The organism is Collimonas humicola (assembly GCF_018304945.1).
Classification (GTDB): Bacteria; Pseudomonadota; Gammaproteobacteria; order Burkholderiales; family Burkholderiaceae_D; genus Collimonas; species Collimonas humicola.
The window spans coordinates 172,285-402,970 of record NZ_JAGQEE010000001.1 but is presented as its reverse complement, the minus strand read 5'-3'; the positions used below and the strand labels follow the sequence as shown (position 1 = coordinate 402,970).

The window sequence follows — 230,686 nt, the reverse complement described above, 5'->3', positions numbered from 1 at the left end:
TTCCGCCCTTGATATCCAGTTCAATCGCTGGATTGTTGTGGGTGAGGCACTGGAACGCCTCCGGCGCTTTATAGGTGCCGTCCAGGTTCTTTTGGGCGATACCTTGGCATGCCATACTGTAGAAAGCGTTGGGGTGATGCTGGTCAATCAACGTTGCGAGTTGTGCGGTCATGATAATTTCTCCGGTTATCAAAATGCGTAATGTGAAGTCCATCCCAGCAGCGCACGATGTATGCGCTGTAAGTGTGGGATTCGGTTAAGCGGCTTTTTTCGTTTTGCTGTCGTTGGCTGGCGTGGGTAACCCCAGCGTTTTATTCAGGTCGTTGATAGGGATCGCCAGCGACGTGCTTGCCGCCGGCGACTCGGCATCAGCTGGAGCGTATGGCTCAATTTCGGGCCACAATTCAATCAAACGTTTTGTCGTTGTGGCGCGAGCTGCAATTGCGTTGTAGTTTGCCTCGGCTGTTCTGATCTTCGTTTTCAGCGCGTCGCGATCATCAAAGAGTTGGCTGACTGTTTCCGCAATCTTCCCTGCTGGCAGAACAACAGTATTCGGTGACGCGAGGCTTTTCCCGTAGTGCAAATGTTCGTGGCCGTGCTTCTCGCATCGAACCGTCAGATAATTCTGCTTCCGAACAAAGTTTTCCGGCAGAGCATCGAGCGCAGCTAGGTGCTTGCCAGCCGCCTGCTCGCGCACTTTCGTTGCTATGTCGTTTTCGCGCTTGTTCAAGGCTTCGAGTTCGAGGCCGAGCGTTGCCTTGTAAATGCGTGCCCAGATCGTTGCGCGAATTTCTTTTGTGAGTTTCATTGTTGCTTCTCCAGTTATGAGTGAAGTCCACCCGTAAAGCACCCCTTCCGAGGCGCTATAAGTGAGGTATTCAATATTCAGTTTTGGCTTTGCGTTTTTCACCCCAAGCCATGCGTACAGGCAGCGGCAAGTGTTTGCTGCAAATCCGGTTAGGTTTGGGGCGCCGGGCTAGACCGGAAGAATGGGGGCGTTTTTGCGCTTGCCTGGCACTTTGGTTTGTCACGCGGCGTTGCCGCCTTGCGCTTTCCCTGGTGCGCTACATCCTGCTTTCCGCTTGAGGCTGTCAGTTTCAACAGTGCGTAACCCGCTACATGCACAACGACAGTTCCTTGCGAAGCCGCTCTATATGTAGCGTCAAGTTTTTAAAGAGCCGGGGAGCTATCCCTAAGAAGCCGTCGTTTTGCGGCCACTTGTTATCTATTGGTATCTATAATACCTATTTGGTAGTCATTAGAAAAGTATTTTCGGCAATTATTTTTAACTGGCTGCATATACAGTAGTTGGGCGAGCGGCCTGCAAGCCATCACAACAAGTCGCACAAACCTAGCACTGGCGCGGCCTATCAGGCATTTTTTAGGCGTGGCGGCAGAGCTTTAAGGGCGGCCAACACGTCTTTACGTTGCAACATTGCAACGTTATGGGAGGTACTATCCGGTGTAATTTCGTTAATTTTTCATCTTTTGGCTGGCATCCACTACCGTGCAATGGAGGCAAAAAGGTAGGGTGTTATCGCCAAAAATCTGCGCTATTCCATAGGAGAAATCGTATTTATGGCCACAAGAGCAATTACTTTAAAATACCTTGCCAGTCGTAAAAAATACCAATAAGGTATTACTAGCGGCAAATTGTGCCGCCATTTATCAGGGGAATGGAATGGAAGGTGCAGTACGAATAGCGCAAACCGGCGAGGAAACCATTGCCGCAGTGCGCGCCTTGTCGCCGGAAACCATTGTCTCGTTCAGCCGGGGCAAGGACAGCATTGCCGCCTACCTGGCAATCCGCGACAAGTTCGAGCGCATCGTGCCCTACACCTACTACCTGGTGCCGGGCCTGGAATTTGTCGAAGAGTCGCTGGCGTACTTCGAGCAGAAAATCGGCTGTCACATCGTCCGCTACCCGGCCGCCGCGTTCTACAAAATGCTCAACAATATGGTCTACCAGCCGAAAGAGCACATAGACGTTATCGAGCGCATGAATCTGCCAACCTTGAGCCAGGACGATCTGCAGCGCGCTCTGGTCGTGGACAACGACATTGACGAGAACGCCTACAACGCCATCGGCATGCGTTCCAAGGACAGCGTGCAGCGCGCATTCTCCATCCAGCGTAACGGCGCCATCAACCACAAGCGGCAGACCTACTACCCGGTCCACGACTGGAGCAAGCAGGATGTGATCGACTGCATCAAGAAGTCCGGTTGGAAGCTGCCAGTCGAGTACAAATATTTCGGGTCGAGCTTTGACGGCCTGTATCTGAGCTACCTGTACCCGATCAAGCTGTATTTCCCGAGGGACTACCGGCGCATCCTCGAATTTTTCCCAATGGCTGAGATGGAAGTGTTGCGGTACGAATCCGCCGTCAAGCACGGCCAGCAGCCGCCCTACCAGCGCCCCATATAACGAGAAAGCACACAATGAGCGAAAAACCCAAATTGCCGGCCCTCCCGGCGCTGCCGAAATTGGGCGGCCTGCCGGCGCTGCCCACACTGCCGAAACTGAAAACCATCGCCGAGATGGAGCGGGCGAATGAGAACCCGCTGGATCGCAACAACGAGCGCTACCTGAACGACGCTGAACACGACAGCGAGCTGGACGCCGGCGTGATTGCGGACGAGTTCGCCACCCTTCGCGCCGCGCGCAAGCAGCAGGCTGACGCTATCGAGTTGGCGAACGATTCTGAATTCTGGTTTGCCATGTACTTCCAAACCCGCGAGCAAAAAGAAGCGTTCGTTGCCGCGCTGGGTTTGAAGCAGGACAAGTACATCGACGGCCAGGAAGCGGCGCGGATTCTGGGCATCACGCTGCCGCCGCGCCCGGCGCCGTACAAGGTCGGCAAAGTCGACCGTAAGCTGGCCGCGCTCACCTAAGCCAGCACCACTGAATTTTCCACAGCCACCAACCATAGAAAGCACATCATGGAGCAATGCAAGAAAGAGCAATTCAATACGCCGCCTGCCGCCACCGGCCAAGATCAGTTGTATATCCTGCTGGACAAGGCGGCATCGCTGCTCACGGAGGCATGCCTCAGCGAGGATGGCATTGACGGCGACCAGGCAATGAAATGCGTAGAAGCCATTCGCGGCAAGTTTGCAGAAATCGGCAAAACAACAGTCGAGAGCGAGTTCGACAAGGTAATCGAAATGATTCGCGTCGCCGGCGGCGTGCCCGAGGGCGACGAATTTAGCGTTTCCGCTGTACTCAAGGAGCTGGCCGGCCGCGGCCAACAGTCGGCGCCGCTCTGCTATGTGAGAGCAACCAAGGACGGGGAAATTTGCTGGGCCGAAGACTGCCTGTCCCCCGATCCAGATTTTCCTGTTTGCTCCGATGATGTGGACGGTGATGGCGATCCAACTGTTTCTCTGGCACTCTATTCTGCTCTGCCGCCAGTGATTTATACAGATGCTGGCGCATTACATGCGCTCACGTCGGTGCGCGCGCGCCTGCAGGAAATCAACGAGGACGGCAGCGGCACAATCACCGACACGCTCTGGTACTCGCCGACCGAAACGCTGTTCGACTTCATCGATGCCGCACTGGCCGCGCCGCAGCAGGAGGCAATTGCGACTTTTATTTGCGGCGAAGTTGAAATCACGTCGCACGGTCCAAAGCAATATGACTATGATATTGACTTGAATCTCGCGGTGGCTGAAAAAATTAATGCTGCTAATCCTGGCGCAAAAATCAATCTCTACGCGGGCGCACCGCCAGCCGCTCCGGTGCTGAGTGATGATTGGATACCGGCATCAAAAGAGCCGGAGGACCATGGCGGCTACATCATCGTGCAGCCGGGCGGCTTCACGTCCTATCACGCTTATTTTGGCCATCCATACGGTGAACGGGAAACAGGTTGGTATGCAGGCGCCAGCGGCGGGCCAATCGTCAAGCCTCTTTACTGGCGCAAATTCCCGTCAATCCCGAGCGCCCCACTCGCCATGGCGGAATCATGAGCGAAGCCGAAAAATCCGATGAGGAACTGCAGGCGTTGAAGGCCGAATTCCAGCGCCTGCGCCTGCTCACCGAGAGGGCAGCGTATGCCTATTTCTGCGCCTGCCCCATTGGCGCCGAGCGGGTGCGGGCGCACGACATTTACTCAAACATCCTGTACGCCACTCGCGCAGGTTAGCCTAAACTCGGCTGCTCTGAAACAGCTCGTAGCAACGGCTCATGTTGTCGGTCCCGTAGCGCACCTTGCAATACTCGACCAAATCCTTCTTTGCGCCATCGTCCATCTTATCCAACGGCGCCATGTCGAGTCCAAACTGAGCGGGATTGCTGAAAAACACTGTCATGCTCGGCTTATGCTTAATGAACAAGTCCCAACCTCCGCCGGCCTCATGGTCACCGACGTAACGATCCAGCCCAACAAAGAGCCAGGACAAGACAAGGACAAGAACAGCTGCAACAAGATATAGTTTTTTCATGGTGGATTCAGGCTAAATGCCTTTCGCATCTGGTTAGCAACGATCATTCCGTAAACACCTGGGCAAGCACGACTCGAACCATGCGTCCGAGCAAATTCTCGATGACCGCCAAGTTTCTGGATATCAAAAAACTCCAATAGGGACTTGATCAAGGCCTCAGCTGCTGCCAGCTGCGGCTCGGTAGGCTCGTCGTGCGTCACCGCGCCTTTGTCTTTTTCTTCACCGATCCACTCTTTAATACCGGCTATGACACCGCGCTTCACGGTAACATTCCAGGCGCCGGGACCATAACGCTCCGCCTCACCTCTGACGCTCAGGTCCGCGAGGAAGACAATTCCCACTATGCCTGTGTTGCCGCCTTCAACATGGGCACCTTTAAACCGGATGTCCAGCGCCTCGAACACAACTCCCTCACAATCAACAGCATAGTGATAGCTGAGCTGGTTAAATGAGCCCATATCGATCTTCTCGACCTTCTGCATTTGCTCGACGCTGTTGGCAGAACAGCTGAAGCTATTGCCGGCGTGGTGCAATGCGATCGCTTGATAGTCCCAGTCGTTCACCGCCCTGTCCAGCTTATTTTTATGAGCGTCCCAGGCGGAGCGCTCCACAAATTTAACACCTTGCTTTTGCACCATGTCAATAATCGCCTGACGCGTTGCAGCCCGATCATTGACTGTAACGACGTGCGGCGGCTTGCACATGTAATCCTCGTCGGTATAAGCCGTGGTCCAATGCTTCGGAACGTAGTGAATATTTTTTTCCATCCTAGATCTCTCCGTTCTTCAGCTGCCGGGCGGGCGCTTTAAAAATGAGGTGCAATTGAACGACCTGACCCGCGGCCGCATCGACATTTGCATATCCCTCTCCGTCGGTGACACCGTTTTGACTCGCTCCGCCGACTTTCGCCAGGTATGCGCGATTAGCTAGCGGCTTCCCGGTTTCGCTGTCCTGAAACAGAAACCGCTTACCTTGGGGTGCTTGACCAGATGGAGAGGAGCTACTGGGCGAGGCGGCTGTAGCTGCCGTCGCGGAGTCGACCATCGGAGACGTGACGATTCCGAGGGATTCGGCCTGATCATCGTAGGTCATGGTCTGGTGCAGGTTTGCCACCAATTTCGGGTGCACCGGGCAGCCGCACAGGACGATATCGTCCTCCAGCGCGACTTCGCCCATGAAATTCATCCTGCGCGGCCCGCCTGCCTTGGCGATAATCCCAATGCTTTTGCAGGCCAGGCATGTCGCCTGGCCGCCGATCAACGCCACCTTGTGACCAGCGTCACCGACTGAAAATGTCGAGTTCGCATTCGGCTGAATCACGCCGCTGGTCGTCGTTTTATCGCCTACGACAACGATTTTCCGCATCACCATACTAATCCCTGTAAATTGCCATTCAGCTAATTTTACAGAGAATTTCTGCTGAGGCAATTTTTCCAGAACCCGAGTAACCTTACATGTTGTAAATCTGGGTACTTTTGGGAATATACGATGGACTGTTGGATCTGCGGTCAACCTGGCGACTCAGCTGAGCACTTGATGAAAGGCTCAGATATTCGCTCATCCTTTGGGCGCGTCTCACAGGATCGCCCCCTGTATGTCCACTCCAAACTAGGGAAAAATGTTCAAGTTCGCACCATTCGAGATAGCGCATTCAAATCAAAGGCATTGCTCTGCTCCCGCTGCAATAACGCGCTCACCCAGCCCTATGACCGGGCGTGGGAGAGATTGTCGGCGGCATTGAGGGGGCATCCGTCTTTGAAGCCTCGCCAGCTGATTAAGCTGAACAAGGTCTTCGAGCGTCCTCGGGAAAGCATGCTCGATGTCCATCTGTATTTCGTGAAGCTTTTCGGCTGTAGGATTGCGGAAAACAGCATTCCGATCGACATTAAGCCGTTCGCTGATGCTTTGCTCCAGCGCGCGGCCCATCCCCAAGTATTCATTGCAATAGGACCGTCGTCGTTGCTGCTACCAGGCAAAACGATCTTGGAATTTTCCGAGATCGATACATTGAAGCTGGCTGACGACCGCCATGTTTATGCGCAGTGGACCTATCGCGTAAATAATGTGACCGTTCTCATCATGTACGCCGAACCGGGCCAGCGACGGCAAGGGCTCTCCCAATCTTGGCATCCAAGCACACAGGGGCGCCTATTATCGTTGGCGCGCATCTAGCCGGCCACCGCTAGCGCGGAGCCAACACGTAATATTGTTGCGACCTCCCACCCTCCAACTACTCCTTTTTGCGCAACTCCATTCACAGTTACGGATATACTAACTACCTAAAAGGTAGTTTTTATTTCACCGACCGCTTGGGGTTCCGTACCAAGATCACCGCCGGGGGTGTGTTCTCGGACCGTTCTAAGGAGATACCAAATGGCATCTTTGCGCGCACAAGCATTTGACAAGCAATACGCCAAGACTGGCGCTATCAGTTTCAAGAAGTCGGGCCGCGACGCTGCATATCGTGGCGCGGCACGTTCCACCATGAAGTCGACCGGCAGCTCCAGCGCTGCGCACCGTGCAGGCATGGCCGCCAGCAAGTCGGCAGCTTCGCAAGGCGGCTCGATGTAATTTGCCAAAAGGCAGAAAGGAAGCCCGCGCGTAAAACCGTGGGCTTTTTTATACCATGACCATAGACCAGAACAACAATGCACCGGATGGCGAAACAGTTTCAACTGTTGAGGGAACTGTTGCGACTGTTAATCTGACCAAGCGCAAGACGCAAAAATCAGCAGCATCCACCAAGCCAGAAGCGAAGAAGCCGGTCGTAGCGAAGAAGCGCAAGAAAAGCCGGGGTGAGAGCGCAACCAGCCCGCGCCGCATCAAAGCCGTGGAGGAAAAGCAGCTCCAGGCACTCGAATACCGCAAGATGGCATACACCTACGCCCAGATTGCCGAGGTATTGGGCTACGCCACGCCACAAGGGGCATATCTCGCCATCCAATCCGCCCTCACCCGCATTATCCGGGAACCAGCGGAGGATGTGTTGAAGCTAGAACTTGAGCGCCTAGACGCTATGTTCAGCAAGCCGTACCAAGCTGCGACCAACGGCGACCTGTTGGCTGTTGGTGCCTGCCTCAACATCATGGCGCGCAAGGCTAAGTTGCTGGGACTCGACGCCCCGGCCAAGGTTGATGCAACTGTTGGCAATAAGGACGGCCAGCCGTTCAAGTCGCAAGTGGTGAGTGACGCCCAAGTTGCCGATGCCATGAAAAAGGCCGCAGACGCGTTCTGATGACCACGAACGCGCTGCCGATCGGCACGGACACCGAGCGCGCGGTTTGGGCCTCAATGGCCCGCAACAGCCTTCACTTCTACACCAAGTACACGTTTGCCCGGCGCAAGGGCTACAAGTGGAAGGACAATTGGCACCATAAGGTGATCTGCGACGCCCTGGAGGACGTGTTCTACGGACGCTGCAAGCGCCTCATCATCAACGTGCCTCCGCGGTATAGCAAGACCGAAATCGCCGTACTGAATTTCATTTCTTGGTCGCTTGGCAAGGTGCCGGATAGCGAATTCATTCACGTCAGCTATTCGTCAACACTGGCCGAAAACAACAGCGCCAACACGCAAGGCCAGGTGTCGCACGACTGTTACGCGGAGATTTTCCCGGACACTAAGTTGGCATCGTCGGCAAAAGCGCACTGGAAGACGACCGCCGGCGGCGTGGTGTACGCGACCGGCGCCGGCGGCACAATCACCGGCTTTGGCGCGGGCAAGTTGCGCGACGGGTTCGCCGGCGCCATCATCATTGATGACCCGCACAAGGCCAGCGAAGCATCAAGCGACACCGCGCGGCAGAGCGTGATCGACTGGTATCCGACTACGCTGGCCAGCCGGACCAACAATCCGGACACGCCGATCATTGTCATCATGCAGCGCTTGCATGAAGAAGACCTGAGCGGCTGGTTGATCGGCGGAGGCAGCGGCGAGGAATGGCGCGTGCTCAACATTCCGGCGATCAATGACAAGGATGAGGCGCTTTGGCCGTGGAAGCACAGCATCGAGACCCTGCGCCAGATGGAGCGGAGCAGCCCGTATGTGTTCGCCGGCCAGTACATGCAGCGCCCGGCCCCGCTTGGCGGCGGCATTTTCAAGACAGCCTGGTGGAGTTGGTACAACCCGGCGGCCGCGCCGAAGTTCAAGCGGATCATCCAGTCGTGGGACACGGCATTCAAAAACAAAGAGGCGAACGACTACTCCGTCTGTACCACATGGGGCGAAACCGATCTTGGCTACTACCTGATTGATATCTGGAAGGACAAGCTCGAATTCCCAGACCTGAAGCGCATGGTGGTATCGCTGGCGACCAAATACAAGCCGAATGCCTTGCTGGTGGAGGATAAAGCCAGCGGGCAATCTCTCATTCAGGACTTGCGCCGCGAAACTCGCCTGCCTATTATTGCGTGCGGCAAGACTACCGATAAGGTAGCATGTGCGAATCTGGTGACGCCGCTGATTGAAGCGGGCCGAGTGTTTTTACCGGAGGGTCACGCGGAGGTCGCCGGGTACGTTCACTCGCACTCGCAATTTCCGAATGGAGCGCATGACGACGATGTGGATAGCACCACGCAGGCGCTCACCTATATGTCACGCAATCAACCAATGGCAAGAATCAAGATCGGGGGTGCCTAATGGCAAACGCAACAGTCAACAATAAGACCGTCACCACGGAACACAAGGACTACACCGCCATGAAGGAGAAGTGGCAGCGTTGCCGCGATGTCGCCGCCGGCCAGGACGCCATCCGCAAGAATGGCTTGAGCTATCTGCCGCAGCTGGCCGACCAGACGCCCGAGGCATATCAAGCCTACCTGACGCGCGCCGCATTCTTCAACGCGACCTGGCGAACAATCAGCGGCCTAAGCGGCATGCTGTTTCGCAAGCCGGAGATCATCGAGGCGCCGGCCGGCATCAAGGACTATCTGGAAGACGTGACGATGGGCGGCGAGCCGCTGCACATCTTCGCCCAGGAGGTGGCGCGAGAATGCATGACTGTTGGGCGCTGCGGGCTGCTGGTCGACTTCCCCGTTGTCGACAGGGACGGCATCATCACCGTGGCGCGCGCGCAGGCAATGGGCTTGCGTCCGACGCTTCAGCGCTACACGGCGGAGTCGATCATCAACTGGCGTACCGGCGCGGTCAACAACATCACCAAGCTGTTGATGGTGGTGCTGACTGAGGAAGCAACAGTCAAGATTGACGAGTTCGCCAGCGAGGCGCAAACGCAATACCGCGTACTCGACCTGACCCAAGACCCGGCCGACGCAACAAAACTGGCCTACCGCGTTCGACTGTTCAAGATCGACAAGGCATCCGACAGCCAGGTGCAGATCGGCGAAGACCAGATTCCACTCATGAACGGCCAGCCGCTCCGCGAAATCCCGATCGCCTTCCTTGGCGTCGATTGCATCACGACCGACATACAGCTGCCGCCGCTGATTGACCTGGTGGATCTGAACATTGCCCACTTCCGCGTATCGGCCGACTACGAACACGGCTGCCACTTCACCGGCCTGCCGACACCATACGTCTGCGGCTACACGCCGTCCATTGAGGGCGAAAAGTTGTATATCGGATCGGCGTCAGCCTGGGTTTTTCAGGACGCGGCGACGCGAGTGGGCTATCTGGAGTTCGGCGGCGGCGGCCTGGGCGCGCTGGAGCGCAACCTTGATCGCAAGGAGGCGCAGATGGCGGCCATTGGCGCGCGCCTGCTGGCTGCCGACAAGCGCCTGAACGAAACGGCGACCACCGCGGCCATTCACCACGGCGGCGAGACATCTATTCTGTCGGCCATCGCGCAGGTTCTATCTCTCGGCATCACGAAGACGCTGACGATCTTCGCTGAGTGGGCCGGCGCCGCCGGCAAGGTCAGTTACGACATCAACCGCGACTTCTTCCCTGTGCCGATGGATGCGCCTACCCTGCAAGCCCTGGTCGGCGCATGGCAAGCTGGTGCAATCAGCTCTGAAGTCCTGTTCGAGAATCTGCAGGAAGGTGAAATCATCTCCAGCACGGCGACTTTTGAGAAGGAGCAGGCGAAAATTGCAAACGCACCTCCAATTTCGTCTAGAATGACTACCAATAAGGTAGCCTTAACAGCTGACGAACTACCTGCAACAAGCGGAACAGTCTCTTAAAGGGGTCAACACATGGGTAGTGCGGATAGATTCATTGCTGACTTGCTCATTGAGCATGGCGTGAATCTATTGCGCTTCGGCGCCGGCGTCCGCGCCAAGGTGCTTGCCATCTTGCAGCGCATGGAGGTTGATCTGACGGCGCGCCTAGTGTCCGACCAGTTGACCGATCTGGCGCAAGGTCGCGCGGCTTCGCTGCTCAAGGAAACGTCCGGCATCATTGGCGACTACTACGCAGAAATCGACAACGTGACGCGCGCCAAGATGGGCGGCCTGGCCAAAGTTGAAGCCGCGGCCGTCCGCGGCGCACTCAAGCAGGCAATCAAGGTCGCGCTCGATGTTGCCATGCCGACGCCGAACGTTCTGGCGACGCTTGCATCCGACGCGCTGATCCACGGCGCGCCAAGTGCCGCATGGTGGGAGCGACAGGCCGGCGACACCACGTTTCGATTCTCCAACGAGGTCCGCCAGGGCATTGCTCAAGCGGAAACGAACAGTCAGATCGTTGCCCGCATCATCGGCAAGAATGGCGCGCCCGGCGTTATGGATATCAGCCGCACCAGCGCATCGAGACTGGTACAGGCCAGCGTGCAGACCGTCGCCAATGAAGCGCGGACCATGACGTTCCAGCAGAACAAGGACATTGTGGATGGTTTACAACAGATTTCCACGCTCGACGGCCACACGTCTGACATCTGCATCGCATACAGCGGAGCGATGTGGGACATGAATTACGAGCCAATGGGCGAAACCACCCTGCCCTACAACGGCGGATGCCCGCGCCATTGGGGCTGTCGATCGCTGATGGTGCCAGTCACAAAGTCATTTAAGGACATGGGCATCGACTTGCCTGAATTCCCGATGTCCACCCGTGCCAGCCGGGACGGCCAGGTCGGCGCAAACATGACTTTCAAGGAGTGGCTTGCCGGTCGCACCGATGCCCAGCTGGATCAGCAGCTTGGCAAGGGTCGCGCGCAGCTGTATCGCGACGGAACAATCACGCTGCAACAGTTGCTGGACCAGTCTGGCAATCCGCTCTCGCTGGCTCAACTGTTGGCGAAGTATGAATCGTAGTTTTTGCAACGCCGGGCGCAGCTGATTTGTATCGGCGAATGCCTTTTTTGGGGTTTGTACCCCGCAACCATCCTTTGAAGGATACCCATCATGCCATTTGACGCAAACGACCCAGAAACCAAAGCCGCCCTTAAAGAAGCCGTCGACACAGCTGTAGCCACAGCAACCGCAAGTACAGCGGACGCCGTGGAAAAGCTGAGTGCCAACAACAAAACGCTGTTGGCGCAACTGCGCGAGGCAAAAAAAGGGAGCGAGATTGATCCGGCAAAGCATGCGGAACTCGAAGACCGGGTAGCGCAATTGCAAGACCAGCTTGGCACGCGCGACAAAGACTTCAAGAAATTGGAGAAAGAGTCGCAAACCACCCTGGCGACCCTGCAAAAGCAGCTCGAATCCGAAAGCGGCTTCACGCAAACACTGCTGGTAGAAAACGGCTTGTCCGAAGCGCTGGTGAAAGCTGGTGTTGAGCCGAACTTCCTGCCGGCCGTGAAGGCGATGTTGAAGGGTCAGGTCAAGATCGTGGCTGAAGGTGATGCACGCAAGGCGCTCGTCGGCGACAAACCGCTGGCGGACTTCGTTACCGGCTGGGCGCAGACCGACGAGGGTAAGCACTTCGTCAAGGCCCCTGCGAACGGTGGTGGCGGCGCCGGCGGCGGTCAAGGTCATGGCGGAAACGTCAAGATCATTGCCGCCGACGACAAGGCGGCGATTGGCGCGAACTTGGCGGAACTGGCCAAGGGCGTGAACGGCGCCGTGAAGATCGGTTAATTTTTTTGAAATTGTCGACTACCTTTTTGGTAGTCGCATCACCAGAGAGGACTATCCATGCCAAATAACATTTCGAGCGTAAGCACCCCACTGCTGGCACAGGGCTTAATGGCACTGCGCGGCATGAACGTGATGCCGCGCCTGGTCAACTCCGACTACCAGGGCGCCGCAGAAGAAAAGAACTCGGTCATCAACGTGCCGATCCCTTCGGCCATCCAGGCGCAAGCTGTGGTGCCTGGCGCGACCCCGCCAGCCACTGCCGACATTGGCCCGACCAGCGTGCCTATCGCACTGAATCAATGGTTCGAGGCGCCGTTCTACCTGAACGACCAGGATGTGATGCAGTCGATGAATGGCGTGATCCCGATGCAGGCGTCCGAGGCGATCAAGGCAATCGCTAACAACGTGAATGCCTACATCATGGGCCTCGGCACCAGCTTTTACAGCATGGCGGGTACGCCAGGCACTACGCCATTCGCCAGCGACACGACTGCGGCGGCCGGCGCGCGAAAACTGTTGAATAAACAGCTCGCGCCAACTGGCGACCGTCGCATCGTGCTGGACATGGACGCTGAAGGTAATGCGATCGTCCTGCCGATGTTTTCGCAAGCGCAAATGGCGGGCAACACACAAACCCTGGTCGAAGGCGTTATCGGTCGCAAGGTCGGCTTCGACTGGTATGCCGACCAGCAAGTGCCGACCTTCATTTCCACCCCGCTGTCGGCCGGCGCAGCAACGGCAGCCGCCCCTACACCGGTGGGTGCCACTTCGGTGTCAATCGCCAAGGCCACCAATGCGTCTCCGCTGGTGCAGGGCGACATCATCAGCTTCGCGGGCAGCAATCAGACTTACGTTGTGACTTCGCCGGTCACCCTGGCGGTCGGCAATACCAACGTCGGAATCTACCCGCCACTGAAGACGGCGCTGACCGGCACTGAAACGATGTCGCTCAAGGGTAGCCATGTGATGAACCTGGCCTTCCACCGTGACGCGATCGCGTTTGCGACCCGTCCACTGAAGGAGGTCACCCACCCTGCGGTCATCAGCTCTGCCCAGGTCGATCCAGTAAGCGGCCTGGGCCTGCGCTTGCAGATCACGCGCGAGTATCAACGTACCCGCTTTGCGTTCGACATCCTGTACGGCGGCGCTTGCGTCCGTCCTGAACTGGGCACTCGTATCGCGGGCTAACAGCCGTCAGTAGACAACCCGTCCTGTGAGCGCACAGGACGGGCATTTGAAGGAATTTGTCATGTGGAACGCCATCAAGAAGTTTTTCTCAACACTCTCTCAAACACAAGGAAACATCATGTCGTCTATCGTTCGCACCGTAAAAATCGTTGACCCGTCCGTCGCCCAAGGTTTCCGCACTATTGATCTGGCCGACCTGGTTATCGCCGTTACCTCCGTGCTGGACGGCCTGAACGCTGATGTTGCCGTAACGGTCGAAGATGTCGCCACCCAGGCAGCCGCCAAGATTGTCGCAGACCAAGCCGCTGCCGACAAAGCCGCCGCAGAAGCTGCCGCCGCTGCGGTCCAGGCAGCCGCCAACGAGCAGGCCGCCCGAGACGCGCAAGCCGCAGCTTTGGCGCAGGAGGCGCTGGATGAGCAGGCCCGAGTTGAGCAGCGAGCAGCCATTGCCGCGCAAGCTGCTAGCACTGGCGATGGGCCGGCGACTGTGGTTGCCGAGCCAACGGCTGTTGCAGAGACCACCGACACCCACCTGCCCGACGCCGCCGGCGGTTTGCAGGCGCCAATCGAGCCAACTGTTGCGGTTGCTGAGAATTCTCAAGCAGTCGACGCTCCAGCAGCCTAATCGACCAGTCACGCAACTCAACTACCGGAGCGCATCATGAGTAACACAATCAATCCATCGGGGCAGCTGGAAACCGTTCGCATCCGCGACAAGGATGTTGGGGGCAAGACCCGCATCATCAATCGGGACGACCTGACCGACAACGATGTTGTCGTTGATGATAAGTCGGAAGCGAAAAAACCGGAAAAGCAGTAGCAACAAGCCGGCCGGTCACGAAGCGACGTGGCCGCCGGCTCAATTCTCAGAATCTAAAGGACGTGAACATGGCACTAGTAGTCGAAGACGGAACGGGCATGCCAGCAGCCGAATCTTACATTTCGACTGCTGATGCCGATACCTATCACGCAAACCGCGGCAACGCCGCCTGGATGGCGCTTGCAACGCCGGTCAAGGAGCAAATGCTGCGCCTGGCTGCCGACTACATGACGGAGGCATACCGCGGCCGCTGGAAGGGATACCGCTCGCAGAACTTGCAGGCGCTCGACTGGCCGCGCAAGTCCGTAATTTTGACAGACATGGCGATCAACTACATGATTCAGTTCTACGTGATCCCGAACGAGGTCAAAAATGCCCAGGCCGAGCTGGCCGCCCGCGCCGCCGCACTGGGCACGCCCCTGGCGCCCGATTTGGAGCAAGGCATCATCTCCGAGAGCGTTGCAGGAGCCGTGAGCACAGTTTATGACCGCTTCAGCCCACAGCACACACGCTACAGGCAAGTGGATATGATTTTGCGTCCTCTCCTGGCGGCCAGCGGCGCAATGTCACCATTGGTGCGCACATGAACACGCGCCAACGCCCTATCGAATTGGCGGTAGGCGGAACAGTGCCGCCAGTCGGTGTGCGGGTTGAGTTATGAGTTTCGACCTCCGCATGCAGCAGACCGCGCTGCGTCTCATCAACAAGCGCGGCAAAACCATCACATACACGGCAGTCGTGCCCGGCACATACGATCGGACATCGGGCAGCGCGCCAGCCATCGAGACGGTCAGCAGCTTCCGGGCCATCGTTACACCGGGCAATGGACAAGACCTGACGGTAGGTGAGCTTGTGGTGAGAAACGACAAGAACGTGGTCATTGCAGGTCTATCGCTGCTCATCGCCCCCAAGCCAAATGACCAACTGACGGTTGACGGAGAGTCCTTTCTGGTCAATGCGGCCAATCCCGCATATGCGGGCGAGTTGGTTGCCGTTTACAAGCTAAAAGTGAGGAAAGCGTAATGGCAAACTTTGCCCTGGACCTGCGCGCCCTGATCGAAAAAACGAAGGGTCGCGCCGATGAGGTGGCCCGCAAGAGCGTAATTGCCGTTGGGACCAGTCTGGTAATGAAGTCTCCGGTCGGCGATCCGTCCCTATGGAAGGAGAAGCCGCCACCGGGATATGTTGGCGGCCGGTTTCGTGCCAACTGGCAGCATGGCCTCAATGTTGCACCAAGCGGCACTGTCAGCACCGTTGACAGCGATGGGCGAGATACCATCGACAGCATAGGCGCGCGCGTTGCCCAGGCAGAGGCAAGCGGCATTCACTACATCACCAACAGCTTGCCCTATGCACAGGCACTTGAATACGGGCACTCGACGCAGGCGCCGAACGGTATGGTCGGGATCACCGTTGTCGAATTCGAGAACTACGTCCAACAAGCCGTCGCGGAGACAAAATGAGCCTGCCAGAAATTCGCGCTGCGCTGGAAACCCAGCTGGCAACTGTTTCCCCCTTGTTGGCAACGGCTTATGAGAACATGCCATTTACACCGGTAGCCGGCGTGCCCTACCTAAAGCCAGTGCTGATGCCGGCGGAAACAACCAATCCGACATTTGGCGACAACTTCCACCGGGAATCGGGCATCTTCCAGGTGATGCTCTGCTATCCGACGCTCGCGGCCAATGGCGGCCTGCAAGGTAGCGGGGCCAGCGGACAGATGGCAAACCTCATTCGCAACGCCTTCCGGCGCGGGCAGTCGTTTTCCTATAGTGGCGTGACCGTGCAAATTGACCGGACTCCAACTGTTTCCACTGGTATGATTGTCGGAGATCGCTATTGCGTGCCGGTGCGGATTCGTTATTACGCAGACATCTACGCGTGACACTTTGTTTGTCGCGCTTTTATTTGACCTTGTAAACTACCTTTTTGGTAGTCTTTATGAAAGGATTTAATCATGACAATCGCAACCGGCATAGCCAAGCAGCTGCGCTATAAAAAGGAGCTTTCCTTCGGCGTAGTCGCCACCCCCAACCTACCGTTCGCACAATCCCTGCGTCGCGTTACCAGCAATCTCGACTTGAAAAAAGCCACCTACCAGTCGAAAGAAATCCGCCCCGACTACCAAGTGGCAAACTTCCGACATGGCATGCGCTCGGTTGACGGCACCATTTCCGGCGAGCTGTCGGTCGGCACCTACAAAGACTTCATGGCAACCATCTGCCGCACCGCATGGACGGCTGCAATAGCCAGCGCCGCGCTGACCACCGTGACCGCTGCGCAAACAGTCGGCAGCGGCGGCACATTCACTCGTTCGGCGGGATCGTGGATCACCGACGGCTTCAAGACGGGTGACGTGGTGCTGTGGACTGGTTGGCTGACAACCGCCACCGGAAACAACGCAACCAACTTTTACGTCACAAACCTGACGCCAACTGTGATGAGCGGCTTTTTCTTGAATGGCGCCGCATTTTCGCCCAAGGCGGCCGGCGATTCGGTCGTCGTCACCCAGGCCGGCAGAAAGGTGGCAATGGCTGTTTCCGGCCAGGTCAACGACTCGTACACAATCGAGCATTGGTTCTCCGATATTGGACAGTCTGAGGTGTTCACCGGCTGCCGCCTGAACCAGATGGACGTGAAGCTGCCGGCCACAGGCTTTTCCACCATCGATCTGAACTTCATGGGCAAGGATATGACGCCGGCGCAGGCCGCGTACTTCCCTACCCCGATGCCCGTTTCCAATGGCGGCTCCTTGGCGGCTGTCAACGGCGCCCTGTATCTGAATGGTGCCCAGGTCGGCCTGATTACCGGAATGAACATTCAGGCCAAGGCTGGCATGACATCCGGCGAGGTGGTTGGTCAGAACACGCGACCGGACATCTTCATGGGTGCAATGGAAGTGTCTGGTCAGATGACGATCTACTTCCAGGACAACACGATTCGCGACATCTTCGTAAACGAAACCGAGGCGTCGGCGCAGTGCGTCTTCACCACTGACAACACTCCCACGGCCAACTTCATCGCCTTCACCATGAGCCGCATCAAATGTGGCGGTGCGTCCAAAGACGACGGCGAAAAAGGTCTGGTGATGACCGTGCCTTATGTCGCGCTGCTCGACATAAACGGCGGCCCAACGTCCCCCAACAACAACACGACCCTGACGATTCAGGACTCGCTGGCGTAATTTCAACCATCCGGGCGCATGCCGCGCCTGGAGCTTATTGGAGCATGACCGCTATGGAACAAAAAAACAACACGGCTTTTGACCTGTCCACACTGGATGTGATCAAGTTCGCCAATGTCGGGACTGCCGTTGATATCCTGCATCCGGTTACAAAGGAGCCGCTGGGCTTCAGTATTACCGTGCTCGGCAGCGACGGCGCGGCTTTCAAAAAAATCTCCATCGAACAGGCCCGCCGCCGCCTGGCGAAGATGGAAAAGAACGGTGGATTCAAGCCCAGCGCCGTGTCGCAGGAAGAGCGCGAGGAAGATGCCGTTGAGCTGCTGGCGGCTTGCACTACTTCGTGGACGAAATTCAATTTGGAAGGCGCCAATCCGTCCTTCAACTTCGACAATGCCGTGGCGCTCTACTCTCGCTTTCCGTGGTTGCGCGAGCAGGTGGATCAGGCAATCGGAAATCGGGCAAATTTCATCAAGGGCTAATTGCTGACCTGCTGGCGTTCGCAAAGGGTGAATTCACCCTTGATGAGCGCCAGAGCGACGGGGCGACGCTGCGGCAGCACATAGCTATCGTGGCCAAGCAATCCGGCAAAATCCCGGAAGAGTACGTTTTCCCAGACTGCCCAGAACAGTTGCGTTACCTGTGGCAACTGTTTATAGATTTTTGCGAATCGCGCTGCAATACAGGCTACGGGATACTGCCGCTGCAATACGCGGAAATTGAAGCGTGGTCGCGATTGATGCGATGTCCGCTAACGCCCTGGGAAGTGAGCGTCATAAAGCGGATTGATGGCGCGTTCATGCAGGCCCAAATGAAGGAGAAAAAAGCATGACCGTCGATTTGGCAACAGTTGGCATCGCAGTTGACACCAGCCAGGTGAAGACCGCCGCAACCGATCTTGACAAGCTCGGGGACGCCGGTGCTCGGCTTGAGGGCGCCACCAATCGCGTCACGCAGCAAACGGCGCAAATGACTCAGGTCGTGCAGCAAAGCGCCACAGCAACGCAACAGGCCGCGGCCGCGCAGGACAAGCTCACCATCGGGCAGACTGCCTTTATAGAAAAGCTACAGCGGCAAGCAGCAGCGGCCGGGTTGAGTGGCGCAGAACTGTTGCGCCTGCAAGCGGCCGAAATGGGCCTTTCCGGCGTTACCGAGGACTTGATTGCAAAGATTGAGTCTGCCAGCCAGGCGCAATCTGGTCACACTCTCAGCATGGGTTCGTCGCTGGCAAAAATGGAAATGCTGCGCGTGGGCCATGATGCATTGATTGGCAGCTACACCCGCATGGGCAGTTCGTTGTTTGTGCTCGGCAACGCTACTGGCGCCACTACCGCGCTGTTTTCCGCTGCCGCCCTACCCGCACTTGCCCTGGCCGCCGCCATTGCCGCCATCGCCATTCCTGCGGCGGCTGTGTACACGCAAATGAACCAGATCAACCAGGCACTGAAGGAAACCGGCGACGTTTCCGGCCAGACCACGGGCGGCGTGATGGCGCTGGCACAAGCGCTTGGGAACGCCAACCACAACATTGACGCCACCAATGACATTTTAGTCGGCCTGATCAATACCGGTCATGTCACCCAAGACACCCTCAAGGAGATGGGGGCGGCGGCAACCTCGTTTGCGGTAATGACGGGCCAGAGCGCGGACGACGTTGTTAAAGAATTCGCGAAGATGGACGGCAACGTCAGCAAATTTGCATTGGATTTTGACGAGCATTACCACATGCTCGACAACGACATCTACGAGCACATCAAACAGTTGCAGCTGCAAGGCGACAAAGAACAGGCAATGAACCTGTTGTCGGCAACCATACACGCCGAAACTCAGGCTCGCATCGATGAGGCCAAGTCGAAAATTGGCGGACTGGCCAGGGTCTGGGACAGCGCGATGAATGCCGCCAAGGGTTATTGGGAAATGGCCAAATCAGCCACATCGTACAGCTTCGGCATGGCTGCGCCAGAGCAAGAGCAAGCCCTGCGCAAGCAGCGCAAGGCAAACCCCGTGAGTCGCGCCATTCTCGAAATTGAAGACCACGCAAAAGGCTATAGCGGCGACGAGCGCGACCAGCAGCTGGAAAGTCAGATTGCCAGCGAGACTGCAAAATCTCAGGCTGAAGGCCTGCACAAGCAGCAACAAACGGCTGCCAATAATGCCTCAGATGCCATCGATAAGCTGGTCACAACATACGATCGCAACGTTGCCAAGCAGCGCGCGCTGAACGATGTAAAAAAACAGTTTCAAGCGCTCGCCCTTGCCAACGATGGAAACCCCTTGATGACTGGCGTCAGCGTTGATGGAAAGGGCAACGTGTCGGGCGGCGCATACGACACGATCACCGCCGGCATTGAAAAGGAATACGCGCCGAAGGAAAAGAAGGCGCCCAAGGAGCGCGACACCGAACCCGCGCGCGTCAAGGGGCTAATGGACGCGCAGGCCCAACAGCTGGCGCTCGAAAAAGAAGGCATTGCCGAACGCACCAGGTTGCTCGATCTGGAGCATCAGCACAACCTCGTCTCAGACGCCGACTACTATGCCCAGAAGCGCTCGCTGGACGATGCGCAATCCAATGCCACCATCAACAGCTTGAAGGCGCAAATTACCGCGGAACAGTCGTTGACCGTGAAGGATGCCGCCGGCCAATCCGTGAAGGATAACCGCCTGGCATCGCTGAGAGCGCAGCTGGAATTGCAGGAGCAAATCAACAAGGATCGCAAGGAATACCTTGACCGGGAACAGGCAATACTCGCGCCAGAGCGGGAATTCGCTGATCTGCAAAAACAGGCAAGCGAACTCAAAAAGCGCGAGGGCGAGCAGGTGGCGCTAGTTCAGGCGCAGGTAAAGAGCTATCAGCTGACCTCCATTGACGGGCAGAAGGTTATCAACGGGCTGTCGCAGGACTACGCGACGCAACTGTCCGACATTCTGGCCAAGATGAAAGCGCTATCCACTGCGAATCCGCAGCTGAAAAACGCAAGCAGCGTCGAAGCAGGTCTGCAAGGTGAAATCAACAAGTCGGCGCAAAGCACCGGCGCGCCGAAGGACCCCTGGTTCGAGGCAAGGGAGTCATTGCAAAAATATGTGGACGATTCAAAGAAAGGCGGCGACACCATAGGCGGCGCACTCAATGGCGCCTTCAAGGGGGCCGAAGATGCGTTTGCCAGCTTCACCACCACCGGCAAACTCAATTTCAGCAGTCTGGCGCAGTCAATTTTGGCCGATATTGAGCGCATCCTCTTGCGAAAGGCAATTGCCGGGATGGTTGACATGGCTGTCGGCGCGTTCGGCGGCAGCGGCAGCTCATACGGCGCGGTGGACGGCGCACAAGCCGCTGTCGGCAGCGGCTTCAGTATGTCCCCATCTTTTGGCGGCGGCCGCGCGGGCGGTGGCGATGTGCAGCCCGGCATGCAATACCAGGTTGGCGAAAATGGCCCCGAAATTCTGCGCATGGGATCGGGCGGCGGAACAATCATTCCCAACAGTCAGATCGCCTCTTCCGCCACCAGCAACGGCGCTGGCGTGCAAATCATCATGAACGTTGATGTTCAGTCTGGAACAAGCGACGTTAGCAGTAAGGGAACTGACTCACAACAGGCCGTGGCCTTTACCAAGCTGCTTGGCGACAAAGTGCGCCAGATCATCTTGGACGAAAAGCGAAACGGGGGGTTGTTGGCATGAGTGCGTTTACTTTCAATCCGGCCACGGCGAACCTGGCCAAGAAGCCAAAGGTACTAGCTGCGCAATTTGGCGACGGCTACACGCAGCGCACGCCGAACGGTCTAAATCCCAATCCCGACGTGTGGAATCTCACATTTGAATTTGGCGGAAGTCCAACAGCTCACCTGCCATTCAAGAACTTTTTGGACGCGCTGGGCGGCACGCAGGCGTTCGACTGGACGCCTCCCGGCGCCGCGGCATCGCTACGCTTCGTTTGCGCCGACTATCAATGCAACGCCATGCCGGGGTACGTGTGGCAATGCACCGCCGTTTTTGAACAAGCATTCGGAGTGTAATTATGTCCAATACCGTCACAACCGAAGTCCAATCCCTCGCACCTAGCGCATTGGTTGAACTGTTTGAGCTGGACCTGTCCAAGTACGGCAGTGGAATACTGCGGTTCCACTCAGGCGTCAATGGCTTGAATACTGATGTCACCTGGCAGGGCAATGCATACACGCGGTTTCCCATCTCGGCCACTGGATTTGACAAGAGAAGCAACGGGACCATTCCCCGGCCCGTTGTGTCCGTATCCAATATTCAGGGACTGATGGCGAGCACCGCCCGCGCCAACTCGTATTTCCTTGGCTGCAAAGTCACGCGGAAGCGCACTTACGCGCGCTTCTTGGACGCAGCCAATTTCCCCTCGGGAAATCCAACAGCAGATCCGACGCAGCACTTCCCCGACGAAATGTACTTTATTGACCGCAAATCGAACGAGACACCTGTTTTGATTGAGTGGGAGCTGTCAAGCGCATTCGACATTCAGGGTGTGCAACTGCCACGCCGCCAGATCATCAAAAACAACTGCTCATGGGTCTATCGCTCTGGCGAGTGCGGTTACGCTGGCGCCCCTGTGGCTGACGCCTTCGGCAATCCAACAAGCGACCCGACCATCGACAAGTGCGGCAAGCGACTCTCTGATTGCAAGCTCAGGTACGGCGCCAACGGCCTGCTGCCATTCGGCGGGTTCCCAGGAGTTGGTCTAATTAGCTAGGGCAAATTACCGTGATTCGGCGTGCGCTTGGCGGCATAATAGACTACCATTTAGGTAGTCGCTAATTCAGCCCTCCCCATACTTGCACGGATTAACCATGACACCAGAAACGCTCCAAGCGATCCGCGACCACGCTAGAGACGACTTTCCTCGGGAGAGTTGCGGCCTCGTCCTGGTGCGCAAAGGACGCGAGCGTTATGTGCCATGCCGCAACATCGCTTCGGGGAACGACCACTTCACAATCCACCCTGCTGACTACAGCGCGGCCCAGGATGCAGGCACCATTACGTGCATCGTGCATTCACATCCCAATGTGTCCCCGCAACCAAGCGAAGCCGATCTGGTCAGCTGCGAAAAATCCGGCGTACCCTGGCTGATCGTGAACTGGCCCACCGGTGCTATTCACGAATTCGCGCCAAGTGGCTATCAGGCCCCGTTGGTTGGGCGCCAGTTTTCGTACAACGTACTCGACTGTTACAAGTTGATCCAAGACTATTACGAGAGAACGCTCTCGATAGCCCTGCCCGACTTCCCTCACCCGGATCGTTTCTGGGAAACAGGCGGCAATATGTACATGGAAAACTTCGCCAAGGCCGGCTTTGTTGGGGTAGACACCATTGAAAAACACGACGTACTGTTGATGCAAATTGGTGCCTCGACGCCAAACCACGGCGCCATCTATCTCGGGGAGAGTCGCATCTTGCAACACCTGATGCACCGACTGTCCAGCATTGACGCTTGGGGCGGGTATTGGGAGAAGTGCACGATAAAGATCATTCGTCATAAGGAGCTGCTATGCGCGAAGTGAGGCTCTACGGACATTTGCGCGAACAGTTCGGCGAGAGCTTCTTGCTCGACGTTGCCAGTCCCGCCGAGGCAGTGCGCGCATTGCGCGCAATCCACCCCGGTTTCACCGGTGCACTGGTGGGCCATGCCCCCGGATACAACGTGCTGGTTGATGACAACGGCATCGGCGTTGATGACCTCACATTTTGCGGGTCATCAGGCACGATAAAAATAGTGCCACTTGTGAGCGGCGCAAAAGCCGGAGCGCTTCAGACCATCGTCGGCGCGGTCATGATTGTCGTGGGCATGGTTGCCACGGCATATGGCTTTGGCACCGTTGGCGTACCACTCACCAACGCCGGCTACGCAATGGTGATTGGTGGTATTGCGACCATGTTGTTTTCCCCGCCGGGCACTGCCGCACCCAAAGAGCAGCCGGGCAACACGCCGTCCTATTCATTCAACGGAGCCGTGAACACAACCGCTCAGGGCAACCCTGTGCCGGTGTGCTATGGCCGCCTGATCGTAGGCTCGCAAGTCATTTCCGCCGGCCTGTCGGTCGAGCAAACCATCGCCATCCCACAGGTTGCCGCGGCGCCGGCCAGCGCTGCGACCGGCCAGCCGGCTTACGCAATATGGAGCACACCATGACAGAGGATGTCTATATTAGCGGCGCAGGCGGTGGCGGCAAAGGTGGCGGCGGCAGCCAGGCACCGGTCGAGGCACCGGACTCTCTTCGCTCGAAGCAGTACGCGCACATTCTTGATTTACTCTCCGAGGGCGAGACATTTAGTCTTGTTGATGGCGCGAAATCGGTGTATCTGGACGGAACACCCCTGCAAAATCCAGACGGCACGCTCAATTTTCAGAGCGTAAGCCTGTTCTGGTCAACCGGTACGCAATCGCAAGGAAGCAAGGACATCAGCGCCGCCCCCGTTTCGTTCGGAACGAGCGACGTGCGCTCGGAGACCGTCGTAAACGTAAGGATCAGGAACAGCACCCCTATTGTTCGCACCATAACCGATGGCAATGTGACTTACGCAGTCATTACACTCTCTGTGCCATCATTGGAAGTGCGGGACATGACCAATGGCAACCTCAGCGGCACGTCGGTTGGCATCGCCATCGACGTGCAGACCAATGGTGGCGGCTTCGTTAACCGCTTGAACGACACCATTTCCGGCAAAACTTCGTCCAAGTATCAGCGCTCATACACGGTTCCTCTGACCGGTTCGGCGCCGTGGGACATACGCGTTTCGCGGACCACGCCAGACAGCACGGTAACGACGCTGGAAAACGACACCTGGTGGGACACCTATACGAGCGTCATTCCTACGCACCTGTCGTACCCCAATTCAACAGTCGTATCGATGTCGATCGACAGTCAACAGTTTCAGAATATCCCGGCGCGGGCATACGACATCAAGGGGCTGGTGATACGCATCCCAAGCAACTATGACCCAATTGCGCGCACGTACACCGGCCTATGGGATGGAACTTTCAAGCTGGCATGGTCGGATAATCCAGCATGGTGCTACTTCGACCTGTTGACCAGTGCGCGCTACGGCCTTGGCGACTACATCGACGTTTCGCAAGTTGATAAGTGGGGGCTGTACACCATTGGCCAGTATTGCGACGGCATGGTGCCTAGCGGACTCCTGAACGTGGATGGCAGTCAGAAAATGGAGCCGCGCTTTACGTGCAACCTCTACCTGCAAACACAGGCAGAGGCATTCACAGTGATTCAAAATTTCGCCTCCATCTTCAGGGCAATTGCATTGTGGTCGGCCAGCTCGATGATGGTTGTGCAGGACGCGCCGGCGAACCCGATTGCGCTATTCACCAACGCCAACGTGATTGACGGCAATTTTGGCTACGTCGGATCATCGATCAAATCGCGACACACGACTGTTCAGGTGTCGTGGAATAACCCGGCACTGCAATACCGGCAAGACATTGAGTACGTATCAGACGACGCCGCCGTTTCCCTGTATGGCGTCAAGTCGGCGCAAATAGTGGCCTTTGGCTGCACCTCGCGCGGGCAGGCGCATCGCATCGGCCAGTGGCTACTGTACTCGGAGGGCAATGAGACGGAAGTGGTGACGTTTCGAGCTAGCCTTGAAGCGGCAATGCTGTATCCAGGCGCAATCATCAACACGTCCGACATCAACCGCTCTCAGACCCGCATGGGTGGGCGAATTAACGGCATTGCCGGCAACGTTCTCACGCTGGACGCGCCGGTCAATATCGTGTCCGGTCATACATACAGCATCAACATCATGCTGGAGAATGGCGGCGTATTTAGTAGCGCGGTCAACGCCGCAACCGGCTCCACCAACACGCTTACGCTCACGGCATCCTTACCGGCGCAGCCAGTGGCCGGCGCCATCTTCATTTTGGCGGCCGACAACTTGGTGCCGGAAATTTGGCGCGTGGTGAGCATGACTGAGGTTGAGCCGAACATAGTTGAAATCGGCGCTGTTCAGTACGATCCGAACAAGTTTGCGAAGATTGAATACGGCCTTCAGTTCGACGTGGCGCCTATTGGCGTCAATCACGGAATATCGCTGCAAGCGCCGCCAACCAACGTTGTCATCAGCTCGAACTCCTATGTTGAACAGGGAATGGCGAACACGATTATGACAATATCGTGGACACCTGTTGCTGGGGCGGTTGCGTACATTGTGGCGTGGAGGCGCAACGGGGCCTCCTATGTCGCCGCCGGCAGGGTTGGTGAGTCGAGCGTGGATGTAAATGGCATCTACGCCGGAACGTATGTTGCGTCGGTTATTGCGGTCAACGCTGGTGGATCGGCTTCCCTTCCCGCGTATTCGGTTGAGACGAAGCTACAGGGAAAAACCACACCGCCGCCGGCAATCACGTCGCTGACGACAAAATCACTGACCTTCGGCATCGAGATTGACTGGACCTTCCCGAGTGGCGGCGCGTTTGATACCCAAACGACTGAAATTTGGTATGGCAAAACACCGAATATCGGCGATGCCGTCAAGCTGACGGATATGGCCTTCCCGCAAAGCAAATACACGATGCTCGGCCTGGCCGCCGGCGCATCCCTCTATTTTTGGGGGCGCCTTGTAGACAAGAGCGGCAATATCGGCAGTTACTACCCATCCGGCGCCGGAGTGAATGGCCAGTCGAGCTCTGACGCGACTGATATTTTGACCTACTTATCTGGTCAAATTAACCAGACTCAGCTGGCTAAAGATTTGGCAGCGCAGATTGCCATTATCCCGAAGCTGGACAACACGATGTCACAGTCGAGCGACGCCCTTGCCGCCACTCAGATCATGTCCCAGATTACCGCGGACACTGCGACGGCCACACTGAGGACCGATCTGGGCGCTCAGATCAACGGCAATACCGCACTGATTCAATCCGAGCAGACGGCGAGAGCCAATGCCGACTCTGCTTTGGCCACAAGCATCACGAACATGCAGGCAACGGTAGGCGCGAACACGGCGGCAATTCAACAGGAGTCCACGGCGCGCGCCAGCGCCGATAGCGCTCAGGCGACGCTGATCAACACTGTTCAAGCCACGGCCAACGGCGCGCAGGCCGCAGCCAGCACAAACGCGACAGTCATAGCGAATATGAACGGCCAGCTGTCAGCAATGTACACGATCAAAACTCAGCTAACGGCAGATGGGAAGACTTATATAGCCGGCATCGGCGTAGGCGTGGACAATTCATCCGGCGTTACGCAGTCCCAAGTTTTGGTGACGGCAGACAGATTTGGAGTTCTCAACCAGATCGCCGGCAGCGGCGCAACAACCTTCACCTCTCCATTTGTCATTCAGGGTGGCCAGACCTTTATCAACCAGGCGCTTATAGGAACAGGCTGGATCACCAACGCGATGATTGGCAACACGATTCAGTCAACGGCAGTCAACCCCACCACGGGCCTGCCGGTATGGGTGCTGGACAAGGGCGGCACGTTTCAGATGAATGGCTCAACAGCCAACGGTGGGCGCACTACGATGAACGAAACCACAATCATCGTCTACGACGACGGGAACGTACCGCGGGTGAAACTCGGGAAGATTTCCTGATGTCCACCTACGGCTTACAGGTATTTAACGCGGACGGGAGCCTGGGATTCACAACCTCAGACCGATTGACGCGGATATTAGGAGTGTTGACTGCGAGTGCAAGTGGCTCCCTGGTGCATCCAGGTCTCTCGCAGGGAACGCCGTTTTACTTTGTCAATCCGTCTGCCATCAATTACCCGGTAGCGAACACGCAAGTGCAGTACCCAGATATATCAGTTTCCGGCAACACCCTGACCTGGACGGTCTACACAACCGGATACGTGTTTCAACTTATTTTCGGGGTCTATTAATGTCGGATTTTGGTCTAACAGTTTATGGAGACGCTGGCCAGGTTCAGATCGACCACAACTATTTCAACTTGGCGATGACTGTCAAATCAAGCGGCTCGTTCTCGCCAAGCGATGCATCGCAGTATTCGATATTGACAGTAACAGTTCCCGCCGAAATCCCGATCATTGCCTGGGTGAGCACATTCCCCGTCGGCTTGAAATCGCAGGTGAATAACGGAAATGGTACGTGGACTTTTGTTTTGGTCTGCGCCAGCGCATACAACGGATACGGAATCACATATTTCGTGTTCGATCGGCCTGGAGGGGCTACGAGCAACTGGGGTCTGCAAGTGTTCGACGCGAATGGCAAGAAGACCTTCGACAGCGGTTACAAGTACATGAAATTCCGCGGCAATTGCCTGTATCAAGGGTACAACGCATCCAACGCTACGGCTTCGCTGACCGGGCTGCCGGCCGGCAGAACATACGCGGCGACGATGGCGAAAGGTGGCATGTCGTACTTTTCGTTCTTCCAAAATAACACCGGGAACGGAGCATCGTGGGATTGCCTGATTTGGCTGTACGCAATTATGCCCACATCCGACGGTTGCGCGATGTCGCAAATCAATGTGAGGGAATTCACAGCTGGATCAAGTCAGACATCGCCTTTTCAAACAGGCTTGGGCATGGTCATCGACGTAACGGGATATTAAAAAGGGGAAAATATGGGTTGGTATAAAACAGGAACAGTTTCAGTAAGCGTCGGCTCGGCGGTTGTTGCTGGCGTTGGCACTGACTTCGTAACGAATGTCGCGCCCGGCTTCGCTTTCATGGGGAGCGACATGGTTCCGCATGAAGTGCTGTCGGTCGACTCAGCAACGCAGATTACACTGGCCACGAACTACAGCGGCCCAGCAATGTCCGGCGCCGCTTATGGCATCTTCCAGACGCAAGGCATTATTGCCTCGCTTTCTTCTCAAGTTGCCACGCTGATTAGCTCCTTTGGGTCCATCAGGAACATTACTGACTTCATCAACGCTGGCGCCAATGCTACGGCCTCGGCAACCGCTGCTGCTGCATCACAAACCGCAGCAGCAGCAAGTGCCTCGACGGCTGGAGCGAGCGCGACAAATGCGACAGCGAGCGCTGCCACCGCAACGGCCCAGGCGGGCGTCGCAACCACGCAGGCGACCAACGCAGGCAATAGCGCTACTGCGGCATCTGCCAGCGCAACCAATGCAGCCAATTCACAATCCTCCGCTGCAACACAAGCGACGAATGCGGCTAATTCAGCATCAGCCGCGGCCACCAGTGCAACAAGTGCCGCCTCGAATGCCGGCAAGGCGTACAGCGGAATTGCTACATTCTCCACCAACACCACATTCACCACTTCAGTGCTTGGGCAACTCGTCCGAGGCACAGCGGCGAGCATCACGGGGACTTTGCCGCCAGTAGCAAGCTGCCCCAATGGCTCAAAGATAAACCTGTTCGCGGATGTTGCAACAGGAACCATCACCATCAAAGCCAACGCCTCTGAAAACATGGACTCGGGTTTTTTGTCGGCCAACGTATTTACATTGAGCGCTGGCGAGTCTGTTGAGCTGGTTTCGGACACAACCAAGTGGACAGTGAATGATTACAGCGGTATTGGGGCAATAAAATCTCAAATTGGCAATGGTGGCGCGATGGCGTTCAAGAATCGCATCATCAACGGCTCCATGAGGGTTCAGCAATACATAAACCCTAGAGTTACGGCCGATGCCATGCTCCCTATAGATCGGATGCGAGCAAGTATTTCGGGGGTAATTACAGGTGGGGTGGGCACCGGAAGCACAACCCTCCCTTCAGCGATGGGTGGGAATAATAACGTGTATATCCAGTGCGACGCGCAAAAAACATCATTGGCCGCAGGGGATTTTTTCGGAGTGGTTCAAGCAGTTGAGGGAAATAATATAGCTGATTTTTTGCTTGGCACCCCTACCGCAAAAACATTCACATTGTCGTTTTCAGCGATTGCCAGCGCCGCCGGCACAGTTGTCCCAGTGTCGTTTAGAAATGCGGCGACGAATAGAAGCTATGTAACCACAGTGACCGTAGGTACAACCGCACAAAAATTTTCTGTCACCGTTCCAGGCGATACTTCCGGCACATGGAGGAATGATAACGGCGTCGGTATGTGGGTGGGATTCTATGGGGCCGCCGGCACAACCAACAATGCTCCCTCACTAAATACTTGGGCTACCGGCGGTTATCTCAGCCACTCATCAGCATCAAATATCTTCGACACTGTGGGCAGATATGTAATATTCACAGACATTCAATTGGAGCTTGGAACTGTAGCAACCCCTTTTGAAGTGAGGTCGCCTCAACAAGAGCTGCAATTGTGCCGGCGCTACTACAACATCTGGGGGCAAGGGCAATATGCCGTAAACGGGGGCGCGAGAAGTTTGAACATCAATTTCCCGATGTCCGCCACTATGAGGGCAACCCCAAGTGTATCGAATGGCCTTGTGCCAGGCAACTACATAGGCTCTCCACCGGGAAGTGGTCAGTGGGCGTTCGTTGAGCCGGGTGTTGCGTACACAGCATACCCCGGGGCCTTTGCCACATCAGGAAATCTGGCGACGCCAGATTCCGTAAGTGTCGTTGCATACTATTCCCCTGGTTTTGGACCATACCCACCTGCCAATGCTGTTGTTGGTCCAAATCTGTACGTGACTGCCTCGGCAGAGTTCTAGGAAAGGATCATATGTACAAACTAAGTTTTTCAGGTGTCATAAGATTGAGTGACGATACTTTGATTCCTGCATGCGCAGATAATATTGATTATCAAAACTACCTGATCTGGGTTGCGGCAGGCAATACGCCGGAACCAATTTATTCTCTTGCGGAGCTGCAAGCGCAGAATTGGGCGAACATAAAAAACCTACGCTCAGTCAAACAAAATGGAGGGGTTGTAGTAGGCAAGTCATGGTTCCAAACTGACGCGAACAGTCGCATTCAATATCTTGCACTTGTAATGATGGGGGCAAATCTGCCTGCCGACATTCAGTGGAAGCTGTATGACAATTCGTTTGTCACCATGACCCAGCAGCTGGCTGCACAAGTTTTTACGGCGCTGGCCACAAGTGACCAGGCGATATTCGCGCATGCTGAACAGCTCAAGGCTTCCATGATGGCTTTGAGCGATCCAAGTAACTTCGATGCAACTCAAGGTTGGCCAAAAATCTACGGAGAATAAAAAATGACAGACAGCGTGCAGTTGTTATTCACAAGAAAGCCAGTGGTGGGTTCCAGTCTCATCCGCGCGGTCAGCTGGAGCGGCTACTCTCATGTCCAGGTCGTTGTTAATGGCGACGTTATCGGAGCGGAAATGCTGAAAGGCGTGGTTTCGGAGTCGATGAAGGAGCGGATTGACTGCTCCAGTCGCGCTGCATTAATGACCGTGCCGTGCCGTGACAGAAGATCCTTGACAGACTTCATCGTAGCCACGACCGGCGCAAGGTACGACTACCTCGGCGCGCTGGGACTGGCCTTTCACAAGGATTGGGACAGCGCAACGCGGTTCTGGTGCAGTGAATGGGTTGCTTCAGCGCTGAAGGCATCCGGCAGTCCGATCTTCAAGGACGAGTTTATCAAGCGGCTGACTCCGCAGCATATTTTCATGCTCCCGTTCCCTACTGAGTTCGTGAAGTAATTTTTTTTTCGACCTTACAAACTACCTTTTTGGTATCATTGAAAAAATAACCAAGGAAATCACTCATATGTCAGAACCCACATCCAGCTTCGCCGGAATTGCATTTTTCAAGTTCTACGGTCTCAAGGTCGGATTCGGCATGATCGGCGCAGCGCTGCTTTATTTCGTTCTCCCGCCGGTAAAAAAAGATGGGACGTTTGATCGGCGCGAGTTCGTCGCAAGGCTGGCGGTTGCCGGCCTGTTCTCAACTGTTTTTGGGGATTGGGCAGTTGCGATCCTGATGGAGTATTTCCCGCGGCTGCATGCTGACGGGCATGCCGGAGCGGTGTTTTTGCTGGTGGGCGCACCCGGCTGGTGGATATCGCGCGCCGTCGCCCTATGGTTTCAGAATCGACGCGACAAGGATATTGCCGCAATGATTAATGACGCAAAGGACACGATATGAACAAGACAGCGTTGGCCGCACAATTGAATATTGATGAAGGCCGAAAAAACAAACTGTACCGCGATACCGTCGGCAAATTGACCGGCGGCGTCGGCCACAACTTTGACGCAAAAGGCCTATCGGAAGCCGTCATAGACCTAATGCTGTCGGAGGATATTGACGACGCGTGCTCCGACCTTGACCGCTATTTGCCGTGGTGGCGAAACCTGTCAGATGCGCGGCAGCAGGTGCTGTGCAACATGACGTTCAACATGGGAATTCAGGGGGTGCTCGGATTCACCAACACACTCGCCAAGATGCGATCCGGCGACTATCAGGGTGCGGCCGACGGCATGGCTAATTCAAAGTGGGCTACGCAAGTTGGTGCGCGCGCTCAACGACTGATCGCAATGATGAGGGCTGGATAATGGACTGGAAAACTGTTCTCGGCGCACTTGCGCCAACAGCCGCAACGCTGCTTGGCGGCCCGTTCGCCGGCCTGGCCGTCAAGTTCTTGGCGCCGGCACTCGGCATGTCACCCGATGCGGTCGCTTCTACCGGGTCGGCAGTGCAAGCGATTCAGGAAGCGCTCACCAAAGGCCAGCTGAGTGCCGATCAAGTTGTGGCCATCAAGCAGGCGGAGCTGGGGTTGGCCCAACATTTGGCCGACAACAATCTGAAGCTGGCTGAACTTGATGTCGAATCAGCCAAGGTTGTCACCGCAGATCGCAGCGATGCACGGAGCCGCGAGGTACAGGTGAAGGACCGGACCCCGGCGCACCTGGCATACACGATCATAGGCGGCTTTTTCATCGTGTCCCTGGCCCAGCTGGCGGCGCTGATGGGGTGGGCCGATATGACGGCCAAAATCCCACCGCAAGGCTGGCTACTCATTGGCAATATATCGGGCTATCTGGCCGCCGAGGCGAAAGCCGCAAGCGCCTATTATTTTGGCACGACATCCGATAGCGGACGCCAGGCAGAGCTGTTGGCTCAATCCACTCCGCCAGCACAGTAATGTTCTCGCCGCTCTATTTCACTTTTTGGCTGCAATTCTGGGCGCCGAGGCCACGGCGCGATACCGGAGAAGATGACCGTGAAAAGTAAAGTCGCGCCGAAGAAGCGAAATACCGAGGGCGGGCTTGGCAAGTCCGCCCGGAAGATAATTGACGCTCGAAACGGCAAGACCGTGAAGGCCGATGAGTTCGGCGCCTTCGGTCGGCGCCGGATGGCGGCAAAGCTCCGTGAAGCTAAAGCCCGGCTCACTGACAGGCTACTGTCGATCGACTGATCGATCGGCACGGATAGCCGTCGTGCTCGCGGCGGCCTAAGTCCTCTTCTTGAAATGGTCCCAGGTGGGCATTCCATTGGCAAGCTCTTCCATCGCCGCCTTCCAATTTTTATTGACGCCGTTGTGCGGCGCGGCCGCCCGGCCGAGAATACCGAGGTTTGCCTCGATTGAGGTCAGGAGATTGATTTGGGTAAGCTGCGCTGCCATTAGCAGGTCAAACTGTTCTTCGGTCATATTCGCTCCCAAGTAGATTTGCATGCCCGTCAAACAATTGTACTACGGAAACATTGCCATCCAATTTAGTGCGTGACTTTTGCGTGACCGTCTAAAACACTCCCCTGCACTTCCCTGCAAAAACCACGCAATGGGCATTGCTAAGTCTTTGATTAATAAAGAATTGCTATTTTTCGATATGGCTACGAACCAAGGGGTCGTGGGTTCGATTCCTGCCAGCCGCACCAGTAATTCGAGGGGTTGCAAGAGAAATCTTGCAGCCCCTTTCTGGTTTACATCTCCCTATTCGCACCACCATCGCACCTCACTGCATTGGCTTCATCTGATGATTCGGTGAACACGGATCGCATCGAACAATCTGAACCGAATCAAATTTGACTAGCTACTTCGCTTCCGCCCGACGAGGCAAAGCAACCGGTACAAATACGTCCCATTTTTTGTACTGCTTGTCTACCGTCAGTTCACAAATTACCCAAACGCTTTTGCTCGATAAGCCGCGATCTTTTGGCGTCCATTTCGTTTTGAGAGGAACCGCGCATCTGGGGACCACGATCTTTAAATTAGGATCACGAATTTCCCACGCGCTGAGGTTTTGAGCATTCTCCACCGCGACAAATTTTCTCGCCTCTTCCCGGATCTCATAAAGGCCATGTCTGTCGGCGGCAGTATGGTCGTCGGGTATCCCCCGATAAGCGACACCGGCAAAACAGGAGAACGAAAAAAAAGAGGCGGAAACAAGCAGAAGCCTGATGCCGCTTCTCAGTCGCGCTTCAATCCCATCAGCTACTTGCATAGATAATTTCCATATGGGAACATACGGCCTGTGAGCATTTGCGTACAAGGACTTCAAACTTCAAACAAATGCAGCGATGACGCCGCGCGCAAAGCGGCCGCCAATAAAAAAACCGGCGACTTTCATCACCGGTTTTTGTCGCGCAAGCAGCGCATGCACTTCATGTCGAAATCAGCGCCGCTGCGGATAGATATCGCGGCCTGCCCTGTCGATCTGCTGGCGCAGGGCGCGCCGCTCATCCGGCGACATGCGGTTGCGCGCATTGCCTTCACCTGGTTCGGCGTTGCGTTCGCGGCCTTGCCACTGTTCATCTGGCGCAGGACCACGGCGTGGTTCATACTGAGAAGGCGGCATACGACGCTCGCCACGCTCCTCAGGCATCCGGTCGGAACGTGCAGAGGCGCCCATCATTGCCGACAGCAACAATAAACAAACACTGATTTTCCGAAACTTCATCATCATATGGACTTCTTTGCTGTGTGTTCAGGATAGCGGGTAAGATTAATCATCACGAATTCAGTGTAAGCTCCCCCACTAATCGCCATAAGACGTTTTTGGTAAAGTTTGTAACACTTTGTAATCCATGGGTCCTAACTGTATTTTTGATGCGCACTCTGAAGTTACCATATGACCATGAATACGATCAACACCCCAACACCAACATCCACTGTCCATCAACATAAAATCCTGGTGGTCGACGACGACATCCGCTTGCGCGATCTGCTGCGGCGCTATCTGACGGAGCAAGGCTTCCAGGTGGTCACGGCGGAGAATGCGCAGGCCATGAACAAGTTGTGGATACGCGAGCGTTACGACCTGCTGGTGCTCGACTTGATGCTGCCGGGCGAAGACGGCCTGGCCATCTGCCGCCGATTGCGCGGCGCCGGCGACCAGACGCCGATCATCATGCTGACCGCCAAGGGCGAAGACGTGGACCGTATCGTCGGCCTGGAAATGGGGGCGGACGATTATCTGCCGAAGCCGTTCAACCCGCGCGAACTGGTGGCCCGCATCGGCGCCGTATTGCGCCGCAAGGGTCCGGACGAACTGCCTGGCGCGCCGTCGGAAACGCCGCAGTCCTTCGAGTTCGGCGAATTCGTGCTGGATCTGGGGACCCGCACCTTGAAAAAGAACGGCGAATCGATTCCGCTGACTACCGGCGAATTTTCGGTGCTCAAGGTATTTGCACGCCATGCACGGCAACCGCTGTCGCGCGAAAAGCTGATGGAACTGGCGCGCGGCCGTGAATATGAAGTCTTCGACCGCAGCCTGGATGTGCAGATTTCGCGCCTGCGCAAGCTGATCGAACCGGATCCGGCCAGCCCGCTTTACATTCAAACGGTGTGGGGACTGGGCTACGTGTTCATCCCGGAAGGCCAGCCGCGCTGATGCCTGTTTGCGCAGCATGGCTCTCCAGCGAAGGTTGCACCGCGTGGTCACATGGTAGCCACTAACCGCCTGGCCTGGCTGAAAAGCGGCCTGCTATGGCGGACCTTTTTCATGCTGGCGTTCCTGATCACGGTCAGCATGGTGGCCTGGGTCGCCAGCTTCCGCATCGTCGAGCGCGGCCCGCGGGCGCAGCAGCTGGCCGCGCAGATCATCTCGATCGTCACCATCACCCGCGCCGCTCTCACCCACTCGGCGCCCGACCTGCGGCGCGAGCTGCTGTTCGACCTGGCCAGCAACGAGGGCATCCGCATCTATCCGCTGGAAGACACCGACCAGATCGATCCGCCGGTGGACGATTCCATCATGCCCGACTTGGAAAAGGAAGTGCGGGCCCGGCTCGGCAACCAGACCCGCTTTTCTTCCAAGGTCAACGAGATCGGCGGTTTCTGGGTCAGTTTCAAGATCGACGGCGATGAGTACTGGCTGGTGCTTGACCGCGAACGGGTCGAGCGCGGTTCCGGCGTGCAATGGCTGCAATGGGCCAGCGTCGCGCTGATACTGTCGCTGCTGGGCGCGATGTTCATTTCGACCCTGATCAACCAGCCGCTGTCGCGCCTGACTGCGGCGACCCGGGCGGTAGCCAAGGGCTTGCAGCCGGAACCTTTGCCGGAAACCGGGCCGACCGAAATTGAAGAAGCCAACCGCAGCTTCAACCAGATGGTCAGCGATTTGCAGCGCATCGAATCGGACCGCGCGATCATCCTGGCCGGCATTTCCCACGACCTGCGCACGCCGCTGGCGCGCATGCTGCTGGAAGTGGAAATGGCAAACCTGTCCGACGACGCCCGCAGCGGCATGCAATCCGACCTGGCGCAGATGGATGGCATCATCGGCCAGTTCCTGCATTACGCCAAGCCGACCGACACCAGCAGTTTCGAGCGGATCAACCTGAGCGAACTGATCGAGAATGTGGTGCAGGCGGCGGAACGCCAGTCCGATATCCGTATCCAGACTCAGATCGCGCCGGATATCCATGTCTCCGGCAACGAGACCGAACTGCGCCGCGTGCTGAACAATGTCATCGAAAATTCCCGCCGCTACGGCAAGAAGGACGGCGACGACTGCGTCGCCATCGATATCAGCTGCCAGGCGCGCCAGGACCGGGCTGTCGTGACCCTGGCCGACCATGGCCCCGGGATTCCCGATAGCGAAATAGACCGCTTGCTGCGGCCGTTCACCCGCCTCGATGTTGCCCGCGGCCAGGCCAACGGCTCAGGCCTGGGGCTGGCGATCGTCAGCCGCATCGTCAAGCAGCACGGCGGCAAACTGCGCGTCAGCAACCGCGAAGGCGGCGGCTTGTCGAGCCAGATTGAACTGCAGCTGGGCTAAGCTTTTGTTCAATCAGCGTGCAAACAGCAAGGCCACGGCTTCCGCCGCAATGCCTTCTTCCCGTCCCAGGTAACCCAGCTTCTCGTTGGTTTTGGCCTTGACGTTGACCTGGTTGACGGCGACGCCGCAATCTGCGGCGATGTGGGCCACCATCTGCGGGATATGCGGCGCCATTTTCGGCGCCTGGGCGATGATGGTCGAATCGATATTGCCGACCGCATAGCCGGCTTCGCCGATCAAGCGCACCGCTTCTCGCAGCAGCTTGCGCGAATCGGCGCCGGCGAACTGCGCGTCGGTATCGGAAAAATGGCGGCCGATATCGCCCAGCGCAGCGGCGCCGAACAAGGCGTCGATGATCGCATGCAGCAAGACGTCGGCATCCGAATGACCCAGCAGGCCGGTTTTATGCGGAATCGTCACGCCGCCGATGATCAATGGTCGTCCGACCTGCAAGGCGTGGCAATCATAACCCTGGCCGATGCGAAACTGCTGATTCATGCCCGCTCCTTCATACCTGCTCCTTTAAAAACATTTCTGCCAAGGCGACATCGTGCGGCAGCGTCACCTTGAAATTACGCGGACTGCCTTCGACCAGGCGCGGCCGCAGGCCCAGCAACTCGACCGCGCCGGCCTCGTCGGTAACAGCATCGGCCAGCGTCAAGGCGCGCACCAGCAGCCCATGGCGGAACATCTGCGGCGTTTGCGCCGCCCACAACCCGCTGCGCTCGACGGTTTGCGCCACGCGCGCATTGTGGTCGCCGCGCTTGAGGGTGTCGACCACCGGCAGCGCCAGCAAGCCGCCCACCCGGTCATCTTTCAATGTCGCGATCAGATGCGCGATCAAGCCTTGGGTCAGGCCAGGCCGGGCAGCGTCGTGCACCAGCACCCAGTCTTCCTCGCCCACCTGCTCCTTGATGGCCTGCAAGCCGTTCAGCACCGATGCATGGCGGCTGGCGCCTCCCTGGAACAGCACCGTCACCCGTCCCTGCAAATGGGGCGCTGCCGCCATCAGGTCGGCGATATAACCGTCATCAGGGCTGACCACTACGAATACGTGGCTGATCTCGCCGGCGGCGGCAAATGTCGTCAGGACATGCGCCAGCATGGGCCGGCCGGCCAAAGGCATATATTGTTTAGGAACCGCCGCTCCCAGCCGGGCGCCGACACCGGCAGCGGGAATCAGCGCAAAATAAGAGGATGCATTCATGCGCAATGGGCTCGCTGGAGTTGCTGAAGACATGTCATGAATAATGTAGATAAATGGCAAAAACCGCGCATAGCCTGCATTCCGTGGCGGAAATCGGCAATTGAGCCCGTGGTTTATAATGCGGCTCTGAATTTTAACTGTCAAATCAGGCGTATTGTGGCTTTTTTTGACCACGCAAGACCACCGGCAGGCCGTGCGCATCCCATCGCTTGCCTTACGTTTCATGTTAACAGGCTCTAATGTCTCTTGATCTAGAAAAATTGCTTCCCAAGCCGGCCACGCGCTTCGCCCTGCCGGCCCTGCACGGCTCGGCCGATGCCTACGCCCTGGCGCAAGCAGCGCTGGCGCTCAAGCCGCAACAGAGGATGCTGGTAGTGGTGGTGGCCGACGCCACCGCCGGCCAGCGCCTGCGAACGGAAATCCCGTGGTTCCAGGCCAGCGGCGAGCAGCCCAACGGCTTGCGCTGCCATTTGCTGCCGGACTGGGAAACCCTGCCCTACGACGCCTTTTCGCCGCACCAGGATCTGGTGTCGGAGCGCCTCGCCACGCTGTACGAGGTGCAAAGCGGGCAGTGCGACGTCTTGCTGGTGCCGGCCACCACGGCGCTGGTGCGGATGGCGCCACCCTCTTTCCTGGCCGGCTACACCTTCTTTTTCAAGCAAGGCGAGACGCTCGACGAAGCGCGCCTGAAATCGCAACTGACGCTGGCCGGCTACAGCCATGTCAACCAGGTCATGTCGCCCGGCGAGTACTCGGTGCGCGGCGGCTTGATCGACATTTTCCCGATGGGCTCGGTGCTGCCGTACCGGCTCGACCTGTTCGGCGACGCCATCGAAACCATCCGCACCTTTGATGCCGACACCCAGCGCTCGCTCTATCCGGTGAAGGAAGTGCGGCTGCTGCCGGGCCGCGAATTCCCCATGGACGAAGCCGCCCGCTCGGCCTTCCGCAGCCGCTGGCGCGAAGTCTTCGAGGGCGATCCCTCGCGTTCGGCGATCTACAAGGACATCGGCAACGGCATCGCTTCGGCCGGCATCGAGTACTACCTGCCGCTGTTCTTTGAAGATACCGCAACCCTGTTCGACTACCTGCCCGAGAACGCCACCTTCGCCCTGGTGGGCGACATCGATGGCGCCATCCAGCGCTTCTGGGGCGATACCCAGTCGCGTTATAAATTCCTGAAATCGGACCGCGAGCGGCCTCTGCTGGCGCCGGAAGCATTGTTCCTGACCGGCGAAAACTTCTTCGGCCTGGCCAAACCCTTCGGCCGCTGGGTGATCCAGCACAGCGACGCCGCCTCCGACCTGTCTGCGCCGATTCCCAATATCGCCGTCAACCGCCGCATCGACGACCCGCTGACCAACCTGCGCGCTTATCTGCTGCAGAGCGGCAGCCGCGTCATGATCTGCGCCGAAACCAACGGCCGCCGCGAGACCTTGCAGCAGTATTTCAATGAATACGACCTGCCGCTGGCCTTGTGCGACGGCTATGCCGATTTCATCACGTCGAAACACAAGCTGATGCTGGGCGTGGCGCCGCTGCACGCTGGCTTTGAGCTGCCTCAGCCCGCCTTGACCTTCATCACCGAAACCGAACTGTATGCAGGTTCCGGCCGCAGGATAGGCAAGAAAAAGCAGGAAGGCGCGACCCAGGTCGAATCGATGGTGCGCGATCTTTCCGAACTGAAGATCGGCGATCCGGTCGTGCATATCAACCACGGCATCGGCCGCTACATGGGCCTGCTCAGCATGGACCTGGGCGAAGGCGAGACCGAATTCCTGCATCTGGAATACGCCAAGGACACCAAGCTATACGTGCCGGTCTCGCAGCTGCACGTGATTTCGCGCTACTCCGGCGCCTCGCCGGAAGACGCGCCGCTGCATGCGCTCGGCTCCGGCCAGTGGGAAAAGGCCAAACGCCGCGCCGCCCAGCAAGTGCGCGATACTGCGGCCGAACTGCTTAACCTGTACGCGCGGCGCGCGGTGCGCCAGGGCCACGCCTTCGAATATTCGGCGCACGATTACGAAGCCTTCTCCGAAAGCTTCGGCTTTGAAGAGACCGCCGACCAGGCAGCCGCCATCAATGCCGTCATCAAGGACATGACCAGCGGCAAGCCGATGGACCGCCTGATTTGCGGCGATGTCGGCTTCGGCAAGACCGAAGTCGCCTTGCGCGCCGCGTTTGTCGCGGTGCTGGGCGGCAAGCAGGTGGCGATCCTGGCGCCGACCACCCTGCTGGCGGAACAGCATGCGCAGACTTTCGCCGACCGCTTCGCCGACTGGCCGGTGAAAATCGCCGAACTGTCGCGCTTCCGCTCCGGCAAGGAAATCACGCAAGCCGTCAAGGGCATGGCCGACGGCACGCTGGACATTGTGATCGGCACCCATAAACTGCTATCGGACGATATCAGGTTTTCGCGGCTGGGGCTGGTCATCATCGACGAGGAACACCGCTTTGGCGTGCGCCAGAAGGAAGCACTGAAGGCGCTGCGCTCGGAAGTCGACGTGCTGACGCTGACCGCCACGCCGATCCCGCGCACGCTCGGCATGGCGCTCGAAGGCCTGCGCGAGTTCTCCATCATCGCCACGGCGCCGCAAAAGCGCCTGGCGATCAAGACCTTCGTCCGCAGCGAAGGTGAATCGACCATCCGCGAAGCCTGCCTGCGCGAACTGAAACGCGGCGGCCAGGTCTACTTCCTGCACAATGAAGTGGAGACCATCCAGAACCGCAAGGCCATGCTGGAAGCGCTGCTGCCGGAAGCGCGCGTCGCCGTCGCCCACGGCCAGATGCATGAGCGCGACCTGGAAAAGGTGATGCGCGATTTCGTCGCCCAGCGCTTCAACATCCTGCTATGCACCACCATCATCGAAACCGGCATCGACGTGCCGACCGCCAACACCATCATCATGCACCGCGCCGACAAGTTCGGCCTGGCGCAGCTGCACCAGTTGCGCGGCCGCGTCGGCCGCTCTCACCACCAGGCCTATGCTTATCTGCTGGTGCATGACGTGCAAGGCCTGACCAAGCTGGCGCAGCGCCGCCTGGATGCGATCCAGCAGATGGAAGAACTGGGCAGCGGCTTCTACCTGGCCATGCACGACCTGGAAATCCGCGGCGCCGGCGAAGTCCTGGGCGATAACCAGTCCGGCGAGATGCACGAGATCGGCTTCCAGCTGTATTCCGACATGCTCAATGAAGCGGTGCGCTCGCTGAAGAACGGCAAGGAGCCGGACCTGGCGGCGCCGCTCGCCAGCACCACCGAGATCAACCTGCATGTGCCGGCCCTGCTGCCCAACGATTATTGCGGCGACGTCCACGAGCGGCTGTCGATCTACAAGCGCCTGGCCAACTGCAACGCGCAAGACAAGATCGACGACCTGCAGGAAGAACTGATCGACCGCTTCGGCAAGCTGCCCGATCCGGCCAAGGCCCTGATCGAAACGCACCGGCTGCGGATTTCCGCCAGGTCCATCGGCATCGTCAAGATCGACGCCCATACTGATTCGGCACTGCTGCAATTCGTGCCGAACCCGCCGATAGACGCCATGCGCATCATCGAGCTGATCCAGAAGAACCGCCACATCAAGCTCAATGGCCAGGACAAGTTGCGGATTACCGTCAGCATGCCGGACCTGGCGGCGCGCCTGACCCAGGTCAAAGCCACCATCAAAGCCCTGGCGGGATGAGTTTGTTTACCCGATTATTCCTATTTTAGTAAAGCCACAGCGAACCATGAATCTTATCTTGCAAAGCCTGGACGCAGACCGCAGCGCCATTGACCGCATCGCCAGCCTGGCCGACGCTACGGCGGAAGACATCAGCAGCGGCGGCCGCCATGCGTGGCGTTGCGCCGACGTCGCCTATTCCGCCAGCCTGAAAGCGCTGATCGAAGCCGCCTGCTACGGCGCCCGCATCGATTGCGCCTGGCTGCCGGCGACGCCGCAACCGGGCGCGAAACTGGCAGACTTTAAATTGCTGGCCATGGACATGGATTCGACCCTGATTACCATCGAATGCATCGACGAGATCGCCGACATGCAAGGCTTGAAGCCGCAAGTCGCGGCGATTACCGAAGCCGCCATGCGCGGCGAACTGGAATTCAACGAGAGCCTGACGCGGCGCGTTGCCTTGCTCAAGGGCCTGGAGGCCTCAGCCTTGCAGCGGGTGTACGACGAACGGCTGCAATTGTCGCCGGGCGCGCAAGCCATGCTGGCGGCGGTCAAGGCGGCCGGCATCAAGACCTTGCTGGTCTCGGGCGGCTTTACCTTCTTCACCGACCGCATGAAAGATGCTCTCGGCCTCGACTACGCCCATTCCAACGTGCTCGAAATCGTCGATGGCAAGCTGACCGGCAAAGTGGTCGGCGGCATCGTCAACGCCGAGGAAAAGAAAAACACGGTCGCGCGCGTCTGCGCCGAGCTGAATATTGCCGCCAGCCAGGCGATCGTCATGGGCGACGGCGCCAACGACCTCGCCATGATGAGCATCGCCGGCCTCTCGGTGGCCTTCCGAGCCAAGCCGGTGGTGAGAGAAAAAGCCAGCGTGGCCTTGAATTTTGTCGGTTTGGATGGCATCTTGCCTATATTGGCGTGACTCCTGAAGGATGCAGCGCCGACGGTAACGTTAAATCCTTAATCACATAGAAGGAAAAACATGGCCAACGAACTGGTTTTCGATAACAAGCTGCACTCCGAGAAAAATCTGGCCTGGTGGCTCTATTTCGCTCACGCCGCCAGCCTGCTGTTCTCGCTCGGGACGCTTTCCTGGATCCCCTTGATCATCAACTACGTCAAACGCCAGGATGCCGCGGACACGTTTGTGTATAGCCACCACAACTGGCAGATCCGTTCGTTCTGGTGGTATCTGCTGTGGATGTTCGTCGGCGGAGCCCTATTCCTGACGGTGATCGGGATTCCGCTGGCGCTGGCGGTGTGGGGCCTGGCCTGGCTATGGAAGGCCTACCGCCTGATCAAGGGCCTGGTCGACCTCAACGACAACAAGGCAATGCCTGCCTGAACTCGCCGCAATGCTGCCCGCGGTTGCGGGCAGCGGCGGCATCATCATTCCCTCACATAACTTTCCGGCATGAGCAACACCCTCGCTTCACCTGTCCGGCTCATGCTTGCCTGCGACATCCCGGCCGTCATGCGGATCCAGGCCGAGTGCTATCCGTCGTCGATGCAGGAAACCGAAGAGGTATTCCGCGCCCGCCTGGCGCTGACGCCGTCCACCTGCTGGATCTGGTCGCCGGCTCCTGACAACGCGGCAGCCTATCTATTCAGCTATCCGTCCCGCAAGGATGCCATCACTCCGCTCGGCGCCCAGTTCAAGCTGGCGGTGCCGCCGGATTGCCTGTACCTGCATGACCTGGCTGTTGCGCCAAGCGCCCGCGGCCAGCGTGCAGCCAATGCACTGGTCGCGGCAGCGCTCGACCATGCGCGCGCAGAAAATCTGGCATGGAGCGCGCTGGTGTCGGTGCAGCAATCGCAAGAATTCTGGGGCACGCTTGGCTACGCCGCGATCGAAGTTGAGCGCTCTCCGGCCAAAGAAAACCTCGACAGTTACCAAATGCCGGGGAGCCAGCGCGCAGCGATTTATATGCTGCAGCGCCTGATTTAACTGACCTCGCCAGCCCATAAAAAAACCGGCCTGGCGGGCCGGCTTTTAATGATACTTATACGAACGTCGTGCCAGGCATTAGCTGCTACATGGCTGCCAAGGCCTGTTCGATATCGGCAATCAGATCCTGCGGATCTTCCAGGCCGATGTTGAAGCGCACCAGGATGCCCTTGCCTTGCCAGTTCTGGCGCATGGCCTGGATGCGGTAAGGCACGCACAGGCTATTCGCGCCGCCCCAGCTGTAGCCGATCTTGAACAGCTGCAGGCTGTCGACGAAACGGTCGGTCTGCTCTTCGCTGTAACGCTCGTCGAACACCACCGAAAACAAACCCGCGGCGCCGCTGCAATCGCGCTGCCAGATGTCATGGCCAGGGCAGTCCGGGAAGGCCGGATGCAGCACCCGGCTGATCTCGGGCCGCTGCTTGAGCCAGCCCGCGATGTTGCGCGCCGCAGCGTCATGTGCTTCGAAACGCATTTTCATGGTCGGCAAGCTGCGCAGCACCAGATAAACATCGTCCATGCCGACGCCGAAGCCAAGCCGCATATGGGCGGTCTGCAGGCGCTGGTTCAAGGCGACGTCACGCGTGATGACCGCGCCCATCAGGACATCCGAGCCGCCCGACTGGTATTTGGTGAGGGCATGCATGACGATATCGACGCCAAGATCGAAAGCACGCAAGGCCAGGCCGGCCGACCAGGTATTGTCGATCGCTACCAGCACATTGCTTGCGTGGGCGGCTTGGCAGATGGCGGGAATATCCGGCATTTCCATCGACACCGAACCCGGCGCCTCGGTCCAGATCAGGCGGGTATTGGGCTGGATCAGGGCGGCAATGCCGGCACCGATCAAGGGATCGTAATAGCGCGCGCTGATGCCGAAATCGCGCGCCAGCCAGTTGCCCAGGTCGCGGTTCGGGTTATAGACATTATCCGGCAGCAGCACGTCGTCGCCGCTCTTCAGCAACGCCAGGTCGACCATCGTGATCGCCGCCAGGCCGCTGGGGGCCAGCAGGCAGTGCTGGCCGCCTTCGATTTCCGCCAGGCGCGCTTCCAGCGTGAAGGAAGTCGGAGTGCCATGCAAGCCGTAAGTGTAGCCGTTCTTTTCCTGCCAGTTGCGCGCCCGCATCGCCGCGACATTCTTGAACAGCACTGTGGATGCATGGTGTATGCCGACCGGGAAGGCGTCAAAACCTGCCGGAGCCTGGTAGTCGCTGTGGATCACCGCGGTTTGAAAATTCTTTTTTGCCATATGCCTTGGAAGAATTTCTTGAAGAATTTCTTAAAGAATTATTTGCCGAATTATTTACCCGAATGGGCAGCCTGCACCGGCGCTTGCACCACCAATACGAATGGCTTGGTCACCGCATCGTCGGTGGTCGACCAGGTGCCGCTGAAGGTGTTGCCGACCAGGGAGCCGGTCCACTCGCCGGAGACATCCTTGCCGTTGAGCGACTCTTCCATGACGACATCGGTGTTTTCCGATTCGCCGGCCAGCAGAATCTTGGTACTCTGCCCTGCAATCACGTAGCTGCCTTCGATGCCTTCGGTAGGATCCGGTTTCAATTGCAGATGCATTTCGATCCTGGCATTGCCCAGCGTGCCGCGCAAGGTCAGCGGCTTCGCGAACAGGCTGGCTGCGGCAGGCGCCGCGGCGGAAACCGTCGCCGCGCCGGCATCGCTATCGGCCAGTGCCAGGCCCGAAGCCAGCCCCAGCGATAAGGTCAGCGCAACGACAACTTTCCCTGCCGTCATGCAGCTGCCCACAGGTCATGCGCATCGGAGGCGGTGATGGTGACATCGACAAACTCGCCGACCACCAGCTTCTTGTGCGGCTCATACGGCGGCTTGACGTACACCACGCCGTCGATTTCCGGCGCATCTGCGCTGGAACGGCCGACGCCGCCGCTGCGGTCGACCGAGTCGATCAGCACCCGCATGGTCTTGCCGACCTTGGCTTGCAAACGCTTCTTGGAAATCTCTTCCTGCAGCTGCATGACGCGGCCGCGGCGCTCTTCGCGCAGTTCTTCCGGCACCGGATTATCCAGGGCGTTGGCGGTCGCGCCTTCCACAGGCGAATAGGCGAAGCAGCCGAGGCGGTCGATTTCGGCTTCCTTGAGGAAGTCCAGCAGGTATTCGAACTCGGCTTCGGTCTCGCCCGGAAAGCCGGCGATAAAGGTCGAGCGGATGGTCAGGTCCGGGCACATGGCGCGCCAGGCCTGGATGCGCTCGATATTCTTTTCGCCGCTGGCCGGGCGCTTCATGCGCTTGAGGACATCCGGATGGGCGTGCTGCAGCGGCACGTCCAGGTACGGCAGCACCTTGCCTTCGGCCATCAGCGGGATGATCTGGTCGACGTGCGGATATGGATAAACGTAGTGCAGGCGAACCCAGGCGCCGTATTGGGCGGCGATCTCGCCCAGTGCGGTGACCAGTTGCGTCATGTGGGTCTTGACCGGCTTGCCGTTCCAGAAACCCATGCGGAACTTGACGTCGACGCCGTAGGCGCTGGTGTCTTGCGAAATCACCAGCAACTCTTTGACGCCGGCCTTGAACAGGTTTTCGGCTTCCATCATGATGTCGGCGATCGGACGCGACACCAGGTCGCCGCGCATCGATGGGATGATGCAGAAACTGCAACGGTGATTGCAGCCTTCCGAAATCTTCAGGTAGGCGAAATGCTTGGGGGTGAGCTTGATGCCTTGCGGCGGCAGCAGGTCGATGAACGGCGCATGCGGCTTCGGCAGATGCTTGTGGACGGCGAACATGACTTCGCCGACAGCATGCGGGCCGGTCACTTCCAGCACTTTCGGGTGGATTTTCTGGATGATGTCGTCGCCGTCGGCGTCTTTCTTGGCGCCCAGGCAGCCGGTGACGATGACCTTGCCGTTTTCGCTCAGGGCTTCGCCGATGGCGTCCAGCGACTCTTGCACTGCGGCGTCGATAAAGCCGCAGGTATTGACGATGACCAGGTCAGCGCCTTCATAAGACTTGGCAGTTTCATAACCTTCCGCGCGCAGCTGGGTCAGGATTTGTTCGGAATCGACAAGTGCCTTGGGGCAACCAAGGGAGACGAAACCGACTTTGGGGGCGGTGGCCAGGGCGGTAGCTGGTGCAGCTGGCGCTGCGGAAATAACATTGGACATGACGGAAGGTGGGGTCAAAGCAAAGACGCTATTGTACCCCTTCCACCGCCATGGTTACCCGTGACGGACCGTAAAATCCTGTCACAGGATCAAGAACTCCTCAGGGCGTTTACTTTTTGTTCTTTTCCGCTGGCGGCGGAGGCGCAAACGGGAAGGTGCCGAACATGTTCTTGGTCTGGTTCTGCATCTGTTCCTGCATCTGGATGAACAGGCCCTTGCTCTGCTCGATGTAGTTGCTCATCATGCCCTGCATCATCGGCCCCTGGACGTTCATGAACTGGGTCCACATCTCCGGGCTGAAAGGCTTGCCTTCGTACAGGCCCTTGGAATTCTCCGCCAGCTTGTTCTGGATGTCGATGAAAGCCTGGATATTCTTTTCCAGGTAGTTGCCCATCATCCCCTGCATGGCGTGGCCGTAGTAGCGGATGATCTGCGACAGCGCCGCGCTGGAGAACATGGGCGTGCCGTTGGACTCTTCTTCCAGGATGATCTGCAGCAGGATGCTGCGCGTCAGGTCGTCGTCGGTCTTGGCGTCCAGCACCACGAACTCTTCGTTGTCCAGCACCAGCTGCTTGACGTCGGTCAGGGTGATGTAGGAGCTGGTCTGCGTATCGTACAAACGCCGATTCGGATATTTCTTGATCAAGCGTTCAGACGTCTTTTTTGTAGTAGTCATTTCTGTCCCAGGTTACTGCGCTATAACGCGCTTATAGGTGCTGAGCCGCAATCAATTTGCTGCAACACCTCATTATATTGCGCAAAACATGTGCAACCGGCTTTTATAGGGAGAATTATTGCATTGCAATATGGACAAGCAATTCAAGCTGCCCGTACGGACCTGCAATGCGGCCCGCACGGGTCCGGCAAGGGCTGGATCAGCCCATATGCAAGCCGCCGTTCAGCGAGAAGTCGGAGCCGGTGGCATAGCCGCCTTCATCCGACACGATCCAGGAGATGATGGAAGCGATTTCTTCCGGCTCGCCCAGACGCTTGACCGGAATCCCGGCCACGATCTTTTCCAGCACATCCGGCCGGATCGAACGCACCATGTCGGTCCCGACATAGCCTGGCGAGACGGTATTGACGGTCACGCCCTTGGTTGCCACTTCCTGGGCCAGCGCCATGGTGAAACCATGGATCCCGGCCTTGGCGGTCGAATAGTTGGTCTGGCCGAACTGGCCCTTCTGGCCATTCACCGATGAGATATTGACAATCCGGCCCCAGCCGCGGTCGGCCATGCCATCGATTACCTGCTTGGTGACGTTGAACAGCGAATTCAGATTGGTGTCGATCACCGCATCCCAGTCAGCCTTGGACATCTTGCGGAACTGGCCGTCGCGGGTGATGCCAGCGTTATTGATCAGGATATCGATTTCACCGATCTCGGCCTTGACCTTATCGAACGCCGTCTTGCAGGAATCCCAGTCGGATACGTTTCCTTCCGAGGCATGAATATCAAAACCCTTGGCGCGCATGTCGGCCAGCCATTTGTCCTTGCGCGTCGAATTCGGACCGCAGCCAGCGACTACGGTAAAACCATCTGTGCAAAGACGAGTACAAATTGGGGTGCCGATACCGCCCATTCCCCCGGTCACATAAACGATTCGCTTTGCCATTTCTTGTCTCCTTCAAAAAAACAATTCAATAATCGATCTGCTATTCATTTACAGCCCACTAACTGCCCTACTGCCTTCTGCACATCCGCACATTGCCATGCCTTGTTTTATTCTGCCCTGACTTTGACGTAGCTCCCCGGCGCCGCTTCGATGACGCCGTGCTTAGTATTTCCCAATTTGCGCGGCGCTGCCACTTGTTTTCCTGCATGTTCCGATAAAAATTTCGCCCATTCGGTCCACCAGCTGCCCGGATGCTCGGCGGCGCCGGCCAGCCAGGCGTCGGCATCGGCCGCCTTGCCGTCGTTGGTCCAGTAGCTGCGCTTGTTCTTGGCCGGGGGGTTAATGACGCCGGCGATATGGCCGGAGGCGCCCAGCACGAAGCGGTTCTGCTTCGTTTTTTTCGGATTCAACAGGCTCAGCGAAGCATAGGCCGAAGTCCAGGGCACGATGTGATCTTCGCGCGAGGCGTAGATGAAAGCCGGCGCGTCGATCTTGCCGAGGTCGATCTTTGTGCCGCCCACGGTCAGCTTGCCGGCGTCCTTCAGCGAATTATCCAGGTACATATTGCGCAGGTAATAACAAAACATCGGCCCCGGCAAATTGGTGCTGTCGGCGTTCCAGTACAACAAGTCGAAGGAGCTCGGCTGCTCGCCCTTGAGGTAATTCGATTCGACATAATTCCACAGCAGGTCGTTCGGCCGCAGGCTGGAAAACGCCGAGCCGAACTCACGCCCCGGCATCAGGCCGCCCTGGCCGATCGCCTGTTCGCGCATGCGGATCTGCATATCGTCGATGTAGACGTCGAGGATGCCGGTATCGCTGAAATCCAGGAAAGCGGTCAGCAAGGTCAGGCTGGCCACCGGATTGACTTTGGTCGCCGCCAGTTTCGCCAGCGCCGTCGACAGGATGGTGCCGCCGACGCAAAAGCCGAGCGCGTTGACCTTGTCCTGGCCGGAAATTTCCTGCACCAGTTCCAACGCCTTGATGGCGCCGTCGTCGATGTACTGGTCCCAGGTCGTATGCGCCAGCGACTCGTCGGCATTGCGCCAGGAAACCAGGAACACGCTGTGACCCTGCTCCAGCGCATAGCGCACCAGCGAGTTCTGCGGCTGCAGGTCGAGAATATAGAATTTGTTGATGCAAGGCGGCACGATCAGCAGCGGCCGCTGGAACACCTTGGCCGTGAGCGGCCGGTACTGGATCAGCTGAAACAGCGTGTTTTCAAATACCACCGCGCCTTCGGTCGTGGCTACATCCTTGCCGACTTCAAACGCCGTTTCATCGGTCTGCGAAACCCGGCCCTTGTGCATGTCGGCGATCAGTTGGGCGATGCCCTTGGTCAGGCTTTCACCGTTGGTCTCGACGATTTTCTGCTGCGCCGCCGGATTGGTCGCCAGGAAATTGGAGGGCGCCATGGCGTCTATCATCTGCTGCACGGTAAAGCCGATCTTGCGTTTGATCTTGGGCGGCGCTTCCAGCGCATCGACCATGGCGTTGAGGAAATGCGCATTCAGCAGGTAAGCCGCGGCATTGAAGGCATACAGCGGATTGCCATGCCAGGCGGCGGCGCTGAAACGGCGGTCAGCGATGGCCGGCAGGCGCGCCGCCAGCATGTCTTGCCACAAGGCCGACAGCTTTTGCGTGTACTCCACCTGCAGCTTTTCCAGCGCGGCCGGGTTCAGCGCAATGCCCAGTTCGCCCAGTCCCGCCGCCATTGCGGCACCCTGGCCATGCGCAGAATTGCTGAGCGCGCCAAGGAACATATTGGGATCGCCGATATGGCTGAGCTGCCGGAGAAACTGGGGATTGAAGGCTTGATTGAACTGCTGCGAGAGTTGCAGCAAGGCGGCAGGGTCGAAGACGGAAAATTGGGGCGTATTCATGCGGTAACCGTTGATTTGGCGTATTTTCGTGTATCTTTTATCGGATTGACTCTAAAGCAGGAAACACAATGTATATCGTCGCCATCGCATGGATCTACGTCGTCTTCATGATGGCAATAACGGAAGCTAACGCAGTCGCCGGTGTAATGACATTTTTGCTGTACGGAGTTTTTCCTTTGACAATTGTTTTATACCTGATGGGCACGCCGCAGCGCAAGAGAAATCGACAGCGAGCTGAAAATTCTGCCAGGTTGGCGGCGCAGGAAAAAGCCGCGGAAGCCGCTGCCACAGCGGCTCAGCAGCCAGCCCCGGAAGAAAAAGCAAAACCGTAACTTATTTCAGCCAGATCAGCGACGCCATGCGTCCGGTCACCCGGTCCCTGCGATAAGAATAACAATTCCGGTCACTCACGGTGCACAAACCACCGCCGTAAACCTGTGCCACGCCCGCCTGTTTCAATGCAATTCGCGCAAGCTGGTAGATATCCGCCAGGTATTTCCCCGGCCGCTGCGCGATGGGTACGAAACATGCCTGGATTTGCGCCGTGCGACTTGCAGCATCGGCGTCGCCAGTCTGCACCGCATCGACAAACGCCTGCAGCACATCGGCGCCGACTTCGAAACTGTCAGGACCGATAGCCGCGCCCAGCCAGGCCACGATCGTTCCGGCGCCGGCAGCCCGCATGCGCGCCACCGTATTCTGCAGCACGCCGCCCTGCAAGCCACGCCAGCCGGCATGCGCGGCGCCGACCACGCGCCCATTCACATCGGCAAACAAGACCGGCAGGCAATCGGCCGTCTGGATTGCGCAAACCACTCCCGGACGCGTGGCAATCGCCGCATCCGCTTCAATCACAGCGCCATCGGCCGCACCTGCATCAACCACATCGTGGCCATGCACTTGCGTCAGCCAAAGCGGCGACGCCGGCAGCAAGACATCCAGCAATGCGCGATTCTGCGCCACAGCTTGCGCTGCATCCCCGACGTGCGCGCCAAGGTTCAGGCCGCCGCCGCCGTTGACGTCGTCATAAGCTCCCTGGCTGACGCCGCCGCCGCGTAAAGTAGCGAAAGCGCCGATGTTGCCTGGAACGCCCGTCCAGTTCGGGATAATCAGTTGCATCTGCTTAGCATTCCCAGCTTTTCATTTTGCTCATAAAAAACAGCCGCCAGCGGCGACTGCTTTCTCCCACAAACCTGCTACTCCGGCACGCTCATGCCGGCGCGGGTCAGCAACTCGGCGAAATCCTGCGGCAACGGCGCAAACCATTCGCAAGGCTTGCCGGTAGTCGGATGGATCAATCCCAGGCGCGATGCCTGTAAGGCCTGGCGCGGGAATGCCGGCATCAGATGTTGCTTGCCGTACAAGGCGTCGCCGACCAGGGAAAAGCCGAGCGACTGCATGTGCACGCGGATCTGGTGGGTGCGCCCGGTTTCCAGGCGACAACCCATCAGGCTGACCGGACGCCGCTCCAGCAAGCCGGTTCCCAGGCGCTGGTAATGCGTAATGGCCGGCTTGGCGATCAGGCTATCGGACACCGCCATCTTGATGCGGTCGCGCGGATGGCGCGCCATCGGGCTGTCGACGGTGCCGTTCAGCTGCGGCGTGCCCCACACCAGCGCCAGATACTGGCGCTTGACGGTACGCGCCTGCAGCTGGCGCACCAGGTCGGTCTGGGCTTCCAGCGTCTTGGCGACCACCATCAGGCCGCTGGTGTCCTTGTCCAGACGGTGTACGATGCCGGCACGCGGCACCCCGGCCAGCGCCGGCCAGCGGAACAGCAGGCCGTTGAGCAAGGTGCCCGACCAGTTGCCGGCGGCCGGATGGACCACCAGGCCGGCCGGCTTGTCGATCACAATGATCGCCGCGTCTTCATAAACCACGGCGAGCGGCATGTCTTCCGGCGTGAAAGCCTGTTCGTCAGGCGCTGGCTGCGGCAGCACCACTACGGTTTCGTCGCCGTAGGTGGTCATCTTGGTGGTGGTGGCAGGCTTGCCGTCCACCGTGACGTGGCCGGCTTCTATCCATTGCTGGATACGGCTGCGCGAATACTGGGGCACCAGGCTCGAAACCACCTTATCCAGGCGCGTTCCGCACACATCAGGCGTTAATTGCAATACTATCGGCGCGCTGGCCGTAGCGGCGTCGCCGTCGTCGATATACTCGATATCGACATCTAAATCAGCTTCTGGCAGACTTTCAGCCAAATTTGGCTTGGTAAATGACATCAGAGGAAGTCCCATCGGCTATAATCGATCAATCGTTAAAGTAATTACCCAAACACAGTAACTACAGGTAAACATACGCAATCTTGCAAAAAACTATGCAAAAAAGACTCTTAAAACTAGCTGCAGCGGCATTCGTTCTATCCTTATCTGCGTGTGGCTTGCTGCCAGACAAAGTCGATGAAACCGCAAACTGGTCCGCCCCCCGATTATACTCGGAGGCCAAGGATGAAATGAACAGCGGCGGCTACGATAAGGCAATTAAGTACTTTGAAAAGCTGGAATCGCGTTATCCGTTCGGCACCTATGCGCAACAGGCGCAGATGGATATCGCCTATGCCCACTACCGCCAGGGCGAACAGCCTGAAGCGCTGGCGGCGATCGACCGCTTCATCAAGCTGCATCCGAATCACCCTAACGTCGACTATATGTACTACCTGCGCGGCCTGGTGAACTTCAACGACAAGGTCAGCATTTTCGATTTCCTGTCGAGCGAAGACGCCACCGAACGCGATCCGAAAGCCGCACGCGATGCATTCGACGCATTCAAGCAAGTTGTGGTGCGCTTCCCGAACAGCACTTATGCGCCGGACTCCTTGGACCGCATGAAGTACCTGGTGAATGCGCTGGCGCAGTATGACGTCCACGTCGCCAGCTACTACTACCGCCGCGGCGCCTATGTTGCTTCCGTCAATCGCGCCCAGAGCGCAATCTCGGAATACCGTGACGCGCCCGCAGTGGAAGAAGCGCTGCATATCATGGTGCAATCGTATGACGCCCTGGGCATGACGCAGTTGCGCGACGACTCCGAGCGCGTGCTGAAGAAAACCTACCCTAACAGCATTTATGTTGGCGGCACCGGCACCGACGGCAAAAAGGTCGTGGCCAAAGAACACTGGTGGAAATTCTGGTAAGTCGCTGGGAATAGATATCCTGCTTCAAGACAAAAGCCCCGCACTGCGGGGCTTTTTTCATGGCTACAGGCCGGAAGCCGGCCGCGACTGACTGGTCAGGATTTTCTTGGGGCGCGCCTTGGCGCCATGGATCAGATGCAGATGATGCTGGAACTGCAGGGTCGCTGTGTCCCACGAGTACTCCAGTGCGTGCCGCCGCACCTCGCGGCGATCAAGGCCGAGCGCCATCAGGCAAGCCGAGGTCAGGTCGTGGTCCAGTATCCCCGAACGGCCGTGCGCCACCACATCCACCGGACCCGGCACCGGGTAGGCGGCGACCGGCACGCCGCAGGCCATGGCTTCCACCATGACCAGGCCGAAGGTATCCGTATGGCTAGGGAAGACCATGACGTCGGCGCAGTTGTAGTACGAGGTCAGTTCGTGGTGCGCCTTGGCGCCCAGGAATTGCACCTGCGGATAGCGTTGCTGCAGTTCTTCGCGCTGCGGACCGTCGCCGATCACCCATTTGGTGCCAGGCAAATCGACCTGCAGGAAGGATTCGATGTTCTTTTCCACCGCAACCCGGCCGACATACAGATACAGCGGACGGACGATGCAGGCGCGGTCCTCGTCGACCGGCTTGAAGCGTTCCGTATCCACGCCCCTGCCCCACAACACCAGATGGCGGAAACCGCGCTGCTCCAGCTCCCGCATCACATGCGGGGTCGGCACCATGACAGCCTTGGAAGGGCCGTGGAACCAGCGCAGCCAGCGATAAGTGATCGCCTTGGGCAACATGGAACGCGCGCTCAGGTACTCCGGGAAACGGGTGTGGTAGGCCGTGGTGAAACCTATGCCCTGGCGCAGGCAGAAGCGCCTGGCGGCGAGCCCCATCGGACCTTCCGTGGAAATATGGATGCAATCAGGAGCAAACGCTTTCAGGCTGGCGGCGACCCTGGCATAGGGCTTGTAGGCCAGGCGAATTTCCGGATAAGTGGGACAGGCAAAGGTCTGGCAATCGTCCGGGCTGAGCAGCAATACTTCATGGCCGTTGTTGCGCAGGCCGGCGGTGGTGGCACGCAGCGTGTTGACCACGCCGTTGATCTGGGTCTGGGCGGCGTCCGTTACGATGGCAATTCGCATAAGTCTCTGATCTGATTGCTGGAAACTGCCTTTTTCTGCTGCATGATTTCTTGCCAGGTGACCAGCCGCAGTGCGCCGCTGGCCTCTTCCACCAGCGCCGACAGGCTCTCCACCCAATCGCCGTCGTTGCAATAGGTGATGCCATCGATGTCGCGGATTTCCGGCTTGTGGATGTGCCCGCAGATAACGCCGTCCAGTCCTTTCTTTTTCGCCTCGCCAGCCAATGCATCTTCAAACGAAGAGATGTAATTGACGGCGTTTTTCACCTTCAGCTTGAGGTATTGCGACAACGACCAGTAAGGCAGGCCGGCGCGCGCGCGCCAGCCGTTGAACCACTGGTTAAATTTCAGAATCACGGTGTACAGGCCATCGCCGACATACGCCAGCCACTTGGCGCAGGCGATCACGCCATCGAAGCGGTCGCCGTGCAGCACCAGCATGCGTTTGCCGTCGGCGGTGGTATGCACCAGCTCGTCACGGATGCGGATGCCGCCGAAATCGAGATCGATGAACTGCCGCACCGCTTCGTCGTGGTTGCCCGGCACGAAAATCACTTCAGTGCCCTTCTTGGCCTTTTTCAATACCGTCTGCACCACGTTGTTATGAACCTGGTCCCAGTACCAGCGCCGCTTCAACTGCCAGCCATCGATGATATCGCCGACCAGATACAAGGTATCCGATTCGGTGGCGCGCAAGAATTCCAGCAAGCGAGCAGCCTGGCAGCCGGTGGTGCCCAGATGGACATCGGAAATCCAGATCGTGCGGAAGCGGATCGGATCGCGCTTCGACGAGGTGGAGCCGGCGACCGCATTGGCGCCGAACAAAGCCGCTTCCAGAAACTGTTCGCCTGGTTTCATGTCGTCCTCGCTTCTTTCAAGTAGTGACGTGCGTAGCGCCCGTCCAGTTTCGACAAGGGCAGCAGCAGGAAAAAATCGGCGGAATGGAAATCAGGATCCCAGGCCGGATCGCCGCAGACCCAGGCGCCGCTGCGCAGATAGCCTTTCAGCAGCGGCGGCATTTGGGCCACGTGGCCGGATTCGCGCTCATGGACCGGAAACGGCACATGCGGCGTGACCCGATATTCGGCGGGCGAGAAACTGCTTTGATCGAGCGCGTGATACAAGGCTGCAGCATTGTGGCCGCCATCGGCCAGGCTGACGCTGGCGCAGCCCATCAGGTAATCGCAGCGCTCGCGCCGCATGAATGCGGCCAGGCCGGCCCACAGCAGCATGATGACGCTGCCGCTGCGGTAGTCTGGATCGATGCAGGCGCGCCCGGCTTCGGCGATGCTGCTGCGCAGGTTGTCGAGCCGGCCCAGGTCGAATTCCTGTTCGGAGTAATAGCGGCCCATGCGCCGTGCGCCGTGCGGGCTCATGAGACGATAAGTGCCGACCACGCGCAACGTCTTGGTGTCGCGTACGATCAGGTGATCGCAATAAGCGTCGAACTCGTCGCTGTCGAGTCCATCGGCATTGGCCAGCGCAGACAGGCCCATCGTCTCGATAAAAACCTTGTAGCGCAAACGCTGCACTTCGCGCACTTCTTCCTGCGTGCTGGCCAGGCTAACCGTCAACTTGGCTTCACTTGAGCTCGCTGCGCCAGCATTAGTTAGGAGTTGCATTCATCGTCCTTTCAGATTGTGACGATGACAAGCCTAACCACCGATTACTTCAAGAAAATGACAAAATTATTTCGGTTTTATGACATAGCAACAGTGGCGAAATGACAATTTTCAAGGCAAAAAAAACACGAAAAACATGGAAATAACCAGAAGGATATTTCATGTTTTTCGTGTTTATAGCGTCCTGAATCAAAACACTGGCAGTGCGCTGAGCCGCAGCGCAAGCCACGGACCTCGCTGCCTGGCAGGCCGCTGCTTACTTCTCTTTTTTCGGCCGGCCGGCCTTGACTGGCGGCAGGCTGGCCACGGCCAGCTTCAGGTTTGCCAGGTTCAGGTCGCGGATCAGGGCAACGCCGACGCGCAGCAATTCGCTCTTTTTCACTTCCAGGCCCGCCTTCAGGAAGGTCTTTTTGACGTCGCCCAGCACCTGGTATTCATCGGCCGGCATGGTGAAGCTGTCGCGTACCAGCTTGGCCTTCTTGACCTTGGCTTTGGCGTCCGGCAAAGACTTCAGGCTTGGCGCCGGCTTGACGGCCAGCGGCTTGGCAGCGATCAGCGGCTTCGGCGCGGCTTTCAATTCCGGTTTGGCTGCCGGCTTCGGACCCGGCTTGGCCGCCGCTTTCACCGATGGTTTCGCTGCAGGTTTTGCCGCAGCCTTTACCGCCGGCGCCGCCTTCGGGCTGGCCTTGACTGCCGGCCGTGCAGCCGGCTTGGCTTTGGCGGCCGCTCTGACTGCAACTACCGGCTTTTTAACAGCGCGTTTAACAATTTTACTGGCAACCATTCAATTCTCCATTAACAAATCGTATAAATAATATATACAATTCTTTGACTTTCGGCAAGAACCGCTTTATCAAGAGTTCCCTTCCCAGCCCCGCCAATACAACACCCGGACGGCGGCCGACGCCGCGATTTCATCAAGCGGTCATATTAAACAAGGACACTGCGACTCCTCCGCCACCTTATTTCAATTTTCTGATGAACTTAAACTTGAAACGCATTTTGTGCAAGTGCCTGGCTGCTTTCTCTTTGTTCCTGCCCTTGCTGACGCATGCCGCCGACACCATCGTGGTCGGCCAGGCCATCGACCTGTCCGGTCCTAACGCCGATCTTGGACGGGACTATGTGGCGGGCATAAAGACTTATTTTGACGTGCTGAACACCAAGGGCGGCATCAACGGCCGCCGTATCCAGTACCTGGTGCGCGACGACCGCGGCCAGGCCGACCTGGCTGTCAAGGCGGTGGCCGAGCTGATCGACCAGGCCCACGTCTCTTATCTGTTCGGCGGCGTCGGCGACGACGTCACGCGCGCGGTGCTCAATTCCGCCGATTTCAAGCGCAGCGGCCTGACACTATACGCGCCGCTGGCCGGCGCCGACTACCAGAAGGACGCCAGGATCCTGTTCTGGCGGCCCAGCTACCAGCAGGAAATCCGTCACATATTTTCCCATTTCGACAAGCTGGGAATCAAGGATATCGGTATCGTCTACCAGGAAACGGCCGCTACCGCCGATGCCTACCAGCGCCTGCTGGAGCAGATGAAAGAAAGCGGCATCAAGCTCAGCGGCACCGTCCACCTGAGCAAGGATGCAAATCAGATCGGCAAGGAAACCGCCGCCCTGGCGGCAGCCAAGCCCGGCTTCGTGATCATGGTGGCCGACACTGTCAACGCCGGCGTGTTCCTGAAGGAGTTCCGCAGGCTGGCGCCGCAGACTTTTGTGGCCGGTTCTTCCCTCACCAACCTGACCACCCTGCGCCAGCTGGCCGGCGGCAAAGCCGTGGAATGGACCGTGTTTTCGCAAGTGGTGCCGAATCCGGGCATCGGCAGTTCGCCTATCCAGCTTGAACACCTCAACATGATGCGCAAATACCGCGATGAACCGGTGTCAGCCCTGACGCTGGAAGGCTTTGCCGCGGCCAAGACCTGGATCCGCCTGTTGCAGCCGGGCGCCAAGCGCGTGGCCGGCCAGCCGGAATACGTCATCCCCGGCGGCGGCTTTGATATCGGTGGCTATATGATGGGTGAAACCGCCGGCAGCAACCATCTATCCAATTATGTCGACATTGCGCTGTTCAACAAGGCCAGCGGGCTGACCTATTAAGCAAACGTGGCCACAAGCGGCAACGCCGGCTCCAAAGAGGCCGGCGTTGCCGATGATGCGGACGGTTCGAGAAGAAAATCCGCTCAGGTCCGGCGGATGGCGAAATCGACACCGATCTCGCGCCACCAGTCCTGCTCCTTGGCCATCCAGTAGGTCGCGGTGGGATGATCCTCGATCCAGTCGCGCTTGATGTCGAGCTCGATCTTGCTCTTCATTTTCAGACGCAGTTCGTCAAGATCGATCTCTATGCGCGAATGCAGGAACATGACGGCCAGGCGCAGGGCCAGCACCGCCTTGGAGAAATCCGGATCGAGCAAGGCGTCGCTGATCTTGCGCAGGTTGCCCTTCTGCCCCAGGATCAGCATGCTCATCGCGCGCTGCTCGCGGGTGGTGAAACCGGACAGGTCGGCGTTTTCGATCAGGTAGGCGGCATGCTTGTGATAGCCGCTTTGCGACACTACCAGTCCGACCTCATGCAGCAAGGCGCTCCAGTGCAGATACTGGCTGAGGCCGTCGTTGGCCGGCTTGAGCATTTCAAACAGCGAGGTTGCCGTTTCCGCAACACGGCTGGCGCGCAGCTGGTCGACATGGAAACGCTGCGAAAAATCGTGCACCGACTGGTCGCGCCGGTCCAGCCGCGTGCCGCGCAGCTGCAGATCCCACATCACGCCCATGCGCAAGCCGGCTTCGATCGGCTGGATCACTTCGATGCCGAGTTCCTGCATCAGGCCGATCAGCACCGCCAGGCCGCCGACCATGACGGCAGCGCGCTCCGGCTTCATGCCGAGCAGGTCGATGCGGCTGACATGGCCGAACTCGACGAAGCGCGCGCGCAAGGCCTCCAGGCTGGTGTAAGACAGGCGATGATCGCCCAGGCCGTTCCTGTCGATGGTCTCGGCAATCGCACGGATGGTGCCGGAAGAACCGTAGGCATGGCTCCAGTTCTGCGGCCGGTACGGCGGCGCGGCATCTTCGAAATGGCTGCGCGCCGACAGCACCGCGGCATCGTAGGCGGCGGCGGTGATCTGGCCGTCGGCGAAGAACGCCAGGCTTTGGTTGACCGTGCCGATGCCGAACGATTCGACCCGTTCGATCTGCTGGCCGCGGCCCAGGATCAGTTCGGTGGAGCCGCCGCCGATGTCCAGCACCAGCCGCTTTTCGTTGGGCAGGCGCAGCATGCTGGCGACGCCCATGTAGATCAGGCGGCCTTCTTCCTCGCCCGAAATGATTTCAATCGGATAGCCGATCACCTGCTCGGCGATCGGCAGGAATTCGGCGGCGTTCTTGGCCACCCGCAGCGTGTTGGTGGCGACCACGCGCACCGCTTCCAGCTGGTAGTCGGCCAGGATATTGCGGAAGCGCGCCAGCGAATCCAGCGCCACCTGCATCGCCTGTTCGGTCAGGTAACCCTTGCTGTCGAGGCCGGCAGCCAGGCGGATCGGGTCGCGCGCACTCTTGATGACGCGGATCGCATCACCATTATATTTGCCAATATGCAAACGAAAACTGTTGGACCCCAAATCCACTGCTGCAAACATTGCTTACCTTTATCCAAACGAACGTTCGACAAAAACCCGCACCCTCAGCGCGCGGGGCCTGCGAAATGCAAGCTGCGACAATAGAGGCAGATTATTACATGCTGATGACAAGACAGAGAGGCATTCCTCAGCCCAGCTTAGCCGATCATAAGGGATCGCGCCAGCCGCGCCGTCATGGGTGAGGCAAGAACGGCCATGCCAGTTATTCGGCAACCGCGTCGCCGCGCCAGAAAGCCTTCACCGCATCCAGCTCGCGGGTGCGCTTGAACGGCGGCAGGCTTTGCCAGATGCGGCGGCCGTAGCCTTTGGAGATCAGACGCGGATCACAGATCATCAGGACCCCGCGATCGCTTTCATCGCGGATCAGGCGGCCGGCGCCCTGCTTCAGATTGATGATGGCGGCCGGCAACTGATGATGCATGAAGCCGTTCATGCCCTTGGATTCAAGCGCTTCGATGCGCGCCGCCAGCACTGGATCGTCCGGCGGCGAGAACGGCAGCTTGTCGATGATCACCAGCGACAAGGCTTCGCCGCGCACGTCGACGCCTTCCCAGAAGCTCTGGCTGCCGATCAGCACCGCATTGCCGGCGGCGCGGAAGCGGTCCAGCAGTTCGGTACGGCCGGCTTCGCCCTGCACCATCAGCGGGAAATCCAGGTGGCGCGCTTCGAATTCGGCGCGCAGGCGCTCCGCCGCGCGGTTGACGGCGCGGATGGTGGTGCACAGCAGGAAAGCGCGGCCGCCGGAGGCTTCGATCACTGGCAGCGCGGCATCGATCACGGCGTCGGTGTAGTCCGGCGAATTCGGCTGCGGCAGGTTCTGCGGCACGTATAGCAGGCCTTGCTGGCCGTAGTCGAAGGGACTGGGCCAGGATTGCGCCGGTTCGTCGTCCAGTCCCATCTGCGCCGCGTAGTGCTGGAAATCGTTCTTGACCGCCAAGGTCGCGGAGGTAAAGATCCATGAGCGCGCCACGCCTTCGCGCTGCTTGTTGAAAATCGGCGCGATCGATAATGGCGTCTGGTGCAGCTGCAGCGACGACGAGAACGCCTCCACCCACAACACGCTGCCCTCGCCTTCGTCGGCGACAAGCGCTTTGCCCGCCTTCTTGCCGCCGCCGGCTACGGGCGCGCTGTTCCAGCCGTCCAGCTTGTAGCCCAGCTCCACTGCGCGGGTGCGGCATTGTTCGATGGTTTCCGCCCGTTCGGCCTGCTTTTCCAGCACGGCGATCATGCCGTGCAGCTGGCTGCGCATGGTTTCCAGCGCCGGGAAGAAAATGCTCGATGGCGCAATCTGGTTGACCGATAGCCGCACCACGTCTTGCGGGAAAGCCAGGCGCAGGTCGCGCGCGGCCTTTTCCACCGGCAGCACGACCTGCCCCCAGTCGGCGCCGTCACGCGCATGCGACAAGCCTTCCGCCAGCACATCGCGGCACAGCTCCAGGATCTGCGAGGTAGAGACGGTATTGCCAAAGAATAGAGTAGCGACTTCGGGCAACTGGTGCGCCTCGTCGAAGATCACGGTATTAGCGGACGGCAGCAGTTCGGCGACGCCCGTATCCTTCAACGCCACATCGGCAAAGAACAGATGGTGGTTGACCACCACCACATCGGCCTGCTGCGCTTCCTTGCGCGCCTTCATGACGAAACAGTCCTGGTAATACTGGCACTCGGCGCCCATGCAGGTATCGCGGGTCGAGGTCACCAGGTTCCAGATCGGCGCGGTTTCCGGCACCATCGACAGCTCGGCCTTGTCGCCGGACGAGGTGGTTTTCATGAAGCGCGAGATTTCGCGCAGGTAGCCGACATCCTCGCGCGAGGTCATGCGGCCGTTCTGCAGCGTGCGCTCCAGATGGAAATGGCAGACGTAGTTGGCGCGCCCCTTGAGCAGTGCAATCGAGACCGGCGCGCTGAGCGCCTTGCGCACGGTCGGGATGTCGCGCAGGAACAGCTGGTCCTGCAGGTTCTTGGTGCCGGTCGAAACAATCACCTTGCCGCCCCACAGCAGCGCCGGGACCAGGTAAGCGAAGGTCTTGCCGGTGCCGGTGCCGGCTTCGGCAATCAAGGTGCGCTGCTGTGCAATCGCTTCGGCGATGGCTTTCGCCATTTCAGTCTGCGCCAGGCGCGGGCGAAAGCCGCCGACCGCCTGGCCCAGCGGGCCGGAACTGGCGAACAGGCGATCGACGTCGGCGTCGTGGACGCCGGGAGCGGGAATGTTCGCTGCGCCGGCAACGGCGATTTCGGCGGCAAGGGGGGATGTATCTTGGGTCAAGGTAACTTACTTAATAAAGCGGCGGCCGGCATAGATGCCTGTTCTACGAGCATCCTACCAGCCTCGGGGGTGAGCTATCAGGCAGGGATATCAGGAATTAATTGCATTCTTAACAGCGTAATCTGGTCCTTCAGTTGCAATTTGCGCTTTTTCAGCCGCCGCAGCTGCAATTCCTCATACAGGACCTGGTTGGTCATGGTATGAATGGCGGCATCGAGATCGCGATGTTCGACTTCAAGCTCTATAATGCGACGAAGGATTTCTTCTCGATCGATCATGGTCAGATTCTTGCGTTGGAAAATGTTAACATGTGGAAACACTTTGAAAATCATTCCTGCGTATAATATTTCCCATCAACTTCTTACCGTTCTCATCCTGGATTGGTAAGCAGGTGGCGATCAGCGACGTATTCACGCCGGATCAAGGCCCGGCAAATCCGGAATTACCGACATTGAACAGGATGCAGTTTAATCTACCCAGACGAATGAGCCAATACAAGATCGAAGCCGGCACCGGCCAGCATATAGGTGACCGCCAGGAACAGCAGGACCGCACTGCACTATTTACCGCCCCGAAAGCGCCGGGCTACATGATGGCCGTGCTGGCCGATGGCATGGGCGGCCGCAGCGGCGGCGCGCTCGCCGCCGAACAGGTGATATGCACCGCCAAGCAGATATTCGAGGGATTTTCGCCCTTGATCGACAATGTTGAAGCCATGCTGCACAACATTGCGCTGGAAACCCATACGGTGATCAAGCTGAGCGGCTTCTCCAACGACAAGGATCCGCACACCACAATGGTGATCCTGGTGCTGTCGCCGGACGGCACGGCAACCTGGGGCCATGTCGGCGATTCGCGCCTGTACCGCTTCGACGGTCCCAACTTTGCCGAACACACCATCGACCACTCCTATGTCGAAAAGCTGGTGGCGGAAGGCAAGCTGTCGCGCAGCGAAGCGAAATCGCACAACCTGTCCAACATCCTGCTCAATGCGCTTGGGTCCAGCACCGATACGCCGAAGGTGAGCATCGGCCGCCATACCGGCCTGAAAGCCGGCGACGCCTTCCTGCTGTGCTCGGACGGGCTGTGGCATTATTTCACCGAAGATGAGATGGGTGCGGCGATCGCCATGAACAAGCCGCGCGACGCGGCGGAAATGCTGATCAACAAGACGCGCAAGCGCGCCGAAGGCCACGCTGCCGACAACTGCACGTTCGCCATCGTCAAGCTGGTGGCGCCGCCCAAGGAAGCCGCCAGCTACACCGTCAAGAAGATGCGCCGCGCGGTGTAAGCCCCATTCATCTAGGCGACACAGGCCTCGTCGGCCACGTCTAGGCGACCCCGTCTAGGCGACCCCGTCATTCCCGCGTACGCGGGAATCCATTTTTGTTGCCTGACTCGGTAAAATGGGTCCCCGCATGCGCAGGAACGACGGCGCGAATGACGCGGTGTCAAGAGGACTTCTTGCTTACGGCGCTGACGCCGGCGCGGCGCCAGCCGGGGGCGTCACAGGCGGCGCTGCCGGCGCTTTGGTCTCAGCCGCCTTCTTGGCGGCCAGATCCTTGGCCTTGGCGGCCTTGTTGGCTGCTACTTCACGCTGGCGCGCTGCCGAATCCTGCGCCTTTTTCTCGAAAGCGGCTACATTCGCAGCCCGTTGCGACTCCTTGACGGCAGCGTCCTGCTTCGCCTTCAGTTCACGCGCATTGTGGTCCGCCACGCGCTTGTCGGCCTCGCCCAGATGCTTGCGGGTATTGGCTGCCACTTCTTTTTCCTTGGCCGCGCCCTGCTTGACCTTTTCGGCGTTGCTCAACTCTTTTTCCTTCTGGTCCTGGGCCTTTTGCGTTTCCTCGGCCGGACGCTTGGCTTCGTTCGCCGCCAGCGCCTTGTCGCGCTCGTCGGCGCGATCCTTGCGCAAGAAGGCGTTGGCGGTAATGTCGATCGGGCGGATCGCTTTCAATGCCAGGCGGCGCTCTTCCTTGGCGGCATCGAGGCAATGGTTGACGAAAAACTTGGTGTAGCAGACCCGGCGCTGCTCCAGATCGCGCGCCGCCACCTCGGCCTTGGCGTCGGCGACGTCGTTCAGCGCCTTGTTGGCAACGTCCACCGAATTCAGCGACTCCAGCGGGTAGCGCGCGGTCAGCTCGGCGGCCGGCTCGGCAACCGGTTTGAGCGGGACGGCGTCTGCCGCATGCGCGCCGGCGCTCAAGGCCAGCAGTGCTGCGGCCAGCGCCGGCACCAGACGCCGCGGCGCCAATTTCAAAGAGGCAAATTCCACTAGGACCTATCCATTTCTATACATTGTTTAGACACTGCCGCAGAGCCGGCTCAGACGATGGAATCGGCTTCGGAGCGCCGTTCGCTATCCATGTATTCGCGCGACTGCATTTCCATGATACGCGACACGGTACGGTGAAACTCATTGGCCAGCATGCCTTGCGTGTAGAGCTCTTCCGGCGGCACCGCCGCCGACATGATCAGCTTGATCTTGTGATCATAGAACACATCGATCAACCACGTAAACCGGCGCGCTTCGGACGACATGGCCGCCGACATCTGCGGGATACCGGACAATATCACCGTATGGAAGCGGCTGGCAATTTCGAGATAGTCATTTTGCGAGCGCGGCCCCCCGCACAAGGTATTGAAATCGAACCAGATGGCCCCGCCGGCCTTGCGCAGGGCCGTTATTTTACGCGCTTCGATATCCACCAGCGGATCTTCGTCGGCGGTTTCGGCGACGCCGGCAAACGCATGGCGCAAGGCGCGGTCGGTATCGGCGTTGAGCGGCGAGTGATAGGTTTCCACCTGCTCGAGCGCGCGCTTGCGGTAGTCGATGCCGGCGTCGATATTCATGACGTCCAGGTTGTCCTGCAACAGCTTGATGGTCGGCAGCATGCGGTCGCGGTGCAAGCCGTCCGGATACAGGGTGCTGGGCTCGTAGTTGGAGGTCATGACGAAAGACACGCCATTATCGAACAAGGCTCTCAGCAGGTTGTAGAGAATCATGGCGTCGGCGATATCGGATACATGAAACTCGTCGAAGCAGATCAGACGGTATTTCTTGGCCACCCGCTTGGCGACCTCGTCGAGCGGATCGGCCACGCCTTTCAGCTCGTCCAGCTGGCGATGCACGGCGCGCATGAATTCATGGAAGTGCAAGCGGGTCTTGCGCACCACCGGCACCACCGAATAGAAGCTGTCCATCAGGAACGATTTGCCCCGGCCGACACCGCCCCACATGTAGACGCCGCGCGGCACGTCCGGCCGGTTGATCAGGCGCTTGAAGGAGTTGGAACGCTGCGCCTTGTACTCTACCCATTCGTCGTAGGCGCGCTGCAGGCGATCGACTGCGCGCCGTTGCGCCTCGTCAGCCTGGAAGCCGCGCTGGGTCAGCGCCTGTTCGTAAAACTCTAATACATTCATGGCTTTTCAGTTCAAAAATTCACGGAGCCGATGCGCGAAGCGTCATCCGTTCCATATTTGTCAATATCGCGGCAATGACATTGACAGAAGATAAATATCTGTGGTTTTACGAGGGAAACACGACGCTCGGAGGCAGCCAAAAATAAAAATGGGCGAGCTTTCGCTCACCCACTTCAACTCAGGAACCAGCCAAGCAACTATGACCGCCCCATTTCCACCAGCACGCGGCTGGGATAGGCTTTTTCCTTGCCGCCGAAACTGAGCGGCAGGCTGACGCCGATACCGATGCCGGAGGCGCCGACGCCGCCGCTGCCGCCCGCAGCGCCGATGCCGACGCTAGGGGAGTTCAAGCCGGGCGGCGCCCGGTACACCACTTCCGAAGTGCGGTAGCCGGGCTTGTCGCACACTACGTGCAGGTCGCCGTCGGCAGCGACGATCAGGACATCGCCCGGCGTCACCACATTCCAGCGGCTGCTGTCGGTTTTCACCACGCAGCGCGCCCCTTCCAGCTGCTGGCTGTCGGAACTGGCTTCGATCAGCACGTGACCGTTCTCCGACGCAACAGTGGCGCAACCGGATAACGCAAGGCCTAGCATCAGGGTCAGCGACAGTGACAGCAACAGCTGCAGAACACGCATCTTGCTTCTTTCTTAAAAATTCAAAGACCGCTTGTCGACCGCCAGCGCTGCTTCCTTGGTCGCTTCCGACAAGGATGGGTGCGCATGGCAGATACGGGCGATGTCTTCCGCCGAGGCGCGGAATTCCATCGCCACCACGGCTTCCGAAATCAGCTCGGACGCCATCGGACCGACAATATGGACACCCAGGATTTCGTCAGTCTTGGCATCCGCCAGGAACTTGACCATGCCCGAAGTATCGCCCAAGGCGCGCGCCCGGCCATTCGCCAGGAACGGGAAGGTGCCAGCCTTGTATGCTACTCCATCTGCCTTCAGTTGTTGTTCTGTCTTGCCAACCCATGCGATTTCCGGCGAGGTGTAGATCACCCACGGAATGGTGTTGAAATTGACATGGCCATGCTGCCCGGCAATACGTTCGGCAACCGCAACGCCCTCTTCCTCAGCCTTGTGCGCCAGCATCGGGCCGCGCACCACATCGCCTACCGCCCAGACGTTCGGCAGGTTGGTCTTGCAATCGTCGTCAACCGCGATGAAACCGCGCTCGTCCAGCTTGAGGCCGACCGCTTCGCCATTCAGGCCGATCGTGTTCGGCGTGCGGCCGATCGAAACGATCAGCTTGTCGTACACGGCCTTCTGCGCGGCGCCGGTGGCGTCGACATATTCCACTGTCACATCATTCTTGCCAGTCGTGATGGCGCCGATCTTGACACCCAGGCTGACCTTCAAACCTTGCTTGGCGAAAAGTTTTCCGGCTTCCTTGGCGATCTGTTCATCGACTGCGCCGAGGAAAGTCGGCAGCGCTTCCAGCACGCTCACTTCCGCACCCAGGCGGCGCCATACGCTGCCCATTTCGAGGCCGATGACACCAGCACCGATAACACCCAGTTTAGCCGGAACCGCGTCAATTGCCAGCGCGCCGGTATTCGACAGGATCAGTTTTTCATCGAACGGCGCGCCTGGCAGTTCACGGGCGTTGGAACCGGTCGCCAGCACGATGTGCTTGGCGCTGATGGTTTCTTCCGTGGCGCCGGCAACCTTGATTTCATAACCGCCGGCATCGCCCTTGACGAAGGAGCCGCGGCCGTGGAAAAAGGACACCTTGTTTTTCTTGAACAGGTACAGGATGCCTTCGTTATTCTGTTTGACAACGCCGTCCTTGCGCGCCAGCATCTGGCCCAGGTTCAGCTCCAGGCCCTTGACATTGATGCCGTGCTCGGCGAACGCATGGCCGGCATGCTCGAAATGCTCAGACGACTGCAGCAGCGCCTTGGAAGGAATGCAGCCGACGTTGGTGCAGGTGCCGCCCGGCGCCGGGCCGTTCTTGGCGTTTTTCCATTCATCGATACAGGCAGTGCTGAAACCCAGCTGGGCGGCGCGGATTGCTGCAATGTAACCGCCAGGACCGCCACCGATCACTACGACATCAAATTGTTTGCTCATTTTCCATCCTTGGAGTTGTTGCCTTGCCATCTCGCCGCCGCTTTGCCTGCCGGCGCGGTCAATTGCCGCCGCTGCCAGCAAACGCCTGCAACAAGAGACCAGGCGCTCATCAATTACTTATCATTACTTAGCCACCTAAGCGACGCGCCCTGCTCTGCTTTCTGCACCGTCTAAAGGGCAAAAAACAGAATCAGGGCGCGCCTGCCTAGCCTTGGCGGATTTGAAGCTTACAGGTCCAGCAACAGACGGGCCGGATCTTCCAGCGCTTCTTTCATCGCCACCAGTGCCAGCACTGCTTCACGACCGTCGATGATGCGGTGATCGTAAGACATGGCCAGGTAGTTCATCGGACGCACCACGATCTGGCCGTTTTCGACCACTGCGCGGTCCTTGGTCGCATGCACGCCCAGGATCGCCGATTGCGGCGGGTTGATGATCGGCGTCGACAGCATCGAACCGAAAGTACCGCCATTGGAGATCGAGAATGTACCGCCGGTCAGGTCGTCCAGCGTCAGCTTGCCGTCCTTGGCCTTGGCGCCGAATTCGCCGATCTTCTTTTCGATGTCGGCGATCGACATTTGATCCGCATCGCGCAATACAGGCACTACCAGGCCGCGTGGCGAACCGACCGCGATACCGATGTCGAAATAACCGTGGTAGACGATGTCGTTGCCGTCTACCGAGGCGTTGACGATCGGGTATTTCTTCAGTGCGGCAACCGCAGCCTTGACGAAGAACGACATGAAGCCGAGCTTGACGCCATGCTCTTTTTCAAACTTGTCCTTGTACTTGGTGCGCAGGTCCATGACCGGCTGCATGTTGACTTCATTGAAGGTCGTCAGGATGGCGTTGGTCGATTGCGACTGCACCAGGCGCTCGGCGATACGGGCGCGCAGGCGGCTCATCGGCACGCGCTCTTCCGGACGGTCGTCCAGGTTGGCCTTGGTCGGCGCTGCAACTTGCTGCAGCAGTGCTTTGGCTGGCGCCGCTGCCAGTGGCGCCGGCGCAGGTGTTGCTGCCTTGTTGGCTACCGCGCCGATGACGTCGCCCTTGGTGACGCGGCCGTCTTTGCCGCTGCCGGCAACCTGGGTTGCCGACATATTGTTTTCCGCCAGCATTTTCGCTGCGGCCGGCATGGCGATGCCTGCTGCCGATTTCGATTGCAACTCAGGCGCTGCCACCGGCGTCGGTGCGTGGCCGGCTTGCGGCACTGGCACGGCTGCCACTTCCATCGGGCTGACCTTGGCCGACGCATCGGTATCGATGATGGCGATGACCTCGTCGGCCACCACGGTGCTGCCGTCGGTCTTGATCAGCTGCACGATGACGCCGTCGGCCGGGGCCGGCAATTCCAGTACTACTTTATCTGTTTCGATGTCGATCAGGTTTTCGTCGCGCTTGACTGCATCGCCGACTTTTTTGTGCCATGCCAACAAAGTCGCTTCGGCGACGGATTCCGACAATTGCGGAACTTTTACTTCAAGAAGTGCCATTTAATTCTCCGTAAGATGGTGCGGCGGCGGGCGGATCATCCAGACCCGCCCTATCGTCAATTATTTGGTAAGAACAAAGCCTTTGAGCTTGGAAAATGCAGTGTCCAGCAATGCTTTTTGCTGCGCATAGTGCTTGTCGTAGTAACCGACGGCTGGCGATGCGCTGGCTGGACGGCCTGCATACGCAAGCTTTTGACCATCTTCCAGGTTTTCAAAAATATTGTGCTGGATCTGCAGCCACGCGCCCTGGTTCTGCGGCTCGTCCTGCGTCCACACCAGCTCATTGAAGTTCGGGAACTGCTTCAGTTCGGCAGCGAACGCCTTGTGCGGGAATGGATACAGCTGTTCCAGACGGATAATCGCGACATCGGTCTGACCGCGCTCTTTACGGGCATTGACCAGATCGTAGTAAACCTTGCCTGAGCAAGCGATAACGCGCTTGACCTTCTTGGCTTCGATCTTCTCATCGACTTCGCCGATGACGGTCTGGAAGCTGCCCTTGCTGAAGTCGGACAATGGCGAACCGGCGTCCTTGTTACGCAACAGTGACTTCGGCGTCATGATCACCAGCGGCTTGCGGAACAGGCGGATCATCTGGCGGCGCAGCAGATGGAAGATCTGCGCTGCGGTAGTCGGCTGCACCACTTGCATGTTGTTGTCCGCGCACAGCTGCAGATAACGTTCCAGGCGCGCCGACGAGTGTTCCGGACCCTGGCCTTCATAACCGTGCGGCAGCATCATGACCAGGCCGGAAGCACGGCCCCACTTCACTTCGCCGGAGCTGATGAACTGGTCGATCACGACTTGCGCGCCGTTGGCGAAGTCGCCGAACTGGGCTTCCCAGATGGTCAGCGTGTTTGGCTCCGCGGTGGAATAACCGTATTCGAAACCGAGCACGGCTTCTTCCGACAGCACCGAGTCGATCACCTTGAACGGCGCTTGCTGTTCCGAGATGTTTTGCAGCGGAATGTAGCTGCCGGCATCCCAACGCTCGCGGTTTTGATCGTGCAGCACTGCGTGGCGATGGACGAAGGTGCCGCGGCCGGCATCCTGGCCGGTCAGGCGGATGGCGTAGCCCGACGATACCAACGATGCGTATGCCAGATGCTCGCCCATGCCCCAGTCGAGGTTGAGTTCGCCGCGGCCCATGGCGGCGCGGTCGTTCAACACCTTCTCGACCAGCGCGTGGACCTTGAAGTTTTCCGGCACGGTCGTGATACGGCCAGCCAGGCGCTTCAATTCAGTCACCGGCACCGAGGTGTCGGCGGCGTCAGTCCACTTGCGGTTCAGGAACGGCAGCCAGTCGACTGCATACTTGCTCTTGAAGTTGGAGATAACCGGATCGACCGTGTGCTTGCCGACATCCATCGCATCGCGGAAGGCCTTGACCATGGCGTCGCCTTCGTCTGCGGCGATGGCGCCTTGGGCTGCCAGCTTGTCCGCGTACAGCTTGCGGGTGCCTGGATGCTGGCCGATCTTCTTGTACATCAGCGGCTGCGTCAGCGCCGGCGTATCTTGTTCGTTGTGACCGAGTTTGCGGAAGCAGATGATATCGACCACGATATCCTTCTTGAATTCCATGCGGTAGTCGAGCGCGATCTGGGTGGCGTACACCACGGCTTCAGGATCGTCGCCGTTGACGTGCAGCACCGGCGCTTCGATCATCTTGACCACGTCCGAGCAATACAGCGTGGAACGGGAATCGCGCGGATCGGAAGTGGTGAAACCGATCTGGTTGTTGATCACGATGTGCACCGTGCCGCCTGTGCCATAGCCGCGCGTTTGCGCCAGGTTCAGGGTTTCCATGACCACGCCCTGGCCGGCGAATGCGGCATCGCCGTGCACCAGGATCGGCAGCACTTGCGAACCGTCGGTATCGCCGCGGCGTTCCATACGGGCCTTGACCGAACCTTCAACCACAGGATTGACGATTTCCAGGTGCGACGGGTTGAACGCCAACGACAGATGCACCGGGCCGCCAGGGCTGGTGATGTCGGACGAGAAACCCTGGTGGTACTTGACGTCGCCGGCCGGCAGGTCGTCGGCGTGCTTACCTTCGAATTCGGCGAACAGTTCCTGCGGCATCTTGCCCAGGGTATTGACGAGCACGTTCAGGCGGCCGCGGTGGGCCATGCCGATGACGATTTCCTGCACACCCTTTTCGCCGGCGCGCTGGATGGTCTCATCCAGGGAGACGATGAAGCTTTCGCCGCCTTCCAGCGAGAAGCGCTTCTGGCCGACATAGCGTGTATGCAGGTAGCGTTCCAGGCCTTCGGCTGCGGTCAGGCGGTCGAGGATGTGCTTTTTCTTTTCCGCGGTGAATACCGGCGCCGAGCGGGTCGACTCCAGGCGCTCTTGCATCCAACGCTTTTCGGTCGGATCGCTGATGTACATGTATTCGGTACCGATCGAACGGCAATAGGTCTCGCGCAGCGCATTCAGCAGATCGCGCAGGGTTGCCGTTTCAGGACCGAAATAGGTATTGCTGATGTTGAACACGATGTCCATGTCGGCATCGGTGAAACCGTAGAAGCTCGGCTCCAGTTCCGGCAGCGCGGAACGTTCCTGGCGCTGCAGCGGGTCCAGGTTGGCCCAGCGCGAACCCAGGTAGCGGTAGGCAGCGATAAGTTGTGTTACAGCAACACGCTTGAAGCCCATTTCAGCGTCGGCCGAAGCGGAGATGGTGCGGATTGGACCTTGCTTGGCGCGCTCGGCGAACGAGGCGATGACAGATGCGTGACCTACGTCAGGCTTGTCGGAACCGTCAACGGCAGGCACGTGCTGCATGGCGTCAAAGTATGCGCGCCAGTTGTCGGCAACTGAACCGGGATTGTCGAGGTATGACTCGTACAGCTCTTCAATGTACGGTGCATTACCTCCGAAGAGATAAGAATTAGAGCGGTATTGTTGCATCATCTTGCTCACCTTTCTTCGCGTTTCGCGAGATTAGCGGGTTAACATAACCTTCCGCGACACGGCCTGACCGGTTAGCGGATTGCACATCAAGTTGTGGGGAAGGGCTCTATTGCTGTGTTCTTTTACTGCCACTTAAAAATTCGGGTACTGCCTATGCTGCCCTTCAAAACACGCTCACCACATGTTTTTACTACGCTGCGCCCTGAAAATCGGCACAGAACAGGAGCATAGCATAACCTGCAGAAATGCAAACAGCGAATCCGTGGATTCGCTGTTTTTGTGTTGTATCAGGATGTTAATGAACCCTGCCTGCTGAGGCGGGATCAGCCGCGCTTGTCGATTGCAGGCACATCACGGGTCGGCGAACCGACGAACAACTGGCGTGGACGGCCGATTTTTTGCTCAGGATCGGAAATCATCTCGTTCCATTGCGCAATCCAGCCGACGGTACGGGCCATGGCGAAGATCCCGGTGAACAGAGAGGTCGGGATACCCAGTGCCGACTGCACGATACCGGAGTAGAAGTCGACGTTCGGATAGAGCTTGCGGGAAACGAAGTATTCGTCTTCCAGCGCCACTTTTTCCAGCGCCATCGCCAGCTTGAACAACGGGTCGTCATGCAGGCCCAGTTCGTTCAGCACTTCGTAGCAGGTTTCACGCATCAGCTTGGCGCGCGGGTCGAAATTCTTGTAGACCCGGTGACCGAAGCCCATCAGCTTGACGCCGGAATTCTTGTCTTTCACCTTGGCGATGAACTCAGGGATCTTGTCGACCGTACCGATTTCCTTCAGCATGTTGAGCGCCGCTTCGTTGGCGCCGCCGTGGGCAGGCCCCCACAGGCAGGCGATGCCGGCAGCGATACAGGCAAACGGATTGGCGCCGCTCGAACCGGCCAGGCGCACGGTCGAAGTCGAAGCATTCTGCTCGTGGTCGGCATGCAAGGTCAGGATGCGATCCAGCGCGCGCACCAGCACGTCGTTCACCTTGTACTCTTCGCACGGCGTCGAGAACATCATGTGCATGAAGTTGGCGCTGTACGACAACTCGTTGCGCGGGTAGACGAAAGGCTGGCCGACGTTGTACTTGTACGCCATGGCGACCAGGGTCGGCAGCTTGGCGATCAGGCGGATCGCCGATACTTCGCGATGGCGCGGATCGGTGATGTCCAGCGAGTCATGGTAGAACGACGACAAGGCACCGACGGTGCCGACCAGCACGGCCATCGGATGGGCGTCGCGGCGGAAACCGCGGAAGAAGAATTGCATCTGCTCGTGCACCATGGTGTGCTGGGTCACGGTGGCGTCGAATTTTTCCTTTTCGGCCGCGGTCGGCAGTTCGCCGTTCAACAGCAGGTAGCATGTTTCCAGGAAGTCGCAGTTGACCGCCAACTGCTCGATCGGGTAACCGCGGTACAGCAGTTCGCCCTTGTCGCCGTCAATGTAGGTGATCGACGAATTACATGCTGCCGTCGACATGAAACCCGGGTCGTAAGTGAATTTGCCGGTGGCGCCGTACAGCTTGCGGATATCGATGACTTCGGGGCCGACGGTGCCCTTGTAAATAGGAAATTCTACGGATGGGCTGCCATCGGAAAACGATAGCGTGGCTTTTGTATCAGCGGTGGTCATGGCTCTTCCCTCAATCAAAAGGTGACTCTAAATCAAAAAAACAAAAGACGTATTTGCAAGCTGCCCAACATCCTCTTCAGCGGCCGGCGCCGCATGCGAAGATACCAGCTTAAGCAGTGCGTATTCTGGCTAACAGGGCATGCACTTGCGGCAAATCAAGCAAGCCGTCCGGCTCTTTGCGGACTAGTAGCAAATCCATTAGTTCATTGTCTGACAATTCCATCAGCCGCGAAAAAGCGTCGACGTCGTCATCCGTCATGCTGGCTTCGTTTGCATCCAGGTAACGGGTCAGTATCAAATCGTTTTCAAGCAGACCACGTCTTGCGCGCCAGCGCAGTCGAGCTCGGTTGGCGGGGTCGGCTTGATGGGTGATAGGCATGGCAAGCACTTATTCTATTTGAAATCGCTGTTCGCCGCTGTCGACGAACAGTTCTAAAAGCAGGACAGAAAAAGATTTCCGCCCTTCTCCGACGTATCGGTAGCCCTAAGACCCGTCGCCTCAGCTATGCTGACTTGGCTCAAGGCCTGGTCGAGAAGCGCGGCTGTACTTCTTCAGTACAGCCCAGACCAGAGATTGAGTCGCGCAGTCGGGTATCAGGGCTACTTTTATACAGCGCGACGGACCATCAATTCCTTGATCTTGCCGATAGCTGCGTTAGGGTTCAGACCCTTAGGGCAGACATCGACGCAGTTCATGATCGAACGGCAGCGGAACAGGCGATACGGATCTTCCAGGTTGTCCAGGCGCGCGCCGGTGGCTTCGTCGCGGCTGTCGGCGATGAAGCGATAGGCTTGCAGCAGGCCGGCCGGACCGACGAACTTGTCCGGATTCCACCAGAACGACGGGCAGGAAGTCGAGCAGCATGCACACAGGATGCATTCATACAGGCCATCCAGCTCTTCGCGCTGTTCAGGCGATTGCAGGCGCTCTTTTTCCGGCGGGATGTTGTCGTTGATCAGGAACGGCTTGATCGACTCGTATTGCTTGAAGAACTGCGTCATGTCGACGATCAGGTCGCGAATCACCGGCAGGCCAGGCAGCGGCTTGAGGACGATAGGCTCGCTCAGCTCGTTCAGGTTGGTGGTGCAGGCCAGACCGTTCTTGCCGTTGATGTTCATGGCGTCGGAACCGCACACGCCTTCGCGGCATGAACGGCGCAGCGCCAGTGAATCGTCGACGTCGGCCTTGATGCGTTGCAGGGCATCCAGCAGCATCTTGTCGGTCGGCAGCAGCTCCACCGTCAGGTCCTGCATGTAAGGCTTGGCATCCTTATCGGGATCGTAGCGGTAGATTTTGAATTTCAAAGTACGTGATGACATGGCTATACCTTTTTATTAATTGCGCGGCAGGATCATGGAACGCTGCCCTGCCGCGGCAAATCAGAATGTGCGTGGCTTTGGCTTGAACGTATCAACTGTCAGCGGCTTGGTGACCACTGGCTTGTAGTCGAGACGATTACCTTCGGAGTACCACAAGGTGTGCTTCATCCAGTTTTCGTCATCACGCTTTTCATAATCGCGGTGCGCGTGGGCGCCGCGCGATTCCTTGCGGGCTGCAGCCGAGGTGATGGTGGCCTTGGCGGTTTCGATCAGGTTGTCCAGTTCCAGCGCTTCGACACGCGCAGTGTTGAATACCTTGGACTTGTCCTTGAACGAAACATGCTTGCGCCGCTCGTCGAGCACCATGATTTCCTTGTAGCCTTGCTGCAGCAGCTCGTCGGTGCGGAACACGCCGCAGTAGTGCTGCATGGTCTTGCGGATATCGCCGGCCACGTCTTGCACGCGCTCGGAACCGGTGCTGGTTTCCAGCTTGGCCAGGCGCGCCTGGGCGAAGTCGGCGGCATCCGCCGGCAACGGCTTGTTGCTGCGTTCCTTGAGCTTGCTGTCGACAATGTGGTTGCCGGCGGCACGGCCGAACACCACCAGGTCCAGCAGCGAGTTGGTGCCCAGGCGATTGGCGCCGTGCACCGAAACGCAGGCGCATTCGCCGATGGCGTACAAGCCATTGACCACTGCGTTCGGGATACCGTTCTTCGGCACTACAACCTGGCCGTAAACGTTGGTCGGGATGCCGCCCATCTGATAGTGGATGGTCGGCACAACCGGGATCGGCTCTTTCAGAGCGTCAACGTTAGCGAACTTATGGCCGATTTCCAAAATCGAAGGCAAGCGTTTCATGATGGTTTCGGCGCCGATGTGGCGCAGGTCCAGCATCACGTGATCCTTGTGCGGACCGCAGCCGCGGCCTTCCTTGATTTCCTGGTCCATCGAACGCGAAACGAAGTCGCGCGGCGCCAGGTCTTTCAGGGTTGGCGCATAGCGCTCCATGAAACGTTCGCCGTTGGCGTTAATCAGGATCCCGCCTTCGCCGCGCACGCCTTCAGTGATCAGCACGCCCGCGCCGGCCACGCCGGTCGGGTGGAACTGCCAGAATTCCATGTCTTCCAGCGGCAAACCTGCACGCGCCGCCATGCCCATGCCGTCGCCGGTATTGATAAAGGCATTGGTCGAAGCCGCCCAGATGCGCCCTGCACCGCCGGTAGCCATCACGGTGGTCTTGGCTTCCAGGATCATGACATCGCCGGTTTCCATTTCCAGCGCAACCACGCCGATGACATCGCCTTCGGCATCGCGCACCAGATCGATCGCCATCCACTCGACGAAGAAATGCGTCTTGGCGCGCACATTGCGCTGGTACAGCGTATGCAACAGCGCATGGCCGGTGCGGTCGGCAGCGGCGCAAGCGCGCGCTACCGGCTTTTCGCCGAAGTTGGCCGAGTGGCCGCCGAACGGACGCTGGTAAATGGTGCCGTCGGCGTTACGGTCGAACGGCATGCCGAAGTGTTCCAGCTCATACACAGCCTTGGGCGCTTCGCGACACATGAATTCAATCGCATCCTGGTCGCCCAGGTAATCCGAACCCTTGACGGTGTCGAACATGTGCCAGTACCAGCTGTCCTCGGACATGTTGCCGAGCGAGGCGCCAATGCCGCCCTGCGCCGCCACCGTGTGCGAACGGGTAGGAAACACCTTCGACAGCACCGCAACGTTCAAACCAGCTTCCGCCAACTGCAGCGAAGCACGCATGCCGGATCCGCCGGCGCCAACGATAACCGCATCAAAGCGGCGTGTAGGAATTGTGGATTTGATTGCTGACACGATTACACTCTCCACAAAATCTGCGCCGCCCATCCGGCACAACCGACCAGCCACAGGATTGTGGCAACTTGCAATACCAGGCGCACAGCGACCGGCTTGACGTAATCCATCCAGATATCACGCACGCCGATCCACGCATGAAAAAACAGCGCCATCAGCGCTACAAAAGTAGCCAGCTTGAACCACTGGTGAGAAAACAGGCCCGCCCAGCCTTCATAGGTGAAGTTACTGGCGGTCAGGAAAGAAACCAGCAGAATGACGGTGTAGACCGCCATGACCACGGCGGTGACGCGCTGCGCCAGCCAGTCGCGCAGGCCGTAATGGGCCCCTACCACCAGGCGCTTGGCGCCAACGTTATTGTTATCAGCCATTAGAATGCTCCGAACAGTTTCAATGCAACGACCAGCGCCAGCGGCACGCTGATGATCAGGACGCTTGCAGCAGACTTGCGTGCGCTTTCCTTGGTCAGGCCGATATGATTATCCATGACGAGGTGGCGGATGCCGGCACAGAAATGATGCAGGTAAGCCCAGGACAGGGCCAGGATGACAAGCTTGACGAACCAGCCCGACGTAAAGCCTTTGAAATATTCGAAAGAGCTTTCAGATACCAGGCTTTTATCCAGCATGAACAAGATGAAAGGCAAGAGCAAAAACATCAGCAAGCCACTAACACGATGCAAGAAAGAAACTAGGCCAGCCAATGGCAAACGATAGCTGCTTAGTTCAGTAATGTGAATATTACGAAACTGTGGCCGATTGGGCTTCGCGGCTTCAGACATAACAGGGTTCTCCTCAGTTTAAAAATTTACTGCAAGCGCAATCCCGCAATTTTCGCCGATTTTTGTGCAGCACACCAATAGTTATTATTCGTTATTGCGAATAATCGCCCTCGCCGCTCGAACTTTGCCATTTTGCCACCTCTCGGCCGCGCTCACACGCAACCGTCAATTCCGCAGCAGCCGTCAGCTCAGTTCGTTCTGATAATGATGACGGCTGGTGACATAAAACCCGCGCCGCACTTCCACCGGCTTGTCGCCGTAAGTGAAAGACACGCGCTCGACACACAACAAAGGCGATGATTTTTCCACGGCCAGCAATTCAGCAGCATCTGCATCGGCGCTGGCGGCACGAATCTGCTCGGTCGCGCGTATCATGCGTGTGCCGAATTCGGTTTCAAACAGGCCGTACATCGGGCCTTTGTACTCCGCCAGCCGCTCCAGCGTCAAAGCCTTGAACAAGGCGCCTGGCAGCCATAATTCTTCGAGTATCGTCGGCACCCCGTCGAACGCCAGCACGCGCTTGACATACACCACCGAGTCGCCCGACTTCATGCCGAGCTGGCGCGCGATATCCGCCGGCGCCCGCAGGCGTTTCAGCTCTATCACTCTTTTATCGGTAACCTGGGGTTGGTCGCTGTCCGGCATCAGGCGCAGGAAGCGAAATTGCGAGCGGGCTTCGTGATGGGTAGCGACAAAGGTGCCCTTGCCCTGGCGCCGCACCAGCAGGTTTTCCGCCGCCAGTTCGTCAATCGCCTTGCGCACGGTGCCCTGGCTCACCTTGAAACGGTTGCCAAGTTCGACTTCGCTGGGGATCAATTCACCGGACTTCCACTCGCCGGACTGCAGGCGCTGCATGATCAACGCCTTGATTTGCTGATAGAGCGGACTGAATGTCGGGGAGCTTGCCGCGGAAGCAGTCGGCGACGCTCCCGGGGCTGCCGCGCTCGGGCTGGCAGGATCACTACTCGGATTGGACGGGATGGAGCTCATAACCTTGGATTTCACCATAAAACCCCCATTGTCGTCCAGCAAAAATTGCGCAATGATATGTCTTATATAAGACATAAGATATTGATTGACATACCATGTTGCCAAGCCTAAACTCGCGGGCATTAGGACTATTTGATGGCCTGCGCCGCGCGCCAACCGGCTTTCCCGGCTGAACCAGCTGAAGCCCCTGAAGTTGCGTGCTGCAATCCCGGCGACAATTTCAAGCCGCCGGATCAACGCGAAACAAACTGACGGTTGCGCTTTTCGCCGGTATCATTAGAGGTTGCATATAGAGTCACCGCTTTTTATCTGGCTGGGACTTTTGTAATTTAACCGTCTTTTTTATTTGGATCAGACGGCCAGGGACAAGACCGCACGGAAGCGCAATCCGCCATGCTCTGCAGGCCCTTGAACGTATCCGAGCGACGCTGTTCCGCAAATATTTTTATCACCTCTCTGGAGATTCAACATGGCTAAGTCCCCTCTGCGTGTTGCCGTTACCGGCGCCGCTGGTCAAATCGGTTATTCACTGTTGTTCCGCATCGCCAACGGCGACCTGCTCGGCAAAGACCAACCGGTCATTCTGCAATTGCTGGAAATTCCTGACGAAAAAGCACAAAAAGCGCTGAAAGGCGTGATCATGGAAGTCGACGATTGCGCCTTCCCGCTGCTGGCCGGCATCACTGCCCACAGCGATCCGATGACTGCATTCAAGGATGCCGACATCGCCCTGCTGGTCGGCGCACGCCCACGCGGCCCAGGCATGGAGCGCAAGGACCTGCTGGAAGCCAATGCCCAGATCTTCACGGTGCAAGGCAAGGCGCTGGACGCCGTCGCTTCGCGCAATGTCAAGGTGCTGGTGGTCGGCAATCCAGCCAACACCAATGCTTACATCGCCATGAAATCGGCGCCTAGCCTGCCAGCCAAGAACTTCACCGCAATGCTGCGCCTGGACCACAACCGCGCCCTGTCGCAAGTTGCGGCCAAGATCGGCAAACCGGTTTCCGCTATCGAAAAACTGTGCGTATGGGGCAACCACTCGCCAACCATGTACGCCGACTATCGCTACGCCACAGCCGACGACGCATCGGTCAAGGACCTGATCAACGACCAGGTCTGGAACAAGGACGTATTCCTGCCGACAGTCGGCAAGCGTGGCGCCGCGATCATCGAAGCACGTGGCCTGTCGTCGGCAGCATCGGCAGCCAACGCAGCCATCGACCACGTGCGCGACTGGGTATTGGGCACCAACGGCAAGTGGACCACCATGGGCGTGCCATCGGACGGTTCCTACGGCATCCCTGAAGGCACCATGTTCGGCTTCCCTGTCACCACCGAAAACGGCGAGTACAAGATCGTCCAGGGCCTGGAAATCGACGCCTTCTCGCAGGAGCGCATCAACCTCACGCTGAAAGAACTGCAAGAAGAGCGTGACGGCGTGAAACACCTGGTCGGCTAAACACCGCCAGAAAGCAGCTGCATGGCGACACAGCCATTGCCATGCAGCGCTTGACCTGATTTGCTTTCCCGTTTTCGTTTGTTCTGAATTTTTTAAAAAACTTCGCAATGCACCCTACCCAGGTCTTATTCCTAGGCAAGCAACAGCCGGTCTCGCTACCGGTCTGCGATCATTACGCCGGCGCTGAAAAGCTCATGCGCAAGTCGATCGCCCTGCAGCAGGAAATGGGCCCGGTCTTCGACATCACCCTGGACTGCGAAGACGGCGCCAGCGCCGGTAATGAAGCAACACATGCAAAACTGGTTGCCAGCATCGTCGCCGGCGACGACAACCGCTTTGAACGCATCGGCGCCCGCGTGCACGATAGCGGCAGCGCTTTTTTCGAACAAGACATCAAATTCATCTGCGGCAACAGCGGCGCCGCCAGCCGGCTGGCCTACCTGATGCTGCCCAAGGCTGAAAACCTGGCAGAAGTGCGCGCTGCTATCGACCTGATCGAACACCACAGCAAGCACGCCGGCCGCGCAGACCTGCCGGTCCATGTATTGATAGAAACCCACGGCGCGCTGGCCGATGTCTTCGCCATCGCCGCGCTGCCGCAGGTGCAGTCGCTGTCGTTCGGCATCATGGATTTCGTGTCCGCCCATTTTGGTGCGATTCCCAGCGCCGCGATGCACTCGCCGGGCCAGTTCAGCCATCCGCTGGTGGCCCGCGCCAAGCTGGAAATCGCCGCCGCCTGCCATGCGCACGGCAAGGTGCCGTCGCATAACGTCACCACCGACATCAGGGACAGCGCCAGCGTTGCTGCCGATGCCGGCCGCGCCAGGGCGGAATTCGGCTATACCCGGATGTGGAGCATCCACCCGCAGCAGATCAAGCCGATCCTGAACGCATTTACCCCGCCGCAGTCCGAGATAGCCACTGCGGCACAGATTCTGCTTGCAGCCCAGCAGGCGGATTGGGGACCGATACAACACGAGGGCACGCTGCATGACCGCGCCAGTTACCGTTATTACTGGAGCGTCCTGCAGCGGGCAAAAAATAGCGGCGCCGCATTACCCGAAACCACCAGTACCTTGTTATAACCGCGCCCTGCCGCTTACTCAAGAACAGTAGCAGGATGCACTACGGAGCAATAGAAATGAGAAAGATTCTGTCCACGAGCTTGTCAACCCTGGTCTTGCTGTGCGCCAGCCTGGCGGTTACAGCACCGCAGGCGCAAGCACAGACCAGCACCAAGAAAACCACCAAGAAGGCGGCCAAGAAACCGGCAGCAAAAGCTGCGCCGGCCGAAGTGGACGACGGTGAAGACGAAGGCACGCCAGACGTCAAGACCGCCGTTTCCGTCGACTACAAGTGCGAACTGGGCAACAGCCTGACGCTATACACCAATGCAGAAGACGACAAGCATATCGCGCTGCGCTGGGGCAAGACCCTGCACCGCCTGACCCGCGTGCCGACCACCACCGGCGCCAACCGCTTCGAAAACCGCAAATACGGCCTGCTCTGGATCGGCATCCCGGCCAAGGGCATTTTGCTGGATTCAAAGACAGGACACCAGTTGGCGAACGAATGCAAATCGGCGGCGCAGGAAGAAATGCCGGCGCCGGCGCCAGTTGACCCGGCACACAGTTTGTAATTTAGTTGAAATCTCAGGAGATATCATGTCCCGTAATACATTGAACACACTCAAGGAATTCAAGATTTCCGATTCCAAGAAAGGCAAGTTCTACTCTTTGCCGGCCCTGGAGAAAAAACTCGGCGTCAACATCTCGCGCTTGCCGGTATCGATCCGCGTCGTGCTGGAATCCGTGCTGCGCAACTGCGACGGCAAAAAGGTCACTGAAGAGCACGTCAAGCAGCTCGCGAACTGGGGCGCAACCGCCGCCCGCACCGACGAAATCCCGTTCGTCGTGGCCCGCGTAGTGCTGCAAGACTTCACCGGCGTGCCGCTGCTGGCCGACCTGGCCGCAATGCGCAACGTCGCCGCCAGCCTGGGCAAGAACGCCAAGAACATCGAGCCGCTGGTGCCGGTCGACCTGGTAGTCGACCACTCGGTGCAAATCGACCATTTCCGTGAAAAGAAAGCGCTCGACCTGAACATGAAACTGGAATTCCAGCGCAACAACGAGCGCTACCAGTTCATGAAATGGGGCATGCAGGCATTCGACACTTTCGGCGTTGTTCCACCAGGCTTCGGCATCGTCCACCAGGTCAACCTGGAATACCTGGCGCGCGGCGTCCACAAGAAGGATTCAGTCTATTATCCGGACACCCTGGTCGGCACTGACTCGCACACCACCATGATCAACGGCATCGGCGTAGTCGGCTGGGGCGTTGGCGGCATCGAGGCGGAAGCCGGCATGCTGGGCCAGCCGGTCTACTTCCTGACACCTGACGTCGTCGGCGTCAACCTGACAGGCCAATTGCGTGAAGGCGTTACCGCAACCGACCTGGTGCTGACCATTACCGAACTGCTGCGCAAAGCCAAAGTGGTCGGCAAGTTTGTCGAATTCTTCGGCGAAGGCACTGCCTCGCTGAGCCTGACCGACCGCGCTACCATCGCCAACATGGCGCCTGAATACGGCGCCACCATGGGCTTCTTCCCGGTTGACGACGCAACTATCGAATACTTCGAAGGCACTGGCCGCAGCAAGGCTGAAATCGACGCGTTCGCCGGCTACTTCAAGGCACAAAACCTGTACGGCATTCCAAAGGCTGGCGACATCGACTACACCACTGTCGTCGAACTCGACCTGGCTACCGTCGCACCATCGCTGGCCGGCCCGAAGCGTCCGCAAGACCGTATCGAAATCGGCAATGTCAAAGCCAACTTCGCCGAACTGTTCAGCAAGCCAATCGCAGAAAACGGTTTCAACAAGAAAGTGGAAGACCTGGACGCGACTTACACCAACGCTGACGGCGTCAAGCTGCAAAACGGCGATGTGCTGATTGCTGCAATCACTTCTTGCACCAACACTTCCAACCCGAGCGTCATGCTGGCGGCTGGCTTGCTGGCCAAGAAAGCGGTCGAAGCCGGCCTCAAGGTACCTGCGCACATCAAGACTTCGCTGGCCCCTGGCTCGCGCGTCGTCACCGAATACCTGGAAGCGGCTGGCCTGCTGCCGTACCTGGAAAAGCTCGGCTTCGGCGTCACTGCCTACGGTTGCACCACCTGTATCGGCAACGCCGGCGACCTGACGCCAGCCATGAACGAAGCCATCGTCAAGAACGACGTGGTGGCATCGGCTGTATTGTCCGGCAACCGTAACTTCGAAGCGCGGATCCATCCGAACATCCGCTCCAACTTCCTGGCTTCGCCACCGCTGGTAGTCGCTTACGCGATCGCCGGCAACATGACCCGCGACCTGATGACCGAGCCTGTCGGCAAGGGCAAGGGAGGCAAGGACATCTACCTGGGCGACATCTGGCCAACTTCGCAAGAAGTCGCCAAGCTGATGAAGTTTGCGATGAACGCCAAGACCTTCAAAGCCAACTACGCTGACGTCAAGGGCGCACCAGGCAAGCTGTGGGAAGCCATCAAGGGCGTCGCCGGCGGCGAAGTCTACAACTGGCCTAAGTCGACTTACATCGCTGAGCCACCGTTCTTCCAGGACTTCACCATGGTGCCGAAGGCAGCTGCGACCGGCATCACCGGTGCGCGTGCACTGGGCGTGTTCGGCGATTCCATCACTACCGACCACATCTCGCCAGCCGGCTCCATCAAGGAATCCAGCCCAGCCGGTAAATGGCTGGTCGCCAACGGCGTGTTGAAGGCTGACTTCAACTCCTACGGCTCGCGTCGCGGCAATCACGAAATCATGATGCGCGGCACATTCGCCAACGTTCGTATCAAGAATCTGATGATTCCTGCTACACCGGACGGTTCGCGGGTTGAAGGCGGCATCACCCTGTTCCAGCCTACAGGCGAAGAAACCTCGATCTATGACGCAGCGATGCAGTACATCAAGGACGGCGTGCCAACCATGGTGTTTGCAGGTGAAGAATACGGTACAGGTTCGTCGCGAGACTGGGCAGCCAAGGGTACTCAGTTGCTGGGCGTGAAGGCCGTGTTTGCGCGTTCGTTCGAGCGTATCCACCGTTCCAACCTGGTCGGCATGGGCGTGCTGCCATTGCAGTTCATCGGTACCGACAGCGTGCAAACCCTGGGCATCACCGGCAACGAAACGTTCGACCTGAAGGGCATCGAAGGCGAAATCAAGCCGCAGCAAGACGCTACCCTGGTGATCCATCGTGCCAACGGCGAAACCAAGGAAGTCAAGGTTCTGCTGCGCATCGATACGCCTATCGAAGTCGACTACTACAAGCACGGCGGCATCCTGCCGTTCGTGTTGCGTCAGTTGCTGGCGGCATAAGCAACAGCAGATAGCGAGAAACAATAGCAGGCAGCAGTTTGCCTGAATGACAAACGCCGGCATTGCCGGCGTTTGTCGTTTCTGCAACCCGCATCGCCTGCCTGGCCGCCTTGAAACAGTTTTATTCCATAACCAATTAAATCCACTACAATAGAATCTTGCAGTCTTCCTGCCTCTGAGTCCCAGAAAAACTCACAGCAAACGGTCGTAGGCCAGAAGGCAGCGCAGAACAGCGGAGCATGTTCGTAAAGAATATGTGAGCATCTCGGTTGCCGGGCATTGGATGCGAGCATCCGCTACGGTCGCGCAGTAAGACATTGACCATATGTTGTCAGCCCTTACTTTAATCACTATGCGCCGTCCGTCAAAAAAACCTTCCCGTAAATTTTCCGCCGACAGCCATCGCCTGGCCGAGCTGGCGCAAGCATTGATTCAAGCCTCCAGCCGCCTTGAGGAGCGCGCATGGGAGCGCGAGATTGAAGTGTTGCTCAACAAGCATTTCAAAGCCCAGCACCAGGAACCCATCGACAGCGCCCTGGAACAGCTGTTCCCGGCCCAGCCCGACGCTTACGACGCCCTGATGGACGTGGTCGAAGCCTGCAGCGAATCCTGCAGCATCGACTACCAGGGCAAGCCGTACGATTGCCTGCTGATTGGCATTCCGCTGCTGGCATGGACCCGCTTTTCGATCGGCTCGGGACCGGTTGCGGCTGACACCATGACCGCCATCAGCGCCCACCTGCACGCCCACATCCTGGCGCCCGAGGTACTGACCGGCATCGTGCCCTCGCTGTACGCCATCGACCAGCTGCCGCGCAGCCATGCCGACATCTTCGCCCTGCTGCAGCAGTTGTCGCATGCAGCGCTCAGCGCCGCGCCAGTGCGCAGCCCGGCCAATCCGGCGCAGACAGCGCCCTACCTGGCCGATACCCGCTACCTGCTGGCGGCCCTGGTGGTGCCAAGCGGCATGCCGCTGTTCCGCTGGCAGATGACACGCGGACAAGCCGGCCACATCGCCGCTGACAAGGAACTGGCGCTGGAACAATGGCGCAAGCAGGTAACGCCCAATATGACGCGCCTGCTGCCGGGCTGCGGCGTCCAGCTGCTGCTTCCCGAGGCCTACTACGCCGCCTGCCGCGAAGCCGATCTGCAAATCCGCCCCGCCTCGCTGCGCGCCGCCAGCTACTATCTGTCGCACACGCTGGACATCGCCTCCAAGGACCTGCACGCCAGCATCGGCCGTTTCAGCGAGCAGCCGGAAAGCGGCCGCGTGGATGAATACCGCATCGGCTTCTCGCTCGGCCAGACCAACGAGATCATCTATGGAGTAGTGTGGCCGCTGTACGGCCCGGAAGAAGCCAATGAGGAAATCATCAGCCGCTCCAGCGACAGCATTGAAGCGGCGGCAGAACCGGAAACCCCGCTGGAACAGATCCTGAGCCTGCTGCGCGAATGCGGCATCGACGATATCCAGCGCCATACCGATCTGTTTGCAATGGAATTCTGCGACGACTGCGGCACGCCCTTCTATCCCGACCGCGAAGGCGATCTGGTGCACCCTGAGACGCCGGAAGATACGCCAAGCGGGTCGGCGCATTTTCATTAAGCTTTCGGTTTTCGTCGCGCTTCATATACGTAGCTAACTGGGGTCGGAGTGAACTTTCTGCGCGCTTTTTGCAGAAACTTCACTCCGACCCCACTTAGCGGCCACGGAGCGCATGCCGAAAAAAGCGCGAATTCAGCGCTGCGCCGCCACCAGCAACATCATCGGACGGTCGCGCTCCTCCTCCAGCTCCGGCCGCGCCAACAGCTGTTCAGCGTTCGGCCCCCACTCCTCGACATGGCTGATGGTGAAACCGGCAGCGATCAGCAGATTGAGCAAGGTACCGATGGTGCGATGCTGCTTGATCACGCCCTCGGCCAGCCAATTGGTGCTGCGCGGCCCCTCGATCTGATAGCTGTCGATCGGCCAGGTCTTGCGTCCCTGCGCATCGGCCACCCAGCCCGGATGTGTCGACGCCATGTAGATCGGATGTTCGATGGAGAACACCAGCCTGCCGCCTGGCGTCAGCGCACGGTAGGCAGCGGCCAGCAAACCCGCCAGGTCGACAATGTAATGCAGCGTGAGTGAACTGTAGACCAGATCGAAGCCGGCTTCCGCCAGCTCCAGCTGCTCCAGGTCGGCGCGCGCGTAACTGACGGCGGCATCGGCCGTGGTGGCGACTGCGCGCTCCAGCATTTTTTCGGAAACATCGAGACCGACAACCCGTGCGGCGCCCTGCTCGGCCGCCCAGCGGCAAAACCAGCCATAACCACAACCGAGATCAACCACTCTCTTGCCGCGCAACGGCGGCAGCATCGCCTGCAACGCCGGCCACTCAGGCGCGCCTGCCAAGCCCTGAACCGAACGTCCAAGCCGGCTATAACCTTCAAAGAAGGCCGGATCGTCATAGATGTTTTGCGTCATCGAAAAAACAATGCCTTCTTGGACCGTATTGCACCAGCATCATGGAAACGGCAGCCTCGGCTGCCGTTCATTACCGCATGATTATTCAAACGCACGCAAGATCGGCTGCAGCACCACCTCGCCGAGCCGGGCGCTGCGCGCGCCGTCCCAACCCACCTGCGCATCCGGCAGATTGGCATTGTCCTTGAACGGCAGCTCCAGCGTCAGCGAAACGCACTTGAAAGTATGGCCGATATACTTGGACGCCAAGGTCAGCACATCGCTGCTGTACTTGCTCGCGGCATAGCCGAACTCGGTCTGGAAATCCGGGCTGGCGCGCTGGAAGTCGTCGATGAACTTCTGCTGCTCCTGCGCCTGCTGCGGACTGAAATCTTCCAACATTTCCGAACCGGCCACGAAGATGTACGGCAAAGCTTCATCGCCGTGCACATCGAGGAACAGATCGCAGCCGATTTCGTGGATCTTGTTTTTCACCGCAAACACTTCCGGGCTGCGCTCCAGCGACGGCGTCATCCATTCACGGTTCAGGTTGGCGCCTGCCGCATTGGTGCGCAGATTGCCGCGCACCGAGCCGTCCGGGTTCATGTTCGGCACGATGTAGAACACCGCGTGCTGCAAGACTTTGGTGGCGAGCGGATTGGCGCTGTCCAGCAAGGCGTCGACCATACCTTCGACGAACCACTCCGCCATGGTTTCACCCGGATGCTGGCGAGCGATGACCCAGACCTTCTTGGCAGCCTCGGGATTGCCGATCACCAGCACATTCATGTCGCGGCCATCGACCGTGCTGCCGATATCAAGCACGCGCGCCAATGGCGATTGCTCAGCCTGCCCCAGCAACGCCAAATGACGCTCCCACGAATACGGCTCGAAGTAAGCGTAGTAGACGCTGTCGTAATCCGGCGTATGACTGATGGTCATGACCTGGCCGTCAAAGCTGGTCGGCACGCGGAACCAGTTTTCCCTATCGTAGCTGGCTACCGCCTCGTAATTTTCCCATCCCTTCGGATAGGTCGTGGCGCCGGCGTTCAGGAAACGGATGCTGCAATCCTCATCCCGCGCACCCTGCAGGCGGAAATAAAACCACTGCGTGAAATCGGCATGCGAATCGCTGCGGATTTTCAATTCAATCTGCTGAGGACTATCCGCGCGCACGACTTCAATTGCGGCGGCGTCGAACTGCTGGCTAATTTTTATTGACATAAGATTATTGGATGAGGATCATCAGCAAAATGCGCCGGCCAATCAAGCTGAACAATGGCGCAAGGATCGGCGGCAACACAGGCAGGATAATCGGTGGAAAAAAATTTTAGATTCTTTGCATTCCGTTGGGAACAAAGCAACTAGGCCTGATATAATAACAGGCTTGTCGGGGCGTAGCGCAGCCTGGTAGCGTACTTGCATGGGGTGCAAGGGGTCGGAAGTTCGAATCTTCTCGCCCCGACCAATTGAATCAATGACTTAGGCCAATCTTCGGATTGGCCTTTTTCATTTCTACGTTACTTCCCGCTAATCAGTGAAGAACCAAATAATTTGGGTCGAGGGGCTTACTATTCAAAACGGTATCTGACCCTGGCTTCCATGCTCAGTAGGACATCAATGCCGTCAATCAACTTCTCCACGCTTGCTTCGGTAGCCCTCTATCCAAGCTGCGTCGTAACGCTTGTCAAGTTCAAGCCGTTTGAGAATTTCTTCCCATTCAAAGGTAATTCCGTTGATATAGCCATCCCGTTTTTCAGGCTGATCCGGAAATCGCTCCAACCATGCCAACATTTCTTTATCTGGGTAATGTATCAATGCCTGTTTACAGCGAAGATAAAAAATGTTGAAGCACTCTTTATCCACGTAGCTCAACTCGATGCCATCCATGCCCCAGTCGAAGTAACACGCCTCCCTGCATGCCAACTCTGATGGCACAAAGAATGCTTCGACCCGACTAAAAATGTTGTTGAAAACTATTGACGTAGTTATCCATGACCTGTCTTCAAACACAATGGTTGCATCCGAGCTGATCCACAAATGTTTACCCATGCTTATTTCACAATCAATAGTTGCCCACGCTGCGTTGATGTCAGCATATTAATCCAATTGTTAACCGTTTGTTGATTCGTTGGAGTCAGGTTTCGGAAATCAAGAACAACAATATCGGCCTTAGTAAGGTGGGCATCCAAACTGCTCATTGTTTTTGCCCAATTTTGATCAAAGTACTTATTCATACTCGGTACTGATGTTGAGTCAGCCGTGAACATAAAATCACCAGTTTGCCCGGCATTAGGCCCAGTTTGAAACACAAAATCTGGACTCTTCGGTGTTGGAGTACCGGGAGTGCTAGGCGGCGGATCAATCATCTTTATGGTGCTACCCGTTGCATTTTCCAACTGCGCAGCAGTTTGTATTTCGCTTGCGCTAGCAGTTGTACTAGAAGACAACCGGCTAATTTGTGATCCCGATACAGAGGTTGTTGGATTGACAGCTGCGGCACCCGTTGCCGGGTCAGTGAAGGTCACAGATAGGCTGCGGCTACCGTCGCCCGCTGCTGCGCCTTCACCTGCCCCTACACTCGCATTTGCCCCAGCAGCAACAGCATCAACCTCAGTACCCCAGAGTCCCTTAATAGCGTTAGCCGCAGCGCCAACTACTTTACCAGCCACGTAGCCAAGAGCAGCGCCTAAGGCATACGAGCCAGCCGTTGTCGCCGCCACGCAAGTGGGACTTGCACAATTGGACGTTACTGAGATAACCACATGCAAACGGTCACGCTCATTCAATAACCCAATGCGATCTTGCTGAGCTTGTTCACAAGCAGCGTCATTACTGCCACCGCAAGAAGCAGCAACATTGGCACTCGCCGTCTGATAAGCTTTTTCAACTTGAGCTTGTGCTGCACGCAAGCATTGCTGATCGGTGCAATTTCTTCCTGCATTGACGATTTTTTTAATCGGATCTGATAACGAATTGTTGATCGCCTCATTGGTCGCGGCATTCGCGGCCACCGTTGCGTTTAGTCCCACGGCGTTAGCTACACCACCGCCAGCCAATGTCGCAAGCGCTATCACCGCTGCATTATTGAGAGCATTATCGTAATGCAGGGCATCGGTGCCATAAAGACCATCCCGAATCATAGGCGCGACCAACGCACTTGTCGCACCACCAATCGCCCCGGAAGCACAGCTATTGCCGCCCAAGGCAGCAGCTGCGCAACCCAGCAATGCATGCTCGCCAACATTTGCGAGTGAATAGGCCGGGGCTTGACTGCCAATGAAATTCGCGCCAGCTGCAGCTGCAGCGCCGATTAAATTATTCTTGAACGCATTCCCAAAGCTGCCGCCTTCGATGATGGTCTGTACCCCGGCACTAATGGCACTGTCGGCCACGGCCGCACCGACACGCGTTCCGAGTGTCGTCGCGGTCGAAGTACCGGCTTGCGTCACGGAGCTACCAGTCAGTCCATTTCCTACGCTTTGCGCTCCGCCCAGATTAGCTAAGCTGTTCGGATTGCTCAGGTCATTGGTGACGCCTAAAGTGCCGCCATCGTAGGTAATGCCTTGGGTCAGACCCGCAGTAATAGCGCCAACGGCACCAGCCTCAAGAGTGGTTCCGAGACTCAGGCTGCCAGTCGTGGCGAGTTGAGTAAAGGCGCTACTCGCCATCGCTCCAACCGCTGCCACCACTGCCGCACCGGCAACGCCTGTTGCTCCCAGTGCGCCGGCCAGAGCGACACCGGCAGTACCGCCGGTGACGATACTCAACGCAATCGCTGCGGCAATGATCACAATCTGCGTGGTCGGATCAGCCTTCTTGGTCTGTACCCATTCCTGCTGGATGTGGTTCTGCGCAGTACTTTGCGTGAAATCGCTGCCCAGCTGCGCCTGCAGGTTGTTCAACACAGCCTGGCTGCCAGCTTGGTTGACAGTACCGTCGGCATTAACCTGCTGGAACTGGCCGCTAATGCTGTTGACGCGATCGACGTTGAGCTGGTAATTGACGGCTGACAGGAAACCGCCCGGCTGGACTTCATCGCCGGTGACCTTGGTATAGCCCTGCTTGTCGGTACGGTAGGTCTGTACGCCGATATCGGCGTTGCGCGCCTCGTTGTTGAGCTGCTGCGCATTGATGATCAGTTGTTGGGCGCTGATGAAGCCGGTATTGGTGACCGTGCCATTCGGATGATCGGCGTCGCCGGTGCCGGTCGCCGTCAGGGTGACCTGATTACCCTGGATCACACCGCCGGCCAGCGCGCCTTGCGTGGCTTGCGGCAAATACACTTGCGGCATCAAAGCGTTGATGGTGCCGCATTGGAAGGTGCCTGTTGCTTTGCAACTCGGATCCGGCACGGTCTGTTCGACGTACCACAGCATCGGCGCATTCAGCGCATTGATCTGCTGCTGCGACAATGCCTGGCCCAGTTGGATATGGTTCTCAGTCGCGTAGTTGATCGCGTTGCTGTACAAGACCGCTTTTTGCTGGTCGGCCAGGCTTACCTGATTCTTGCTGTCCCACTGCACGCCACTCACAAAACTGGCGTTGCCGGTCTGCGCCAGCGCTGCCTGTTGCAGCTGCTGGCCTTCAGTAAAGGGATCGAAATAGAACGGAATGTTCCCGTTCGGCTGCAATGCCGACGGCAGATTGTTCAGCAGCACCTGCGGCGTCAAGCCTCCCAGCACATTGCTGGCCGGGTTGGTGATCACGTATTTCGGATCGTTGGCGCTGCTCTGCGTCGGCAGTCCGCTCTGCCCTGCTGGCGTGCCGGCGGTAAAGTGGAAATTGCCGTTACCGACCGTGGAGGTCGGCGCGGTCGCGAAACCCTGGCTACCGACGGGCGCGATGGAGGTGGCACCGCTACCGTTGCTGGCAATGGCAATCTGATCCGGTATCAATGCCTGTGGCCCCACATTCGGATTGGCGTTGACTTGACCTGTAGCGCCGCCGCCCCCCGCGGCCTGGTTAGCGCCATTCTGGGCATTGGTCGCTGCAGTCGGCACGCCGATCGGTCCCAGCGGAATGATGTTTTTCGGGGTAGAACCCGCCGGCGTCATGACTTGCGGGTTGGTATAGCCGTTGGTGATGTTGCTGCCGGTCAGGTTGACCTGGTAGCCAGTGATGGCGCCAGTGTTTTGCAATGCGGCGTACTGGCCGCCCTGGCCGTTGACGTTCAGGCTGCCGGCGGCCTGGATGATGCTGTTGGACTGGTTCGGCGTATTGTTGTTGACCGGATCGTTCTCGCGCACATGGTCGCACGAACCCAGGCTGCAATGGTTTTCGACGTGGCTGTGGTAGCTGGTGACCGCCAGTACATCCGCATTGTTGTTCAGTGCGCTGGTGACCGTGATATTGGCGTTTTGTCCGGCATTGATCAGGCTGCCGTTGTTGTTCAAGGTTGCGCTGTTGATCGTGACATTGCGCGCGCCATTGATGACGCCCGCCTGGGTCGTTTCCGCCTGTTCCGTCACGCCGAAGAAATCCTGGTTCAGGTCAGCCACGGTTTGCCCCGCAAACGTGGTCTGGCGCGATTGCAGGCCGACGGTGCCGCCGCTGCGTCCGTTATTCAAGGTCGCTGCATTGATGCTGACGTCGCCATTGGTCGCCTGGATTGTCCCTGATTGGTTGCTGACGACACCCGGGCTGGTAATGCTGACATTGCCCAGGGCCGCCAGGTTGGCATTGTTATTGGTGAGATTGCCCGCGGTGATCGCCAGGTTACGCCCGGCCACGATGGTCGCCGGATCTTGCGTGATGGTGATGCTCTGGGACAGCGGATTGAAATTGTCGCTGGTCGAGAATGGCCCGGTCGGATTGGCTACTACGAGGCTGCCTTGCGTAATCACGTTGTAGCTGGTCTCGCCCTGATTGGTCAGGCCGGCCACGTTGAAGGTGACGTCCCGGCCGGCGACGATATTGCCGGCATTGACCAGGTTGCCGCCGCTGATGCTCAGGTCCCGGTTCGCTACGATCTGGCCGCGCACGCCCAGCGCCGTGGTAGTGCCGCCGGTGCTTGGTGCGATAACACTAGCGGTCGGCGTCGGCGTCAGTGTCGCCGGCAAGACGGTCGAGGTGCAACCGCCCTGCGCCTCGCCCGGGCACGGCGCATCGTGCTGGCCGACGATGCTGGTGCCCAGCGCATTCAACTGCGTCATGAAACTGTTGAGTTCGCCCTGGTTGACCGAAGTGGCGGTCTTGGAGGTGATGATGGTGTCGGAACGGCCGTTATTCAGACTCTGCACATTCAGCACGACGTCATTGCCGCTGATGGTGCTGCCGCGATTACTCAGGCTGTTGGCGGTGATGCTGGCCCGGTTGCCGGCGGTGATCAGCCCTTGCTGGCCATTGGTCTGGCTTTGCACCGTAGTTTGCACCGTCGGCAAGGCAAATATCTGCGTTGGCGCGCCGCTGTAGATGTAATTGGGGTTGTCGCCGGCAAAGTACCAAGTACCGTTTGGTCCTTCCAGAATGGCCTCGGTCGCCTTGATCGTGCCTGTCGTCAAATTGGGGCTCAGGTCACCCAGGGTGACGTTTTGCTGAACGTAGGTATCGGGTTGGCAATTATCGCCACTGCAGCCGCCGGAAACCAGGACCGGTTTGGTCCCCACCACAGTCGACAACAACAAGGTCGGGTCACTGATGGTCGTGGTCGTATTCTGCAGGTCCACCGGTGCAGCGCGATCATTGTTGACCGAGGCGGCGTTGATATTGACGTTGTTGGATGCCGTGATGCTGCTGCCGACGTTGGTCAGCGCGCCCGACAGTGTGGCATTCACATCATGATTGGCCGTCGTGGTGCCGCCTGTATTGTCGTAACTCGCGCCCGAGAGATTCACGTCGCGCACGGCTTCGACCTTGCCGGCGTTGGTGACTGTTCCGCCCAGATTGACGTCACGGTCGGCGTGGATCACCCCGCCGGCCTGGTTGGTGACGACACCGTTCAAGGTGACGTCGTTGCCGGCGATGACGCTGCCGCTGTTCGTGAATGAAGCGCCGCTGATCGAGATGTCGCCGGATTTCTGGATCGTGCCGGTATTGGTAAACGCGTTGGTCGCCTGCAGATTCAGGCCGGATCCCGGCAAATTCCAGTTGCCGTTCACATTGATCGTGTTCGCAATCAGGGTCAGCGTGCCGTTCAGATCGACTTTACCGAAGCTCGCCGCCGTCGGATCGATGCTCTGGTTCGGCAATTTCAACGTAACGTTGTTAGACGCGAGGATCTGGCCGCCAGTGTTATTGAAGCTGCCGGCTCCGCCATTGACGGTCAGGCTCACATTGCCAGAGCCCGGCGGCGCAGTCGATACGGCGCTGGTGTCGCCGGCAAACAGCAGGCCGCCTTGATTGGCCGCAAACGTATTGGTCGCCAGGTTCAGGTTGTCGCGCGCCAGCAATGCGCCATTGTTGTTGACGATGCTATGGGTCGCGTTGACGTTGGTGTTCACGCCATAGACCGTGCCTGCGTTGGTCAGGTCGGTGGCATTGATGGTGGTCGTGCCCAGCGATTGCAGTGCCGCACCGGCGCTATTTTGGGCCTGTTTTGTCGCGATGTTGACATCACCCGCTGCCAGCCAGTTGCCATTGTTGGTCACGCTGTTGGCGCCGTTCAAGGCCGCACTGCCTTTCACCACACCGACGTTGTCGGTCGTGACACTGTTGCTGGCGGTCGCCGTCAGGTTACCGCCGATGGCGTTCACCGGATGCGGATTGGCGGCGGTGATGCTGGTTGCGCTTGCCGCGCCACCCAGCGTGATGTCCGTAGCGGTCAGGTTGGCGTCATGGCCTACGGTCAGCAAGCCGCCTGTCAGGTTGAGGCTGTTTTGCGCGGTCGCTTGCAACTTGCCGCCGACATTCAAGTCGCCGCCGGTCGCGATGGTCGATCCGCTCAGGGTACTGTCGCCGAGGCTGGTAGTGACGCCATTCAATGCCAGCGCCTGGCCGGCGTTGGCTGTCAGATTGTTACTGGCGCCGATCGTGCCTTGCGTTGTCAAGTTGCGCCCTGCGCTGAGATTGATGTTTTGCAGGCTGTTGACGGCGCCGGCGGCCACCAGGTCGGTGCCTGCGCTGGCTTGCAGGTTGCCGCCCGTCGTCGTGGCGCCGTTCAGGGCGACATTGCCCTGCGCGGCAGCCAAGATTGCAGTGCCCATCACCGTCGTGGCGCCCATGCCCAGGTTGTTACCGGCCGTTGCGTCCAGATTGCCGCCAACCCCGACTGTGCCGGCCAGCGCGATATCCTTGCCAGCCGCTAGCTGAGCATTGTTCGTGAACTGGGTATTGCCGGCGCCAGCAATGCTGCCGCCGGCAGTCAAGGCACCAGCGCCGTGGCCGGCCAGGTTCCCCGCCAGATTCACATTGCCGTTGGTCGCCGCGATCGTCGTGTCCTTGCCGACCTGGGTATTACCGCCCAAGGTGATGCTATTCGCCGCAGTGGCTTGCAAGCTGTCTTGCGCATTGACGTCGCCGCCGACCGCCAGATTGCCGTGCTGGCTTTGCAGAACGGCTGCGTTTTTCGCATAGACTTGACCGCCAAGGGTCAAATCGCCGCCAGAGGTGGCGTTCAGTCCGGACAAGGCCAGCACGCTGCCGGTCGTGTTCAATGTGCCGGTTTGTGCGGCCAGGTTGGTGTCGCCCAGCGCAATCACCGTACCGCCGACGCCGAGGTTGCGGGTCGCGTTCAAGGTCGTTGTGCCGTTCGACAGCGTGCCGCCGGTGACGTTGATATCGCGCCCGGCGTTGACTTGCAGCTTACCCGTAGTCTGGGTCTGGCCGCCCAAGGTGGCGTCCTGGCTGGCGGCAATCGTCAAATTGCCGCCGCTGGCGTTGCCGACCGTGGTCGGACCGGACAGGCTGACGTTGGCGCCTTGCAAGGTGGCGCTGCCGCCAGTATTGCCGCCAGCGGTGAGCGCCGCCAGCGAGACATTCTGGCCGGCAGTCGCAGTCAGGTTGCCGCCCGTTTGCAGCTGGCCGCCAATCGCGATCGCCTGCCCTGCCGTCAGGGTCGTATCGGTGAGCGCCGTCAGCTTGCCGGTGCCGGTGATGTTTTGTCCTGCCTGCACTTGCGCCGCGCCGCCGGAAGTCAGGTCGCCGTTAAGGGCGACACTGCCGTTGGTCGCGCTGATGCTGGTATTGCCGCCGGACTGCGTGCTGCCGCCCAGGGTGACATTATTTGCTGCCGTCGCGTTGACCTGCTGTTGCGCCGCCAGGGAGCCGCCGACATTGACACTGCCGTTCTGGCTTTGCAGCTGAGCGCTTTGCGCCGCATAGACCTGGCCGCCCAGATTCGCATCCGTGTTGGAGAGGACGGTGACATTGCCGCTGGAACTGACCACATTGCCCGTGGTGGTGACGCTGCCTTGTTTGCCTTGCAGGCTCAAATCGCCCACCGAGCCGGCTGTGCCGTTGATGGTCAAATTGCGGGTGGCAGCCAACGCAAGCGCCGTGGCGCTGGTGATGCTGCCGTCGATCGTGATGTCGCGCGCGGCGTTCAGGGTCGTCACGTTCGGCGCCGTTACGCTGCCGCCCAGGATAATGTCGCCGGTGCCGTCATGGCCCTGCGCGGTCAGATTCAAGGCATTGCCGGCCTGGAGTTTGCCGCCCAGGTTGATCGAGTTGCCTGCCGTGGCTGTGATGCTGTTGTCCGCTATCGCGCCGCCGGCGCCGGTGATATTGCCGCCGGCCTGCAAATTGACGTTCTGACGGGACTGCAGGCTGCCATTGGTCTGCACATTGCCATTGGCGGCAATGGTCACGCCTTGCTCGCCCAGGCTATCGCCATTGGCGGTGACATTACCGGTCGAGGTTATGTCGACGGTCGTCTTGCCATACGTCGTGCCAACCCGGACATCGCCGTTTGCATCAATGGACGTTGCCCCGATGCTCGAAGTCAGCGTGCCGTCGTTACGCACCCCCAGCCCCTGGCTGGTCCCTATAATTTTGATTTGGCCTGCAGAAAGTGCACCGAAGGCAGTCGCATCAATCTGGTAGCTGTTTTGCGCGGACGTGTTGCTGGCGGTCGTATTGGCGCCATTGCTGCTGACCTGGTAATCGCTGCCCGCTCTACCCTGTCCGGATGGGGACTGCGCAACGACCTGCTGGCCGCTGATGAGATTGATCTGCTGGCCGGCGTAGAGCGGCGCGTTGACGCCGATGCTGCCCGCAATCAAGTCGATCGCCCCGACCGTTCCTTCGATGCCGGCGCCCGGTTTGCCATCGGCGCCCGGCAGACCTTCGATCTGGATATGGCCGCCTTGCACGTTATACGCCAGCGCCGCCGCATTGTCGAACGATGTCGCCGTACCGCCTGGGCCGGAAAGAAACTGCGGCGCGCCTGTCGTCAAGGTAAAGTGCGGCGCGTTCGTCACGCCGCAACTTGTGCAGTTCACACCATTTGGATTGATCACGATCACCGAGGCGGGTGCGCCAAACACTTCAATCGTGCCAAAGATATTGCTCGGACCGCCTTGCGAGGTCACCTGATTGATAATCTGGGTCGCGGTACGTCCGCCCAAGACTGGGTTGGCGTTCACATTCCCACCCAACAGACTCCCGCCCGATGTCAGGCTGTTGTTCAGGATCAAACCGACAGCATCAACATTAAAAGCGCTGTATTGATTCAACGAGATGCCGTTGGCGTTCGGCCGGGTGATATTGACCACCGGCACAGGGCCACTTGGACCGGCGCTGCTGGTGATCTGCGGCTGAAACCGGATCGGTGCATTCGGATCGGTAATGGGCGCAGCCATGGCGCTGTGCGGGCCGAATTGTACCGACGGCAAAACCGCCCCTGCCTTCGCCAGGAGCGCGCGCGTCATCCCGGGAAGCTGCTGTTCCAGCTGCGCTTGCAGCGGCGCCCAGTTGCCGCTGTGCTGTGCTGCCAGCAGGTCTTGCTTCAACTGCCCCGCAAAAAATTGCCAGTCAACCGCCTCATTCTTCGTCTGCTGCAGCTCCGCGCTGACCGCCAATTGACCCGCCGACTGCGTCGCATTCTGCCAGCTCACTTGCAAGGGCGCGAGCCACAATATCGCAGCCAGCGTCGCGGCAACCGCGCGCTGCCACGGCCGCACCTGCGGCGCACCATCCTGCGAGATGACAAGAACGCCCTGCTCCGTCTGCGTTAGTCGATTAACAGATAGCCTGCGGCCCGATGCGTTGGACAGACGCGATTGATCCAGGCGAGACAGCAATTGACGGAGCGAGCGATTCATAGTTTTTCCTGATTTATTATTTTTTTGCTGCGTTACTGCGCTTGCGCCACTGGTGTTGTCGGCAGCAGCAACAAGGCTTTTTGCTTCAGCTCATTGCTGCAATCATTGGCATATCCCAGCAAGACCTTTTTGATCCAGGCGCCTTGATCCGCCACCATCGCGTCGAAGGATTGCATTTGCTCGTTTTTTTCCGGCATGCGCTTGCAAAAACCTTCGGCCAGGACCGACTTGCGCTTGGTATCAATCAAGCGCATCCGCGCCGTATAAAGAATCCGATAACTGTCCCAGTTAACCGGGTAGTACACATAGCTCCAATTAATGGTTTTGACGTCCATCACCAGATCGCTTGCCGCGTACTGTTTGACAATCGCGTCGATGTCGTCGTCCGATAGCGCACCATCGATGGCGGCAACGGTTTTAGTTTGGTATTTATTACCAAACGCATCCGCCAGCTGCCTGCCGATATTTTCTGCAGGATCAGGAATGCTGTTGTCCTTCACAAAACTATTGCCGGCGCTGATCATGGCTACGGCGCCAAACAGGCCCAATGCCGCCTTCGCCGGCGTCATTGCCGCAAAATCAGGCGTCGCGTAACGACTCACCGCCACAGTCTTGCCGCTGACAGCATTCATTTCACTGGACGCCAACGGCTGCTCGCGCAGCGTCGTGCAAGCGCCCAAAAGGCTGATCAAAGCCATCCCCAATGCGATTTTTGTGATTACTTTCATGAGTACTCGCTCCCTGAGTTGTTATTTTTAATGCGACGTAACTGAGACCGTGCTCAGGCGGCAGATACGGCTAGCAGCCGACGCCGTCAGTACAGCCCGGACTTCTCCATCATGAGAAGCCGCTAGTTTTGAAGCGTCAGCTTTCGAGCCAGCTCGTTTAGCCGGGCGCAGCACCACTGATAAAGCGCAAGCGCCAGCAAACGCAACAGCGGGATGCACGACAAGGCGACCAAGGCGAAATAGATTCTCAATTTTTGCTCCCCTGCTGCTGGTGTTGCGCGGCATTGTTATTTCCAAGAAAACATTTTACAAAGCGCCTTCCGGCAACACGAGGGAAGTTCCGCAAAAACTGGCCGAATTTTCAATCGTTTGCAATCCGTTGCGGACGGACCACTGAGATTGATTGTCACTATTTATTAAGCAACGAAATATTCGCGAATTACTTCACCTTTACCTGCTGCGACGCAGGGGGAGGCAAAATAAAGTACAGAACGCCATAGGTCGCCAGCACCGACAACGCGATCGCGACGATTGCGATGCGAATGGTCCCGCGTGTGCGCGGCGCTGAGCCGGCACTCCGCCCTTCCCGTTCAGAACGCCGGACTGCGTCATAGGAAAAACCATTCACCCCACGCAGGCCGGTTGGATCGTCTTTCTTCATAGCGGTCATGCACCTACTCCTCCGTTACTGCTTGATCTTGGCTTGTTTCACGAGATTGCCGACGACCGCAAGCGTCGCTTTTTCCAGTGCGGCCGCTTCCTGTTGTTGCCGCAGCACCGCCTTCACATCCTCATATTTGGGCACCTGGGTCGGACGGATCTGTTCCAGCTTGAGAATGAAGTAAGCGTTGTTCCAGTTCACCGGTGTCAATGTCACCCCACCGGCCGGCAGTGCGGTCAGCGCCTGGGCGATCGGCAACGGCAGATTCTGGGTATGCCCTTCGACTGCCGGCGTTTTAAAACTGACCCAGTCCAGATCGCCGCCGCGCGCCTTGTTTTGCGCGAGGCTGACTTGCTGCGCCAGCTGGGCGAAATCGGCGCCGGCTTTCAGCTTGGCCAAAACATCGGCCGCTGCGGCAGCGTCCGCCACCTGGATCAGCCGCGACTTGTATTCCTTGTCGCCAAGGCTGGCGACGATATTGTCGAACTGCGTGCGTACCTGCTGTTCGGTGACCGGAACGGGCTTGATGGCATCACGCAGATACAGTTGGGTGATGGTCGCGTCCTTGGCCTCTTGCATGGCTTGTTTCACCTCAGGCCGGTTGTCGTAGGCGTGGGTCTTTTCCGCGTCCTGCCGGAACAGCTCGCGCGAGATCAGTTGATTTTTCAGTGCGGCACGCAGATTCGGGCTGTCAGGCAGTCCGGATTGCTGGACGGCGCGCTGCAATTGCGCCTCGGTGATGGCGACATTGTTGACCTTGGCGATCACGCCCGGACCCAGATTGGCCGCCGGTGCGGCAACGCTGACAGGCGCCGCGGCGGTTTGTGCGTAGGCGACAGGTGTCGCAGCGGCAATGCAGCATGCCACGAGCAAGGGTTGCAGTTGACGATAGGTCGATGCGTAAGACATAACGGTTCCTCTTTGCGTAAATGACAAAATCAATATGACCAGTTCAAGCTAGCCAGCAATAATGTGCTTTTGGGTGGCGAGCTGTCCGGTTGCACCAGGGCGCGTGCCAACAGCACCTCCCCCGTAAAGCGCTGTTTGCCGACGGTGGCTTGCATGCGCGCACCGAAACCGGTGCCGACCAGCTGCTGCCAGGACCCTTGCGCGATCAGCTCGGTGCGGCCGGCGTCCAGGAACACATAGGGCTCGACGTGAATGCCGGCGAACTCCGGCACATTGACCCAGGCCACGTCGTTGCGCAGCGTCATGCCGCGGTCGCCGCTGGTGCCGCTGTTATCCTGGAAGCCGCGCACTGACGACATGCCTCCGGCAAAAATCTGTTCCGAGCCGAATAACGCTTGCTTGCTCCACTGCGCGTTCAGTTGCGCGCGCCAGTTCCATGCGGTCGCCCCGAGTTTCCCAAGCGGCAGGGACAAAGTGGCCGTCGTATCGAGTTTGGTGAACTGGCTGTGGGCGTCGCCGCTGCTAATATCCGGTATGTTTGAGCTGGCATCCAAGGCGTGCAAACCCTGCGACAGGCCGATATCGAGAGTCCAGCTGGCCTGCTGCTCGTTAAAGGCGAAGCGGTGCAAGGTATTGGCGCCGATGCGCAAGACCGTCAAGCGTTGGGGATCGAGATCCAGGTCATTCACGTTGCGCGCGACCTTGCGCCGTGCCAAGGTAACGTCGAATGCATTTTTGACTGCCTGGCTGCGCGACAACACATAGTTCCAACCGAAGGTGTGGCTGGTTGTATTCCCATACAGGAGCGCTGTACTTCCGACCAGGTTCTGGTATTCGGAAATCGCCCCGGTATAACTGAAGGTGCTGTAACCGACCGGCAGTGTGACGGAACCAACCAGGGCATTGGTATCCAGGCTGCCGCTGTAGCTGATCGAAAACATTTCTTGCAGGCCGAGCAGATTGTCCGCTTCGGCGCTCAGGTTGGTGCGCACCAGGCCGGTCTGGTTGCTGCCGTAGTTGTCGACGCCAACGTTGTACCAGAAACGGTCCCCAGGCGGATTGTTCAGTGCGACGATCGAACTGCCGGGCGTGGTGCCAGGCTGGATCTGCATTTCCGCCTTGTTGCGGCGCAGGCGATTGATCTGGTCGACGCCCTGTTCCAGGTCGGTCAGATTGAGCGTCTCGCCAACGGCGGTAGGCAGCGCTAGCAATACGCCGCGGTCGGTCAGCCAGCCACCGCCCTGCAGCGGGCCGGACGCGACATAACCCTGCGCGGTCGATAATGGTTGACCGTTCAATGTGATTTTTTCGATCTTGCCGGGAATGACGGTGATGATCAATTTACCGTCCTTGAGATTCTGCTCCCCCAGATAGGCACGCGTAGTGATCAGGCCTCGCGCGACAAATGCCTCCGTCAAGCGGCGCAACAACAAGTTGATGCGGTTGCTGCCCAGGTGCTTGCCAATGAATGGCCGGGTAATCTCCTCCACTTGCACCGCCGGCAGCACAGTATTGCCGGCCAGCTCGATATGATCGATTTTAAAGGTCGGCTCCGTATCGGGCAGCGATTCGATATCGACACCGGCAGGTAGCGTTTGCGGTGGCGGCTGTTCGACCGTAATCTGCGGCGGCGACTGGTTCAAGGCGCGTTCGCGCTCGCGATCCTTCTGTTCCTGCAACAAGCGTTGCCCCGGATCTTGCTCGACGCGCGGCGTCTGCTGCGCCCAAGCCTGTTGCGTGACGGCCGAGCCGACCAGCAGCAAGGCCGTCGCCAATGTCGTGGGTCGCAAGCGTGAAATCAAACGGGTGCGCATCATGGACCTCAATGCCACAACCAACTGATCAGGCCGAGATGCCGGTTGATCGTAACCGGATCGTTTTGCGGATTTTTTAAAGTCAGCACTCCGCCGGTTGCGGTGACGCCGCCGGCGCCGCTGAAGGAGCCGCCGTCGATCACCTCTTGCCCGTTGATGACGATCTTGCCGACATTGGCCATCCAGCTGCCGCCGACATCCATCGCATACAGTTGCGCCCAGGTGTCGCCGAACCAGGATTTAAAGCCGCGCGACTGTTCATAGGCGCGGTAGCCGAGCACGCCCTGCGCCAGCACGGTCGGGGCGGTCACTGTCAGGTTTCCGGCCGCTGCCATGACGGTGCCGCCGATATTGCTGGCTGAGGTGCCGGCGGAAATAGTGATGTTGTTGCCGGCGCTGATGTTACCGCCCACGCTCTGCACCGTGCTGGACGCACTGCTGTGGCACACAATCAGACAGCTGCGCTGGAAGTTGGCTTGCCCAGAAAACAGCGCCGAATTCTGGAACGACTGGGCTGCGTTGATAGTTATATCGCCGTTATTGTTGGCCAGGATCATGCCGCCGAGATTGAACACATTGCGCCCGCTAATGGTCGTGCCAGTGCCGGAAAGCAGAACGGATAGTTGATTGGGCGCGCGATCCAATTGACCGTAGTCGACAGAGAAATTATTCGTGCTTTTAGTGAAAATCAGCCAGCGCGTACCCTGGCTCTGGCTGGTCTGTGGCTGTTCATTGTTGCTGCCGGCTCGCTTGTCGACGATGTTGCTGACGTCGCCCAGCGCAGCGATATGCAGTGCATTGTTCGTCAAGATACGACCGTAGTGGTTCTCGATATTGCCATTGGCCTGCAGGTTGACGTCGTCATTGGCACCGAATACCGCCGCCAGCGTATTGGCGTCCGGCGATTCATTGAGTATATTGCCGCCGGCGGTCAACGTAACTGCCCCCAGTGAGGCGCTATTTGCAGTACTACGCGCATTACCTTGTATCAGACTGCCGCGATTGACAATATCCGCGCTGCTATTGATGACCACACCGCCGTTATTGGCGACGACTGTCGCCCCCGCAGCGCCGTCGTTTTGCAGCGTAAAGCCGGCGCTACTGGTGGCAATATCGGTCGCCGCCAGCAGGTCCGAGCCGGAGATGCTGATCGGCCCGGTCGCTTTGACGGTCACTGCGCCACCTGTCGATTGCAAGGCAGCGCGTTGCAAAGCACTCCCATCGGGGCTGTGCAGTGCTGCCAGCGTCAGGCTTGAGACATTGACGATGCTCCCCGCCGTGCCGTTGACTTGCGCCCCGGATAGCTGCAGTGGGCCTGGTGTCGTAATGGTCACAGTACCGCCACTCGAATTGACTTGCGTGGGCGCCGTGACTTGTCCATTCCAGCCGGAAGTGAGGGCAACGCTATCGGCGTTGACCAGCACATTCTGTTGCGCATTCAGAGTGCTGGCGCCCACTTGCAGCGCGTGTCCCTGATTGAACGCGCCAATACCGCCGGTTGCCGTCAGATTGCTGTTGGCGATGGTCGTGTCAGCCGTGGATGCATTCCCCTGAACGCCGAGCAAGATGTCGCCGCCTTTCGTGATTTGCGGACTGCCGGCAGCGACAGTGGCATTCGCCAGTTGAATCGCGGCCGAACGTATATCGACGTTGCCACCTGCCGTCAGCGATGGATTGCCATTGATGCCGGCGGCGGCGCTCAGGTCGGGCGCTGCCACGATCAAGTTGCCGGCCGCGGCAATCTTGCCGCCGGCGATTTGCACATCGCCGCTGGCCGAAATCGAAAAGTCGCCGACGTTGGCCAGCATCGCGCCGGCATGATGGACGCCGGCGCCCTGGTCGGTGACGATCAGTTCGATGCGACCAGCAGTCAGACTGCCCAATGGCGTGATATCGATCGCGGTGACGGCGCTTTTGGTGTTCGGGGAAGTGGTGGTAATCCACGGGGTGATATTGTCCGTCGGCGACACGCTGCTGTCGATCTCGGCATGGCTATCGCCCACGACGGCGCGGATGCCGGCGGCACTGCCGCTGAACGAATTGACCACTGGCCCGCCCACCACCAGGTTCTTGGCGATCAGTTCCAGGTTGAGCATGGCGCCGCTCAGGCCTTCAGGGCCAATGACGATCTGGCCTTGGTTCGTATTGAGGAGAATATTGCGCTGGGTCAGGCCCGGCGCCGGGATGAAATCGTTGAACGATACGTGCCCCGTGGTCAGGGCCACGTTGCCCGTGTTGACGAACGATCCGCCATTGACCGTGATCCCATTCGGATTTGCCAAAATCACATTGGCGCGTGGTCCGAGAACGGTAATATCGCCTTGGATCAGGCTGGGATTCGTACTGGTGACCTGGTTGACGATATTACGGGCGTTGACGCCGACATTGTTAAGGCTGGCGCCAGCCCGGCCTACATTGAACTGGCTGTAGGTGTTATTCGACACGCCAGATATGGCAGGGGCAAGATTAACTGTCTGCCTGCCGTTAGCAGCGGTATTCACCGTAGTGGCTGTACCGCCATCGCTGACAATGCCCGCCGCCCCGGCCGTTGCAGACACGCCTAGCGACAAGCTGATTAACAGCGCGAGCGGTTTTTTTCGCACAGTCCCGGACTGAGGGCCGCTCGTAAATGTCGCATGCTTTCCCATCTGCTGCCTTTTTATTATTTCCCCGAGGCGCGATTTTACAAAAAGAGCATCATGTTCTCCTAAAGAAACCTTCCAAACTGATATGGTTTTTTCAATCGTTGACAAATTGTTGCAAATAAGCATCGTTAAATTCCCGTGTGGAAATTTTTAATTTGTCGTAATCGCAACTCTCCCTTGTTTGGAATGCACAAGAAAAATGTAGCCGTGCATCCGATATGCTTTTCCGGCTGGTTGCGTGCTTGTGGATTAACAACCCATTCATTGATGGCCGCCTGAAAAATAACGCCCAATTAACATCCGAATATTTCAGTGGAGCAACGTACTATTTGGTATAGTGACGAAAGAATCACAACTCTTTTCGCCCCCTCTACCCTCTAAAAACCTAGATCTTCTGCATGAGCAAGATAATTTGCGCTGGCCCGCTGAACGCCCCCTTTAAACGCTTTCGACATTTACGGACAGGCCGGCCATGAAACCAGTCATCGGCCGCACTTTGGCCTACGTACTGGCTACCGTATTTGGCATTTCACTCACACTCTCCTTTGCCCCAAGCCATGCCTGGTGGTTTACGCCGTACTGCCTGGCCAGTTTGTTCATTCTGTTAATCGGCAGCCGACCGTCACACGCTGCAGCGCTTGGGATGTGCTTCGGCATGGGCTGGTTCGGCGCCGGATTTTGGTGGGTTTTCACCGGACTGTATGCCTACTCGGACGCTGGCCTTCCGGCTTCCGCGGCATTGACCTTTGCGTTGCTGCTGTACCTCAGCATTTTCCCGGCACTTGCGGCAATGTTGATTTCTATCCTGCAAAGAGTTCAAACGGCTTCATGGCCTCAGAATGCTTTCGCCGCCCTTGCCGCCGCCGCGGCCTGGACTTTATGCGAATGGCTGCGTGGCACCCTGTTCGGCGGCTTGCCCTGGCTTGCAACCGGCTATGCCCATAGCAATGGGCCGCTGGCGGGCTTTGCGCCGCTCATTGGGGTGTATGGGCTGTGCTTTCTCAATGCGAGTGCTGCGGCCTTGTTGCAGCAATGTTTATCTGCGCTAAACATGCCGATGCAACGGCGGGCTAAGCAATTGGCAGCGCCAGCAACCATGCTGGTCTGCCTCCTTGGCTGCGGCCAATTGCTCCTGCAAGTCGGATGGACCGAGGACACTGGCCGCAAGATGACGGTTCGACTCATCCAGGGCAATCAGCCTCAGCAAGAAAAATTCTCGATTGGCGGTCTCGAGAATGCGGTCACAACCTATGTCAGCTTTGCCGCCGCAAGTCCTGCGCATCTTACGGTGCTGCCGGAAACGGCATTTCCGATGACCTGGAACAGCATGCCCGAGAATGTCAGGCAAACCTTCCAAACCATCGCCGATGAACGCGCTACCGCCATACTGATCGGCACCGCGCTGGCCTCGGACCAGTCGTCTCGCACGAAACTCCCTGATACCAACAGCGCCATTGTCCTGTCGCCGCACGCACAGTCCGAGAAGACCAGCTATCGCTACGACAAAGAGCATTTGCTGCCCTTCGGCGAGTATCTGCCCGTCGGAGCACAATGGCTAGGACCGATTCTCAACCTCCATTTCAGCGCTCTCCGCGCTGGCGGCAGCAATCAGAAAATACTCACGCTACCGCAGGGCAAGCTGGCGCTGAGCATTTGCTATGAAGACTTGTTTGACATGGCGCTGGCGCGCAAGGCGAACGATGCGGAGGCGCAACTGAATATTTCGAATTTTGCGTGGTTTGCCCACTCTTTCGCGCCGGAGCAACATCTGCAAGTTGCGCAGATGCGCGCGCTTGAAGCCGGGCGCTGGTTCATGCAGGTGTCCAATACCGGTATGACTGCCGTGATAGACAATCACGGCGCGATCCAGGATATCCTGCCGAAAAACCGGACGGATGCCCTGGATGCAGAGATTGTGCTTCGCGATGGCGCCACGCCGTTCATGCGATATGGCAACACTCCCATCCTGCTGCTGTCGCTATGCGCTGTCCTGATCGGAGGCTTGAGACGCTATCGGCAGCTTTAGCCGCCGGCGGCCTGTGCTGGTTCGAACAGCATGTGGTCCACCTTGAGCGGGCCAGCCAGCGCTGCATATTGCTGCCCGACCCGGAACCCCAGCTGCCGTGCCGCTCCTGCCCGCAACTCCAGGCAAGAGTACCCCCCTTTCCCATAGACAAAGCGCCAGGGGCCGACGCTTTCCGCTACGCGCGTTACCAGGCCTGCCCGGTCGAGAAATACGACGTCGATCGAAAAGCGCATGAACCACGTATGGATGCTAGGACAAGGAACAATCAGCAGTCCCTCATTTCCGGCCAGGCTGCGTCGACTCAACAATCCGACTGCGCGGCTAAGCAGAGTACGCGCAACAGCGATATGCAATGGCGAATTCATGCGACGCTCAAAGAATTTTGCCGGATTCTGGCGGTTCGGTCATGCGGATCACCGCCTGCGACTTGATCGGGATGCCATAAGCGCCGTCCACGCCGCTGTAGCACGCGATATCCTTGGGGTCCAGGGAAGGCAGTATAGGCAGGTCCTTGTCCAGCCCCAGCAATACGATTGACACCATCTTGTCGATGATGGGAATCGGCATCCGGTAGCAGAACCTGACTTCAATCTTGAGCAACAGCGCATCCGCCCGTGTCTGTCCGCCCAGAACCCGGTTGTCGTTCATGATATTCGTAGTCGGAATGATACGTCCGCCGCCGCCCGGTTTGGGAATGCCAAAGTTGGTGAACGAGGCTGATGTCGGATTCAATATTTCTATCGAATTCAGCAGCGGCAGCGCCATATACACGCGCGCCTTCAGGTAAGCCTCTGAAAACACGGTGGCATAGTTGCTGTTGCTCACATCTACCGTGGTATTGGCAAACAAAGGCACGACGGCCTTGGCAAAATTATTGGCCATCGCCGTCTTGTCGCCACCGGCTGCGGCGCCGGCGCGCGCAGCGGCAAAGGTGGCAAGGTTAACCGTATTCTTGGCGACGAAGAACAAGCCCAGTTGCAGCACCGCCATGACCATCGGAATGAAAACAAAAAACGACACTACATAGAATTCAACCGACGCAGCGCCATGTTGACTGCGCCATTTAAGTGACCGTTTCGTTTTCATCGCACTACCTCATGTCGTTCTTCGGCGCTTCGAACTGCGCAGTGGCGGGCTCGACGGCATGATCGACATCGACCAGCAGCTCTTTCAAGGTGGCGCGGTTGCTCTCGCTGGTCTGATCGCTGGCGACAGCCTTGTTGGCGGCCTTGCGAAATTGCGCAAGGTGAGCAATCGCCAGGTTGGACCAGGCCTTGGACATTGACGGGTCATAACGCAATGCTTCGCGATAGGCAATCACGGCCAGGTCAGGTTGGTCGTTGCGCAAGTAGGTGGTTCCCAGGCGGAACCAGACTATCGAATTATTCGGATAGGATTTGATGATCTTTGAATAGATTTCGCCGGCGCCGATAAGATTGCCGTCCGCCGCAACCCGTTCCGCCTGCCCCATCATCGACTGCATGGTAGCTTCGCTCATCTTGCCCGGCTCGGCGCCAGCCCCCAGATCAGTCGTCGCGCAACCGCTGCACAATAAACTTGCCACCATGGCGGCAAGCACCAGAATACGTTGATTCACTACCAAAATATCACCTCGTTCATTGAAATGCGTTCATCATCTTCATGGCAATCGGGAACCCCAGCACCAGGAAAGTACAGGGGAAGATGCACATAATCAAAGGTCCCAGCATCTTTACCGGCGCTTCCATTGCCAGTTTTTCCGCGCGTGCAAAACGTTCATTGGTGCGCTGCGTGGATTGCGCCCGCAGCACGGTGCCGAGGCTGGCGCCGGTCTTTTCTGCCTGCACCAGCGCAGTCGTCATCGATGTTACTGACGAAATATCCAGGCGCTCTTCCAGCGCACGCAAGGCATCGATGCGGGTGCGTCCCGAGCGGATCTCGCGCAACAGCCTGGCAAAGGCGCGCTGCAGCGGGTTATCCGGCGATTTTTCGACCGCAATATTGATGCCTACCGTCAGGTTGCAGCCGGACTCGATGGCCAGCGTCAGCATGTCTAGAAAATTGGGCAGGTTTTTCAAGACCTGGATTTCGATCAGCTTGATGCGGTCGCGCATCCACAGTTCCAGATACATAAAGCCGAAGAATCCGCCTACCAGGGTCCAGACGACGCTGTGTATGCCCATCCACAATCCCATCAGCGTGACGAACAAGCCGATCAGGAAGCCGTACACGATCTTGGAAGAGACCCATTGCTGCGGGCTCAGGGCATAATCGAGCTCGGCCTTGCGCAGGCGGCGTATGGTCTTTTCCCGATACTCGACCGTCAGGTACGGGCCAACGTAATGCGACACAATCTCCACCAGGAACCAGACCTTGCGCAGCAATCCCGGCGGCTTGTCAGCATAGGTCCGGTCCTGCTCCGGGACCGCCGAGACAATCCGGTAGGTGACAAAGCAAAGAATCACAATCGATATGGCGAATAACGCCGGCAACAGCAGTGAAATCATGGCGTCTCCAGTTTAAACATCAATGCGGACAATCTTGCGGATCAGGACAAAGCCGACCAGCTCCAGCAAAAAAATCACGAACAGCACGCCATATCCAAGCCAGCTGTTGAACAGCGGGTGCATAGCTTCCGGCTCCATCTCGGACAGCACCCACATCAGGAACAAAGGCAGGCAACCGACGATCAAGCCTTGCAGCTTGCCTTGCGATGTCAAGGCGTCGATCTTGTCTTCCATGGCCAGTTTCTTGCGCATGGTGTCGGCCAGGCGCTCCAGCGACTCAGTGAGATTGCCGCCCACTTCCCTGGCAATGCGCATGCTGGTGGTAAACATGGTGTACTCCTGCGATTCGGCGCGTACTTCCAGCTCATTGAGCACATCGTCCAGCCCCACGCCCATGCGCAGTTTGCGCACCACCAGGCCGAATTCCTGGCTGGAAGGTTTCGGCAACTGTTCCGCCAGCAAGCCGAGCGATTGCGTCAGGCTCATGCCGGAACGCAAGGCGCCTACCAGCGCATCCAGGCTGTCAGGGAGTTGCCGCACCAGCTTTTTATGGCGTTTCTTCTTGAGCCTGTTATGCACCAGGGTCGGACCGAACAGGCAAGCGGCCGCAGCCGCCAGCGCCATCAGCGGATTTCCGGTAATCAGAAAGACCAGTAGCGGCAATATCACGGTGGCGCCTATACTGATTTTCAGCAAGCGTCCGCTATCCAGGAAAATGAACAGCTCGGACAGCTGGGCGCTGGTGGAGTCCAACACCTTGTCGCGATAGCTGTCCGCCATTTGCCGGCCCGCGGCAGACACGCCAATCACCAGCAGCGCCGCCGTCAGCGCAAAGCCTAGTCCGATGATTGCGGGAATCAGCCAGTTATCCATTTACCGAATGACCTGTTGAATGACGTGCTTCAGTGCCCGGCATCGGCAGTTCTTCAAAAATCGAAAAATCCGGATCCACGCCATAGGAACGCAATTCTTCGTAGAACGTCGGGACATAGCCGCATGGCGTGAAATATCCTCTTACCTTGCCGTTTTCATCGAAACCCAGGCGCTGATAACGGAAGATTTCCTGCATCTGTATCATGCCGCGTTCCATGCCCGTCACCTCGGTAATGCTGGTGACCTTGCGGGTGCCGCATGCGAATCTGGTCTGCTGCACGATGATTTGCACGGCGGAAGCCATCTGCTCCCGGATCGCCGTGATCGGCAAATCCATGCCGGCCATCAGCACCATCACTTCAAGACGCGACAGCATGTCACGCGGAGAGTTGGCATGGCCGGTAGTCAGCGAGCCGTCATGCCCGGTGTTCATCGCCTGCAGCATGTCCAGCGCTTCGCCGCCCCGGCACTCGCCGACGATAATCCGGTCCGGCCGCATCCGCAGCGCGTTTTTCACCAGCTCGCGAATCGAAACCTGGCCGCGGCCCTCGACGTTGGCCGGGCGCGCTTCGAGCGTGACAAGATTGTCGTGATAAAGCTTCAGTTCGGCGGCATCCTCAATCGTCACGATCCGCTCGAATGGCGGGATGAGATTGGAAATCACGTTCAGCAGCGTGGTCTTGCCGGAGCCGGTGCCGCCGGAGATAACGATATTTTTTTTCTGTTCCACGCAGATCTTCAGGAACTCAACCATGGTCGCATCCACCGAGTCGTACTTGACCAGATCTTCGATCTGCAAACGGCGCTTGGCGAATTTACGAATCGAAATCGACGGCCCCTTGAGCGCAATCGGCGGAATCACGATATTCACCCGCGAGCCATCTTTGAGACGGGCATCGCAGAGCGGCGAGGACTCATCGACTCGCCGTCCGATCGGCGAAACAATCCGCTCGATCACGCCCATCAACGCCTTTTCGCTGCTGAAGGCGATATCCGAACGGCGCGTCTGGCCGGAGCGTTCGATGAAAATATCCTGTGCGCTGTTGACCATGATTTCCGTCACAGAATCATCTGACAACAGGCTTTCAAGAACGCCCAGGCCGACCGCTTCATTCAGGACGAATTCCGCCAGTTCCTCCTTATTGGTCCCGGCCGGCAGTGCGACCTTCTCCATCAACTCCCAGATCAGCTTGCTGGCCATGGTCCGCAGTTCGAGGTCGGCCATCCGGGTGACGTCCTGACGTCGCAAGTCCAGCGTCTGGATCAGTTCGTTATGCAGCAGGCCGGCTTGCTTCGACAGCGCAAGCTGGTAGCTGCGATCCTCTTCAAGCGCCCTTGATTTTGCAGTACTGACGGGTTCGGCGTCACGCTGCGGATCGAGGGTGCCAAAGGCGGCGGGCTGATGAGCGGCCGCAGCTGGACGTATCGCTTTCGGCGCTGCGGGAGGCGGTGCTGCGGCAACTGCAGCGCCCAGCGCTGCAACCGGAATTTCCGTGCCGGGCTGTGACCTGTGCGCGCCGCCGTCATTGTGCTTAATTGCACCGAGCGACTTGACGCGCAGTATCTGGCCGCAGATGCTGATCGAGTCGTCGACTCTCAACGGCCCATAGCGCACGATGCGTTCGCCGTTGACGAACACGCCTGAAGCGCAACCCATGTCAATTACGCTGACAGGGCCGTCGCCGTCGAAAGCGATCTTTGCCGCCTTGCGGCCCGCCGCAGCTGGCAGCGGAATCAGGGAATCGCCTTGGCCGCTCAGAATGACCGTAGCGCTGACGATATGATCCAGGACGCGCCCATCCGGATTTTTCGATTCGATGACCAGCATAATTCAATCCGTCACGGTTAATTTGGCAGGCAGGTTCGGCATCGGCGCGTTGTCGCGCAATTTCTTGTCGAACTGGTACAGGTTTTCCGAATTCAAATCTTTCGGCCCAGGTACGCGTGCCGGGGTTGGCGTGATCAGCCGCGGCGTGATGATGATGGCTACTTCACGCGTTTGCTTGTCGTCGTTCTTGTTGCGGAACAAGCCCCCAAGCAACGGTACGTCGCCCAGCAGCGGCACCTTCTGCGTGTCCTTCGACGCCTGGTACGAATACAAGCCATTGAGCACCACTGTCTCGCCTTCCCGGGCATTGAACTCTGCCGTGGTCTTGCGTTTCAGAAGGCCCGGAATGTCGCGAATCGTCACAGACCGGTCAATGCTGCTTACCTCGACATCAACCTTGGCATAAATGACGCCGGAGCTATCCGCAACCGGGGTTACCTCTGCAATGATTCCATACTCCTTGAATTCCACCGTGGCCTGGCCAAATGTCCCTATCACTGGCAACGGTATTTCACCACCGGCGATGAATTTTGCCGTACTGCCGCTGCGCGTCGTCAGATTTGGCGCTGCCAGCATCGTTGCCTCGCCATCCTGGACAAGTACGTTGATTTTCGACGTAATCACAGAGGCCATGGACACGAATCCCTTCGGCGGCCACACTTTTAACGGGAAGTTTTCGCCCAAGGAAACACCGGTGGTGCCCGGATCGGGGGTATAACGGAACAGCGAATTGCCTATCGGATCGGCAATCACGCCTGCAGCCGGACCGTTTATCTTGGAATCCCAGGCGATGCCCAGCGAGCTTGACCCTTTGTTGGTCAATTCAAGCACCTTGAACTCAAGATAGATCATCTTTTCCCATCCAACCTTGCCGACAAAATTCACCACTTCCTTGTACATGTCGGCAATTGCCCTGACCCGCTCCTGATTGGCGTCGCTCACCATGTCGCCTTCAAGCACAATCTTGTTGCCGGCAATCCGCGCAGTAACGTTGTCGACATGTGTCAGCAATTTGTTGATGTCGTCCAATTTCTTCTTCATGCTGGAATCGATCACATTAAAAGTACTGACTTGCTCGCTACCGTCTTTGAGCCACAGGTGCAAAGTGGACGATCCCTCTTTCTCGGCTATGACCAGCAGCTGCTTGTTGTCCATGGTCGTAACCGAAATAACACCACCGTTGCCGATGGCGATCCGACTCACGTCAATAGGAAATACCTTGGCCTCCCCTGCAAACATTTCCAGATCGGTTGGCAGCACGCCTTTGACGGCAGCAAGTGAGAATACGGGCGCAAGCGCGCAAAGAAAACATACAAGAAATCTGATCACGTCGGTCTTTCGTTCTTATCGAGGAAATAGTTTTGTAGATTTGTTTGACGAAGCTTCAGGAACCGGCGCAATGCCAAGGCGGGTCCTTACATCATAGGATCGACCGTTGCCGCCAGTCGACGCGGTGGCCGGACTGGTAGCGGCTGCCAGCATGCTTGGGCCAAACGCTTCCGCCTGCGTTTTCTGGATACCATTTCCGGTTCCGCCGGTAATGATTTCAACGAAATTGCCGCGTCCCGCGATCGGCTGGTCCGCCACTTTCTTGAAAGTCACCTCATCCAGCGGAGTGGATGAAAAGGACGCGGTATCGTCGGCATTGCGCAGTACAGCCGTCAAGTTGCCAAGTTTCTGTGCAATCAAGACTTTTTCCGCCTGGTCGGGGCTGACCTTGAGCGTCACGGTAGTGAAGTCCTGGTTCTCTTCACGTTCCTTGCCATCTTCGGTTTTCACGATGCGTTTCTTGGTCATCTTCCCTGTAGCCAGCACCGGTACCGCCTGTAGCAGCGGCCTGACATGCGTCAACTCCTTGGGGCCGGATTCGGCGCTCGGTGCAGCACCAGCGCTTGCCGATGAGGTTTGCGGCTGGTATGAGTTTTCGGTCAGCCCCTTCCCTGTGAATATCAGGTCGATAATGTCACCCGGCACCACCATGCCCGAGATCGAACTGATTTCATCCACAGGGAAAGTAATTGCCCGTTCACCTTTAGCCACGGTGGTCGACAGTGGCGGGCGGTCGGAGCGTTCCAGGGAACCGCGGTCGACCGGATCGCCCGGCTGCAATGCGGTCACCACCCTTTGTCCGCTGACCAAATCAAGGTCATTCGGCTGCAGCGCATTGCTCGACAGATAACGCACCGGGATCTTGCGCACGGCGAGATTGTCCGACGACAGCACGGTGCCAGGCGCGATATCGACCGCAGCGACGATCACCTGCTTGCTTTCATATTGCCCCGCCAGTTTCTGTTCTGCCTGGGCCAGATAGTTACGTAAATAGTACTGGGCGCCGACGAAGCACAAAACTCCGAGAGCGACCGCACCGCCGAGCAGCATAGTGTTTTTTGATATCTTCAAGGAAGCAACTTCTTTTCAATAAAAAAATTAAAGGACGGAAGTCAGGAAACTGAAACCGCGAAAAAAATTTCTAAAAGCAAAAGCTAGAACTTCAGCCGGCGTCTTGCCCACGAATTGGGGCACGCCGACATCTGGCATCGGAATGAACATCACTATCGCTACCACGGTGACAATCAATATGTATTCCATGATCGCCTGCCCGCCTTGCGCCCGCGGCGAGCAACATTTATGAAATTTCATTTCCAGTCCAATAAAAAACAGCAGTGCAACCGCCTTGCGGCGTCGCTCATCGGTCTATCGGAAACCATGCCGGCCAAGCCGCTTGCGTTCAGCGCTTTGACATGGTGACGGTATTCATCATGACGACAGCGCCACCCTCATCCGGCGTCAGCGCTGCATCGAAATCCTGGTTGCCCTTATCGGCCGCCAGGCGCGTGCCGGTTGCCGTTTTACGGCGTTCCTGGACTTTCCAGCCATTGGCGCGCAAGGTGTTTTCCAGCACGCTGGCGGTGGCGTCCACCGAGCGCTTCGATACCGCCGTCACCTGCTGCGACTGCATCTCGGGGTCCGTTGATTCAAGCACCGAAAGAGTCTGCAGCCCGGCAGGCAGGCGCAGCTGCAACACTGGCTCGCGCATGCGTTGCGGCGAGGTCAGCGCCAGGTAGCCCTCAATCTGACCATCACCCGCATTGCGCACCTGGACGCTGCGGTGCTCGTCGCCCAGTCCCTGGTTCAGCACAGTCCATGTGCCCAGCGCGCTCCTTTTTACGTTGGCGCCGCCAGGATTGCGCTCCCAGGCGTTTTGAAATTGCTTGAGCAACTGCTCGGCCGGCTGCGCGGTGATGAAGTAACGGATATTCATCGGAATGCCGTTGAGCCGCATTTCCGAGCCGACGCTTTGCAATTGCAGACTGTCGGGCGAATCCAGCCATCCGGCACGCGCCGAGCTGCAGCACAGCAGCAGGCAAAAGCAGCAACGAAGTAAGTGATTTTTCATGATCGAATCAAAAGCAACCGGCGGTCGATCTATACATCGGCAAATTGCTGGCGCCGGGTCCGACGCGATCGGCCGGGACGATATCCGGACAAATCTCTCCAGGGTCGAAATGATCGAAACTAGGTTCGATGATCGACAATGCCCATTTAAGCGGGTCAAGCACCGGCTTGATTTTTTCGAATATGGCAGTCGGGGCGAAACTGCGGGTCCGCATGGCTGCCTGCTGGGGACCGCTTGCGTCCCAGCTATCCGTGACCAAGGCGTTCGATTCGCGCAAGGTCAGGTTGAGCGTATTCAGGGGCGCAGGAAGCGAACTGACATCGGCCAGCTTGACACTTACCTGACTGGTGTAAAAGCCTCCTGTATTCAGTTTTTCGCCTCCGGTCAAGGAACCGATCGCGCCGGTCAGCGAACCGAGCACGCTGTCGACGGTCGATGCCGCCTTGCCAGGGAGAGCTCCCTGAGAAGTACTGACCGAAACGTCGCCCGGCCGGGCAATCAGCCGGCTTTGATTACGATGGTCAAGCCATTCCGAGCTTTGGCTCTGCCAGGCGGCATTGTCCGCCAGACCGTCAGTGGATTTATATGCATTACGATTCCAGCTGAAAAGACGGGCGCGCGTCTGTTGCTCTATCGTGGCGTCGGCATAGCCAGGCGGATGAACAGTACGCTCCCACGCCGCATAGCGTGCCGCTTGAATGGTCGATGCCTGGATATCATGAAACTTGCCCAGGTACCAGATGCCCAGAAACAAGGCAATCATGACTCCTGACACAACGACCATCTCTACCATCGCCTGGCCTTGCTGGCCGTTTCGGCTCCGCGTTTTCATTGTGTGTAGCTTTCAGCCTTAAAGCGTTTGGAAATGCCCTCCGTCAGCTTGCGCACCGACACCGGTTCCGTAATCACGACATACTGAAATCGCGGATCATTGCCGGCCGGCCGTGCTTTTGAATACAAGGTGATGGCTTGCTGATCGACTTCGGTCAGCACGCCGTCCTTTTCATAGACGCACATCTCCAGCAAAGAGCCGTCAGCCAGCATCGGATGGGATTTTGGCCAGCAGCGCAGGTTGACGCCGTTCACGGTGCGACGCTCGCTGAACTGCGACGTCTCGCCAGAAGCCGAAGAAGCGGCAGCAAAACCACCCGCGCCTGCAGTGTCGACAGTCGTCTTGCCATCCTCGCCGACATTGATATCTGTCTGCTTGCCGTCGTGCACCAGCGTGACGTTATATGCCTTGCTCGGCGTAATACGGTATTCGCAGCCCCGTTCCGGCGTGATCGTCGAAGTGTCGGCGCTATAAAGAGCTTCGGTTTTCCGCATGAATGATTTACCGTCAGTGACGACGGTAATTCTCTGTGTTGCATAATCGGCTGGGGCCTTGGGAAAAGGCTTGACCGGAATATGCTGCAGTTCAGCCATCGCGGCGCATAATTTGTACGCTGTTTCCTTGACTACCTGGAACGGACCGTCCGGCGGTTCCGGCCGCTCCAGCTGCACCAGCTCATAAGCACTGCCAGCCGCTACTGCAGTTTCTCCAGCAGACGACGCGCTTTGTCCGCAGCCAGCCAACACCAAGCCGAAAAGCAAGGTCGAAGCGACCAGCCTCACCCGAGGCGCTCTGTTTTTTTCACTTAACCGCATGAACCGCTCCCATCAACAATTGCCGCCACCGGCGCCAAGCCCTTCAGACCGTCGACGATGCCGCGCGACAGCGCGCTATTCGTCGCCAGCGATGCCCGCCAGTAAGGATTGAACAGACTTGGATATTCGACGCCGCCCGGGCGGTCTGCGCCATAGGGACGGGAAAAGCGCACACAAGCCGTAGAAAGCGCATATACGCCAGTATTCCCACCCGCAAAATTAGGGGCTGGATCGACAATCCTGCCGTCATGCAAGATGGCCTTGCCCTGGATAGCAGGATCATCGGAAGTTTTTATTTGTGCTTTGTTGACGACGACCTCTACCACGAAAGGCACATGCAAATCGGCGTCTTTTACCTTAGGATTCTTGATGTCCCGATAATTGGGAAACGGGCTTTGAATATTTTTTGCATTCTTGCCATTGGCTTCGGCCTGCGCAGCCCGTCCGTCAATCGAATTCCAGTCGTTGGTGTTACCGTGTATGCCAGTCTTGCTCACCTTATTCGGATTGTAGCCCTGTGCCCCTCCCCATCCCATCGGCACTGTGACCAACCAGCCTTTGGGCGTCCATCCCGTTTGCAAGCGTGAAGAATCGAGTCCCTTCCAGGCATCAAAATCAATCAGATCGGTACCGCCCTGCTTGCGAAACTCGAAGACAAGCGGAAATCCTTTGCTCCAGTCGCGCGACTGGGTAAATCCGTCGCGCGACGCCAGCGTTACTTCGCGCAATCGTGTGCGCCTATCGGAGTTGACCTTGCCGCCACGCGTACCGATATAGCTGTCGGTCAATGCTGTCCAAGCTATTGTGTTTTTAGCGAACAGCTCAATCTCTGCATTGCTCACTTGCGCACCGTTTTTCAGAGCGACATTTCTCGCAAGATCCTGCGCCACCAATGTCCCCGAGGCATTCATCGCAACTTGCGCCGGATAATAAACCTGGTTAATACCACGCAACAACGTCTCTGCCATAGGCAAACTGGACTGCACGGCTTGGTTCACGCTTTTGATCACATTGCCTACTGCATTGACTGCGGCGCCTAGATACGGCACCAGCTTCAGCAGGGCTGCCGGCCCGTTATTGATGAAATTATTAACGTAAGAAACCCACGACCGCAGGCTGACCGACTGCGCAATCGCCACTTCATTGGCGACCATCGCCCGGTTCGTATAAGCCTGGAAATTCAGGGTGCGCGCTTGCCATACTGCACCGCTATAGGCAGCTGCATCGGCAGCGTTCATGGCGCGCATTTTAGCGTTGGTGGTTTGTCCGCTATTGAAAGCAACCAGAAGCACGCTGACCAGGGCTGCGGCAAAACCAAGAAACAGCACCAGCGTCTGTCCGCGTTGCAAAAAAATCCTGATGCGCATGATTCAGTGCCTTTTTTTCAATTGACAAGAACACAAATAAACCGATGCAGCCTGAGCTGCTGGCCGCATCGGTTTCACTACGGGGGGTTTTACTTCTCGAAGGACTTCAGATCTTTCGTCTTGCTACCTTCGTTTTGAGCGGTAGTACCTGCAGTTGTCACAGTAGTACGCACTCCGGCAGCGGAACCGCCTGCCAGGGTTTGAGCTGCAGCGGCAGTCTGACCGCGGACGACACCACCGAATGCTTGATAAACGCCGATGGCGGCGATTGCAATCAGTGCAACGATAATGATGTACTCAGTCATACCTTGGCCCAACTGACGCGACAGCAATTTGCGTTGTTGCATAATTTCCCCTTGATTTTGAACTACAATAAAGTTGCTTAAAAAAAAGTTTCCCTGCGACAGCAAATGCATTTTAGCAATCATTTTTTGCGTAGTCATTACATGTGTTTACATTTTTTTACACAAAAAAACATGTTTACAGGAAACTTTTTAGGATATTTCTAGTCGATTGGAGATTGTTTTTCACTCTAGAAATTAAAGTAACTTCTTAAGAAAATAATCACCAAAATGCATTAAATATCAACTCATCATCTGTTGCAAAGCAGCAACGTAGACTATGAAATTTCTGCAATTACTGTTATCAATACGAACATGCCTCCAAATTTAAAAATCGCCCTCGCCGTCTCCTTCTGTATCTCCGTTTCCTTGTTTGGCTGCAAACGCAAAGAAGATGGCCCGCAGCCTGGAGCGGCAAATGCCGCCACCGTAGCGCCGTCACATGCAGCCAATACACAAACGGAGGCCGCCGTCGCCAAAGCCGGATTCAGCCTCGACAATGTCCCGCTTTCCAACGCCCCGCTGCCGCCATTTCCCTACCTCGACTGGCCGCAGAATCTTGCCGAAGGCGGGCGTTTCAGCGACAAATCTGATTTCGACAGGACTTATGTGGTTGCCGGCGATCAGCTGCGCGCGGTGGAAGGACGCATAGAAAGCCGCCACTTCTCCGACGCCGACGCGCAATTGACCCCGCTGGCGTCGCAGCGCAACTATGAAACAGCCATCAAGGCTCTCGGCGGCGTCAAGGTAAACTCCGTGCTGCCAAGCGATCCGGCCCTGGTCGCAGCGAATGGCGGCGATGTCGGCGACCTTATCGTCAACAAGCTGGGCCTCAAAGACTATCTCAACGCCTATGATGCTTACCTGATCAGGACGCCAGGAAAAAATGTGTGGATTACGGTGACAACCAGCAGCAATTCAACCCAGATCACCGCAATCGAAGAGAAGGCAATGCAGCAGCAGGTCGCCTATGCGACAGCCGACGCCATGCAGAGCGAACTGAATGCCAAGGGCCATGTCGCCCTCTATATCAATTTCGATACCGACAAGGCCGTAATCAAGCCAGACGGATTGACGGCCGTCGATGAGATCGGGAAGCTGCTGACGCAAGCTCCAACCCTCAAATTATCAGTAGAGGGGCATACAGACAACAGCGGCAATGCTGAGCACAACAAAACTCTTTCGCAGCAGCGTGCAGAAGCGGTTGTAACTACCTTGCTGTCCAAGGGCATCGCTAAAGATCGCCTGAGCGCCATCGGCCTGGGCGCAGATAAGCCGATTGCCGACAATAGCAGCGACGATGGCCGTGCCAAGAACCGCCGCGTGGAACTGGTCAAACAGTAATCAGCCTGTTCCGATAACGACGCCATAATCCCTGCTATATGGCGTCGTCACGCTATCCCCTTTTTTAACCAAAATGACTCTCGAAATGCACTCATACAAATTCAGCTTGCTCTGCCTGGCTATGGTCGGCGCTTTCAACTCCAGCATGGCAAGCGCACAGCAAACTTCTTTTCGCGTCAACGCTACGGAAGAAAAGAAAAATGCAATCGTGAACGTGGACAATGGCATGGTTGCAGCCCTTGGCCAAGCAACGACTCTTAACGGCATCGTCGGCACAACCAAAGACTTCAAGGGCCAGGAAATACCGGCCTATGTGGTATTCGACCGTTCGGTGCCAGAAGCCAAGCTGATGGCGCTTGCTTCTTTCCAAGGGCACCTGGCAGGATCGATGAACTGTCAGCTCATCCGCCTCGGAAGCAGCCCCGACATCCCGGCCGTCAAGGTCGCCGTGCTGGCGCAAAATTGCACGGTCAAAACGCTCAATCACTGATGCGCTTGTATTGATCCATCGGCTCCAAGCCCAGCCGCCTCGGAAACATCGTGGCGGCTTCTCCCTTCCCACATCCGCAGAATCGCCCAGCGCGCCCGGCTACCCTTGCATCAACTGCGCAACCCGTTCCGCCAGGCCGTGCTATTTCAGTAAATCTGCGCTGACCGATGCCTGCCAGCTCAAGCTCGGCCCCATGCAGCTGGCTGAAACCTGCCGCAGGCGGACAACCGCCAGCATCTGCCGATGCTCTACGAGATGCATACATTTTCCCAGAGGACGTCATGTACTCCGCAACATTCATTTTTGAGACGAAGCAGTTGGACGATGATTTTCACCGGCTCGATGGGCTGATTGCGAAGGCTGCCAAGGAGAGCATCGGTTACCTCGGCGAAGAAGCCTGGGAAGACCCGAAAACAGGACGCATCGTCAATGTGTACTACTGGGAATCGGAGCTCGGCCTGCAGCAATTAATCGCGCATCCCAATCACATTGAAGCAAAGCGGCGCTATTCTGAATGGCTTGGCGGCTACCAGGTCATTATTTCCAAAGTTATTCGAACATATGGCAACAACATGATGAACCACATTGCCGAGGGCGCGCCGACCGGCCTAGTCTAGCCATCCAATGCCGGAGTGGGAACACATCCGATATCCGCATCCATTACTTTTTCACGCTACGCCCGGCTTTCGGAGCGGCTTCTCTTTCAACAGCGCCGCGCACCTCGAACCGGACCTGGTCCAGCACCGTCTGCTTGTCATCCAACAATTCCAGCACATGCCGCCCCGGCCATGGCATCCAGTCGAATGCGAGCTGCGGGTTTTGCGTATGCGCCTGCCGGCTGTTCTTTTTCTTGCCGCCTTTAGGCATCGCTTCCGGCATGGTCAGCAGCTTGCCGTCCAGCCGCCAGACGGCATTGGGCACACCGCCCGCTTCAAACCGTATGCGCTGCCGCTCCGGCGGGATATCCGGGTCCAGCGCCACCAGCATGCCCGGCGTCGGATAGCGTATCGCAATGCCGATGTCGTCGGATTTCGCGGTCCTGATCAGCGCTTGTTCGGTGCCGGCCAGGAAATACTCCTGGCGCGGCGCTTCCAGCTTGTCTTGGTAGCTGATCTCCTGCGCCACGACGCCATCCGGCTTTTGGGGAATGGTCTGGCGCTGCTGGTCGCGCGTGTGCAGGTATTGCATGACTTCCTGCCAGATCGGCGCGGCGCCGGTGACGCCGGAGACGTCCCACATCGGCAGGCCGGAGGCGTTGCCGACCCAGACGCCGACGGTATAGCGGTCTGAATAGCCGACCGCCCAGTTGTCGCGCATGTCTTTCGAGGTACCGGTCTTGACTGCGGTCCAGACCCGCGTCGACAGTGCGTTTTCGAGGCCGAAGGTGCGGCTGCGGGCGCTGCGGTCGGACAGGATGTCGCCGATGATGAAGGCGGCGCCGGGGTCCATCGCCTTGCTCATCTTTACCGCCGGGTCGCTCAGCGAGGTCCGTATGCCGCTGTAGCGGCCCTGGTTGGCCAGCGCGCGATAGGCATTGGTGAGCGCCAGCAGGCTGACATCGGCGCTGCCCAGCGCCAGGCTGTAGCCATAGTAGTCGCCGGATTCGCGCAGCTGGAAGCCGAGGCTTTGCAGGCGCTGGAAAAAAGCCGTCGGCGTCACCGTCACCAGTGTGCGCACCGCCGGGATGTTCAGCGATGAACCGAGCGCGGTGCGCACGCTGACCAGGCCCTTGAACTGTTTGTCGTAATTTTGCGGGATATACAGGCCGCTGGCAGTCGGCAGGTTGATCGCCGCATCGTTGAGCAGCGAGGCGGCCGTCATCCATTTCTTTTCGATCGCCATCTCGTACAGGAAGGGCTTCAGGGTCGAGCCAGCCTGGCGCAAGGCCACCACGCCGTCGACCTCGGCGGCATTGGAAAAGGTGCTGCTGGAACCGACCCAGGCCAGCACGTCGCCGCTGGCGTTGTCGATGGCGAGGATGGCGCCGTCCTGGATGTTGCGGTCGGTCAGCGCCGCCAGCTGCCGCTGCAGAGCGTCGGTGGCGACGCGCTGCACGCCGCCATCCAGCGTCGAGCGCAGCGACTGTCCCGGCGTGCGCAGCAGCTTGCGCGCCAGATGCGGCGCCAGCTGCGGCGCGGTGGTGGTGACCACCACTTCGGAATTGGAGCCGGTACGCGCCAGGGCTAGCAAGGTGAAGCTTTCCAGGTCCTTGCATTCCTGGCCGGCCTGCTGTTCCTGCAGGATGCGGCAGGCGCGTTCAGTGACGCGCGCCGGGGTGGCGTTGGGGCCGCGGATCAGGGCCACGGCGATGGCTGCTTCGCGCCGGCTCAGGCCGCCCGGATGCTTGCCGAACAAGACCCGCGACAAGGCGTGGATGCCGACCAGTTCGCCGCGAAAGCTGACCAGGTTCAGATAGGCTTCCAGGATCTGGTCCTTGCGCCAGTTGCGCTCCAGCAGCTGCGCCACCATCACCTGCGACAGCTTCTGGCTGAAGGAGCGCGGCGAATTGCGGCGCCGCAGGTCGTCGTCCAGCAAACCGGCCAGCTGCATGGTAATGGTCGAAGCGCCGCGGGTGCGGCTGTTCCACAGATTGCCCCAGGCGGCGGCCGCTACCGCATTCCAGTCGACCCCGCTATGCTGGTAGAAACGCCGGTCTTCCGAGGCCACCAGGGCGCTGCGCAAGGCAGGCGAGACGTCTTCCAGCGCCACCCAGGACAAGCGCCGCTCATGCGGATTCAGGCGGATCTGCTGCAGCAGCTGGCCCTTGCGGTCGTACAGGCTGGCTTCGGAGGAGCGGAATTCCTGCTGGACGTCGGCGAATTTTTGCAGCGCATGCGCTGGCGCGGCGCTCACGGCAAGCAACAGCACGGCCGCAAGCGGCCAGCCTTTCAGAGATGAAAAACAGCCCCGGCTCCCGGGCGCCGCAAGGTTTTTGCCGCGCGCGCCAGGAACCGTGTTTTGCTTCAATTTCACTTCACCGTCCACTTCGGATTAGGGAATTCGCCAAACATTTCCGGCGCATACATCGCCTCGACCCGAGTCGGCGGCAAGCTGAACTCACCCGGATTGTTGAGGCGGAAGGTATAGGTCATGGTGAATTTACCCTTGGGCACGTATTCATAGTAGCTGCGGAAAGACTCGAAGCTGCGCTCTTCATACGCCAGCCAGGCGCTGCCGCTGGGCCGTTCGCTGCTGGTGGCAATCGCCGAATCGCGGCCCAGGCCGGAGCCCAGCAAGGTGGCGCCGGACGGAATCGGATCGGTCGCCACCACCCAGGTCATGTCGGTCTGGGCGTCGATCTCCAGGTCGACCCGGTAGATATCGCCGCGGCTGTATTTGCCCTTTTCCTTTTGCTCGACCGGCACGATGCTCTTGGCGATCCGGTAACCGCTGGAGAACGGCTTCTTCAGCACCACTGCCGCCAGGCTTTGCACGGTCACCCATGGAGCGCCGCTGCCGGCATGCGTCAGCTTGAGCTCTGCCGGCGCCGCGGTGGCAGCAGCAACAGCGGGCCATGGCAGCTGCAGCTTGCCGCCTTCCGCCGTAGCCGTCGGCCAGCTGAAGCTTTGGCTGCTGGCCACGGCAGCGCCCTGCTCCAGCGAGGCCTTGGTCACGCCGGCGACTTTTTCAGCCTCGAACTTCTGGCCGAATTTCTGCATGGCCAGGCTGCCCCAGACATTGGCCGTGGTAGTCGCCCAGTGGCCGCGCGACTGCCGCTGGATGGCGCCGTTGATCAGCTTCGGCATGTCTTCCTTCCAGGCCGGATTATCGAGCATGGTCAGCACCAGCCGGGTGGCGTTGACGTCGGCGCTGGCCATCAGCCACCACCAGTAGTCGTCGGTCTCGGTGGAGAAGCCCATGCGCGTGCTTTGGTAGTTCAGGCGGGCGCGGATGATCTGGTCGGCCTCGGCCAGGCGCTTGGCGCGATCCGGGATGCTGGAGACCCGCTGCAGGATGTTGATCCAGTCCAGCACGGCGGAGGTTGGCCACAGGTTGGGCGAGAGCTGGATCGAATCGAGCATGGCCGGGCGCACCCGGTCATAGCGCGACAGCGCTTCCAGCGCGGCCAGCTTGCGCACATCCAGGTCCTTCTTGGGCGACCAGAAATCGCGCGTGATCTTGCCTTCGACGAAAGCAGCCAGGCCGTCCAGCATCTTGTCGCGGCTTTGCTGCGGAATCGCAAAGCCGGACTCTTGCGTGACTGCCAGCAGATAGGCGGTCAGGGTGTCGCTGCCGCGCCCGGCATTGCTGGCGCTGGGCGGGTAGTAGTAAGCCAGGCCGTCGCTGTCGAGATAGGTCGGCAAATCGTTGGCCACCTTCTGCCAGGCGACGTCGTCACGCAAGCCGATCGCGCGCGAGGTCTTTTGCTCCAGGCAGGAGAACGGATAGTTGACGAAATAGCGCCGCAAGCCTTCGCTGTTGCCGGCCAGCGAGGACGCCAGCGAAACCGCCAGGCCGCCGCGCCCCGGCAGGCCGTCGGCCGGCGGCGCCACCGCCATGCTGAACGGCTTGTCGAGCTGGAACATGGTGGCCTGCTGCACCGTCACCGGCACTGCCGGCACCACGCGCTGGGTAAACTTGATGGCGTCCTTGACCTTGGGGCCGCCCTGCTCCTGCGCATTGATTTCCCACACCAGCTGCTTGGCGTCTGCCGGCACGGTCACCGCCCACACCAGTTCGCGCGACTCGCCCGCCGGAATGCTCAGGTCCTTGGCTGGCAGTGGCGCAGCTGAACCTAGGCCGACGGCCTGGGCAGTGGCGTTGACCTGCATGACGCGGGTGGTGGTGTTACGCACCGTCACCATGGCGCTGAAATCGTCGCCCTCGCGCACCAGCGGCGGCAAGCCTGAGATCAGCTGCAAGTCCTGGGTGGAACGGATGCTGACGGCGCCGGTGCCGAACAGGCTGTCGCCGCTCTGCGCCACGGCGACGATCTTGAAGCTGGTCAGGGCGTCGTTGAGCGGCACATCGATCTGGGCGCGGCCATTGGCGTCCAGCACGATGGCCGGCTTCCACAGCAACAAGGTATCGAACAGTTCGCGCGTCGGCGACTTGCCGCCGCCGCCGCCGGCCGGTATCGCCTTGCGGCCGTAGTGGCGCTTGCCCACCACCTGCATCTGCGCGGTCGACGTTTCCACGCCGTAGCTGCGCCGCTGCAGCATCGCCTGCAGCAAGTCCCAGCTCTTGTTCGGCTCCAGTTCGAGCAGCGCTTCATCCACCGCGGCCAGCGCGATTTCAGCGCCGGCGGCCGGCTTGCCGCTCGGCAGGTTGACCTGAATGTTCACCTTGGCCGTCGTGCGGATGGCGTAGCTAGGCTGATCGGCCTTGACCATCACCGCCAGCTGGTTGGCGGCGCTGCCGACCGAGATTTCGGCGATGCCGAACTTGTATGCCGGCTTGGCCAGGTCGACGGTGGCGCTTGGGGCCTGGTATTCCTTGAACTCATGCCACCAGTTCAAGGGTTCTTTCCAACCCCAGGTAAAGAAGGAATACCACGGTACGTCGCGCATGCGGCCGCGCACCGCCAGCACCGAGACGAAGATGTTGGGCGCATAGCCGGCCTTGACCGGCAAGCTGAAGGTCGGATCCTGGCCGTTCAGCTGAAGCACCTGGGTTTCGACCACGCCTTCGCGCTCCACCGCCACCAGCACGGTCGCATAGCGGAACGGCATGCGCACCTGGAACTTGGCGGTTTCGCCCGGCTGGTAGCTCTTTTTCTCCGGCAGGATATCGATACGGTCCTGGTTTTCGCCATCGAACCACAGCTCGCCCTGCTTGGTCACCCATACCGAGCTGGCGGCGACCGACACCTTGCCGCTGTCGTCCTTGCCCTTGGCCGTCAGTTCGATATTGCCTGGCTCCGACAGTTCGACGGTGCAGATCATCAAGCCGCGGGCGTCGGTTTTACCCGAGCACAGCGAACCCAGGTCGGTGCCGGTGCTGGTGTTTTCATAGGCGTAGAAACCGCCGACCATGCGCTTGCGATGCGAGTTGGTGACCTTGGACGAACCGCTGATCTCAATCGGCACGCCGCTTTGCGGCTGGCCCGCGGCATTCAGGGCGACGGCAGTCAAGGTCAGCTTCTTCTTGACCGAGACCCACTCCCCGGCCTTGAGGCCGACCACCACCGCCGCCGGCCATACCGGGGTCACGCTCGACACGGTCTGGATTTCGCCATTCGGGTCGGCGAAAGTCATTTCCGTCAACAATTCCTTGGGCGCCGCAATCGCCGGCAAATCCTTGATCACCGTCTTGCCGCCGCCGTTCTTGTCCAGCGTCACCGGCAATTTGTCGGCGACGATCTTCTGCTCGTCGGCGCTGCTGTCTCCTTCGTTGCGCGCGGCAGAAAAGGAATAGCCGTCGTAGGCGGAAAAGCTCACGCCCTTGCTGCGCAACAGGCTGGTGACGTGCACCGACTGGCCGGAAGCGCCGCCGCCGTTCAGGTAGTTCAACTGCACGTCCAGCGGCACTTCCTTCGGCGCCACCAGGCTCTTCGGCGGCGTGATCCGCCCTTGCAGCAACGGCAGGCGGAATTCCTCGACCCGGAAGCTGCCTGTGCTGTAACTGCGGCGGTCGTGGCCTTCGTCGTCGCCCTCGTCGCTGCTGTTATCGCTGCCTTCATTCGCATTGCCGGCCTCGGCGACATTCTTCGGCGCCCCGCTGTCGAGCATCACTTCATAACTGCCGAGCTTGGCTTCTTTCGGAATCTCGAACACGGTTTCCGCATTTTTCTGGCCGCGCCAGGCCAAGGCAAACTGGTACTCCTGGCCGCTGCCCTGGTGGATGATGCGCACCCGGGTCGGCAGCTTGTCTTTCGCCAGCAGGCCGAAACCCTGCATGGTCTCGGTACGGATCACATGCTTCATCGACACCGTTTCGCCGGCGCGGAACAAGGTGCGGTCGAACACTGTGTGGGCGCGCACGGTGGAAGCCTTATCGGTATCGGTCGGCAGGTTGAAGCGCCAGGATTCGATGCCGTTGTTCCAGGACGTCAAGGCGAACGCCATGTCGGCGCGGCCTTTTTCATCGGTCTTGCGAGCGCTGATAAAGAAACCGGAGATTTTCCCGGACTCGCCATCGCCGCCGTTGCGGCAAGCGTCCTCCGGAAATTCCGGCACCATGACGATCCCGGTCTTGTCGGTCTTGCCGCGCCACAGCTCGGTGCCGGTGCAATCGGAAATCCGCACATCGGCATCGCTCACCGGCTTGGCGTTATCCAGCGTGGTGACCCACACCGCGCCGTTCTGGCGGCCGATCTTGACATGCACCGACAAATTCGTCACCAGCGCGCTGGTGCGCACGAACATCGGCGCGGCCTTGCCCAGCAGTGCCGCGCCCAGCTTTTGCGATTCCAGTTCGACCACATAGAAGCCAGGATCCTTGAGCGGAATGCCGATCACTTCAAACGGCCGGATGCCGTCCTTGCTTTCCGGCGGTTGCGGCAGCGCCAGGGTCTTGACGCCGGCCTGCTTGGCCAGGATGCCGATGCTGCGCGTTTCCACCGGCTTCTTGTTGATGGTGATGGTGTTCTCGTGATAACGGTTGAGCTTGGTCAGCCAGGCGATGATGCTCTGGTCGTCCGTGACTTTGAGGTTGCTGACATTGCCCGGATGGATCTTGCCGTCGGCGCTGCGCGCAACCATTCCGGCCTCGACGTTGCGCAGGGTGACCGGCAAGGTGGCGTCGGCATTGAGTTCGATGATGCCGAACGGCGCCGAGGGGAATTTCGCCAGCGGCGGATAATCCGCCATGCGGGTTTTCATCGGGAAGGCGGCGGCGTTTGACAAGGGACGGCCGTTTTCATCCTGGAAGTCTTTCGGCAGCTCGATGCTCAGTTCCGATTTTTCGGCGAAAGGCGGATTGAAGGTCAGCTGCGTCACCGTATCTTCAGTGTCGGTCTTGTCAAAGAATGGCTTGAGCTTGCCGTTGGCGCCGCTCAGCGTGACATTCTCGGCCAGCTTGCGCGGCACCGGCGCGGTAAACACCAGGCGCGCAGGCAGAATCGGCGCGCAGGCCGCATTGGCATTTTCGCGCTCGCAGCTGAAGCTGGCGGTGAAGCTCGGCCGCACCTTGAACTTGAACACCTGCGGCTGGCGGCTGGCGATGCCGGAGGGAGTCGCCACGCCCTTGTCCCAGGTCAGGCTGACCGCACTGTCGTTAGGCAGGCGCTGCTGGCACTGCAGTGTGCTGACGCGCTCGGGATTGATTTTTTCGGCAAAATGCTCGAGCAGGTCCTTGCGCACCGTGCCGGCGATCAGTTTTACAGGGATCCGTTCATGCACGCCTTCCGCTTCGCAATACACATGCTGCAAGATGCTTTCGCTGGTCGCCGCGCCGTTCTGCACCAGGATGAAGATCTGCTCTTCCTCGATGCGCTCTCCCGACGGCATGACATTGATCACGGCGGGGCCGCCGGTATTGAATTGAAAGCTGGTTTTGCCGGACACAGCGGCGCCGGACAATAACTTGAAGCCTGGCTTGAGCGTGAAGCTGCAGCGCGTGCCCGGCCCTATGTCGCGCACGAAGTCATAGATCCAGTTGCGTTCATCGGCCCAGCGGCCGCTGCCGGCTTCGGCGCAGCTGATGTCGAAGGGCATCGGCGCCTTCGGGTCGCCGAACTTGACGGCAGCCTCCGAGAAATTGACGCGCACCTGGCGCACCTGGGTGATGTCGCCCTGCGGAGAAAAGCTATTGATGCTGGCGGCATGCGCCATCTGGCTGAACAACATGGCTGCGGGCAGCGCAAGGATAAGCCGGCCGCTCGCTCGCAGGAAGCCGCGGGCGAAAAAAAACAGCCCCGGAAATTTCATGGCGCTGTTGCTTACTGCTTTACGCTCGATTGCTTGTCGCATGGACGTCCTCAGACTAGGAAAACATGAAAACGGCAGCTTGCTGTGCGCTGTGCCGCTCTATTTTTAAAACCGGCTGCCTCAGGATGAACGGCCCGCAAGCAGATTGACCAGCATGAACAGGCCGATCGCGCCGGCAATGAACGCCCAGTATTGCATCTTGATGAAGAACAAAGAATGGTCCGGCTTCAAAATCACCTCGGCGCCAGTCCGCTTGTCGAGCAAAACCCGATTCTTCTGCGGCGAATTGAATTTGTTCCCGGCCAGCCAGATGGCGCCTGCAGAAAGGATCATCCCGAGCGCACCGCCATAGGCTACGGACAAGCCGGCTTTTTCAAAAAGCACCGTCGTCAATACTACTATCAATGCCGTGATGACTATCACCAGCAACCCCCATCCCTTCCAGATCACTATCATTTCATCGTCCTGTATCAACTTTGCATTTAGGCGGATAGAAACTTCTGCCCCGAATAAGCACAACGCAAAACCAGCCCTTTGCAGGCCGGCCTCGCAGTTTTGCGCCATTAATTTTGTTGTAATTTTTTTGTTGCGATTCTACAACTAATTACATAGGATCGCGACAACTAAATTGATGAGAATCGCCCTCAAGAGAATTTACGGCCGCTATCTCTGCAAACCTGGATATTGCAGCCGATGAACAAGGCCATGACGAGCAGCATGGTCGAAGTCAAATGAATGGAAGGAATCGTTTTTTCGAGCACCGCGCTGGCGACAATGGTCACCAGGCCAAAGGCATACACTCTCATGCCGGTGGCGCCGCTGCCGAGATACACGTTGGCAATCGGGAAGCTCAGCAAAGACCAGATCCATGCCGCCACGGCAGGCACAATATAGTGCTCTGGCGTGGCCAGGGTCCCCAGGTAAAACACCAGTCCGGCGATGCCAAGCCAGGCTAGGCGAATCTTCCAGAGAGAACTGCCGGAAAAATTCGACAAGCCATAGTAGTACTCCCCGCCCCGCACCAGCATGGTCGCGATAGGCAGCGCGATCAGGCTGCACTCCCAAAATCCGAATCCCGGAAAAATGGAGAATCCAAGTCCGCCGATTCCTCCCAAGACGCTGGCCAGCAGCACAACAATAATGAAGCCGACGATATTGAGAAAGCGCCATGCTGCAAACGAGGAAAGCAGCAGACACGCGAACAAGCCCGCATCGATCAGGCCATGCGCCCACTCGCCGCGGAGATCGAACATGGCGGCGGTCGAGCACAGCACGAACAATGGCATCCAGCCGACTTGCACCCGTTTCGTCAGGTGCCTGGCGTACAGCCACTGCATTACGCGTTGCAAGATGCCCTTCTTGACCGCCAGGTAAGCCAGCCAAAGCGCGCCAGCTTCGATCAGGGCGAAACCTGCCAGCGCGACCGCATCCTGCAGTTTTTCCGGGATCAAGCTGGCGCACAAGGCCCTGAGCAAGCCGAACACCAGCGCGCCGCACAGCAAGGCAACGACGCCTGAATGCACGCTCAGTCGCGGGGTATGCACCTGCCGCTCCCACCATGCGAAGACCTCTGCATTGAGGCGGTACGCCAGCAGTTCCGAGGAGTGCCAGCGGATTCTTTGCACCAGCTCCTTCATTTCAGCCACGAATTTGCGCTCGTACAAGCGCATCGAGCGCTTGGGAACCACGGTCTGGATCAACGCCAGGGCCACCTTCGAGCCGACGATGGCAGCATTTTCCAGCCACTTGTATCCCTGGTCTGCCTGGTAGCGGGCCAGCGCGGTCCGCGCCAGCTCCGGATTGTGCTGGAACAGATGCTGCGCATTGTCAACCCAGCCGAAGTGCTCGACCATGGCGGCGCGCGCCGTCTGGTCGGCATTCTGGCTGGCGCAGTATTGCATTGCATGGAATTCGAAGGCGTCGCGGACGTCGAAATTCTCGAAATCCTCGGTCTTCACGAAATTTGCCAGGATCGCGGAGGTGTAGCGCAACTGCCCGGGTGTCATCTTCAGCATCAAGGCCTGCCACAGGGAGTCCGCCGCTGCCGCCGCATCAAACGCCGGCTGCACGGCCTCCAGCAAGCTTGCCTGGTCTTGATGCAAGGCGACGGCGCGCTTGCCGGCAGCGGGCTGGGAAAGCGCCGCGGTTTCCACTTCCGTGTGCGCTGCCGTCTGGCCTGCCGCAACCGCATCTTGCGCGGCGGCTGGCGGCTCCAGCTCTTCATCCTTGCGGGAAAACGAATGCTCGATCAGCGCCAAGGCGCGTTCATACGCCTGCCTCAAGGCCTGGAATTTTTCCGGATCGTCGTCCGGACGCACTACCTTCAAGCGCTTGGCGTAGGCGCGCTTGACGGTGCGCTCATCGTCGGAGGGCGGAATATCAAGGGCGCTCCAGATCCACTGATTCCATTCAGAGTGCATCAGATATAGCTTTCATTTTCGACGTGATCGAGATGCTTCTTCAACTCTGCGCGCGCATGCCGGATTTCATCCATCTTCTGCGATTCAAGCAGCGCCTGAAACGACGCGATGCGATGCGAAAGAAAGGTCCTTGCATCTCCCAGCGACTGCTCATACAGACGCTCCGCGCGCGCCATCAGGGCACGGTTTTCGGCCTGGCTGCGCGGGTGGATCTTGAGGTGCTCCAGCTCCTGGAAACGCTGTTCGATCTGCTCGGGCGACATGACGCCGGGATTTTCCGCAATCACAAGCTTGTGCACCTGATCGGTCCCGGCCACCGTGGCTTCGGCTTCGAGGATGCCGTTCAGATCGTAGGTGAAGCGCACATCGACCGCGATCTGGCCCGCCTTCTTCAGCGGCACCGGGAACTGGATCGTTCCAAGGTAGACGTTGTCTTTCACCAGGCGCGACTCGCCCTGGTAAATCGCCACATGCAGTTCTTTCTGGTTATCCTGGATGGTGGTGATGTTTTCCACGCGCGACACCGGCACCACCATATTGCGCTCGATGATCGGCAGGTAATGGCCGGGTATGTATTGGTTCGGGCCGACCTGGCGCGAAATCGCGATTCCCAGCGAATAAGGCGAAACGTCGGTCATGACGACCTCGTCGAGCGCCGAATCGCGCATCTTCAGGCCGGCCTGCACCGCCGCGCCCAGCGCCACTACTTCGTCCGGATTGAAATGCACCAGCGGGAAGCGGCCGAACATGCGCGACACCAGCTTGCGCACCATCGGCATGCGTGTGGCGCCGCCGGCCAGCACGATCTTGTCCAGCGTCGCGGCGCGGATGCGGGCATCGCGCAGGGCCCGTTCGATCGGGGTGCGCAAGCGCGCCAGCAACGGCTCCGCCAGCTTCGTGAAGGCTTCTTCATCGATCAGCCATTTATATTCCTGCTCGCCGTATTGCATGCGCATGGTGACGCTGGAAGCTTCCGAAAGCTGGCGCTTGACCTTCTCGGCCTCGTCGCGCAAGCGCTGGTCTTGCTGGGGCGTGCGCAGCATGCCGTCCATCGATGCCCGCAAGCCGCTTTTTTCCACAAAGGCGTCGCACAGCAAGGTGGCGAAATCTTCGCCGCCGAGGAAATTGTCTCCTGCCGATGCCCTGACCTCCATGACGCCTTCGAACATTTCCAGGATCGAGATATCGAAAGTGCCGCCGCCCAGGTCGAACACCAGGAACTTGCTTTCGGCAGCGACATCTTGCATGCCATATGCCAGCGCCGCCGCGGTAGGTTCGTTCAGCAGCCGCTCCACCTTCAAGCCCGCCAGCTGGCCGGCGACGCGGGTAGCTTTGCGCTGGGCGTCGCTGAAATAAGCGGGGACGGTGATGATCGCTTCTTCCACGGCTTCGCCGAGGAAATTCTCAGCATCCGCTTTCAGGGAGCGCAGCACCATGGACGACAGCTCTTCGGGACGGAACTCCTTGCCGGCCAGGCGGATTTTCTTTTCACTGCCCATATAGCGCTTGAAGAGGGCCGCGCTGCGGTTTGGATGCGTTTGCAAGCGCTCCCGCGCCGCCCTGCCGACCAGCACGCTGCCATCTTCATCGATGCTGACGCAAGACGGCGTCAGGTTTTCACCCAAGGCGTTGGGAATGATATGGGATTGTCCGTCGCGCCAAACTGACACCAGGCTGTTGGTGGTGCCGAGATCTATGCCAATAATCATCATTATTCGTTTCTGGTTTTGTGATTCTAGTTTTGTAATCGCTGCTGCTGTCACGCTCCCTTGGGCCAGATCCGGTTCCAACTGAAAAACCGGCGCCGACGATCAACCGTCGATTGTAAATGAAACAAGTTGGCGAATTGCAATAACGCGCGATATTCCTATGCAATCCAGGCGTTCTGTAGCGTTTTTGTCACTCTGCGCCCTGCCTGTTCTCATGAGGCTGTAAATACGCAAGACGCAAGTCTTCATGGCCAAGTGCGCCCATCCGGACCGGATGGAAATCGCACGCCATCCGCGGCAAGGCGGCGGTGGCGATGGTGGTGTCCAGGCACTCCATGAAGAAGGCGGCGACGACAATCAAAGGTAAGCAACTGATGCGCGATTTGGCTGATTCTGCCGACATGACGCCTCTCGGGAAAATGGCTGGACCATTGGCCGATTCGCTCAACGCCGGAGTTTGCAAAAACCCTTGAAACCCGCTTGCAGACTGGCGATACGGCGTGACAGCGCGTTCCAGGAAAGCGTTTTAGGGCACCAAAAACAGGTGTTTAAAAAACAGACAGGTCTTTCTTTTTTCGGTTACAACTTGTAACACTAGTTACAAAATAAAGAGCAACATATATTGCCACGCAGAAATAATTCCTTTAGTCTGAATTCCTGAGAAGACTGAAGAAAATTTTAGAAACATTGTGCATAACAGTTGCAGCAGCGGTGTTTTCCAGCGCGTGTTGCCGGCGCCATGACGAAAGCCTTAGCTGCCGATGATCCTCAAGAGGAGCGCCTTATGCCTTGCCCTGGATTCGAATCAGCCATCCTGTTTCTCCCGGAATTGTCGGCCGACGATTCCGCTCGCAGCTCCGGCCTCTGCGCCTGCCGCTTGCCGGCATCCGTCGAGGCCATGCTGCCCTCGCCCAGCTGAGGGGCGTAGCACCGCGTCACTGATCCAACCTTGATGTAGCACCAGTTCATGCGCCTGCAGGCAGCGCGCATGCAGTCTTTCTGTTCGCCGATTTTTTGTCAAGCCAGGCAGCCAGCAATCCGCCGCCGGGTGTTTGCGCCATGCCCGCTGCTTCCGCGCGGCAGGCAACAAGGCATTTCTCCGCAGCGCCTGCAGCCGGGCGCTGCGGGAAATTGCGACTTCCCTTGAGAGCTTTACATTTCAAGGGAATGCATCCACTGAGCAGATCCAGCCGACCACCGTTGGCGGGATCACTTTATCCCTTAAAAACCGGAGTAAAGTAATGACATTCAGATCCAACTTTAAACTGCTGGCGCTCGCGGGCTTGACCCTTGCCGCGTTTGCCACCACCGCCCAGGCGGAGACTTGGGCGCCAACCGCGACCAAGGCAACTGCTGTCGCAAGCACGGCGCGAACCGCTGTGACGCATATCTCGGCAATGCAGTCCGGCGCACTGACCCACGTGGTGGTGGCGCTGAAACTGCGCAACAAGCCTGAACTGGATCAGCTCACTGCCGACCTGATGTCCGGCCGCTCGCACAAAACCTTGTCCAACGCGGACTTCATGCGTCTGTATGCCCCTACCAAGGAGCAGGTGCAAGCTGTCGTCAGCCATCTGACAAAAAGCGGCTTCACCAATATCACGGTGTCTGCCAACAACCTGCTGATCAGCGCCAACGGTTCCGCCGGTTCGGTGAAGACTGCTTTCAATACCGAGCTGCATACCTATAGCGTGAACGGCCGCAACGCCTACGCCAACATCAGCGACGCTTCGGTGCCGCAGGCACTGGGCGGCATCGTGCTGGCCGTGCATGGCCTGCAAACCGTGCACCTGCATCACACCATGCTGAAGAAACAGGATGCGCGCGTGGCCGCAACAACCATGTCGGCAGTCGGCCACAACCCGACCGATTTCCCGACCATCTACAACGCCAGCAGCCTGCCTAGCGCCACCAACGCCACCATCGGCATCATCACCTCTGGCGACATGACGCAGACTATCGCGGACTTGAACACTTTCACGTCCAACTCCGGCTACCCGCAAACCAACGTCTCCACCGTGGTGGTCAACGGCGCCAGCAGCGACACTTCCGGTGTCGATGAATGGAACATGGATACGCAAAGTTCGCTGGCAGCAGCAGGCGGCACTATCAAGCAGATGATCCTGTACACCGCCAACTCCCTGAGCGATGCCGACCTGACTGCGGCCTACAACCAGGTGGTGACCGACAAGCAGGCGCAAGCCATCAATGTCTCGCTGGGCGAATGCGAGAACGACGCGCAATCGTCCGGCATCACAGCCAGTAACGACCAGATCTTCCAGACCGCCGTTGCCCAGGGACAGATGTTCTCGGTATCGTCGGGCGATTCTGGCGCGTATGAGTGCAACACCAGCACCACTGCACAGAGCTATCCGGCGGTTTCGCCGTACGTGATGTCCCTGGGCGGCACCCTGGTCAGCACCGGCTCCGGCAATAGCTGGTCCTCGGAATCGGTATGGTCCTGCACTGACTGGCAGAGCTGCCAGCAAAGCGCAAGCGGCGGCGCCGGCGGCGGTCCTAGCCTGACTGAGGCAGCACCTAGCTGGCAAGTCAGTTCCGGCGTTCTCGGTTCCTCGAGCCAACGCGGCGTTCCTGATATTTCACTGGATGCGGATCCTTCGAGCGGCGCCTTGGTCCTGATCAACGGCTCTCCTACCCAGATCGGCGGCACCAGCCTGGCTGCGCCGTTGTTCACCGGCTTCTGGGCCCGCGTGCAATCGGCCAACAACAACAGCCTGCCATTCCCTGCCGCAGCGATCTATCAGAAAGCCGCAGCCAACCCAAGCATGTTCCACGACATCACTTCGGGTAACCAAGGCTACGCGGCCAAGGCTGGCTGGGATTACGCCAGCGGCTACGGCAGCCTGAATGTCGCCAACTTTGCCTCGGTCATCGGTTCCGGCACTACGCCGCCACCACCGCCGCCAGGCAATGTCCTGAAGAGCGGCGTGCCAGTGACCGGCCTGGGCCTGCCTACCGGTTCCAGCAAGGTCTACACCATCGTGGTTCCTGCCGGCCGCACCAGCCTGAGCTTCAAGACTTCCGGCGGCCGAGGCGATGCCGATATCTATGTCAGTTTCGGCTCCGCACCGACTATCGACTCTTATCAGTACGTGTCGGATGGCTCGACAACATCGGAATCCATCACCATCCGCAATCCGAAAGCAGGCACGTATTACCTGCTGCTCAATTCCTACGCAACCTTCAGCGGCGTAACGCTGGTTGCCAACGATTGAGCAAGATTGCGCAGCATAGTTAGCAACATCCATGCTTGAACGGGCGCGCAACTGCGCCCGGGCGAGGAAACGGCGGCAACGCCGTTTCCTCCGCCAGACCGCATTACTCCCCTCTTCCGCACGCCCGCCAGAAGCCGCCAATGCAGCTCGCCTGCCGGCGCAGTTTTTCGTATCAGACAGAAACCAGCGCATTGAACCGGACGCTGGCCTTCAGGCCAGGCAAGCGGCCGGCGCGTTCCAGGTGGACTTCGGCCTGATGCTGTTCCGTGACTTGCTTGACGATCGCCAGCCCGAGTCCGCTGCCGGCTGCCTGCGGCACCAGGCAGCGGTAGAAACGGTCGAACACGCGCTGCCGCTCTTCCGGTGGAATGCCGGGCCCGCTGTCTTCGATTTCCAGGACGATTTTTTGATTGCCGGCGCGGATGGCGACGTCCACCTGGCCGCCGCTGGGCGTGTAGCGGATCGCATTATCGATCAGATTGCGGACCAGGATAGGGATGTGATATTCCGATCCCATGATGATGCCTGCATCCAGCTGCTCCACCCCGAGATTGATTTTTCGGCTGTTGGCGTAGGGGATGAAATCGATGGTCACCTGCCGCACGATTTCATGCAGCTGCAGCGGGACGTGCGGATCGTGCATGCCGCCGAACTCCAGGCGCGATGCCATCAGCAGCTGTTCGACCAGGTGGCTGCTGCGTTTCACCCCGGCTTTCAGATCGGCCAGCGCGCTGGCTTCGCGGCCGCTGCCTAGCGACTGCTCCACCAGCTGGACCTGGATTTGCAGGGTCGCCAGCGGCGTGCGCAGCTCGTGCGAGGCATCCGCGATGAATTTTTTCTGGCTTTCGAGCGCCACGCCGAGACGCTGCAGCAAGGTATCGATGGCTTGCGTCACGGGCTGGATTTCCAGCGGCTGCCCCTTGGATGTCAGCCTTTCCAGCTTGTCGGGCGTGCGCTTGGCCAGTTCTTGCGACAGGCGGGTCAAGGACTGCAGGCCAGTGCCGACGCTCCAGTGAATCAGCAAGCCCATGATCAGCAGGAAAATCAGCAGCGGCACCAGCGAGCGCAGCGCATGGTCGAGCGCGATATTGCGCCGGCCGTCCAGCGACTGCGCCACCTGGATCAGGTTCTGGTCGGTCTTGCGCACGAACAGTTTCCACTCGTTGCCATGCCATCGCACTTCACTGTATCCGGGCTTAGGAAATGGCGGCAGGGCGATGTCCGGATGCGAACGGTAAGTCTGCTTGCCGTTTTTATCCCAGATCTGCAGGATGCTGTCGTCGCCATCGTATTTCAGCGCCGGCGTGTTCTTTTCCAGGTCGCCGCCGCTGAAATTGGCGGGGATGGCGAAGGCGATCTGGTTCATCTGGTCGTCATAGATATCCGCCAGCAAGGCGCGGTCGATCAGATAGTCGGCGACCATGAAACACACGCCGAGGAAGGCAAGGCCGGACAGCAGCCAGAACAGCAGGCGATTCCTGATCGACACTATCAATAGCCCCTAACCGGCGCACAAGCTGTCGGCGCTGGAGAGCATATAGCCCAGGCCGCGGATGTTGCGGATCACGCCGGGCGCAAGTTTTTTGCGCAATGCATGGATATGCACTTCGATGGTGTTGCTCTCGACTTCATCGTTCCAGCCATATACCTTGTCGACCAGCTGCGCGCGCGACAGCACTGCGCCAGGTTTCTCGATCAGCGCCGCCAGCACCATCAGCTCACGGCTGCTAAGGCCGATATGCCTGCCCTTGTAGGCAACGGTATTGCTGGCCGGGTCGAACTGGATGTCGCCGTGCACCAGCTGCGGACTGATGCGGCCGCCGCTACGGCGCAGCAAGGCGCGCACCCGCGCCGCCAGCTCGTCCAGGTCGAAAGGCTTGTTCAGATAGTCGTCGGCGCCGGCGTCCAGCCCTTCGATACGGTTCAGCACGCGGTCGCTGGCGGACAAGATGATCACCGGCGTGCTGTTGCCGTCGGCGCGCATTTTCTTCAGCACTTCCAACCCCGATTTGCGCGGCAGTCCAAGATCGAGCAAGACAGCCGAATACGACTCCGCGGCCAGCGCCGCCTCGGCGGCGATGCCGTCCTGGGTCCAGTCGACGATGAAGCCATAGGGATAGAACCCTTTGCGGATGCTGTTGCCCAGCATGTAGTCATCTTCAATCAACAGTATGCGCATCGCGGCAAAAGCCCGGTTTAGTCGACCCTACAAAATAGCAGCCGATTATGACGAGCGCGTGAAATCAAGGCGCGATTGGCATAAATCAGACAGATTGCGCACAGCTCATTTTCGCTTAATTTTCAAAGCTTATGCTTCGCCCCGAACTCACGCCAGGCGCAGCGCAACCCAGCAGGCAAGCTGGCCGGAGCATGGCCGCCGGATATGTTTCACCGATTTTTCATAAACACGATTCGAAAAAAGGAAAACCAGCAATGAAGCGTCCAAGTTTGAAACCCGCCACCCTGCATGTCCTGCACGCCCTGGCCGTGATGTGCGTAGCCGCGCCGCAGCTCAGCCACGCCCAGCAAGCCGCCGACCTGGCCGCCTCCAGCGCCGCCGAGGCCATCAACACAGTCGAAGTGGTCGGCAGCGCTGTCAGCGCCAGCCGCAGCGCGCCGGCGCAGAGCTCGCTGTCGGCCCGTTCGGCGCAATCGATCGTCAGCGACGACTTCATCCGCAACCTGACTTCGCCGGTGGCCGATTTCAGCCAGGTGCTGCAAATGACGCCGGGCATGTACAGCTACAGCCCGAACGGCGTCGGCCTGGGCGACACCAAGACCTATTTCCGCGGTTTCGCCGACGGCGATTACACGGTCAGCTTCGACGGCATCCCGTTCCAGGACACCAACAGCCCCTCGCATCACACCTGGGCATTTTTTCCTAGCCAGTTCCTGGGCGGCGCGGTAGTCGACCGCAGCCCCGGATCGGCGGCCACCATCGGGCCGGCCAATTTCGGCGGTTCGGTCAACCTGCTGTCGCGCATCCTGGAAAACGAACAGCGCACCAGCGTCTTCGACTCCTACGGCTCGTTCAACACCAAGATCTACGGCGCCGAATTCGAGAGCGGCCAGTTCGGCGCCAACGGCAACCAGAACCTGTTGCTGAACGCGCACCAGATGACTTCAAACGGCTACCAGAGCTACAACAAGCAGACCCGCGATGCGGTGTCGCTGAAATACCAGTTCAACCTCACCGACAGCACCGCCCTGACCTTGTTCGGTTCGTATATCGACCTGAAAGCCAATACCCCCAACACCAAGGGAGCTACCCGGGCCCAGATCGCCCAGTTCGGAGACAGCTACCTGCTGAGCAACGACCCCAAGCAAGCCAACTACTATGGCTACAATTTTTACCACGTCACCTCGGATTTCGAATACGCCGGCCTGACATCCAACCTCGGCAACGGCTGGAAACTGGACGACAAGCTCTACACCTACGCCTACCATAACCAGCAGAACTACAACGGCAGCACCATCACAGCCACCAGCGCCACCGACAAGCTCAACAGCTACCGCACCTACGGCAACCTGCTGCGCTTGAGCCAGGAATCTAGCCTCGGTATCCTGCGCACCGGCCTGTGGGCGGAAAACGCCGACACCAACCGCTATCAGATTCCGTCCAATCCGCGCACCTGGGTGGACGCCGTCCTGCCGAATTTCCACGAACGCTTCAAGACCACCACCCTGCAACCGTTCGTTGAGTACGAATTCCAGGTTGCCAGCGACCTGAAGATCACGCCGGGCGTGAAGTACTCCTCGTATCGCCAGTCGCTGACGCAGTATGCGGATAACGGCAAGACCGTCGGCAACCTGGGCGGCCTGCCTAGCATCGAGCATGCAGTCACCTACAACAGCGTACTGCCGTCGCTCGACGTGCATTACATGCTGCAGCCCAACTGGTCGATATACGGCCAGTACGCCACCGGCGACGAAATTCCGCCGACCAGCGTGTTCGATGTCAAGAACGCCAACGTCACTGCCCTGCCGTCGTCGATCAAGAGCAAGACCTTCCAGATCGGCTCGGTATGGAAATCGGAACGCGTCACCTTCGATATCGATGCGTACCACATCAAGTTCGACAACGCCTATTCCTCGTTCACCGACAATGCCGGCAACACTACCTTCTTCTCGAACGGCAGTTCCACTACCCAGGGCATCGAAGCAGAAGGCAACCTGGTGCTGGGCGCCGGCTTCAGCCTGTACGCCAACGCCACCTACGGCACCGCCAAATACGGCAACGGCCAGTGGGTCGCCAGCGCGCCCAGCGATACCGAAACGCTGGGCCTGAACTACAACCGCGGCGGCTGGGACATCGGCTGGCTGAACAAGCGCGTCGGCACCATGTACAACGACAACGGCAGCGTCCACCAGGCGGTCAAGATCGCCCCGTTCACGATCTCCAACCTGTTCGTCAACTACACCATCCGGCACCCGCTGCAGTTCGTCAAGAAAGCCAAGATCCAGTTCGGCGTCAACAATCTGTTCGACAAGCACAGCATCGTCGGCGTCAATCCGGCCAGCGCCGCTACTTCGGCGCCGGCGCCCGGCGATGTGCTGACGCTGCTGCCGGCGCGCGCCTTGTCGCTGACCGTCAGCCTGGATTTCTAAGGCCGGCCGCAACCTTTATCTTGATCAGCCCCATATGAAAGTGATATCCATGCGCAAATTCATCGCTCCTTTTATCGTCATGTCCTTCCTGGCCGCCGGCGCATCCGTGCAGGCGCGCGAAGAACATCCCTTCATCACCTCCAAGGAAATCGACCTGGTCAAGCTGCTGCCGCCGCCGCCGGCCAACGATTCGCTGCAGACCAAGGCGGAGCTGAGCGAAATCCTGGCCCTGCAGGCTGCGCGCACGCCGGAAATGGTGGCGCGCTCGCAAGCCGACGCCAGTGAAGAAATCTGGCGCTTCGCCGACGTCATGGGCGTGAAATTCAAGCGCGAGCAGCTGCCGGTCTTCGCCAAGTTCTTCCAGCGCGTGGTGGATTCCGAAGGCGCGGTGGTCGACACCTACAAGGACGTCTGGAAACGTCCGCGTCCATTCATGGCAAGCGACATGGTCAAGCCTGTGGTGAAACTGTCGCGCTCCGGCGCCTATCCTTCCGGCCATGCGACCGCGGGCACGCTGATGGGCATCGTGCTGTCGAACATGGTGCCGGAAAAGCGCGCGGAAATCATGGCGCGCGCCGCCGAGTACGCCAACAACCGCATCATCGGCGGCGTCCACTATCGCTCTGACATCGAAACCGGCCGCATCACCGGCACCGTGATCGCCGCCAGGCTGCAGACCCGCGACGACTTCAACACGGGCTTCATCGCCGCCCGCGACGAGCTGCGCAGCGTGCTGGAGCTCGGCCCGGAGCCGGTTGCGGAAAAATAAGCGCCGATAAGCGAAATCGGCTGCATCCCGCCCCTGCAACGCCCTGACGCCCGTCGGGGCGTTTGCATTGGACGATCGGAATGGCGCTCAGTGACAGCTAAGTTTGCCCGGGTAAGCTTTCCCCTGTCCCAAGGATGGTGCTGCGCTTTCCTGCTCGTTTCCCCCTTGGAAAGGGGTTCTCCATCAAATTCACGCATAGGAGTTTTTATGACTATTGCAACTATCAGAGCCGGCCACGGCTGGATCAACAAGGTGCCTGAAGCCACGCTCCTGTTCTGGATCATCAAGATGATGTCCACCACGGTGGGCGAGACCGGCGCCGATTACCTGGCGACCGACCTGCATTTCGGCCTGGTCGGCACCTCGCTCACGACCGGGCTGCTGCTGGCCTGCGCATTGCTGTTCCAGCTGCGCGCCAAGCGCTACGTGCCGGCGCTGTACTGGATCTGCGTGGTGCTGGTCAGTATATTCGGCACCCTGGTCACCGACATGCTGAGCGACCTGGCAGGCGTGCCGCTGGCATTCTCGACCGCGGCCTTCAGCATTGCCATGATTGCCACATTCGCCGCCTGGCATGCCCGCGAAAAGACATTGTCGATCGCAGCCATCGACAGTCCCAGGCGCGAGCTGTTCTACTGGACCGTGATCCTGTTCACCTTTGCGCTTGGCACCGCCGCCGGCGACTGGGTCGCGGAAGGCCTGAGCCTGGGCTACGCCAATTCGGCCCTGCTGTTCGGCGGCCTGATCGCGCTGGTCGCCGTGGCCCGCTATGCATTCAAGATCAACGCCACTGCCTGCTTCTGGATTGCCTACGTATTGACGCGCCCTTTCGGCGCCTCCTGCGGCGACCTGCTGTCCCAGCCGGCCGGCAACGGCGGCCTCGGTTTTGGTACGATAGCGACCAGCGCCCTGTTTTTGGCAGTTATCGTGAGCCTGGTCAGTTATCTCTCCTTTACTCAAAAACGTTTGACGGCGCTAGGCGCCTGATGCACCTGATGAGCCTGATGAAATAGGAAACAAAAATGAATAAAACAATGCAGCTGGCGGTAAGCAAGGTGCCTGAAGTCACCCTGATGTTCTGGATCATCAAGATCGCCGCCACCACCCTGGGCGAAACCGGCGGCGATGCGGTTTCCATGTCGATGAACCTGGGCTACCTGGTCGGCAGCGTCATCTTCGGCGTGATCTTCCTGGTCGCGGTCGCCGCCCAGATCCGCGCCACGCGCTTCAAGCCTTTCCTCTACTGGACCACCGTGATCGCCACCACCACCGTCGGCACCACGCTGGCCGACTTTGCCGACCGCTCGCTCGGCATCGGCTATCCGGGCGGCGCATCGCTGCTGTTTGCGCTGTTGCTGATTTCCCTGTTTGTCTGGTACCGGACCATGGGATCGGTAGCCGTCGACAGTGTCCATTCACCGGCAGCAGAGATGTTCTACTGGGTCACGATCATGTTTTCGCAAACGCTGGGCACCGCGCTGGGCGACTGGGCGGCCGATACCGCCGGCCTCGGCTATGGCGGCGGCGCCATCCTGTTCGGCGCCCTGCTGGCGCTGGTGGCGCTGGCCTACTACCGCACCAGGATTTCGCGGACGCTGCTGTTCTGGGCCGCATTCATCCTGACCCGCCCGCTGGGCGCCGTGGTCGGCGACTTTCTCGACAAGCCGCTCAACGCCGGCGGCCTGGCGTTGAGCCGCTATTCGGCGTCGGCGGCGCTGCTGTTCTTTATCATTGCCTGCATCCTGCTGTTCCGCCAGCAGGCGGCGCAGGCCTTGAAGCGTGAGAGTATACGGGTGGAGCGCACGACCGAAACCATCAATCAATAGCGTAATCACGGAGGATGCATGCGGGTATTGCTGGCTGAAGACGATCCGATGATCGGAGAGGCCATCCAGGCGGCGTTGAAAGACGCCTCCTACGCCGTCGACTGGGTAAGGAACGGCAAGACAGCGCTGGATACGCTGTCTTGCCAGCACTACGACTTGCTGCTGCTCGATCTCGGCTTGCCCGGGAAAGACGGCTTCGAGGTGATGGATGCCATCCGGCGCCAGGACAATCCCCTGCCCTTGCTCATCATCACGGCGCGCGACGGCCTGGAGCACCGCTTGCGCGGACTCGATGGCGGCGCCGACGACTATATCCTGAAACCGTTCGACATGGCCGAACTGCTGGCGCGGGCGCGCGCCGTGCTGCGCCGCAAAGGCGGCAGCGCCACGCCATTGCTGAGCAACGGCGTACTCTCGCTCGACCCGTCCACGCGCCTCGCCAGCAGCCAGGACCAGCCGCCCCAGCAACTGTCGAACCGCGAATTCGCCTTGCTGCAGGCGCTGATGCTCAGGCCGGGAGCGATCCTGTCGCGCAGCGAGCTGGAGGAACGGATCTACGGCTGGGGCGAGGAAGTGGAAAGCAACGCCGTCGAATTCCTGATCCACGCCCTGCGCAAGAAACTGGGCAGCGCAGCCATCAAAAATGTCAGGGGCGTGGGATGGATGGTTTCCAAAGGAAGTTGAAAAATTCGATCCAGTTCCGCCTGTCGCTCTGGCTGTCGCTGGCGATCCTGGCAGTGGCCCTGCTGGCCGGGGTGTTCGCCTTTATCTCCGGTTTCGACGAAGCGCATGAATTCCAGGACGACATGCTGCGCCAGGTGGCCGCCTTGTTCGACCAGGAGCATATTCCGGTTCCGCCGCAGCGGGATGCCGCCAAGGTAGCCATCGGCGACGAGGAGACGCGCGTCATCGTGCAGTATCTGGACGACGGCAACGACAGCGCGAGCTCATCCTCGGCGAAAGAACTGAAGCTGCCGGCGACCCTGCCGGACGGCATGCAGACTTTGCAGTCAGGCCATCATCGCTACCGGGTGCTAGTAAAAACCCTGGCGTCGCAGCAGCGCATCGCCGTCGCCCAGGAAACCGAGGTGCGCGATGAAATCGCCCGCGACAGCGGCTTGCGCACGCTGATGCCCTTCCTGATCCTGATTCCGCTGCTGCTGGTGCTGGTGGCCCACCTGGTGCGCAAGATGTTCCAGCCTATCGCCAGGCTGTCGGCCGAGATCGACGGCCGCAACGAACAAGAACTGCATGCGCTGGCGGCGGAACCGCTGCCGGTCGAGGTGCGGCCGTTCGTGGTCGCCATCAACCGCCTGCTGGAGCGCGTGGCGCAAGCCATGGAAGCCCAGCGCCGCTTCGTCGCCGATGCCGCCCACGAATTGCGTTCGCCTCTCACCGCGCTGTCGCTGCAGGCCGAGCGGCTGGCCGACGCCGAGATGCCGGACGCCGCGCGCCAGCGGCTGGCGACGCTGCGGCAAGGGATTGAACGCGGACGGCGCTTGCTGGATCAGCTGCTGACACTGGCGCGGGCGCAGTCTGCGCCGCTGGCGCCCAGCGACACGGTAGCCGTCATGCAGGTCTATCGGCGCGTGCTGGAAGACCTGATGCCGCTGGCCGACGCCAAACAGATCGACATCGGCGTCGAAGGCGAAGCCGGCCTGCGGGTGCCGGTAGCCGAAGTCGACCTCATTACCATCGTGAGGAACCTGGTCGACAACGCCATCCGCTATACGCCACCGGGCGGACGCATCAACCTGTCCATGCACAGCAGCGCCGGCGCCGTCAGCTTGCAAGTGGACGATACAGGACCAGGCATCGCGCCGGAAGAACAAGCGCGCGTGTTCGATCCCTTCTACCGCGTCCTCGGCAACGACGCCACCGGATCGGGACTGGGCCTGTCCATCGTCCAGACTATCGCCAGCCGCATCGGCGCCCGCGTCACGCTCGCGCATGCCGACCGGAAAACACAGACGGGATTGTGCGTCACTGTGTTCATTCCCCTGACCCCGGCTAAAATAGGCGCCTGATTTGCAGTTCTTCAATTGAAATCATCACTTCCGGGCCCTTGCGCGCAACAGGATATCTGCGGGCGTCGCTGCGTGACGTAAGCGCCGGAACAGAGGAAACCATATGAAAATCCGCGCCGCCGTACTGCGCCAGGCCGGCTTGCCGCATCCCTATCGGGAATCCAAGCCGCTGGCGATCGAAGAACTCGAACTGGCGCCGCCTGGGCGCGACGAAGTACTGGTGCGCATCCGCGCCGCCGGCCTGTGCCACTCCGACCTGTCAGTCATCAATGGCGACCGCCCGCGGCCGCTGCCGATGGCGCTCGGCCACGAGGCCGCCGGCGAAGTCGCGGCGCTGGGAGACGGCGTCACCGACCTGCAGCTTGGCGATCACGTGGCGCTGGTGTTCGTCCCCAGCTGCGGCCATTGCCTGCCCTGCTGCGAAGGCCGCCCCGCCCTGTGCGAGCCCGGCGCCCAGGCCAACGGCAACGGCACCTTGCTGTCCGGCGCCCGCCTGCTTGAAAGCGCGCATGGCGAAGCGGTCAACCATCATCTTGGCTGCTCGGCGTTCGCCGAGTACGCCGTCGTTTCACGCCATTCACTCGTCAAGATCGACCCTGCTCTGCCGTTTGACGAAGCCGCGCTGTTCGGCTGCGCGGTCCTGACCGGCGTCGGCGCGGTAGTCAATACGGCCCAGGTACGAGCCGGCCAGTCGGTGGCGGTAGTAGGCCTGGGAGGCGTCGGGCTGGCCGCAGTGATAGGCGCGCTGGCCGCCGGCGCAAGCGAAGTGATCGCCATCGACCTCGCCGCAAGCAAGCGCGAACTCGCTACCCGGCTGGGCGCGACCATGAGCTTTGACGGCACCGACCCGAACTGCGTAGAAGCGGTCAGGGATGCCACCGGCGGCGGCGCCGACCATGTATTCGAATTCGCCGGTTCCATCCAGGCCTTCGAAACCGCCTACCGCATCACACGCCGCGGCGGCACCACCACCACCGCAGGCCTGCCGCCCGCCGCCGCCCGGTTCGGACTGCCGCTGGTCAACCTGGTAGGCGAGGAACGCACGGTCAAGGGCAGCTATATCGGCAGCTGCGTGCCAGTGCGGGATCTGCCGAGATACATCAGCCTGTACCGCGGCGGACGGCTGCCGGTCAACCTGCTGCTGTCGCACCGTTTGCGGCTGGAAGATATCAATAAGGGCTTTGACCGCCTGCATGCTGGGGAGGCGGTGCGGCAGGTGGTTATGTTTGACTGATGGCCGTTATCGACCCTTTGCTGTCATTCGGATTTCCCGACAGCAGACGTTGGTAACAGCTACCTACATCTTTTTTTTCAGTACCCATCAGGCAATGTCGCAAAGGACAACTCCACTCCAACTTCATCTAGCTGCTGCTGAGCCGCTCTCAAGAAACTAGCGGCGGATTCATTCGGTTTGAATTTGCAGAAAATACTTATTCGAATTGCGCGGCCTTCTGCTTGCGGAATAGATTCGAGCAATTGACCGCTTTGAATGAAATCTAGATACTTGTCGATTTTTCTTTCGAGAAAGCGAAAATGCTCAGGTTCACTATGCCAAGATAAATGGTCAGAAATCGTAAGCACGACTTCGCCACTGTCCTTAGCAATACCCGCTGCATCAATAACGCCGGCGTTCTCTACAGTCATAATGAGTGTCCAATAGATTGTGAATATTGAATGCCAATGGCCTATTCTGTCCGATGGCAGGTAATCGTGAATACCCCTACCGGCTGAGTTTGCCTGTGGATTCAACCGGTGGATGCAATAGATTGATGAAATCGCTACGGCTTCGGAATGCTTTTTCTTAACCTCTGCCACTCTTGCCAAGCATTATTCGGATTTATATCGTCGTAAGCACGGACAGACGAGTCGGCACTATGGTCCGACGTCGGCGTGACCGTAACCGTCGCTGCATCGCGTACCACTTTTACCTCAGTTTCAGTAAGAGGTCGGCCCAGTTTTATCTCTTTCTCAGCCAAGAGAGCGGACAACGATGGGATGAATACGATTTCGTTTGCATGGGGATTCGGCCGGGAGGCCAATTCGCTGTATGCCCCCACCTCCATTACTTCCAGTGTATCGGTTTGTGCTGCCATGCAGACTCCTGAAGCAAGAAGAAGTGCGATTGATAAATGGTGGGACATTGCTTATTCAATTCCAGCGAAAGTTGTTTGAAGAATGCTGCAAAATGTCCGCAATTGGCCGTTCTCGGACGATTCCACGTCTAGCGTTGTACATCAAGGAATCTTGACGCGCAGCCGCTCTGTCATTATGAGGTTGTAGAGGTCCGCAGCCGCGACCTTGTCCGGACCGTAGGTAAGAGAAAAGTTGAAGACCTTTCTCGATGTGACATAGCCTAGATACAAGTAGGTACTGCCGGGAATCTGAGCCGAGTAGCTCATCTCTAGTCCGCTACCTCCGGAGTACGGCTTGATGCTTCGAGATAGAACCGTTACTTGACCTGGTGCTCGTACTTCCATTGCTTCATGCCGCGCCTTCAAACATACTTCAGCCAGTTTAAGAGATTTTTCGTCTGGTATTTCATAGAAATCACAACTTACGGTAATTGCCGCGCCAACAACATCCGATTGCCAATTCAGCATATTGCCATCGGCTGTCGCAATTTGCTGCCAATGCTCGGGCAGGTCAAGAAGAAACTCGTTGTAAGAATACTCAGCGAGCTTCTCGGGTGGCTTTTTGAGTGGCGGGGCCGGAGGCGTAATGCTAAACGAGTAACTGAATTTCATATCTCACTCTTAAACCTGTGTTCAAAAAAAGGAAGTGGAAGATAGCGTCCGCTTCTGGCCGAAAGCACGCACCGGCGAATGACGGCGTTAAGGCAAACTCCGTACATGAAGCTTCGCGGCAATCGCCAGCAACTCACGGTCATTTTGTTGCCCAAGAAATGGCTCAATTCTTATGTGATTCCGCGGTTGGCGGCTAATCTTCTCGGGAGAGTCATCAATAATCGTGATTTGGTCAAGGGAGTACCCCTGGCTCTGAATCTTCCGAAGGTCTTTAATGTAGACGTAACCGTTAGACCGATTGTCTATACGCTGAACACATTTCTCTACTGCCCAAGCAAATTTCACATCAAATTTTTGCCCGAACACCTGGGTAACGACTGTATCCACATAAACTCTCGATGACGATGACCACACAGCCAGATCATAGAGTGGCGCCACCGCCGTTAGTAAATCGCTGAAGAATGGCCGCTTGTAGACGAAGTATGGCGGAAGCACAAAATCCGCAGCGCGCGACAATTCAGTCGTCGTCGCATGCACCAACGTTTCATCAAGGTCGAAAATTAGAAGGCGACGTTTCATGAGTGGTCTGTGAAATGATTTGTTATGTGTCCGTTACGAGGAAATGCCTGACCGTCTTCTTCTAGCCGATACCAGGCGTAGATGAATGGATATCTAACTACCAGTTTGTCCACTATCAGCATGTGAGGTTTTGTATATGACGCCGAGCGCAATCCAAAATAAGGTTCCCAACAGAGAAACAAAAGTTAAAAGGAGCATGCCAAGTGCAAAATATATGTAATGTCTAGGCGCGTGCATTGCCCCCATTCCCGCGAAGACTCCTACCGCTCCTGCGATGACAGTGCCAGCAAGAAACTTGGCCACGCGTGACCATGAATGTGACGACAGCGCCCACGCCACGATAGCGAACGTGACGCCCGAAATACCCGATTCTATCAATATCATTTTTACCGGATAGGCTTGCGGAGTGGTAATACCACGAACATAAATCAAATATTCGTCCGGTAGAAAGCCGACCGATATGTAAAGAGCGGTTAAGCTAAACCACGCCACTACTAACGGCCAGGTAGCCGCACGCAGCGGCCTTGTGAATATGCGCATGAGCATTTATCCGAAATAAGACGTTTTATATTGACACGATTCATTTGGCAGAACAACATCAGATTGGAGCGTGGCGTGAACGTCCGCAGTTGGCCGGATGCAGACATCGCCTAGAGACGGCGATGAAATAATCATTGCCCACGTAAGCGTCTGGCATATGCTTGCGCGGCTTCATACCATTCATCAAAATCAGCATAAGAATACCGACGCCCAGGATAATCAAATTTATCAAAATGATTCTTGATCAATACTTTGGGATTTCCACCGATATCATCCCCATCAAAGCAAGCAATATCATTGTCATCGTCATCACATTTTGCAAACGGAACCAGATTTCTGCCATCCGACTCCCTCAACTTATAAGCAAGTCCCCCATTCTGCACGTTGTAGAACCACCAAGGAATAATCTCTTGGAAGGCACCATGCGCAGCAATTTTCTTCAGAGATTCGGGATACTGAAACCCAGATGGCAACAGTTCGTTCGGATATAAATCAAATGGCTTTTTCATAGATTTTGAACTTCCATGCTGAATCACAACTAGTCCCAATAGGTGAGTCGCCATGAGTTTGACAGACACTTTCGACCGTCAGCAATTGGCCGTTTCCGGACTCAATAGTGACATCAATCCAAGTTCGGATTTCTGTATTTCTCAAGCTTACCGTGGCTATGATAATTTAAGAAATCAGACATAGCCGGGTTCAGTTCCGCTTGAGCAGCGATGTTCCAGAATCGTCGTTCGCCAAGCACAGGAACAAGACCTTCAATAAGCCCTTGACTACAATTATGTGCCCCCAGAGATAGCCAGTAGCGAAGCATTCGCGCGATTTCATCAGTTGGCAACCGGGAGGACCTCACGAGCGCGAGAGCATATCTGTAGTTGTGTGGGAATAGTTTGTTTATAAAGTCCACGCGTTCCGACATAACTTGAGAACGCAACCATCTCCGAAGCTCCACATCAATTTGGGCGGTACCTGAGTAATGCACGAACTGTTCTGGCGTAAAAAGTGGAGCGTCCATATTCATTTCGGGTTTGTTGATATTAGTCTTCGAAACCGTCCGCTTTTGGCCGGAACTAGCCGGTTAGAGCCGAATGGTTCTTTCAGCTTACGGTTCCGCGTTTCAGCAAAATTTCACGCACAACCCTATATTCTTCAACTCGAGCGAAATCACGGGCCGACGGGTTCTGAATACGAGTTAGGTCCATGTTCTCCGCGTTATCTGCCAGTTTCACTTCGCGTCCAATTAAGTTGATAGATGCTCTTCGCGCAGCCTGCACGCGTGATTCGCCAGGTCGCTTAGTTAGTGCATCGGCCGCGATGACCTGCGGCGGAAATCCTTCAGCAATGAGCTGCTGCAGCGACACGCCTGTGTCCTCGACGACGTCGTGAAGCACTGCTGCCATTCGCTCATGCTCCGATGTAACACGTAACATCACCCGTAGCGGATGCAAGATATAAGGTTGTCCCGCCTTGTCTACCTGTCCTGCGTGAGCCGCTGCTGCAATTGCAATTGCGCGTTCCAACGTTGCCATAATTGGATCCTCAAAAAAATGGAATTGGCGGCTTTTGGCCGAATTGAGCCCGTCACGATAGACTCGACTCGCCCCCAAGCCGCCGGTCGAATTTCTCCAAAGCAGACATCCGTTGCACGGAAAAACGAGAGTGGATATTAGTAGGTAGAGTCGAATTTGTATTGCACTTATACTTTCCAACTGGTTTATTCAACTAGTAAGCTCTCTCCGTTGAGATCCAATCCGAGAAGAAAATCAATTTCCGCAGAATCTTCACATCGAACTTTAATTTTAATGTGTCGATCTGCAATAACTTCAATACCATCGACTGGTATCGTCATATCGATTCCAGCGCTAAACGGCAAGCTCACGTTCGCACCGATCTGCACTGCGCCATTGACTACTTGACACTGCATTATAAGAAATAGGCCCGCCTCAGTATTCTCAGCGAAAATATTTTCTATATGTATTTCAGAGTGCATGAAGATTTTCTTTTTTGTGGTTGAGCCAGCTTCTTAGAAATATAGACAAAATACCCCACCGTCTCCTTTTGGCCGTGTTGAGCCGGTCGTGATAGGTCGATTTCGCCCCGTTGCGAACGGTCGCGCTTCGCGACAGCGGACATTCATGAAGGTACATAAGCTCAAGCGAAAATTGTCGCGATGCCTCGCCATTCACTTCTGAATTCTGCAGCCAATCGCGGCTCGCCGCGACTGGCTGGTGCAATGATGGTTCAGCCCGCCAACTTGCGCCCTGCTGGGTGCATCATTGACGCTTGCAGACGGCATCTGTGCGTGACGTGGAGATTACCTACCGAATCGCCTCCTCAGTGATTCGAATGTGGGCGTCGGTTACGTGTATTCCATAAGTCTCGATGTCGCATAGGCATTCGTTCGCGTCCACACCAGGCGTATGTTGGCCCTTGAGAAGTTCAACGGTCCTAAATTCTAGCCACGGTGCATACTTCTGCGGCAGATTTTGACCTGATGGGTGAGCGGTAAAGCCAAAAATACGGCCAGGACCTCTGAAGATATGTACTTGCATGTGTTTTTCCAATTCTTGTGATTCGGTTGTTTGATGTTCGAAGCATTTACACATTCCTCCTTTCCATAGTTCATAAAGTGATGTTGCTGGAGCCGTGCCCCAAGCCTATCTATTTGGAATTTGACATCCGATTTGCCGGTAGCTGAGCAACTCCGGCGACCGGTCGGTGTTGGCCGACTTCTGCCGGTAAAAATATCGCAGTAGATATCAAAGTCCGGTGTTGTCGCCTGCCGACGCGCTACCTGAAACGGTAAGCCAGTAATGATACTCGTCGCTGATTGCCCCTTTGAATTCGTCGGCGTGCGGCACCAGCCTCGTTCGCTTAAATCCTAACCTTTCGATTAAAGTGATCGACGCTGTGTTCCGAGTGTCGATCTCTGCGTCCACACGTGTCAGTTGGAAACTGGCCACGACTTCTGACAGCGCTGCTCCAACGGCTTCGTTCGCGATTCCTTGTTTGCGATGAGATGCGAAGACGAAATAAGCGATGAGCGCTCGTTGTTCGAAGGGCTTCACCGTGAATTGCACGTAGCCAACCAGTTGTTGCGTAGCCGCAGATTCGATCACCCAATTTAGCCAAACCTCTCGCCCGTCGGGTGATCGACGGCGTTCCAGTCGCGCATAGCGCTCGGCGAGTGCCGCCACATCCCTGTACGGCAAATCGGGCGTGAAATCATAGCTGCCTAAATCGCTCAACCCGTGAAACATATGCTCAGCGTGCGATACGTTCAGTGGGTACAGGACCAAGCGCTCGGTGCTGATAATCTTTTCATCAAGTTGGTTCATTGGCGTTGACGTTTTATGTTGTATTTCCATACGACACACTCAACCTGAGTGCCGCGAAACGCATGTTCGAATGTCTGCAACTGGCCGGAATGAGTCATTTGCTAGTCTTGCGCCATTGTACGTCGACGGATCCATTCGTCCACAACGTCGCCCATGTTCTTCTCATCATCGTTTCGTATCCATGCCATCAGATCGCGGTCAAATTTGAACTCCGGTCCACACTGATGTGAAAGAAAGCGCCGAACGTTCTGCGTATTTTTGTAGGCGGAATCGACCAACGTTGTCCGTAAAATTACTCCGCCGTGCCAATCAAATTTCATGATCAAATTCCTCCAGCATCGTCATCAGTTTAGCGGACGTCTTCGACCGTCCGATTTTGGAATTGCGTCATTCGTGAAGCTCAGAACTGCCCTCCTTGCGAACATCCTCTTATTCGTCGCCAATCGAACGAATTATTTGCGCCGGATTTCCGCCTACAAGAGTATTCGGGGGAACTTCCTTGGTGACTACCGAACCTGCCGCGACGACCGAATTCTCGCCTACTGTTACGCCACCGATGATGGTCGCGCCGGCTGCGATCCACACGTTTTTCTCAATCACGATAGGCTTTCCGATTGTGGTGCTGCGTCGCCGCGATGGTTCAAGGGGATGACCCGCCGTGATGATACTCACGTTCGGCCCGATCATCACGTCGTCTGCGATGTCGAGGCCGCCAAGATCATAGAAAGTGCAGTTTTGATTTACGAAGACATTATGCCCGACGCGGATTTCGTTCCCACCGGCGGTATAAAATGGAGGGATCAATAAAAAGCTCTCGTCTACTTTTTTACCGATAAGTTCGCTGAACAAAGCCCGAACTTCGTCCGCATCGTTGAACGTCAAACGATTAAGTCTGGCAGTGATCGTCATCGCTCGCTTGATGTTTGCCAACATGGCCGCTGACTCCGGTGTCCTGCTGTTAATTATCTTGGTGCGATCGTCATTCGGCATTCGTTATTTTCCTTGGATTAGCATGCGACGATGGCGTCAGATATCTGCTCTGAACCGGATTCGTCAGTGACTGCTGCTGGCCGTTTTGAACCGGTCGCGACGGGTTGATTTCGACCCAGAGCCGACCTAGAGGCCGCCACAATGCGGTCATTCAAAGGTGGACGTCTGGCTGCCAGACTCGCCGGCGACTTGATGACCCGCAAACTAGCGACTGTGGCGCGAACGCAGCGTAGGGGAAATTACTCGCGTCTAAAACTGAGAATAGCCCGTCCTATTGGATTTCCTGATACTAACGGATTCGGCATCCAGGCCGTAAAGACGTCGAGCGTGTCTCCATCAAGCTTGTAGAATCGTTCCTGCTCACTGCCGTTCCAGGCCTCATTCCAAGATGAGTCAACCTTTGTGATGAACCTATCTCCATCTATCCGGTATCGTCCTGTATAGGCCATCACGGTACGGAAAAGTGCCACCAGTTTCTCATCTGTATTCCCAGGCTCCCGCGCCTGTGCGGTAACTAGTACCATCATTCGCCCGTCAGAGCCGAAAATAAGATACCCATTGGGGTCGGCGCCCCACGGTTGAGTGCGCTCCTTTGACTCCTGAAGCTCAGTATCAAGAGAAACCAACCGCCAGCAACCGTGGAGCTTAGCGTCGCGCTCAGACATATTCCCTCCTGTAGTAGTTCACCTAAACGTACCCACCTGTCGAATGCTGGGTAAGCTGCCATGGAAATTGTAAAAACACCCTCAAATTCGCGGGATGCACCGCAGACCGCTCCTGACCGATAGTAACTGTCCGCACTCAAACATTGACGGCGGGCTTGACCCAAAGCGGAGAAGCCAGGACCTATGCCAAAGAGGTCGACCGGACTAACGTTGACGACCGGACCCGCGATTGAACTTTGGACTGGAATGTACCTCTCCGCGGCAATCCGTGCTCTACCTGGAATGAATCAACCCCGTCTTGTAGCGTCTGCATCAACATTAGAAATTGCTCCTCGTGGCAGGTGATTTCGAGAGTGATTTGTGCATTGTCTTGGCCGCAGGACCTGAGCGCAGGGCTTCCCTATGAACGTCGCCAATATCTGTGCGCAAGCTCAGTATTTTTCCATATCGGAGCCAAGAAGATAGCCGGTGCGTACTGTCCGCCGGCATCTTCGTCGCGACAAACTGGCTTCGACCTTTTGCGGATAGTCATTCGACGCTCAGGAATGCTTGGTAGACTGCACATGGAACGTTGTAGTGGGTTTCAATGCCGCGATACCGCATGCCAAGCCGCTTCATCACCGCGATGGAGGCAGTGTTGCCGGGATTTGCCACGGCCACTACTTCTGGAATGCCCAGTTCCTTTGCGAACAAAACGATCCGTTCGGCAGCTTCGGTCGCATAGCCCTTCCCCCAACAGTCCCGCCTCAGCCGCCAGCCGATTTCCGGGACGGCGCCTGCCTGGGCAGCCAATGGTTGCAATGTCGCTGCGCCAATCATCAGATTGTCGTCTTTACGGAACACACCCCACCACGAGAATCCGTGCGAGGTCCACCTTGGTTTTACGCGATCGATCATTGCTTGGCTTTCAGCCTCGGACATTGGGGCGCCGTTGCCGATGTAAGCCATGACCTCTGGGTCGCTATTAATCGCTGTTAAGCCAGCAAGGTGTTCGTCAGAAAGTGGAATCAGCTTTAACCGCTGCGTTTCGAGAATAGTCATGATTATTCAGGTTTGAGCGAAGACTTGCGACGGGCTGCTTCTGGCCGCGATGCGTCGGCCATTCATCCGTTCACAGGTTTTCGCCTGGTGTTTTTTTCCCGGAAATAAATGTTACTTTGGCGATTTTTCCATCGTGAACTTCATAAATTGCAATCGCCTCCATGACGCCCGGCCCTTCCGGCAGCGTGACGCGAACGCGCTCATGGTCGATGACGGTATTTCCCATGACAATGCGCTTTACGATGATGCAATGCAAAAGCGTGTCGCTGAAGCGCACCGTATATCTCTTGCGCATTTCCTCCTTTCCCTTCGCCGATGGTGTATTCGGAAATCCAAAAAGCTCGGCCTCGTCCGCATACGTGGCAAGGAAGGCATCCATGTCGCGCGCATTGTAGGCGTCGAGCTGTTTCTGGACGATGTCCTCGGCAGAGTCCGTCTTGACAGCCGATGCGGACTGAGGCATCGCTAAAGCGCGAAAAATCAATGCGGGGGAGATGACTGATTTGAATATATCTTTCATGCGGGATTCCGTCTCGGGGTAAGTTGACCATCAATTGTGGGTGTTGTCGTCGCCAAGCTGCAAGCCATATTCAATCTACGGCTTCCACACCGTCAGATTCCAGCGCGTGCCTGATCGTCGCTTCAGCTATATTCATAAATCATCTTACTTTCATATCAGCCGCCCAGTCCTTTCTGCACCCGCCACGACAATGGCAATGTGAACAGCAAGATCGCTGCCAACGTTATCACTGCAACGGGGACTCCAGCGACGTCGCCTAGCCGGCCGAACAACACAGGTGAGAGCGCCCCGCCGCCTATGGTGCCGGTATAGAACAGCGCGAAGGTTTGCTCGCGTTTGCCTGCGCCGGCCAGTTCTGGCACCGCGCCGTACAGTACCGACGACGTCCCGTTCAAGGCAAGTCCCAGCAGCGGCAGCATTGCCATCATTGCGGAAAGCGGCAACCACACCGCCAGCAGGATCAGCAGTGAGGTGGCGGACTCTGTGAGCCACACCGTTTTCATCATGCCGATGCGCGCGCCCAGGTAACCGCACAACAGCTTGCCGAACGCCCCGCCAACAAACAACAGCGACAGCGCCAAACCGATGCCAGCCGTGCCGGCGCCTTTGCTTTTCAACAGGAATGGCAGGAAGGTTAGAAATCCCATCCGGACCGCGCTGTCCAAAGTTCCTGTCAGCAGCAGCGCACGCAACCCGCTGGCCGAGCCGGTTCTGGTGATTGCCTTGCTCGCTTTCTTCTCGGATACCGCTTCAAGCCGTGTCGGAATAAGCCACCACAGCAGGCCGGCTGCGGCCAGGCCCAGCAGCCCCATCAACGTAACGCTGGTCTGCCAGCTGACGACAACGAGCGACAAGCCCACCAGCCCCGGGATCAGAGTCTTGCCGACGTCGCCGGCAAAATTGTATTGCGCCAGCGCCTCTTTGACTCCACCGCCCGCTTCGTGAGTATCCGTGACGATTGAAGACGCCAGCGGGTGCTGCGTGCTGGCTCCCAAGCCTCCCAGCAAAAGCGCGATCAGCAGCATCGCCAGGCCGCCGGCCTGGCCGGCCACCAGGTATGCGACGCCGGCCAGCGCCGTCCCTCCCGCCAGCATGCGGTGCCGCCCCCAGCGCTTTGCCAGCCGGCTGGCCAGCAGCTGAAAGCCGGCCATCACGCCCGAATAGGATCCGCGCAACAGCCCCACCAATGCGTAGCTGATGGAAAATTGCGTCTGCCAGATCGGCAACAACACGTAGATGAGGTCTGTCAGGCCGTCATGTATTGCGTGGGCGCCGCAGGCGGCCATCAGGGAACGGCGGCGGATGGAAATATCGGTGAAGTCTGAGTCACTGGAAGCTGATGCAATTTTCAGATTATTCATTGTTCTGGGTGGCGGAAAATCGAGTGCGGCTAGCTTACTACCGTATGCCGGCCGCCTTTACTTGCTGTTGCTTGCTGTTGCTTGCCGTTGCTTGCCGTTGCGTACCGTTGCTTAGCGTTGTTGTCCGGCTTCAGGCTGGAGCATCCGGCCCATCAATTCGTGGATTTTATTGACAGCCTTTAGCGGGCGGATCATCACCTTAAAGTGAGTGATCAGGCCCTCGTCGTTCCACGTGATCATGTCCACGCCGTTGATCAGGATGCCGTCGCAGCTTGACTGGAACTCCAGCACGGCCGAATGCGGTCCGCGCCATTCATTCACATATTGGAAGCTGCCGTTATTCAAGACATGCAAGCCGGCAGCAAGGTATTTGACTGTGATCGCATTGCCGCTTTGAGGCGTGTGAACAACCGGAGATTCGAAGACCACGTCGTCGGCGAGCAATGCTTTCAAGGCAGCGATGTCGCGCGACTTGACTATCTCGTGCCAGCGTTCAATTGTGGAATGTGCCATGGCTGTTGCTCCCGTATCCAGGACGGTGGTTTATGGTTAAAGGCTCAAGAACATGCCTTAAATTAAAGCTGATTTCACTGCTGGGTCAGTCCGGCGCCAGCCGCAACAACGTCCCGTTCCGATCCTCGGTAATCACCAGGCTCCCGTCGTCCAGCGTAGCCAGCGCCACCGGCGCGCCCATCGGATAGCCGCCGTGCCGGTAGTTCCATCCCGCCACCAGATCGCGCGGCTCGCCCACCGGCTGATAAGCCGCATCCAGAGCCAGGCTGACCAGCCGGTGGCCGGCGGCGCGGTAGCCGTGATAGCCGATGATCAGATGGCCGTTCAGCGCCGGCAGGCTCTTGCCGTTATAGATCAGCATGCCCAGCGGCGCTGCATGCGGCGGCAGAAGACGGCCGGGCGGTGTTTTGGCGCGGCAGTCGAATTCTGGATATTCCGGGCTGGCCCTGAGCTTGTCGAAGCAATAGGGCCAACCGTAGTCGGCGCCGGCGCTGAGCCAGCTGAGAGTGTCGTGCGGCAGCTCAGCGTCGGACAGCTTGGGATCGGCGACATTGATGTTGTCGCGCGAATTGGTGGCGGCAACCAGCGTGCCGTTGGCAGTGAGCGCCAGCGCCATGCTGTTGCGCAAGCCGCGCGCGTGCACCGGCAGCGTGCGCGCATCCAGCGGCAGGTGAGCGTTTGCCAGGCTGGCGCGCAGCACGCTGGCGCGCGGCGGCATCTCCTTGATTTCGGGGCAAGGCGAATCCGCCTTGCCGGGCTGGTCGGGCCGGCTTTCGCAATTGTCGGTGGCGGAACCGACATTGATGTACAGCGCACCGTCGTCGCCGAGCACCATCGCCGTCAGCGGATGGCGGCCGGTAGTCGGCAGGTTGACTACGATATCCTGGGCGCTGCCAAGCAGGTTCTTGGCGGCAGGATCGATGCGGACGATGCGGCCGTGCATGCCGATCAGCAGCTTCTTGTCCGGGGTAGCGACGATCCCATTGGGCATGTCAAGCTGGCTCAGCAGCACTTCCGGCTGGCCCTTCTGCTTCAGGTTCAGGTGCAGCAGGCGGCCGCGCTTGCTGGCCCAGCCGCCCATGTCCAGCACATAGATATCCTGACCGATCGCGGCTACCCCGCGCACAAAGCCGAGGTGATCGGCGACCAGCCCCATGCACATGCCCTTGGCCACCTTCAGGTCGAGACGCGGAAAGCCGTCGCAGCTGCCGGCGGTGCGGTAAGTGCTTTGCGCCGACGCTGCTGCGCAAGCGAGCAGGAACAGCGCGCCAAGGAGATTGCGGAGAAAAGATGCTGCTCGCATGAAAGAAACCTTCTGTTCTGTAAGACGATGGACTCAGCCCTGCCGCGTCAACGAGCCGATTGAGAAATATGTCAGCAGGGAAATATCCGGCATATTGCCACACTCCGTCCCTGGCGGATTGTTTTCATGACTGGCATCGCCTGCCCGGCAAGAATCCTCTGCAAAAGCACCAAGACCACATGCAAAAAAATGGAAAAGTGGTATTACACCTGTCTATCGCCTGACAGACGCGCACTTTCTCCGCCAGCACAGCACCCCCTCAAGAAAATTATCAAGAAGGTATTTTCACAAAAACTAATTCATTGCCACAGGGAAATAACATCGCCTCGCCCGGCGTGCTATCTGTGACTTAAATCGCCACCCGCGGCAAATGAAAGTCAATACCGCTTTGCAACTGGTATGGTCGCTGTAAAAAACCGTGCAAACCACTTGACGCCCAATTTCGCTGCCCTCATCCTCGGCCCGGATTAGTTGGCGTGCGGAAACTATCTGGTTTCACGCACTTCCCCATTCAATACAGGAGATATGCATGAAAACAAGAATAGTCAGCACCGTGCTGTGCACCGCGATCGGCAGCATGCTGGCAGGTTGCGGCGACGGCGGCTCGAGCGATGCGGGCAGCGCCAGCCAGAAGCAGATTGCCGCCACCGGCAAGGCCAGCGCGCCGGCCTGCGCGCCTGCCTGGAACGCCAGCACCGTCTATGTCGGCGGCAACAGCGCCAGCGCCAACAGCACCAACTACACCGCCAACTGGTGGACCCAGGGCAACGACCCGGTTACCGACAGCGGCGGCAGCGGCAGCGGCAAACCATGGACTTCCAACGGCGTATGCGGCAGCGGCACGCCCACCCCGCCGCCAGTCACGCCGCCTCCGGTGAATCCGCCGCCCGCCACGCCTGGCAGCACCACCGGCACCATCAGCTATCACCTGCTGCTGGGCGCCGGCAGCGCCCAGGACCAGCTGGTGCTGGATGGCGGCAACTACAACGACCTGATCATGTCGAACATCATCGCCGGCGTCATGTATGGCCACCTGGTGCAACAATATTATCCAGGCATGCAGTTCCAGAAGGATTACATGTACGGCTCGATCATGGGCCAGCTGCTGCAGGAAAACATCGAGACCGGGCTGTACGCCAGCAGCGGCAGCCTGATCGATCCCTCGCCGGACCAGCAAGCCGTGATGGGCGCCGGCCAGGGCGGCCCCTACCAGATCAACAACTACGCCGCCGACATGGTTTCCGGCTCCTATGCGCCGGCCGGCCATTCGCTGATCAACTACGTCGCCATCCAGAAAAACATCGGCTACACCATGGCCACCGCGGCCCAGCAGTACACCAAGGTGACGCCGCCCTCGTTCAACAATAAATACTACGGGCCGATGCTGACCGCGTATTTCCATTACAACGATTTCGTCGCCCTGATCCTCACCGGCAAGGGCGCCGGCGGCTGGACGACGCCGTGGCAGCCTTACTATGACAATACGCTGGCCAACTTCACCAAGCTGCCTGGCAATTTCCTGGACGTCTTGCTGAATGTCGCCTACAACCAGGGTTACTACGGCCCCCTGATGACCAGCTACAGCAAACTGGGAGCGACGGCGACCGCAGCGACGGTCAGCAGCGTCAACGCCTACAGCTCGGTGTGGGGCGCGACCGACACTTACCAGCAATATCCGTATCAGGTGCGCTACTACCTCGACCAGCTGTACGGCAACCCGATCCCGACCACCAGCCCCACTACCTTCACGACGCCGGCCAACCATGTCGCCTTCGGCATGCCGGCGCTGGAAACCGTGTTCTCGAACGTGTTCCAGACGCTAGCGTATGTCAACGGCACAGGAACCTCGGTCTACATTTCGGCGGCGCAGGCGCAAACCGCGTTCAACAGCGCCCTGGCCAGCGTCGGCGTGACCGCCAGCGCCACGCTGGACTTGAGCAACGCCGCCGACCGGGCGCAAATCTTCAGCATCCTGGAAAAAGCCATCGGCAACCTGGAAACCAACCTGAACACCAAGTTCAGCGCTACTACCAGCGTGCAGCTGTAATCGGAGTCATCTGGGGGCAGTCATCTGGGGTCGGAGTCAAATTTCGCGGTGTTTTATCGCGAAACTTGACTCCGACCCCACATGACGGATTCGGAGAAAGGCAGAGCGCGCTGCATGTTTTTTCAACGGCGAGGCATGCACTCCGTAACCCGCTAAGTGGGGTCAGAGTGCAGTTTCTGCAAAAAGCGCGCAGAAAATTTACTCTGACCCCACTTAGCTATGTAGCTTAAGCGCAGCGAAAACCGGCTTACGATTTTGCTCAGAACAAGGGATTGGAACGCAAATATTCCAGCCCGGTGAGCTGCATCTGCGCGCCTTCCGGCGCGCCTATCGCGTAAGGCAAGGAAGTACGCAGGGAATTGGCGAAATCGCCCGTGTACAGCTTGGAGCCCTGGTGGCTCAGGTTGGAATTGGCGTCGATATAGATGGACTCGCCCAGCCCTGACCATAGGCGGCAGAAACCATAGTCTTCCGACAGATAGCGGCGCGTCTCCGGATCGACCATGACGTCGAAAAAGCGGTAGTGCAGCCCCTGGTCGGGAACGCCGATGCTGTCGGGCACATAGTTGAGCTCAGGGTAGCTGGCGATCAGCCGCTCGAACACGCTGCGCTTGATCACCATGAAGCCGGTCGGCGCTTCTTCCATGCGCATGAAACCGTCGGCCTGCACTTCCAGGTTGACCTGCTTGCTGCCGTCGGCAACCTTGGCGTTGACGGTGTAACGGGCATAGGTCGCTTCGAATTGCTGCCGGGTCGTGCCCTGCGGCAGGCCTTCCTGAGGCCAGGTTTCGTGCTTGAGCGGATAGACGCCGGCGGCGATATCGTAGCCTGAACGCAGCAAGCGGAACGCCGCCTCGGCGGAAAAACCGATGTCGGCGTCGATCCAGAACAGGTGCGTCCATTGCGGATTGGCGAGAAAATCGGCGACGCAGTTGTTGCGCGCCCGCGTCACCAGGCTTTCGCCTTGATGCATGACCACTTGCATCGGCATGCCGCAGCGTGCGGCCTCCACCGTAAAATTCAATAGGGACATCACATAGTTGCGGAAAAATTTCCCGTCATGGCTAGGCGTCATGATCACCGGACAGATGCGGGTAAGGTCGACTGCTTCAGGCATTTTGCTTTCCTTATTGATCGGTATGTAGTGCAAAGCGGCAGATGCGAGATTGTAACAAGGCGGCGCGCCGGCAGGAGCTACCAGGCCGCGATGCAGCCGTCAGTGCGCGGCTCGGTGCCGCCGCACAGCACGCCGTGGCTGTCGCGCCAGATGATCTGGCCGCGCCCGAAACCGAGCTGGCTGGCCGACCACGACGCCTCGTGCCCGAGACCGCGCAAGCCGCGCAGCAGATGCTCGGCGGTGGTATGTTCGATGCTGACGTTATTGCCGCTCTCCCATTCCCAGCGCGGCGCATCCAGCGACGATTGCGGATTGAGTCCGAAATCTACCGTGTTCATGATCATCTGCACATGCCCTTGCGGCTGCATGAAGCCGCCCATCACGCCAAACGGGCCGACCGCTGCGCCGCCCCTGGTCAGGAATCCGGGAATGATCGTGTGATACGGCCGCTTGCCCGGCGCCAGGCAGTTGGGATGGAATGCATCCAGCGTGAAATTGTTGCCGCGGTTATGCAGCGCAATGCCGGTTCCCGGCACCACCAGGCCCGAGCCGAAGCCCATGTAGTTGCTCTGGATGAAGGACACCATGTTGCCCTGGTCGTCGGCAGTGCTGAGGTAGACGGTGCCGCCGCGCGGCGGCTGCCCGGACTGCGGCCATGCCGCCCGCTCGCCGATCAGCTTGCGGCGTTCGTCGGCATAGGCTGCCGACAGCAGATCCTGCACCGAAACCCGCATGTGGCCGCTGTCGGCGATATGCGCCAGGCCATCGGCATAAGCCAGCTTGATCGCTTCGATCTGGCGGTGGTAAGTCAGCAGGCTGTCGCGCTGGCTGAAGTCGAAGCCTTGCAGGATATTCAAGGCCAGCAAGGCCACCAGGCCATGGCCGTTAGGCGGAATTTCCCAGACATCGTAGCCGCGATAGTTGCAGCTGATGGGATCAACCCACTGCGGCCGGTACGCCGCCAGGTCGGCAACATCAAGGCAGCCGCCGGCGGCGCGCACGAAGGCCGCGGTCTGGTCCGCCAGGGCGCCGCGGTAAAAGCCGGCGGCGCCGTCAGCCGCGATGGCGCGCAGCGTATCGGCATGTCCCTGCGAGCGCCAGATTTCGCCGGCACGCGGCGCCCTGCCCTCGATGCTGAAAGTGTCGAACCAGGATTGAAAGTGCGGCTCCTTGAACTCCCGCCGGAACAAGGCGTGGGCCTGCTGCCAGGCAAAGGCGACCACCGGCGATACCGGATAGCCGTCCTGCGCCAGCGCAATCGCGCCAGCCATGGACTGCGGCAAGGGCAAGCTGCCGAAGCGCTCGGCCATGCTGGCCCATGCGCCCGGCGCACCAGGCACGGTGACCGGCAGCGCACCGTACTTCGGCATGCTTTGATGGCCCGCGGCGCTGAGCCTGGCGATCGAGATCGCCTGCGGCGCGGCGCCGCTGGCGTTCAAGCCGTGCAGCTTGCCTTGGTGCCAGATCAGCGCAAAAGCGTCGCCGCCGATGCCGTTGGCGGTCGGCTCGACCACGGTCAGCGCAGCGGCGGCAGCGATCGCCGCATCGATGGCGTTGCCGCCGGCCTGCAGTACTGCCAGCCCGGCTTGCGCCGCCAGCGGCTGCGAGGTCGCCACCATGCCGCGCCTGGCGTAGACCGCACTGCGGCGGGAAGCATAGGGATAGTGATTGGGATCGAAATTGAACATGGCTTTTCCCTGGCGCATCGGATACAGCGGACAACGGCGTTTCACGCCGCCCGCCATGCGGCGTGAGGAATATGATGTCGCAAGTCCAACTCCATGTATACAAGAAAGTTGGCAAGGATCGGATACGCCCGATGCCTGTCATGCAAGGCATTGCAGATCGCCCGGCCGGCGCCATGAAAAAAGCCGGCTCTTGCGAGCCGGCTTGATGACAAGGCAAGCAGCAGCGGATCAGAGGCCGAGATCCGAGATGAAGCGGTTGGTGTAACTCATGCCGGTGTCGCGGTCGAACGACCAGTGGTGCAGGCCGGCGATGCCGTTGGCCTTGGACCAGGCCGACAAGGTATCGGTATCGGCCAGGGTGAAAGTTTCACCGGGGGTGTCGTTGGCGCCTATCATCGGCGTCAGCTCGATCTGGCTGTACGGCACATTGTAGAAGCCGCGGAAATCCATCGCCGCCTGGATCGCCGACTGCCCCATCTGGCAAACGCCGCCGCTGATCACGCAGTTGACCGCGGTAGCCGAGCCGTAATCCATCACCATCAGGTTGACATAGTAGTTCTTGAGGCCTGCGGACTGGATCGCCTGCATCACCGCTATCCCCATCGAACCCAGCGGATTAGGCGAAGCCGAGCCCATGTCCACCGCCACCGAGGAACCGCTCTGGCTGGTCGCCAGCGTGGCGATGGTGAAGCTGAAGCGCAGGTTCGGATACTTGACCTGGGCCGCCTGGACCCGCGCCACCAGGTTGTTGATGTCAGACTGGCTCTGGCCGTTTTCGATATCGAAATCGATGCCGATCAGGTTGGCCGAGTTATACGTGTTGATGAAGGCGTCGAAGCCGGCATCCGAGGTACAGGTGAACGACCCTGCCGCTCCGCCGGTTGAAACGATGTATTTCTTGCCTGCGGCCACGAAGGACTGGACGTTGGTGGCAATCATCGCCGGCGTGATGCCGGCCCAGGTCTCGGAACCGCAGCCGCCGGTGGCGAAGGCCCAGGTCAGCACGCTGTTATGCGCCGGCATGGCGGTAGTGACCGGCAAGGAGGTGCCGGTTGCCGTGCTCTGCATGGCGCCGGTGTTCCAGTTGGCGTCGGCGGTGACGTCCTTGTATGCGCTGAACACAAAACCTGGCGTTGGCGTTGGCGTCGGAGTCGGTGTTGGAGTAGGCGTCGGAGTTGGCGTCGGAGTTGGCGTCGGGGTCGGGGTCGGTGTGGGAGTCGGGGTTGGCGTAGGAGTCGGCGTTGTACTGCAGGCGCCGTTCGAAGTCCACGGCTGTCCGCTGCCGCTGCCGCCATTGTTGGTCGATGGATTATTCCCCTGAGTCCACCAGTTGGCCGTGTAGTTCACGCTGCTGTAGCTGGCTTGGTTGCCGCCGGTGTAGACGGCGGAAGCGCTCCAGGCGGGAGCGCAGACCGGCACGCTCGATTTCACGGTGGCAGAAACCTGCTTTTGGCTGACGGCCGCGGCACCTGCCGATCCGCCGTCGCTACAGCCTGCCAGCAGGCCGCCTATCAATCCCATCAACAAGGTATTGCATACAGTTGTTCTCATGCGCCACTCCTCCTCTATCAAATGACAATGTGCGAGAAGCAGGTCGATCCGACCGGCGCCTGCGCACTCCCTAAGCTGAATCCGTTATATGTTTAACTGGCAGCTGGACTGAGAATGGAGGCCTGAAAAATCAACGTCAAGTGGTTTAAAAATTTGACGGCATATGCCATACCACTTGCAAACAACTCGGAATTTCGAATCGGAAAATTCTATGGTTTTCCATAATCGAAAAGAAATTTTCATTTGCAATACAATGCCTTGCGGCAATAAAAAACTTCTAAAGATCCCTGTTTTTCTCATATGAAGAAAGCACAATCCGCCGCTGCCGGAAAATCGGCGGAAAAAAGTGTGACAATCGGTGCGATACCACTTCCGCAGATGTATGCATGTGGTCTTAGAGATCCGAACGCCATCTTTACGGTTTTGCGGCGCCAACCTGAAAAATCACGCCGGCAAACAGCCCGGATCAGGCTGTGCACGGCATCAGGATCGGCGCGGATTTTCGATATCAGGCAGAGCTACGGCAACAGCCGGCGCCTGGCTACAGTTCGTCGTAGGTCGAATAGAAGGCGCCGAAATTATTGTCCGGCTGGAAGTTGATCAGCGACACGGTGATGCTTGCCTCCAGCCCTTCCACGTAGTGCCAGCAGCCGACCGGCAGGAACAGCAGTTCGCCTGCGGCCAGTTCGCATTCGAGCAGCTGCGCATTGCGCATCAGCGGAAAACGCTCGTAGTCGATGGCGGCGCCGTCGACCGGCGAATAGCAATGATGGTGGTTATAGACATACGCCAGTTCGCAGGCGGGAATCAGCCTGACGCGCTTGCGGCCGGCCACCTGCGCCATGAAGTTATTGGTCAGGTCGTGGTGGAACGGCGTACGCGTGCCTTTCGGCCCCAGCCAGAGAAAACCGTCGTCCACCGAATCCGGGTTCAGGTATTCCGGCAGGCGGCCGATGTCCTGCCACAACTCCGCCAGCGCCTGGCGATTGGACGACGAGTTGTTCGCCGTCATGTAGAAATCGTTGCTCTCCTGCGCGCCCTCGATCATGTCCAGATAGCTTGCCAGCGGCATCTTGCGCTTGTGCTGGCTGGAATTGATTTCATAGTTGGCGTCCTGCGAACGCCCCATCTGCACTTCGACTTCGCGCGCGCCGAAGTGCGCACGCAGGAAATCGAAATTCCATTTCCTCAGCGCCGGCCAGTCATCCAGCATGCCAGTGATGATCACCGGCTTGTTCAACAGATAATACTGGCGATAGAACTCCTCGCGCGACAGCCGGTGACGGCGTTCAATCACGCTGCTGCCAGCAGTCTGCCGGTTCAGGGTGCGGTAGATGTCGAGCACCCAGTCATGCTTCTTCAGGCGGTTCTTGAGGCGCTGGCCGGCCTGGCGCGCGCCCAGCAGGTAGGGGCTGGCCAGCGCGGCCTGCACTTCGCGCTGCGCCTCGCCCGCGGCCACGCCTTGCGCGACCAGGACGTTGAACAGGTCTTGCGGAGCGGCGTCGAGCGCCAGGTTTTCGCCTATCCAGCGGCGCCAGTCGTCGTTGATGATGATGCTTGCATTCTGCTTCGCTTGCGCCATGACTCGTCTCCATATGCCGCGCGCCGGTTAGTATTGTCAATCACGCTGCCGCCGCTCCCTGCTGTCGGGCAGCAGAGAGCAACATTGGGATAATACGGATCAAATTGCAAGTGGTTTTGAATTTGGAGGCACGACGCCGCGGCGGTGCTGGCGCAGTCCCGCAGTGGTATTGATACCGGCTGCGCCTAGCGCGCCTGGCCGCAAATCAACTCGACGCCGGCTGCGGCGGTCGCCTCCAGCGATGCGCGGCTGTCGCCCGCGCGCGAACGCAGCGCCAGGGTATGCAGGATCGCCGACGCCATCTTTGCCAGCAGCGCCGGCTCCAGTGCGGCATTCAATTCGCCCTGCTCCACGGCGCGCTGGAAGCGCTCCTCAAAGACCTGGTCGAAACAGCGCAAGCCATCGCCGAGGCGCGCGCGCACCTCCACATCGACCACCGCCTGGGTGGCGGCGGTGCCGATCAGCAGGCAGCCGCGCGCGGCGCTGCCGGACGGCAGATACATGCCCAGCGCCAGCTGGTATACCCGCAGCAGCGCCTGCGCCAGCGGCAGATCGCCGGCCATCGCCTCGATCATCCCGAGGCGGCCGAGCTCGATGTAGCGCTCCAGCGTTTGCAGGTAGAGCGCATGCTTGTCGCCGAAGGCGGCATACAGGCTGGGCCGGTTCATGCCGGTGGCCGCGCTGAGGTCGTCCAGCGAGCTGCTGCCATAGCCCAGCCGCCAGAAGACATCGCGCGCATTGTCCAGCGCCTGCTCCGGATCGTAGGCGCGCGGCCGGCCGCGGGCTCGCTTGTTTTCTTTTTGTTCCATACAGTATAAAAATGTTGACCGAGGTATTTTTGTACATTATAGTACAAAAACAAACCACCCATGGAGATTCCAGATGAAACTGTATTTTTCCCCGCTGGCCTGTTCGCTCGCCACCCGCATCGCCCTGTACGAAGCCGGCGCCGAGGCTGACTATATCCAGGTCGACACCAAGTCGAAAAAATTGCAGGACGGCGCCGACTTCTACCCTGTCAGCGCACTGGGACAAGTGCCGGTATTGCATACCGACGATGGCTATCTGCTGACTGAAAACACCGCCATCCTGCCCTATGTTGCGGACCTGTTCCCGCAAGCGCAGCTGGCGCCGACGGATCGTCCGCAGCGCGCCAGGATGCAGCAATGGCTGGGCTTCGTCAGCACGGAACTGCACAAGGCACTGTTCGTGCCGCTGCTCGATGCGCACGCCGCCGACGCGGTAAAAGCCTATGCGCGCGACAAGGCGGCATCGCGCCTCGGCCTTCTGGAAAACCATTTCGCCAGCCACGAATTCCTGCTGGACCGCTTCAGCGTGGCCGATGCCTATCTGGCCACTGTGCTCAACTGGGCCGCGTATGGCGGCATCGATCTGGCGCAATGGCCGCGGGTCAAGGAATACCATGGCCGGCAGCTGCAGCGCCCGAGCATGGCGAAAGCATTGGCCGAAGAACTGGCGCTGTATCGGGCGCAATCCTGAAAAAGAGGGGAAAAGCTGCCAGCGGCTAAGCGGACGGCAGCCAGCCGCCTGTAAAGCCTGCGCATTTCAGCCCATTGACGATATACGGACAGTTGCGCATCAGGCGCCACAGCATTTCGCTGCGGTAGTTCTCGATCATCAAAATGATCGGCCCCTGGTCGATGCCAAAATGCCAGGGCGAGACCCAGCCGTAAGGGTTATCGCAGTTGCAGGGAAAACTCGGATTGAAGGTGGACTTGAAGCCATACGGATTGCCAGCCTTCAATCCGACCTGGTGGATAAAGAAATCGATGGTCGGCAGCACGATTTCCGGCGCGAACGGCAGCGACGACACGACCACCCACGGCGCGATGGTGCCGTCGTCGGGGCCAAGCGGCACGCCACGCGCCACATAGTCGTAGAACTCGCGCCGGCTGCCGTTGACCTCCAGCACGGCGGGTCCCGGCCCGTCGCTGGCGGTGATGCCCCAGCACAGGGCGCTGTAGCCGGCGAAGCCGCGGGGATTGTCTATCGCATATCGCTGCTGCACCAGGGTGGCGCGGCGGCTGTTCTCGAAATAATCGAGGCCCTTGGCGCGCATGGCGCTGTCCTGGATGCCGCGAAAATCGATCCAGATATGCGACAGCTGATGGGTGAACAGCGAGCCGGCGTAGACGTATTCGATGCCGTAGCTCTGCTGCCACCGGTAAGCCGCGGCCCAGTCGCCATAGCTGTCCTGGGCCAGCGGATGCGAAGGCGAACCAAGTCCCAGCACATACAGCAGCAAGGCCTCGTCGTAACCATTCCAGCGATTCGGCAAGAAGCCGGACTCCGGCTTCCAGCCCATGGAAACCGCGCCGCCGCCATCCTGCGCCCAGGCCCAGTCGACGCGCAGGTACAACGCGTCGGCCAGCCGGCGGCACTCGGCCTCGTCGGCGCCCGGCCCATCGAAATAGCAGCCGGCAGTCAGCGCGCCGGCCAGGAAAAACGTGGTGTCGATGGTGGACAGCTCGCACTGCCAGGCGCGGCGCCCGCTTTGCATGTCGAGGAAGTGATAGTAGAAACCCCGATAACCGCTGGCGTCAGGTTCCGGCCCCTGCGGGCTGTTCCAGAAAAACCGCAAGGCAGCCAGCACCCGCTTGAGCGCCGCAGCGCGCGTGATGAAACCGCGCTCTATCGCCACCGGATAGGCTGCCAGCGCCAGCCCCACGGCGGCGATGCTGGCCGGCCAGTCGGGCGCGGTCTTATCGATCACCAGGCCGTTGCGCGGATTGGTTTCATGCATGAAGTAGCTGAACGACTCGCATTGCAGCAGGTCCAGTTCAGCCGTTTCGCTCAGCGCCCTGCGACTCATTTTGCGGCTGCGCCTGGCGATTGCGGCATAGCGGCCAGGGCAGCGTCGACAATCGCCTGCGCCTCCTGCACGATGCGCTGCAAGTGTCCGGCGCCCTGAAAACTCTCCGCGTAGATCTTGTAGATGTCTTCCGTGCCGGAGGGCCGCGCCGCAAACCAGCCGCTGTCCGTCGCCACCCGGACGCCGCCGATGGGCGCATCGTTGCCGGGCGCCTTGCTGATGATGCTGCGGATCTTTTCGCCGGCCAGCTCGGTGCTTTGGATCTGTTGCGGCGACAAGGCGGCCAGCAGCTTCTTTTGCGCCGGCGTGGCGCTCGCCTCTACCCGGGTCGCCAGCGGATCGCCCAGCTCGCCGGCCAGCCGGCGATACGCTTCGCCGGGATCGCGGCCGCCGCGGGCGGTGATCTCGGCCGCCAGCAAAGCCGGCGCCAGGCCATCCTTGTCGGTAGTCCAGGCCGAGCCGTCCAGGCGCAGGAAGGCAGCGCCGGCGCTCTCCTCGCCGCCGAAGCCGAGCGAACCGTCGCTCAGGCCCGGCGCGAACCATTTGAAGCCGGCCGGCACTTCGTACAGCCTGCGCTTGAGCCTGGCGGCGATGCGGTCGATGATCTGGCTGCTGACCACGGTCTTGCCGATGCCTGCCGCCTGCGGCCACTGGCTGCGGTGCTGGAACAGATAATCGATGGCTGCCGCCAGGTAGTGATTGGCCGGCAGCAGGCCGGCGCTCCGCGTAACGATGCCGTGGCGGTCGTGGTCGGTGTCGCAGGCGAAGGCGATGTCGTAGCGATCCTTCATTGCCAGCAGGCGCTGCATGGCGTAGGACGATGAGGGATCCATGCGGATGCGGCCATCCCAGTCGGCCGTCATGAAGCGGAAGGCCGGATCGACCTCCGCGCTGACCACGCTCAGGTTCAGCCGGTAGCGCTCGCCGATGCGCCGCCAATAGTGGACCCCGGCGCCGCCCAGCGGATCGACGCCGAGATGGATGCCGGCGTCGCGGATCGCTGCCATGTCGATCACCTGGTCGAGTTCATTGACGTAGGTATTCAGATAATCGTAGCGGTGCGTGCTGTCCTGCCGCAAGGCCTTCTGCAGCGGCACTCTCTTGACCTCCTTGAGGCCGCCGCGCAGCAGCGCGTTGGCAGCGGCCTCGATCCAGCCGGTGACAGCGGTATCCGCCGCGCCGCCATTGGGCGGGTTGTACTTGAAGCCGCCGTCTTCCGGCGGATTGTGCGAAGGTGTGATGACGATGCCGTCCGCCAGGCCGCTCTTGCGGCCGCGGTTGTATTTGACGATAGCATGCGATACCGCCGGCGTCGGCGTGTATTCGTCGCCTTCGGCCAGCATGATGTCGACGCCGTTGGCCGCCAGCACTTCGACCGCGCTGGCGCAGGCAGGCACCGACAAGGCATGGGTATCGATGCCGATGAACAGCGGCCCGCTGATGCCCTGCTTGCCGCGGTAAGCGCAAATCGCCTGGCTGATGGCCAGCACATGCGCTTCGTTAAAGCTGCAGTCGAAGGATGAACCGCGATGGCCGGAGGTGCCGAAAGCCACCCGCTGCTCGGCCACCTCCGGATCGGGAATATTGCTGTAGTAGGCCGAGACCAGCTTCGGCACATCCACCAGCGATGCCGATGGCGCCGGCTGACCGGCCAGAGGACTGATTTTCATGATAGGGCTCCTGGCGGATCGGCCGTGCGCAGTCGTTAATCGCCCTGCGGCTTGACCGGTTTTTCTACATGGCCGCCGAATCCTTGCCGCATGGCCGACAGCACTTTGTTGGAAAAATCGTCCTCGCCGCGTGAACTGAAGCGCGCAAACAAGGCGGCGCTCAGGATAGGCACCGGGACCGCTTCGTCGACCGCGGCATTGATGGTCCACCTGCCCTCGCCCGAATCGGCGACATGGCCGGCGTAGTGTTCCAGCGCCGGATCTTTCTGCAGCGCGCCGGCGGTCAGGTCCAGCAGCCACGAACCGATCACGCTGCCGCGCCGCCACAGTTCGGTAATCTCCGGCAGATCGAGGTCGTACTGATAGTGCTCAGGATGGCGCAGCGGCGTGGTTTCGGCGTCAGCCACGCTGCCCTGCTTACCGACATTGGCGTGGCGCAGGATATTCAAGCCTTCGGCATAAGCGCCCATGATGCCGTACTCGATGCCGTTGTGAACCATCTTGACGAAATGCCCGGCGCCATGCGGGCCGCAATGCAGATAGCCTTGTTCGGCGCTGCTGCTCACGGTGCGGCCGGGAGTCGGCGCTGCGGCGCCAGCGCCGGGCGCCAGCGTGGCGAAAATCGGCGCCAGATGGTCCACCACTTCCTTTTCGCCGCCTATCATCAGGCAATAGCCGCGGTCAAAGCCGGCGACGCCGCCGCTGGTGCCGACATCGACGTAATGCAGCTGGCGCGCTTTCAGTTCGGCGCCGCGGCGGATATCGTCGTGGTAATAGGAGTTGCCGCCATCGATCACGATGTCGCCGGCTTCCAGCAAAGGCAGCAGCAGCGCCAGGTTTTCATCGACCACCGCAGCCGGCAGCATCAGCCACAGCACGCGTGGCGCGCGCAGCTGGCTGACCAGGTCCTGCAGGGATGAAGCGCCGGTCGCGCCCGGATGCACCGCGGCCTTGACAGCGTCCGGGTGCAAGTCATAAACCACGCACTGGTGATCGCCATTGGTCAGACGCCTGACCATATTGGCGCCCATGCGCCCCAATCCAATCATGCCAAGCTGCATCCTGTTCTCCTCGCTGAATAAATATGACAACGACAGCCATGTTACCCGCTGCCGTTTTTTTATGTTTTTTTAATGTCTTTTATTCCGTCGATCGCAACGTTTGCCTTGATTAATGCACTGCTTTCTTGCGGCCTTTTTCTATGAGCGCGATGGCGCAGGCGCGGGCCTCGGCCTCCGCTTCCTGCTCGCTGGCGAAGACCGTGTCGACCGCCACCCGCTGCGACGGGAAGATATCGTTTCTATGCATGGGATTGCAAGAAGGCGCGTAGATCACCAGGTTGGCGACCCAGCCTTCGCTGTCAGGCAATTGCAGCCCGGAACATTCTATTTCGTAGTCACCAATTGTTTCTGAATGCATGGCAGTCTCCAGACGGTAGCAGGGGAAATCCGGGCGGCAGATAAACACCAAAGCGCTTCCGATCAGATCACGTTTTTCCAGTTTTCAACACTGTAAACAATTGCAGCGCCATCGCGTGTCCGACAACCCCGCATTTGAAAGTAGGAAAAGCGAACCCGCGCGCCGATCTTCCAAAGAATTCCTTTGCTCCTCGGCCAGTGTATATGAACTCGGGACCGGCGTGTGCGGCCTCCGGTTCGCCGCACCGGGCAGCGGCGTCTCCGGCCTGAACGTCGTCATCCTGACAGCGACGCTGCTCGCCGGCCACGATGCCGCGCCTGATCACCAGCGCCGCCGTCATGACTGCGGCGGTGCTGACCATGCTCATGACACTTGGATAATAATGCGACTCCCCTACGCAGCGACGGCACAAAGCAAAATCCCCCGCGCTCAAATGGGCGCGGAGAATTTCTTCAGGCTTGCTGCTGAAATGCACTTGGCTGTATTTGTCAGTTACCCAACAACATCTGCAAGATGATGCCTGTGGATATCGCCACCAGCACATAGTCGCCGCCGGTCTGCACCCAATGATAGCCGCGCGGCGGCGCATTCAGGTGGTGAGCGCGCCAGTCGTCGACCACGTACTGGCGGCCGCGGTATTCTGGCGGCAGCCGCTGGCCCCGATAGAACGCGTGGTCGGGACCGGCTCCGCGCTCGTCGCGGCGCTGGTCACCGTAATCGCGGCGATCCGGCTGACGACGCTGATCGTTGTAATTGCCACGATCCGGCTGGCGGCGCTGGTCATTGTAATCCCGGCGATCCGGCTGCCGGTCCTGATCGTTACGTTGCTGATCATCGTTGCGCTGCTGCTGATCGTAGCGCTGCGCCGGCCTGTCACGTTCCTGGCCGAACGCCAGGCCGCTCGTGAGCAGCGACATCGCCATGATGGCGGAGACAACTGTTTTCGTTTTCATGCTGGGCTCCAGTATGTGCGACTGTTCAATATTCTTGCGCCTGCTGCCGATGCACTGTCGGCTATATGCAGGATAGCCCCGCAAATGCCCGCATTCCGTACGGCAGCGCACACAAGCATCTGCCCGCCCGCAAATAGGCTTGCTGTTCCCGCAAGACATCATGCTGCCAAGCGATGTGCCTCAGCGCACCAGAGCGCCAGGTCCTGCCATTCCTCCGGGCGCTTGGCTTGGAGCTTCGTCCGAGAATCTGCTAATCTGTAAAACGTAGGACGGTCCGCAGGTCAGCAATCCGCGCTGCCGGCGCCAGTACTGTCACGTATCTCCTGCGGGCCGCATTTCTACCGTCCCCTGTCGAACGTCTTCTCCTGACGCGGCGCCCTTCCGCTTGCCAGAAGCGATATCCAGCAGGGCCAGAATCTGATCACTGCAAACTCTTCCGCGCCCTGCGATCCGGTTCTTTTTCGTTATAAAAATAGAAATACCAGAATTGAAAACAGACCACAAATCCGTATTCGATTACCTGCTCGGCATTAAAACCGCGCTACGCTCGGATAATGGCGGCGGCCGGGACGATGACGAGCTTCCCTTGCGCGCCGAATTGTTCAGCGCCCTGCAAATGGAGCAGCACGGCCGCATCCTGGCCAATGCGCACAAGCTCAGCCCGGAACGCGGCCGCGACCAGCTGCTGGCGCGCCTGGCCGAAAACGAAAGCGTCATCATCGATGCCTGCAGCCAGCTGACCGAGGCCATCAAAATCGGCCGCCAGGTAACGCCGGCGGCGGAATGGCTGCTCGACAATTTTTACCTGATCGAAGAACAGATCCGCACCGCCAAACGGCACCTGCCGAAAAACTACAGCCGCGCATTGCCGCGCCTGCTGCGCGGCAATTCCGCCGGCCGCCCGCGCGTGTACGATATCGCGCTGGAAACCATTTCACACGGCGACGGCCGCGTCGATCCGGAAAACCTGAGCCGCTTCGTCGCTGCCTACCAGCAGGTGGCGCCGCTGACGCTGGGCGAGCTGTGGGCGATTCCCATCATGCTGCGCCTGGCCTTGATCGAGAACCTGCGGCGGGTCGCCGCCCACTTGGCGCAGACCCGCCTCAACCGCAACCTGGCAGAATCCTGGGCCGACGCGATGGCGGAAAGCGCCGAAAACGATCCCAGCAACCTGATCCTGCTGGTGGCTGACATGGCACGCTCCAATCCACCGCTCGACAGCTCCTTCGTAGCCGAGCTGGTGCGGCGCCTGCAAGGACAGAGCCCGGCGCTGACGCTGCCCATGACCTGGCTGTCTCAGCGCCTGAACGAATCCGGCCACACCATTGAACAGCTGGTCCAGTCCGAAACCCAGCAACAGGCCGCCGACCAGGTCTCCATCAGCAACAGCATCGGCAGCCTGCGCTTCCTGGGCGCCATGGACTGGCGCGAATTCGTCGAAACCATGAGCATGGTCGACCATACCTTGCGCAAGGACCCGGGCGATGTCTATGCGCGCATGGATTTCGCCACGCGCGACTGCTACCGCCATGTGGTTGAAAAGCTCGCCAAGCACAGCCGCATGTCCGAAATCGAAGTAGCGCAGCAGGCGCTGCGGCTGGCGGCAGCCAATATGCAGCCGGGCGACAACGAAACGCGCAGCAGCCATGTCGGCTATTACCTGATTGGCAAAGGCTTGCCGCAGCTGGAGGCGGCAACCGCTTACAGGCCGCCGTTGCCGGAACGGCTGCGCAGCGCCGGCCGCGATTCGCCGCTGGCGGCGTACCTCGCCAGCATCTTGCTGCTGAGCCTGCTGGTGGCCGGCCTGATGCTTGCCAGGACTTATGCCGACGGCGCCGGCGACTGGCAGCTGGCGGGGCTGGCAATCGTCGCGCTGCTCGCCGCCAGCCAGCTGGCGCTGGCCATGGTCAACTGGTTCGCCACGCTGATCACGGTGCCGCGGCCGCTGCCGCGCATGGATTTCTCGGAAGGCATACCGCGTGAGTCGCGTACGCTGGTAGTGGTGCCCACCATGCTGTTCACCCGGCAAAACATCGACGAGCTGACCGAAACGCTGGAGGTGCGCTACCTCGCCAACCGCGATGACAACCTGCGCTTCTGCCTGCTCACCGATTTCGCGGATGCCGACAGCGAAAACCTGGCCGGCGAAGACAGCCTGCTGGAACATATCAATAATAATATTACCGAACTGAACCAGAAATACCGCCAGGAATACAGCAAGGCCCATGACGACCGTTTCCTGCTGCTGCATCGTCCGCGGCGCTGGAACCCGCAGGAAAAAACATGGATGGGGTACGAACGCAAGCGCGGCAAGCTGGCCGACCTGAACGCCTTCCTGCGCGGCGGCGAAGCAGATGCCTATTCGCTGATTGCCGGCGATACCGACAGCCTCAGCAACGTCCGCTACGTCATCACGCTGGATACCGATACGGAATTGCCGCGCGACGCCGCCAGGCAGTTCGTCGCCACCATGGCCCATCCGCTGAACCGGCCGCAGTATGACGCCAGCCGCGAACGCGTGGTCGACGGCTACGGCATCCTGCAGCCGCGAGTGGCGGTCAGCCTGCCGAGCGCCTCGGCGTCGCGCTATGAACTGCTGTGCGGCGGCGAGATCGGCATCGATCCCTACACCCGCACCGTCTCGGATGTATACCAGGACGTGTTCGGCGAAGGTTCTTTCGTCGGCAAGGGGATCTACGACATCGATGCCTTCGAGCAGGTGCTGGGCAAGCGCATGCCGGAAAACCGGGTGCTCAGCCACGATCTGCTGGAAGGCTGCTATGCCCGCGCCGGCCTGCTGAGCGACGTCCAGCTGTATGAGCAGTATCCGTCCCGCTACAGCGCCGACGTCCGCCGCCGCCATCGCTGGATACGCGGCGACTGGCAGATCGCTTCCTGGCTGCTGCCCAGCGTGCCGGGCGCGCGCGATCCGGCGAGCGGCAAGATCCTGCGCCACCGCAATCCGCTGTCCGCCTTGTCGCGCTGGAAGCTGTTCGACAACCTGCGCCGCAGCATGGCGCCGTTTGCGCTGACGGCCTTGCTGCTGGCCGGCTGGCTGCTGCCATCGGCCTGGTTCTGGAGCGGCGCGGTGCTGGCGATCATCCTGATTCCATCGATCTGCGCCAGCATCGTCAGCCTGCTGCGCAAGCCTGCCGACGTCTTGCTGCGCCAGCATTTCTCAGCCACCCTGAAAGCCGCCGGCCAGCATTTCAGCCATGCGGCGCTGACGCTGATTTTTCTGCCCTATGAAGCCGCCGTCAATCTGGACGCCGTGATCCGCACCCAGTGGCGGATACTGGTCACGCACAGGAAACTGCTGGAATGGCAACCCTCCAGCGAAACCAGCCGCCAGTCCGGCAACGGCCTGCTGTCCTATTTTCGCGACATGTGGATCGCCCCCGCCATCGCCGCCGCGGCAACCGCCTGCCTGAGCGTCGCCCAGCCGCCGGCGCTGCCAGCCGCCGCTCCTATCCTGCTGCTATGGCTGGCGTCGCCCTTCATCGCCTGGTGGATCAGCCAGCCTGTCGTCCGCCGCCAGGCGCAGCTGACTAGCGAGCAAACGCAATTCCTGCGTTCGCTGTCGCGCAAGATATGGCTCTTCTTTGAAACCTATGTCGGTCCGGAAGACAACTGGCTGCCGCTGGACAATGTCCAGGAACACCCTGTCGCCGTGGTGGCGCGGCGTACCTCGCCGACCAATATCGGCCTGTCGCTGCTGGCCAATCTGGCAGCCTACGACTTTGGCTACATCCCGGCGGGGCAACTGATCATACGCACCCAGAACACCTTTCAGACCCTCGCCGCCCTGGAACGCTACCAGGGCCATTTCTACAACTGGTACGACACCCAGTACCTGAGACCGCTGCACCCCATCTATGTCTCGACCGTGGACAGCGGCAACCTGGCCGGGCATCTGCTGACGCTGCGCCCCGGCCTGGAAGGCTTGCTGGACAGCGCCATCATCGGCGCGCGCGTCTTTCCGGGCTTGCGCGACACTTACGAAATCCTGCGCGACACCGCCGGCGGCGGCCCGCTGGCCAAGCTGGTCCAGTTCGAAAAAGATCTCGATTCGGCCTGCCAGTCCACGCCTGCCACCTTGACCGTGGCCCACGATTTCCTGCAACGCCTGAGCCATTGTGCGACCAGCTTTGTTGCCGGGCTTGACGCCGTGCCCGATACCCAGCTCAACGTCTGGGCGCGCGCGCTCGCCAGCCAGTGCCGGGAAGCGCAGGAAGAACTCGATCAGCTGGCGCCATGGGGCCGGATGCTGGCGCCGGCGGACTGGCTGGACGACTTTCCCGAGCTCGACCAGATCCCGACCTTGCGCCAGCTCGCGCGCCTGCATACGGAGTTGACCGGGAAATTTGAAAGAAAGCTGGCCGAGCAAGGCAATGTACCGCAGATCGAACGCCTGTCCACGCTGCAGCGCCTGCTGGCCGAAGGCAGCAGGCGCGCCAGTGAAAACATCCTGCTGATCGAGCAGCTGGCGACCCAGGCCGAAGAGTTCGCCAGGATGGAGTACGGTTTCCTGTACGATCCCGCCACCCATCTGCTGGCGATCGGCTACAACGTCAGCGAACGCCGGCGCGACCTCAGCTTCTACGATCTGCTGGCCTCGGAAGCCCGCATGACGACCTTCATCGCCATCGCCCAGGGCCAGCTGCCGCAGGAAAGCTGGTTCGCCCTCGGCCGCCAGCTGACCATCGCCGGCGGCGAGCCGATCCTGCTGTCGTGGAGCGGGTCGATGTTCGAATACCTGATGCCGCTGCTGGTGATGCCGACTTTCGCCAATACCCTGCTGGACCAGACCTACGACTCCGCCATCAAGCGCCAGATCGAGTACGGCGCCCAGCGCAACGTGCCGTGGGGCATTTCAGAATCGGGCTACCACACCTTCGATGCCAGCCTCAATTATCAATACCGCGCGTTCGGCGTGCCGGGCCTGGGCTTCAAGCGCGGCCTGGGCGACGACCTGGTGATCGCTCCCTACGCCTCGATGATGGCCCTGATGGTGGCGCCGGAACAGGCGTGCAGCAACCTGCAGCAACTGGCGGCGGAAGGGTTCGAAGGCGAGTACGGCTTCTTTGAAGCCATCGACTACACGCCATCGCGCCTGCCGCGCGGACAGAACAATGCCGTGATCCGCTCCTTCATGGCGCATCACCAGGGCATGGGACTCCTGGCGCTGGCCTACCTGCTGCTCGACCGCCCCATGCAAAAGCGCTTCGAATCCGATCCCCTGTTCCAGGCCACCATGTCCCTGCTGCACGAGCGCGTGCCCAAAGCCAGCGCGACTTATTCCAACACCTCCGACCTGGCCGATATCCGCACCGCGGGCGGCGACCAGGGCATACAGATGCGCGTCTTGCAGCGCACCGATCCGCGTACGCCGGAAATCCAGCTGCTGTCGAACGGCCGCTACCATGTGATGGTCACCAGCGCCGGCGGCGGCCACAGCCGCTGGAACGACCTGGCGGTCACCCGCTGGCGCGAAGACAGCACGCGCGACAACTGGGGCGCCTTCTGCTACGTGCGCGACGTCGACGAAAGCAGCAACGAAGACAGCGCCTACTTCTGGTCGACCGCTTACCAGCCGACACTGGCGCCGCCCAGGAATTACGAGGTGATCTTTTCCGAAGGCCGGGCGGAATTCCGCCGGCGCGACAACAATCTCGACATGCACACCGAGATCGTGGTGTCGCAGGAGGACGATATCGAATTGCGCCGGACCCGCATCATCAACCGCTCGCGCACGCACAGGACCATCGACATCACCAGCTATGCCGAGGTGGTGCTGGCGCCTGCGCCGGCCGACGCCACCCACCCGGCCTTCAGCAACCTGTTCGTGCAGACCGAGATCCTCGGTCCGCAACGCGCCATCCTGTGCACCCGCCGGCCGCGTTCGATGAACGAGAAAATGCCCTGGATGTTCCATCTGATGGCGATCCACGGCGCGGAACTGGATGCGGTATCGTACGAGACCGACCGCATGGAATTCCTCGGCCGCGGCAACACCGTCGCGGCGCCGCAAGCCATGCGCAAGCCCGGCCCCCTCGGCGGCAGCGCCGGGCCGGTGCTCGATCCGATCGTGGCGATCCGCTGCCAGATCACGCTGGAGCCGGAACAGGTGGTCACCATCGACATGGTGACCGGCATCGCCGACTCGCGCGATATCTGCCTCGGCCTGATCGAAAAATACCAGGACCGCCATCTGGCCGACCGCGTGGTCGAACTGTCCTGGCCGCATAGCCAGGTGGTGCTGCGCCAGCTTAACGCCAGCGAGGCCGACGCCCAGCTGTATGGCCGCCTGGCGAATTCGGTGATCTTTGTCAACCCGCTGCTGCGCGCCGACGCCAGCGTGCTGATCCGCAACCATCGCGGGCAGTCGGGCCTGTGGGGCTACGCCATTTCCGGCGACCTGCCGATCGTGCTGGTGCAGATCAAGAGCAAGGAGAATATCGAACTGGTGCGGCAACTGGTGCAAGCCCATGCCTACTGGCGCTCGAAAGGGCTGGCGGTCGACCTGGTGATCTGGAACGAAGACCATGCCGGCTACCGCCAGCTGTTGCAGGAACAGATCATGGGCTTGATTTCCTCGGTCACCGGCGCCAATGCAATCGACCGCCCGGGCGGCATTTTCCTGCGGCTGGTGGACCAGATTTCCGACGAAGACCGGATCCTGTTCAAGGCTGTGGCGCGGGTGATCCTGACCGACAGCCGCGGCACGCTGGCCGAACAGATCAACCGCCGCGACCTGATGGAGATCCGGGTGCCGCGCCTGACGCCGACACTCCGGCCGCAAGCATTCAGCGTGCCCGACGGGCTGGCCCTGGCCAGCCGACAGCTGCTGATGGCAAACGGCCTGGGCGGCTTCAGCGCCGACGGCCGCGAATATGTCATCGCCACCTCGCCCACGCAAACCACGCCGGCGCCATGGAGCAACGTGATCGCCAATCCGCAGTTCGGCACGGTCGTTTCCGAAAGCGGACAAGCCTACACCTGGGGCGAGAACGCCCACGAATTCCGCCTGACTCCCTGGGCCAACGATCCGGTCAGCGATAGCGGCGGCGAAGCCTTCTACCTGCGCGACGAAGAAAGCGGCCGCTATTGGTCGCCGGCGCCATTGCCGCGCCGCGGCGCCGGCGGCTATGTGACGCGCCACGGTTTCGGCTACAGCGTCTTCGAGCATATCGAGGAAGGCATCGTCTCTGAACTGACGGTCTATGTCGCTATCGATGCCCCGGTCAAATACTCCGTGCTGCGCGTGCGCAACGAATCGGATGGGGTGCGCAAGCTGTCCGCCACCGGCTATGCCGAATGGGTGCTGGGCGAATTGCGCCCAAAGTCGGTGATGCATATCGTCACTGAAATCGATCCTGCCAGCGGCGCCCTGCTGGCGCGCAATCGCTACAACACCGAATTCCCCGACCGCACCGCCTTCTTCGATGTCGACGCTAGTGTCCGCAGCGTCAGCGGCGACCGCTACGAATTCATCGGCCGCAACGGTTCCCTGCAAAGCCCGGCGGCGATGGAACGGATACGCTTGTCGGGCAAGGTCGGCGCCGGACTCGATCCTTGCGCCGCGATCCAGCAGAAGTTCGAACTCAGTCCCGGCCAGCAGCGAGAAATCGTGTTCATGCTCGGCGTCGCCGATAGCCATCACGACAACCTGGGCGAGCTGCTGCAACGTCGCCGCGGCGCAGCTGCGGCGCAAACGGCGTTGCAAGCGGTCCATGCGTTCTGGGAGCGTACCCTGGGTGCAATACAGATAGAAACGCCGGACCCGGCGCTGAACCTGCTGGCCAACGGCTGGCTGATGTATCAGGTGATTTCTTGCCGCATGTGGGCGCGCAGCGGCTACTACCAGTCGGGCGGCGCGTTCGGCTTCCGCGACCAGCTGCAGGACGCCATGGCCCTGGTGCATAGCCAGCCGCAGCTGCTGCGCGAGCATCTGCTGCTGTGCGCCGCCCACCAGTTCATCGAAGGCGATGTCCAGCACTGGTGGCATCCGCCCACCGACCGCGGCGTCCGCACCCATTGTTCCGACGATTTCCTGTGGCTGCCGCTGGCGGTGCATCGCTATGTCAGCACCACCGGTGACATTACCGTGCTGGACGAAACCGCGCACTTCCTGGAAGGACGGGCAGTGAACCCGGATGAAGATTCCTACTACGACCTGCCGGGCCGCTCCAGCGAGGTGGCGACGCTGTATGCCCATTGCGTGCGCGCCATCGAACACGGCTTGCGCTTCGGTGCGCATGGGCTATCGCTGATGGGTTCGTGCGACTGGAACGACGGCATGGACAAGGTCGGCGAAAAGGGCAAAGGCGAAAGCGTCTGGCTCAGCTTCTTCCTGTACGAGGTCCTGACCAGTTTTACCGAAATCGCCGCCGGCCGCCAGGACCAGGCCTTCGCCGAGCGTTGCCGGGCTGAGGCCGCGAAGCTGAAGAAAAACATCGCCGCCAACGGCTGGGACGGCGCCTGGTACCGGCGCGCCTATTTCGACGACGGCACGCCGCTCGGCTCTGCCAAGAATGTCGAATGCCAGATCGATTCGATTTCGCAAAGCTGGTCGGTGCTGTCCGGCGGCGGCGATCCCCAGCGCAGCCTGATGGCGATGCAGGCGGTGGATGAACGCCTGGTGCGGCGCAAGGACGGCATCATCCAGCTGCTCGATCCGCCGTTCGACAAATCCGACCAGAACCCCGGCTACATCCGCGGCTACGTACCCGGCGTGCGTGAGAACGGCGGCCAGTACACCCACGCGGCAATCTGGACCGTGATGGCTTTCGCCAAGCTGGGCGACCAGAAACGCGCCTGGGAACTGATGCGGCTGATCAATCCGCTCGGCCACGGCAAGACTGCAAGCAAGATCGCCAGGTACAAGGTCGAGCCCTACGTGGTCGCCGCCGACGTCTATGCCGGCGTACCGCACGTCGGCCGCGGCGGCTGGACCTGGTATACCGGATCGGCTGGATGGATGTATCGCCTGATCGTCGAATCGCTGCTCGGCCTGCGCCTGGCCGGCGATAAGCTGTACGTAGCGCCCTGCTTGCCGGACAACTGGACATCCTGCCGCCTGGCCTACCGCTATCGCGACACCACCTATCAGATAGTGCTGCACCAGGGTGTCGCCGATGGCGTCGCCAGCTACATCAAGGTCGACGGCGCGATGCAGACGGACGCCGCGATTGCGCTGATCGACGACAAGCGCGAGCATGCGGTGGAGATATTGCTGCCGGCTCGGCCGGCAGCAGCTACATAGCCTCGATGCAGCAGGTGGGAAATTCAGGCAGCGGGACGCATGGCTGCGACAATCGGCTGGTAATATCCAGTCGCAGCCGGTGGCAGGATTTGCACTTGCTTAAAGCCCGCCTTGCTCGCATGAGCAGCCACTTCCTGCGGCGTAATCGCGCGATAACGACCGGCAAAGTGGCTGGTCTGCCATGCCATGTCCGGCATCTGGCGCGTGATATACAGATGGACCATGTAACGGCGCTCATCCAGCCAGTCCCAGACCTGATGCACGATACGGCGGCGGCCGTCGTCCATGAACATCGCCGGCGGCATCATTTCCGGCCGCTGCTCCATCAACGGCCCGTAGTCACGCAGGCTGAGCATGAGCCTGCCGCCGGGCCGCAGCCTCTGGTACATCGCCGCCAGCGCCTGGTCGATATCTTCTTCGCTATCGAGATGCGGCAAGGCGTTATCGAAAGCCAGCACCACGCCGTATTCACCGGAAGCCGAGGTGTCCAGCAGGCGCATGTCATCCGTGCGGAATGGAATAGACAGACCACGCTTGCCTGCTTCCAGCCTAGCGCGCTCGATCTCGGCCCAGGAAAGATCGCTGCCTTCGACCTGATAACCGCGGCCTGCCAGTCCCAGCGCCTGGGTGCCGATGCCGCAGGCGCAATCCAGCACCTTGCCGACCGCCGCCGGCGCCGGCAGCAACGCGGACAAAATCATTCCCTGCTGTTCTATCGTTGCAGCCCAGTCGGCGAAAATCAGATGATAGGCGGAGGCCATGTCATCGTAGAAGGTATCGGCAATCTGCATCAAGGACCCGCCTTCTCGGCGGGCAAGACAGGCAACAATGGGCGCATCGGCATTCCCCTTTTGGTCTGGTGACGTCGAGGTAATTTAACACGGATAAACGGCATGGATGACAGTTTGCCGTCCATGCCGTCGACGTGACTTTGCTGCCGCAGCGATTCGTCAAGACCTAGAAGTTCGCCCCATTGGCGCGCATATAAGCCTTGACGTTGTCGAAGGTGACCCTGCCGGCGTGATTGACATCGATCTGCTCGAAATTGTTGGCGACAAAGCCGAAGCCCGCCTGCTGCGCCTGGGCCTTGGTGACGGAACCGCTGTTGCTGCTGTCGGCTTCGCTGAATTTCGCTTGCAGCTTCTGCAGGGCCCGTTCTTGCAGCGAGGCGCCAGCCGCGGCCGGCCTGGCGGCGATGCGGGCGGCGGCCTTGACGTGCGCCGGCACGTAAGGATCGCCCAGCTGCGCCATGCCCTGGCGCGCGGGCGTGGTGGTGGCGTTGACGGTGCTTTGCGCCAGCGCCGCAGCAGGCAGGATGATGGCGAGAGACGAGACCGCCAAAAGTGTCAGGAATGATTTCATATCAGCTCCAGTACCTATCGGGTTGAATGGCCAGCAGGATGTGCGAAATATCCGCGCGCATCATGAGCGGCTGCCGTAATACCGCACCAGATCGTCTTTCATCATCAGGCGCGACGGATCGAACAGGTAAATCATGTGGCCGCCGCGATAATGCGTGATCTGCAAGCCGGAAATCGGCCCCAGGCGGCCCAGGTCCAGCTCCGTATTGTAGAAAGGCGTGGCGAGGTCATGGTAGCCGTTCGCCGACAATACCTTGAGCTTGGGATTCTGATAGATGGCTGCCGCCAGGTCGGGAATCGTATCCGGCAGAGGCAGGCCATCGTGGGTCCAGACCCAGTTCTGGATGGTGTCGCCGTTTTCTATGTTGTAGGCCGAGACCGCGGTGTATTTCAAACCGTGCGGCAGATAGTCATTCATGCGGTCGGTGAACGGCTGTGTGATCAGGGTGCTGGAAGGGTCGCCATCGGCCGCCAGCGGGCTGCCGTTGACCGCCACCACCCGGCCGTCATAGCGGCCGATCACGGAACCGGGAATCAGGTTGGCGCGGAAAGTGGTTTCGTCCAGGTTGAAATCGGCCTTCCATTGCGGCACGGTATAACCGCTGTTGAAGAACAGCTGGTTCAGCAGGTCGGCCGAGGGTTGCGTATTCGAAGCCAGGAAGGCATCCACCGCTGGCTCATAGCTGCCGGCCACGAAAGTGCGCATCTGCTTGGCGAACTTGGTGAGATTGGCCGGCGCCGGCGTCACCAGGTTGAAATAGGCTCCCACTGCTGCATAGCCTGGGAAGTACGGTCCATACGAGCCGCCGTTAAAGTCGGCGTTCGAGTTGTAGTTCAGGATGGCCGATTGCAGCACCACGCCAGTCAGCTTGGTGCCGGCCATTTCCAGCAGGTTGGCGAGGACGTCGGTGCGCGGCGTGCCATACGATTCGCCAAACAGGTACTTGGGCGATTCCAGCCGGTGATTGGCATTGAGGTAGCGCGTGACGAAATCCCGGAACACCGCCGCATCGCTGTCCACACCCCAGAAAGTCTGGTTGGTGTTGGGGCTGATGGCTTCGGAGAAGCCGGTGCCGACCGCATCGACGAACACCATGTCAGTGGTGTCGATCAGGCTTTGCTTGTTGTCGACAAACGGGAATGGCAGCGGCTCCGTGGTGGCCGGATCGCCGGTCACGATGCGCTTGGGGCTGAAGGAGCCGAGGTGCAGCCATACCGACGACGAGCCCGGGCCGCCATTATAGAAAAAGGTGACCGGCCGCTTGCCGGCGTCCTGTTTGTCAGCGGTATAGGCAACGTAGAAAATCGAGGCCTCCGGCTTGCCTGTTTTCGGATCGGCGGCGGTCAGATGGCCTGCGGTCGCGGTGTAGCGGATGGTCCTGCCGTTGATCGAAATGCTGTTGTGGGTGACCGCGGCGTTTTCCGTCACCTGCGCGGCAGTAAGCGCATCGCCGGCGCCGAAGCCGTACAGCGTCTTGTCGTTATAAGGCTGGTCGGCCGGCAGCCGCGCCGCCACCGCCTCGCCTTGCAGCGTCTCCTGCGCCAGCGCCTGATGGGCGGCAAATGCCAGCGCACATAATTGTAGGGAAACGGCCAGGCCAAACAAAAGTTTTCGTTTAATCGACATGTAGTCCTCGCAAGTTGTATTCACCGATGCTGCCGGCGGCAAACAATAAAAATCCCACCTGCGACAGGCAGCTGATGCTTGTCACGGGAATTCGACATCGACTCATGACCAGGGCCTGAGTCAGTCATGCATATGCAAGATGTATTTTTACGGACTGAAAGGAAGTGGTGAAACGGGTGAAAATTTGTTGTCGTATGACAATATATGCAAAGAACGCGAGGTATTCAAGGTGGCGGCCAGCAAGTTCGTGAAATTTATTTCCTGCCGCCGCACAGCCATATACAGACCTGTATGTACTGATACCCTATGCGCAAATATTACCAGTTGCGCGGGCAGGCTTGCATGCGATTTTCGGCGCAGCCGCTGAAGGCAAGCCGCCGTCAGCAGCAAGAGCTTTGACGAGGATCAAGGGTCGCCCTGCTTCGATCCGTCGACGGCAGGCGGGACCTCGGCGGAGCCGCTCCGCCGCGCAAAGGTTAAATTGGCGAAAATGCTGATCGCGACGCCGCTCGCGCCGATCACAATGAGTAAAATTTCGGACATGAGATTCCCCTGATCGTCCTGGTGAAAGCACCAGCGATTTTTATGTTGACCACCTCGAAAAGCCAAGGTAAAACAGCGTGGCGGCAACGCGCCGAACACGATATCGGCAAGCGCCGCATGCCTTCACTGTAGCGTTACAGGCAAGGCCAGCGCCAATACCGAATATGGCGGCCATCTATCTCGAAACGGCATAGCAATGACTTCACAATGATTTCACTCAGACAGCTCAAGTATTTCGTCGAAATTGTCGACGCCGGCAGCTATACCCGCGCCGCCGAACACCTGTTCATCGCGCAGTCGGCCTTGAGCCGCCAGATGAAGGAACTGGAAATCGACATGCAGGTCAGCCTGCTGCAGCGCGATTCGCGCCATATCGAGCTGACCGAGGCGGGGCAACTGTTCTATGAAAGAAGCAAACGGATCCTGGAAGATATCGAAGACGCCATTGTCCAGGCGCATCAGGTCGGCAAGGGCGAACAGGGCCGCATCCGCGTACTGCATTCGAGTTCGGTCACCTTGTCCGCCGCCATGGGCAATATTTTCAATACGCTGCTGACGCAGTTTCCCGGCGTATCGCTGGATTTTTCCCGCGCGCCCTCAGAGCACCAGGCGCTGGACATCGACGAAGGCCGCGCCGATTTCGGCCTGGTGCGGCTGCCGATATTGCGCCAGCTGCCGAACATCCAGGTCAAGAAAATATTTTCTGAAAAACTGGTGGTGGCGCTGTCCAAGGATCATCGCTTTGCCCACAGAAGCACGATCGGCATCGCCGAGCTGCGCGACGAACACTTTGTATCGGTGCCGCACAAGGACCGCGGCGGCCTCAGCAACCTGGTGGCGGCGCTGTGCATGCGGCATGATTTCTTCCCCAAGGCTTCGCGCGCCACCTCGCGCAAGGCCTCGCTGCTGAATCTGATTGAAGCCAACCTGGGGATTGCGATCGTGCCGGAAAGCATGCAAGAGATCGCGCCGGCGGGGATCCGTTTCCTGCAACTGCCGCCGCAGGATGCGCAATCCGACGTTGCCGTGATTTACCGGCGCGATGCCGCACCCATGGTAGCCGCCTTTATCGCCGCATTCCTGCTGCTGATGCCGCATGCGGAGCAAGCCTGAGCGGCCTGGCCGTCACAAGCGCTGCAGCCAGTTGACAATGCCCTGCAGCGAACGGAACTCGCTCGCCGAGCGGCATGCGATATGAGGATGGCGCGCCGCCAGCATGCGCGACAGCGCTGCCCCCGGCCCCAGTTCCAGCGCTGCCGTAATGCCGCGCTCGGCGCAGGCATCCATGCATGCGTTCCAGCGGATGGTGTGCGCCAGCTGCCGCGACAGCGTCTCTATCGCTTGTTCTTTTCGTGTCAGGATACGGGCATCAAGGCCGGACAGCAGCGGCAGCGAGGGATCGCGCGACAATTGCTGCTTGAGCTGCTGCGCAAACGGCGCGACCGCGGCTGCCATCAAGGGAGTATGCGAAGCCACCGTCACCGGCAGCAGCGTTATTCTTCCGCCCTGCCTTTCGATTTCGGCGGCAGCGCCCGGCAAATCCTGCTGCAGGCCGCCCGCGATGCAGCTGTCGGCATCGGTTTCTATCGCCACGTGCAGCTGCTGCGACGCCAGCAAGGCTGCCAGCGGCCGCAAGGCGATGCCGCTGACGGCAAACAAGACTTGCGGCGATCCCGGCAGCAGGCATGCGTCCATCAGCTGCGCCCGCGCCTGCGCCAGGGCGATCGCCTGCGGCGCGGACATGGCGCCGGCGACATGCCAGGCCGCCAGCTCGCCGATGCTGTATCCGGCCACCAGCTCCGGCGGCGGCAATTGCGCCTGCAATGCGGACCAGATCGCGGCCGTAGCAGCTACGATCAGCGGTTGCGCCAGGCGGTTGGAGAACAGCAGATCCTGGTCCTGCAGGACCTCTGGCAGCGACAGGCCCGGCAGCGTTGCAGCCAGCCAAGGATCGAGCAACTGCGCCAGCAACCCCGCGCTTGCGGGATCGCTGCGCGCCAACTCGAACATCGACGCATGCTGCCCGCCCTGCCCTGAGCACAGCAGCGCCAGCCGCGGCGTCATGGCTGACTCGCCGCGGTTTGCTGCGATTGCGGCTTAGCGCAGTACGTAGCCATCCTTGCCGATCACGGTCAACTCAATGAAATTCAAGCCGTCGCGGCTGTTCGGGCCATACTTGAGGGCCATGCCGCCGATATCGTAACCGCCCATGCTTTCCAGGCCGCTGACCAGGCTGTCGCGGGTCGGCTTGTTGCCGGCGCGGCGCAAGCCTTCCACCAGCACCTTGGCCGAGATGAAGCCTTCCAGCGTCGGGTAGGAATCGGACAATTCGCTGCGGGTCTTCAGCGCAGTCATGAATTCCTTGGAAATCTGCGTGCTGGAGCTTCTTGGATTCGGAAACACTTGCGTCATGCCCAGGCCGCGCGCGTCTTTCCCCAGGCCTTGCAGGAACACCTGCGAGCTGACGTTGGACAAGGTGATCAGCTGCTGCTGGCCGCCGGCTTCGCGATACTGCTTGATGAAGGCAGCGCACGGCTTGGCGGTGCAAATCATCAGGACTGCCTGTGGCTTGGCATCGAAGATCTTCTTGACCGCGCCCTCCACCGCCACGGTGTTGCGTTCATAGTTGGCGACTAACGGCTCCGGCAATTTATTCTTCTTGATCGCTTGCTTCAAGCCTTCCAGCGCGTCATTGCCGAAGGAATCGTTGGAGACCAGCACCGCATAGCGCTGCAGGCCCATGCCGGACAGCTGCTCGATCGCGGTGCCGACTTCGTCGCGATACTTGGAACGCACATTGAACAGATAGTGCTGCATAGGCTCGTGCAGCGAGGTCGCGCCGCTGACCGGTGCAATCAGCGGCACCTTAGCGTCGTTGATGGCGCCCAGGATGGATTCGGTGGTCGGGGTGCCGCGATACAGGAACAGCGCGAACGCATTCTTTTCATTGAGCAGCTTGCGGGTATTTTCGACGGTGCGCTTCGGCTCGAAACCGTCGTCCAGCGACTCCAGCACGATCTTGCGGCCGAACACGCCGCCTTGCTTGTTGACGATATCGAAATACAGCTGGGCGCCTGCCGTGGCTTGCTTCACTTCTTCCGCCGTGGTGCCTGTAAAACCGGCAGACTGGCCGATCACGATGGTGTTGCTGGTGATGCCCGGTTCCGCGATAGCGCTACCAGCCGCAAGCAAGCCAAACAGGCCCAACGCGCTGATGCTGACAGCCAAAGACAACTTCTGATGCACTTTCATTTGTTCTCCAGAGATATTCGTCGACGCAGTATCCGCATGGAAGGCCGCCCGCGCAGAACCTGTTCACGATCTCTAACGAGCCCGCGTGACCTGGCGCTAAACGGCGCAGAAAAACCGGAGTGTACTTTTTTTTGTACACCGTGGTTTTGAGCACCGTTTAGCGCCAGGTCACGCGGGCGCAGTAAGATCGTGGACAGATTCTCAGCGCAGGTAACTTAATCCATGCAGCAAATAAGTGGCGGCCAATAAATCGGCAGCGCCACCGGGCGACAGCTTATCCTGAATAAATACTTTATGGCAACTAATTGCTTGTTCACGCCAATCTTTTATCGCACTGCCTCCCATTTCCAGGAAAGCCCGCGCGCATGCTTTCACCTTGTCGGCCGCCGCCGGGCCGCCCCGGTGGTAGAGATTGGTGTCGCTGATGCTCGCCATGAGGACGAACAAGGCGTCCACCGCGGCGGCGTCGTAGCCGCGGCCTGCTCCCAGCGTCGACAGGAAGCGCGGCAAAGCCGCTTCGAATAGCGATGGAAATCCCAGCGCCGCTTCTTCGCTGGCGCCGCTGACCGCATATTTTTCCGCCGCCAGCCGCCCATGCGAAGGTTCGGCGCAATGCGTGCTCGCCGCTCTTTCCTGCATATGCCGGGTCAAGGCATCGCCCCACTGTATCAGCAATGTGGCGCGGATGGCCGGCGCCGACAAGGACATGCCGCGGCCATGGCAATAGCCGGCCGCCGCGCACAACAGGCCGAGGCAAAAAATCGCGCCGCGGTGAGTGTTGACGCCGGCGGTCGCCTTCAGCATGGTCTGTTCAGCGCCAATGCCGAGTTGCCGCAATACGGCGAATTCCTTGCCTGCCACGCCAGCTTGCGTGATGCGAGCGAAATAATGACGCAGCGAAAACAGGCTGCGCATGAATGTGCCGGCATCCATGTCGCTGTGGCTGCCGTTATCAACCAGGGACACCAGGCCGGGTTTCGGATACAACTGCAATTCGCGATACAGACTGCGCAAGGCGAGCCGTGCGACTTGCAGGCAGAAGACTTGCTGCTGACGTGCGCTTTGTTGCGGCAGGCTGTGCCGGCGCAACTGCGGCGAGGCCGGAGGATGCAAGGGGGGATGGCAGGCTGCGCGTGTCATGTCGGCTCTCATGGCGGCTCTCGCGTCGATCCTCATGCCGGCTCCAGGCTGGAGATCAGGCTGGCCAGCGCGCTCAGCTGCACCGCGGCTGCCGTCTTCACCAGCACGCGCGCAGCAGTGCCGCCTTCGGCGCCGGCCTGCATGGCTTGCCAGCACTCCTTCCAGGCTACGGCCCGGCCATCCGGAAAGATCACTTCGCCATCCAGCGGCAAGCGTGCCGCGTGCTGCGCCAGCAAGGCCATGCCGCGCGAAAATTCCGGCGCGCTCCTGGGCGCAAACAACAGGTCGATATCCGAAGCGGCGGTGACATAATTTTGGCGGGTCAGGATTTGCCAGGCCCAGGAACCGTACAAGCGCAGCGCGATGCCGCTGTGCAGGCAATCGCCGGCAAACGCGCGCAGCGGGCCGCTCCAGCCGGCCGGCATGTGCGCCAGCGCCTGGCGCAGCGTCAGCGGTGCTTCAATTCGCTGGATATCCGCCAGTTGCGCCCGCAGCGGAATCCTCAGCTTGTCGCCATTGCTGTCCGGCGGCAGCGCCAGTCCCAGGCACAACTCATGTTCCGGTGCATCCGCTTCGCGCCGCCGCAGCACCAGCGGCCAATCCTCCTGCTGCCAGCGTTCCAGCGCCGCGCGGCAATCCGCCGCCACTGCTTGCGCCGACCGCTGCCAGCCGTCGGCGCTAAGCCAGACCAGGCTATGGCGCGTCAGCATGGGCCAGCACCGCCTGCGCCACCGGAAACGCCTGGCTGCGGCCGCCGCGCTGCAAGCCTGCGGCGCTGCGCCGGTCCTGCGGGTTGGCGTCGCGCAAGGCCTGCGCCATCTGCAAGGCCAGATCGCCATCCCAGATCGCTTCGATGCCGCCCATGTGCAGGTAATTCACCGGTCCCGGCGCAAACACCGGATTGCTCTTGGCTAGTTCCGTCAGGCGCTCCAGCGGCACCTTGGTGATGCGCGCCATGGCCGGCAAGCCCATCACGCGGATGGTCGCCTGCGGCAGGGCAAAACAGGCGTCGGCCATCAGGCCGCTGGTGATGAAGCCGCCCGACAGCGCCTGGTCGTACACCAGGCCGATGATCTTGTGTCCCTGGCTGCGCGCCAGCGCGATGCATTTTCCCAGATGCGCCATATAGCTGTTAATGCCTAGCATTTCATCGCGATGCCGCAGGCGCTGGCCTTGAGTATCGACCAGGATGACGATAGGCCGCTGCGGGAAGTTGCGCACCGTGGCCAGCACCGCCTGCGCCTGCAGCAAGGCGATTTCGACGCCGATCGGCGCGTGGCCGCTGCTGCCGATCACGTTCACCGTGGCGCCGTCGACTTGCGCGGTGCCGGTCAGGAAATTATCCTGCTCGACGATGGTATGGCCTTGCGGGAACAGCTGCCCTGCCAGTGAAATCCAATCCATTCACGGCCTCCGTCGCAGTTGCGCTGTGGCGGCGACAAAGACGTCGGCTTCCAGCATGGGTAGATTGACCGCATCGGCGACGCCGATTTTTTGCCAGATGTCGAGCGGGTCGACGGCAGCGCCGAAGGCATCGACACGGTCCTGCAAGAACTGCTGTTCGGCCTCCAGCGCTTCCAGCGTCAAGGCGATAGCGTCGACGCCGGCATGGCATTCCTGCATCAAGGCAAAGGCTGCCTGCCGGAACACGGCGCTGTCGTCGGCCACCAGCATCTGGCAATCGCCCAGCAGGTAGCGGTGCTTGCCGCCGGTGGTGCGCCAGACCAGCGCGCGGTCGCGCGCGTCGAATTCTTCGACGCCGTTGGCGGTTTCTATCACTTCCGGCCCGGACATCGCCAGCCGCCCTTCTTCCGACATCACGATCGCATTGGCGCAGCAGGCGACGATGCCCATGCCGCCGAAACAGCCGTTGGAACCGCCGACCAGCGCGATCACAGGGATGCCGGCGGCGCGCACCTCAAGCAGGGCGCGCATCACTTCGGATACTGCAATCAGGCCGGCATTGGCTTCGTGCAGGCGCACGCCGCCGCTTTCCAGCAGCAGCAGCACCGCATACGGACGCTCCAGCAGCGCGCGCTGCAGCAGGCCTGTCAGCTTGGCGCCGTGCACCTCGCCCACCGCGCCGCCCATGAAACCGCCCTCTTGCGCCGCCACCAGTATCGGCTCGCCGAACAGCCGCCCGGCGCCGATGGCGACGCCGTCGTCGAACGACACCGGCGCATCCAGCTGGCCCAGATGCGGGCTGACGATGCGCAGCGACGGCGGCAGGAATTCGCGGAAACTGCCGGCATCCAGCACCGCATCGAGGCGCTCGCGCGCATGCGCTTCCAGATAACTGTTCATGGCTGACCTCCCAGCGCCGCTTCCACCGCCTGGTCCAGGCGCAGGCTGACCACTGCCGGCGTGGCGCCCATGTCGTTGATGGCGATGCGCGTATCGGCCAGCTGCCAGCGCTGCTGGAAATCGCTCAGCACCGCTTGCCAGATCTTGCCGAAGCCGCGCGCGGCGGTCCTGATTTCAATCGTGCAGGCGCCGTTCAGCGGCGCCGATTCGATCAGCACCTCCAGGTTGCCCGAGCTGACCACGCCCGACAGCTGCGCGGTCGCGGGCAGCTGGCGCTGGCCATGTTCAAAACGAAAATTCAAGGTTTCCATCGCAACGCCCTATCACCTTTGCCAGTTCGGTTCACCAGTTCCTGAAACGCTTCGGCGGCTGGTACAAGCCGCCCGAGGCGCGCACCAGGTCTTTCATGTTCTTGGCTGCCAGCAGGTCGCGCGTGGCCAGCCGCTTGTCGATGCCCAGGTCTTCCGGGCGCCGGATGATGCCGCGGTCGCGCAGGTTTTCGACCATGCGCTTGTCGCGTCCCAGGCCGATGGCGGTGTAGCCGGCGACGCCGCGCACGGCCTGCTCGCGTTCTTCGTCGCTGCGGCACAGCAGCAGGTTGGCCAGCCCTTCCTCGGTCAGGATATGGCTGACGTCTTCGCCGTAGATCATCACCGGCGGAATCGCCATGCCGGCCTGCTCGGCCAGCTCCCAGGCATCCAGTTTTTCGACGAAGGCCGGTTGCATGTGTTCGCGGAAGGTCTCGACTATCTGCACCACCAGCTTTTGCCCGCGCGGAATCAGGTTCCTGCCGTCGCGTGCCTGCTTGCCGGCCTTCAGCCAAGCCAGGCTGGCGTGGCGCCGCCCGCGCGCATCGGCGCCCATGTTGGGCGCGCCGCCGAAACCGGCAATGCGGCCGGCGGTAGCGGTAGACGAATTACCCTGCAAGTCGATCTGCAAGGTGGAGCCGATGAACATGTCGCAGGCGTAGTGGCCGGCCATCTGGCTGAAGGCGCGGTTGCTGCGCATCGAGCCGTCGGCGCCGACGAAAAATACGTCGGAGCGCGCCCGGATATAGTCTTCCATGCCAAGTTCGGAACCGAAGGAATGGATGGACTCGACAAAGCCGGCCTCGATCGCCGGGATCAGCGCCGGATGCGGATTGAGCGCCCAGTGCTGGCAGATCTTGCCTTTCAGTCCCAGCGACGCGGCGTAGGTCGGCAGCAGCAGCTCGATCGCTGCGGTATCAAAGCCGATGCCGTGGTTGAGCCGCTGGATTGCATACTCGGCGTAGATGCCTTTGATGGCCATCATCGCCATCAGCACCTGGATGTCGGAGATCTGCGCCGGATCGCGCGTGAACAGCGGCTCGATATAGTGCGGCGTCGGCGCCTGCACCACGAAGCCGACCCAGTCCGCCGGGATATCCACCCGCGGCAGGACATCGACGATCTCATTGACCTGGGCGATCACGATGCCGCCGCTGAAGGCCGTGGCTTCGACGATCGCCGGCGTGTCTTCGGTATTCGGCCCGGTGTACAGGTTGCCGTGGCGGTCCGCCGCCTGCGCCGCCACCAGCGCCACGCGCGGCGTCAGGTCGACAAAGTAGCGGCCGAACAGTTCAAGATAGGTATGGATGGCGCCGATGTTCAGCTTGCCGGCCGCGACCAGCCCCGCCAGGCGCCCCGCCTGCGGACCGGAGAAAGAAAAGTCCAGACGGGCGGCGACGCCGTTTTCAAAGATATCCAGGTGCTCCGGCAAGGCCAGCACCGACAGCAGCATGTGCAGGCCGCTGATGCGCGCCGGATCGAGCCGGGCCAGCGCCTTGGCGAGGAAATCGGCCTGCTTCTGGTTATTCCCTTCCAGGCAGACTTTGTCACCCGCTTCCAGCACGCTGTACAACAGGTCCTGGATGCGCCCGGTTTCCACTATCTTGCCCTGGCAGCCGCTGCCGAGCATCTCGGCGGCGCGCCGCAGGCGCTGCTCGCGATTGGCGTTGCGCAAGTCCCAGCGGCGGCCTTCCATGTTATCTGGCTCCCATCAAGATATCCGGCAAGCCGGTGACGATGCCCGGAAACAGGCACAGGAGGATGATCGCCGCGAACATCAGCAGCAGGAACGGCAGCGTGCCCTTGATCACGTCGGACAGCGGAATGTCGGGCGCGATGTTCTTGATCACGAACAGGTTCAGGCCGACCGGCGGATGGATCAGGCCCATCTCCATCACCACCGTCATCACCACGCCGAACCAGATCAGGTCGAAGCCGGCTTCGCGCAGCGGCGGCAGGATGATCGGCGCGGTCATCAGGATGATCGACACCGGCGGCAGGAAGAAGCCGAGCACGATCACCATCAGCAGGATCACCGCCAGCAGCAGCCATTTCGACAGATGCAGGGCAACCACCCATTGCGCCGCCGACTGGCTGATGTGCAGATAGCTCATCACATACGAATACAGCAGCGACATGCCGATGATCAGCAGCAGCATGCAGGATTCCTTGATGGTCGAGTTCAGGAACGGCATCAGGTCGCGCGGCCGCCACATGCGGTAGACCACGGCGATCAGCACGATCGCCAGCAAGGCGCCGAGGCCGGCAGTCTCCGACGGCGTGGCGAAGCCGCCGTACAAGGCAATCATGACGCCGATCAGCAGGATCAGGAACGGCAGCACGCGCGGCAGCATCTCGACCTTCTGGGCAAGCGTGAAATGTTCGTCATCCAGGTAGGCCGACTTGACGCCGCCCTGGCGATAGATCTCGTGCGCCAGCCGGTATTCCTTGCGGGCGCGGTAGACGGCGTAGCCGGCGAACATGACTACCAGCAGGACGCCGGGGCCGATGCCGGCCAGGAACAGGCGTCCCAGCGATTGTTCCGACGCCACCGCATACAGGATCATGGTGATCGATGGCGGCAGCAGGATCCCCAGCGTGCCGCCGGCGGCGATGATGCCGGCCGCGAATCCCGGCGAGTAGCCGCGCCGCCGCATCTCCGGGATGCCGGCGGAACCGATCGCTGAACAGGTCGCCGGCGAGGAGCCTGCCATCGCCGCAAACAAGGCGCAGGCAAAGACGTTGGCGATGCCGAGGCCGCCCGGAACCCGGCTCAGCCAGGCGTGGATCGCCGAGTACAGGTCGCGCCCGGCCGGCGATTTGCCGATGGCCGCCCCCTTCAGGATGAACAGAGGGATGGAGAGCAAGGTGACGGAGGCGATTTCCTCGTAGACGTTCTGGGTGACGGTATCCAGCGAGGAAGCCGGCATGAAGAAATACATGAAACTGGTGGCGACCACACCGAGTGCAAACGCAATCGGCATGCCGGAACACATCACGACAATCGTGACGATGCCATACAGGGCACCAAGGGCAAGCGGACTCATTACACTCCCGTGACGGTTGGATGGTTGGCGCCGCGATCGGTCAGGCGCGCCAGCACCTGCGCCAGGATCTGCAAGGTCAGCACGGTCATGCCGAGCGCCATCAAGGAATAAGGGATCCACAGCGGCGGCGCGAACGTGGACGAGGTAGTCTGTCCTTCGGACCAGGCCTCATGGAACAAGGTCCATGACTTCCACGAAAAGAAACCGCAGAACAGGAAAGACACCACGTCGACCAGCAGCAGCCGCATCCTGTTCACGCCAGCCGGCAAGATCGACGACAGGGCTTCGATGCCGATATGGCCGCGATACGATTGCGCGTAGCCGGCGCACAGGAAGATCACGCCGACCAGCATGAAGACGGTGGCGTCGTCCTGCCAGTCGGTCGGCACGTGGAAGAAATAGCGCGCCACCACGGAATACGTCATGATCAACGCCGTCAGCATTAGCGCTACCATCGACAGGTAAAGGGCAAGTTGATTGAAGCGCGCAAGTGCGCCGGCCAGCACCGCCACTACCGGATTATCCGGCATGGCAGGCAAGTCGGCAGCGGTCGGCTTCGCGTCGAAGCCGTGGCTCATAGGAGTTTCTCAGCCAGTTTCAGCAGCTTGGCGCAATTCTCGTTCTTGGCCGCATAGTCTTTCCAGGCGGTGTTGCGCGCAATGTCCTGCCATTTCTTGACGGTGGCGGCGTTCAGGTCGACCACTTTGGCGCCGGCCTTCATGTACACCGCGGCGACGCCGGAATCGTCCAGCCGCGCCGCGCTTTCGGCGAATTTTTCCATGTCGGCGCCGACCGCCATCACCGCCGCCTGCTGCTCCTTGGTCAGGCGGTCGAAGGTGGCTTTCGAGATCATCAGCGGTTCCAGCATGTACCAATAGGCCTTGTCGCGGCCGCTGGTCAGGCTCTTCGAGACTTCCTCCAGGCGGAAGGAAATCAGCGAGGTCGACGACGTCATGGCGGCGTCCATCGCGCCGGTCTGCATCGCCGCATAGATTTCATTGGACGGCAGCGTCACCACGGCGGCGCCGGCTTCCTTCAGGATCAGGTCCATCTCGCGCGAACCGCCGCGTATCTTCAAGCCCTTGGCGTCGGCAGGATCGACGATCGGCTTGGTGCGGGAAGCAACGCCGCCCGCCTGCCAGATCCAGCTGACGATGATCACGCCCTTGTCCAGCAGGATGCGCGACAGTTCCTTGCCGACTTCCGCATTCTTCCAGGCCGCGCCTTGTTCGTACGAAGTCACCAGGCCAGGCATCAGGCCGATATTGACTTCCGGCACTTCGCCGCCGGCGTAGTTGAGCGGCACCAGCGAGAAATCCAGCGCCCCCTTGCGCAGCGCGGAGAACTGGGAGTTGGTTTTCATCAGGGAGGAGCCCGGATAAATCTCGAATTTCAGGCTGCCGTTGGTGCGCTTGCCGACTTCTGCGGCAAACATGCGGGTCAGGCGGTCGCGGAAGTCGCCTTCGCTGATGCTACCGCCGGGAAACTGATGGGATATCTTAAGGGCGCTGGATTGCGCCCAGACTGACGACATGGACCAGAACGGCGTGCTCGCAAGTGCGCCCAGCACCGTTCTTCTGCTGACTAAAGACATATCCCCTCTCCTCTGGTGGAAAAACTATCGATACAATTTTCGGGAATCTCTAGAAACCGTAGCGAGCGGCCCAAGGTCTGGTTGAGAAGCGCAGCTGTACGAGAGTGTACAGCGAGCATCGCAGACCAGAGATTGGGTCGCGCAGTAGGTTTATTGATGTTCCTGTTAGCTACTTTTCATGCGTTTATTGCTGAAGATAGATGCTATGTATTCTTATTACATTTCCTTGTATACACAATATTCCATAAAACATTTTTATGTCAACGAATAAATACGCCTTACAATCAAATCTGGAATACACATAATCCCAGAAACGGCCAAATTATGCTCACGACAAAAAATCGCTCGGAATCGCTACGCGAAACCATCGAAGAGATGATCGCGGTTGGTGAGTTTCGCCCAGGCCAGCATCTTGATGAAACCGACCTGGCTATCAAGTTCGGCGTGTCCCGCACGCCGGTGCGCGAAGCCTTGATCCAGCTGGCTTCCATGGGCATCGTGGTGACGCGGCCGCGGCGCGGCACCGTGGTCGCCGAAATCGGTCCGCGCCAGCTGGTGGAAATGTTCGAGGTGATGGCAGAGCTGGAAGCGATGTGCGGACGCCTGGCGGCGCGCAGGATGTCCGGCGAGGAGCATGCGCGCCTGCTGGCGGCGCACCAGGCATGCATGGAAGCGCGCGATGCGCACGATCCGGACAGTTATTTCTACAAGAATGAAGCCTTCCATGACGCCATCTATGAAGGCAGCCACAATGCCTTCCTGGCGACCCAGGCGCGCTCGCTGCAGCGCCGCCTGCGACCCTACCGGCGGCTGCAGCTGCGGGTGCGCGACCGCCTCAATGTCTCTTACCAGGAGCATGACGGCGTGGTGCAAGCCATCATCGCCGGCAACAGCGATCAGACCGCCGACCTGCTGCGCCAGCACGTCACGGTGCAGGGGCAGCGCTTCGCCGACCTGATTGCCTCGCTGCAGCAGCTGACTGCAATGCCGGAGCCGCAGTACACCTATAACTGAACGCCGCCGGCAGCGACGGCTCAGACAGCCGGGCGGCGCGGCACGGCTTGCCCCACCCCGCTGCCTGCTTTCTGCTTAGTGCGCAGCGGGCGCCAAATTCACGCTCAAGGTCCCCTGGTCATTGCCGGAAACCCAGCCCACGCGGCCGGCGTTGGGGCCGCCCGTGAAGCGCAGCAGCGGCAGATCGGCGATGAATTCGATGCCCGGCACCGGATTTGAAAGCACCAGCGGATTCAAGCTGGCGTCGAGCTGAATGAAATGCCACTCGATCGCACGGTTGGTGCGGTTGCTCGAATTCCACAGGCCGTAGGACACCACAAAGCCGCTGCCGTAGGCTTCCAGCTTAGGCATGATGGCTTGCGTATTGGCGGCGTTGCTGGTCAGCCAGGCGCTGGAACGCACGCTGCCGTCGGCGCCGCTGACCAGGCTGATGCGCACATCGCGGGCGGCGCGGCCTTGCGAGGTCGCGTGCACGATCGCGAAATCGCCGCTGCTCAGCTTGATGAACTGGCCGGTCTCGGCGTTGGTGGTATTGTCGCCCTCGGCGCCGTCGATGGCTTGGTATGGCTTATCGAAAACGGTGCCGTCGCTGCCGAGATAGCTGGCCAAGGTACGCGCCGACAAGCCCAGCTGACGCGGATAGGCGTCGCCATGCGCCAGCGTGTAGGCGACGCCGTTGTCGATCAGCAGGCGCTGGTTGAAATTGTGCGAATAGAACCAGGCAGAGCCCATGTTCATCGAATTGCCGGCAGGCGCAACGACGTTTCCGGTAGCGGCATCGAAGTAGCGGAAATAGCCGGCCTGGTGACGCGTGCCGTTATCGCCCCAAGCCATCTGATGCGCAACGTACAGCACCAGCTTCTGGTTCACCGCGTCGTAGCTCAAGACGCCGCCTCCTGCCGTGCCGGGGTTGCCCTTGCTCTTGTCCTTGCTGTTGTCCTGGTTGCCGAACACCAGGGTATCCCACGCCGTCGCCGTGAAGCCGGCGCTGGAAGCCTTGGCGATATGCAGCTCGTTGCCGTTGACGTTGTTGACGTCGCCCGCGACCGCGTTGCGGTACGGATGGTCGACGTTATAGGCTATATAGAAGGCGCCGACAGCATCCTTGGCAAAGCCCAGCAGTTTGTATGAGCGCAGGCTGGTCGCCGTTGTGGCGCCGGTGCTGAGATCAGGGTTAACGTGGGTGATGCTGATCGTGGCAGGCGTTCCCAGGCCGGAAACCGAAGACTGGGTCGCGCCGGAATAATCCAGCCATGCCACATCCAGGCTGCCATCCGCGTTGACCACCGGGATGACCGGATTGGGAAAGCCGTAGTTCGACATCGGGCTCGGCGGCACCAGGCCGTCATTGAAAAAATTGGCTTTCAGGCCAAAGACCTTGCCCGTTGCGCCAGTGGCGATCACCTGCGTCGTCACCTTGAAATCCGCGACAGGGACCGATGCCGGAGCCGTGGCCGGCGGAGCTGCCGGCGGAGCTGCCGGCGTGGCGGTCGTCGGCGGCGCCGTGGCTGGCGCCACAGTCGATGGCGATACCTGGCTGGCAGACGAATCGGACGAACCGCCGCCGCAGGCCGCAAGCAGCAAAGGCAAGGAAAGCAGCAGCGGCAATACGAACGGAGGGCTCCGGTCAGATGATTTCGGAGAATAGCTAAATGAAGACATTGTTTTAATCTTTGCTGTAGATGCGCGAACCCATTGTTCACGCCGTATCGCAGGCTCCGGAATGAAGCGCGCCCGCGGATCTGGCGAGGTATCGCAAACATCGTGCCACCGCATTACAGCAAGACAGGCGGGCATTAGCGTCTAGCGCTTGCCTCGATGCTGACCAAGAGGGTCAGCCGGGTGACATTCTTGGTCAGCCGGCCCCGGCTGTGACGCCAAGGCTGGGGCTGGGACTGCGACACAAATGCAGCTAGGCCGCTTTGCCCTCGCCCGGCGCGGCGGCGCGCACCGGCATGCTCTGCAAGATGCCGAACACGATTTCCATCGCCGTGAAAGCCAGGATGATCACGCTGGCGCCATGGACTACGGCGTATATCTGCCACACCGCAAACAAAAAGCGCGCGGCAGCGTCGTAACGGCCGAATTGCAGTTGCGGATCGCGGATGCGCAGCAACGCCCATATCGTCACCACCGAACCGAGCAGGTTTGCCATCAGCACATGCGCCGGCGCGAACGCCGGAAATATTCCCGCCAGCTGCCATCTCTGCGTCAGCCACAGCAAGCCAGCGTGAATGGCGGCGAAACTCCACGGGGTGGCGAAGCCGATGGTCGCCAGCAGGTCATACCAGGCGCTGGCGCGGATGATGCGGCGGTATTACTTGGGATCGAACATGTTTACCCTCTCTTCAAAAAAATATCGACGAGCAAGCAAGGTAAAGCCTCGGGTACACTCCAAGGTCAAGCAAAAAAACGGGGGAAACATGCGCATCGGAAGCCTGGCCGAAGCCAGCGGCCTGAGCCGCGACACCTTGCGCTTCTACGAGGAGCGCGGACTGATACGTTCAGCGCGCGGCAGCAACGGCTATCGCATCTACCAGCCCGAGACGCTGCAGCTGCTGGGCTACATCCGCAGCGCGCAAAAGCTCGGCTTCAGCCTGAACGAAATCGGCGCCAGCCTGCCGGCCTTGTGGGATGCGCCCGAGCCGGACCAGGCGGTAGCGGCGCTGCTGCGCGAGAAGGCGGCAATCATCGATCAAAAAATCGCCGAACTGGTCCAGCTCAAGCAAGAGCTGCTGCAGCGTGCCGCGGCGGCCTGCCCGCTGACAAATGTCCGGCCGTGAAAATAAGCGAGCGGCTTGTACTCGCCCTCTGCCAGCATGGCCTTGATCTTGGAAGTACTGGGGCCGCTGCCTGGATAGATGAATGAATTCCGATTTTTACAGCAGCGCTGGACGGCTTGGGCCTGTGTCGCCTTGTTGCGTCAGATGACAAGCCCTGAACTTGGACGGCGACATCTGCTTTTTCTGCAGGAACTGATGATTGAAGTGCGAGACATTATTGAACCCCACCCGGTAGCAGATATCGGTCACCGACAGCCCGCTGTTCATCAGCAGCTCGCAGGCGCGGTTGAGCCGCAGGTGGTTGACGTACTGGACGAAGGTCACGCCGGTGCGCTTGCGGAAAAAGCGCGAAAAGGCGGCGCCGGCCATGCCAGCCAGTTCGGCAACCTCGGCTTCCCTCAGGTTGGCGGTATAGTTTTCCAGGATATAGGCCAGCACTTGGTTGATGACAGCGTTGCGGCGCTGGTCGGCGCTGGCATCGTAGCTGGGGCTGGCCAGCCGCACGCGCGGCGCATGCGACAGGTAGTCCAGCAAGTCCAGGAACAGGATCACGCGCCGGGCGTCGCTGGCGCCGAGCATGGCGCTCAAGGTCTCATGCGCCCGCGGCTCGGCTTCTTTGCCGAACTGTACGCCAAAGCGCGCCTCGTCGAGCAGTTTCTGCACCTGGCCGAATTCGGGAAACAGCCGCATGCAATCCTGCATGAACTCGGCGCCGAACTGCAGCACCAGGTCGCGCTCCGCCACGCTGGCGCCGGGCGTCAGTTCGCTCACCCAGTTGTGCGGGATATTGGGGCCGGTGAACACAAGGTTGCCAGGTCCGCAATCGCCGATGTAGTCGCCGACAAACATCTTGCCGCGGGTCTCGCGCAAATAATGCAGCTCGTACTCGGGATGGTAATGCCAGCGCGCCACCTGGTGCGGATAGCCGTGGGACCAGACGCGGAACGACTGGTATTGCACTTTCTGGATAAGCTCAAGGTCCGGCCGCATGATGTCGCCTCCTGTTGTTGCCTGGGCTTAAATAGATGTCAATGACGCAACACCAGGCTGCGACCTGTCTCTGCATCGAACACATGCAGGTCGTTCATCAAGGCATTAAAGCATACTTGGTCCCCTACCCGCGGGCAACGGCTGGCCGGCACCAGCGCAGTGATTTCGCGCTCGGCATGCAACAGGCTGACCAGTGATTCGGCCCCCAGCAGTTCCACCAGGTCGATCCGGCCCAGTATTTCAATCTGCCGGTCGCCGGTGCTGGAGGTGAGCATGTGATTGGGCCTTACTCCCAGCACGACGGACTGGCCGTCGCCGATGGCGAACAAGGATTGCGGCAAACGCCACCTGGCCTGGCCGCTGTCCAGCACTGTCATTCCATCCTCATGGCTGGCGGTGCAATCGATGAAATTCATGGCCGGGGTGCCGATGAATCCTGCGGCGAACTTGGATACCGGGTGGTTGTAAATTTCCGCCGGCGTGCCGACCTGTTCGATCCGTCCCGCTTTCAGGAGCACGATGCGGTCGGCCAGCGTCATCGCTTCCAGCTGGTCGTGGGTAACATAGACCGACGTGGTCGCCAGTTGCCGGTGCAGGCGCTTGATGTCGCCGCGCAGCTGGGCGCGCAGCTTGGCATCCAGGTTGGAGAGCGGCTCGTCGAACAAGAATACCGCCGGCGTCTTGATCATGGCGCGGCCGATCGCCACCCGCTGCTGCTGGCCGCCTGACATCTGCTTTGGCTTGCGCTGCAGCAGCGGCTCCAGGTTGAGCATCTGCGCCACCTGTCCGACCCGCCGGCCGATCTCGCTCTCCGGCGTCTTCAGGCGGCGCAGGCCGAAGGCCATGTTGTCGTACACCGTCATGTGCGGATACAGGGCGTAATTCTGGAACACCATGGCGATATCGCGCTCGCGCGGCGGCAAGTCATTCACCTGACGGGCGCCGATATGCAGGGCGCCGCCGCTGATTTCTTCCAGCCCGGCCATCATGCGCAGGATGGTCGATTTGCCGCAGCCGGAGGGGCCGAGCAGCACGATGAATTCCGCGTCCGCGATCTCCATGCTGAAATCGTGGACTACCGGGTTGCCTTCATAATGTTTTACCAACTTATCGCAAACAATGCTGGCCATGGCGCTTACTCCAATTCGATCTGGATCTTGACATCGTGCGGATTGCTGCTGGCCGCCGCATCGAAAGCGGCGACGCCGTCGGCGAATTTGAACGAGCGCGAAATGAAGGGCTTGACGTCGATCTTGCCGGAGGCGATCAGGGCCAGCGCGCGCGGAAAGATATTGGCATAGCGGAATACCGATTCGATGCGGATTTCCTTGGCTTGGATTGCAACGATATCGATGGCCACCTTGGCGGCCGGCATGCCCACCAGCACCAGGCAGCCGCCCGGGCACAGCAGGTCGAAGATGCCATCGTAAGCCTTGTCGCTGCCGCTGGCTTCGAACACGATGTCGGCGCCCCACTCGCCGCTCAGGCCAATCACGGTTTCCAGCAGCGATTGCCGGCGCAGGTTGACGGTGGTGATGCCGGGATAGGCATGGATCAGGTCCAGCTTTTCCTGCATCAGGTCGCAGATCACCACCCGGCTGCAGCCGCCGGCCAGCGCCGCCAGCGCCGTCATCATGCCGATCGTGCCGGCGCCCATCACGACTGCCAGGTCGCCCGGCTTGATCCTGGCCTTGGTGGCAGCCTGCAAGCCGATCGCCAGCGGCTCGACGATTGCGCCTTCGGCGAAGCTGACGTTATCCGGCAGCTTGAACGTGAAAGCGGCCGGATGCGAGACGAACGGCGTCAGGCATCCATGGACCGGCGGTGTCGCCCAGAAGCGCACCGCCGGATCGAGGTTGTACAAGCCGAGCCGGGCCGCCCTCGATTCAAAATCCGGCACCCCTGGCTCCATGCAGACGCGGTCGCCCACCTGCAGGTGACGGACCGCGGCGCCGACTTCGGCCACCACGCCGGCGGCCTCATGCCCTAGCACCATCGGCTCGTGCACCACGAAGGAACCGATATTGCCGTGCTGGTAGTAATGCACATCGCTGCCGCAGACGCCGACCGTATGGATCTTGATCTTGACGTCGCGCGGACCGATCGCCAGCGGCAAATCAATCTCTCGCAACTGGATGTCATGCTGTTTTTCGAGAACCAGGGCTTTCATCATCTACTCCATTATCTTGTTAGTGCAGCGGGACGGCGCTGCTCCGTTTTTTTGTCTTACACAACACTCAGCGATGCTTCAGCATGGAATTGAGCAACTGACTGAGCAATCCCAGGAACACCAGCGGCGGCAAGGCCAGCAGCACGGTGGAGGCGTTGACCACGCCCCACGGCACTTCCTGCCCCATCGAGGTGAACGTGGCGGCAATCACCGGCAAGGTGGCGGCCTGCTGCGAAGTCAGGGTCAGCGCCATCATCAGTTCGTTCCAGACCAGCACGAAGCTGAATACAACGCCGCCCAGCAAGGTCTTGGACGCAATCGGCAAGGCGATGCGCCAGAACACTGCATACGGACCGTAGCCATCGATGGTTGCAGCTTCCTCGACTTCGCGCGGGACCCGCTGGAAGGCTGGGATGGAAAGCCAGATAATGGTCGACAAGGTGGTCAGCAGATAAGTCACGATCAGCGAAAAGCGGGTGTCGTAGACGCCAAGGTCGATCCAGGTCGCCATCAGCGGAATCGCCACCGCCACCGGCGGCAGGAAGCGCAGCGACAGCACGAAGAACTGGACGTCGTCGCGCCGGCGGAAGGGATAGCGGGCGATAGCGTAAGCGGCGGGCACGCCCAGCAGCGCGCCCAGCGCGACCGCCGAACCGACCACCAGGATGCTGTTGTACAGGCCGGACAAAACTTCCGGCGTGTGCAGCACCTGCCGATAGTTGTCCAGGGTCGGCCGGAACAGGAAACGCGGCGTCGGCGAGACGATGTCCATCAATTCCTTGAGCGAATTGAGCAGCGCCCACAGCACCGGGAACAGGGCCACCGTCACCAGCAGCGCCAAGCCCAGCCAGCTGAAGGCCTTGGATAATCCGCGCACGAGGCTGCCCCGAGCGGCAGCTTTGCGGGGCGCTGCCAGTTGCATCTTGCCCCCTGCCGGCAGGCCTGCAATTATTCTTGCCATTTTTTTGCTCGCTTCCAAATGATTGTGAACAACGCGGTGGTCAGCACCATCATCAGGACCGCCATCGCCGAGGCGTAGGAGATATCGCCGGACAAACCGATGCCCTGCGAATAGGCATACATGTCCAGCGTTTCGGTGGCGATGCCGGGACCGCCCTTGGTCATGACATAGATCAGGTCGAAAGAACGCAGCGACTCGATCATCTTGATCAGCGCCAGGCTGACCAGCGGCGCCCGCAGCATCGGCAACGCCACCAGTGCATACACCTCCCAGCTGCGGGCATAGTCGATGCGCGCCGCCTCCAGCGGTTCCGGCGGCAAGGTCTCCAGCAGCTTGAGCACGATCACGGCAAAGAACAAGCCCCATTGCCAGACGTCGACAAAGGCCACCGCCAGCAACGCCAGGGCGGGATCTGACAGGAAGGCGATGTTGCCCAGGCCGACAAAACCCAGCAGCCAGCTGACGATGCCCAGCAAGGGCGAGAACATGAATTTCCACAGGAAGGCCGCCGACACCCGCGGCAGCAGCACCGGAATGATCAGCAGCACCGACAGCAGATTGCGGGTGCGAGGCGAAGTCTTCTCGAACAGCCAGACCGCGAGCAGCACGCCCACCACCAGGGTGCCGAGCACGGTGACGGCTTCCCATTGCGCCGAGACCTTGATGGCGTTGAGGAAGCGGCGGTCCGCCGCCAGCCGGGAAAAATTCTCGAACCAGACGAAATGGCTGTCGGCGTATTGCAGCATGCGGTCACGCAGCGCCAGGTAGATCGCGCCGACGGTGGGCACCAGCGCCAGTACGGCCAGGATCAGCAAAGGCGGCAGCAGGAACACATAGGGCAAGGAGGTGCTATGGCGTTTATTCATTGTCGTTTCTCGAAAGGCTGCGCCAGGCGGCGCCGGACCGGGGCCGCCTGGCAATCCTGAGTGACGTTCAGTTGCGGCGGCCGGCGCGGGCGATGACGGCGTCGGTGTACTTGGCGGCGTCGTCCAGCGCGGCCTTGGCGTCGGTGCGGGTGCCGGTGAACAGTTCTTCCAGCACAACGCCAAGGTTGTCGCCGACCTGCGGCCACAGCGGCGACGACCAGATATTCAGCCTGGTGGTATCGGTGATCGCGTTCAGGCCGGCGACGATCCCCGGCTTCACATGCTGCTGGAAGTACGGGCTGCCGATCGTGCTGCTGCGGTTATAGTCGCTGAACACGCCATCCTTGAGGCGCGCCTGCTCCTGTTCCTTGCTGCTGGCCCAGGCGATGAATTTGCCGGCCGCCTGGCGCGTGCATTCATCCTTGCTGCCGTAGGCGGCAATCGCAAAGCCGTGGCCGAAACCTGCCGAAGACAGCGGCGCCGGCGGCCGCGCGTAGCCGACCTTGTCCACGATTGACGATTTGGTCGGGTCTTCCATCCAGTCGGCGAACGGCGTCGACTCGATCATGAAGGCGACCTTGCCGGCACGAAAACTTTCGACAGCATTGCTCCAGTCGTAGGTGGCGGAGCCGGGCGGCGCATACTTCAACAGATCCATATAGGTTTGCGTGGCTTTCACTCCGGACGCGGAATTGAAGCCGGCCTTGCCGTCCTTGCCGACCCATGCGCCGCCCATGGCGGTAAAGAAAGGCGACCAGCGCCACACGTTCATGCCCGAACCGCGCTGGCCGCGCGCCACCCAGCCGTAGACGGAGGGCGGATTGTGCAGCTTCCTGATGGCGGCCTGCAGTTCTTCCAGCGTTTTCGGCACGGCGATGTGCGCCTTGTCGAGCAAGTCCTTGCGGTAATAAAGAAAGTCGCCGCCGCCGTACAGCGGCGCAAAGTAAGCGACATCCTTGTAACTGGCGACGGCGCGGCGGCCGGGCAGGAAATCGCTGAAATCGTATTCCTTCGGATAATATTTCAGCAAGGGCAGGATCCAGCCGGCGGCGGCGAATTCCGCCACATTGGCTTCGTCCACGTAGTAGACCTGGTAGGCCCCGGCCTTGGTGGAAGCATCCAGGCGCGACTTGCCGCGGCGATCGTTCTCGCCGAAATACACCAGGTCGACCTGGGTGCCGCTGGCCTTGCGATAATCGGCCAGCGACTTTTCGAGCGTGGTGAGACCCAGGGTTTTCTGGGCCAGTACTTTCAATTGCGGAACGCTGCAGGAATCGGCCGCGGAAGCGGCCGGCATCAGGAACACCAGGCCGGCAAGCGCACCGGCATAGGCGAGTTTGTTCATCACTATTGTCTCCTCTGTTTTTTGAGCACCCCAGCGAAGTGCAAGCCGCCGGCGATTACCATGGACCGGCTGCACCGGCCGCGTCTTTGTGACGCAGGGAGACTATAGGATTGCCGGCCTGAAGGGCGCTACCACAAAAGCCAGGGCCGGCTTGTACTATTTTCACACAAGGGCAGTTCTGCAGAATTGCTGCAAGCCACCCTCTCGCCGGCCTGGCGGCTTACGGTCTTGTGCTCATCCGGGCCTCCCCCTATAATCGACGGGCTTTGCCGCACAGCATCCTCCCGCAAGCCTTCGTTAGCTATCCATGTTCCGCATCCGCCGCCAAAAAATTGTTGTCTGGAGCTGCCTGTTTGCCATCTGGCTAGGCATCCTGATGCCGACAGTTTCGCAGTCGCTCAAGGCGAGCGGCGCGATCCAGGCTTACAACCAGATATACAACGAGATCTGCACCTCGGCCGGGCTGGTCCAGGACCATGGCGGCAGCGGCAAATCGTCCATGCCGGCCGGTGACCACTGGAATGCCTGCGGCTACTGCTCGCTGCTGGCCAACAGCCCGCCGCCGACGGCGTCTTTCGATCTCCTTCTGGCGACTTCGGCGACGCTGTCGCATGCCAGCCCGCTGCTGTACGACTACATTCCGCCACGGCCGTTTCGCGGCCGCACCCATCCGCTGGATCCGCCTCCTGCCCTCTCCTGACCAGCCGTCTGGCGGCAGCTGAGCTGCCGCGAATCCCCTGTTGCCGCGGCAATACGGGGATGCTTATCCATTGAAGTCCAGGGGAGTTTTATGCTTGATTTGCTCACGCAAACTGAGGGCGCCTTGTCGCGCCCTCGCCAGTCGCCGCCGCCTTTTTCTTTACGCCGTTCATGCGCACTATCGGCAGCGTTGCTGCCGCTGTCATTCAGCTTGCCCATATTTGCGCAAAGCGCCCACGCCGCCGACGACGTGCACGCGGTGCCGGAAGTATTCGTCACCGGCGCCCGCGAAAAGCGGGTGCTCGATCCCAACCTGCCGGCCAGCAGCGAGCGCATCACTGCCGAGCAGTTGCAAAACCTGAACGTCGTCAACACCGAAGACGCCTTGAAATACATGCCGAACATGGCGATCCGCAAGCGCTTCATCGGCGATGAAAACGCCACCATGTCGGTGCGCGGCAACGGCACTTCGCAGACTGCGCGCGGCCTGGTGTACGCCGACGGCCTGCTGCTCAGCAACCTGCTAGGCAATACCCACAGCTTTCCGCCGCGCTGGTCCATGGTTTTTCCGGAAGATATTGCGCAGGTAGATGTGGTCTACGGCCCGTTCTCCGCCCTGTATCCGGGCAATTCGATGGGTGCGACCGTCGCCATCACTACCAAAATGCCGACCAGGCTGGAGGCGATGCTGAAGACACAGGTATTCAGCCAGCAATTCAAGCTGTTCGGCGTCGACGGCCATTTCGACGGCAACAAAAGCACCGCGGCGATCGGCAACAAAGTCGGCGACCTCTCCTTCCTGCTCGGCATCGATCACCTGAGCAACGCCGGCCAGCCCTTCGTCTATGCCAGCCAGCCGCGCTCGACGCAGGCTGCCGGGGCTGCGGCAATTCCTGTCACCGGGGCTTATTCCTATACCGATCCGAACGGCGCCCCGGCCACCATCTTCGGCGTCAACGCCGAAGGCGCCGAACGCGCGCTGCAGGACCAGTTCAAGTTCAAGGCTGCCTACGACATCACACCCACCTTGCAAGCCGGCTTCACCTTCGGCTACTGGCGCCAGCAAGTCAGCAACAGCACCCAGACTTTCCTGCGCGACGCCAAGGGCAATCCGGTCTATTCAGGGCTGGTGAACATCGGCGGCTACCAGTACAAGCTGCCGGAGTCGTTCTTTGCTCCGGCGGCCAGCGAGAGCGAAAACCAGCTGTACGGACTGACGCTGAAAAGCCGCAACGCCAGCGGCTGGAACTATTCAGCAATCGCCTCATATTTCGATGTCGCAAAAAGCATCTCCCGCTCCGCCAACAGCGCGCTGGCCGGCAATCCGGGCGGCGTGGCCACCTTCGGCGACGGCTCCGGCTGGAAAACGCTGGACCTGGCCGCCGACTACAAACCCGCAGCCGTTGCCGCCGGCAGCCACTGGCCGACCTTCGGCTATCACTACGACAATTATTTTCTTGAAAACACGACCTATAACTTGAGCAACTGGCGCCGCAGCGACGGCAGCGACAGCTTCAACAACGCCTTTGCCGGCAAGACCGAAACACAGGCGCTGTTTGCCCAGGATGCCTGGCAGCTGAACCAGTTATGGAAACTGACTTACGGCCTGCGCTACGAAGACTGGCGCGCCTACGACGGCGCCCGCGCCGTCACCGGATCGGCCCGGCGCTACGCCGACCGCAGTCTCTCTTACTGGTCGCCCAAGGTAGCGCTCTCCTACAAGGCCGGTTCCGACCTGACCCTGCGCTTTTCAAGCGGCCGCGCCTATCGTTTTCCGACCGTCAGCGAACTGTTCCAGGGCAGCCTGACCGGCTCGACGCTGGTCAACAACGATCCCAACCTGAAACCGGAAAACGACCTGGCCAAGGAACTGAGCGCTGAGTGGGCGCATTTCAACGGCCTGCTGCGCATGTCGCTGTTTGAAGACGACGTCAAGAACACCTTGTTCAGCCAGACCAACACCACGGTATTTCCCAACGTGAGCAGCATCCAGAACATCGACCGCGTCAGGTCGCGCGGCATCGAGCTCAGCTATGCCGCCGAGGATGTCCTGCTGCGCGGCCTGGATCTCAGCGCCAGCGTCGGCTATACCCGTTCCATCATCCTTGAGAACAGCAAGAACCCGGCGACGGTCGGCAAGAATTTCTACCGCATCCCTCTCTGGCGCAGCAACCTGGTCGGCAGCTACCGCATCAGCGAGCAGGCCACGGCGACGCTGGCCGGACGTTATTCCGGCCGCCAGTACAACACCCTGACCAACAGCGATGTCAACCCGGACACCTTCGGCGGCACCAGTTCCTTCCTGGTGTTCGACAGCAAGCTCACGTTCAGGCCAGACAGGCATACCGAGCTTGGCATCGGCGTCGACAACCTGACCAACCGCCGCTACTACGTCTACTACCCCTACCCTGGCCGGACCTTCTACCTGGAAGCCAAGGTCAGCCTGTGAGCCGTCGGTCCATTCAAGCCGATTATTTTCAGCAAGGAAAAATCATGCAAGCCGCATCTCAAGCCGCATCTCAAGCCGCATCTCAAGCCGCATCTCAAGCCGCATCTAAAACCGCTTCTCAAACCCTACCTCAGCAAGCGACGCCAGACGACAGCAGTTCAGTCGCATCGCGCAACTACCGCATCCTGTGGCGCTGGCATTTCTATGCCGGCCTGTTTGTCATGCCCTTCCTGATGGTGCTGGCGATCACCGGGGCCATCTATGTCTTCAAGCCGCAGATCGAAAACTTCTTGTATGGCGACATGCTGCACGTCGCCGCCGGCGGCCAGCCGCGGCTGGCCTACGGCAAGCTGCTCGGAATTGCCGCCGGCGCCCTGCCCGCAGACGCCGCGCCAACGTCGGTTTCGGTCAGCGCCGATCCATCGCGCAGCACCGAAGCAGTGTTCCGCCTGCCGTCCGGCGACAGCACCAGCGTCTACCTCGATCCGTACAGCGGCCGGCTGCTCGGCACGCTCAGCGTCGAGCACCGCTTGATGAAGCAGGTACGGCAAATCCATCGCGACCTGCTGCTGGGACGCTGGGGCGGCTGGCTGATGGAACTGGCTGCCTGCTGGACCTTGATCATGGTCGGCACCGGCATCGCCTTATGGTGGCCGCGCAAGCGGTTTTCCATATGGGGCACGCTGCTGCCGCGGCTCGGTCTGCGCGGCCGCGCAATCTGGCGCGAACTCCATCTGGTGGCCGGCATCTGGGTGTCGATAGGCGCGCTGTTTTTCATCCTGAGCGGCATGCCGTGGTCCAGCTTCTGGGGCAAGAATTTCCAGGCCGTGGTGACCTGGGCCGGCGCCAGCCAACCCAAAGTTGTCGCGCAAGCGCCGCCTGCGCATGACATGGCCGCCATGGACGACATGCCTTCCATGAAAATGCAGGATCTGCCGCTGGCGAACGTTCCGTGGGCGGTAGGCGCAACGCCGGTGCCGCAGTCGCGCCGCATACCGCGGCAAGCCCTGGACATCGATCAGGCAGTGGAAATCGCCGCGCGCAACGGCATGGCGACTTATCAGCTGGCGCTGCCGGGCAAGAGTTCCGGCGTGTTCACGGCGTCCTACGCCCCCGGCGCCGGCGAGTTTGTACGTTCCGACCTGGACCGCCAGCGCACCCTGCATATCGACCAGTACAGCGGCAACATCGTCAAGGACCTGCGCTTTGCCGACTATAACCCGGTCTCGAAACTGGTGACGCTAGGGGTGGCGCTGCACATGGGGGAATATTTCGGCCTGGCCAACCAGCTGCTGTGCGCGGCGGTTTCGTTGGCGCTGCTGGGCATGGCCGTCACCGGCTTCGTGATGTGGTGGCTGCGCCGCCCGCAAGATTCGCTAGGCGCACCCAAGCGGGTATCGCAGCCGCCGCCGTCCATCGTGCGCTGGAAAAGCTATATGGCGCTGCTCGGCATCATCTTCCCGCTGATGGGCGCGAGCATGATCGCGGTATGGCTGGGCGACACGCTGTTTTTCAGGAAACGGGCCTGAGCTGCATCAGGCAATCACTTCGACGCCTGCCACGCCCGCCGTCATCTCGCCGATGACGGCGGCATCGGCAAAGCCTTCGCGCCGGAACAACGCCAGCACTTCGTCAACCGCGCCGGCGCCGCAAGACACCAGCAGGCCGCCCGAGGTTTGCGGATCGGTCAGCAGGCTGCGCTGGACATCTGTAATGGCCGCGGCCAGCGTCACTTCATGGCCGTAGCCATCCCAGTTGCGCGGCGAGGCGCCGGTGACGCAGCCTTGCTCCGCCAACTGCTGCACTCCCGGCAGCAAGGGCACCGCGCCCATGCTGAGCCGGGCGCACAGCTTGGCCGCGCGCGCCAGTTCCAGCGTATGGCCGAGCAGGCCGAAGCCGGTGACGTCGGTCAGCGCGTGTACGGCTTCCATCTCCGACAGCAGCTTGCCTGGCTTGTTCAGCTTGGTGGTGTTGTCTATCAGCGCCGCATAGCCTGCCGCATCCAGCGCTTCTTTTTTAAGAGCGGCGGAGAGCACACCGACGCCGATCGGCTTGCCCAGGATCAGCTTGTCGCCGGCCTTGGCGCCGGCATTGCGCTTGACCTTGGAAGGATGGACCAGGCCCAGCACCACCAGGCCGTAGATAGGCTCGACCGAATCGATGGTGTGGCCGCCGGCAATCGGAATCCCGGCCTGCGCGCAGACCGACTCGCCGCCCTTGAGGATGCTGGCGATCACTTCCAGCGGCAGTTTGTTGACCGGCATGCCGACCAGCGCCAGCGCCATGATCGGCGTGCCGCCCATGGCGTAGACATCGGAAATGGCGTTGGTGGCGGCGATGCGGCCGAAGTCGAAGGGATCGTCGACGATGGGCATGAAGAAGTCGGTGGTGGCGATCAGCGCCTGCTCTTCATTGAGCTGGTAGACGGCGGCGTCGTCGGCGGTTTCAATCCCGACCAGCAATTCCTTGGGCACAGGAAAGCCGCTGGAGCCCTTGAGGATCTGCGCCAGCACGCCGGGCGCGATCTTGCAGCCGCAGCCGCCGCCGTGGGAAAAGGAAGTGAGTTTGATGCTGTTTGCGGAGAGATCTGACATACGATTCCTGGGGATAAAGGTGGCCTGGAACAAGCGTCGGTTGGCGGCCGGCAAGCGCCTGGCCGCCCGGTTATTTATCTTGATGCAACTGCCTTGCAGCCTGCAAAAAAGCCTCTGGTGAAATATCCGCCAGATCGAGTATCTGCGCCGTCGAGAACTGGCCGAAATTGCGCTTGATCGATTGCGCATAGGCCGGATCATAGTGCTTCAGCAACAGCTCATCAACCAGCGGCTCGACCTGCCCGGCCGTGGCCATCTGCTGCCATTCGCCGACCTTCTCGCGGCCATGCTGGTAGCTCAGGCAAGCCAGTTGCGTATTCAGCAAGGCCGGGTCGGCGACGAAATGCGCATAGTCATCCATCAGCAGCCGGACCCGCTCGGTACGCGGCAGCGTCAGCGCGATGCAGGCCGACTTGCGGATCTGTTCCATCAATGCCTCCGGCACCCGCAGGTTGCCGATCTTCTTGCTTTCCGATTCGACAAATACCGGGTAGCGCAGATCGAAGTATTGCAGCTTGTCCCAGATCCTGCTTTCAAACGCCTTCTGCGACGGCTGCGCTTCCTGCGGCAGATTGCCCAGCACCGAACCGCGGTGGGCCGCGATCCGCTCCAGGTCGAGCACCTGCGCGCCCTGCTGCTCCAGCACCTGCAGCAGGCGGCTCTTGCCGCTGCCGGTAGGTCCGCAAATCACCTTGAAGGCGAATTGCTGCGGCAGCTGCGCCAGGCTGCCGATCACATAGCGGCGGAATTCCTTGTAGCCGCCATCCAGCTGCACCACCGGCCAGCCGATCCTGGCCATGATATGCGCCATCGCGCCGCTGCGGTTGCCGCCGCGCCAGCAATAGATCAGCGGCGTCCATTCACGCGGCTTGCCGATGAACTGGGTTTCGATATGCTGCGCAATATTGCGCGCGACCAGCACCGCCCCCAGCTTCTTCGCTTCAAACGCGCTGACCTGCTTGTACAGCGTGCCGACCTGCACGCGCTCGGCGTCGCTCAGCACCGGGCAATTGATGGCGCCCGGAATCCGGTCTTCGGCAAACTCCGCAGGCGTGCGGGCATCGATGATGGTATCGAACTGCCTGATCTGGGGGAACACTTCTTCAAAGGAAAGCAATGCGGGGTATTTCATGTACGTTTCTGTTGGTTGGGGCCACACCGGAACCGTCATTATCCGGTATTTCGCGGGCAGTCCGGCAATCTGCTTAAAAATCGGGCGCGCGCGCCAGCATGCCCCAGGCCAGTTGCACCAGTTCGTCTTCAAATTCGATGCTGCCCAGCAGCGGCGACTTCTCCAGCGAGGCGCTGCGGATGGCGCCGATCACCGCGCGCGTCACCACGAACATCATGGCCGGCGTCGGCGGCCGCAGGTTGGGGTGATGGATGCGCTGCATGCTGATGGCGATCCGTTCCGCCGTCTCGCGCAAGGCCTGGGTGATGTCTTCGTGGTGATCGTGCTGCCAGGCAAAGCGGATCATCGCCCGCTTGGCGCTCCTGCCGCTGCCCAGGCCCTCGATATTGATGCGGATGAACTGGCGCAGAAAGGCTTTCGGGTCGAGCTGGTCGATCTGGGTCTCGGCGCTTTCCATCAAGGCGTCCAGCTCATCCATCACGCGCCGCCGCTCGCGGGCGATCAAGGCCGACAGGATGGCATCCTTGCTGGGAAAATATTGATACAGGGTGCCGATCGAAAAACCGGCTTTTTCCGACACCTTGTTGGTGGTCAGGCCGGCCGCGCCTTCGCTTTCCAAAATCTGAGCAGTGGTCTCGAAAATGGTTTCTATGGTGCGCTGCGCCCGCTCCTGGGTCGGCAATTTTCGCATTGTTTCAGAGGAGGAACCGGGAATTTTCTTGGTCATGCTGGCGCCTTTGAAAAACTGAGCAAGTTGCGAGTTTAAAAACTGAATAATGCTCAGTATACTGATTCCATCGTCAATCGCCAGAGGCAAGCCCGTGAATACATCCAGTCCCTTGTTGGTAAGAAAACTACTCATCGACCTGTCACAAGGCTTTCCCCGCCACTGGCTGGCCGGCAAAGCCTTCCGCACCCAGTTTTTCAATGCCTTGTCGATGAGCTTCCCGGTCGGCGAGCAAGATTTCATCGATTCCGTGCGCGAAGCCGCGCTGGCCTTGCCGGACGGCGCCGAACACGCGCAGTTGCAGGCGACCATCCGCGATTTCATCGGCCAGGAAGCGACTCACCGCCGGGTCCATACGCTGTATAACGCCGAGCTGGAAAAACAAGGCCTGGTCAATCACTGGCAATACTGGGCAGCCGATTTGATCGAACTGGGGCGCCAGCGCGGCGTGTCTCCCATGAGCAGGCTGGCGGTTACCGCCGCCTTCGAGCACTACACCGCGGTGCTGGCCGACCTGACGCTGCGCCACCCGGAAATCATGCAAGGCGCCGAGCCGATGCTGCAGACGCTGTGGCGCTGGCACGCGGTGGAGGAAACCGAACACAAGGCGGTCGCCTTCGATCTGTACCGGACCCTGGAGGGCAGCTACAAGGCGCGGGTGCGCTGGTTCCTGTTCGCCATGCTGCGCTTTACCGTGATGGCCACCAAGCAGACCGTCAACAACCTGTGGCATGACCGGGTCTTGTTCAAGCCCAGCACCTGGCTCGATGCGGCCAGCTTCTTTTTCGGCCGCCACGGCCTGGTCTGGCTCAGCACCCGGCCATTGCTCAGCTACCTGAAACGCGACTTTCATCCATGGCAGCATGACAACCGTGAACTGGCGGAGCAATGGCTGGCCGCCAATGCCGCCCAGTACAGCATCGTGCGCGGCTTGAAAGGCGCGTAGGCAAGCTCTCATGCAACGAAACTCCGCTGCTTCTGTCGGATAGACTAAAATGCGATCCGCCGCATTCATTTCGCCGATTCAAGGAGTTTTCGTTCATGTCCAGGATGTTCCGCTTTTCGCCTGCCCTGCTGCTGGCCCTGCTGGCCGGCACGATCGCCGGCTGCTCGACCACCAAGCCTAACGTCTACCAGGGCGAGGAATTCAGCGACACCAGCACCTTTTCCCACGATTTCGCCACCTCCAGCTCGGCCACCTGCGAAGCCGCGCGCCGCACCTTGCTGAGCCAGGGCTATATCATCAAGCAGGCCAAGGCCGCGCTGGTGGACGGCCACAAGCACTTCCAGCCCGATCCGGACACGCATGTCGAAATCGAATTCCATGTGGTGTGCGCGCCCAACGGCAAGGACGACAAAAGCAGCACCTTGTTCGTCAGCGCCACCCAGGACCGCTACGCACTGAAGAAAACCAACAATTCCGCCAGCGTCGGCCTGAGCGTATTGGGTTCAGTGTCGCTGCCGATCGGCAGCACCTCCGACTCGCTGGTCAAGGTCGCCAGCGAGACGATTCCCGCCGGCCTGTTCTACGACCGCTTCTTCGGCCTGATCGAACACTACCTCGGCCTCGACAGCGGCTTGCCGGTGGCGGATTTCGACGACAAGCCGGCATTGCCGACCAAGCCGGCGGCAAAAACCGAAGAATAATGAATCCGCTGCAATTGAAAAAGCCGCCGGTGCATGTTGCACCGGCGGCTTTTTTAATCCGGCCGCAGTGTACGGACGCCTTTGCGCCCTCCTGGATTTAAAACGCTTTTTTCAAACCCAGCTGGAACGAATTGGTCTTGTTGCCGCCCGCGAACTGGCCGTTATAGCTGGCATAGGCAGTGAAATCCTTCGCCAGAGCAACGCTGGCGCCGAGTTCCAGCCTGGCGCTGTTGCTTGGCCCCTGGTACGCAGGCAAGCCGAAGCTGCCGGCCATGCCGACCAGGTTGGCGCGGACATCGCGCTCGCTGTCTTCAAACTCTTTTTCCCAGGCCAGCTTGGCAAACGGCTGCACCGCATAGCTGCCCAGCGTCAGCTTGCTGGTGACTTGCGCGCCCAGGCTGGAAACCAGCGAATTGCGCCGCTGCGAGTTGAAGTTCATGGCGCTGCTGTCGTTGCCGTTTTCCGCATAGCCGCCGACATTGACTTGTTGCCAGGTCAGGCTGGCGACCGGGCTGAGCGTTGCCGCGCCGAGGTCGAAGTCGTACTGGCCGCCGAGACGGAACAGGAACTGATGGCCATTGGCGTTGCCGCTTTCATTGCGGGTAGCGGCGCCCAGCACGATGTTGCGGGTAACGTCCTTGTACTGCAGCGAGCCGACCATGCCGATGGCGTTGAGCGCCCAGGCGCCGTCGCGGTACTGGGTGTACGCCGACAGCATGGCCTGGTCCAGCTTGAAGCCGCCGGTGTCATTGCCGAAATTCGCCCGGTTATGGGCAAAGCCGAAAGCGCCGCCGACCGTCACATTCTGGTTGACCGCATAGTCGGCGCCTACCGTCAGGCTGTTGGCCGAACCGTCCAGGCCCGGGTTGTTGCCATTGTGGTCCAGGCTTTGATGGGTATTGTCGTAGGCTGCATAGGCTTCGACCTGGCCGGCGCGCGGCGTCAGGCGCAGGCGGTCATCGATGGCGCGGGTAAAGCTCTGGGCGCTGGCCAGCGGCGCTTCCGCCAGCAGGCCGATCTGGCCTGGCGCCTGCAATACCGATTCAATGTATTGCGCCAGGACGGCATGGCCGGCGCCGGTCGGATGGACGCCGTCGGCAAACAGATAGGTGAGATTAGCGCCCGGAGCGACCAGGGTCGACGTCGTGCAGTTGCCCGAAGACGAGGTGGTGCAAGCCGGCGTGGTGACGTTGGTGAAACCGTACAGGCCCGGATTGGCGATCACTTCGCGCAGCAAGCCGAAGGCGTTGATCGCCACGATATTGCCGCCCAGTCCGCCCAAACCGTTGTTCAGCGCAGTGTTGAAGCTGCTGGAGGAAGCCGTCCACAAAGTGGCCAGCGCCGGAATCGCCGAACCTTCCGGCGTCTTGCCGACATCCGGCAGGTTGACCACGATCACGGTGCCGGCGCCGGCCTGCTGCAACTGCCGCACCAATCCCACCACGTTGGTGGCCTCGCCGGTCACCAGCTGGATCACCTGGGCGGCGGTGGCGGCTTGCGTCGCCGGATTAAGCAGAGCGCCGGCGTTGCTGCTGGTGTAGCCGAAAACATCGTTGGCGCCGGCCCATACCGCATACAAACCCTTGCCGTCGAGCCGCGGATTGGCCGCGAGGTAGCCGTTGACCTGGCTGGTGACGGTCGGCACCAGAGGCGCTGTCGCCGCATCGGGCCAGCCGTTCTGCGCGGTGACGCGGGCGCCGCCGACCGCATAGTCGGTGCCGCCGGCCGCCTGCACCCCGCTCGGCGTCAGGATCGCGGCAGGATTGGCGGCGTTGCCGTATTTGTGCGCCAGCAGCAGCGCCCAGACCGGATCGGGATTGGTGGTGAACGAACGCTGCTGGCCGACGCCGGTAAAATAACCGCTGTCGGTCAGCGAATCGCCGAAGAACACCATCTGGGAAAAATTCGCCGCGCTGGCCGGCGCGCTGAAAATTAAGCCGGCGCCGATCAGTGCAGCGGTGCGGCTTGCCAGGGTCAGCGCCCGCGACATCGGGCTCAGGCGGAATGATTTGGGTAAAGATATACGCAATTATGTCTCCTTCTTGTATTTATAGATTTGCGCCCTTAATATCGGCCACCCGGCCGGCAAAGTCAATCAAGTACATAGGCAAAACACTCGAAAATCACACCGGCGGCGCGACTGGCGCTACACTCGTTGCTGCCGGCGCGCAGCTGCGACAGCGGCAGCGGCCAGCCCTTCTCCTTACTCAAGCCGACCATGGATAAAATAGATAAACAGATTCTCGCCATCCTGCAGGAAGACGCCAGCACGCCGGTGGCGGAAATCGCCGAGAAGGTCAATCTGTCGTCGACGCCATGCTGGCGCCGCATCCAGAAGCTGGAAGAAGACGGCGTGATATTGCGCCGCGTGGCGCTGCTGGACGCCGACAAGCTCAATGTCGGCGTGACGGTATTCGTCTCGATCAAGACCAGTCAGCACAACGCCGGCTGGTATGCGCAATTCAGCAATACCGTCAAACTGATTCCCGAAGTGGTCGAGTTCTACCGCATGAGCGGCAATATCGATTATCTGCTGCGGGTAGTGGTGCCGAACATCGCAGCCTACGATGCGGTGTACCAGAAGCTGACGCAGTCGAACGCCCTGTTCGACGTCAACGCCAGCTTCGCCATGGAGCAGATCAAGCACACCACGGCGCTGCCGCTTGACTATGCCGGACTGGATTGACCCTACAGCGCCTGTTCCATGCGCTGGAACGCCGAGCCCATATCGGCGATCAGGTCGTCGATATTTTCCAGCCCGACATGAATCCTCACCAGCGGATTCGGATAAGTGATCTTCGATGCTACCCGGGTCGGCGGTTTGTCCAGCGGCAAAGCCAGGCTTTCAAAGCCGCCCCAGGACAAGCCGATGCCGAACAATTGCAAGCCGTCGAAGAATTTGGACAGCGCCGGACGGCCGACCTCCTTCAGCGCAATCGTAAACAAACCGCTGGCGCCAAGGAAATCGCGCTGCCACAGCTTGTGGCCCGGATCGGACGGCAAGGCCGGATGCAGCACCCGCTCCACCAGCGGCTGGCTCTGCAGGTATTCGGCCAGCTGGATGCCGCTCTCCGAGTGCTGGCGCAACCGCACCGCCATGCTGCGCATGCCGCGCAAGGCCAGGTAGATATCGTCGGGGCCGGCGGTCTGGCCGAAATCGTGGGCGCCGTTCTTGAGGATGTTCCAGGCGCGCTCATTGGCGCTGGCCACGCCCAGCAAGGCGTCGGAATGGCCGACGATGTACTTGGTGGCGGCGTGGATGGAAACGTCGACGCCATGCTCGAAGGGCTTGAAGAACAAGGGCGTGGCCCAGGTATTGTCGAGCAGGACGTAGGCCCCGGCTTTATGCGCCTCTTCCGCGATAGCAGGAATATCTTGCACCTCGAAAGTCCAGGAACCGGGCGATTCGACAAACACCACGCTGGTGTTCGGCCGCATCAGCTGCCCGATGTCGCCGCCGATCAGCGGATCGAAATATTCCACCTCGACGCCCATGCGGCGCAGCACGCGGTCGGCGAAGGTGCGGGTCGGGCCGTACACGCTGTCGGTGATCAGGATGTGGTCACCGCTTTTGACGAAAGCCAAGATGCTATGGGTGCAGGCCGACAGGCCGGACGGGAACACCAGGCAGTTATGGCCGCCTTCCAGCGTCACGATCGCCTGCTCGAAGGAGCGCGTGGTCGGGGTGCCGAAGCGGCCGTAGTTGGACATCGGATTGTCGATCTGGCGGCTGGCTTCCCAGTCTTCCAGGTTGTTGGCGATGATGGTCGAGCCGCGGAACACCGGCGTGTTCACCATCCCCGCAAAGCGCGCAGGCTCGCGGCCGCAATGGACCAGCTGGGTATCGACATGCGTGGCGGGAGAACTGGAAGAATGATCGGTAGACATAGGGACTCCAAAAAAAACTGTACGGCGGGATTACCTGTGTCTATTGTAGGATTGTGAGCGTGGAAAATTATTGCAACGAATTGCTCAAAAATAGAAATTATTGGAATAATTTTCTATTATTTATTCAATTATTAGAAAATTAAAAACAAGATAACATCATTGGATAGTAAATAATCGACAAATGCCTCCGCCTCGATATATATCCAGATCATATTAATAGAGCATAAATCATATATTTGACACAGCCTTATGGGCAAGGCACTCTATCGTCAGCCCTGAAGCCACTTTCCCGGAGAAGCAAATCATGCCGCAATATCGTTCCCGCACCACCACCCATGGCCGCAACATGGCCGGCGCCCGCGCCCTGTGGCGCGCCACAGGCATGAAAGACGGCGATTTCGACAAGCCGATCATTGCGGTGGTCAACTCCTTCACCCAGTTCGTCCCCGGCCACGTCCACCTGAAGGACCTGGGCCAGATGGTCGCGCGCGAGATCGAAGCGGCCGGCGGCGTCGCCAAGGAATTCAATACGATTGCAGTCGACGACGGCATCGCCATGGGCCATGGCGGCATGCTGTATTCGCTGCCGTCGCGCGAATTGATCGCCGATTCGGTCGAGTACATGGTCAATGCCCACTGCGCCGATGCCATGGTGTGCATCTCCAATTGCGACAAGATCACCCCCGGCATGCTGATGGCTGCGATGCGCCTGAACATCCCGGTAGTATTCGTTTCCGGCGGCCCGATGGAAGCCGGCAAGGTGGTGGAAAAGCTGCCGGGCGTGGCCGTCATCGACCAGAAGATTTTCAAGATCGACCTTGTGGACGCCATGATCAAGGCGGGCGACGCCTCCGTCAGCGACGCCGATATCGCTGAAATCGAACGCTCGGCCTGCCCGACCTGCGGTTCCTGTTCCGGCATGTTTACCGCCAACTCGATGAACTGCCTGACCGAAGCGCTGGGCCTGGCGCTGCCCGGCAACGGCACCATCCTCGCCACCCACGCCGACCGCAAGGAACTGTTCCTGCGCGCCGGCCGCCTGATCGTCGAACTGGCCAAACGCCATTACGAGCAAGACGACTACTCGGTGCTGCCGCGCTCCATCGCCACCAAGGCCTCGTTTGAAAACGCCATGACGCTGGACGTCGCCATGGGCGGCTCGACCAACACTGTGCTGCACTTGCTGGCGGCGGCGCAGGAGGCCGAAGTCGATTTCAAGATGGCCGACATCGATCGCATCTCGCGCCATGTGCCCTGCCTGTGCAAGGTGGCGCCGATGACTGACAAATACCATATCGAAGACGTGCACCGCGCCGGCGGCATCGTCAGCATCCTCGGTGAACTGGCGCGCGCCGGCTTGCTCGATACCAGCCGCCCGACGATTCATAGCAAAACACTGGGCGACGCCATCGCCAACAACGACATCACGCAAACCCAGGACCCCGCCGTGCACAAGCTGTTCAGCGCGGCGCCGGGCGGCGTGCCGACCCAGGTCGCGTTTTCGCAGGAGAAGCGTTTCACCAGCCTCGACACCGACCGCGACAACGGTTGCATCCGCAACAAGGCGCACGCTTATTCGCAAGACGGCGGGCTGGCGGTCTTGTACGGCAACCTGGCGGAAAACGGCTGCATCGTCAAAACCGCCGGCGTCGATGAAAGCATCCTCAAGTTCAGCGGCCGCGCGCGCGTCTTTGAAAGCCAGGACGATGCGGTGGAAGCGATTCTCGGCGATACGGTCCATGCCGGCGACGTCGTCATCATCCGCTACGAAGGACCGAAAGGCGGCCCTGGCATGCAGGAAATGCTATATCCGACTTCGTACATCAAATCCAAGGGCCTGGGCAAATCCTGCGCGCTGTTCACCGACGGCCGCTTCTCCGGCGGCTCGTCCGGCCTGGTGATCGGCCATGCCTCGCCGGAAGCGGCCGAAGGCGGCGCCATCGGCCTGGTGGAAGAAGGCGACATCATCGAGATCGACATTCCGGAACGCCGCATGCACCTGAAAATCAGCGACAGCGAACTGGCGCAGCGGCGCGCGGCGATGGACGCCAAGGGCAAGGATGCCTGGAAGCCGGTCAACCGCCAGCGTTATGTATCGCAGGCATTGCAAGCCTATGCCGCCATGGCAACCTCGGCCGACCGCGGCGCGGTGCGCGATATCAGCCAGCTGAAGCGTTAAGCCCGGGGCGATATTCGCTATTGTTTCCCAGCGTTTATCTGGCAAGAAAAATGTAACTCTCTGTAAAGGAGGCTCGTGCAAACGGGCCTCTTTTTTTTGCCGTGATTTGTTATCGTTCTGAAAAAATATGTCTACGGAAAACACGAAATCCGCGAAAAAGGACGGAGATCGACGGCTGCCGATGCTTTTTTTGGTGTTTTCCGGGTTTTCCGCAGACAAAGCCCCCTGTGAATCCTGCGCGGAAATCCCGTCTTCGCGCTGCATCCCGCGCTTGCGCCATGCCTAAACCAGGCGCTCCATATGGTAAAGTTGCAAACCCTGCCGGACCGGCTTTGCGTCCGACAGTTTCCCGGCTATAGATGACTTCGTTGAATAATCCCGAAATACAAACAGCAGCAACTCGCGCTACCAGGCATGCCGTCATTATCGGCGGCGGCCCTGCCGGACTGATGGCGGCCGAAGTGCTGGCCGCCGACGGTGTCCAGGTCGATGTCTACGACGCCATGCCGTCGGTCGGCCGCAAATTCCTGCTGGCCGGCAAAGGCGGCATGAACCTGACGCATTCCGAACCCTACGAAGCCTTTCTCTCGCGCTACGGCACGCGCCGCGCGCAGATCTCGCCGATGCTCGACCAATTCGGCCCGGATGCGCTGCGGGCATGGGTGCAAGGGCTGGGCATAGCCACTTTCGTCGGCTCCTCCGGCCGCGTGTTCCCGACCGACATGAAAGCCGCGCCGCTGCTGCGCGCCTGGCTGCATCGCCTGCGCCAGGCCGGCGTACAGTTCCACATGCGCCATCGCTGGCTGGGCTGGGACCAGCACGACGCCCTCAGTTTCGAGACGCCGCAAGGCAACATCGCCGTCAAGGCCGATGCGGTAGTGCTGGCGCTCGGCGGCGGCAGCTGGGCGCGGCTCGGCTCCGACGCCAGATGGCTGCCGCTGCTGACGCAACGCGCAGTGCCGGTGGCGCCGCTACGGCCATCCAATTGCGGCTTCGACGTCGGCTGGAGCGAATATTTCCGCGACCGCTTTGCCGGCCAGCACCTGAAGTCGGTAGCCATCCTGACCGGCGCCGGCGACATTGAGCCGCCGGCGCGCAAGCAGGGAGAATTTATCATCACCGCCGATGGCGTCGAGGGCAGCCTGATCTATGCCCTGTCGGCCGGATTGCGCGACCGCATCGCCGACAGCAGCGAAGGCACGACGATCCGGATCGACCTGCTGCCGGACTGGCCGCTGCAAAAAGTGATCGATGAAGTAGCGCGGCCGCGCGGCGCCCGCTCCTGGTCCAGCCACCTGCAAAGCCGGCTGGGACTGAAAGGCGTCAAGACCGGCTTGCTGCGGGAACTGGTGCCGCCTGCGGATTTTATCGATCCGCTGCGGCTGGCGCATGCCATCAAGGCGCTGCCGCTGACCTTGCTGGCGCCGCGCCCTATCGATGAAGCCATCAGCAGCGCCGGCGGCGTGGCGTTTGACGGCTTGAACGGGCAGCTGATGCTGAAGGCTTTGCCCGGCGTGTTTTGCGCCGGTGAAATGCTTGACTGGGAAGCCCCCACCGGCGGCTATCTGCTGACCGCCTGCCTGGCTTCCGGCCGGGCCGCCGGCCATGGCGTTTTGAACTGGTTACCGTAAAATGAGCAATTTACGTACAGGCACTTTACTCATGAACCACGCGGCTGCGCACGGCGCCGCCAGCAGACTTGCATGCAAGTCGACCAAACAAGGCTGAACCGATGAAGGAAGGGAGTGTAAAACCGGGCAAATTGTCGTGGATAGACAAACGGCGCGCCAATCAGCAACGCATCCCCAAGATCGTCGGCGTGCTGATTTCCATCCTGTTCCACGTTGTAGGCATCTGGTATCTGCTGACTCAGCTGCCGGTCGAAATCCAGTCGCCGGCGCAAGGCAACATGGGCGCGGTCAGCATCACCCTGGCGCCGGCGCCCGCCAGCACGCCGCAGCCGGCGGTCAAGACCCCGGCTCCGCCAGCCAAGCCCAAGACCGCGCCGGCGCCGGCCAAGCCGCGCCGCGCGCCCCCGAAAGTGGCGCAGGAGCGCATGCCGATCACGCCGGAAGCGCCGCGCACCGTGGTCACGCCGCAGCCGGACGCTCCAAAGTACGAGCAATCGGTGCAGGAAGATTTTTCCGCGCATATCCAGGCGCGGCGCGAGCAGCGTGAAGCCACCCAGGCGCAGGAGCGCGCCCTGGCGGGCGAAGATTCGCCTAGCGAGGAAGCGCCGCAGTCGCCCAACGATATCGCGCGCGCCAACATCCAGGCGCAACGAGGCTGGATGGGCATAGACAAGGCGAAAAACGGCGGCATCTTCGAGGTGCGCGACAAGACGCCGTTCCGCGCCAACCTGGTGTTCCACGGCTGGAGCACCGACAACAACCGCAGCGCCACGCAATACATCCCGGTCGAGCGCGGCGGCGAAATCAGCATCGAAGCCGCCGTCGTCAGCAAGATGATCGACATGATCCGCAAAAAAACCCAGACCGACATCCCCTGGCGCTCGCAACGCCTGGGCCGCGTGATCACGCTCAGCGCGCGCCTGAAGGATACCGATGAACTGCAGCAGTTCCTGATGCGGGAAATGTTCTACCAGGACAGCGCGCCGCCGCGCTGAAATCCGGGCACCGCCGCAGCGCCTGTCCGCTGCTTGTCCAAACCGCAAAGAAATGGCGGCCGGACCGGCTTCCGCTTACAATATCGGCTAGTGGACTGTCACAGCCAAATCGAGAGTGAAGGACGCGTATCCGACGCGCAGGGCAAGGCGCACAGCGGAGCAATAGCGAGACTATTGCGAGCATGCGCAACGCTGCCATGCGCGTCGGATACGTGGCAGGCACTCTTGATTTGGTTGTGACAGTCCACCAGACCCCAATACCCTAGCAGTCGGGCGCCAGCGGCGCCTGGGAAAGAACCCATTTAATGCACTCAGTTTTTCATCAGCGGGCCGCCCAATGACGGTAGCGGCGCAAAAAGTCTCACCAGGCATGCAGCAATATCTCGGCATCAAGGCCGACTATCCGGACACGCTCGTGTTCTATCGGATGGGAGATTTCTACGAACTGTTTTTCGAGGATGCGGAAAAGGCCACGCGCCTGCTCGGCATCACGCTGACTTCGCGCGGCACCTACAACAACGCACCGATCAAGATGTGCGGCGTGCCCTTCCATTCGGCCGACCAGTACCTGGCCAAGCTGATCAAGCTGGGCGAATCGGTAGCGCTGTGCGAACAGATCGGCGACCCGGCCACCAGCAAGGGGCCGGTCGACCGCAAGGTGCTGCGCGTGATCACGCCCGGCACCCTGACCGACTCCAACCTGCTGCCGGAAAAATCCGACCAGCCGCTGCTGGCCCTGTTCGTCACCCAGCAGCGCAAGACGCTCAAGGTCGGCATGGCTTGGCTGTCGCTCGCCAGCGGCGCGCTGAAGATGATGGAATTCGCTTGCGAAGCGGCGACCCTGGACACCCTGCTGAAGCAGGAACTGGAACGCATCGCGCCGGCTGAAGTGCTGGTCGCCGACATGGTTGCGAATTTATCAAACTCGATGTTGACCAAGGGCGTGGTCGACAAGGCCACCAACGTGCCGGAATGGCATTTCGATATCGCCCACGGCCAGAAAGCGCTGCTGGACCAGCTCGCCGTCAGCACCCTGAGCGGTTTCGGCGCCGAGGGCCTGAGCGCCGCCATCGGTGCGGCCGGCGCCTTGCTGCGCTACGCCCAGTCGACCCAGGGCAAGGGCTTGCAGCACGTGCGCACGCTCACGGTTGAAACCGAAAACGAATTCATCGGCCTGGACGCCGCCACCCGCCGCAACCTGGAACTGACGGAAACCATCCGCGGCCAGGATGCGGCGTCCGGCGCGCCGACCCTGTTCTCGCTGCTGGACCACTGCCGCACCGCGATGGGTTCGCGCCTGCTGCGCCACTGGCTGCATCACGCCAAGCGCGAACAGACGGTGGCGCGCGGCCGCCACGCCGCGATCGGCGCCCTGATGGCGGCGGATGCCGGCGGCGCTATTTCCAGCACCCTCAGCGCGGTGCCGGATATCGAACGCATTACCGCCCGCATCGCCCTGCTTTCGGCCCGGCCGCGCGACCTGGCCGGTCTGCGCGACGGCCTGCTGCAGCTAGATGCGCTGCGCGCCGACATCGCCATGTGCGGCAGCGAAAGCGAGGCGCCTCTGCTGCGCGAGCTGCAAACGGCGCTGGCAACTCCGATCGACTGCCTGCAGCTGCTGCAAAGCGCGATTGCCGCGGAACCGTCGACCATGGTGCGCGACGGCGGCGTCATCGCCGCCGGCTTCGACGCCGAACTGGACGAACTGCGCGGCCTGTCGGAAAACGCCGGCCAGTTCCTGGTCGACCTGGAGACGCGCGAACGGGCCCGCACCGGCATCGCCAACCTGCGGGTCGAGTACAACAAGGTGCATGGCTTCTACATCGAAGTCACGCACGGCCAGACCGACAAGGTGCCGGACGACTACCGCCGCCGCCAGACCCTGAAGAACGCCGAACGCTACATCACGCCGGAGCTGAAGGCGTTTGAAGACAAGGCGCTGTCGGCGCAGGAACGGGCCCTGGTCCGCGAAAAAATGCTGTACGACCAGATCCTGCAAGACCTGGCGCCGCATATCGGCACCCTGCAGAATATCGCCCATGCGCTGGCCCAGCTCGACACCCTGGTGGCGCTGGCGGACCACGCCGCGCGCCATGACTGGTGCCTGCCGCAGCTGGTGGCGGAACCGGCGATCCAGATCGTGCAGGGCCGCCATCCGGTGGTTGAAAAGCAGATCGAACGCTTCATCGCCAACGACTGCCAGCTGTCGACAGAACGCAAGCTGCTGCTGATCACCGGCCCCAACATGGGCGGTAAATCGACCTTCATGCGCCAGGTGGCGCTGATTACCCTGCTGGCTTACGTCGGCAGCTATGTGCCGGCCGACAGCGCTGTGCTGGGACCTATCGACCGCATCTTCACCCGTATCGGCGCTGCCGACGACCTGGCCGGCGGCCGCTCCACCTTCATGGTGGAGATGACCGAATCGGCCGCCATCCTCAACGGCGCCACTGAAAATTCGCTGGTGCTGATGGATGAAGTGGGCCGCGGCACGTCAACCTTCGACGGCCTGGCGCTGGCCTGGGCGATCGCCCGCCACCTGATCGACGTCAGCCGCAGCTTCACCCTGTTTGCCACGCACTACTTTGAACTGACCCAGCTGCCGGACCTGCATCCGTCGGCCGCCAACGTGCATCTGTCGGCAGTCGAGCATAAGGACAGCATTGTTTTCCTGCACGCGGTCCAGGCCGGCCCCGCGTCGCAAAGCTATGGCTTGCAGGTGGCGCAGCTGGCTGGCGTGCCGTCGCCGGTGATCCGCGCCGCGCGCAAGCATCTGGCCCTGCTGGAGTCGCAATCGATGCAGGCGACGCCGCAGTTCGATCTGTTTGCACAAGCGGCCAGCATGGACACGCACGAGGAAGCCGATGCCGCCAATGTCAGCGACGCCTTGGGCAGCGAGCTGATCGCGACCCTGGACGGCATCGACCCCGATGCCCTGACGCCGCGTGAAGCGCTGGAGCAGCTGTACCGCCTGAAGCATCTGACGACGGCGCAAAAAAACTGATGAACGCCGCGCTGCTACGCAAACCATCGGCAGCCTTGCCGTCGAGGCTGGCGCTTCTGCTCAGCCTGGCGGCGGCGCTGACGGTCAATTGCGGCGCGGCGCTGGCCGACACCACCAGCTTCAGCTTTGCCGTGATCGCCCATGCTTTCCGCAGCAATTCCGACGAAACCACGCTGCGCAACGCCATCGCCGAAACCGATGCCGACAACCTGGCGTTTGTGGTGGCGAACGGCATCAAAGCCAGCACCGAGCCTTGCTCGGACAAGTTGTACAGCCAGCGCAAGGCTTTGTTAAGCAGCGCCAAAAACGGCTTGATCGTGTCGCTCTCGGCCAGCGACTGGGTGACCTGCCGCACCGCGGCCGACCGCTCGGCCGCGATCGAGCGCCTGAACCGGGTGCGCGACCTGTTTTTCTCCGACGAATTCTCTTTCGGCGACAGCAAGATCCCCCTGATCAGGCAATCGACCTCGCCAAAATTCCACAGCTACGTGGAAAACGCCAGGTGGGAGATCGGCAACGTGATCTTCGCCACCATCAATCTGCCGGCCAGCAACAACCACTATCTGGCGGAAGGCGGCCGCAACAGCGAATTCGAAGACAGGCAGATCGCCAACCGCGAATGGCTGCAGCGGATTTTCCTGAATGCGGCGCAAAAAAAATCGGATGCGGTCGTCTTGTTTTGCGATGGCGATCCGTTGGCGACCCAGCGCCACCGAGTATTCGACTTCAACGTCAAGCGCGACGGCTTCGCCGAAATCCGCCAGCGCATCAGCGTCCACGCCAGCCAGTTCGGCGGCAAGGTGCTGATCATCCACGGCCCGCATGGCGCCGACGCGCCCACCTCGACCTCTATCGTCTGGCAACGCAACCTGGGCG

General features: G+C 59.6%; 205 protein-coding genes and 1 tRNA gene (2 of these 206 running past the window's edge). 80 read left to right on the top strand and 126 right to left on the bottom strand.

The window, feature by feature from the left end:
• Positions 1-172, bottom strand: partial view of a hypothetical protein gene (locus tag KHU30_RS01850; RefSeq protein ID WP_211440944.1) — the 5' end (the start) only. Its footprint begins 191 nt before the window's first position; only the first 172 of its 363 coding nucleotides appear in the window; its start codon is at positions 170-172; its stop codon lies off the left edge, out of view.
• Positions 173-256: 84 nt separating this feature from the next.
• Entirely contained in the window at positions 257-808 is a 552-nt protein-coding gene (locus KHU30_RS01845) for an Nmad5 family putative nucleotide modification protein (protein ID WP_211440943.1), read from the bottom strand.
• Positions 809-1,681: 873 nt separating this feature from the next.
• On the opposite strand from KHU30_RS01845, the gene KHU30_RS01840 reads away from it, so the two are divergent.
• The 4 genes from KHU30_RS01840 to KHU30_RS01825 are packed head-to-tail and all read left to right on the top strand — an operon-like array spanning position 1,682 to position 4,148.
• A complete protein-coding gene (locus KHU30_RS01840; protein ID WP_211440942.1) occupies positions 1,682-2,425 on the top strand; it encodes an adenine nucleotide alpha hydrolase family protein in 744 nt (247 codons plus the stop codon).
• A 14-nt stretch (positions 2,426-2,439) separates the two neighbouring features.
• Positions 2,440-2,892, top strand: coding sequence for a hypothetical protein (locus KHU30_RS01835; RefSeq protein ID WP_211440941.1), 453 nt, complete (start codon positions 2,440-2,442; stop codon positions 2,890-2,892).
• A gap of 48 nt (positions 2,893-2,940) precedes the next feature.
• On the top strand, positions 2,941-3,972 hold the full coding sequence (locus KHU30_RS01830) for a hypothetical protein (RefSeq protein WP_211440940.1): 1,032 nt from the start codon (positions 2,941-2,943) through the stop codon (positions 3,970-3,972).
• A complete protein-coding gene (locus tag KHU30_RS01825) occupies positions 3,969-4,148 on the top strand; it encodes a hypothetical protein (RefSeq protein ID WP_211440939.1) in 180 nt (59 codons plus the stop codon). The genes KHU30_RS01830 and KHU30_RS01825 overlap by 4 nt, the downstream gene beginning before the upstream one ends.
• 1 nt (position 4,149) lies before the next feature.
• Here the strand turns inward: KHU30_RS01825 and KHU30_RS01820 are convergent, their stop codons facing one another.
• Genes KHU30_RS01820 through KHU30_RS25020 form a run of 3 tightly spaced genes read right to left on the bottom strand, consistent with a single transcriptional unit; the run spans position 4,150 to position 5,874 of the window.
• Positions 4,150-4,446, bottom strand: a complete 297-nt coding sequence (locus tag KHU30_RS01820; RefSeq protein WP_211440938.1) for a hypothetical protein — start codon at positions 4,444-4,446, stop codon at positions 4,150-4,152.
• Entirely contained in the window at positions 4,443-5,213 is a 771-nt protein-coding gene (locus tag KHU30_RS01815) for a peptidoglycan recognition protein family protein (protein ID WP_211440937.1), read from the bottom strand. The genes KHU30_RS01820 and KHU30_RS01815 overlap by 4 nt, the downstream gene beginning before the upstream one ends.
• Before the next feature lies 1 nt (position 5,214).
• Complete coding sequence (locus KHU30_RS25020) at positions 5,215-5,874, bottom strand: PAAR domain-containing protein (protein WP_230427150.1); 660 nt, start codon at positions 5,872-5,874, stop codon at positions 5,215-5,217.
• Between the two features lie 108 nt (positions 5,875-5,982).
• Between KHU30_RS25020 and KHU30_RS01805 the strand changes: the two genes are divergently transcribed.
• The 31 genes from KHU30_RS01805 to KHU30_RS01655 all read left to right on the top strand — a co-directional run bounded on the left by KHU30_RS01805 (position 5,983) and on the right by KHU30_RS01655 (position 32,868).
• On the top strand, positions 5,983-6,618 hold the full coding sequence (locus tag KHU30_RS01805; protein ID WP_211440936.1) for a hypothetical protein: 636 nt from the start codon (positions 5,983-5,985) through the stop codon (positions 6,616-6,618).
• A gap of 201 nt (positions 6,619-6,819) precedes the next feature.
• Positions 6,820-7,017 (top strand): hypothetical protein, encoded by a 198-nt coding sequence (locus tag KHU30_RS01800; RefSeq protein ID WP_211440935.1) that lies wholly within the window; start codon positions 6,820-6,822, stop codon positions 7,015-7,017.
• 55 nt (positions 7,018-7,072) lie between these two features.
• Complete coding sequence (locus KHU30_RS01795) at positions 7,073-7,681, top strand: hypothetical protein (RefSeq protein ID WP_211440934.1); 609 nt, start codon at positions 7,073-7,075, stop codon at positions 7,679-7,681.
• A complete protein-coding gene (gene terL / locus KHU30_RS01790; RefSeq protein WP_230427149.1) occupies positions 7,681-9,084 on the top strand; it encodes a phage terminase large subunit in 1,404 nt (467 codons plus the stop codon). Before KHU30_RS01795 ends, terL begins: the two co-directional genes overlap by 1 nt.
• On the top strand, positions 9,084-10,589 hold the full coding sequence (locus KHU30_RS01785) for a DUF4055 domain-containing protein (RefSeq protein WP_211440933.1): 1,506 nt from the start codon (positions 9,084-9,086) through the stop codon (positions 10,587-10,589). The genes terL and KHU30_RS01785 overlap by 1 nt, the downstream gene beginning before the upstream one ends.
• Before the next feature lie 60 nt (positions 10,590-10,649).
• Entirely contained in the window at positions 10,650-11,660 is a 1,011-nt protein-coding gene (locus KHU30_RS01780) for a structural protein (protein WP_211440932.1), read from the top strand.
• A 90-nt stretch (positions 11,661-11,750) separates the two neighbouring features.
• Positions 11,751-12,428: a hypothetical protein gene (locus tag KHU30_RS01775; RefSeq protein ID WP_211440931.1), complete on the top strand. Its 678-nt coding sequence runs from the start codon at positions 11,751-11,753 to the stop codon at positions 12,426-12,428.
• Between the two features lie 57 nt (positions 12,429-12,485).
• Entirely contained in the window at positions 12,486-13,616 is a 1,131-nt protein-coding gene (locus KHU30_RS01770) for a P22 phage major capsid protein family protein (RefSeq protein WP_211440930.1), read from the top strand.
• Positions 13,617-13,677: 61 nt separating this feature from the next.
• Complete coding sequence (locus tag KHU30_RS01765; protein ID WP_211440929.1) at positions 13,678-14,241, top strand: hypothetical protein; 564 nt, start codon at positions 13,678-13,680, stop codon at positions 14,239-14,241.
• Positions 14,242-14,277: 36 nt separating this feature from the next.
• A complete protein-coding gene (locus tag KHU30_RS01760; RefSeq protein ID WP_211440928.1) occupies positions 14,278-14,436 on the top strand; it encodes a hypothetical protein in 159 nt (52 codons plus the stop codon).
• A gap of 68 nt (positions 14,437-14,504) precedes the next feature.
• Positions 14,505-15,023 carry a DnaT-like ssDNA-binding protein gene (locus KHU30_RS01755; protein WP_211440927.1) on the top strand — a complete coding sequence of 173 codons (519 nt, stop codon included), beginning with the start codon at positions 14,505-14,507 and terminating at the stop codon, positions 15,021-15,023.
• 70 nt (positions 15,024-15,093) lie between these two features.
• A complete protein-coding gene (locus KHU30_RS01750; protein WP_211440926.1) occupies positions 15,094-15,459 on the top strand; it encodes a hypothetical protein in 366 nt (121 codons plus the stop codon).
• Positions 15,459-15,899, top strand: a complete 441-nt coding sequence (locus tag KHU30_RS01745) for a hypothetical protein (RefSeq protein WP_211440925.1) — start codon at positions 15,459-15,461, stop codon at positions 15,897-15,899. The genes KHU30_RS01750 and KHU30_RS01745 overlap by 1 nt, the downstream gene beginning before the upstream one ends.
• Positions 15,896-16,321 carry a phage tail terminator-like protein gene (locus KHU30_RS01740; RefSeq protein ID WP_211440924.1) on the top strand — a complete coding sequence of 142 codons (426 nt, stop codon included), beginning with the start codon at positions 15,896-15,898 and terminating at the stop codon, positions 16,319-16,321. The genes KHU30_RS01745 and KHU30_RS01740 overlap by 4 nt, the downstream gene beginning before the upstream one ends.
• 72 nt (positions 16,322-16,393) lie before the next feature.
• Positions 16,394-17,620 carry a phage tail tube protein gene (locus KHU30_RS01735; RefSeq protein WP_211440923.1) on the top strand — a complete coding sequence of 409 codons (1,227 nt, stop codon included), beginning with the start codon at positions 16,394-16,396 and terminating at the stop codon, positions 17,618-17,620.
• Positions 17,621-17,664: 44 nt separating this feature from the next.
• On the top strand, positions 17,665-18,099 hold the full coding sequence (locus KHU30_RS01730; protein ID WP_211440922.1) for a hypothetical protein: 435 nt from the start codon (positions 17,665-17,667) through the stop codon (positions 18,097-18,099).
• The gene (locus KHU30_RS01725; protein WP_211440921.1) at positions 18,039-18,449 is read left to right on the top strand and encodes a phage tail assembly chaperone; all 411 of its coding nucleotides are present in this window, start codon (positions 18,039-18,041) and stop codon (positions 18,447-18,449) included. The genes KHU30_RS01730 and KHU30_RS01725 overlap by 61 nt, the downstream gene beginning before the upstream one ends.
• Positions 18,446-21,295, top strand: coding sequence for a phage tail length tape measure family protein (locus KHU30_RS01720; protein ID WP_211440920.1), 2,850 nt, complete (start codon positions 18,446-18,448; stop codon positions 21,293-21,295). Before KHU30_RS01725 ends, KHU30_RS01720 begins: the two co-directional genes overlap by 4 nt.
• Complete coding sequence (locus KHU30_RS01715) at positions 21,292-21,630, top strand: phage tail protein (RefSeq protein WP_211440919.1); 339 nt, start codon at positions 21,292-21,294, stop codon at positions 21,628-21,630. The genes KHU30_RS01720 and KHU30_RS01715 overlap by 4 nt, the downstream gene beginning before the upstream one ends.
• Positions 21,631-21,632: 2 nt before the next feature.
• Positions 21,633-22,331, top strand: coding sequence for a phage minor tail protein L (locus tag KHU30_RS01710; protein ID WP_211440918.1), 699 nt, complete (start codon positions 21,633-21,635; stop codon positions 22,329-22,331).
• Positions 22,332-22,428: 97 nt separating this feature from the next.
• Positions 22,429-23,139: a C40 family peptidase gene (locus tag KHU30_RS01705; protein ID WP_211440917.1), complete on the top strand. Its 711-nt coding sequence runs from the start codon at positions 22,429-22,431 to the stop codon at positions 23,137-23,139.
• Positions 23,127-23,768, top strand: coding sequence for a tail assembly protein (locus tag KHU30_RS01700; protein ID WP_211440916.1), 642 nt, complete (start codon positions 23,127-23,129; stop codon positions 23,766-23,768). Before KHU30_RS01705 ends, KHU30_RS01700 begins: the two co-directional genes overlap by 13 nt.
• Entirely contained in the window at positions 23,765-27,187 is a 3,423-nt protein-coding gene (locus KHU30_RS01695; RefSeq protein WP_211440915.1) for a host specificity protein J, read from the top strand. Before KHU30_RS01700 ends, KHU30_RS01695 begins: the two co-directional genes overlap by 4 nt.
• A 289-nt stretch (positions 27,188-27,476) precedes the next feature.
• Positions 27,477-28,169, top strand: a complete 693-nt coding sequence (locus KHU30_RS01690; protein ID WP_211440914.1) for a hypothetical protein — start codon at positions 27,477-27,479, stop codon at positions 28,167-28,169.
• A gap of 12 nt (positions 28,170-28,181) precedes the next feature.
• Positions 28,182-30,194, top strand: coding sequence for a hypothetical protein (locus tag KHU30_RS01685; RefSeq protein ID WP_211440913.1), 2,013 nt, complete (start codon positions 28,182-28,184; stop codon positions 30,192-30,194).
• 11 nt (positions 30,195-30,205) lie between these two features.
• Positions 30,206-30,697, top strand: a complete 492-nt coding sequence (locus KHU30_RS01680) for a DUF4376 domain-containing protein (protein WP_211440912.1) — start codon at positions 30,206-30,208, stop codon at positions 30,695-30,697.
• Between the two features lie 3 nt (positions 30,698-30,700).
• Positions 30,701-31,153, top strand: coding sequence for a hypothetical protein (locus KHU30_RS01675; protein ID WP_211440911.1), 453 nt, complete (start codon positions 30,701-30,703; stop codon positions 31,151-31,153).
• A gap of 67 nt (positions 31,154-31,220) precedes the next feature.
• Positions 31,221-31,598 carry a hypothetical protein gene (locus KHU30_RS01670; protein WP_211440910.1) on the top strand — a complete coding sequence of 126 codons (378 nt, stop codon included), beginning with the start codon at positions 31,221-31,223 and terminating at the stop codon, positions 31,596-31,598.
• On the top strand, positions 31,595-32,005 hold the full coding sequence (locus KHU30_RS01665) for a glycoside hydrolase family protein (RefSeq protein WP_211440909.1): 411 nt from the start codon (positions 31,595-31,597) through the stop codon (positions 32,003-32,005). The genes KHU30_RS01670 and KHU30_RS01665 overlap by 4 nt, the downstream gene beginning before the upstream one ends.
• The gene (locus KHU30_RS01660) at positions 32,005-32,595 is read left to right on the top strand and encodes a hypothetical protein (RefSeq protein WP_211440908.1); all 591 of its coding nucleotides are present in this window, start codon (positions 32,005-32,007) and stop codon (positions 32,593-32,595) included. The genes KHU30_RS01665 and KHU30_RS01660 overlap by 1 nt, the downstream gene beginning before the upstream one ends.
• 72 nt (positions 32,596-32,667) lie before the next feature.
• Entirely contained in the window at positions 32,668-32,868 is a 201-nt protein-coding gene (locus KHU30_RS01655; RefSeq protein ID WP_211440907.1) for a hypothetical protein, read from the top strand.
• A 36-nt stretch (positions 32,869-32,904) separates the two neighbouring features.
• On the opposite strand, the gene KHU30_RS01650 is transcribed toward KHU30_RS01655, so the two are convergent.
• The 3 genes from KHU30_RS01650 to KHU30_RS01640 all read right to left on the bottom strand — a co-directional run bounded on the left by KHU30_RS01650 (position 32,905) and on the right by KHU30_RS01640 (position 34,357).
• Positions 32,905-33,102 (bottom strand): hypothetical protein, encoded by a 198-nt coding sequence (locus KHU30_RS01650; RefSeq protein WP_211440906.1) that lies wholly within the window; start codon positions 33,100-33,102, stop codon positions 32,905-32,907.
• Between the two features lie 382 nt (positions 33,103-33,484).
• Entirely contained in the window at positions 33,485-33,895 is a 411-nt protein-coding gene (locus tag KHU30_RS01645) for a hypothetical protein (protein ID WP_211440905.1), read from the bottom strand.
• 171 nt (positions 33,896-34,066) lie between these two features.
• Positions 34,067-34,357, bottom strand: coding sequence for a hypothetical protein (locus tag KHU30_RS01640; RefSeq protein ID WP_211442288.1), 291 nt, complete (start codon positions 34,355-34,357; stop codon positions 34,067-34,069).
• A gap of 165 nt (positions 34,358-34,522) precedes the next feature.
• On the opposite strand from KHU30_RS01640, the gene ompR reads away from it, so the two are divergent.
• Positions 34,523-35,284, top strand: a complete 762-nt coding sequence (gene ompR / locus KHU30_RS01635; RefSeq protein WP_329956533.1) for an osmolarity response regulator transcription factor OmpR — start codon at positions 34,523-34,525, stop codon at positions 35,282-35,284.
• 51 nt (positions 35,285-35,335) lie between these two features.
• The gene (locus KHU30_RS01630) at positions 35,336-36,673 is read left to right on the top strand and encodes a sensor histidine kinase (RefSeq protein WP_211440904.1); all 1,338 of its coding nucleotides are present in this window, start codon (positions 35,336-35,338) and stop codon (positions 36,671-36,673) included.
• A 12-nt stretch (positions 36,674-36,685) separates the two neighbouring features.
• Here KHU30_RS01630 and ispF read toward each other — a convergent pair whose 3' ends face one another.
• Positions 36,686-37,171, bottom strand: coding sequence for a 2-C-methyl-D-erythritol 2,4-cyclodiphosphate synthase (gene ispF, locus KHU30_RS01625; RefSeq protein WP_211440903.1), 486 nt, complete (start codon positions 37,169-37,171; stop codon positions 36,686-36,688).
• 10 nt (positions 37,172-37,181) lie between these two features.
• Complete coding sequence (gene ispD, locus KHU30_RS01620; protein ID WP_230427148.1) at positions 37,182-37,880, bottom strand: 2-C-methyl-D-erythritol 4-phosphate cytidylyltransferase; 699 nt, start codon at positions 37,878-37,880, stop codon at positions 37,182-37,184.
• Positions 37,881-38,119: 239 nt separating this feature from the next.
• Between ispD and mfd the strand changes: the two genes are divergently transcribed.
• From mfd to KHU30_RS01600, 4 genes are all read left to right on the top strand, one after another.
• On the top strand, positions 38,120-41,566 hold the full coding sequence (gene mfd / locus KHU30_RS01615; protein WP_211440901.1) for a transcription-repair coupling factor: 3,447 nt from the start codon (positions 38,120-38,122) through the stop codon (positions 41,564-41,566).
• Positions 41,567-41,612: 46 nt separating this feature from the next.
• Entirely contained in the window at positions 41,613-42,473 is an 861-nt protein-coding gene (gene serB / locus KHU30_RS01610; RefSeq protein WP_211440900.1) for a phosphoserine phosphatase SerB, read from the top strand.
• A 60-nt stretch (positions 42,474-42,533) separates the two neighbouring features.
• Positions 42,534-42,896 (top strand): DUF4870 family protein, encoded by a 363-nt coding sequence (locus tag KHU30_RS01605; RefSeq protein WP_211440899.1) that lies wholly within the window; start codon positions 42,534-42,536, stop codon positions 42,894-42,896.
• 69 nt (positions 42,897-42,965) lie between these two features.
• The gene (locus tag KHU30_RS01600) at positions 42,966-43,499 is read left to right on the top strand and encodes a GNAT family N-acetyltransferase (RefSeq protein ID WP_211440898.1); all 534 of its coding nucleotides are present in this window, start codon (positions 42,966-42,968) and stop codon (positions 43,497-43,499) included.
• A gap of 85 nt (positions 43,500-43,584) precedes the next feature.
• Here KHU30_RS01600 and KHU30_RS01595 read toward each other — a convergent pair whose 3' ends face one another.
• The 6 genes from KHU30_RS01595 to phaC form a co-directional block, all read right to left on the bottom strand.
• Positions 43,585-44,748, bottom strand: coding sequence for a cystathionine beta-lyase (locus tag KHU30_RS01595; RefSeq protein WP_211440897.1), 1,164 nt, complete (start codon positions 44,746-44,748; stop codon positions 43,585-43,587).
• Positions 44,749-44,798: 50 nt separating this feature from the next.
• Entirely contained in the window at positions 44,799-45,251 is a 453-nt protein-coding gene (locus KHU30_RS01590) for a hypothetical protein (protein WP_211440896.1), read from the bottom strand.
• On the bottom strand, positions 45,248-46,642 hold the full coding sequence (rimO, locus tag KHU30_RS01585; RefSeq protein WP_211442157.1) for a 30S ribosomal protein S12 methylthiotransferase RimO: 1,395 nt from the start codon (positions 46,640-46,642) through the stop codon (positions 45,248-45,250). The genes KHU30_RS01590 and rimO overlap by 4 nt, the downstream gene beginning before the upstream one ends.
• A gap of 109 nt (positions 46,643-46,751) precedes the next feature.
• Positions 46,752-47,318, bottom strand: coding sequence for a polyhydroxyalkanoate synthesis repressor PhaR (gene phaR, locus KHU30_RS01580; protein ID WP_211440895.1), 567 nt, complete (start codon positions 47,316-47,318; stop codon positions 46,752-46,754).
• A gap of 199 nt (positions 47,319-47,517) precedes the next feature.
• Positions 47,518-48,258, bottom strand: coding sequence for a 3-ketoacyl-ACP reductase (locus KHU30_RS01575; protein WP_211440894.1), 741 nt, complete (start codon positions 48,256-48,258; stop codon positions 47,518-47,520).
• Positions 48,259-48,365: 107 nt separating this feature from the next.
• Entirely contained in the window at positions 48,366-50,141 is a 1,776-nt protein-coding gene (phaC, locus tag KHU30_RS01570) for a class I poly(R)-hydroxyalkanoic acid synthase (RefSeq protein ID WP_211440893.1), read from the bottom strand.
• 68 nt (positions 50,142-50,209) lie between these two features.
• Between phaC and KHU30_RS01565 the strand changes: the two genes are divergently transcribed.
• A complete protein-coding gene (locus tag KHU30_RS01565; RefSeq protein WP_211440892.1) occupies positions 50,210-50,473 on the top strand; it encodes a hypothetical protein in 264 nt (87 codons plus the stop codon).
• A 1-nt stretch (position 50,474) separates the two neighbouring features.
• Here KHU30_RS01565 and pgeF read toward each other — a convergent pair whose 3' ends face one another.
• Both pgeF and KHU30_RS01555 read right to left on the bottom strand, forming a co-directional pair.
• Positions 50,475-51,260, bottom strand: coding sequence for a peptidoglycan editing factor PgeF (pgeF, locus tag KHU30_RS01560; protein ID WP_211440891.1), 786 nt, complete (start codon positions 51,258-51,260; stop codon positions 50,475-50,477).
• 77 nt (positions 51,261-51,337) lie between these two features.
• On the bottom strand, positions 51,338-52,381 hold the full coding sequence (locus tag KHU30_RS01555) for an RluA family pseudouridine synthase (RefSeq protein WP_211440890.1): 1,044 nt from the start codon (positions 52,379-52,381) through the stop codon (positions 51,338-51,340).
• A gap of 80 nt (positions 52,382-52,461) precedes the next feature.
• On the opposite strand from KHU30_RS01555, the gene KHU30_RS01550 reads away from it, so the two are divergent.
• A complete protein-coding gene (locus KHU30_RS01550) occupies positions 52,462-53,277 on the top strand; it encodes an outer membrane protein assembly factor BamD (protein ID WP_211440889.1) in 816 nt (271 codons plus the stop codon).
• A gap of 63 nt (positions 53,278-53,340) precedes the next feature.
• On the opposite strand, the gene KHU30_RS01545 is transcribed toward KHU30_RS01550, so the two are convergent.
• From KHU30_RS01545 to KHU30_RS01530, 4 genes are all read right to left on the bottom strand, one after another.
• Positions 53,341-54,399 (bottom strand): glycosyltransferase family 4 protein, encoded by a 1,059-nt coding sequence (locus KHU30_RS01545; RefSeq protein WP_211440888.1) that lies wholly within the window; start codon positions 54,397-54,399, stop codon positions 53,341-53,343.
• The gene (locus tag KHU30_RS01540) at positions 54,381-55,256 is read right to left on the bottom strand and encodes a UDP-2,3-diacylglucosamine diphosphatase (protein ID WP_211440887.1); all 876 of its coding nucleotides are present in this window, start codon (positions 55,254-55,256) and stop codon (positions 54,381-54,383) included. The genes KHU30_RS01545 and KHU30_RS01540 overlap by 19 nt, the downstream gene beginning before the upstream one ends.
• The gene (locus KHU30_RS01535; RefSeq protein WP_211440886.1) at positions 55,253-56,020 is read right to left on the bottom strand and encodes a GNAT family N-acetyltransferase; all 768 of its coding nucleotides are present in this window, start codon (positions 56,018-56,020) and stop codon (positions 55,253-55,255) included. The genes KHU30_RS01540 and KHU30_RS01535 overlap by 4 nt, the downstream gene beginning before the upstream one ends.
• 256 nt (positions 56,021-56,276) lie before the next feature.
• The gene (locus tag KHU30_RS01530) at positions 56,277-56,804 is read right to left on the bottom strand and encodes a hypothetical protein (protein ID WP_211440885.1); all 528 of its coding nucleotides are present in this window, start codon (positions 56,802-56,804) and stop codon (positions 56,277-56,279) included.
• Positions 56,805-57,010: 206 nt separating this feature from the next.
• On the opposite strand from KHU30_RS01530, the gene KHU30_RS01525 reads away from it, so the two are divergent.
• The gene (locus KHU30_RS01525) at positions 57,011-58,123 is read left to right on the top strand and encodes an ABC transporter substrate-binding protein (protein ID WP_230427147.1); all 1,113 of its coding nucleotides are present in this window, start codon (positions 57,011-57,013) and stop codon (positions 58,121-58,123) included.
• 83 nt (positions 58,124-58,206) lie between these two features.
• On the opposite strand, the gene KHU30_RS01520 is transcribed toward KHU30_RS01525, so the two are convergent.
• From KHU30_RS01520 to KHU30_RS01510, 3 genes are all read right to left on the bottom strand, one after another.
• On the bottom strand, positions 58,207-59,661 hold the full coding sequence (locus KHU30_RS01520; protein ID WP_211440883.1) for a Ppx/GppA phosphatase family protein: 1,455 nt from the start codon (positions 59,659-59,661) through the stop codon (positions 58,207-58,209).
• Between the two features lie 202 nt (positions 59,662-59,863).
• Entirely contained in the window at positions 59,864-61,894 is a 2,031-nt protein-coding gene (locus KHU30_RS01515) for an ATP-dependent DNA helicase (RefSeq protein WP_211442156.1), read from the bottom strand.
• A gap of 110 nt (positions 61,895-62,004) precedes the next feature.
• Positions 62,005-62,205, bottom strand: a complete 201-nt coding sequence (locus KHU30_RS01510) for a YdcH family protein (protein ID WP_199111255.1) — start codon at positions 62,203-62,205, stop codon at positions 62,005-62,007.
• Positions 62,206-62,411: 206 nt separating this feature from the next.
• On the opposite strand from KHU30_RS01510, the gene KHU30_RS01505 reads away from it, so the two are divergent.
• Positions 62,412-63,218 carry a PP2C family protein-serine/threonine phosphatase gene (locus KHU30_RS01505; RefSeq protein ID WP_211440882.1) on the top strand — a complete coding sequence of 269 codons (807 nt, stop codon included), beginning with the start codon at positions 62,412-62,414 and terminating at the stop codon, positions 63,216-63,218.
• A gap of 177 nt (positions 63,219-63,395) precedes the next feature.
• Here KHU30_RS01505 and KHU30_RS01500 read toward each other — a convergent pair whose 3' ends face one another.
• From KHU30_RS01500 to KHU30_RS01440, 13 genes are all read right to left on the bottom strand, one after another.
• Complete coding sequence (locus KHU30_RS01500) at positions 63,396-64,202, bottom strand: hypothetical protein (RefSeq protein WP_211440881.1); 807 nt, start codon at positions 64,200-64,202, stop codon at positions 63,396-63,398.
• A 50-nt stretch (positions 64,203-64,252) separates the two neighbouring features.
• On the bottom strand, positions 64,253-65,350 hold the full coding sequence (gene zapE, locus KHU30_RS01495; RefSeq protein ID WP_211440880.1) for a cell division protein ZapE: 1,098 nt from the start codon (positions 65,348-65,350) through the stop codon (positions 64,253-64,255).
• 197 nt (positions 65,351-65,547) lie between these two features.
• Positions 65,548-65,988 (bottom strand): hypothetical protein, encoded by a 441-nt coding sequence (locus tag KHU30_RS01490; RefSeq protein ID WP_211440879.1) that lies wholly within the window; start codon positions 65,986-65,988, stop codon positions 65,548-65,550.
• Between the two features lie 12 nt (positions 65,989-66,000).
• On the bottom strand, positions 66,001-67,428 hold the full coding sequence (gene lpdA, locus KHU30_RS01485) for a dihydrolipoyl dehydrogenase (protein WP_211440878.1): 1,428 nt from the start codon (positions 67,426-67,428) through the stop codon (positions 66,001-66,003).
• A 227-nt stretch (positions 67,429-67,655) separates the two neighbouring features.
• Positions 67,656-68,921, bottom strand: a complete 1,266-nt coding sequence (gene odhB / locus KHU30_RS01480; protein ID WP_211440877.1) for a 2-oxoglutarate dehydrogenase complex dihydrolipoyllysine-residue succinyltransferase — start codon at positions 68,919-68,921, stop codon at positions 67,656-67,658.
• A gap of 60 nt (positions 68,922-68,981) precedes the next feature.
• Complete coding sequence (locus KHU30_RS01475; RefSeq protein ID WP_211440876.1) at positions 68,982-71,837, bottom strand: 2-oxoglutarate dehydrogenase E1 component; 2,856 nt, start codon at positions 71,835-71,837, stop codon at positions 68,982-68,984.
• A 323-nt stretch (positions 71,838-72,160) separates the two neighbouring features.
• The gene (gene gltA / locus KHU30_RS01470; RefSeq protein ID WP_211440875.1) at positions 72,161-73,465 is read right to left on the bottom strand and encodes a citrate synthase; all 1,305 of its coding nucleotides are present in this window, start codon (positions 73,463-73,465) and stop codon (positions 72,161-72,163) included.
• A gap of 109 nt (positions 73,466-73,574) precedes the next feature.
• A complete protein-coding gene (locus KHU30_RS01465) occupies positions 73,575-73,844 on the bottom strand; it encodes an FAD assembly factor SdhE (protein ID WP_211440874.1) in 270 nt (89 codons plus the stop codon).
• A gap of 227 nt (positions 73,845-74,071) precedes the next feature.
• A complete protein-coding gene (locus KHU30_RS01460) occupies positions 74,072-74,785 on the bottom strand; it encodes a succinate dehydrogenase iron-sulfur subunit (RefSeq protein WP_211440873.1) in 714 nt (237 codons plus the stop codon).
• A 60-nt stretch (positions 74,786-74,845) separates the two neighbouring features.
• Positions 74,846-76,624 (bottom strand): succinate dehydrogenase flavoprotein subunit, encoded by a 1,779-nt coding sequence (gene sdhA / locus KHU30_RS01455; RefSeq protein WP_211440872.1) that lies wholly within the window; start codon positions 76,622-76,624, stop codon positions 74,846-74,848.
• Positions 76,625-76,626: 2 nt separating this feature from the next.
• Entirely contained in the window at positions 76,627-76,995 is a 369-nt protein-coding gene (sdhD, locus tag KHU30_RS01450) for a succinate dehydrogenase, hydrophobic membrane anchor protein (protein ID WP_211440871.1), read from the bottom strand.
• Positions 76,995-77,405: a succinate dehydrogenase, cytochrome b556 subunit gene (sdhC, locus tag KHU30_RS01445; protein ID WP_211440870.1), complete on the bottom strand. Its 411-nt coding sequence runs from the start codon at positions 77,403-77,405 to the stop codon at positions 76,995-76,997. Before sdhC ends, sdhD begins: the two co-directional genes overlap by 1 nt.
• 183 nt (positions 77,406-77,588) lie before the next feature.
• Entirely contained in the window at positions 77,589-78,395 is an 807-nt protein-coding gene (locus KHU30_RS01440) for a GntR family transcriptional regulator (protein ID WP_211440869.1), read from the bottom strand.
• Between the two features lie 469 nt (positions 78,396-78,864).
• Here KHU30_RS01440 and KHU30_RS01435 point away from each other — a divergent pair, with 469 nt between their 5' ends.
• From KHU30_RS01435 to KHU30_RS01415, 5 genes are all read left to right on the top strand, one after another.
• Positions 78,865-79,854 carry a malate dehydrogenase gene (locus KHU30_RS01435; protein WP_211440868.1) on the top strand — a complete coding sequence of 330 codons (990 nt, stop codon included), beginning with the start codon at positions 78,865-78,867 and terminating at the stop codon, positions 79,852-79,854.
• 107 nt (positions 79,855-79,961) lie between these two features.
• Positions 79,962-80,939 (top strand): HpcH/HpaI aldolase/citrate lyase family protein, encoded by a 978-nt coding sequence (locus tag KHU30_RS01430; protein WP_211440867.1) that lies wholly within the window; start codon positions 79,962-79,964, stop codon positions 80,937-80,939.
• 56 nt (positions 80,940-80,995) lie between these two features.
• Positions 80,996-81,493: a hypothetical protein gene (locus KHU30_RS01425; RefSeq protein WP_211440866.1), complete on the top strand. Its 498-nt coding sequence runs from the start codon at positions 80,996-80,998 to the stop codon at positions 81,491-81,493.
• 25 nt (positions 81,494-81,518) lie between these two features.
• On the top strand, positions 81,519-84,230 hold the full coding sequence (gene acnA / locus KHU30_RS01420; RefSeq protein ID WP_211440865.1) for an aconitate hydratase AcnA: 2,712 nt from the start codon (positions 81,519-81,521) through the stop codon (positions 84,228-84,230).
• Positions 84,231-84,555: 325 nt separating this feature from the next.
• Positions 84,556-85,836: a DUF2863 family protein gene (locus KHU30_RS01415; protein WP_407928010.1), complete on the top strand. Its 1,281-nt coding sequence runs from the start codon at positions 84,556-84,558 to the stop codon at positions 85,834-85,836.
• Positions 85,837-85,968: 132 nt separating this feature from the next.
• Here the strand turns inward: KHU30_RS01415 and KHU30_RS01410 are convergent, their stop codons facing one another.
• Positions 85,969-86,697, bottom strand: coding sequence for a class I SAM-dependent methyltransferase (locus KHU30_RS01410; protein ID WP_211440864.1), 729 nt, complete (start codon positions 86,695-86,697; stop codon positions 85,969-85,971).
• An 81-nt stretch (positions 86,698-86,778) separates the two neighbouring features.
• A complete protein-coding gene (locus KHU30_RS01405; protein WP_211440863.1) occupies positions 86,779-87,900 on the bottom strand; it encodes a M14 family metallopeptidase in 1,122 nt (373 codons plus the stop codon).
• 167 nt (positions 87,901-88,067) lie between these two features.
• On the opposite strand from KHU30_RS01405, the gene KHU30_RS01400 reads away from it, so the two are divergent.
• Positions 88,068-88,144 (top strand) — tRNA-Pro (locus KHU30_RS01400).
• Between the two features lie 158 nt (positions 88,145-88,302).
• On the opposite strand, the gene KHU30_RS01395 is transcribed toward KHU30_RS01400, so the two are convergent.
• The 7 genes from KHU30_RS01395 to KHU30_RS01365 form a co-directional block, all read right to left on the bottom strand.
• Positions 88,303-88,728: a hypothetical protein gene (locus tag KHU30_RS01395; protein ID WP_211440862.1), complete on the bottom strand. Its 426-nt coding sequence runs from the start codon at positions 88,726-88,728 to the stop codon at positions 88,303-88,305.
• A 2-nt stretch (positions 88,729-88,730) separates the two neighbouring features.
• On the bottom strand, positions 88,731-97,877 hold the full coding sequence (locus KHU30_RS01390; protein ID WP_211440861.1) for a two-partner secretion domain-containing protein: 9,147 nt from the start codon (positions 97,875-97,877) through the stop codon (positions 88,731-88,733).
• Between the two features lie 32 nt (positions 97,878-97,909).
• Positions 97,910-98,605: a hypothetical protein gene (locus KHU30_RS01385; RefSeq protein ID WP_211440860.1), complete on the bottom strand. Its 696-nt coding sequence runs from the start codon at positions 98,603-98,605 to the stop codon at positions 97,910-97,912.
• Between the two features lie 439 nt (positions 98,606-99,044).
• Complete coding sequence (locus KHU30_RS01380; protein WP_211440859.1) at positions 99,045-99,275, bottom strand: hypothetical protein; 231 nt, start codon at positions 99,273-99,275, stop codon at positions 99,045-99,047.
• 15 nt (positions 99,276-99,290) lie between these two features.
• Complete coding sequence (locus KHU30_RS01375) at positions 99,291-100,175, bottom strand: peptidylprolyl isomerase (RefSeq protein WP_211440858.1); 885 nt, start codon at positions 100,173-100,175, stop codon at positions 99,291-99,293.
• Between the two features lie 29 nt (positions 100,176-100,204).
• Positions 100,205-101,992: a ShlB/FhaC/HecB family hemolysin secretion/activation protein gene (locus KHU30_RS01370; RefSeq protein ID WP_230427145.1), complete on the bottom strand. Its 1,788-nt coding sequence runs from the start codon at positions 101,990-101,992 to the stop codon at positions 100,205-100,207.
• 5 nt (positions 101,993-101,997) lie between these two features.
• Positions 101,998-104,547, bottom strand: a complete 2,550-nt coding sequence (locus KHU30_RS01365) for a two-partner secretion domain-containing protein (RefSeq protein ID WP_456236960.1) — start codon at positions 104,545-104,547, stop codon at positions 101,998-102,000.
• 559 nt (positions 104,548-105,106) lie between these two features.
• Here KHU30_RS01365 and lnt point away from each other — a divergent pair.
• A complete protein-coding gene (gene lnt / locus KHU30_RS01360; RefSeq protein WP_211440856.1) occupies positions 105,107-106,660 on the top strand; it encodes an apolipoprotein N-acyltransferase in 1,554 nt (517 codons plus the stop codon).
• On the opposite strand, the gene KHU30_RS01355 is transcribed toward lnt, so the two are convergent.
• The 14 genes from KHU30_RS01355 to KHU30_RS01290 all read right to left on the bottom strand — a co-directional run bounded on the left by KHU30_RS01355 (position 106,657) and on the right by KHU30_RS01290 (position 118,605).
• Positions 106,657-107,025 (bottom strand): DUF192 domain-containing protein, encoded by a 369-nt coding sequence (locus KHU30_RS01355; protein ID WP_211440855.1) that lies wholly within the window; start codon positions 107,023-107,025, stop codon positions 106,657-106,659. The genes lnt and KHU30_RS01355 overlap by 4 nt on opposite strands.
• Before the next feature lie 7 nt (positions 107,026-107,032).
• Entirely contained in the window at positions 107,033-107,746 is a 714-nt protein-coding gene (locus tag KHU30_RS01350; RefSeq protein WP_268907160.1) for a TadE family protein, read from the bottom strand.
• 4 nt (positions 107,747-107,750) lie between these two features.
• A complete protein-coding gene (locus KHU30_RS01345; protein WP_211440853.1) occupies positions 107,751-108,257 on the bottom strand; it encodes a tetratricopeptide repeat protein in 507 nt (168 codons plus the stop codon).
• Between the two features lie 19 nt (positions 108,258-108,276).
• Positions 108,277-109,146, bottom strand: a complete 870-nt coding sequence (locus KHU30_RS01340; protein ID WP_211440852.1) for a type II secretion system F family protein — start codon at positions 109,144-109,146, stop codon at positions 108,277-108,279.
• A gap of 12 nt (positions 109,147-109,158) precedes the next feature.
• Positions 109,159-110,019, bottom strand: a complete 861-nt coding sequence (locus KHU30_RS01335) for a type II secretion system F family protein (protein ID WP_211440851.1) — start codon at positions 110,017-110,019, stop codon at positions 109,159-109,161.
• Positions 110,012-111,847: an ATPase, T2SS/T4P/T4SS family gene (locus KHU30_RS01330; protein WP_211440850.1), complete on the bottom strand. Its 1,836-nt coding sequence runs from the start codon at positions 111,845-111,847 to the stop codon at positions 110,012-110,014. Before KHU30_RS01330 ends, KHU30_RS01335 begins: the two co-directional genes overlap by 8 nt.
• 3 nt (positions 111,848-111,850) lie before the next feature.
• Positions 111,851-113,176 carry a type II and III secretion system protein family protein gene (locus KHU30_RS01325; RefSeq protein WP_211440849.1) on the bottom strand — a complete coding sequence of 442 codons (1,326 nt, stop codon included), beginning with the start codon at positions 113,174-113,176 and terminating at the stop codon, positions 111,851-111,853.
• 15 nt (positions 113,177-113,191) lie between these two features.
• On the bottom strand, positions 113,192-114,226 hold the full coding sequence (gene cpaB / locus KHU30_RS01320; protein WP_211440848.1) for a Flp pilus assembly protein CpaB: 1,035 nt from the start codon (positions 114,224-114,226) through the stop codon (positions 113,192-113,194).
• 48 nt (positions 114,227-114,274) lie between these two features.
• Complete coding sequence (locus tag KHU30_RS01315) at positions 114,275-114,487, bottom strand: hypothetical protein (RefSeq protein ID WP_211440847.1); 213 nt, start codon at positions 114,485-114,487, stop codon at positions 114,275-114,277.
• 88 nt (positions 114,488-114,575) lie between these two features.
• Complete coding sequence (locus KHU30_RS01310) at positions 114,576-115,244, bottom strand: hypothetical protein (protein WP_211440846.1); 669 nt, start codon at positions 115,242-115,244, stop codon at positions 114,576-114,578.
• A 7-nt stretch (positions 115,245-115,251) separates the two neighbouring features.
• Complete coding sequence (locus KHU30_RS01305; protein ID WP_268907167.1) at positions 115,252-116,037, bottom strand: TadE family protein; 786 nt, start codon at positions 116,035-116,037, stop codon at positions 115,252-115,254.
• Between the two features lie 35 nt (positions 116,038-116,072).
• On the bottom strand, positions 116,073-116,669 hold the full coding sequence (locus tag KHU30_RS01300) for a hypothetical protein (RefSeq protein ID WP_211440844.1): 597 nt from the start codon (positions 116,667-116,669) through the stop codon (positions 116,073-116,075).
• A gap of 212 nt (positions 116,670-116,881) precedes the next feature.
• The gene (locus KHU30_RS01295; RefSeq protein WP_211440843.1) at positions 116,882-118,258 is read right to left on the bottom strand and encodes a pilus assembly protein TadG-related protein; all 1,377 of its coding nucleotides are present in this window, start codon (positions 118,256-118,258) and stop codon (positions 116,882-116,884) included.
• Between the two features lie 89 nt (positions 118,259-118,347).
• Positions 118,348-118,605 (bottom strand): hypothetical protein, encoded by a 258-nt coding sequence (locus KHU30_RS01290; protein ID WP_211442153.1) that lies wholly within the window; start codon positions 118,603-118,605, stop codon positions 118,348-118,350.
• A 252-nt stretch (positions 118,606-118,857) separates the two neighbouring features.
• Here KHU30_RS01290 and KHU30_RS01285 point away from each other — a divergent pair, with 252 nt between their 5' ends.
• The 3 genes from KHU30_RS01285 (at position 118,858) to KHU30_RS01275 (ending at position 121,050) form a co-directional block, all read left to right on the top strand.
• On the top strand, positions 118,858-119,943 hold the full coding sequence (locus tag KHU30_RS01285) for an OmpA family protein (protein WP_211440842.1): 1,086 nt from the start codon (positions 118,858-118,860) through the stop codon (positions 119,941-119,943).
• 85 nt (positions 119,944-120,028) lie between these two features.
• Positions 120,029-120,433, top strand: coding sequence for a hypothetical protein (locus KHU30_RS01280; protein WP_211440841.1), 405 nt, complete (start codon positions 120,029-120,031; stop codon positions 120,431-120,433).
• 281 nt (positions 120,434-120,714) lie between these two features.
• Positions 120,715-121,050, top strand: a complete 336-nt coding sequence (locus KHU30_RS01275) for an antibiotic biosynthesis monooxygenase family protein (protein ID WP_211440840.1) — start codon at positions 120,715-120,717, stop codon at positions 121,048-121,050.
• A 43-nt stretch (positions 121,051-121,093) separates the two neighbouring features.
• Here the strand turns inward: KHU30_RS01275 and pbpC are convergent, their stop codons facing one another.
• The 6 genes from pbpC to KHU30_RS01245 all read right to left on the bottom strand — a co-directional run bounded on the left by pbpC (position 121,094) and on the right by KHU30_RS01245 (position 133,775).
• Positions 121,094-123,325, bottom strand: a complete 2,232-nt coding sequence (gene pbpC, locus KHU30_RS01270) for a penicillin-binding protein 1C (RefSeq protein ID WP_211442152.1) — start codon at positions 123,323-123,325, stop codon at positions 121,094-121,096.
• 77 nt (positions 123,326-123,402) lie between these two features.
• Entirely contained in the window at positions 123,403-129,243 is a 5,841-nt protein-coding gene (locus tag KHU30_RS01265; RefSeq protein ID WP_230427144.1) for an alpha-2-macroglobulin family protein, read from the bottom strand.
• A 120-nt stretch (positions 129,244-129,363) separates the two neighbouring features.
• Complete coding sequence (locus KHU30_RS01260; RefSeq protein ID WP_211440838.1) at positions 129,364-129,807, bottom strand: hypothetical protein; 444 nt, start codon at positions 129,805-129,807, stop codon at positions 129,364-129,366.
• A gap of 80 nt (positions 129,808-129,887) precedes the next feature.
• Positions 129,888-131,663 carry a J domain-containing protein gene (locus KHU30_RS01255; protein WP_211440837.1) on the bottom strand — a complete coding sequence of 592 codons (1,776 nt, stop codon included), beginning with the start codon at positions 131,661-131,663 and terminating at the stop codon, positions 129,888-129,890.
• Complete coding sequence (locus KHU30_RS01250; RefSeq protein WP_329956649.1) at positions 131,663-133,372, bottom strand: molecular chaperone HscC; 1,710 nt, start codon at positions 133,370-133,372, stop codon at positions 131,663-131,665. Before KHU30_RS01250 ends, KHU30_RS01255 begins: the two co-directional genes overlap by 1 nt.
• 190 nt (positions 133,373-133,562) lie before the next feature.
• Complete coding sequence (locus tag KHU30_RS01245; RefSeq protein WP_211440835.1) at positions 133,563-133,775, bottom strand: hypothetical protein; 213 nt, start codon at positions 133,773-133,775, stop codon at positions 133,563-133,565.
• Positions 133,776-134,613: 838 nt separating this feature from the next.
• Between KHU30_RS01245 and KHU30_RS01240 the strand changes: the two genes are divergently transcribed.
• Entirely contained in the window at positions 134,614-136,608 is a 1,995-nt protein-coding gene (locus KHU30_RS01240) for a protease pro-enzyme activation domain-containing protein (protein ID WP_211440834.1), read from the top strand.
• Between the two features lie 172 nt (positions 136,609-136,780).
• Here KHU30_RS01240 and KHU30_RS01235 read toward each other — a convergent pair whose 3' ends face one another.
• Both KHU30_RS01235 and KHU30_RS01230 read right to left on the bottom strand, forming a co-directional pair.
• Positions 136,781-138,097, bottom strand: coding sequence for an ATP-binding protein (locus KHU30_RS01235; RefSeq protein ID WP_329956626.1), 1,317 nt, complete (start codon positions 138,095-138,097; stop codon positions 136,781-136,783).
• A gap of 12 nt (positions 138,098-138,109) precedes the next feature.
• Positions 138,110-138,787, bottom strand: coding sequence for a response regulator transcription factor (locus tag KHU30_RS01230; RefSeq protein ID WP_211440832.1), 678 nt, complete (start codon positions 138,785-138,787; stop codon positions 138,110-138,112).
• Positions 138,788-139,041: 254 nt separating this feature from the next.
• Between KHU30_RS01230 and KHU30_RS01225 the strand changes: the two genes are divergently transcribed.
• The 7 genes from KHU30_RS01225 (at position 139,042) to KHU30_RS01195 (ending at position 147,072) form a co-directional block, all read left to right on the top strand.
• A complete protein-coding gene (locus KHU30_RS01225) occupies positions 139,042-141,216 on the top strand; it encodes a TonB-dependent receptor (protein WP_211440831.1) in 2,175 nt (724 codons plus the stop codon).
• 34 nt (positions 141,217-141,250) lie between these two features.
• On the top strand, positions 141,251-141,985 hold the full coding sequence (locus KHU30_RS01220; RefSeq protein ID WP_211440830.1) for an acid phosphatase: 735 nt from the start codon (positions 141,251-141,253) through the stop codon (positions 141,983-141,985).
• Positions 141,986-142,192: 207 nt separating this feature from the next.
• Positions 142,193-142,972 (top strand): COG4705 family protein, encoded by a 780-nt coding sequence (locus tag KHU30_RS01215; protein WP_211440829.1) that lies wholly within the window; start codon positions 142,193-142,195, stop codon positions 142,970-142,972.
• A 35-nt stretch (positions 142,973-143,007) separates the two neighbouring features.
• A complete protein-coding gene (locus KHU30_RS01210) occupies positions 143,008-143,811 on the top strand; it encodes a COG4705 family protein (protein ID WP_211440828.1) in 804 nt (267 codons plus the stop codon).
• Positions 143,812-143,829: 18 nt separating this feature from the next.
• Entirely contained in the window at positions 143,830-144,495 is a 666-nt protein-coding gene (locus KHU30_RS01205; RefSeq protein WP_098497820.1) for a response regulator, read from the top strand.
• Positions 144,471-145,838, top strand: a complete 1,368-nt coding sequence (locus KHU30_RS01200) for an ATP-binding protein (RefSeq protein WP_211440827.1) — start codon at positions 144,471-144,473, stop codon at positions 145,836-145,838. The genes KHU30_RS01205 and KHU30_RS01200 overlap by 25 nt, the downstream gene beginning before the upstream one ends.
• Before the next feature lie 103 nt (positions 145,839-145,941).
• Positions 145,942-147,072 carry a zinc-dependent alcohol dehydrogenase family protein gene (locus KHU30_RS01195; protein ID WP_211440826.1) on the top strand — a complete coding sequence of 377 codons (1,131 nt, stop codon included), beginning with the start codon at positions 145,942-145,944 and terminating at the stop codon, positions 147,070-147,072.
• Between the two features lie 77 nt (positions 147,073-147,149).
• Here KHU30_RS01195 and KHU30_RS01190 read toward each other — a convergent pair whose 3' ends face one another.
• From KHU30_RS01190 to KHU30_RS01105, 18 genes are all read right to left on the bottom strand, one after another.
• Complete coding sequence (locus KHU30_RS01190) at positions 147,150-147,482, bottom strand: DUF6572 domain-containing protein (protein ID WP_211440825.1); 333 nt, start codon at positions 147,480-147,482, stop codon at positions 147,150-147,152.
• A 134-nt stretch (positions 147,483-147,616) separates the two neighbouring features.
• A complete protein-coding gene (locus KHU30_RS01185; protein ID WP_211440824.1) occupies positions 147,617-147,931 on the bottom strand; it encodes a hypothetical protein in 315 nt (104 codons plus the stop codon).
• Between the two features lie 141 nt (positions 147,932-148,072).
• The gene (locus tag KHU30_RS01180) at positions 148,073-148,582 is read right to left on the bottom strand and encodes a hypothetical protein (protein ID WP_211440823.1); all 510 of its coding nucleotides are present in this window, start codon (positions 148,580-148,582) and stop codon (positions 148,073-148,075) included.
• An 87-nt stretch (positions 148,583-148,669) separates the two neighbouring features.
• On the bottom strand, positions 148,670-149,161 hold the full coding sequence (locus KHU30_RS01175) for an HAD family hydrolase (protein ID WP_211440822.1): 492 nt from the start codon (positions 149,159-149,161) through the stop codon (positions 148,670-148,672).
• 93 nt (positions 149,162-149,254) lie between these two features.
• Positions 149,255-149,701 carry a hypothetical protein gene (locus tag KHU30_RS01170; RefSeq protein WP_211440821.1) on the bottom strand — a complete coding sequence of 149 codons (447 nt, stop codon included), beginning with the start codon at positions 149,699-149,701 and terminating at the stop codon, positions 149,255-149,257.
• Between the two features lie 131 nt (positions 149,702-149,832).
• Positions 149,833-150,210: an SMI1/KNR4 family protein gene (locus KHU30_RS01165; protein ID WP_211440820.1), complete on the bottom strand. Its 378-nt coding sequence runs from the start codon at positions 150,208-150,210 to the stop codon at positions 149,833-149,835.
• 113 nt (positions 150,211-150,323) lie between these two features.
• The gene (locus tag KHU30_RS01160; RefSeq protein ID WP_211440819.1) at positions 150,324-150,719 is read right to left on the bottom strand and encodes a hypothetical protein; all 396 of its coding nucleotides are present in this window, start codon (positions 150,717-150,719) and stop codon (positions 150,324-150,326) included.
• An 82-nt stretch (positions 150,720-150,801) separates the two neighbouring features.
• Complete coding sequence (locus KHU30_RS01155) at positions 150,802-151,233, bottom strand: HD domain-containing protein (protein ID WP_211440818.1); 432 nt, start codon at positions 151,231-151,233, stop codon at positions 150,802-150,804.
• A 185-nt stretch (positions 151,234-151,418) separates the two neighbouring features.
• Positions 151,419-151,694 carry a hypothetical protein gene (locus KHU30_RS01150; protein WP_211440817.1) on the bottom strand — a complete coding sequence of 92 codons (276 nt, stop codon included), beginning with the start codon at positions 151,692-151,694 and terminating at the stop codon, positions 151,419-151,421.
• A gap of 769 nt (positions 151,695-152,463) precedes the next feature.
• Entirely contained in the window at positions 152,464-153,072 is a 609-nt protein-coding gene (locus tag KHU30_RS01145) for a GNAT family N-acetyltransferase (protein WP_211440816.1), read from the bottom strand.
• Between the two features lie 71 nt (positions 153,073-153,143).
• A complete protein-coding gene (locus KHU30_RS01140) occupies positions 153,144-153,362 on the bottom strand; it encodes a DUF6434 domain-containing protein (protein WP_211440815.1) in 219 nt (72 codons plus the stop codon).
• 109 nt (positions 153,363-153,471) lie between these two features.
• Entirely contained in the window at positions 153,472-154,032 is a 561-nt protein-coding gene (locus tag KHU30_RS01135; RefSeq protein ID WP_211440814.1) for a sugar O-acetyltransferase, read from the bottom strand.
• 239 nt (positions 154,033-154,271) lie between these two features.
• Positions 154,272-154,697: a lipocalin-like domain-containing protein gene (locus KHU30_RS01130; protein WP_211440813.1), complete on the bottom strand. Its 426-nt coding sequence runs from the start codon at positions 154,695-154,697 to the stop codon at positions 154,272-154,274.
• 528 nt (positions 154,698-155,225) lie between these two features.
• Positions 155,226-155,738 carry a GNAT family N-acetyltransferase gene (locus KHU30_RS01125; RefSeq protein ID WP_211440812.1) on the bottom strand — a complete coding sequence of 171 codons (513 nt, stop codon included), beginning with the start codon at positions 155,736-155,738 and terminating at the stop codon, positions 155,226-155,228.
• Positions 155,739-155,808: 70 nt separating this feature from the next.
• Positions 155,809-156,258: a nuclear transport factor 2 family protein gene (locus KHU30_RS01120; RefSeq protein ID WP_211440811.1), complete on the bottom strand. Its 450-nt coding sequence runs from the start codon at positions 156,256-156,258 to the stop codon at positions 155,809-155,811.
• A 155-nt stretch (positions 156,259-156,413) separates the two neighbouring features.
• Positions 156,414-157,619: an MFS transporter gene (locus KHU30_RS01115; RefSeq protein ID WP_211440810.1), complete on the bottom strand. Its 1,206-nt coding sequence runs from the start codon at positions 157,617-157,619 to the stop codon at positions 156,414-156,416.
• A 111-nt stretch (positions 157,620-157,730) separates the two neighbouring features.
• Entirely contained in the window at positions 157,731-158,132 is a 402-nt protein-coding gene (locus tag KHU30_RS01110; protein WP_211440809.1) for a nuclear transport factor 2 family protein, read from the bottom strand.
• A gap of 85 nt (positions 158,133-158,217) precedes the next feature.
• Positions 158,218-159,435 (bottom strand): PQQ-dependent sugar dehydrogenase, encoded by a 1,218-nt coding sequence (locus tag KHU30_RS01105; RefSeq protein ID WP_211440808.1) that lies wholly within the window; start codon positions 159,433-159,435, stop codon positions 158,218-158,220.
• Positions 159,436-159,964: 529 nt separating this feature from the next.
• On the opposite strand from KHU30_RS01105, the gene KHU30_RS01100 reads away from it, so the two are divergent.
• Entirely contained in the window at positions 159,965-161,482 is a 1,518-nt protein-coding gene (locus tag KHU30_RS01100; protein WP_211440807.1) for a chitin-binding protein, read from the top strand.
• Between the two features lie 259 nt (positions 161,483-161,741).
• On the opposite strand, the gene KHU30_RS01095 is transcribed toward KHU30_RS01100, so the two are convergent.
• The 5 genes from KHU30_RS01095 to KHU30_RS01075 form a co-directional block, all read right to left on the bottom strand.
• Positions 161,742-162,599 carry a hypothetical protein gene (locus KHU30_RS01095; protein ID WP_211440806.1) on the bottom strand — a complete coding sequence of 286 codons (858 nt, stop codon included), beginning with the start codon at positions 162,597-162,599 and terminating at the stop codon, positions 161,742-161,744.
• Between the two features lie 77 nt (positions 162,600-162,676).
• Positions 162,677-164,287 carry a gamma-glutamyltransferase family protein gene (locus KHU30_RS01090; RefSeq protein WP_211442151.1) on the bottom strand — a complete coding sequence of 537 codons (1,611 nt, stop codon included), beginning with the start codon at positions 164,285-164,287 and terminating at the stop codon, positions 162,677-162,679.
• 228 nt (positions 164,288-164,515) lie between these two features.
• Positions 164,516-165,838: a carbohydrate-binding protein gene (locus tag KHU30_RS25015; RefSeq protein WP_230427143.1), complete on the bottom strand. Its 1,323-nt coding sequence runs from the start codon at positions 165,836-165,838 to the stop codon at positions 164,516-164,518.
• A gap of 541 nt (positions 165,839-166,379) precedes the next feature.
• The gene (locus KHU30_RS01080) at positions 166,380-167,420 is read right to left on the bottom strand and encodes a cupin-like domain-containing protein (RefSeq protein ID WP_211440805.1); all 1,041 of its coding nucleotides are present in this window, start codon (positions 167,418-167,420) and stop codon (positions 166,380-166,382) included.
• A gap of 185 nt (positions 167,421-167,605) precedes the next feature.
• Positions 167,606-168,229, bottom strand: a complete 624-nt coding sequence (locus tag KHU30_RS01075; protein WP_211440804.1) for a TetR/AcrR family transcriptional regulator — start codon at positions 168,227-168,229, stop codon at positions 167,606-167,608.
• 73 nt (positions 168,230-168,302) lie between these two features.
• On the opposite strand from KHU30_RS01075, the gene KHU30_RS01070 reads away from it, so the two are divergent.
• The gene (locus KHU30_RS01070) at positions 168,303-168,920 is read left to right on the top strand and encodes a glutathione binding-like protein (protein WP_211440803.1); all 618 of its coding nucleotides are present in this window, start codon (positions 168,303-168,305) and stop codon (positions 168,918-168,920) included.
• Between the two features lie 25 nt (positions 168,921-168,945).
• Here the strand turns inward: KHU30_RS01070 and KHU30_RS01065 are convergent, their stop codons facing one another.
• From KHU30_RS01065 to KHU30_RS01040, 6 genes are all read right to left on the bottom strand, one after another.
• Positions 168,946-170,253 carry a glucoamylase family protein gene (locus tag KHU30_RS01065; RefSeq protein WP_211440802.1) on the bottom strand — a complete coding sequence of 436 codons (1,308 nt, stop codon included), beginning with the start codon at positions 170,251-170,253 and terminating at the stop codon, positions 168,946-168,948.
• Positions 170,250-171,923, bottom strand: a complete 1,674-nt coding sequence (gene pgm / locus KHU30_RS01060; RefSeq protein ID WP_211440801.1) for a phosphoglucomutase (alpha-D-glucose-1,6-bisphosphate-dependent) — start codon at positions 171,921-171,923, stop codon at positions 170,250-170,252. The genes KHU30_RS01065 and pgm overlap by 4 nt, the downstream gene beginning before the upstream one ends.
• 35 nt (positions 171,924-171,958) lie before the next feature.
• Positions 171,959-172,984: a phosphogluconate dehydrogenase (NAD(+)-dependent, decarboxylating) gene (gnd, locus tag KHU30_RS01055; protein WP_211440800.1), complete on the bottom strand. Its 1,026-nt coding sequence runs from the start codon at positions 172,982-172,984 to the stop codon at positions 171,959-171,961.
• 109 nt (positions 172,985-173,093) lie between these two features.
• A complete protein-coding gene (locus tag KHU30_RS01050; RefSeq protein ID WP_211440799.1) occupies positions 173,094-173,342 on the bottom strand; it encodes a hypothetical protein in 249 nt (82 codons plus the stop codon).
• Between the two features lie 67 nt (positions 173,343-173,409).
• A complete protein-coding gene (locus KHU30_RS01045) occupies positions 173,410-173,709 on the bottom strand; it encodes a hypothetical protein (protein WP_211440798.1) in 300 nt (99 codons plus the stop codon).
• A gap of 121 nt (positions 173,710-173,830) precedes the next feature.
• Positions 173,831-174,295 (bottom strand): RcnB family protein, encoded by a 465-nt coding sequence (locus KHU30_RS01040; RefSeq protein ID WP_211440797.1) that lies wholly within the window; start codon positions 174,293-174,295, stop codon positions 173,831-173,833.
• Between the two features lie 487 nt (positions 174,296-174,782).
• Here KHU30_RS01040 and KHU30_RS01035 point away from each other — a divergent pair, with 487 nt between their 5' ends.
• On the top strand, positions 174,783-183,560 hold the full coding sequence (locus KHU30_RS01035) for a GH36-type glycosyl hydrolase domain-containing protein (RefSeq protein WP_407928009.1): 8,778 nt from the start codon (positions 174,783-174,785) through the stop codon (positions 183,558-183,560).
• 23 nt (positions 183,561-183,583) lie between these two features.
• Here the strand turns inward: KHU30_RS01035 and KHU30_RS01030 are convergent, their stop codons facing one another.
• The 4 genes from KHU30_RS01030 to KHU30_RS01015 all read right to left on the bottom strand — a co-directional run bounded on the left by KHU30_RS01030 (position 183,584) and on the right by KHU30_RS01015 (position 187,091).
• On the bottom strand, positions 183,584-184,351 hold the full coding sequence (locus tag KHU30_RS01030) for a class I SAM-dependent methyltransferase (RefSeq protein WP_211440796.1): 768 nt from the start codon (positions 184,349-184,351) through the stop codon (positions 183,584-183,586).
• A gap of 166 nt (positions 184,352-184,517) precedes the next feature.
• Positions 184,518-184,922 (bottom strand): EF-hand domain-containing protein, encoded by a 405-nt coding sequence (locus tag KHU30_RS01025; protein ID WP_211440795.1) that lies wholly within the window; start codon positions 184,920-184,922, stop codon positions 184,518-184,520.
• A gap of 60 nt (positions 184,923-184,982) precedes the next feature.
• Positions 184,983-186,548: a S10 family peptidase gene (locus KHU30_RS01020; protein ID WP_211440794.1), complete on the bottom strand. Its 1,566-nt coding sequence runs from the start codon at positions 186,546-186,548 to the stop codon at positions 184,983-184,985.
• 405 nt (positions 186,549-186,953) lie between these two features.
• Positions 186,954-187,091: a hypothetical protein gene (locus KHU30_RS01015; RefSeq protein WP_211440793.1), complete on the bottom strand. Its 138-nt coding sequence runs from the start codon at positions 187,089-187,091 to the stop codon at positions 186,954-186,956.
• A 207-nt stretch (positions 187,092-187,298) separates the two neighbouring features.
• Between KHU30_RS01015 and KHU30_RS01010 the strand changes: the two genes are divergently transcribed.
• Positions 187,299-188,204 carry a LysR family transcriptional regulator gene (locus KHU30_RS01010; RefSeq protein WP_211440792.1) on the top strand — a complete coding sequence of 302 codons (906 nt, stop codon included), beginning with the start codon at positions 187,299-187,301 and terminating at the stop codon, positions 188,202-188,204.
• Between the two features lie 12 nt (positions 188,205-188,216).
• Here the strand turns inward: KHU30_RS01010 and KHU30_RS01005 are convergent, their stop codons facing one another.
• The 11 genes from KHU30_RS01005 to dctP all read right to left on the bottom strand — a co-directional run bounded on the left by KHU30_RS01005 (position 188,217) and on the right by dctP (position 198,736).
• Positions 188,217-189,155 (bottom strand): ACP S-malonyltransferase, encoded by a 939-nt coding sequence (locus KHU30_RS01005; RefSeq protein ID WP_211440791.1) that lies wholly within the window; start codon positions 189,153-189,155, stop codon positions 188,217-188,219.
• A 33-nt stretch (positions 189,156-189,188) separates the two neighbouring features.
• The gene (locus tag KHU30_RS01000; RefSeq protein WP_211440790.1) at positions 189,189-190,343 is read right to left on the bottom strand and encodes an ABC transporter substrate-binding protein; all 1,155 of its coding nucleotides are present in this window, start codon (positions 190,341-190,343) and stop codon (positions 189,189-189,191) included.
• Between the two features lie 201 nt (positions 190,344-190,544).
• Positions 190,545-191,483 carry a triphosphoribosyl-dephospho-CoA synthase MdcB gene (gene mdcB, locus KHU30_RS00995; RefSeq protein ID WP_211440789.1) on the bottom strand — a complete coding sequence of 313 codons (939 nt, stop codon included), beginning with the start codon at positions 191,481-191,483 and terminating at the stop codon, positions 190,545-190,547.
• Positions 191,484-191,515: 32 nt separating this feature from the next.
• Positions 191,516-192,193, bottom strand: coding sequence for a malonate decarboxylase holo-[acyl-carrier-protein] synthase (gene mdcG, locus KHU30_RS00990; protein ID WP_211440788.1), 678 nt, complete (start codon positions 192,191-192,193; stop codon positions 191,516-191,518).
• Complete coding sequence (gene mdcE / locus KHU30_RS00985) at positions 192,177-192,887, bottom strand: biotin-independent malonate decarboxylase subunit gamma (RefSeq protein WP_211440787.1); 711 nt, start codon at positions 192,885-192,887, stop codon at positions 192,177-192,179. The genes mdcG and mdcE overlap by 17 nt, the downstream gene beginning before the upstream one ends.
• A complete protein-coding gene (locus KHU30_RS00980; protein ID WP_211440786.1) occupies positions 192,888-193,787 on the bottom strand; it encodes a biotin-independent malonate decarboxylase subunit beta in 900 nt (299 codons plus the stop codon).
• The gene (gene mdcC / locus KHU30_RS00975) at positions 193,784-194,098 is read right to left on the bottom strand and encodes a malonate decarboxylase acyl carrier protein (protein WP_211440785.1); all 315 of its coding nucleotides are present in this window, start codon (positions 194,096-194,098) and stop codon (positions 193,784-193,786) included. Before mdcC ends, KHU30_RS00980 begins: the two co-directional genes overlap by 4 nt.
• A gap of 31 nt (positions 194,099-194,129) precedes the next feature.
• A complete protein-coding gene (gene mdcA / locus KHU30_RS00970) occupies positions 194,130-195,791 on the bottom strand; it encodes a malonate decarboxylase subunit alpha (RefSeq protein WP_211440784.1) in 1,662 nt (553 codons plus the stop codon).
• Between the two features lies 1 nt (position 195,792).
• Positions 195,793-197,142 (bottom strand): TRAP transporter large permease, encoded by a 1,350-nt coding sequence (locus KHU30_RS00965; RefSeq protein ID WP_098497856.1) that lies wholly within the window; start codon positions 197,140-197,142, stop codon positions 195,793-195,795.
• Positions 197,142-197,720 carry a TRAP transporter small permease gene (locus KHU30_RS00960; protein ID WP_211440783.1) on the bottom strand — a complete coding sequence of 193 codons (579 nt, stop codon included), beginning with the start codon at positions 197,718-197,720 and terminating at the stop codon, positions 197,142-197,144. The genes KHU30_RS00965 and KHU30_RS00960 overlap by 1 nt, the downstream gene beginning before the upstream one ends.
• The gene (gene dctP, locus KHU30_RS00955) at positions 197,717-198,736 is read right to left on the bottom strand and encodes a TRAP transporter substrate-binding protein DctP (protein ID WP_211440782.1); all 1,020 of its coding nucleotides are present in this window, start codon (positions 198,734-198,736) and stop codon (positions 197,717-197,719) included. Before dctP ends, KHU30_RS00960 begins: the two co-directional genes overlap by 4 nt.
• Positions 198,737-199,060: 324 nt before the next feature.
• Between dctP and KHU30_RS00950 the strand changes: the two genes are divergently transcribed.
• Positions 199,061-199,750, top strand: a complete 690-nt coding sequence (locus KHU30_RS00950) for a GntR family transcriptional regulator (protein ID WP_211440781.1) — start codon at positions 199,061-199,063, stop codon at positions 199,748-199,750.
• 75 nt (positions 199,751-199,825) lie between these two features.
• On the opposite strand, the gene KHU30_RS00945 is transcribed toward KHU30_RS00950, so the two are convergent.
• Both KHU30_RS00945 and KHU30_RS25010 read right to left on the bottom strand, forming a co-directional pair.
• Positions 199,826-201,358, bottom strand: coding sequence for a hypothetical protein (locus KHU30_RS00945; protein WP_211440780.1), 1,533 nt, complete (start codon positions 201,356-201,358; stop codon positions 199,826-199,828).
• Between the two features lie 304 nt (positions 201,359-201,662).
• Positions 201,663-201,905, bottom strand: coding sequence for a hypothetical protein (locus KHU30_RS25010; RefSeq protein WP_230427142.1), 243 nt, complete (start codon positions 201,903-201,905; stop codon positions 201,663-201,665).
• Between the two features lie 268 nt (positions 201,906-202,173).
• Here KHU30_RS25010 and KHU30_RS00935 point away from each other — a divergent pair, with 268 nt between their 5' ends.
• Positions 202,174-202,533, top strand: coding sequence for a MerR family transcriptional regulator (locus tag KHU30_RS00935; RefSeq protein WP_211440779.1), 360 nt, complete (start codon positions 202,174-202,176; stop codon positions 202,531-202,533).
• A 96-nt stretch (positions 202,534-202,629) separates the two neighbouring features.
• Here the strand turns inward: KHU30_RS00935 and KHU30_RS00930 are convergent, their stop codons facing one another.
• From KHU30_RS00930 to KHU30_RS00905, 6 genes are all read right to left on the bottom strand, one after another.
• Positions 202,630-203,523: an AraC family transcriptional regulator gene (locus KHU30_RS00930; RefSeq protein WP_211440778.1), complete on the bottom strand. Its 894-nt coding sequence runs from the start codon at positions 203,521-203,523 to the stop codon at positions 202,630-202,632.
• Between the two features lie 38 nt (positions 203,524-203,561).
• Positions 203,562-204,653, bottom strand: coding sequence for an ABC transporter ATP-binding protein (locus KHU30_RS00925; RefSeq protein ID WP_211440777.1), 1,092 nt, complete (start codon positions 204,651-204,653; stop codon positions 203,562-203,564).
• A 5-nt stretch (positions 204,654-204,658) separates the two neighbouring features.
• Positions 204,659-205,693 (bottom strand): NAD(P)-dependent alcohol dehydrogenase, encoded by a 1,035-nt coding sequence (locus KHU30_RS00920; RefSeq protein WP_211442148.1) that lies wholly within the window; start codon positions 205,691-205,693, stop codon positions 204,659-204,661.
• A gap of 67 nt (positions 205,694-205,760) precedes the next feature.
• Positions 205,761-206,570, bottom strand: coding sequence for a carbohydrate ABC transporter permease (locus KHU30_RS00915; RefSeq protein ID WP_407928008.1), 810 nt, complete (start codon positions 206,568-206,570; stop codon positions 205,761-205,763).
• 71 nt (positions 206,571-206,641) lie between these two features.
• A complete protein-coding gene (locus KHU30_RS00910; RefSeq protein ID WP_211440776.1) occupies positions 206,642-207,520 on the bottom strand; it encodes a carbohydrate ABC transporter permease in 879 nt (292 codons plus the stop codon).
• Between the two features lie 67 nt (positions 207,521-207,587).
• Positions 207,588-208,865: an ABC transporter substrate-binding protein gene (locus KHU30_RS00905; protein ID WP_211442146.1), complete on the bottom strand. Its 1,278-nt coding sequence runs from the start codon at positions 208,863-208,865 to the stop codon at positions 207,588-207,590.
• A gap of 307 nt (positions 208,866-209,172) precedes the next feature.
• Here KHU30_RS00905 and KHU30_RS00900 point away from each other — a divergent pair, with 307 nt between their 5' ends.
• From KHU30_RS00900 to KHU30_RS00890, 3 genes are all read left to right on the top strand, one after another.
• A complete protein-coding gene (locus KHU30_RS00900; protein WP_268907159.1) occupies positions 209,173-209,565 on the top strand; it encodes a DUF2946 domain-containing protein in 393 nt (130 codons plus the stop codon).
• A 90-nt stretch (positions 209,566-209,655) separates the two neighbouring features.
• Positions 209,656-212,013 (top strand): TonB-dependent receptor, encoded by a 2,358-nt coding sequence (locus KHU30_RS00895; protein ID WP_211440774.1) that lies wholly within the window; start codon positions 209,656-209,658, stop codon positions 212,011-212,013.
• A 44-nt stretch (positions 212,014-212,057) separates the two neighbouring features.
• Positions 212,058-213,542 carry a PepSY-associated TM helix domain-containing protein gene (locus tag KHU30_RS00890; protein ID WP_211440773.1) on the top strand — a complete coding sequence of 495 codons (1,485 nt, stop codon included), beginning with the start codon at positions 212,058-212,060 and terminating at the stop codon, positions 213,540-213,542.
• A gap of 6 nt (positions 213,543-213,548) precedes the next feature.
• On the opposite strand, the gene selD is transcribed toward KHU30_RS00890, so the two are convergent.
• The 3 genes from selD to KHU30_RS00875 all read right to left on the bottom strand — a co-directional run bounded on the left by selD (position 213,549) and on the right by KHU30_RS00875 (position 216,466).
• Positions 213,549-214,607 carry a selenide, water dikinase SelD gene (gene selD / locus KHU30_RS00885; RefSeq protein WP_211440772.1) on the bottom strand — a complete coding sequence of 353 codons (1,059 nt, stop codon included), beginning with the start codon at positions 214,605-214,607 and terminating at the stop codon, positions 213,549-213,551.
• A gap of 70 nt (positions 214,608-214,677) precedes the next feature.
• On the bottom strand, positions 214,678-215,739 hold the full coding sequence (mnmH, locus tag KHU30_RS00880) for a tRNA 2-selenouridine(34) synthase MnmH (RefSeq protein ID WP_211440771.1): 1,062 nt from the start codon (positions 215,737-215,739) through the stop codon (positions 214,678-214,680).
• A 73-nt stretch (positions 215,740-215,812) separates the two neighbouring features.
• Positions 215,813-216,466 (bottom strand): TetR/AcrR family transcriptional regulator, encoded by a 654-nt coding sequence (locus KHU30_RS00875; RefSeq protein ID WP_230427141.1) that lies wholly within the window; start codon positions 216,464-216,466, stop codon positions 215,813-215,815.
• A 94-nt stretch (positions 216,467-216,560) separates the two neighbouring features.
• On the opposite strand from KHU30_RS00875, the gene KHU30_RS00870 reads away from it, so the two are divergent.
• A complete protein-coding gene (locus KHU30_RS00870) occupies positions 216,561-217,412 on the top strand; it encodes a metal-dependent hydrolase (protein ID WP_329956535.1) in 852 nt (283 codons plus the stop codon).
• A 95-nt stretch (positions 217,413-217,507) separates the two neighbouring features.
• Positions 217,508-218,113 (top strand): DUF2242 domain-containing protein, encoded by a 606-nt coding sequence (locus KHU30_RS00865; protein ID WP_211440769.1) that lies wholly within the window; start codon positions 217,508-217,510, stop codon positions 218,111-218,113.
• A 97-nt stretch (positions 218,114-218,210) separates the two neighbouring features.
• Here the strand turns inward: KHU30_RS00865 and KHU30_RS00860 are convergent, their stop codons facing one another.
• Complete coding sequence (locus KHU30_RS00860; RefSeq protein WP_211440768.1) at positions 218,211-220,142, bottom strand: autotransporter outer membrane beta-barrel domain-containing protein; 1,932 nt, start codon at positions 220,140-220,142, stop codon at positions 218,211-218,213.
• Between the two features lie 189 nt (positions 220,143-220,331).
• On the opposite strand from KHU30_RS00860, the gene KHU30_RS00855 reads away from it, so the two are divergent.
• Positions 220,332-220,799, top strand: a complete 468-nt coding sequence (locus tag KHU30_RS00855; RefSeq protein WP_061946074.1) for an Lrp/AsnC family transcriptional regulator — start codon at positions 220,332-220,334, stop codon at positions 220,797-220,799.
• Between the two features lie 2 nt (positions 220,800-220,801).
• Here KHU30_RS00855 and metC read toward each other — a convergent pair whose 3' ends face one another.
• Positions 220,802-222,001: a cystathionine beta-lyase gene (gene metC / locus KHU30_RS00850; protein WP_211440767.1), complete on the bottom strand. Its 1,200-nt coding sequence runs from the start codon at positions 221,999-222,001 to the stop codon at positions 220,802-220,804.
• Positions 222,002-222,305: 304 nt separating this feature from the next.
• Between metC and ilvD the strand changes: the two genes are divergently transcribed.
• The 5 genes from ilvD to KHU30_RS00825 form a co-directional block, all read left to right on the top strand.
• A complete protein-coding gene (gene ilvD, locus KHU30_RS00845; protein ID WP_211440766.1) occupies positions 222,306-224,180 on the top strand; it encodes a dihydroxy-acid dehydratase in 1,875 nt (624 codons plus the stop codon).
• A gap of 359 nt (positions 224,181-224,539) precedes the next feature.
• On the top strand, positions 224,540-225,811 hold the full coding sequence (locus KHU30_RS00840; RefSeq protein WP_211440765.1) for a TIGR03862 family flavoprotein: 1,272 nt from the start codon (positions 224,540-224,542) through the stop codon (positions 225,809-225,811).
• Between the two features lie 101 nt (positions 225,812-225,912).
• Positions 225,913-226,806: a hypothetical protein gene (locus tag KHU30_RS00835; RefSeq protein WP_211440764.1), complete on the top strand. Its 894-nt coding sequence runs from the start codon at positions 225,913-225,915 to the stop codon at positions 226,804-226,806.
• Between the two features lie 337 nt (positions 226,807-227,143).
• Positions 227,144-229,810 (top strand): DNA mismatch repair protein MutS, encoded by a 2,667-nt coding sequence (gene mutS, locus KHU30_RS00830; protein ID WP_211440763.1) that lies wholly within the window; start codon positions 227,144-227,146, stop codon positions 229,808-229,810.
• A protein-coding gene (locus KHU30_RS00825; protein ID WP_211440762.1) for a hypothetical protein crosses the window boundary here: on the top strand, positions 229,810-230,686 show its 5' portion. 107 nt of this gene lie beyond the right edge of the window; the window shows 877 of its 984 coding nt (coding positions 1-877); it begins with the start codon at positions 229,810-229,812; its stop codon lies beyond the right edge, outside the window. The genes mutS and KHU30_RS00825 overlap by 1 nt, the downstream gene beginning before the upstream one ends.

What these genes read in the sequence shown, in the direction of transcription:
- KHU30_RS01845 (WP_211440943.1), bottom strand. Translation starts at nt 808, where the DNA reads ATGAAACTCACAAAAGAAATTCGCGCAACGATCTGGGCACGCATTTAC.
- KHU30_RS01840 (WP_211440942.1), top strand. Translation starts at nt 1,682, where the DNA reads ATGGAAGGTGCAGTACGAATAGCGCAAACCGGCGAGGAAACCATTGCC.
- KHU30_RS01835 (WP_211440941.1), top strand. Translation starts at nt 2,440, where the DNA reads ATGAGCGAAAAACCCAAATTGCCGGCCCTCCCGGCGCTGCCGAAATTG.
- KHU30_RS01830 (WP_211440940.1), top strand. Translation starts at nt 2,941, where the DNA reads ATGGAGCAATGCAAGAAAGAGCAATTCAATACGCCGCCTGCCGCCACC.
- KHU30_RS01825 (WP_211440939.1), top strand. Translation starts at nt 3,969, where the DNA reads ATGAGCGAAGCCGAAAAATCCGATGAGGAACTGCAGGCGTTGAAGGCC.
- KHU30_RS01820 (WP_211440938.1), bottom strand. Translation starts at nt 4,446, where the DNA reads ATGAAAAAACTATATCTTGTTGCAGCTGTTCTTGTCCTTGTCTTGTCC.
- KHU30_RS01815 (WP_211440937.1), bottom strand. Translation starts at nt 5,213, where the DNA reads ATGGAAAAAAATATTCACTACGTTCCGAAGCATTGGACCACGGCTTAT.
- KHU30_RS01805 (WP_211440936.1), top strand. Translation starts at nt 5,983, where the DNA reads ATGAAAGGCTCAGATATTCGCTCATCCTTTGGGCGCGTCTCACAGGAT.
- KHU30_RS01800 (WP_211440935.1), top strand. Translation starts at nt 6,820, where the DNA reads ATGGCATCTTTGCGCGCACAAGCATTTGACAAGCAATACGCCAAGACT.
- KHU30_RS01795 (WP_211440934.1), top strand. Translation starts at nt 7,073, where the DNA reads ATGACCATAGACCAGAACAACAATGCACCGGATGGCGAAACAGTTTCA.
- terL (WP_230427149.1), top strand. Translation starts at nt 7,681, where the DNA reads ATGACCACGAACGCGCTGCCGATCGGCACGGACACCGAGCGCGCGGTT.
- KHU30_RS01785 (WP_211440933.1), top strand. Translation starts at nt 9,084, where the DNA reads ATGGCAAACGCAACAGTCAACAATAAGACCGTCACCACGGAACACAAG.
- KHU30_RS01775 (WP_211440931.1), top strand. Translation starts at nt 11,751, where the DNA reads ATGCCATTTGACGCAAACGACCCAGAAACCAAAGCCGCCCTTAAAGAA.
- KHU30_RS01770 (WP_211440930.1), top strand. Translation starts at nt 12,486, where the DNA reads ATGCCAAATAACATTTCGAGCGTAAGCACCCCACTGCTGGCACAGGGC.
- KHU30_RS01765 (WP_211440929.1), top strand. Translation starts at nt 13,678, where the DNA reads ATGTGGAACGCCATCAAGAAGTTTTTCTCAACACTCTCTCAAACACAA.
- KHU30_RS01760 (WP_211440928.1), top strand. Translation starts at nt 14,278, where the DNA reads ATGAGTAACACAATCAATCCATCGGGGCAGCTGGAAACCGTTCGCATC.
- KHU30_RS01755 (WP_211440927.1), top strand. Translation starts at nt 14,505, where the DNA reads ATGGCACTAGTAGTCGAAGACGGAACGGGCATGCCAGCAGCCGAATCT.
- KHU30_RS01750 (WP_211440926.1), top strand. Translation starts at nt 15,094, where the DNA reads ATGAGTTTCGACCTCCGCATGCAGCAGACCGCGCTGCGTCTCATCAAC.
- KHU30_RS01745 (WP_211440925.1), top strand. Translation starts at nt 15,459, where the DNA reads ATGGCAAACTTTGCCCTGGACCTGCGCGCCCTGATCGAAAAAACGAAG.
- KHU30_RS01740 (WP_211440924.1), top strand. Translation starts at nt 15,896, where the DNA reads ATGAGCCTGCCAGAAATTCGCGCTGCGCTGGAAACCCAGCTGGCAACT.
- KHU30_RS01735 (WP_211440923.1), top strand. Translation starts at nt 16,394, where the DNA reads ATGACAATCGCAACCGGCATAGCCAAGCAGCTGCGCTATAAAAAGGAG.
- KHU30_RS01730 (WP_211440922.1), top strand. Translation starts at nt 17,665, where the DNA reads ATGACCGCTATGGAACAAAAAAACAACACGGCTTTTGACCTGTCCACA.
- KHU30_RS01720 (WP_211440920.1), top strand. Translation starts at nt 18,446, where the DNA reads ATGACCGTCGATTTGGCAACAGTTGGCATCGCAGTTGACACCAGCCAG.
- KHU30_RS01715 (WP_211440919.1), top strand. Translation starts at nt 21,292, where the DNA reads ATGAGTGCGTTTACTTTCAATCCGGCCACGGCGAACCTGGCCAAGAAG.
- KHU30_RS01710 (WP_211440918.1), top strand. Translation starts at nt 21,633, where the DNA reads ATGTCCAATACCGTCACAACCGAAGTCCAATCCCTCGCACCTAGCGCA.
- KHU30_RS01705 (WP_211440917.1), top strand. Translation starts at nt 22,429, where the DNA reads ATGACACCAGAAACGCTCCAAGCGATCCGCGACCACGCTAGAGACGAC.
- KHU30_RS01700 (WP_211440916.1), top strand. Translation starts at nt 23,127, where the DNA reads ATGCGCGAAGTGAGGCTCTACGGACATTTGCGCGAACAGTTCGGCGAG.
- KHU30_RS01695 (WP_211440915.1), top strand. Translation starts at nt 23,765, where the DNA reads ATGACAGAGGATGTCTATATTAGCGGCGCAGGCGGTGGCGGCAAAGGT.
- KHU30_RS01690 (WP_211440914.1), top strand. Translation starts at nt 27,477, where the DNA reads ATGTCGGATTTTGGTCTAACAGTTTATGGAGACGCTGGCCAGGTTCAG.
- KHU30_RS01685 (WP_211440913.1), top strand. Translation starts at nt 28,182, where the DNA reads ATGGGTTGGTATAAAACAGGAACAGTTTCAGTAAGCGTCGGCTCGGCG.
- KHU30_RS01680 (WP_211440912.1), top strand. Translation starts at nt 30,206, where the DNA reads ATGTACAAACTAAGTTTTTCAGGTGTCATAAGATTGAGTGACGATACT.
- KHU30_RS01675 (WP_211440911.1), top strand. Translation starts at nt 30,701, where the DNA reads ATGACAGACAGCGTGCAGTTGTTATTCACAAGAAAGCCAGTGGTGGGT.
- KHU30_RS01670 (WP_211440910.1), top strand. Translation starts at nt 31,221, where the DNA reads ATGTCAGAACCCACATCCAGCTTCGCCGGAATTGCATTTTTCAAGTTC.
- KHU30_RS01665 (WP_211440909.1), top strand. Translation starts at nt 31,595, where the DNA reads ATGAACAAGACAGCGTTGGCCGCACAATTGAATATTGATGAAGGCCGA.
- KHU30_RS01660 (WP_211440908.1), top strand. Translation starts at nt 32,005, where the DNA reads ATGGACTGGAAAACTGTTCTCGGCGCACTTGCGCCAACAGCCGCAACG.
- KHU30_RS01655 (WP_211440907.1), top strand. Translation starts at nt 32,668, where the DNA reads ATGACCGTGAAAAGTAAAGTCGCGCCGAAGAAGCGAAATACCGAGGGC.
- KHU30_RS01650 (WP_211440906.1), bottom strand. Translation starts at nt 33,102, where the DNA reads ATGACCGAAGAACAGTTTGACCTGCTAATGGCAGCGCAGCTTACCCAA.
- KHU30_RS01645 (WP_211440905.1), bottom strand. Translation starts at nt 33,895, where the DNA reads ATGCAAGTAGCTGATGGGATTGAAGCGCGACTGAGAAGCGGCATCAGG.
- KHU30_RS01640 (WP_211442288.1), bottom strand. Translation starts at nt 34,357, where the DNA reads ATGATGATGAAGTTTCGGAAAATCAGTGTTTGTTTATTGTTGCTGTCG.
- ompR (WP_329956533.1), top strand. Translation starts at nt 34,523, where the DNA reads ATGACCATGAATACGATCAACACCCCAACACCAACATCCACTGTCCAT.
- KHU30_RS01630 (WP_211440904.1), top strand. Translation starts at nt 35,336, where the DNA reads ATGGTAGCCACTAACCGCCTGGCCTGGCTGAAAAGCGGCCTGCTATGG.
- ispF (WP_211440903.1), bottom strand. Translation starts at nt 37,171, where the DNA reads ATGAATCAGCAGTTTCGCATCGGCCAGGGTTATGATTGCCACGCCTTG.
- ispD (WP_230427148.1), bottom strand. Translation starts at nt 37,880, where the DNA reads ATGAATGCATCCTCTTATTTTGCGCTGATTCCCGCTGCCGGTGTCGGC.
- mfd (WP_211440901.1), top strand. Translation starts at nt 38,120, where the DNA reads ATGTCTCTTGATCTAGAAAAATTGCTTCCCAAGCCGGCCACGCGCTTC.
- serB (WP_211440900.1), top strand. Translation starts at nt 41,613, where the DNA reads ATGAATCTTATCTTGCAAAGCCTGGACGCAGACCGCAGCGCCATTGAC.
- KHU30_RS01605 (WP_211440899.1), top strand. Translation starts at nt 42,534, where the DNA reads ATGGCCAACGAACTGGTTTTCGATAACAAGCTGCACTCCGAGAAAAAT.
- KHU30_RS01600 (WP_211440898.1), top strand. Translation starts at nt 42,966, where the DNA reads ATGAGCAACACCCTCGCTTCACCTGTCCGGCTCATGCTTGCCTGCGAC.
- KHU30_RS01595 (WP_211440897.1), bottom strand. Translation starts at nt 44,748, where the DNA reads ATGGCAAAAAAGAATTTTCAAACCGCGGTGATCCACAGCGACTACCAG.
- KHU30_RS01590 (WP_211440896.1), bottom strand. Translation starts at nt 45,251, where the DNA reads ATGACGGCAGGGAAAGTTGTCGTTGCGCTGACCTTATCGCTGGGGCTG.
- rimO (WP_211442157.1), bottom strand. Translation starts at nt 46,642, where the DNA reads ATGTCCAATGTTATTTCCGCAGCGCCAGCTGCACCAGCTACCGCCCTG.
- phaR (WP_211440895.1), bottom strand. Translation starts at nt 47,318, where the DNA reads ATGACTACTACAAAAAAGACGTCTGAACGCTTGATCAAGAAATATCCG.
- KHU30_RS01575 (WP_211440894.1), bottom strand. Translation starts at nt 48,258, where the DNA reads ATGGCAAAGCGAATCGTTTATGTGACCGGGGGAATGGGCGGTATCGGC.
- phaC (WP_211440893.1), bottom strand. Translation starts at nt 50,141, where the DNA reads ATGAATACGCCCCAATTTTCCGTCTTCGACCCTGCCGCCTTGCTGCAA.
- KHU30_RS01565 (WP_211440892.1), top strand. Translation starts at nt 50,210, where the DNA reads ATGTATATCGTCGCCATCGCATGGATCTACGTCGTCTTCATGATGGCA.
- pgeF (WP_211440891.1), bottom strand. Translation starts at nt 51,260, where the DNA reads ATGCAACTGATTATCCCGAACTGGACGGGCGTTCCAGGCAACATCGGC.
- KHU30_RS01555 (WP_211440890.1), bottom strand. Translation starts at nt 52,381, where the DNA reads ATGGGACTTCCTCTGATGTCATTTACCAAGCCAAATTTGGCTGAAAGT.
- KHU30_RS01550 (WP_211440889.1), top strand. Translation starts at nt 52,462, where the DNA reads ATGCAAAAAAGACTCTTAAAACTAGCTGCAGCGGCATTCGTTCTATCC.
- KHU30_RS01545 (WP_211440888.1), bottom strand. Translation starts at nt 54,399, where the DNA reads ATGCGAATTGCCATCGTAACGGACGCCGCCCAGACCCAGATCAACGGC.
- KHU30_RS01540 (WP_211440887.1), bottom strand. Translation starts at nt 55,256, where the DNA reads ATGAAACCAGGCGAACAGTTTCTGGAAGCGGCTTTGTTCGGCGCCAAT.
- KHU30_RS01535 (WP_211440886.1), bottom strand. Translation starts at nt 56,020, where the DNA reads ATGCAACTCCTAACTAATGCTGGCGCAGCGAGCTCAAGTGAAGCCAAG.
- KHU30_RS01530 (WP_211440885.1), bottom strand. Translation starts at nt 56,804, where the DNA reads ATGGTTGCCAGTAAAATTGTTAAACGCGCTGTTAAAAAGCCGGTAGTT.
- KHU30_RS01520 (WP_211440883.1), bottom strand. Translation starts at nt 59,661, where the DNA reads ATGTTTGCAGCAGTGGATTTGGGGTCCAACAGTTTTCGTTTGCATATT.
- KHU30_RS01510 (WP_199111255.1), bottom strand. Translation starts at nt 62,205, where the DNA reads ATGATCGATCGAGAAGAAATCCTTCGTCGCATTATAGAGCTTGAAGTC.
- KHU30_RS01505 (WP_211440882.1), top strand. Translation starts at nt 62,412, where the DNA reads ATGAGCCAATACAAGATCGAAGCCGGCACCGGCCAGCATATAGGTGAC.
- zapE (WP_211440880.1), bottom strand. Translation starts at nt 65,350, where the DNA reads ATGAATGTATTAGAGTTTTACGAACAGGCGCTGACCCAGCGCGGCTTC.
- KHU30_RS01490 (WP_211440879.1), bottom strand. Translation starts at nt 65,988, where the DNA reads ATGCGTGTTCTGCAGCTGTTGCTGTCACTGTCGCTGACCCTGATGCTA.
- lpdA (WP_211440878.1), bottom strand. Translation starts at nt 67,428, where the DNA reads ATGAGCAAACAATTTGATGTCGTAGTGATCGGTGGCGGTCCTGGCGGT.
- odhB (WP_211440877.1), bottom strand. Translation starts at nt 68,921, where the DNA reads ATGGCACTTCTTGAAGTAAAAGTTCCGCAATTGTCGGAATCCGTCGCC.
- KHU30_RS01475 (WP_211440876.1), bottom strand. Translation starts at nt 71,837, where the DNA reads ATGATGCAACAATACCGCTCTAATTCTTATCTCTTCGGAGGTAATGCA.
- gltA (WP_211440875.1), bottom strand. Translation starts at nt 73,465, where the DNA reads ATGACCACCGCTGATACAAAAGCCACGCTATCGTTTTCCGATGGCAGC.
- KHU30_RS01465 (WP_211440874.1), bottom strand. Translation starts at nt 73,844, where the DNA reads ATGCCTATCACCCATCAAGCCGACCCCGCCAACCGAGCTCGACTGCGC.
- KHU30_RS01460 (WP_211440873.1), bottom strand. Translation starts at nt 74,785, where the DNA reads ATGTCATCACGTACTTTGAAATTCAAAATCTACCGCTACGATCCCGAT.
- sdhD (WP_211440871.1), bottom strand. Translation starts at nt 76,995, where the DNA reads ATGGCTGATAACAATAACGTTGGCGCCAAGCGCCTGGTGGTAGGGGCC.
- sdhC (WP_211440870.1), bottom strand. Translation starts at nt 77,405, where the DNA reads ATGTCTGAAGCCGCGAAGCCCAATCGGCCACAGTTTCGTAATATTCAC.
- KHU30_RS01440 (WP_211440869.1), bottom strand. Translation starts at nt 78,395, where the DNA reads ATGAGCTCCATCCCGTCCAATCCGAGTAGTGATCCTGCCAGCCCGAGC.
- KHU30_RS01435 (WP_211440868.1), top strand. Translation starts at nt 78,865, where the DNA reads ATGGCTAAGTCCCCTCTGCGTGTTGCCGTTACCGGCGCCGCTGGTCAA.
- KHU30_RS01430 (WP_211440867.1), top strand. Translation starts at nt 79,962, where the DNA reads ATGCACCCTACCCAGGTCTTATTCCTAGGCAAGCAACAGCCGGTCTCG.
- KHU30_RS01425 (WP_211440866.1), top strand. Translation starts at nt 80,996, where the DNA reads ATGAGAAAGATTCTGTCCACGAGCTTGTCAACCCTGGTCTTGCTGTGC.
- acnA (WP_211440865.1), top strand. Translation starts at nt 81,519, where the DNA reads ATGTCCCGTAATACATTGAACACACTCAAGGAATTCAAGATTTCCGAT.
- KHU30_RS01415 (WP_407928010.1), top strand. Translation starts at nt 84,556, where the DNA reads ATGTTGTCAGCCCTTACTTTAATCACTATGCGCCGTCCGTCAAAAAAA.
- KHU30_RS01410 (WP_211440864.1), bottom strand. Translation starts at nt 86,697, where the DNA reads ATGACGCAAAACATCTATGACGATCCGGCCTTCTTTGAAGGTTATAGC.
- KHU30_RS01405 (WP_211440863.1), bottom strand. Translation starts at nt 87,900, where the DNA reads ATGTCAATAAAAATTAGCCAGCAGTTCGACGCCGCCGCAATTGAAGTC.
- KHU30_RS01395 (WP_211440862.1), bottom strand. Translation starts at nt 88,728, where the DNA reads ATGGGTAAACATTTGTGGATCAGCTCGGATGCAACCATTGTGTTTGAA.
- KHU30_RS01390 (WP_211440861.1), bottom strand. Translation starts at nt 97,877, where the DNA reads ATGAATCGCTCGCTCCGTCAATTGCTGTCTCGCCTGGATCAATCGCGT.
- KHU30_RS01385 (WP_211440860.1), bottom strand. Translation starts at nt 98,605, where the DNA reads ATGAAAGTAATCACAAAAATCGCATTGGGGATGGCTTTGATCAGCCTT.
- KHU30_RS01380 (WP_211440859.1), bottom strand. Translation starts at nt 99,275, where the DNA reads ATGACCGCTATGAAGAAAGACGATCCAACCGGCCTGCGTGGGGTGAAT.
- KHU30_RS01375 (WP_211440858.1), bottom strand. Translation starts at nt 100,175, where the DNA reads ATGTCTTACGCATCGACCTATCGTCAACTGCAACCCTTGCTCGTGGCA.
- KHU30_RS01370 (WP_230427145.1), bottom strand. Translation starts at nt 101,992, where the DNA reads ATGATGCGCACCCGTTTGATTTCACGCTTGCGACCCACGACATTGGCG.
- lnt (WP_211440856.1), top strand. Translation starts at nt 105,107, where the DNA reads ATGAAACCAGTCATCGGCCGCACTTTGGCCTACGTACTGGCTACCGTA.
- KHU30_RS01355 (WP_211440855.1), bottom strand. Translation starts at nt 107,025, where the DNA reads ATGAATTCGCCATTGCATATCGCTGTTGCGCGTACTCTGCTTAGCCGC.
- KHU30_RS01350 (WP_268907160.1), bottom strand. Translation starts at nt 107,746, where the DNA reads ATGAAAACGAAACGGTCACTTAAATGGCGCAGTCAACATGGCGCTGCG.
- KHU30_RS01340 (WP_211440852.1), bottom strand. Translation starts at nt 109,146, where the DNA reads ATGATTTCACTGCTGTTGCCGGCGTTATTCGCCATATCGATTGTGATT.
- KHU30_RS01335 (WP_211440851.1), bottom strand. Translation starts at nt 110,019, where the DNA reads ATGGATAACTGGCTGATTCCCGCAATCATCGGACTAGGCTTTGCGCTG.
- KHU30_RS01330 (WP_211440850.1), bottom strand. Translation starts at nt 111,847, where the DNA reads ATGCTGGTCATCGAATCGAAAAATCCGGATGGGCGCGTCCTGGATCAT.
- cpaB (WP_211440848.1), bottom strand. Translation starts at nt 114,226, where the DNA reads ATGCTGCTCGGCGGTGCGGTCGCTCTCGGAGTTTTGTGCTTCGTCGGC.
- KHU30_RS01315 (WP_211440847.1), bottom strand. Translation starts at nt 114,487, where the DNA reads ATGAAATTTCATAAATGTTGCTCGCCGCGGGCGCAAGGCGGGCAGGCG.
- KHU30_RS01310 (WP_211440846.1), bottom strand. Translation starts at nt 115,244, where the DNA reads ATGAAAAATCACTTACTTCGTTGCTGCTTTTGCCTGCTGCTGTGCTGC.
- KHU30_RS01305 (WP_268907167.1), bottom strand. Translation starts at nt 116,037, where the DNA reads ATGGTAGAGATGGTCGTTGTGTCAGGAGTCATGATTGCCTTGTTTCTG.
- KHU30_RS01300 (WP_211440844.1), bottom strand. Translation starts at nt 116,669, where the DNA reads ATGGCTGAACTGCAGCATATTCCGGTCAAGCCTTTTCCCAAGGCCCCA.
- KHU30_RS01295 (WP_211440843.1), bottom strand. Translation starts at nt 118,258, where the DNA reads ATGCGCATCAGGATTTTTTTGCAACGCGGACAGACGCTGGTGCTGTTT.
- KHU30_RS01290 (WP_211442153.1), bottom strand. Translation starts at nt 118,605, where the DNA reads ATGCAACAACGCAAATTGCTGTCGCGTCAGTTGGGCCAAGGTATGACT.
- KHU30_RS01280 (WP_211440841.1), top strand. Translation starts at nt 120,029, where the DNA reads ATGCACTCATACAAATTCAGCTTGCTCTGCCTGGCTATGGTCGGCGCT.
- KHU30_RS01275 (WP_211440840.1), top strand. Translation starts at nt 120,715, where the DNA reads ATGTACTCCGCAACATTCATTTTTGAGACGAAGCAGTTGGACGATGAT.
- KHU30_RS01265 (WP_230427144.1), bottom strand. Translation starts at nt 129,243, where the DNA reads ATGAAATTTCCGGGGCTGTTTTTTTTCGCCCGCGGCTTCCTGCGAGCG.
- KHU30_RS01260 (WP_211440838.1), bottom strand. Translation starts at nt 129,807, where the DNA reads ATGGCGCAAAACTGCGAGGCCGGCCTGCAAAGGGCTGGTTTTGCGTTG.
- KHU30_RS01255 (WP_211440837.1), bottom strand. Translation starts at nt 131,663, where the DNA reads ATGCACTCTGAATGGAATCAGTGGATCTGGAGCGCCCTTGATATTCCG.
- KHU30_RS01250 (WP_329956649.1), bottom strand. Translation starts at nt 133,372, where the DNA reads ATGATTATTGGCATAGATCTCGGCACCACCAACAGCCTGGTGTCAGTT.
- KHU30_RS01245 (WP_211440835.1), bottom strand. Translation starts at nt 133,775, where the DNA reads ATGTCGGCAGAATCAGCCAAATCGCGCATCAGTTGCTTACCTTTGATT.
- KHU30_RS01240 (WP_211440834.1), top strand. Translation starts at nt 134,614, where the DNA reads ATGACATTCAGATCCAACTTTAAACTGCTGGCGCTCGCGGGCTTGACC.
- KHU30_RS01230 (WP_211440832.1), bottom strand. Translation starts at nt 138,787, where the DNA reads ATGCGCATACTGTTGATTGAAGATGACTACATGCTGGGCAACAGCATC.
- KHU30_RS01225 (WP_211440831.1), top strand. Translation starts at nt 139,042, where the DNA reads ATGAAGCGTCCAAGTTTGAAACCCGCCACCCTGCATGTCCTGCACGCC.
- KHU30_RS01220 (WP_211440830.1), top strand. Translation starts at nt 141,251, where the DNA reads ATGAAAGTGATATCCATGCGCAAATTCATCGCTCCTTTTATCGTCATG.
- KHU30_RS01215 (WP_211440829.1), top strand. Translation starts at nt 142,193, where the DNA reads ATGACTATTGCAACTATCAGAGCCGGCCACGGCTGGATCAACAAGGTG.
- KHU30_RS01210 (WP_211440828.1), top strand. Translation starts at nt 143,008, where the DNA reads ATGAATAAAACAATGCAGCTGGCGGTAAGCAAGGTGCCTGAAGTCACC.
- KHU30_RS01205 (WP_098497820.1), top strand. Translation starts at nt 143,830, where the DNA reads ATGCGGGTATTGCTGGCTGAAGACGATCCGATGATCGGAGAGGCCATC.
- KHU30_RS01200 (WP_211440827.1), top strand. Translation starts at nt 144,471, where the DNA reads ATGGATGGTTTCCAAAGGAAGTTGAAAAATTCGATCCAGTTCCGCCTG.
- KHU30_RS01195 (WP_211440826.1), top strand. Translation starts at nt 145,942, where the DNA reads ATGAAAATCCGCGCCGCCGTACTGCGCCAGGCCGGCTTGCCGCATCCC.
- KHU30_RS01190 (WP_211440825.1), bottom strand. Translation starts at nt 147,482, where the DNA reads ATGACTGTAGAGAACGCCGGCGTTATTGATGCAGCGGGTATTGCTAAG.
- KHU30_RS01185 (WP_211440824.1), bottom strand. Translation starts at nt 147,931, where the DNA reads ATGGCAGCACAAACCGATACACTGGAAGTAATGGAGGTGGGGGCATAC.
- KHU30_RS01180 (WP_211440823.1), bottom strand. Translation starts at nt 148,582, where the DNA reads ATGAAATTCAGTTACTCGTTTAGCATTACGCCTCCGGCCCCGCCACTC.
- KHU30_RS01175 (WP_211440822.1), bottom strand. Translation starts at nt 149,161, where the DNA reads ATGAAACGTCGCCTTCTAATTTTCGACCTTGATGAAACGTTGGTGCAT.
- KHU30_RS01170 (WP_211440821.1), bottom strand. Translation starts at nt 149,701, where the DNA reads ATGCGCATATTCACAAGGCCGCTGCGTGCGGCTACCTGGCCGTTAGTA.
- KHU30_RS01165 (WP_211440820.1), bottom strand. Translation starts at nt 150,210, where the DNA reads ATGAAAAAGCCATTTGATTTATATCCGAACGAACTGTTGCCATCTGGG.
- KHU30_RS01160 (WP_211440819.1), bottom strand. Translation starts at nt 150,719, where the DNA reads ATGGACGCTCCACTTTTTACGCCAGAACAGTTCGTGCATTACTCAGGT.
- KHU30_RS01155 (WP_211440818.1), bottom strand. Translation starts at nt 151,233, where the DNA reads ATGGCAACGTTGGAACGCGCAATTGCAATTGCAGCAGCGGCTCACGCA.
- KHU30_RS01150 (WP_211440817.1), bottom strand. Translation starts at nt 151,694, where the DNA reads ATGCACTCTGAAATACATATAGAAAATATTTTCGCTGAGAATACTGAG.
- KHU30_RS01145 (WP_211440816.1), bottom strand. Translation starts at nt 153,072, where the DNA reads ATGGAAATACAACATAAAACGTCAACGCCAATGAACCAACTTGATGAA.
- KHU30_RS01140 (WP_211440815.1), bottom strand. Translation starts at nt 153,362, where the DNA reads ATGAAATTTGATTGGCACGGCGGAGTAATTTTACGGACAACGTTGGTC.
- KHU30_RS01135 (WP_211440814.1), bottom strand. Translation starts at nt 154,032, where the DNA reads ATGCCGAATGACGATCGCACCAAGATAATTAACAGCAGGACACCGGAG.
- KHU30_RS01130 (WP_211440813.1), bottom strand. Translation starts at nt 154,697, where the DNA reads ATGTCTGAGCGCGACGCTAAGCTCCACGGTTGCTGGCGGTTGGTTTCT.
- KHU30_RS01125 (WP_211440812.1), bottom strand. Translation starts at nt 155,738, where the DNA reads ATGACTATTCTCGAAACGCAGCGGTTAAAGCTGATTCCACTTTCTGAC.
- KHU30_RS01120 (WP_211440811.1), bottom strand. Translation starts at nt 156,258, where the DNA reads ATGAAAGATATATTCAAATCAGTCATCTCCCCCGCATTGATTTTTCGC.
- KHU30_RS01115 (WP_211440810.1), bottom strand. Translation starts at nt 157,619, where the DNA reads ATGAATAATCTGAAAATTGCATCAGCTTCCAGTGACTCAGACTTCACC.
- KHU30_RS01110 (WP_211440809.1), bottom strand. Translation starts at nt 158,132, where the DNA reads ATGGCACATTCCACAATTGAACGCTGGCACGAGATAGTCAAGTCGCGC.
- KHU30_RS01105 (WP_211440808.1), bottom strand. Translation starts at nt 159,435, where the DNA reads ATGCGAGCAGCATCTTTTCTCCGCAATCTCCTTGGCGCGCTGTTCCTG.
- KHU30_RS01100 (WP_211440807.1), top strand. Translation starts at nt 159,965, where the DNA reads ATGAAAACAAGAATAGTCAGCACCGTGCTGTGCACCGCGATCGGCAGC.
- KHU30_RS01095 (WP_211440806.1), bottom strand. Translation starts at nt 162,599, where the DNA reads ATGCCTGAAGCAGTCGACCTTACCCGCATCTGTCCGGTGATCATGACG.
- KHU30_RS01090 (WP_211442151.1), bottom strand. Translation starts at nt 164,287, where the DNA reads ATGTTCAATTTCGATCCCAATCACTATCCCTATGCTTCCCGCCGCAGT.
- KHU30_RS25015 (WP_230427143.1), bottom strand. Translation starts at nt 165,838, where the DNA reads ATGAGAACAACTGTATGCAATACCTTGTTGATGGGATTGATAGGCGGC.
- KHU30_RS01080 (WP_211440805.1), bottom strand. Translation starts at nt 167,420, where the DNA reads ATGGCGCAAGCGAAGCAGAATGCAAGCATCATCATCAACGACGACTGG.
- KHU30_RS01075 (WP_211440804.1), bottom strand. Translation starts at nt 168,229, where the DNA reads ATGGAACAAAAAGAAAACAAGCGAGCCCGCGGCCGGCCGCGCGCCTAC.
- KHU30_RS01070 (WP_211440803.1), top strand. Translation starts at nt 168,303, where the DNA reads ATGAAACTGTATTTTTCCCCGCTGGCCTGTTCGCTCGCCACCCGCATC.
- KHU30_RS01065 (WP_211440802.1), bottom strand. Translation starts at nt 170,253, where the DNA reads ATGAGTCGCAGGGCGCTGAGCGAAACGGCTGAACTGGACCTGCTGCAA.
- pgm (WP_211440801.1), bottom strand. Translation starts at nt 171,923, where the DNA reads ATGAAAATCAGTCCTCTGGCCGGTCAGCCGGCGCCATCGGCATCGCTG.
- gnd (WP_211440800.1), bottom strand. Translation starts at nt 172,984, where the DNA reads ATGCAGCTTGGCATGATTGGATTGGGGCGCATGGGCGCCAATATGGTC.
- KHU30_RS01050 (WP_211440799.1), bottom strand. Translation starts at nt 173,342, where the DNA reads ATGCATTCAGAAACAATTGGTGACTACGAAATAGAATGTTCCGGGCTG.
- KHU30_RS01045 (WP_211440798.1), bottom strand. Translation starts at nt 173,709, where the DNA reads ATGAGCATGGTCAGCACCGCCGCAGTCATGACGGCGGCGCTGGTGATC.
- KHU30_RS01040 (WP_211440797.1), bottom strand. Translation starts at nt 174,295, where the DNA reads ATGAAAACGAAAACAGTTGTCTCCGCCATCATGGCGATGTCGCTGCTC.
- KHU30_RS01030 (WP_211440796.1), bottom strand. Translation starts at nt 184,351, where the DNA reads ATGCAGATTGCCGATACCTTCTACGATGACATGGCCTCCGCCTATCAT.
- KHU30_RS01025 (WP_211440795.1), bottom strand. Translation starts at nt 184,922, where the DNA reads ATGAAATCATTCCTGACACTTTTGGCGGTCTCGTCTCTCGCCATCATC.
- KHU30_RS01020 (WP_211440794.1), bottom strand. Translation starts at nt 186,548, where the DNA reads ATGTCGATTAAACGAAAACTTTTGTTTGGCCTGGCCGTTTCCCTACAA.
- KHU30_RS01015 (WP_211440793.1), bottom strand. Translation starts at nt 187,091, where the DNA reads ATGTCCGAAATTTTACTCATTGTGATCGGCGCGAGCGGCGTCGCGATC.
- KHU30_RS01010 (WP_211440792.1), top strand. Translation starts at nt 187,299, where the DNA reads ATGATTTCACTCAGACAGCTCAAGTATTTCGTCGAAATTGTCGACGCC.
- KHU30_RS01005 (WP_211440791.1), bottom strand. Translation starts at nt 189,155, where the DNA reads ATGACGCCGCGGCTGGCGCTGCTGTGCTCAGGGCAGGGCGGGCAGCAT.
- KHU30_RS01000 (WP_211440790.1), bottom strand. Translation starts at nt 190,343, where the DNA reads ATGAAAGTGCATCAGAAGTTGTCTTTGGCTGTCAGCATCAGCGCGTTG.
- mdcB (WP_211440789.1), bottom strand. Translation starts at nt 191,483, where the DNA reads ATGACACGCGCAGCCTGCCATCCCCCCTTGCATCCTCCGGCCTCGCCG.
- mdcG (WP_211440788.1), bottom strand. Translation starts at nt 192,193, where the DNA reads ATGCTGACGCGCCATAGCCTGGTCTGGCTTAGCGCCGACGGCTGGCAG.
- mdcE (WP_211440787.1), bottom strand. Translation starts at nt 192,887, where the DNA reads ATGGATTGGATTTCACTGGCAGGGCAGCTGTTCCCGCAAGGCCATACC.
- KHU30_RS00980 (WP_211440786.1), bottom strand. Translation starts at nt 193,787, where the DNA reads ATGAACAGTTATCTGGAAGCGCATGCGCGCGAGCGCCTCGATGCGGTG.
- mdcC (WP_211440785.1), bottom strand. Translation starts at nt 194,098, where the DNA reads ATGGAAACCTTGAATTTTCGTTTTGAACATGGCCAGCGCCAGCTGCCC.
- mdcA (WP_211440784.1), bottom strand. Translation starts at nt 195,791, where the DNA reads ATGGAAGGCCGCCGCTGGGACTTGCGCAACGCCAATCGCGAGCAGCGC.
- KHU30_RS00965 (WP_098497856.1), bottom strand. Translation starts at nt 197,142, where the DNA reads ATGAGTCCGCTTGCCCTTGGTGCCCTGTATGGCATCGTCACGATTGTC.
- KHU30_RS00960 (WP_211440783.1), bottom strand. Translation starts at nt 197,720, where the DNA reads ATGAGCCACGGCTTCGACGCGAAGCCGACCGCTGCCGACTTGCCTGCC.
- dctP (WP_211440782.1), bottom strand. Translation starts at nt 198,736, where the DNA reads ATGTCTTTAGTCAGCAGAAGAACGGTGCTGGGCGCACTTGCGAGCACG.
- KHU30_RS00950 (WP_211440781.1), top strand. Translation starts at nt 199,061, where the DNA reads ATGCTCACGACAAAAAATCGCTCGGAATCGCTACGCGAAACCATCGAA.
- KHU30_RS25010 (WP_230427142.1), bottom strand. Translation starts at nt 201,905, where the DNA reads ATGGCAAACCTGCTCGGTTCGGTGGTGACGATATGGGCGTTGCTGCGC.
- KHU30_RS00935 (WP_211440779.1), top strand. Translation starts at nt 202,174, where the DNA reads ATGCGCATCGGAAGCCTGGCCGAAGCCAGCGGCCTGAGCCGCGACACC.
- KHU30_RS00930 (WP_211440778.1), bottom strand. Translation starts at nt 203,523, where the DNA reads ATGCGGCCGGACCTTGAGCTTATCCAGAAAGTGCAATACCAGTCGTTC.
- KHU30_RS00925 (WP_211440777.1), bottom strand. Translation starts at nt 204,653, where the DNA reads ATGGCCAGCATTGTTTGCGATAAGTTGGTAAAACATTATGAAGGCAAC.
- KHU30_RS00920 (WP_211442148.1), bottom strand. Translation starts at nt 205,693, where the DNA reads ATGAAAGCCCTGGTTCTCGAAAAACAGCATGACATCCAGTTGCGAGAG.
- KHU30_RS00910 (WP_211440776.1), bottom strand. Translation starts at nt 207,520, where the DNA reads ATGAATAAACGCCATAGCACCTCCTTGCCCTATGTGTTCCTGCTGCCG.
- KHU30_RS00905 (WP_211442146.1), bottom strand. Translation starts at nt 208,865, where the DNA reads ATGAACAAACTCGCCTATGCCGGTGCGCTTGCCGGCCTGGTGTTCCTG.
- KHU30_RS00900 (WP_268907159.1), top strand. Translation starts at nt 209,173, where the DNA reads ATGTTCCGCATCCGCCGCCAAAAAATTGTTGTCTGGAGCTGCCTGTTT.
- KHU30_RS00895 (WP_211440774.1), top strand. Translation starts at nt 209,656, where the DNA reads ATGCTTGATTTGCTCACGCAAACTGAGGGCGCCTTGTCGCGCCCTCGC.
- KHU30_RS00890 (WP_211440773.1), top strand. Translation starts at nt 212,058, where the DNA reads ATGCAAGCCGCATCTCAAGCCGCATCTCAAGCCGCATCTCAAGCCGCA.
- selD (WP_211440772.1), bottom strand. Translation starts at nt 214,607, where the DNA reads ATGTCAGATCTCTCCGCAAACAGCATCAAACTCACTTCCTTTTCCCAC.
- mnmH (WP_211440771.1), bottom strand. Translation starts at nt 215,739, where the DNA reads ATGAAATACCCCGCATTGCTTTCCTTTGAAGAAGTGTTCCCCCAGATC.
- KHU30_RS00875 (WP_230427141.1), bottom strand. Translation starts at nt 216,466, where the DNA reads ATGACCAAGAAAATTCCCGGTTCCTCCTCTGAAACAATGCGAAAATTG.
- KHU30_RS00865 (WP_211440769.1), top strand. Translation starts at nt 217,508, where the DNA reads ATGTCCAGGATGTTCCGCTTTTCGCCTGCCCTGCTGCTGGCCCTGCTG.
- KHU30_RS00855 (WP_061946074.1), top strand. Translation starts at nt 220,332, where the DNA reads ATGGATAAAATAGATAAACAGATTCTCGCCATCCTGCAGGAAGACGCC.
- metC (WP_211440767.1), bottom strand. Translation starts at nt 222,001, where the DNA reads ATGTCTACCGATCATTCTTCCAGTTCTCCCGCCACGCATGTCGATACC.
- ilvD (WP_211440766.1), top strand. Translation starts at nt 222,306, where the DNA reads ATGCCGCAATATCGTTCCCGCACCACCACCCATGGCCGCAACATGGCC.
- KHU30_RS00840 (WP_211440765.1), top strand. Translation starts at nt 224,540, where the DNA reads ATGACTTCGTTGAATAATCCCGAAATACAAACAGCAGCAACTCGCGCT.
- KHU30_RS00835 (WP_211440764.1), top strand. Translation starts at nt 225,913, where the DNA reads ATGAAGGAAGGGAGTGTAAAACCGGGCAAATTGTCGTGGATAGACAAA.
- mutS (WP_211440763.1), top strand. Translation starts at nt 227,144, where the DNA reads ATGACGGTAGCGGCGCAAAAAGTCTCACCAGGCATGCAGCAATATCTC.